Origin of the sequence: Nitrincola schmidtii, assembly GCF_008973715.1 — a bacterium.
GTDB classification, from domain to species: domain Bacteria; phylum Pseudomonadota; class Gammaproteobacteria; order Pseudomonadales; family Balneatricaceae; genus Nitrincola; species Nitrincola schmidtii.
In genome coordinates, this window is the sequence record NZ_WBOL01000001.1 from 57,672 (window position 1) to 288,357 (window position 230,686).

The 230,686-nt window shown below is 44.8% G+C and carries 217 protein-coding genes, 12 tRNA genes and 1 pseudogene (2 of these 230 only partly in view); 92 read left to right on the forward strand and 138 right to left on the reverse strand.

The window, feature by feature from the left end; translation table 11 throughout:
* On the reverse strand, positions 1-346 hold the 5' end (the start) of the coding sequence (locus F7R24_RS00225; protein WP_151669236.1) for a transglutaminase-like cysteine peptidase. The gene continues 359 nt to the left of window position 1, outside the view; 346 of the gene's 705 nt are visible here — the first part of the coding sequence; it begins with the start codon at positions 344-346; the stop codon falls past the left edge of the window.
* A gap of 222 nt (positions 347-568) precedes the next feature.
* On the opposite strand from F7R24_RS00225, the gene F7R24_RS00230 reads away from it, so the two are divergent.
* On the forward strand, positions 569-853 hold the full coding sequence (locus F7R24_RS00230; protein ID WP_151669507.1) for an ArsR/SmtB family transcription factor: 285 nt from the start codon (positions 569-571) through the stop codon (positions 851-853).
* A gap of 68 nt (positions 854-921) precedes the next feature.
* Here the strand turns inward: F7R24_RS00230 and F7R24_RS00235 are convergent, their stop codons facing one another.
* Positions 922-3,660, reverse strand: coding sequence for a bifunctional acetate--CoA ligase family protein/GNAT family N-acetyltransferase (locus tag F7R24_RS00235; RefSeq protein WP_151669237.1), 2,739 nt, complete (start codon positions 3,658-3,660; stop codon positions 922-924).
* A gap of 196 nt (positions 3,661-3,856) precedes the next feature.
* Here F7R24_RS00235 and F7R24_RS00240 point away from each other — a divergent pair, with 196 nt between their 5' ends.
* Positions 3,857-5,599 carry a PHA/PHB synthase family protein gene (locus F7R24_RS00240; RefSeq protein WP_240775917.1) on the forward strand — a complete coding sequence of 581 codons (1,743 nt, stop codon included), beginning with the start codon at positions 3,857-3,859 and terminating at the stop codon, positions 5,597-5,599.
* A gap of 141 nt (positions 5,600-5,740) precedes the next feature.
* The gene (locus tag F7R24_RS00245; RefSeq protein WP_151669238.1) at positions 5,741-5,935 is read left to right on the forward strand and encodes a PA3496 family putative envelope integrity protein; all 195 of its coding nucleotides are present in this window, start codon (positions 5,741-5,743) and stop codon (positions 5,933-5,935) included.
* Positions 5,936-5,993: 58 nt separating this feature from the next.
* Here F7R24_RS00245 and F7R24_RS00250 read toward each other — a convergent pair whose 3' ends face one another.
* The 3 genes from F7R24_RS00250 to ectA all read right to left on the reverse strand — a co-directional run bounded on the left by F7R24_RS00250 (position 5,994) and on the right by ectA (position 9,371).
* Positions 5,994-7,421: an aspartate kinase gene (locus tag F7R24_RS00250; protein ID WP_151669239.1), complete on the reverse strand. Its 1,428-nt coding sequence runs from the start codon at positions 7,419-7,421 to the stop codon at positions 5,994-5,996.
* Between the two features lie 78 nt (positions 7,422-7,499).
* Positions 7,500-8,774, reverse strand: a complete 1,275-nt coding sequence (gene ectB / locus F7R24_RS00255) for a diaminobutyrate--2-oxoglutarate transaminase (RefSeq protein WP_151669240.1) — start codon at positions 8,772-8,774, stop codon at positions 7,500-7,502.
* 51 nt (positions 8,775-8,825) lie between these two features.
* Entirely contained in the window at positions 8,826-9,371 is a 546-nt protein-coding gene (gene ectA / locus F7R24_RS00260; RefSeq protein ID WP_240775918.1) for a diaminobutyrate acetyltransferase, read from the reverse strand.
* Between the two features lie 270 nt (positions 9,372-9,641).
* Here ectA and F7R24_RS00265 point away from each other — a divergent pair, with 270 nt between their 5' ends.
* Positions 9,642-10,115 (forward strand): MarR family winged helix-turn-helix transcriptional regulator, encoded by a 474-nt coding sequence (locus tag F7R24_RS00265; RefSeq protein WP_151669241.1) that lies wholly within the window; start codon positions 9,642-9,644, stop codon positions 10,113-10,115.
* A 90-nt stretch (positions 10,116-10,205) separates the two neighbouring features.
* The gene (gene hisC / locus F7R24_RS00270) at positions 10,206-11,249 is read left to right on the forward strand and encodes a histidinol-phosphate transaminase (RefSeq protein ID WP_151669242.1); all 1,044 of its coding nucleotides are present in this window, start codon (positions 10,206-10,208) and stop codon (positions 11,247-11,249) included.
* Between the two features lie 101 nt (positions 11,250-11,350).
* Here the strand turns inward: hisC and F7R24_RS00275 are convergent, their stop codons facing one another.
* The 5 genes from F7R24_RS00275 to F7R24_RS00295 form a co-directional block, all read right to left on the reverse strand.
* The gene (locus tag F7R24_RS00275) at positions 11,351-12,250 is read right to left on the reverse strand and encodes a GGDEF domain-containing protein (protein WP_151669243.1); all 900 of its coding nucleotides are present in this window, start codon (positions 12,248-12,250) and stop codon (positions 11,351-11,353) included.
* A 41-nt stretch (positions 12,251-12,291) separates the two neighbouring features.
* Positions 12,292-12,591: a c-type cytochrome gene (locus F7R24_RS00280; RefSeq protein WP_151669244.1), complete on the reverse strand. Its 300-nt coding sequence runs from the start codon at positions 12,589-12,591 to the stop codon at positions 12,292-12,294.
* Positions 12,592-12,803: 212 nt separating this feature from the next.
* The gene (htpG, locus tag F7R24_RS00285; protein WP_151669245.1) at positions 12,804-14,723 is read right to left on the reverse strand and encodes a molecular chaperone HtpG; all 1,920 of its coding nucleotides are present in this window, start codon (positions 14,721-14,723) and stop codon (positions 12,804-12,806) included.
* Between the two features lie 93 nt (positions 14,724-14,816).
* On the reverse strand, positions 14,817-15,569 hold the full coding sequence (locus F7R24_RS00290; protein WP_151669246.1) for a DUF599 domain-containing protein: 753 nt from the start codon (positions 15,567-15,569) through the stop codon (positions 14,817-14,819).
* Between the two features lie 57 nt (positions 15,570-15,626).
* Complete coding sequence (locus tag F7R24_RS00295) at positions 15,627-17,102, reverse strand: protein adenylyltransferase SelO (protein ID WP_151669247.1); 1,476 nt, start codon at positions 17,100-17,102, stop codon at positions 15,627-15,629.
* A gap of 136 nt (positions 17,103-17,238) precedes the next feature.
* On the opposite strand from F7R24_RS00295, the gene F7R24_RS00300 reads away from it, so the two are divergent.
* Positions 17,239-17,565 carry a DUF3301 domain-containing protein gene (locus F7R24_RS00300; protein ID WP_151669248.1) on the forward strand — a complete coding sequence of 109 codons (327 nt, stop codon included), beginning with the start codon at positions 17,239-17,241 and terminating at the stop codon, positions 17,563-17,565.
* Between the two features lie 42 nt (positions 17,566-17,607).
* On the opposite strand, the gene sucD is transcribed toward F7R24_RS00300, so the two are convergent.
* The 9 genes from sucD to sdhC form a co-directional block, all read right to left on the reverse strand.
* On the reverse strand, positions 17,608-18,489 hold the full coding sequence (sucD, locus tag F7R24_RS00305) for a succinate--CoA ligase subunit alpha (RefSeq protein ID WP_151669249.1): 882 nt from the start codon (positions 18,487-18,489) through the stop codon (positions 17,608-17,610).
* A gap of 2 nt (positions 18,490-18,491) precedes the next feature.
* Complete coding sequence (gene sucC / locus F7R24_RS00310) at positions 18,492-19,658, reverse strand: ADP-forming succinate--CoA ligase subunit beta (RefSeq protein ID WP_151669250.1); 1,167 nt, start codon at positions 19,656-19,658, stop codon at positions 18,492-18,494.
* A 128-nt stretch (positions 19,659-19,786) separates the two neighbouring features.
* Positions 19,787-21,223: a dihydrolipoyl dehydrogenase gene (gene lpdA / locus F7R24_RS00315; protein WP_151669251.1), complete on the reverse strand. Its 1,437-nt coding sequence runs from the start codon at positions 21,221-21,223 to the stop codon at positions 19,787-19,789.
* A gap of 56 nt (positions 21,224-21,279) precedes the next feature.
* Entirely contained in the window at positions 21,280-22,494 is a 1,215-nt protein-coding gene (odhB, locus tag F7R24_RS00320; RefSeq protein WP_151669252.1) for a 2-oxoglutarate dehydrogenase complex dihydrolipoyllysine-residue succinyltransferase, read from the reverse strand.
* 47 nt (positions 22,495-22,541) lie between these two features.
* Positions 22,542-25,373 (reverse strand): 2-oxoglutarate dehydrogenase E1 component, encoded by a 2,832-nt coding sequence (locus F7R24_RS00325; RefSeq protein ID WP_151669253.1) that lies wholly within the window; start codon positions 25,371-25,373, stop codon positions 22,542-22,544.
* Positions 25,374-25,688: 315 nt separating this feature from the next.
* Positions 25,689-26,393 (reverse strand): succinate dehydrogenase iron-sulfur subunit, encoded by a 705-nt coding sequence (locus F7R24_RS00330; protein ID WP_151669254.1) that lies wholly within the window; start codon positions 26,391-26,393, stop codon positions 25,689-25,691.
* A gap of 12 nt (positions 26,394-26,405) precedes the next feature.
* Positions 26,406-28,178, reverse strand: a complete 1,773-nt coding sequence (gene sdhA, locus F7R24_RS00335; RefSeq protein ID WP_151669255.1) for a succinate dehydrogenase flavoprotein subunit — start codon at positions 28,176-28,178, stop codon at positions 26,406-26,408.
* Positions 28,179-28,181: 3 nt separating this feature from the next.
* Positions 28,182-28,529 carry a succinate dehydrogenase, hydrophobic membrane anchor protein gene (gene sdhD / locus F7R24_RS00340; RefSeq protein WP_151669256.1) on the reverse strand — a complete coding sequence of 116 codons (348 nt, stop codon included), beginning with the start codon at positions 28,527-28,529 and terminating at the stop codon, positions 28,182-28,184.
* Positions 28,523-28,900, reverse strand: coding sequence for a succinate dehydrogenase, cytochrome b556 subunit (gene sdhC / locus F7R24_RS00345; RefSeq protein ID WP_151669257.1), 378 nt, complete (start codon positions 28,898-28,900; stop codon positions 28,523-28,525). Before sdhC ends, sdhD begins: the two co-directional genes overlap by 7 nt.
* 433 nt (positions 28,901-29,333) lie before the next feature.
* Between sdhC and gltA the strand changes: the two genes are divergently transcribed.
* Positions 29,334-30,608 carry a citrate synthase gene (gene gltA, locus F7R24_RS00350; RefSeq protein ID WP_151669258.1) on the forward strand — a complete coding sequence of 425 codons (1,275 nt, stop codon included), beginning with the start codon at positions 29,334-29,336 and terminating at the stop codon, positions 30,606-30,608.
* Between the two features lie 74 nt (positions 30,609-30,682).
* Here the strand turns inward: gltA and rlmKL are convergent, their stop codons facing one another.
* Positions 30,683-32,839: a bifunctional 23S rRNA (guanine(2069)-N(7))-methyltransferase RlmK/23S rRNA (guanine(2445)-N(2))-methyltransferase RlmL gene (gene rlmKL / locus F7R24_RS00355; protein ID WP_151669259.1), complete on the reverse strand. Its 2,157-nt coding sequence runs from the start codon at positions 32,837-32,839 to the stop codon at positions 30,683-30,685.
* 306 nt (positions 32,840-33,145) lie between these two features.
* Between rlmKL and rmf the strand changes: the two genes are divergently transcribed.
* Positions 33,146-33,352, forward strand: coding sequence for a ribosome modulation factor (gene rmf, locus F7R24_RS00360; RefSeq protein ID WP_151669260.1), 207 nt, complete (start codon positions 33,146-33,148; stop codon positions 33,350-33,352).
* Positions 33,353-33,492: 140 nt separating this feature from the next.
* Here the strand turns inward: rmf and F7R24_RS00365 are convergent, their stop codons facing one another.
* From F7R24_RS00365 to F7R24_RS00375, 3 genes are all read right to left on the reverse strand, one after another.
* A complete protein-coding gene (locus F7R24_RS00365) occupies positions 33,493-34,521 on the reverse strand; it encodes a quinone-dependent dihydroorotate dehydrogenase (protein WP_151669261.1) in 1,029 nt (342 codons plus the stop codon).
* Positions 34,522-34,589: 68 nt separating this feature from the next.
* Positions 34,590-34,811, reverse strand: coding sequence for a DUF2835 family protein (locus F7R24_RS00370; RefSeq protein ID WP_151669262.1), 222 nt, complete (start codon positions 34,809-34,811; stop codon positions 34,590-34,592).
* 50 nt (positions 34,812-34,861) lie between these two features.
* Positions 34,862-39,694: an NAD-glutamate dehydrogenase gene (locus F7R24_RS00375; RefSeq protein ID WP_151669263.1), complete on the reverse strand. Its 4,833-nt coding sequence runs from the start codon at positions 39,692-39,694 to the stop codon at positions 34,862-34,864.
* 108 nt (positions 39,695-39,802) lie between these two features.
* Between F7R24_RS00375 and F7R24_RS00380 the strand changes: the two genes are divergently transcribed.
* A complete protein-coding gene (locus F7R24_RS00380; RefSeq protein ID WP_151669264.1) occupies positions 39,803-41,206 on the forward strand; it encodes a BatD family protein in 1,404 nt (467 codons plus the stop codon).
* Positions 41,207-41,208: 2 nt separating this feature from the next.
* Here the strand turns inward: F7R24_RS00380 and F7R24_RS00385 are convergent, their stop codons facing one another.
* Positions 41,209-42,075: a TIGR01777 family oxidoreductase gene (locus tag F7R24_RS00385; protein ID WP_151669265.1), complete on the reverse strand. Its 867-nt coding sequence runs from the start codon at positions 42,073-42,075 to the stop codon at positions 41,209-41,211.
* A gap of 114 nt (positions 42,076-42,189) precedes the next feature.
* Here F7R24_RS00385 and F7R24_RS00390 point away from each other — a divergent pair, with 114 nt between their 5' ends.
* On the forward strand, positions 42,190-43,329 hold the full coding sequence (locus F7R24_RS00390) for a sensor domain-containing diguanylate cyclase (protein WP_151669266.1): 1,140 nt from the start codon (positions 42,190-42,192) through the stop codon (positions 43,327-43,329).
* Here F7R24_RS00390 and F7R24_RS00395 read toward each other — a convergent pair.
* The 13 genes from F7R24_RS00395 to F7R24_RS00455 all read right to left on the reverse strand — a co-directional run bounded on the left by F7R24_RS00395 (position 43,316) and on the right by F7R24_RS00455 (position 51,445).
* Positions 43,316-43,867 (reverse strand): hemerythrin domain-containing protein, encoded by a 552-nt coding sequence (locus F7R24_RS00395; RefSeq protein WP_151669267.1) that lies wholly within the window; start codon positions 43,865-43,867, stop codon positions 43,316-43,318. The two genes, F7R24_RS00390 and F7R24_RS00395, sit on opposite strands and share 14 nt — an antisense overlap.
* A 111-nt stretch (positions 43,868-43,978) precedes the next feature.
* A complete protein-coding gene (locus tag F7R24_RS00400; protein ID WP_151669268.1) occupies positions 43,979-44,365 on the reverse strand; it encodes a hypothetical protein in 387 nt (128 codons plus the stop codon).
* Positions 44,366-44,471: 106 nt separating this feature from the next.
* A complete protein-coding gene (gene pepN / locus F7R24_RS00405; protein ID WP_151669269.1) occupies positions 44,472-47,093 on the reverse strand; it encodes an aminopeptidase N in 2,622 nt (873 codons plus the stop codon).
* 23 nt (positions 47,094-47,116) lie between these two features.
* Positions 47,117-47,383 carry a YeaC family protein gene (locus F7R24_RS00410; RefSeq protein WP_151669270.1) on the reverse strand — a complete coding sequence of 89 codons (267 nt, stop codon included), beginning with the start codon at positions 47,381-47,383 and terminating at the stop codon, positions 47,117-47,119.
* 59 nt (positions 47,384-47,442) lie between these two features.
* The gene (locus F7R24_RS00415) at positions 47,443-48,066 is read right to left on the reverse strand and encodes a rhomboid family intramembrane serine protease (RefSeq protein ID WP_151669271.1); all 624 of its coding nucleotides are present in this window, start codon (positions 48,064-48,066) and stop codon (positions 47,443-47,445) included.
* Between the two features lie 12 nt (positions 48,067-48,078).
* Positions 48,079-49,062 (reverse strand): metallophosphoesterase, encoded by a 984-nt coding sequence (locus F7R24_RS00420; protein ID WP_151669272.1) that lies wholly within the window; start codon positions 49,060-49,062, stop codon positions 48,079-48,081.
* A gap of 29 nt (positions 49,063-49,091) precedes the next feature.
* Positions 49,092-49,970: an NAD(+) kinase gene (locus F7R24_RS00425; protein WP_151669273.1), complete on the reverse strand. Its 879-nt coding sequence runs from the start codon at positions 49,968-49,970 to the stop codon at positions 49,092-49,094.
* 33 nt (positions 49,971-50,003) lie between these two features.
* On the reverse strand, positions 50,004-50,954 hold the full coding sequence (locus tag F7R24_RS00430; RefSeq protein ID WP_151669274.1) for a 1-aminocyclopropane-1-carboxylate deaminase/D-cysteine desulfhydrase: 951 nt from the start codon (positions 50,952-50,954) through the stop codon (positions 50,004-50,006).
* A 39-nt stretch (positions 50,955-50,993) separates the two neighbouring features.
* Positions 50,994-51,070: transfer RNA gene (locus F7R24_RS00435), tRNA-Asp, on the reverse strand.
* A gap of 17 nt (positions 51,071-51,087) precedes the next feature.
* Positions 51,088-51,163 (reverse strand) — tRNA-Val (locus F7R24_RS00440).
* Between the two features lie 20 nt (positions 51,164-51,183).
* Positions 51,184-51,260 (reverse strand) — tRNA-Asp (locus F7R24_RS00445).
* A gap of 4 nt (positions 51,261-51,264) precedes the next feature.
* Positions 51,265-51,340, reverse strand: a tRNA-Val gene (locus F7R24_RS00450).
* Positions 51,341-51,368: 28 nt separating this feature from the next.
* Positions 51,369-51,445 (reverse strand) — tRNA-Asp (locus F7R24_RS00455).
* Between the two features lie 581 nt (positions 51,446-52,026).
* Here F7R24_RS00455 and syd point away from each other — a divergent pair.
* Both syd and F7R24_RS00465 read left to right on the forward strand, forming a co-directional pair.
* Positions 52,027-52,593, forward strand: coding sequence for a SecY-interacting protein (gene syd / locus F7R24_RS00460; RefSeq protein WP_151669275.1), 567 nt, complete (start codon positions 52,027-52,029; stop codon positions 52,591-52,593).
* An 11-nt stretch (positions 52,594-52,604) separates the two neighbouring features.
* Positions 52,605-53,183 (forward strand): YajG family lipoprotein, encoded by a 579-nt coding sequence (locus F7R24_RS00465; protein ID WP_151669276.1) that lies wholly within the window; start codon positions 52,605-52,607, stop codon positions 53,181-53,183.
* A gap of 26 nt (positions 53,184-53,209) precedes the next feature.
* Here the strand turns inward: F7R24_RS00465 and msrB are convergent, their stop codons facing one another.
* Positions 53,210-53,617 carry a peptide-methionine (R)-S-oxide reductase MsrB gene (gene msrB, locus F7R24_RS00470; RefSeq protein WP_151669277.1) on the reverse strand — a complete coding sequence of 136 codons (408 nt, stop codon included), beginning with the start codon at positions 53,615-53,617 and terminating at the stop codon, positions 53,210-53,212.
* A gap of 149 nt (positions 53,618-53,766) precedes the next feature.
* Between msrB and F7R24_RS00475 the strand changes: the two genes are divergently transcribed.
* The 3 genes from F7R24_RS00475 to htpX all read left to right on the forward strand — a co-directional run bounded on the left by F7R24_RS00475 (position 53,767) and on the right by htpX (position 56,623).
* Positions 53,767-54,981, forward strand: coding sequence for a pyridoxal phosphate-dependent aminotransferase (locus tag F7R24_RS00475; protein ID WP_151669278.1), 1,215 nt, complete (start codon positions 53,767-53,769; stop codon positions 54,979-54,981).
* Positions 54,982-55,161: 180 nt separating this feature from the next.
* Positions 55,162-55,530, forward strand: a complete 369-nt coding sequence (locus F7R24_RS00480; protein ID WP_151669279.1) for a hypothetical protein — start codon at positions 55,162-55,164, stop codon at positions 55,528-55,530.
* Positions 55,531-55,738: 208 nt separating this feature from the next.
* Positions 55,739-56,623, forward strand: coding sequence for a protease HtpX (gene htpX, locus F7R24_RS00485; protein ID WP_151669280.1), 885 nt, complete (start codon positions 55,739-55,741; stop codon positions 56,621-56,623).
* Between the two features lie 56 nt (positions 56,624-56,679).
* On the opposite strand, the gene F7R24_RS00490 is transcribed toward htpX, so the two are convergent.
* Positions 56,680-57,504, reverse strand: coding sequence for an ATP-grasp domain-containing protein (locus F7R24_RS00490; protein ID WP_151669281.1), 825 nt, complete (start codon positions 57,502-57,504; stop codon positions 56,680-56,682).
* Positions 57,505-57,705: 201 nt separating this feature from the next.
* Between F7R24_RS00490 and F7R24_RS00495 the strand changes: the two genes are divergently transcribed.
* Positions 57,706-59,958 carry an arginine/lysine/ornithine decarboxylase gene (locus F7R24_RS00495; RefSeq protein WP_151669282.1) on the forward strand — a complete coding sequence of 751 codons (2,253 nt, stop codon included), beginning with the start codon at positions 57,706-57,708 and terminating at the stop codon, positions 59,956-59,958.
* A 367-nt stretch (positions 59,959-60,325) separates the two neighbouring features.
* Here the strand turns inward: F7R24_RS00495 and F7R24_RS00500 are convergent, their stop codons facing one another.
* Positions 60,326-61,462 carry a DUF5610 domain-containing protein gene (locus F7R24_RS00500; RefSeq protein WP_151669283.1) on the reverse strand — a complete coding sequence of 379 codons (1,137 nt, stop codon included), beginning with the start codon at positions 61,460-61,462 and terminating at the stop codon, positions 60,326-60,328.
* 66 nt (positions 61,463-61,528) lie between these two features.
* A complete protein-coding gene (locus F7R24_RS00505; RefSeq protein WP_151669284.1) occupies positions 61,529-62,092 on the reverse strand; it encodes a DUF1285 domain-containing protein in 564 nt (187 codons plus the stop codon).
* Positions 62,093-62,185: 93 nt separating this feature from the next.
* Between F7R24_RS00505 and F7R24_RS14960 the strand changes: the two genes are divergently transcribed.
* Positions 62,186-62,425 carry a hypothetical protein gene (locus tag F7R24_RS14960; protein ID WP_420812966.1) on the forward strand — a complete coding sequence of 80 codons (240 nt, stop codon included), beginning with the start codon at positions 62,186-62,188 and terminating at the stop codon, positions 62,423-62,425.
* A gap of 90 nt (positions 62,426-62,515) precedes the next feature.
* Complete coding sequence (locus F7R24_RS00510) at positions 62,516-63,142, forward strand: hypothetical protein (RefSeq protein WP_420812967.1); 627 nt, start codon at positions 62,516-62,518, stop codon at positions 63,140-63,142.
* Here the strand turns inward: F7R24_RS00510 and F7R24_RS00515 are convergent.
* Positions 63,114-63,848 carry a retropepsin-like aspartic protease family protein gene (locus F7R24_RS00515; protein WP_151669285.1) on the reverse strand — a complete coding sequence of 245 codons (735 nt, stop codon included), beginning with the start codon at positions 63,846-63,848 and terminating at the stop codon, positions 63,114-63,116. The two genes, F7R24_RS00510 and F7R24_RS00515, sit on opposite strands and share 29 nt — an antisense overlap.
* Positions 63,849-63,913: 65 nt before the next feature.
* Positions 63,914-64,531, reverse strand: coding sequence for a LysE family translocator (locus tag F7R24_RS00520; RefSeq protein WP_151669286.1), 618 nt, complete (start codon positions 64,529-64,531; stop codon positions 63,914-63,916).
* A gap of 162 nt (positions 64,532-64,693) precedes the next feature.
* Between F7R24_RS00520 and F7R24_RS00525 the strand changes: the two genes are divergently transcribed.
* Entirely contained in the window at positions 64,694-66,115 is a 1,422-nt protein-coding gene (locus tag F7R24_RS00525; RefSeq protein WP_151669287.1) for an aminotransferase-like domain-containing protein, read from the forward strand.
* A gap of 106 nt (positions 66,116-66,221) precedes the next feature.
* Positions 66,222-67,361 (forward strand): lipid A deacylase LpxR family protein, encoded by a 1,140-nt coding sequence (locus tag F7R24_RS00530; protein WP_240775922.1) that lies wholly within the window; start codon positions 66,222-66,224, stop codon positions 67,359-67,361.
* A 37-nt stretch (positions 67,362-67,398) separates the two neighbouring features.
* Here the strand turns inward: F7R24_RS00530 and F7R24_RS00535 are convergent, their stop codons facing one another.
* Genes F7R24_RS00535 through F7R24_RS00565 form a run of 7 tightly spaced genes read right to left on the reverse strand, consistent with a single transcriptional unit; the run spans position 67,399 to position 72,763 of the window.
* Positions 67,399-67,773: a translation initiation factor Sui1 gene (locus tag F7R24_RS00535; protein ID WP_151669288.1), complete on the reverse strand. Its 375-nt coding sequence runs from the start codon at positions 67,771-67,773 to the stop codon at positions 67,399-67,401.
* Positions 67,774-67,808: 35 nt separating this feature from the next.
* Positions 67,809-69,140 carry a deoxyguanosinetriphosphate triphosphohydrolase gene (locus F7R24_RS00540; protein ID WP_151669511.1) on the reverse strand — a complete coding sequence of 444 codons (1,332 nt, stop codon included), beginning with the start codon at positions 69,138-69,140 and terminating at the stop codon, positions 67,809-67,811.
* A 24-nt stretch (positions 69,141-69,164) separates the two neighbouring features.
* Positions 69,165-69,518, reverse strand: a complete 354-nt coding sequence (locus F7R24_RS00545; RefSeq protein WP_151669289.1) for a HopJ type III effector protein — start codon at positions 69,516-69,518, stop codon at positions 69,165-69,167.
* Between the two features lie 9 nt (positions 69,519-69,527).
* Positions 69,528-70,049, reverse strand: a complete 522-nt coding sequence (locus F7R24_RS00550) for a retropepsin-like aspartic protease family protein (RefSeq protein ID WP_151669290.1) — start codon at positions 70,047-70,049, stop codon at positions 69,528-69,530.
* A gap of 43 nt (positions 70,050-70,092) precedes the next feature.
* The gene (locus tag F7R24_RS00555; protein ID WP_151669291.1) at positions 70,093-71,499 is read right to left on the reverse strand and encodes a cryptochrome/photolyase family protein; all 1,407 of its coding nucleotides are present in this window, start codon (positions 71,497-71,499) and stop codon (positions 70,093-70,095) included.
* Positions 71,500-71,507: 8 nt separating this feature from the next.
* Positions 71,508-72,161, reverse strand: a complete 654-nt coding sequence (locus tag F7R24_RS00560; RefSeq protein ID WP_151669292.1) for a ChrR family anti-sigma-E factor — start codon at positions 72,159-72,161, stop codon at positions 71,508-71,510.
* Positions 72,158-72,763, reverse strand: a complete 606-nt coding sequence (locus F7R24_RS00565; protein ID WP_151669293.1) for a sigma-70 family RNA polymerase sigma factor — start codon at positions 72,761-72,763, stop codon at positions 72,158-72,160. The genes F7R24_RS00560 and F7R24_RS00565 overlap by 4 nt, the downstream gene beginning before the upstream one ends.
* Before the next feature lie 159 nt (positions 72,764-72,922).
* Here F7R24_RS00565 and F7R24_RS00570 point away from each other — a divergent pair, with 159 nt between their 5' ends.
* Genes F7R24_RS00570 through F7R24_RS00590 form a run of 5 tightly spaced genes read left to right on the forward strand, consistent with a single transcriptional unit; the run spans position 72,923 to position 78,182 of the window.
* Positions 72,923-74,275, forward strand: coding sequence for an NAD(P)/FAD-dependent oxidoreductase (locus F7R24_RS00570; protein WP_240775924.1), 1,353 nt, complete (start codon positions 72,923-72,925; stop codon positions 74,273-74,275).
* Positions 74,272-75,063: a DUF1365 domain-containing protein gene (locus F7R24_RS00575; RefSeq protein ID WP_151669295.1), complete on the forward strand. Its 792-nt coding sequence runs from the start codon at positions 74,272-74,274 to the stop codon at positions 75,061-75,063. Before F7R24_RS00570 ends, F7R24_RS00575 begins: the two co-directional genes overlap by 4 nt.
* Positions 75,060-76,301 (forward strand): SAM-dependent methyltransferase, encoded by a 1,242-nt coding sequence (locus tag F7R24_RS00580; protein ID WP_151669296.1) that lies wholly within the window; start codon positions 75,060-75,062, stop codon positions 76,299-76,301. Before F7R24_RS00575 ends, F7R24_RS00580 begins: the two co-directional genes overlap by 4 nt.
* A complete protein-coding gene (locus F7R24_RS00585; protein WP_151669297.1) occupies positions 76,298-77,656 on the forward strand; it encodes an MFS transporter in 1,359 nt (452 codons plus the stop codon). Before F7R24_RS00580 ends, F7R24_RS00585 begins: the two co-directional genes overlap by 4 nt.
* Positions 77,657-77,660: 4 nt before the next feature.
* Positions 77,661-78,182, forward strand: a complete 522-nt coding sequence (locus tag F7R24_RS00590; protein ID WP_240775925.1) for a DUF3833 domain-containing protein — start codon at positions 77,661-77,663, stop codon at positions 78,180-78,182.
* Positions 78,183-78,188: 6 nt separating this feature from the next.
* On the opposite strand, the gene F7R24_RS00595 is transcribed toward F7R24_RS00590, so the two are convergent.
* From F7R24_RS00595 to F7R24_RS00610, 4 genes are all read right to left on the reverse strand, one after another.
* The gene (locus tag F7R24_RS00595; protein WP_151669299.1) at positions 78,189-78,626 is read right to left on the reverse strand and encodes a nuclear transport factor 2 family protein; all 438 of its coding nucleotides are present in this window, start codon (positions 78,624-78,626) and stop codon (positions 78,189-78,191) included.
* A 20-nt stretch (positions 78,627-78,646) separates the two neighbouring features.
* Positions 78,647-79,417, reverse strand: coding sequence for an SDR family NAD(P)-dependent oxidoreductase (locus tag F7R24_RS00600; RefSeq protein WP_151669300.1), 771 nt, complete (start codon positions 79,415-79,417; stop codon positions 78,647-78,649).
* A 6-nt stretch (positions 79,418-79,423) separates the two neighbouring features.
* Positions 79,424-80,152: a DUF6134 family protein gene (locus tag F7R24_RS00605; RefSeq protein WP_151669301.1), complete on the reverse strand. Its 729-nt coding sequence runs from the start codon at positions 80,150-80,152 to the stop codon at positions 79,424-79,426.
* Between the two features lie 87 nt (positions 80,153-80,239).
* A complete protein-coding gene (locus F7R24_RS00610) occupies positions 80,240-81,919 on the reverse strand; it encodes a methyl-accepting chemotaxis protein (RefSeq protein ID WP_151669302.1) in 1,680 nt (559 codons plus the stop codon).
* Positions 81,920-82,028: 109 nt separating this feature from the next.
* Here F7R24_RS00610 and F7R24_RS00615 point away from each other — a divergent pair, with 109 nt between their 5' ends.
* A complete protein-coding gene (locus tag F7R24_RS00615) occupies positions 82,029-82,607 on the forward strand; it encodes a peptidylprolyl isomerase (RefSeq protein WP_151669303.1) in 579 nt (192 codons plus the stop codon).
* Positions 82,608-82,628: 21 nt separating this feature from the next.
* Here F7R24_RS00615 and F7R24_RS00620 read toward each other — a convergent pair whose 3' ends face one another.
* The 11 genes from F7R24_RS00620 to glpD form a co-directional block, all read right to left on the reverse strand.
* On the reverse strand, positions 82,629-83,090 hold the full coding sequence (locus F7R24_RS00620) for a YiiD C-terminal domain-containing protein (RefSeq protein ID WP_151669304.1): 462 nt from the start codon (positions 83,088-83,090) through the stop codon (positions 82,629-82,631).
* The gene (locus tag F7R24_RS00625) at positions 83,087-83,647 is read right to left on the reverse strand and encodes a nitroreductase family protein (RefSeq protein WP_151669305.1); all 561 of its coding nucleotides are present in this window, start codon (positions 83,645-83,647) and stop codon (positions 83,087-83,089) included. Before F7R24_RS00625 ends, F7R24_RS00620 begins: the two co-directional genes overlap by 4 nt.
* 14 nt (positions 83,648-83,661) lie before the next feature.
* A complete protein-coding gene (queF, locus tag F7R24_RS00630; protein WP_151669306.1) occupies positions 83,662-84,486 on the reverse strand; it encodes an NADPH-dependent 7-cyano-7-deazaguanine reductase QueF in 825 nt (274 codons plus the stop codon).
* Positions 84,486-85,259 (reverse strand): ABC transporter permease, encoded by a 774-nt coding sequence (locus F7R24_RS00635; protein WP_151669307.1) that lies wholly within the window; start codon positions 85,257-85,259, stop codon positions 84,486-84,488. The genes queF and F7R24_RS00635 overlap by 1 nt, the downstream gene beginning before the upstream one ends.
* Positions 85,256-86,191, reverse strand: coding sequence for an ABC transporter ATP-binding protein (locus tag F7R24_RS00640; protein WP_151669308.1), 936 nt, complete (start codon positions 86,189-86,191; stop codon positions 85,256-85,258). The genes F7R24_RS00635 and F7R24_RS00640 overlap by 4 nt, the downstream gene beginning before the upstream one ends.
* 144 nt (positions 86,192-86,335) lie before the next feature.
* Positions 86,336-87,316 carry an SO_0444 family Cu/Zn efflux transporter gene (locus tag F7R24_RS00645; protein ID WP_151669309.1) on the reverse strand — a complete coding sequence of 327 codons (981 nt, stop codon included), beginning with the start codon at positions 87,314-87,316 and terminating at the stop codon, positions 86,336-86,338.
* An 85-nt stretch (positions 87,317-87,401) separates the two neighbouring features.
* Positions 87,402-87,477 (reverse strand) — tRNA-Glu (locus F7R24_RS00650).
* Positions 87,478-87,499: 22 nt separating this feature from the next.
* A tRNA-Gly gene (locus tag F7R24_RS00655) sits at positions 87,500-87,575 on the reverse strand.
* A gap of 127 nt (positions 87,576-87,702) precedes the next feature.
* Positions 87,703-89,151, reverse strand: coding sequence for a pyruvate kinase (pyk, locus tag F7R24_RS00660; RefSeq protein ID WP_151669310.1), 1,449 nt, complete (start codon positions 89,149-89,151; stop codon positions 87,703-87,705).
* Positions 89,152-89,215: 64 nt separating this feature from the next.
* Positions 89,216-90,223, reverse strand: a complete 1,008-nt coding sequence (gene gap / locus F7R24_RS00665) for a type I glyceraldehyde-3-phosphate dehydrogenase (RefSeq protein ID WP_151669311.1) — start codon at positions 90,221-90,223, stop codon at positions 89,216-89,218.
* 89 nt (positions 90,224-90,312) lie between these two features.
* A complete protein-coding gene (gene glpD / locus F7R24_RS00670) occupies positions 90,313-91,848 on the reverse strand; it encodes a glycerol-3-phosphate dehydrogenase (protein WP_151669312.1) in 1,536 nt (511 codons plus the stop codon).
* A 97-nt stretch (positions 91,849-91,945) separates the two neighbouring features.
* Between glpD and glpK the strand changes: the two genes are divergently transcribed.
* Positions 91,946-93,430, forward strand: coding sequence for a glycerol kinase GlpK (glpK, locus tag F7R24_RS00675; RefSeq protein ID WP_151669313.1), 1,485 nt, complete (start codon positions 91,946-91,948; stop codon positions 93,428-93,430).
* A 2-nt stretch (positions 93,431-93,432) separates the two neighbouring features.
* Here glpK and F7R24_RS00680 read toward each other — a convergent pair.
* The 3 genes from F7R24_RS00680 to F7R24_RS00690 all read right to left on the reverse strand — a co-directional run bounded on the left by F7R24_RS00680 (position 93,433) and on the right by F7R24_RS00690 (position 93,746).
* Positions 93,433-93,508 (reverse strand) — tRNA-Gly (locus tag F7R24_RS00680).
* A gap of 34 nt (positions 93,509-93,542) precedes the next feature.
* A tRNA-Glu gene (locus tag F7R24_RS00685) sits at positions 93,543-93,618 on the reverse strand.
* Positions 93,619-93,670: 52 nt separating this feature from the next.
* Positions 93,671-93,746: transfer RNA gene (locus tag F7R24_RS00690), tRNA-Glu, on the reverse strand.
* Between the two features lie 228 nt (positions 93,747-93,974).
* Here F7R24_RS00690 and F7R24_RS00695 point away from each other — a divergent pair.
* Positions 93,975-94,691 carry a hypothetical protein gene (locus F7R24_RS00695; protein ID WP_151669314.1) on the forward strand — a complete coding sequence of 239 codons (717 nt, stop codon included), beginning with the start codon at positions 93,975-93,977 and terminating at the stop codon, positions 94,689-94,691.
* On the opposite strand, the gene F7R24_RS00700 is transcribed toward F7R24_RS00695, so the two are convergent.
* Positions 94,672-95,526, reverse strand: coding sequence for a pirin family protein (locus F7R24_RS00700; protein WP_151669315.1), 855 nt, complete (start codon positions 95,524-95,526; stop codon positions 94,672-94,674). The two genes, F7R24_RS00695 and F7R24_RS00700, sit on opposite strands and share 20 nt — an antisense overlap.
* Before the next feature lie 16 nt (positions 95,527-95,542).
* Positions 95,543-96,142, reverse strand: coding sequence for an FMN-dependent NADH-azoreductase (locus tag F7R24_RS00705; RefSeq protein WP_151669316.1), 600 nt, complete (start codon positions 96,140-96,142; stop codon positions 95,543-95,545).
* A gap of 109 nt (positions 96,143-96,251) precedes the next feature.
* Between F7R24_RS00705 and F7R24_RS00710 the strand changes: the two genes are divergently transcribed.
* Together F7R24_RS00710 and F7R24_RS00715 are read left to right on the forward strand one after the other, a co-directional pair.
* A complete protein-coding gene (locus tag F7R24_RS00710) occupies positions 96,252-97,136 on the forward strand; it encodes a LysR family transcriptional regulator (protein WP_151669317.1) in 885 nt (294 codons plus the stop codon).
* Positions 97,137-97,193: 57 nt separating this feature from the next.
* Complete coding sequence (locus F7R24_RS00715; protein WP_151669318.1) at positions 97,194-97,742, forward strand: glutathione peroxidase; 549 nt, start codon at positions 97,194-97,196, stop codon at positions 97,740-97,742.
* 58 nt (positions 97,743-97,800) lie between these two features.
* Here the strand turns inward: F7R24_RS00715 and F7R24_RS00720 are convergent, their stop codons facing one another.
* The gene (locus tag F7R24_RS00720; RefSeq protein ID WP_151669319.1) at positions 97,801-98,115 is read right to left on the reverse strand and encodes an HPF/RaiA family ribosome-associated protein; all 315 of its coding nucleotides are present in this window, start codon (positions 98,113-98,115) and stop codon (positions 97,801-97,803) included.
* 200 nt (positions 98,116-98,315) lie between these two features.
* Between F7R24_RS00720 and F7R24_RS00725 the strand changes: the two genes are divergently transcribed.
* From F7R24_RS00725 to F7R24_RS00735, 3 genes are read left to right on the forward strand one after another with little or no spacing between them, the layout of a single operon-like run.
* Positions 98,316-99,053, forward strand: a complete 738-nt coding sequence (locus F7R24_RS00725) for an ATP-dependent zinc protease family protein (protein ID WP_206057443.1) — start codon at positions 98,316-98,318, stop codon at positions 99,051-99,053.
* 44 nt (positions 99,054-99,097) lie between these two features.
* Positions 99,098-100,609: an inactive transglutaminase family protein gene (locus tag F7R24_RS00730; protein WP_151669321.1), complete on the forward strand. Its 1,512-nt coding sequence runs from the start codon at positions 99,098-99,100 to the stop codon at positions 100,607-100,609.
* Positions 100,609-101,562, forward strand: coding sequence for an alpha-L-glutamate ligase-like protein (locus F7R24_RS00735; protein WP_151669322.1), 954 nt, complete (start codon positions 100,609-100,611; stop codon positions 101,560-101,562). The genes F7R24_RS00730 and F7R24_RS00735 overlap by 1 nt, the downstream gene beginning before the upstream one ends.
* On the opposite strand, the gene F7R24_RS00740 is transcribed toward F7R24_RS00735, so the two are convergent.
* From F7R24_RS00740 to F7R24_RS00810, 15 genes are all read right to left on the reverse strand, one after another.
* Positions 101,559-102,011, reverse strand: coding sequence for an ATP-dependent zinc protease family protein (locus tag F7R24_RS00740; protein WP_151669323.1), 453 nt, complete (start codon positions 102,009-102,011; stop codon positions 101,559-101,561). The two genes, F7R24_RS00735 and F7R24_RS00740, sit on opposite strands and share 4 nt — an antisense overlap.
* A 65-nt stretch (positions 102,012-102,076) precedes the next feature.
* The gene (gene cheD / locus F7R24_RS00745; RefSeq protein ID WP_151669324.1) at positions 102,077-102,679 is read right to left on the reverse strand and encodes a chemoreceptor glutamine deamidase CheD; all 603 of its coding nucleotides are present in this window, start codon (positions 102,677-102,679) and stop codon (positions 102,077-102,079) included.
* Positions 102,680-102,700: 21 nt separating this feature from the next.
* The gene (locus F7R24_RS00750) at positions 102,701-104,419 is read right to left on the reverse strand and encodes a SpoIIE family protein phosphatase (RefSeq protein WP_151669325.1); all 1,719 of its coding nucleotides are present in this window, start codon (positions 104,417-104,419) and stop codon (positions 102,701-102,703) included.
* A complete protein-coding gene (locus F7R24_RS00755) occupies positions 104,416-104,700 on the reverse strand; it encodes an STAS domain-containing protein (RefSeq protein ID WP_151669326.1) in 285 nt (94 codons plus the stop codon). The genes F7R24_RS00750 and F7R24_RS00755 overlap by 4 nt, the downstream gene beginning before the upstream one ends.
* Positions 104,701-104,711: 11 nt before the next feature.
* Positions 104,712-105,869, reverse strand: coding sequence for a methyl-accepting chemotaxis protein (locus tag F7R24_RS14610; protein ID WP_168926743.1), 1,158 nt, complete (start codon positions 105,867-105,869; stop codon positions 104,712-104,714).
* A 10-nt stretch (positions 105,870-105,879) separates the two neighbouring features.
* A complete protein-coding gene (locus F7R24_RS00765; protein ID WP_151669327.1) occupies positions 105,880-106,938 on the reverse strand; it encodes a protein-glutamate methylesterase/protein-glutamine glutaminase in 1,059 nt (352 codons plus the stop codon).
* Positions 106,939-106,943: 5 nt separating this feature from the next.
* Positions 106,944-107,552 (reverse strand): chemoreceptor glutamine deamidase CheD, encoded by a 609-nt coding sequence (gene cheD / locus F7R24_RS00770; protein ID WP_151669328.1) that lies wholly within the window; start codon positions 107,550-107,552, stop codon positions 106,944-106,946.
* Positions 107,549-108,394, reverse strand: coding sequence for a CheR family methyltransferase (locus tag F7R24_RS00775; RefSeq protein ID WP_151669329.1), 846 nt, complete (start codon positions 108,392-108,394; stop codon positions 107,549-107,551). Before F7R24_RS00775 ends, cheD (F7R24_RS00770) begins: the two co-directional genes overlap by 4 nt.
* Positions 108,395-110,578, reverse strand: coding sequence for a methyl-accepting chemotaxis protein (locus F7R24_RS14860; RefSeq protein WP_151669330.1), 2,184 nt, complete (start codon positions 110,576-110,578; stop codon positions 108,395-108,397).
* 28 nt (positions 110,579-110,606) lie between these two features.
* On the reverse strand, positions 110,607-113,027 hold the full coding sequence (locus F7R24_RS14865) for a methyl-accepting chemotaxis protein (protein WP_276613227.1): 2,421 nt from the start codon (positions 113,025-113,027) through the stop codon (positions 110,607-110,609).
* 19 nt (positions 113,028-113,046) lie between these two features.
* The gene (locus F7R24_RS00790; RefSeq protein ID WP_151669331.1) at positions 113,047-113,544 is read right to left on the reverse strand and encodes a chemotaxis protein CheW; all 498 of its coding nucleotides are present in this window, start codon (positions 113,542-113,544) and stop codon (positions 113,047-113,049) included.
* A gap of 21 nt (positions 113,545-113,565) precedes the next feature.
* The gene (locus F7R24_RS00795) at positions 113,566-115,728 is read right to left on the reverse strand and encodes a chemotaxis protein CheW (protein WP_151669332.1); all 2,163 of its coding nucleotides are present in this window, start codon (positions 115,726-115,728) and stop codon (positions 113,566-113,568) included.
* A 22-nt stretch (positions 115,729-115,750) separates the two neighbouring features.
* Positions 115,751-116,116 (reverse strand): response regulator, encoded by a 366-nt coding sequence (locus F7R24_RS00800; RefSeq protein ID WP_151669333.1) that lies wholly within the window; start codon positions 116,114-116,116, stop codon positions 115,751-115,753.
* Positions 116,117-116,231: 115 nt separating this feature from the next.
* On the reverse strand, positions 116,232-116,729 hold the full coding sequence (locus tag F7R24_RS00805; protein WP_151669334.1) for an FKBP-type peptidyl-prolyl cis-trans isomerase: 498 nt from the start codon (positions 116,727-116,729) through the stop codon (positions 116,232-116,234).
* A 24-nt stretch (positions 116,730-116,753) separates the two neighbouring features.
* Positions 116,754-117,710: a GGDEF domain-containing protein gene (locus F7R24_RS00810; protein WP_151669335.1), complete on the reverse strand. Its 957-nt coding sequence runs from the start codon at positions 117,708-117,710 to the stop codon at positions 116,754-116,756.
* A 192-nt stretch (positions 117,711-117,902) separates the two neighbouring features.
* Here F7R24_RS00810 and F7R24_RS00815 point away from each other — a divergent pair, with 192 nt between their 5' ends.
* From F7R24_RS00815 to F7R24_RS00840, 6 genes are all read left to right on the forward strand, one after another.
* Positions 117,903-118,391 carry a 3'-5' exonuclease gene (locus tag F7R24_RS00815; RefSeq protein ID WP_151669336.1) on the forward strand — a complete coding sequence of 163 codons (489 nt, stop codon included), beginning with the start codon at positions 117,903-117,905 and terminating at the stop codon, positions 118,389-118,391.
* A 183-nt stretch (positions 118,392-118,574) separates the two neighbouring features.
* Positions 118,575-120,356, forward strand: a complete 1,782-nt coding sequence (locus tag F7R24_RS00820) for a DEAD/DEAH box helicase (protein WP_151669337.1) — start codon at positions 118,575-118,577, stop codon at positions 120,354-120,356.
* 111 nt (positions 120,357-120,467) lie between these two features.
* Positions 120,468-121,403, forward strand: a complete 936-nt coding sequence (locus tag F7R24_RS00825; protein ID WP_151669338.1) for a M23 family metallopeptidase — start codon at positions 120,468-120,470, stop codon at positions 121,401-121,403.
* Positions 121,352-121,837: a bactofilin family protein gene (locus tag F7R24_RS00830; RefSeq protein WP_151669339.1), complete on the forward strand. Its 486-nt coding sequence runs from the start codon at positions 121,352-121,354 to the stop codon at positions 121,835-121,837. The genes F7R24_RS00825 and F7R24_RS00830 overlap by 52 nt, the downstream gene beginning before the upstream one ends.
* Positions 121,838-121,839: 2 nt before the next feature.
* Positions 121,840-122,628, forward strand: coding sequence for a class II glutamine amidotransferase (locus F7R24_RS00835; protein ID WP_151669340.1), 789 nt, complete (start codon positions 121,840-121,842; stop codon positions 122,626-122,628).
* A gap of 33 nt (positions 122,629-122,661) precedes the next feature.
* Positions 122,662-124,326, forward strand: a complete 1,665-nt coding sequence (locus tag F7R24_RS00840; RefSeq protein WP_151669341.1) for an AMP-binding protein — start codon at positions 122,662-122,664, stop codon at positions 124,324-124,326.
* Positions 124,327-124,360: 34 nt separating this feature from the next.
* Here the strand turns inward: F7R24_RS00840 and ppnN are convergent, their stop codons facing one another.
* On the reverse strand, positions 124,361-125,737 hold the full coding sequence (gene ppnN, locus F7R24_RS00845) for a nucleotide 5'-monophosphate nucleosidase PpnN (RefSeq protein ID WP_151669342.1): 1,377 nt from the start codon (positions 125,735-125,737) through the stop codon (positions 124,361-124,363).
* Positions 125,738-125,902: 165 nt separating this feature from the next.
* Between ppnN and F7R24_RS00850 the strand changes: the two genes are divergently transcribed.
* Positions 125,903-127,138: a TraB/GumN family protein gene (locus F7R24_RS00850; RefSeq protein ID WP_151669343.1), complete on the forward strand. Its 1,236-nt coding sequence runs from the start codon at positions 125,903-125,905 to the stop codon at positions 127,136-127,138.
* A 15-nt stretch (positions 127,139-127,153) separates the two neighbouring features.
* Here the strand turns inward: F7R24_RS00850 and moaA are convergent, their stop codons facing one another.
* The 9 genes from moaA to F7R24_RS00895 all read right to left on the reverse strand — a co-directional run bounded on the left by moaA (position 127,154) and on the right by F7R24_RS00895 (position 134,268).
* Positions 127,154-128,161, reverse strand: a complete 1,008-nt coding sequence (gene moaA / locus F7R24_RS00855; protein WP_151669344.1) for a GTP 3',8-cyclase MoaA — start codon at positions 128,159-128,161, stop codon at positions 127,154-127,156.
* Positions 128,154-128,618, reverse strand: coding sequence for a molybdopterin synthase catalytic subunit MoaE (moaE, locus tag F7R24_RS00860; protein ID WP_151669345.1), 465 nt, complete (start codon positions 128,616-128,618; stop codon positions 128,154-128,156). The genes moaA and moaE overlap by 8 nt, the downstream gene beginning before the upstream one ends.
* A 3-nt stretch (positions 128,619-128,621) precedes the next feature.
* Complete coding sequence (gene moaC / locus F7R24_RS00865) at positions 128,622-129,449, reverse strand: cyclic pyranopterin monophosphate synthase MoaC (protein WP_151669346.1); 828 nt, start codon at positions 129,447-129,449, stop codon at positions 128,622-128,624.
* A 56-nt stretch (positions 129,450-129,505) separates the two neighbouring features.
* A complete protein-coding gene (gene moeA / locus F7R24_RS00870) occupies positions 129,506-130,807 on the reverse strand; it encodes a molybdopterin molybdotransferase MoeA (protein ID WP_151669347.1) in 1,302 nt (433 codons plus the stop codon).
* Positions 130,804-131,343, reverse strand: coding sequence for a molybdopterin-guanine dinucleotide biosynthesis protein MobB (gene mobB / locus F7R24_RS00875; RefSeq protein WP_151669348.1), 540 nt, complete (start codon positions 131,341-131,343; stop codon positions 130,804-130,806). Before mobB ends, moeA begins: the two co-directional genes overlap by 4 nt.
* A 91-nt stretch (positions 131,344-131,434) precedes the next feature.
* Positions 131,435-132,007: a molybdenum cofactor guanylyltransferase MobA gene (gene mobA / locus F7R24_RS00880; protein WP_151669349.1), complete on the reverse strand. Its 573-nt coding sequence runs from the start codon at positions 132,005-132,007 to the stop codon at positions 131,435-131,437.
* Positions 132,008-132,023: 16 nt separating this feature from the next.
* Positions 132,024-132,668, reverse strand: a complete 645-nt coding sequence (locus tag F7R24_RS00885) for an ABC transporter ATP-binding protein (protein WP_151669350.1) — start codon at positions 132,666-132,668, stop codon at positions 132,024-132,026.
* Entirely contained in the window at positions 132,665-133,372 is a 708-nt protein-coding gene (locus F7R24_RS00890; RefSeq protein ID WP_151669351.1) for an ABC transporter permease, read from the reverse strand. Before F7R24_RS00890 ends, F7R24_RS00885 begins: the two co-directional genes overlap by 4 nt.
* 89 nt (positions 133,373-133,461) lie before the next feature.
* Positions 133,462-134,268, reverse strand: coding sequence for an ABC transporter substrate-binding protein (locus F7R24_RS00895; RefSeq protein ID WP_206057445.1), 807 nt, complete (start codon positions 134,266-134,268; stop codon positions 133,462-133,464).
* 250 nt (positions 134,269-134,518) lie between these two features.
* Between F7R24_RS00895 and F7R24_RS00900 the strand changes: the two genes are divergently transcribed.
* Together F7R24_RS00900 and F7R24_RS00905 are read left to right on the forward strand one after the other, a co-directional pair.
* The gene (locus F7R24_RS00900; protein ID WP_151669352.1) at positions 134,519-135,901 is read left to right on the forward strand and encodes a sigma-54-dependent transcriptional regulator; all 1,383 of its coding nucleotides are present in this window, start codon (positions 134,519-134,521) and stop codon (positions 135,899-135,901) included.
* 1 nt (position 135,902) lies between these two features.
* Positions 135,903-137,987, forward strand: coding sequence for an ATP-binding protein (locus F7R24_RS00905; protein ID WP_151669353.1), 2,085 nt, complete (start codon positions 135,903-135,905; stop codon positions 137,985-137,987).
* On the opposite strand, the gene F7R24_RS00910 is transcribed toward F7R24_RS00905, so the two are convergent.
* From F7R24_RS00910 to F7R24_RS00960, 11 genes are all read right to left on the reverse strand, one after another.
* Positions 137,984-139,174: a molybdopterin molybdotransferase MoeA gene (locus F7R24_RS00910; protein ID WP_151669354.1), complete on the reverse strand. Its 1,191-nt coding sequence runs from the start codon at positions 139,172-139,174 to the stop codon at positions 137,984-137,986. The genes F7R24_RS00905 and F7R24_RS00910 overlap by 4 nt on opposite strands.
* Positions 139,175-139,183: 9 nt before the next feature.
* Positions 139,184-139,702 carry a molybdenum cofactor biosynthesis protein B gene (gene moaB / locus F7R24_RS00915; RefSeq protein ID WP_151669355.1) on the reverse strand — a complete coding sequence of 173 codons (519 nt, stop codon included), beginning with the start codon at positions 139,700-139,702 and terminating at the stop codon, positions 139,184-139,186.
* Positions 139,702-140,019: a DUF1244 domain-containing protein gene (locus F7R24_RS00920; RefSeq protein WP_151669356.1), complete on the reverse strand. Its 318-nt coding sequence runs from the start codon at positions 140,017-140,019 to the stop codon at positions 139,702-139,704. The genes moaB and F7R24_RS00920 overlap by 1 nt, the downstream gene beginning before the upstream one ends.
* Before the next feature lie 181 nt (positions 140,020-140,200).
* Complete coding sequence (locus tag F7R24_RS00925) at positions 140,201-141,190, reverse strand: formate dehydrogenase subunit gamma (protein WP_240775928.1); 990 nt, start codon at positions 141,188-141,190, stop codon at positions 140,201-140,203.
* Positions 141,191-141,192: 2 nt separating this feature from the next.
* Positions 141,193-141,837 (reverse strand): formate dehydrogenase FDH3 subunit beta, encoded by a 645-nt coding sequence (gene fdh3B / locus F7R24_RS00930; protein ID WP_151669357.1) that lies wholly within the window; start codon positions 141,835-141,837, stop codon positions 141,193-141,195.
* Between the two features lie 60 nt (positions 141,838-141,897).
* Positions 141,898-144,759, reverse strand: coding sequence for a formate dehydrogenase subunit alpha (locus F7R24_RS00935; RefSeq protein ID WP_151669358.1), 2,862 nt, complete (start codon positions 144,757-144,759; stop codon positions 141,898-141,900).
* Between the two features lie 39 nt (positions 144,760-144,798).
* On the reverse strand, positions 144,799-145,008 hold the full coding sequence (locus F7R24_RS00940; RefSeq protein ID WP_151669359.1) for a hypothetical protein: 210 nt from the start codon (positions 145,006-145,008) through the stop codon (positions 144,799-144,801).
* 11 nt (positions 145,009-145,019) lie between these two features.
* The gene (locus tag F7R24_RS00945; RefSeq protein ID WP_151669360.1) at positions 145,020-145,652 is read right to left on the reverse strand and encodes a TorD/DmsD family molecular chaperone; all 633 of its coding nucleotides are present in this window, start codon (positions 145,650-145,652) and stop codon (positions 145,020-145,022) included.
* 9 nt (positions 145,653-145,661) lie between these two features.
* Positions 145,662-147,425: a 4Fe-4S dicluster domain-containing protein gene (locus tag F7R24_RS00950; protein WP_151669361.1), complete on the reverse strand. Its 1,764-nt coding sequence runs from the start codon at positions 147,423-147,425 to the stop codon at positions 145,662-145,664.
* A gap of 228 nt (positions 147,426-147,653) precedes the next feature.
* Complete coding sequence (locus F7R24_RS00955; protein ID WP_168926744.1) at positions 147,654-148,295, reverse strand: DUF3306 domain-containing protein; 642 nt, start codon at positions 148,293-148,295, stop codon at positions 147,654-147,656.
* Between the two features lies 1 nt (position 148,296).
* The gene (locus F7R24_RS00960) at positions 148,297-148,749 is read right to left on the reverse strand and encodes a DUF3305 domain-containing protein (protein WP_168926745.1); all 453 of its coding nucleotides are present in this window, start codon (positions 148,747-148,749) and stop codon (positions 148,297-148,299) included.
* Between the two features lie 316 nt (positions 148,750-149,065).
* Here F7R24_RS00960 and fdhD point away from each other — a divergent pair, with 316 nt between their 5' ends.
* From fdhD to F7R24_RS00975, 3 genes are all read left to right on the forward strand, one after another.
* Positions 149,066-149,932: a formate dehydrogenase accessory sulfurtransferase FdhD gene (gene fdhD, locus F7R24_RS00965; RefSeq protein ID WP_151669364.1), complete on the forward strand. Its 867-nt coding sequence runs from the start codon at positions 149,066-149,068 to the stop codon at positions 149,930-149,932.
* Positions 149,925-150,833 carry a helix-turn-helix transcriptional regulator gene (locus F7R24_RS00970; protein WP_168926746.1) on the forward strand — a complete coding sequence of 303 codons (909 nt, stop codon included), beginning with the start codon at positions 149,925-149,927 and terminating at the stop codon, positions 150,831-150,833. Before fdhD ends, F7R24_RS00970 begins: the two co-directional genes overlap by 8 nt.
* A 165-nt stretch (positions 150,834-150,998) precedes the next feature.
* Positions 150,999-151,304: a hypothetical protein gene (locus F7R24_RS00975; protein WP_151669365.1), complete on the forward strand. Its 306-nt coding sequence runs from the start codon at positions 150,999-151,001 to the stop codon at positions 151,302-151,304.
* A gap of 81 nt (positions 151,305-151,385) precedes the next feature.
* Here the strand turns inward: F7R24_RS00975 and F7R24_RS00980 are convergent, their stop codons facing one another.
* Together F7R24_RS00980 and pdxB are read right to left on the reverse strand one after the other, a co-directional pair.
* A complete protein-coding gene (locus F7R24_RS00980) occupies positions 151,386-152,117 on the reverse strand; it encodes a flagellar brake protein (protein WP_151669366.1) in 732 nt (243 codons plus the stop codon).
* Between the two features lie 9 nt (positions 152,118-152,126).
* Positions 152,127-153,272, reverse strand: a complete 1,146-nt coding sequence (pdxB, locus tag F7R24_RS00985) for a 4-phosphoerythronate dehydrogenase PdxB (protein WP_151669367.1) — start codon at positions 153,270-153,272, stop codon at positions 152,127-152,129.
* Positions 153,273-153,384: 112 nt separating this feature from the next.
* Between pdxB and F7R24_RS00990 the strand changes: the two genes are divergently transcribed.
* The 8 genes from F7R24_RS00990 (at position 153,385) to F7R24_RS01025 (ending at position 157,737) form a co-directional block, all read left to right on the forward strand.
* A complete protein-coding gene (locus F7R24_RS00990) occupies positions 153,385-153,630 on the forward strand; it encodes a hypothetical protein (protein ID WP_151669368.1) in 246 nt (81 codons plus the stop codon).
* Complete coding sequence (gene trpB, locus F7R24_RS00995; RefSeq protein WP_151669369.1) at positions 153,623-154,825, forward strand: tryptophan synthase subunit beta; 1,203 nt, start codon at positions 153,623-153,625, stop codon at positions 154,823-154,825. Before F7R24_RS00990 ends, trpB begins: the two co-directional genes overlap by 8 nt.
* An 84-nt stretch (positions 154,826-154,909) precedes the next feature.
* Positions 154,910-155,416 carry a hypothetical protein gene (locus tag F7R24_RS01000; protein ID WP_151669370.1) on the forward strand — a complete coding sequence of 169 codons (507 nt, stop codon included), beginning with the start codon at positions 154,910-154,912 and terminating at the stop codon, positions 155,414-155,416.
* A 159-nt stretch (positions 155,417-155,575) separates the two neighbouring features.
* A complete protein-coding gene (locus tag F7R24_RS01005; RefSeq protein WP_151669371.1) occupies positions 155,576-155,881 on the forward strand; it encodes an ElaB/YgaM/YqjD family protein in 306 nt (101 codons plus the stop codon).
* Complete coding sequence (locus F7R24_RS01010) at positions 155,878-156,261, forward strand: phage holin family protein (protein WP_151669372.1); 384 nt, start codon at positions 155,878-155,880, stop codon at positions 156,259-156,261. Before F7R24_RS01005 ends, F7R24_RS01010 begins: the two co-directional genes overlap by 4 nt.
* Positions 156,258-156,476, forward strand: a complete 219-nt coding sequence (locus F7R24_RS01015) for a hypothetical protein (RefSeq protein WP_151669373.1) — start codon at positions 156,258-156,260, stop codon at positions 156,474-156,476. The genes F7R24_RS01010 and F7R24_RS01015 overlap by 4 nt, the downstream gene beginning before the upstream one ends.
* Before the next feature lie 189 nt (positions 156,477-156,665).
* Positions 156,666-157,256, forward strand: a complete 591-nt coding sequence (locus F7R24_RS01020) for an SCO family protein (protein ID WP_151669374.1) — start codon at positions 156,666-156,668, stop codon at positions 157,254-157,256.
* A gap of 31 nt (positions 157,257-157,287) precedes the next feature.
* Positions 157,288-157,737 (forward strand): copper chaperone PCu(A)C, encoded by a 450-nt coding sequence (locus tag F7R24_RS01025; RefSeq protein WP_151669375.1) that lies wholly within the window; start codon positions 157,288-157,290, stop codon positions 157,735-157,737.
* 84 nt (positions 157,738-157,821) lie between these two features.
* Here the strand turns inward: F7R24_RS01025 and F7R24_RS01030 are convergent, their stop codons facing one another.
* Together F7R24_RS01030 and F7R24_RS01035 are read right to left on the reverse strand one after the other, a co-directional pair.
* Entirely contained in the window at positions 157,822-158,361 is a 540-nt protein-coding gene (locus F7R24_RS01030) for an elongation factor P hydroxylase (protein ID WP_151669376.1), read from the reverse strand.
* Entirely contained in the window at positions 158,361-159,116 is a 756-nt protein-coding gene (locus F7R24_RS01035; RefSeq protein ID WP_151669377.1) for a hypothetical protein, read from the reverse strand. The genes F7R24_RS01030 and F7R24_RS01035 overlap by 1 nt, the downstream gene beginning before the upstream one ends.
* Before the next feature lie 141 nt (positions 159,117-159,257).
* On the opposite strand from F7R24_RS01035, the gene F7R24_RS01040 reads away from it, so the two are divergent.
* The 4 genes from F7R24_RS01040 to F7R24_RS01055 are packed head-to-tail and all read left to right on the forward strand — an operon-like array spanning position 159,258 to position 162,764.
* The gene (locus tag F7R24_RS01040; protein WP_151669378.1) at positions 159,258-159,599 is read left to right on the forward strand and encodes a c-type cytochrome; all 342 of its coding nucleotides are present in this window, start codon (positions 159,258-159,260) and stop codon (positions 159,597-159,599) included.
* Positions 159,600-159,610: 11 nt separating this feature from the next.
* Positions 159,611-160,927: an NAD(P)/FAD-dependent oxidoreductase gene (locus F7R24_RS01045; protein ID WP_151669379.1), complete on the forward strand. Its 1,317-nt coding sequence runs from the start codon at positions 159,611-159,613 to the stop codon at positions 160,925-160,927.
* A gap of 3 nt (positions 160,928-160,930) precedes the next feature.
* Positions 160,931-161,980 carry a YeeE/YedE family protein gene (locus tag F7R24_RS01050; protein ID WP_151669380.1) on the forward strand — a complete coding sequence of 350 codons (1,050 nt, stop codon included), beginning with the start codon at positions 160,931-160,933 and terminating at the stop codon, positions 161,978-161,980.
* A 28-nt stretch (positions 161,981-162,008) separates the two neighbouring features.
* On the forward strand, positions 162,009-162,764 hold the full coding sequence (locus F7R24_RS01055) for a thiosulfate oxidation carrier protein SoxY (RefSeq protein ID WP_151669381.1): 756 nt from the start codon (positions 162,009-162,011) through the stop codon (positions 162,762-162,764).
* 35 nt (positions 162,765-162,799) lie between these two features.
* On the opposite strand, the gene F7R24_RS01060 is transcribed toward F7R24_RS01055, so the two are convergent.
* On the reverse strand, positions 162,800-164,140 hold the full coding sequence (locus F7R24_RS01060) for a sigma-54 interaction domain-containing protein (protein WP_151669382.1): 1,341 nt from the start codon (positions 164,138-164,140) through the stop codon (positions 162,800-162,802).
* 186 nt (positions 164,141-164,326) lie between these two features.
* On the opposite strand from F7R24_RS01060, the gene F7R24_RS01065 reads away from it, so the two are divergent.
* The 3 genes from F7R24_RS01065 (at position 164,327) to F7R24_RS01075 (ending at position 165,837) form a co-directional block, all read left to right on the forward strand.
* Positions 164,327-164,545, forward strand: a complete 219-nt coding sequence (locus F7R24_RS01065) for a CsbD family protein (RefSeq protein WP_240775929.1) — start codon at positions 164,327-164,329, stop codon at positions 164,543-164,545.
* Between the two features lie 38 nt (positions 164,546-164,583).
* Positions 164,584-165,417, forward strand: coding sequence for a BON domain-containing protein (locus F7R24_RS01070; protein WP_151669383.1), 834 nt, complete (start codon positions 164,584-164,586; stop codon positions 165,415-165,417).
* A gap of 105 nt (positions 165,418-165,522) precedes the next feature.
* Positions 165,523-165,837, forward strand: coding sequence for a BON domain-containing protein (locus F7R24_RS01075; RefSeq protein ID WP_151669384.1), 315 nt, complete (start codon positions 165,523-165,525; stop codon positions 165,835-165,837).
* 110 nt (positions 165,838-165,947) lie between these two features.
* Here the strand turns inward: F7R24_RS01075 and F7R24_RS14940 are convergent, their stop codons facing one another.
* On the reverse strand, positions 165,948-166,106 hold the full coding sequence (locus tag F7R24_RS14940) for a DUF3309 family protein (protein ID WP_151669385.1): 159 nt from the start codon (positions 166,104-166,106) through the stop codon (positions 165,948-165,950).
* A 250-nt stretch (positions 166,107-166,356) separates the two neighbouring features.
* Here F7R24_RS14940 and F7R24_RS01085 point away from each other — a divergent pair, with 250 nt between their 5' ends.
* Positions 166,357-167,643: a Crp/Fnr family transcriptional regulator gene (locus F7R24_RS01085; RefSeq protein ID WP_151669386.1), complete on the forward strand. Its 1,287-nt coding sequence runs from the start codon at positions 166,357-166,359 to the stop codon at positions 167,641-167,643.
* Positions 167,644-167,650: 7 nt separating this feature from the next.
* Positions 167,651-170,197: a chemotaxis protein CheB gene (locus tag F7R24_RS01090; protein ID WP_151669387.1), complete on the forward strand. Its 2,547-nt coding sequence runs from the start codon at positions 167,651-167,653 to the stop codon at positions 170,195-170,197.
* Between the two features lie 156 nt (positions 170,198-170,353).
* Here F7R24_RS01090 and F7R24_RS01095 read toward each other — a convergent pair whose 3' ends face one another.
* Positions 170,354-171,040, reverse strand: coding sequence for an MBG domain-containing protein (locus F7R24_RS01095; RefSeq protein WP_151669388.1), 687 nt, complete (start codon positions 171,038-171,040; stop codon positions 170,354-170,356).
* A 35-nt stretch (positions 171,041-171,075) separates the two neighbouring features.
* Between F7R24_RS01095 and F7R24_RS01100 the strand changes: the two are divergent.
* The 9 genes and pseudogenes from F7R24_RS01100 to F7R24_RS01140 form a co-directional block, all read left to right on the forward strand.
* A pseudogene (locus tag F7R24_RS01100) lies at positions 171,076-171,363 on the forward strand (diguanylate cyclase domain-containing protein); the annotation flags it as partial.
* 254 nt (positions 171,364-171,617) lie between these two features.
* The gene (locus tag F7R24_RS01105; RefSeq protein WP_151669390.1) at positions 171,618-173,213 is read left to right on the forward strand and encodes a cytochrome ubiquinol oxidase subunit I; all 1,596 of its coding nucleotides are present in this window, start codon (positions 171,618-171,620) and stop codon (positions 173,211-173,213) included.
* Between the two features lie 22 nt (positions 173,214-173,235).
* Complete coding sequence (cydB, locus tag F7R24_RS01110) at positions 173,236-174,378, forward strand: cytochrome d ubiquinol oxidase subunit II (protein ID WP_338087076.1); 1,143 nt, start codon at positions 173,236-173,238, stop codon at positions 174,376-174,378.
* A gap of 11 nt (positions 174,379-174,389) precedes the next feature.
* Complete coding sequence (gene cydX, locus F7R24_RS01115; protein WP_036521337.1) at positions 174,390-174,491, forward strand: cytochrome bd-I oxidase subunit CydX; 102 nt, start codon at positions 174,390-174,392, stop codon at positions 174,489-174,491.
* Positions 174,492-174,697: 206 nt separating this feature from the next.
* Positions 174,698-174,901, forward strand: coding sequence for a YgaP family membrane protein (locus tag F7R24_RS01120; protein ID WP_151669391.1), 204 nt, complete (start codon positions 174,698-174,700; stop codon positions 174,899-174,901).
* A gap of 129 nt (positions 174,902-175,030) precedes the next feature.
* The gene (locus F7R24_RS01125; protein ID WP_151669392.1) at positions 175,031-175,879 is read left to right on the forward strand and encodes a flagellar motor protein MotA; all 849 of its coding nucleotides are present in this window, start codon (positions 175,031-175,033) and stop codon (positions 175,877-175,879) included.
* A complete protein-coding gene (locus tag F7R24_RS01130) occupies positions 175,879-176,988 on the forward strand; it encodes a peptidoglycan -binding protein (RefSeq protein WP_151669393.1) in 1,110 nt (369 codons plus the stop codon). The genes F7R24_RS01125 and F7R24_RS01130 overlap by 1 nt, the downstream gene beginning before the upstream one ends.
* A gap of 163 nt (positions 176,989-177,151) precedes the next feature.
* Positions 177,152-178,396 (forward strand): NAD(P)/FAD-dependent oxidoreductase, encoded by a 1,245-nt coding sequence (locus F7R24_RS01135; RefSeq protein WP_151669394.1) that lies wholly within the window; start codon positions 177,152-177,154, stop codon positions 178,394-178,396.
* A 93-nt stretch (positions 178,397-178,489) separates the two neighbouring features.
* Positions 178,490-179,203 carry a YebC/PmpR family DNA-binding transcriptional regulator gene (locus F7R24_RS01140; RefSeq protein ID WP_151669395.1) on the forward strand — a complete coding sequence of 238 codons (714 nt, stop codon included), beginning with the start codon at positions 178,490-178,492 and terminating at the stop codon, positions 179,201-179,203.
* A gap of 18 nt (positions 179,204-179,221) precedes the next feature.
* Here the strand turns inward: F7R24_RS01140 and ttcA are convergent, their stop codons facing one another.
* The 5 genes from ttcA to amt all read right to left on the reverse strand — a co-directional run bounded on the left by ttcA (position 179,222) and on the right by amt (position 185,582).
* A complete protein-coding gene (ttcA, locus tag F7R24_RS01145) occupies positions 179,222-180,133 on the reverse strand; it encodes a tRNA 2-thiocytidine(32) synthetase TtcA (RefSeq protein WP_151669396.1) in 912 nt (303 codons plus the stop codon).
* A 79-nt stretch (positions 180,134-180,212) separates the two neighbouring features.
* A complete protein-coding gene (locus tag F7R24_RS01150; RefSeq protein WP_151669397.1) occupies positions 180,213-181,004 on the reverse strand; it encodes a hypothetical protein in 792 nt (263 codons plus the stop codon).
* A 26-nt stretch (positions 181,005-181,030) separates the two neighbouring features.
* Entirely contained in the window at positions 181,031-181,447 is a 417-nt protein-coding gene (locus F7R24_RS01155; RefSeq protein ID WP_151669398.1) for a YqaA family protein, read from the reverse strand.
* The gene (gene recQ / locus F7R24_RS01160) at positions 181,447-183,327 is read right to left on the reverse strand and encodes a DNA helicase RecQ (RefSeq protein ID WP_151669399.1); all 1,881 of its coding nucleotides are present in this window, start codon (positions 183,325-183,327) and stop codon (positions 181,447-181,449) included. Before recQ ends, F7R24_RS01155 begins: the two co-directional genes overlap by 1 nt.
* Positions 183,328-183,386: 59 nt before the next feature.
* On the reverse strand, positions 183,387-185,582 hold the full coding sequence (amt, locus tag F7R24_RS01165) for an ammonium transporter (protein ID WP_168926747.1): 2,196 nt from the start codon (positions 185,580-185,582) through the stop codon (positions 183,387-183,389).
* 43 nt (positions 185,583-185,625) lie between these two features.
* Between amt and F7R24_RS01170 the strand changes: the two genes are divergently transcribed.
* On the forward strand, positions 185,626-186,144 hold the full coding sequence (locus F7R24_RS01170) for a GNAT family N-acetyltransferase (RefSeq protein ID WP_151669401.1): 519 nt from the start codon (positions 185,626-185,628) through the stop codon (positions 186,142-186,144).
* A gap of 126 nt (positions 186,145-186,270) precedes the next feature.
* Positions 186,271-188,100: a bifunctional diguanylate cyclase/phosphodiesterase gene (locus F7R24_RS01175; RefSeq protein ID WP_168926748.1), complete on the forward strand. Its 1,830-nt coding sequence runs from the start codon at positions 186,271-186,273 to the stop codon at positions 188,098-188,100.
* 43 nt (positions 188,101-188,143) lie between these two features.
* On the opposite strand, the gene F7R24_RS01180 is transcribed toward F7R24_RS01175, so the two are convergent.
* On the reverse strand, positions 188,144-188,782 hold the full coding sequence (locus F7R24_RS01180) for an alternative oxidase (protein ID WP_240775931.1): 639 nt from the start codon (positions 188,780-188,782) through the stop codon (positions 188,144-188,146).
* 243 nt (positions 188,783-189,025) lie between these two features.
* Here F7R24_RS01180 and F7R24_RS01185 point away from each other — a divergent pair, with 243 nt between their 5' ends.
* From F7R24_RS01185 to F7R24_RS01205, 5 genes are all read left to right on the forward strand, one after another.
* The gene (locus F7R24_RS01185) at positions 189,026-189,349 is read left to right on the forward strand and encodes a putative quinol monooxygenase (RefSeq protein WP_151669403.1); all 324 of its coding nucleotides are present in this window, start codon (positions 189,026-189,028) and stop codon (positions 189,347-189,349) included.
* Positions 189,350-189,354: 5 nt separating this feature from the next.
* Entirely contained in the window at positions 189,355-190,062 is a 708-nt protein-coding gene (locus tag F7R24_RS01190; protein ID WP_151669404.1) for a class I SAM-dependent methyltransferase, read from the forward strand.
* Between the two features lie 20 nt (positions 190,063-190,082).
* The gene (locus F7R24_RS01195; RefSeq protein ID WP_151669405.1) at positions 190,083-190,823 is read left to right on the forward strand and encodes an outer membrane protein; all 741 of its coding nucleotides are present in this window, start codon (positions 190,083-190,085) and stop codon (positions 190,821-190,823) included.
* 95 nt (positions 190,824-190,918) lie between these two features.
* Positions 190,919-191,971 (forward strand): linear amide C-N hydrolase, encoded by a 1,053-nt coding sequence (locus F7R24_RS01200; RefSeq protein ID WP_151669406.1) that lies wholly within the window; start codon positions 190,919-190,921, stop codon positions 191,969-191,971.
* Positions 191,972-192,037: 66 nt separating this feature from the next.
* Positions 192,038-192,619, forward strand: coding sequence for a YecA/YgfB family protein (locus F7R24_RS01205; protein ID WP_151669407.1), 582 nt, complete (start codon positions 192,038-192,040; stop codon positions 192,617-192,619).
* Between the two features lie 71 nt (positions 192,620-192,690).
* Here F7R24_RS01205 and F7R24_RS01210 read toward each other — a convergent pair whose 3' ends face one another.
* Both F7R24_RS01210 and F7R24_RS01215 read right to left on the reverse strand, forming a co-directional pair.
* Complete coding sequence (locus tag F7R24_RS01210) at positions 192,691-193,161, reverse strand: outer membrane lipoprotein (RefSeq protein WP_338087077.1); 471 nt, start codon at positions 193,159-193,161, stop codon at positions 192,691-192,693.
* Between the two features lie 95 nt (positions 193,162-193,256).
* Complete coding sequence (locus tag F7R24_RS01215; protein WP_240775932.1) at positions 193,257-195,068, reverse strand: ABC transporter ATP-binding protein; 1,812 nt, start codon at positions 195,066-195,068, stop codon at positions 193,257-193,259.
* A 114-nt stretch (positions 195,069-195,182) separates the two neighbouring features.
* Between F7R24_RS01215 and aroA the strand changes: the two genes are divergently transcribed.
* A complete protein-coding gene (aroA, locus tag F7R24_RS01220; protein ID WP_151669521.1) occupies positions 195,183-196,466 on the forward strand; it encodes a 3-phosphoshikimate 1-carboxyvinyltransferase in 1,284 nt (427 codons plus the stop codon).
* A 47-nt stretch (positions 196,467-196,513) separates the two neighbouring features.
* Here aroA and F7R24_RS01225 read toward each other — a convergent pair whose 3' ends face one another.
* The 3 genes from F7R24_RS01225 to F7R24_RS01235 form a co-directional block, all read right to left on the reverse strand.
* Positions 196,514-196,822, reverse strand: a complete 309-nt coding sequence (locus F7R24_RS01225; protein WP_151669408.1) for a BolA family protein — start codon at positions 196,820-196,822, stop codon at positions 196,514-196,516.
* Complete coding sequence (locus F7R24_RS01230) at positions 196,819-198,144, reverse strand: DUF3422 family protein (protein WP_240775933.1); 1,326 nt, start codon at positions 198,142-198,144, stop codon at positions 196,819-196,821. The genes F7R24_RS01225 and F7R24_RS01230 overlap by 4 nt, the downstream gene beginning before the upstream one ends.
* An 82-nt stretch (positions 198,145-198,226) precedes the next feature.
* Positions 198,227-198,784 (reverse strand): hypothetical protein, encoded by a 558-nt coding sequence (locus F7R24_RS01235; protein WP_206057446.1) that lies wholly within the window; start codon positions 198,782-198,784, stop codon positions 198,227-198,229.
* A gap of 117 nt (positions 198,785-198,901) precedes the next feature.
* On the opposite strand from F7R24_RS01235, the gene F7R24_RS01240 reads away from it, so the two are divergent.
* Positions 198,902-199,540 carry a hypothetical protein gene (locus tag F7R24_RS01240; protein WP_151669409.1) on the forward strand — a complete coding sequence of 213 codons (639 nt, stop codon included), beginning with the start codon at positions 198,902-198,904 and terminating at the stop codon, positions 199,538-199,540.
* A 205-nt stretch (positions 199,541-199,745) separates the two neighbouring features.
* Positions 199,746-202,340 carry an HD domain-containing phosphohydrolase gene (locus F7R24_RS01245; protein WP_168926749.1) on the forward strand — a complete coding sequence of 865 codons (2,595 nt, stop codon included), beginning with the start codon at positions 199,746-199,748 and terminating at the stop codon, positions 202,338-202,340.
* A gap of 10 nt (positions 202,341-202,350) precedes the next feature.
* Here F7R24_RS01245 and F7R24_RS01250 read toward each other — a convergent pair whose 3' ends face one another.
* The 4 genes from F7R24_RS01250 to ycaO all read right to left on the reverse strand — a co-directional run bounded on the left by F7R24_RS01250 (position 202,351) and on the right by ycaO (position 209,642).
* Positions 202,351-205,782: an SbcC/MukB-like Walker B domain-containing protein gene (locus tag F7R24_RS01250; protein WP_151669411.1), complete on the reverse strand. Its 3,432-nt coding sequence runs from the start codon at positions 205,780-205,782 to the stop codon at positions 202,351-202,353.
* A complete protein-coding gene (locus F7R24_RS01255; protein ID WP_151669412.1) occupies positions 205,769-206,398 on the reverse strand; it encodes a DUF4194 domain-containing protein in 630 nt (209 codons plus the stop codon). The genes F7R24_RS01250 and F7R24_RS01255 overlap by 14 nt, the downstream gene beginning before the upstream one ends.
* Entirely contained in the window at positions 206,392-207,792 is a 1,401-nt protein-coding gene (locus F7R24_RS01260; RefSeq protein WP_151669413.1) for a Wadjet anti-phage system protein JetA family protein, read from the reverse strand. The genes F7R24_RS01255 and F7R24_RS01260 overlap by 7 nt, the downstream gene beginning before the upstream one ends.
* 125 nt (positions 207,793-207,917) lie before the next feature.
* A complete protein-coding gene (ycaO, locus tag F7R24_RS01265) occupies positions 207,918-209,642 on the reverse strand; it encodes a 30S ribosomal protein S12 methylthiotransferase accessory factor YcaO (protein ID WP_151669414.1) in 1,725 nt (574 codons plus the stop codon).
* Positions 209,643-209,826: 184 nt separating this feature from the next.
* Here ycaO and F7R24_RS01270 point away from each other — a divergent pair.
* The 3 genes from F7R24_RS01270 to F7R24_RS01280 all read left to right on the forward strand — a co-directional run bounded on the left by F7R24_RS01270 (position 209,827) and on the right by F7R24_RS01280 (position 210,915).
* Positions 209,827-209,902, forward strand: a tRNA-Asn gene (locus F7R24_RS01270).
* Positions 209,903-209,915: 13 nt separating this feature from the next.
* Positions 209,916-209,992, forward strand: a tRNA-Pro gene (locus tag F7R24_RS01275).
* A gap of 512 nt (positions 209,993-210,504) precedes the next feature.
* On the forward strand, positions 210,505-210,915 hold the full coding sequence (locus F7R24_RS01280; protein WP_151669415.1) for a BLUF domain-containing protein: 411 nt from the start codon (positions 210,505-210,507) through the stop codon (positions 210,913-210,915).
* A 25-nt stretch (positions 210,916-210,940) separates the two neighbouring features.
* Here the strand turns inward: F7R24_RS01280 and F7R24_RS01285 are convergent, their stop codons facing one another.
* From F7R24_RS01285 to F7R24_RS14965, 3 genes are all read right to left on the reverse strand, one after another.
* The gene (locus F7R24_RS01285) at positions 210,941-211,444 is read right to left on the reverse strand and encodes a cytochrome b (protein WP_151669416.1); all 504 of its coding nucleotides are present in this window, start codon (positions 211,442-211,444) and stop codon (positions 210,941-210,943) included.
* Positions 211,445-211,512: 68 nt separating this feature from the next.
* Entirely contained in the window at positions 211,513-211,968 is a 456-nt protein-coding gene (locus F7R24_RS01290) for a DUF411 domain-containing protein (RefSeq protein WP_206057447.1), read from the reverse strand.
* A 31-nt stretch (positions 211,969-211,999) separates the two neighbouring features.
* Positions 212,000-212,227, reverse strand: coding sequence for a hypothetical protein (locus F7R24_RS14965; protein ID WP_420812970.1), 228 nt, complete (start codon positions 212,225-212,227; stop codon positions 212,000-212,002).
* A gap of 205 nt (positions 212,228-212,432) precedes the next feature.
* Here F7R24_RS14965 and F7R24_RS01300 point away from each other — a divergent pair, with 205 nt between their 5' ends.
* Both F7R24_RS01300 and F7R24_RS01305 read left to right on the forward strand, forming a co-directional pair.
* Positions 212,433-213,854 (forward strand): ethylbenzene dehydrogenase-related protein, encoded by a 1,422-nt coding sequence (locus F7R24_RS01300; protein ID WP_168926750.1) that lies wholly within the window; start codon positions 212,433-212,435, stop codon positions 213,852-213,854.
* 1 nt (position 213,855) lies between these two features.
* Positions 213,856-214,401, forward strand: a complete 546-nt coding sequence (locus F7R24_RS01305) for a DUF2231 domain-containing protein (protein WP_151669420.1) — start codon at positions 213,856-213,858, stop codon at positions 214,399-214,401.
* A gap of 123 nt (positions 214,402-214,524) precedes the next feature.
* On the opposite strand, the gene F7R24_RS14870 is transcribed toward F7R24_RS01305, so the two are convergent.
* From F7R24_RS14870 to F7R24_RS01325, 4 genes are all read right to left on the reverse strand, one after another.
* Positions 214,525-216,759, reverse strand: a complete 2,235-nt coding sequence (locus F7R24_RS14870) for a methyl-accepting chemotaxis protein (protein WP_151669421.1) — start codon at positions 216,757-216,759, stop codon at positions 214,525-214,527.
* A gap of 17 nt (positions 216,760-216,776) precedes the next feature.
* Positions 216,777-219,356: a methyl-accepting chemotaxis protein gene (locus F7R24_RS14875; RefSeq protein WP_151669422.1), complete on the reverse strand. Its 2,580-nt coding sequence runs from the start codon at positions 219,354-219,356 to the stop codon at positions 216,777-216,779.
* Between the two features lie 147 nt (positions 219,357-219,503).
* Positions 219,504-219,995 (reverse strand): chemotaxis protein CheW, encoded by a 492-nt coding sequence (locus tag F7R24_RS01320; protein ID WP_151669423.1) that lies wholly within the window; start codon positions 219,993-219,995, stop codon positions 219,504-219,506.
* A gap of 9 nt (positions 219,996-220,004) precedes the next feature.
* Positions 220,005-221,804: a chemotaxis protein CheA gene (locus F7R24_RS01325; RefSeq protein ID WP_151669424.1), complete on the reverse strand. Its 1,800-nt coding sequence runs from the start codon at positions 221,802-221,804 to the stop codon at positions 220,005-220,007.
* Between the two features lie 471 nt (positions 221,805-222,275).
* On the opposite strand from F7R24_RS01325, the gene F7R24_RS01330 reads away from it, so the two are divergent.
* From F7R24_RS01330 to gloA, 4 genes are all read left to right on the forward strand, one after another.
* Positions 222,276-224,855 (forward strand): bifunctional diguanylate cyclase/phosphodiesterase, encoded by a 2,580-nt coding sequence (locus F7R24_RS01330; RefSeq protein WP_151669425.1) that lies wholly within the window; start codon positions 222,276-222,278, stop codon positions 224,853-224,855.
* A 42-nt stretch (positions 224,856-224,897) separates the two neighbouring features.
* Positions 224,898-225,824, forward strand: coding sequence for a glutaminase (locus tag F7R24_RS01335; RefSeq protein ID WP_151669426.1), 927 nt, complete (start codon positions 224,898-224,900; stop codon positions 225,822-225,824).
* Positions 225,825-225,945: 121 nt separating this feature from the next.
* Complete coding sequence (locus F7R24_RS01340) at positions 225,946-226,632, forward strand: P-loop NTPase family protein (protein ID WP_151669427.1); 687 nt, start codon at positions 225,946-225,948, stop codon at positions 226,630-226,632.
* 24 nt (positions 226,633-226,656) lie between these two features.
* A complete protein-coding gene (gene gloA / locus F7R24_RS01345; protein WP_151669428.1) occupies positions 226,657-227,214 on the forward strand; it encodes a lactoylglutathione lyase in 558 nt (185 codons plus the stop codon).
* A gap of 46 nt (positions 227,215-227,260) precedes the next feature.
* Here gloA and rlmE read toward each other — a convergent pair whose 3' ends face one another.
* On the reverse strand, positions 227,261-227,884 hold the full coding sequence (rlmE, locus tag F7R24_RS01350; protein WP_151669429.1) for a 23S rRNA (uridine(2552)-2'-O)-methyltransferase RlmE: 624 nt from the start codon (positions 227,882-227,884) through the stop codon (positions 227,261-227,263).
* 307 nt (positions 227,885-228,191) lie between these two features.
* On the opposite strand from rlmE, the gene F7R24_RS01355 reads away from it, so the two are divergent.
* Positions 228,192-229,811 carry an NAD(P)/FAD-dependent oxidoreductase gene (locus F7R24_RS01355; protein ID WP_151669430.1) on the forward strand — a complete coding sequence of 540 codons (1,620 nt, stop codon included), beginning with the start codon at positions 228,192-228,194 and terminating at the stop codon, positions 229,809-229,811.
* Between the two features lie 9 nt (positions 229,812-229,820).
* Positions 229,821-230,543: a TrmH family RNA methyltransferase gene (locus F7R24_RS01360; protein ID WP_151669431.1), complete on the forward strand. Its 723-nt coding sequence runs from the start codon at positions 229,821-229,823 to the stop codon at positions 230,541-230,543.
* A gap of 1 nt (position 230,544) precedes the next feature.
* Here F7R24_RS01360 and F7R24_RS01365 read toward each other — a convergent pair whose 3' ends face one another.
* Positions 230,545-230,686 carry the final stretch of a PaaI family thioesterase gene (locus tag F7R24_RS01365; protein WP_240775934.1) on the reverse strand. 293 nt of this gene lie beyond the right edge of the window, so only the last 142 of its 435 coding nucleotides appear in the window; its start codon lies beyond the right edge, outside the window; its stop codon occupies positions 230,545-230,547.

A 230,686-nucleotide genomic window follows, 5' to 3' on the forward strand; every position in this document is an offset into this window, starting at 1 on the left:
AATCGCCTAAACCATGCCCCAGTGTTTCTAGGGGGGATGCCCAATAGTCTTCAATACCATAGAGTCGCTGATCTGTTCGATAACGAACGTGTTGATGAACGAATTGATTGACGATGTCGAGTTTTTGTCTTTCTGTGGACGCTTGAGACGCCTGTCTGATCATCGACTCCCAGTTGCGCGCTACTTGACCTCGATTAGCACCAAAACGACTTTCTATTTGACGATGAAAATGATCGAATTGAATGCTGGCCCGACTGTGCAATCCATGACTCAACAGTACGCCTGCTATCACGATCAGAAACAGCAATAAGTGTATGAGTCGCGGCTGAAGCAGTCGCTTTAGCATAAACAATGTCCATGTGTACGAAAAAGAAATTGATAAGCTCGCGCAAATCGGAATATGCTGATTTCAGATCAGTATAATACAAAGTTTTATATTCAGACCAAGTTTATATAAAATAGATCAGTAAGCACAAAAAAAAATATTATTAGGGTGAATCAATTGAATGCTGCTACGAGTTCTGAAATAAACCAGGAGCCTTCGTTTCCTGCAGAAGGACTTGAATTAATGAAGGCCAATGCTGCTCAAGCAGCGCAACTGATGAAAGCACTTGGCAATGATAGCCGCCTGCTGATTCTGTGCTATTTGGGTAATCGTGAACTGTCCGTATCCCAGCTGAACAGCTTTTTGGATTTGAGCCAGTCGGCGTTATCACAGCACTTGGCCTTGCTTCGTCGTGATGGATTAGTTAAAACACGTCGTGAATCACAAACCATCTATTACTCTTTAGAGGGTGATAAGGCTAAGCGCCTGATTGGCACACTTCACGATATCTTCTGTCCTACGCTTTAGTCAGGGCCGATTGCTTAAACGATGGGGCCATCTGCGGCCCCTTTCGCTTTGCAACTTATGATGGTTTATCAGTGCTGTAATCTGAGCATCTGCCAGTCTTCAGTTGGCTCATGAAGCATCAGCTTCATTTCGATCACTTCTTCTTCACTGTTAAAGCTATTTCTAAAGCCAAGTTTTCTAGCCAATCCCTGCATGCCTTTATTTGACGGTAGCGTTGAACCCATAATCATCAAGGTACCTCGAGCACGACAGTACTGAATGATTTTCTCCATTAGAATCATCCCTAAACCTTCGCCCTGCATATCATCGCGTATCACGACGGAGAACTCCGCACGAATATTATCTGCATCGGTGACCGCTCTAACGACACCCAGAGTCTCAACTCCTGAGCCATCAAGTTTTGGCGCTGATACGATCAACGCCATCTCGCGGTCGTAATCGATCTGTGTCCAATTAGCCAGCTCTTGATGTGTGGGCACTCCACGACTGTAAAAATAACGCAGTCGGATAGACTCAGGTGACAGTTGATTCCAAAATTCTAAATGCGCGGGTTCATCCTCTCCCCTAATGGCTCTAAGCGTTGCAGCTCGACCGGAACGCCTGAGGGTAATTTGTTCGGTAAGATGTTCGGGATAGGGCGAAACGGATAGCTCTGCAGGCTCTGCTAGGGAGACGCATACATCGACCGCCAACAAACCGCGTTTATTGAGTAACAGGGGATTGATTTCCAACGCTTTCAACTGTTTTAACTCAACGGCCATTTGACCCAGTTTTATCAGCAGATCGCAGAGGTTATCTAAATCACGCTCTGGCCACTCAGAGTTTTCAGAAATGATCTGATATACCCTAGATTGGCGGATCAGTTGGTGAGCCAACGCAGAATTTATCGGGGTTAGCATTAAGGCTCGATCTGCCATGGTATCGGCGGTATAGCCTCCAATACCGAAAATCACCAACGGACCAAATACTGGATCACGGGTAATACCTAAATTGATCTGCAGCGATTGGAAACCGCGCTTCATTTGCTGTATAGCAAAACCAAACTGTTGCTCTGGCGGATAACGCTCGCTAATACGATAGGCTAGCTTAGTTGTCGCATGCCGGACTTCTTGCATCGAATAAAGATCCAACGCAAGATCTCGCCAGCGATTGCGACTGCTATCACGCTCGTAACAGAAGGGATAAGCATTGTCTTGATGCAAAGCGCGCACCGCCACGGAGCCACCGAGTTGACTGGCAATATCGACCACACCATCAATGTCATTGGCATAATGCGTATTAGAGGTGGGTATCTCGTAAAGGTCTAACAAATCACAGGCTTCTGTGTGCGTTAGAAAGTCACGCCCTTCTGCCCAAACACTGTCAATTAAATCCAGTGCTTTTTTGCGATTTGGCTGGTTATCAATACGATAAGGCGCCGGTGTTTGACGCATCACCTTTTGGTTACGGTGGTATTCCACCATGAACATAAAGGCATCAATCGCTTCTTCTGGATTAAGGAAGGTGATAACCCCTGCGTTGTTACACCGATTACGAGCGCCGATGGCAGATTCGCGTCCCATCCAACAGGTCAGCACATTTCGGGGAGTTTTCTTGGCAATTTTAACGACCGCATCAGCGGTTTCAATACTGGGTGCCATACGTGTAGGTGCATGGATAGAAAGTACAGAGTCTACGTTAGGATCTTTCAGCAGGCGTTCGATAACGGATGCATAACGATCTGGCGTTGCATCAGCGTTTAGATCGACTGGATTTCTGCCATTCCAATGAGCCGGTAAAATGTCGGCTAAGTCTTTAACGGTTTCTTCTGTAAGTTCTGCTAGCTGTCCTTGACGGGCACGCAAGCGATCGTAGGCTAAGGCATTTGGACCCATACCGTTACACACGATAGCGATACGCTCTCCACGCATAGGCTTCATGCGTGTCAGTGTCTCTAGGGCGTTAAACAGCATGTCAGACGTATCTACTCGAACAACACCGGCTCTTTTTAAGGCGGCATCATAGACATGGTCTTGATCCGCAATACCCTCGCAGACCTCTTCTTGCATTCGTCCATCAGGAATAATGCCCGATTTTAACACCAGCACTAGCTTGTTGCGTGACGCAGCACGTAAGGCAGAAATAAAGTTTCGTGAGGGCCCTATCACTCGATCCATTTGCAATAGGATGGCGTGTGTTGTTGGTTCCCCTGCGAGGAAATCAATAATTGAGGGCAGATCGACATCGACGCCGTCGCCCAGGGTTAAGAAGTGCGAAAAGCCGATTTCTTGACCATTGGCCCAGTCGATCATGGCGGTACCGATAAGACCCGACTGACCTACGTAGGCAACGCGACCCTTGCGAATGTTTACATGCGAGAAACTGGCATTCATATTAGAGCCGGGGATCAACATGCCCATACAGTCAGGACCTAAAATACGAATACCATAGGAACGCGCGGCTTCACGAATTTCATCCTTGATACTGCCTTGTCCGGTAATACTTTCTAGGGTTAACCCCCCCGTCAGGATCATCGCCGCACGAACCATGTTGGCTCCGAGCTTGCGAACCAAGTCAGCGACAGTATCGGGTGGTGTACAGATAATGGCCAAATCAGGCATCTCTGGTAGAGCACCTATATTTTTGTAACATGTCACACCATTGACCTGTTTATAGCCCTCTTTGTTGACGGCAAACAGAGGGCCTTTAAAACCGCTGTCGAGTAAATTTCGCAACACAATTCCGCCCATGCTGTCTTCTCGCTCGGAGGCGCCAAAGACTGCAATTGAACGTGGACGAAAGAAGCGCTTTAGGTATTTAGTCGACATGTGATTTCCTTCCCTTTTTGAGGGTTGAGCCTTAAGGTTTTACCTTCAGACTTAAGTTTAATACATTCTATCCATTTCGCAGGTGCAGCAAAAGCAATTTCGATGCTTACATAAGTATATTTACTTATAGACTGGTGCATCTGGGCAGCCTTTGACTACACTGTATATAAGCTAATAACGTTTTTTGGGAGTCATCATGACAGGTATTCAAGGCGCTACCATGCCAGAGATCAAAACAACGCTAGATCGTTTGATTCATGCGATGGAAGGTCGTTTCACAAAAGGGATGTCACCCGCATCTTTATTACTTGCTTATATGGATTGGTTGATCCACATGGGTCACTCGCCAGGCAAGATTGCCGAAATGATGGAAAATATGATGCGTAAGCATTCCGCTTTCTTGTTGTGGGCATCCCGTGCACCCTTCGACCCAGATATCAAGCCCTATATTAAACCGCTGGCGGATGACCGTCGCTTTAAAGATCCCGCTTGGTCGAAGTTTCCTTACAATGTCATTTCGCAACATTTTATGCTGCATGAGCAATGGTGGCATTACGCGACCACCAATATACCGGGTGTCGCCAAGCATCATGAAAGTATGGTTCATTTTTCTGCTCGCCAGTGGCTGGATATGATGTCACCGACCAACTTTGCCTTGACCAATCCAGTTGTCGCGCAAAAAACCTTGTCTTCAGGGGGAATGAACTTGATGCAGGGTATGCAAAAGCTGGTTGAGGACATTCAACACAGTCTACTACAGCAGCCTGATGAAGAGTCCGATCTAAAAGTGGGACGCGATTTAGCTGCCACACCTGGCAAGGTCGTTTATCGAAACCGATTGATTGAACTGATTCAGTACAGCCCCACCACAGAGAAAGTAAACGCCGAACCTGTCTTGATCGTCCCTGCGTGGATAATGAAATATTATATTTTAGATTTATCACCGCATAATTCGATGGTGAAGTATTTAGTGGATCAAGGTTTTACCGTATTTATGATCTCTTGGCACAACCCAACCGTCGAAGATCGCGATCTTTCCATGAAGGATTACACTCAAAAAGGTGTCATGGCGGCGCTTGACGCGATCAGTCACATCATTCCAGATCAAAAAATTCATGCGGCGGGTTATTGCTTGGGTGGCACACTGTTATCGATTGCTGCTGCTGCTATGGCACGTGATGAAGATGATCGACTCAAATCCGTGTCACTGTTTACCGCGCAAACTGACTTTACTGAAGCCGGTGAACTGATGCTGTTTATCGATGAAAGCCAGCTGAGCTACATGGAAGATATCATGTGGGAAAAAGGCTATCTCGATACCAAGCAGATGTCGGGGGCCTTTATGCTTCTTCGCTCCTACGATCTACTCTGGTCGCGAATGGTCAACGAATATCTACTGGGCGACAAACCATCCACCAATGATTTAATGGCCTGGAACGCTGATGCCACACGGATGCCTTATCGCATGCATTCTCAGTACTTAAGGCTCTTATTTTTGAATAATGATTTGGCGAGTGGACGTTATATCGTTAATGACAGACCTATATCGTTGCGTGATATTCGAGTCCCCGTCTTTGCGGTGGCCACGGTCACAGATCACGTTGCGCCTTGGCGGTCTGTTTACAAGATTAATGACATCTTCAATACCGAAGTTACCTTTGTGTTAACCAGTGGCGGACATAATGCCGGGATCGTCAGTGAACCGGGTCACCCAAGGCGTCATTTCCAAATTGGCTTGCAACATGCCGAGGATAAACATATCCCAGCCGATCAATGGCTGCAGCAGCATGAGAAGCATGTGGGGTCTTGGTGGGAACCTTGGGCCGGTTGGTTAGAATCTAAGTCTTCGGGACATGTGCTACCACCGAGCATGGGTAATCCAGAGAAAGACTTATATCCTTTGTGCGACGCTCCTGGCAATTACGTAATGGAAAAATAGAAAATTATAGAAAAATCATTCACAGTTAATAGTTTTTTTTAATTTTGATAAGCGCGAATTCAACACTATATTCGCGCTTATGGAGATACCGGTTTTCGGGCGCTCTGGAAAATGTATTAACTTTGTAGTGAGAGTATGCAGATGGGCACAAAAGTACGTGTCGATCAGGTCTCTGTCGATGAGATAGATGACTGGAGCGAACAATTTTCTGAAGAAGAAGAGATCGGTCGTAGCCGTCTCAAATACAATGGCAAACGTCGTCGTCAAATCGAAGATTTGATGGAAGAACGTCGCCTTTTGAAACAGATCAGCGACGTATTTGACGAACACGCTTAAGATGAAATTTTAGCCGTTGTTGCATTTCGCTCACGGAGATAACTCCGCGAGCGAAAATTTATGCGGCGCAGATCACATCGCCATGTTCTTCCCTTTCTATTAAGGCGTGATGCAACGCTTTGACCGCACTTTCATAGTCTTCATCGTTCACCACACATTGCATTTCAACCTGTCGCATCGATTGGTGCAGCGCCTGGATGCTTATTTTTGCATCGGCTAAGGCGGACACGGTTTTAGCCAAAATACCCGATACTTTCAAATCTGAGCCAATGGCTGAAACAATCGCTACTTTCTGTAGATTAACTTCTGCACCACTATACGCCTCTCGAATAAGACGCATGGCACGGTTAACCATTTTGCGAGATCCAGCAACGTAGTAAGTAATGCTGTTGGCATCTGAGTCACGATTGACGATATACAACTTCAATTGATGAAGTAATCGAGCCAACTCAATATCGTAATTGCTATCACCGAGCATATCTTGGTCAAAAATCTCGATGGCAAAGACATTGCGTCGACCGGCAATGATTTCGACACAGGGTTCAGCACTTCGGTAGTCGGTGCTGATCACCGTACCAGAGTGGTAGGGTTCGAAAGCATTTTTAATTCGCAGTTGTATTTCTTGCTGTCGCAAACCCTTGGCAGCTTTAGGGTGGATGGCTTCCATCCCTAAGTTGGATAACTGATCTGCTACGTCATAATTGGTCCGACCGATGGTCACAATTTTATCTAGACCCACCACAGCAGGATCTGCACTGCTTAAGTGATATTCTTTATGAATGATCGCTTCATGAGCATTGGTAATGGTGGCAATCTTACTAAAGGTCATTTCACTGTAGCCACGATCAAAGGTTCGCATCACCCCTTCACTGCAATGCGCGTACCCTGTCGCAATGGGTAACTCGCGAGTGAGATCTATGTCTTCAAAATGGGTTTTGATCATGTCATCAAAACTCAGAGGATGCTCTTGATGCCAACCTGAAAGATCCACAAACCGTGCATTGACACCGGCATTGTTCAGCGCCAGCACAGAGTTAAAAGCACTGTGCGTTTCACCCAAGGATGCCAACATTTCGCGCACTCTAAGCAGGTGATCTTCTAACTGGAAATGTCCTACTGAACAGAGCTTTTGCAGATTTTCCATGCAGTTTTCGGCGCCTTTAATGCGCTCTAGAATAAACTGATCAGCTTTATGACGATCTTCACCGGTAAAGAGTTCTGCATTTTTGCTAAGCATCTCTTTGCGAACCTGCTCTAGGTTTTCCTTCCAGGCCAGTTCATTCTCTGCTTCGGCGAATCGAGCATAAACGCCCGGCTCGCCAGTCTTTTTATGTTCGAGTAACAGATTAGTGATACCGCCATAAGCCGATACCACAAAGATTCTGTTATACAGGGCTGCGCCCTGACGGTTACCGATTAAAATGGTATCCATCAGTTCGCTGAAACGGCTCATTGATGTGCCGCCTATTTTTTCAACAGTATGCATAGTAATTCCTTTCCCAGACAGGTGTCGGGTTAGTTTACCTCGCTAAATTTGGTGCTAGTGACGTCAGAAAATAAGTGTTTAAGAGGCTTTACGCTCGCCTTCTGATAAGGCTTCTGAGAAAGCTTCATCCAACACACTCAGACCAAATTCGATCTGTTTATCGCTGATGATGAGCGGTACCAGGCATTTCACGACCTGACCATGAGCACCACTGGTTTCGATGATTAAACCTTTCTCAAACGCGATACTGGTGACACGATCAGCGAGTTCGCCGTTAGGGCATTCTATGCCGCTCATCAAACCACGACCTTTTAAGATCATGCTGTTTTTACCATGCTTATTGATCAAGGTGGTTAGACCCGCACGTAATTTTTCAGCTTTGCGGCGCACTTCTGCGGCAAAGGTGTCATCTTTCCAGAAGGTTTTGAAAGCCGCTGTCGCCGTTACGAAAGCATGATTATTTCCACGGAAAGTACCGTTATGCTCACCTGGTGACCACTGATCTAACTCTTCACGGAAGATCGTCAGTGCGAAAGGCAAACCGTAACCACTAATCGATTTTGACAAGGTGACAATATCAGGTTTGATGCCTGCTTTTTCAAAGCTGAAGAAATGACCTGAACGACCACAGCCTGATTGGATATCATCCACAATCAGTAGCATTTCATGCTTGCGGCAGACTTTTTCCAGGTTACGCAGCCATTCAAATGAAGCCGCATTCAAGCCACCCTCACCCTGAATGGTTTCGACAATGACAGCAGCAGGATGATCCACACCACTGCTCGGGTCCGACAGAACCTTATCAAGGTATTCGGTGGTATCCACACCTTCACCCATATAGCCATCAAATGGCATGCGTGTGACGTCAGCTAGACTGGCACCCATACCGCCACGGTGATGTTCATTACCGGTACACGCAAGCGCACCACCGGATACACCATGAAAACCATTGGTAAAAGACACGATTTCACTACGGCCCGTCACTTTACGAGCTAATTTCAGTGCCGCTTCAACGGCATTGGTACCAGTAGGCCCAGTAAACTGAACACGGAATTTACCCATGCCGCGTGGCTTTAGAATAATTTCATGGAAAGCATCTAAAAAGTCTCGTTTAGCCGCACTAAACATATCCAGACCGTGGGTGATGCCATCAGACAATACATAATCTACGAGTGCTTGCTGAAGAACGGGATGGTTGTGACCATAATTCAAGGTTCCAGCACCGGCTAGGAAATCAACATATTCCTTGCCATCCTCGGTAAACAAGGATGCACCTTTGGCTTTTTTGAACACGACAGGGAATGAACGTGAATAAGTACGTACATCAGATTCAACCTGTTCAAAAATATTCATTGTAACTCCTACTATTATTAAATTCTGTATGAAAAAGGTAAGGATGAGGGATCAGGATTTACTCAACGGATCCTTCAAGGGACCACCACGCCATAGCATTTCATCATCATGCTGGTCAGCGAAGTGGGCTTTGCGACTAAACAACACTGTCTTCTCTATGGGTGCATTCAACTGCTGATATGCACGGCTAAACAATGCCTCAGATGCAGTATTGCCGGGTGTAATCGTCGTTTCGATATAGTGAATCGACTTCTCGCTACGACAGCGTTCAATTAACGCCATCAGCATACGCAACGCTAAACCTTGACCACGACAGCTGGCATCGACGGCCACCTGCCACACAAACAAGGTGTTAGGGCGTGATGGCGGTATATAGCCAGAGATAAACCCAACCAGCTTATCATCACCATTGGTCGCCGCTATCGAGGTATCAGCGAAATGGGTGCATTGAAGCAGATTGCAGTAAGTCGAGTTAGTGTCCAGCGGTGGACAGCGGTCTACCAGTTCATTTAGAGGCTGACCATCCGTTGAAACGGGTTTGCGGAAAGTCGTCACTGACATTTCTGCTATCGCTTTACTCGTTGTATGACTATTCATTGCTTCCTTAATATTTTGTAATACTATGCAATTATTATAAACACACTGACAATTACTTTGCAAACCTATGTATAAAATCTACTACTTTTGTCTATTAATGGCTTTAATCGACTAATTTATGGCTTTTTTGCATAAAATATACGAATAGTATATCGTATTGCATTACAAAGTAATTAAAAGGAGGTAACGCTTATCTATTTGCATTACCACTATGAAAAGCCTCAAAATAGCGACTTATACCACTGCAATGCTAAAGAACTGGAAACACTTATGCAGAAAAGTCAGGATGTGCTGGTGTTGTTGCGACAGATTATTCGCGCAACCGAATTGCACGATAAACAACTGAGTCGCGTAACTGGGTTGACCATGCCGCAGTTAATGTCCATGCAAGTACTCCATATGCAAGGCCCTATGACCGTCGGCGCACTGGCTAATCAGATGAACCTGACCCAAGCAACGGTGACCAGTATTCTTGATAGACTGGAGAAGAAACAGCTAACCACTCGCGTGAGAAGCCAAGAAGACAAACGTAAAGTACTGGTCTACCCGACTGGAGAAGGCTTGGCCCTATTAAAGTCGGCCCCTGCCACCCTTCAAGATCGTTTAATCAATGCCTTTGAAGAGATGCAAGAATGGGAACAGTCGATGATTGTCGCTTCGTTAGAGCGCATCTCTTCCCTGTTAGGCGCCGATTCGATTGACGCAGCCCCAATGCTTGATGTTGGTCCACTCGATCGCTCATAACGTAATGTAAAAGGGTTAAGTGGTATCTGTTATATTAGATCTGCTAAAATCTCGCATCTTTTACATTACTTTGTCAGGACATATCGACTCATGAGCAAATTCTGGAGCCCTGCTATACGCTCCCTGGTGCCTTATACACCCGGTGAACAACCCAAGGTGCTCAATCTGATTAAGCTGAACACCAACGAGAACCCCTACCCGCCCTCACCTAGCGTGGTTAAAGCCATACATGACTTCTCTATGGATCGTTTGCGTCTTTATCCAGATCCAGAAGCAAGCAAGCTTAAAACTGCTTTAGCGGATTATCATAACCTTGATGCTAATCAGGTATTTTTGGGCAATGGTTCTGACGAAGTTCTTGCGTTAGCGTTTATGGCATTTTTTCGTCATGACGCTCCATTGTTGATGCCAGAAACTACCTATAGTTTTTATGAAGTGTATTGCGACCTATTGAATATCAATGCAGTACGCATCCCCCTGAATGCCAATTATGAAATCAATTTGGATGATTATGCTCAGAAGAATGGCGGTATTATTTTCGCCAATCCTAACGCACCCACAGGTATCGCATTACCACTGAGCCGTATCGAGAAGTTGCTGAAAGATAATCCTGATACTGTCGTACTTGTTGATGAGGCTTATGTCGATTTTGGTGGCGAAAGTGCTATTTCATTGATCGATAGCTACCCTAACCTACTTGTTTCACACACCTTCTCTAAATCACGATCATTAGCTGGCATGAGAATTGGTGCTGCCTTTGGACATTCAGATCTGATCAATGGCCTTGAACGCGTTAAGAATAGCTTCAACTCTTACCCGTTAGATATGCTGGCTATTGAAGCCGCTACTGCATCCGTGTCAGATGATGCCTACTTTGAAGAAACCTGTCAGCGCATCATTGAAACACGTGAGAAAACCACAGAAGCTTTACTTGCTAAAGGCTTTAGAGTATTGCCATCCTGCGCCAACTTCATTTTCGTTTCTCATCCAGAGAGGGATGCTAAAGAGCTGATGCAGGCGTTACGTAACGAGAATATTTTGGTAAGGCATTTCACTAAACCCAGCATTAATCAATTTCTGCGCATTACCATAGGGACAGATGCAGAAATGGAAGAACTGATTGCTAAGTTGTGATGTGTTGGAACGTATTACAGAGTTGAAGAGTTAATAAATTATCGCCCGCATTGGCGGGCGATTTATGTAGAAGCCGGACTTATCTTTAAAAGTGCTTAACTTCAGAAAGATTCACCTTCAACACGATCACCACCACTTTGGCGAGCAACCGCAAGGTTTTCCTGAATACGTCTGAGCATGTCTTCAGCAGTATCTTCAAGACCCGCCAACGTCGCAACACCCACACTGACGGTACAATGGATATTGCCAGAAGCGTAAGGCAACTCTAGGCTGTTAGCTAAACGCCGTACACGCTCACCCGCCAGTAAAGCCTGTTCATGATTCGTCTCTGGTAGCACCAAAATTAACTGATCATCACTGAATCTTGCTAAAAAGTCAGCGGTACGTTTCATACGGTGCAACTCAGTTACCATATGTCTTAATAATTGATCACCGCCATCCCAGCTATGTTGGTCATTGATGCCACTAAAGTCATCTATATCAACGATCAAAGCGCTGCATACACCATCATAACGCTGAGCTTGAGCCAGATTCTGTTCCAATAGCGGCATTAACGCACGTCGGTTATAGGCACCGGTTAATGGATCACGTTGAGCCTGACTGGTGATGCGACGCTCTAGTTTTTTACGATCGTTAATATTACGCAAGGACCAGATTAGCTGCTCTGACTCGGTGACAATCATTCGACTGTGGAACCAGATTACCTCTTTTAAACCCATCGCTTTTAAAGCATGTTGATGATCTGGTCGAAAAACCAATTCATTCTTTACTACCTGCCCGTGTTGACGAGCCGTTTCGATATAACCACGAATGAGGGTTAAATAGTCTGCAGGAAAGATATCCTCTAAGGGCTTACCTATTAACTCATTGACGATTAACCAATCTTCATCGCCAGGACTGACGCGAGTGACTATTTCCTCTTCTACCACGAGCACCAGATCAGAACTCAGGGACAAGAGTGCATCAAAGGAATCTTTCAGCGTCATCTGTTGATCAGACATGCCTGTATCTCCTTGGGCAGGTTCTGTTAAAAAGCTTAAAGCTATTTCAGACGACTTATCATCACTTCAACAGCGGCTCGAAGTTGATCATCTGTGCAATTAAAACAGGTTCCTTTAGGTGGCATGGCACCTTTACCGCTGATAACCGTTTGTGTCATAGCATCTACGCCAGTGGCAATACGTGGAGCCCAGTTGTCAGCATCATCCATTTTAGGTGCACCAGCCAAGCCAGCATCATGACAAGCCTGACAGTGTCTATCCACAATTGCTTCAATTTCAGCATGGGCAACACCACTACCTAACAGTAAGCCAAGTACAACAGGGGCGATGATTTTTTTCATAAGAATATCCTGACAAGTTAAAATGACTTTAACTCAAGGATAAACCAGAGTGGCGAACAAATCGAGTGCGATTTAAAACTGCAGACAGGATTAACGTGGCTAGGCAGCCAAGGATGATAAATAGCAGACTTTTAACTGGAATAAAAAAGGCAGCGTCAATCGAGAAGCGAAACACTTCTCGGTTGACACTGCCGTGATTTAAGCCTTATTGATTAAGCGCTGAGCTCTAATAAAAGCTTATTCAAACGAGTGGTGTAGGCTGCAGGATCTTCTAACTGACCCCCTGCTGCAAGATCCGCTTGATCCAATAGAATCATTGCCAGATCTGCAAAACGAGCTTCATCCGCTTCTTGATCTAACTTAACAATCAATGGATGCTCTGGATTGACTTCAAAGATCGGTTTAGTGTCAGGGACTTTCTGACCAGCCGCTTCCATGATCTTACGCATCTGCATACCCATGTCGTAATCGTTCAGCACCAAACAGGCAGGTGAATCTGTTAGACGATGAGTGACGCGAACATCAGAAACACGCTGCTCTAGCACTGGCTTCAAACGCTCTAGCAGACTTTCCAGTTGCTTAGCGGTTTCTTCCTGCTGTTTCTTCTCTTCTTCTGACTCGACTTCACCTAGATTCAGCTCACCTTTGGTGACATCTTGGAAAGACTTGCCTTCGAAGTCGAATAGCTGGCTCATCATCCAATCGTCAATACGATCGGTTAACAACAACACTTCGATGCCTTTTTTGCGGAAGATCTCTAAGTGAGGACTGCTCTTAGCGGTATTGTAGTTATCCGCTACCACGTAATAGATTTTTTCTTGTCCCTCTTTCATGCGAGACACATAATCTTCTAGGCTAACAGATTGCTCAGTATTACCCGTGTGGGTTGAGGCAAAGCGCAACAGCTTGAGGATTTTTTCTTTATTGGCGTAGTCTTCAGCAGGACCTTCTTTGAGTACCTGACCAAATTCTTTCCAAAAAGCCGCATACTTTTCAGTATCCTTCGCCAACTTGGACAGCATATCTAACACGCGCTTGCTTAATGCACTGCGAAGTTTGTCAACGTTAGGATCTTTTTGCAGAATTTCACGCGACACGTTAAGTGACAAGTTATTGCTATCCACCACACCTTTGATAAAGCGCAGGTATAGCGGCAGGAACTGATCTGCTTGATCCATGATGAAAACACGCTGAACATAAAGTTTCAGTCCACGCGGTGCTTCACGGTTCCACATATCATATGGCGCGTGTTCAGGCACATAGAGTAAGCTGGTGTATTCTAACGTACCTTCCACCTTGTTGTGCGACCAGGTCATCGGGTCGCTGTAGTCGTGAGAGATATGCTTATAGAACTCTTTGTATTCCTCGTCTTTCACATCACCTTTGCTGCGTGTCCACAACGCGGTGGCACTGTTTACAGACTCAAACTCGGGCGCTTGCTTAACGTCCTTGGTTTCTTCTTCATCATCTGCAGAAGGCATCGCTTCTTTTTCCATCATCACAGGGAATGCGATATGGTCAGAATACTTACGAACGAGACTACGTAAACGCCAGCTATCGGCGAACTCTTCTTCACCGTCTTTCAGGTGCAACACAATACGCGTACCACGACCCGCTTTTTCAGTTGAGGCAATCGTGAATTCACCTTCACCACGGGATGACCAGTGAACCGCATCGGTAATCGCTGCGCCCGCACGGCGAGTAAACACATCCACTTGATCAGCGACAATGAAGGCAGAGTAGAAACCGACACCAAACTGTCCGATCAACTGACTGTCTTTGCTTTTATCACCGGTTAGATTATTCAGGAAGCTGGCCGTACCGGATTTAGCAATCGTACCCAGATGATCAATCACTTCTTCACGGCTCATGCCGATACCGTTATCTTCGATGCTAACGGTTTTCGCTTCTTTATCGAAGCTGATACGAATCTTTAGGTCAGAGTCACCTTCGTAGAGGTCACTCTTTTCCAGCGCTTCAAAACGTAACTTTTCTGCTGCATCGGAGGCGTTGGAGATTAGCTCACGCAGAAAAATTTCTTTATTAGAATAGAGCGAATGCACCATTAAGTGCAGGAGTTGCTTGACCTCTGTCTGAAAGCCAAGGGTTTCTTTCTGGGTTTCTGTACTCATTTTTGTCTCAGACTCCTGTTTGATGGACGATCATCAAGGCGATGAATGCCTTTGCACTGGGTCTGATATAGGGGCAGTTTTCAAAGTTTCAAGTCAACGCGTGCCATTATCTACTTTAGATATGACAGGACGATTGAGTTCTGAGCTCATCATCAGGGTTTTTAAGGTCGAGGATTTAAATTCGCGTCGATACAACACATAAACAATCACCGCACTGAGAAACATGAACATCCAGGGATTAATTGTCCAACTCAAGACAGCAATACTGAAATAGTAAGTGCGCAACCCTATGTTAAAGCTGTTCGCAGCCATGGAAGCCATTTTCGCCGCACGCGCTGCGTGTGCTTCTAACTCCTTCGCACTTAAATCCTCTTCCGGCATGGGTGCACCACCAATCATCACCGAGGCAAAACCATACTGACGCAGACTCCAGGTAAACTTAAAGAAGGCATACACAAACAACAGCAACATCACTAACAGTTTTAACTCCCACTCTTGCCGTGTTGCTTGCATCGCAAATGGAAGATCTTTAATTAGGTTGATGACCTGATCGGTCGAACTCATGACGGTCAAAATACCCGCCATCACCAGTATCGTCGTACTGGCAAAAAAGGAGACACTTCTTTCCAAATTAGAGATAACGGTGGTATCCGCAATACGGTTATCTCGAGCCAACATCCGTCGCATCCATTCGGTACGATAGATGTGCAATACACTGGCTAAGCAAGGCGTGGTGTAACTTTTAACGCGAGCGTAAAACATATAGCCATTAAAACAGACCAAAAACCAAACTAAGGCCAGTAAGTTTAACCAGTTATGCTCCAAAAATGACTGCAGCTCAAGCATGTGAAGGCTCCAATAGATCTAGCTGTTTAGTCTAAAGTATAACCTTAGATAACTCCACTAAGATGAACAGGTTAGACAGATGGCTTTAGCCCAATCGGGGGGTGCTTCTTGATAACGCTGCAAGTGTGGATGCGCTTCAGTAGGATGGCGCAATACAGGTAGCAGTTGATTGACGAGACGGTAATCTCCTTGGGTTGCCTCGCGTATCGCTTCTTCTGCCATATAATTTCGCAAAAGATAGCGAGGATTAACAGATCTAAGCTGTTGCTGGCGAATCGGTTCACTGGCCATTTCCAATGCAATTCGTTGCTGATAGGTTTTCAACCAAGCATCCCAGTGCTGCTCTGAACTCTGAGTAAATTCTGTAAGATTTTCAATGCTTAGCTGTTCTGTAGACAGATCTGCAATCGCACTAAAAAATCGAGTGATATCGGTACGGTTTTGCTTAAACAGATTCCACAGCTTTTCTATTAATGCTGCATCATCGGGATGAGTAGTCAGCAATCCCAAGCGTGCTTTTCGACGCTGAAGCAACTGTACTTCAAATTGATTCATAAAGGTTTCCAGTTCTGCTTCTAACGCTTCACGCTCTACTAAGGGCAGTAAAGCTTGCGCCAAACAGGCAAGATTCCAATGTACGATGGCCGGTTGACGGAAAAAGGCATAACGTCCCGCATCATCATTTTTATTGGCAATATGATCGGGCTCGTATGCATCTAAAAAGGTGAAGGGTCCATAGTCAAAGGTTTCACCCAGTATCGACATATTGTCTGTATTTAATACGCCATGCACAAAGCCGTAGGCCTGCCAATAGGCGACCAATGACGCTGTTTTGGCCTGAATCATTTGATAGAAGGCTAAATAGGGATTGTCTGCCTGTAAGGCTTCGGGATAAAAGCGCTGTATAGCGTAATCAGCCAACTGCTTTAACTCATCATGGCGCTTGGTATAGTAAAGCCATTCAAAATGCCCAAAGCGAATATGACACTGGGTGACACGCAGCAACATTGCACAGGGTTCCATGCCTAAACGCGATGTGTATTCTTCACTACCAATTAAGCATAGGGCTTCAGTGGTGGGAATACCTAAACCCACCATGGCCTCGCTGACTAAATATTCACGAATACTGGACCTTAACACCGCTTTACCATCACCAAAACGAGAAAAAGCAGTTTGCCCTGCCCCTTTTAAGTGAAGATCCCAACGCTCTCCGCGCTGATTAATCACCTCAGCTAGCAACTGTCCCCGCCCATCTCCTAGGTCAGGATTATAATGACCAAATTGATGTCCTGTGTATTTCATTGCCAGGGGTGAAGAACCAGGCAAAGGCTGTAAGCCAGCAAAATAGTTAACCAACTGATCGGGGTTGCACTGACACGGATCTAAATCTAGATGGCGGGCAACACGGGGGTTAAAACTGATCAAATGGGCATTTTTGAGGGGTTTAGGTGAGGTTCGTTGAAACCAATGTTCAGGCAAACGCGCATAGCTATTATCAACATTAAGCTTGTCCAATGTGCGCAGCATTTGCATTCCCGTCTCCGTTTTTTAAATCTTAGTCATTCGTTGATTTATACCTTACTATTTTTGTCAGGTATTGTCATCCCATAGGTGTTAATGCCTGCTTGGTGATATGATCTGTGTATTGTTAGCACCCAGGAGCAAGTTGATGTGGTTTGATTTAAAGGCGGTTATTTGGATCTGTGTCATTGCTAGCCTAGCATTGCTCTGGTGGCAAAACTTGAAGATGCGTGAAATCGCTCTGGTGGCCGTCAAACGTTATTGCGATCGAGAAGGATTACAGCTGCTTGATCAAAGCGTGGCCTTAAAAAAGATCAATTTTAAGCGTGATCAACACTCAGGAAGCGTGGTGTTGCGAAGAAATTATAAATTCGAATTTACCAGTACAGGCGATGAACGTTACAGCGGAATGGTTGAGATGCATGGACAGCGGTTAGCGGGGATTACTACAGAGCCTTATCGCATACCCGAATAAAATCGCCCGCAAAAGCGGGCGATTTTCAGGATTAAGCAATGATTACTTCATTGCCCAGCCAGTGATTTCTGACAGTGCTTTGCCGATATCAGCCAGTGAACGTACAGTTTTAACGCCAGCATCTTCCAGTGCAGCAAACTTCTCATCAGCAGTACCTTTACCGCCAGAGATGATCGCGCCCGCATGACCCATACGCTTACCCGCAGGAGCAGTAACACCCGCAATGTAAGATACGACAGGCTTAGTGACGTGATCTTTGATGTAAGCCGCTGCTTCTTCTTCAGCAGAACCACCGATCTCACCGATCATAACGATCGCTTCAGTCTGTGGATCGTTCTGGAACAATTCCAGAATATCGATGAAGTTAGAACCAGGGATTGGGTCACCACCGATACCGACACAGGTAGACTGACCGAAGCCAGCATCAGTCGTTTGCTTAACCGCTTCATAGGTCAGGGTACCTGAACGTGAAACGATACCGACTTTACCGGGTAAATGGATGTGACCTGGCATGATACCGATCTTACATTCACCTGGGGTGATCACACCTGGGCAGTTTGGACCGATCAAACGAACACCTAGCTCGTCGCACTTCACTTTGCATTCCAACATGTCTAGTGTTGGGATACCTTCAGTGATACAAACGATCAGCTTGATACCGCCGTTAGCCGCTTCAAGGATAGAATCCTTACAGAAAGCAGCAGGTACGTAGATAACAGATGCGTGTGCGCCTGTCGCTTCTACCGCTTCAGCAACCGTATTGAATACAGGTAGACCTAGGTGCTCAGTACCACCTTTGCCTGGCGTAACACCGCCAACCATTTTGGTACCGTAAGCAATCGCCTGCTCTGAGTGGAAAGTACCTTGACCGCCAGTGAAACCCTGACAGATGACTTTAGTGTCTTTATTAATCAGAACGGACATGATTATTTACCCTCCGCGGCTTTCACAACCTGCTGTGCAGCGTCAGTTAAGCTGGTCGCCGCAATGATATCTAGACCGGATTCAGCTAGACGCTGAGCGCCCAGTTCGGCGTTGTTACCTTCCAAACGAACAACAACAGGAACGTTTACACCGACTTCTTTAACCGCACCGATAATACCATCAGCAATGAGGTCGCAACGTACGATACCACCGAAGATGTTAACCAGAACTGCGCTAACAGTGCTGTCAGATAGGATGATTTTGAACGCTTCAGTTACACGTTCTTTCGTTGCACCACCGCCAACATCTAGGAAGTTAGCAGGTTGTCCACCGTGTAGTTTAACGATGTCCATAGTACCCATTGCTAGGCCTGCACCGTTAACCATGCAACCGATGTTACCTTCAAGCGCTACGTAGTTCAGTTCCCACTGAGCTGCATGAGCTTCACGCTCATCGTCTTGTGAAGGATCGTGCATTGCTTGAATGTCTTTGTGACGGTAAACAGCGTTGCTGTCGATCACGATTTTCGCGTCTAGGCAGTGCAGGTTACCCGCATCAGTGATCACCAATGGGTTGATTTCTAACAAAGCCAGATCTTTTTCTTCAAACATTTTCGCCAAACCTAGGAAGATATTGACGAACTGCTTGATCTGATCACCTTGAAGACCCAATTTGAATGCCAACTCGCGACCCTGGTAAGGTTGAGCGCCAGTTAACGGATCGATGGTTGCTTTCAGGATTTTTTCAGGTGTTTCGTGAGCAACTTTTTCGATTTCCACGCCGCCTTCAGTTGAAGCCATGAAAACGATACGACGTGTAGAACGGTCTACGACTGCACCTAGGTAAAGCTCGTTCGCGATGTCTGTGCAGGTTTCAACCAAAATTTTAGTCACTGGCTGACCGCTAGCATCCGTTTGATAGGTGACTAAACGCTGACCTAACCATTTTTCAGCAAAGGCTTTAGCTTCAGCAGGAGAGTCTACCAGCTTAACGCCGCCAGCCTTACCACGTCCACCAGCGTGAACCTGGGCTTTTACAACCCATTTGTCACCGCCAATTTTCTCAGCTGCTGCTGCAGCTTCATCAGGAGTATCTACCGCAATGCCTTTAGAGACTGGCAGACCATATTGGGCAAACAGTTGTTTACCTTGGTATTCATGAAGGTTCATGTTCTGATCCGTTGAGTTATCGATTAAACATGTACAGCACAGGGCTGTTAACCGCTGACTGCACCTTGTGTGAACCGCAAACACAGTGGTTAAGCTTTTGGCTTACCACTGTGTTGCAATCCTTCAGGTTAGCGTTTTTTACGGTTGGCAACATGGATAGCGTGATTATCCACAGCCAGTGCGGCCTCATGTACCGCTTCACTCACTGTTGGGTGAGCAAATACTGTCATCTGCAAATCTTCTGCAGTTGCACAGAATTCCATCGCAATCACTGCTTGAGCGATCAATTCAGAGGCAATACCACCAACGATATGCACACCTAGAATACGATCGGTTTTTTCATCAGCGATCATCTTGACGAAGCCTTCAGTGGCATTCGCTGCCATTGCACGACCAGAAGCCGCGAATGGGAACTTACCCACTTTGATAGCAACGCCTTCGTTTTTCAGTTCTTGCTCGGTTTTACCTACCCAGGCTAATTCAGGGAAGGTGTAGATGATATTCGGTACACAGTCATAGTTAAGCTGAGCTTTATGACCGGCAATGATATCAACTACCATGATGCCTTCTTCTGATGCTTTGTGCGCCAGCATAGGACCACGAACAATATCACCGATAGCATAGACACCAGGTGCGTTAGTGCGGCACTGCTCATCTACAAAGATGAAACCACGCTCATCCAGCTTAACGCCGGTGTCGTCAGCCACTAGACCTTGAGTCAGAGGACGACGACCCACCGCAACGATGAGTTTGTCGACTACCAACTCTTGATCGCCGTTAGCATCGGTATATTTAACGGTCACTTCTTTGCCTTTGATCTCAGTACCCGTGCAACGAGCACCCAGTTTGATATCCAAGCCTTGCTTAGTCATCAACTTGTAAGCTTCTTTTGCGACGTCTTGATCGGTTAACGCTAGGAAAGAATCCATCGCTTCTAACACGGTCACTTCGGATCCGCAACGCGCCCAGATAGAGCCCATTTCCAAACCGATAACACCCGCACCGATGATACCTAAGCGCGCTGGCACTTCATCGATATCCAAAGCACCGGCGTTATCAAGGATCAAACCTTCGGTTAACGGCGCTGGTGGAATTTCCACAGGCACAGAACCGGAAGCCAGAATCACGTTTTCAGCAGCATGAAGGCTAACAGAACCATCAGCAGCGGTGACTTCGACTTGCTTGTTAGCTAACAGCTTGCCCTTGCCTTGAAGCAGAGTGACACCATTTGCTTTGAACAAACCTGCAATACCACCCGTTAAGTTTTTAACGATCTGGTTTTTGCGCGCAACCATCTGCTTAGTATCCATGCGAACATTTTCAGCAACGATACCTTGAGCAGCAAAACCGTGTTGGGCTTCATGCAGTTTGTGGGTGGTTTCCAGTAGTGCTTTAGAGGGAATACAACCCACGTTTAAGCAAGTACCACCGAGAACGGGAGCATTTTTATCATCTACCCACTTCTCAACACAGGCTGTTTTTAAACCTAGCTGGGCTGCACGAATTGCCGCGACATATCCACCAGGGCCAGAGCCAATTACAATTACATCAAACTTGTCAGACATTCATCTATCCTGTTTTAAGAATAAGTTTCTATCTCTACTTACCTGTTAAGCCGTGCTTAGACATCCAGTATGAGACGCGCAGGATCTTCTAGAAGATCTTTGATAGTCACGAGGAATTGTACCGCTTCCTTACCATCAATCATACGATGGTCGTATGACAGAGCCAGATACATCATCGGCAGAATAACGACTTGACCTTTAACCGCCATTGGACGCTCTTGGATTTTGTGCATTCCCAAGATCGCTGTTTGTGGTGGATTCAGGATAGGCGTAGACATCAAGGAACCAAATACACCACCGTTAGTGATAGTGAATGTACCGCCTTGCATATCTTCCATACCTAGCTTGCCATCACGGCCACGCTTGCCAAAGTCAGCAATCGTTGCTTCAACATCAGCCAAGCTCATGCTGTCAGTGTCGCGAAGAACAGGAACCATCAAACCACGCTCAGTAGAAACAGCAACACCGATATCTTGGTAGGCATGGTAAACCATATCATTACCGTCGATAGACGCATTGACTGCTGGGAAGCGCTTCAGTGCTTCTGTCGCTGCTTTTACGAAGAAAGACATAAAGCCTAGACGAGTGCCGTTATGAGTCTTCTCGAAAAGATCTTTATATTGACTACGCAGATCCATCACGGGCTTCATGTTAACTTCGTTGTAAGTCGTTAACATCGCAGCGTTTTGCTGAGCTTCAACCAAACGTTTCGCAATGGTTGCACGTAGACGTGTCATTGGAACACGCTTCTCTACACGCTCACCCGCTGGAACGTTGATAGCTACTGATGGTGCAGCAGCAGCTGGTTTAGCGGCAGCAGCTGCTGCAGGAGCTGATCCACGGTTGTTCAGGTAGTTCTGAACGTCTTCTTTAGTGATGCCACCGTTTTTACCGGTGCCTTTGATTTGCGATGCATCTAAATTGTTTTCATCAATCAGCTTGCGTGCAGCAGGACCAATTTTTTCCGCATCGGTATCACCGGTATCCGCAACTGCTGAAGAAGCAGAGGCTGCAGGAGCGGCACTAGCCGCTGCACCTGCTTCAAAAATCGCCAAAATTTCTTCGCTGAGAACGGTATCGCCCTCTCCCTTTAGGATTTCTTTAATCACACCATCAGCTGGAGCGACGACTTCAAGAACAACTTTATCTGTTTCGATATCTACAATCAGCTCGTCAGTTACACAGGCTTCACCTGGCTTTTTATGCCAAGTTGCGACCGTACCATCGGCGACCGATTCAGGGAACGTAGGTGCTTTAATTTCGATACTCATGTTCTTTCCTTTATGTATGCTGCTCTGTGGTTCATTCGAACGCGTTATTAACCGTTTATCGCTTCATTAACCAGCTTTTCTTGCTGCTCAACGTGTACAGAAATGTAACCTACTGCAGGCGCTGCTGCGTGAGGACGTCCGACACCTTCGAGGAAAAGTTTCGGATTGTGTTTCTGTAACACATGGCGCATGTGATGCTGGCTGCAATACCAAGCGCCTTGATTCATTGGCTCTTCCTGACACCACACTACGGATTCAAGATTAGTGTAGTCCGCAATCACTTCACCAAGGATCGCTTCTGGGAAGGGATACAATTGCTCTATACGAACAATCGCAACATCATCTTTTTCCAGTTCAGCGCGACGATTGTATAGGTCGTAGTAAACTTTACCGCTACACATCACCAATCGTTTCACTTTCTTAGGATCCAGCTTATCCACTTCAGGGATAACTGGCTGGAAAGTACCATTCGCTAAATCTTCCAGTGAACACACTGCTTGCTTATGACGAAGTAAAGACTTAGGCGTCATCACTACCAGAGGCTTACGCAGTGGGCGTGTTACCTGGCGACGCAACAGATGGTAAATCTGTGATGGCGTAGTCGGTACAGCAACCTGAATGTTGTGCTCTGCACATAACTGCAAGAAACGCTCTAGGCGAGCAGATGAGTGTTCTGGACCTTGACCTTCAAAACCGTGTGGAAGCAGCATCGTTAAGCCACATAGACGGCCCCACTTATGCTCACCACTGGTGATGAACTGATCGATGACAACCTGTGCACCGTTAGCGAAATCACCAAACTGTGCTTCCCAGATTACCATGCTGTTTGGCATCGTAGTCGCATAACCGTATTCGAAGGCTAATACCGCTTCTTCTGAGAGGAAGGAGTCAAAGATGTCGAATTTAGGTTGGTTTTCATCAAGATGCTGCAGTGGTACATAGGTACTGGCATCTTTCTGATTATGCACAACGGCATGACGGTGAGAGAAGGTACCACGACCTACGTCCTGACCCGTTAGACGAACCTGATGGCCTTCAGCCAATAAGGTTGCATAAGCCAAGGTTTCCGCAAAGCCCCAGTTGATTTCCATCGCTCCGGCAGCCATGCGTACGCGATCATCATAGATCTTTTGTACTTGACGCTGTATCGGGAAGCTTTCTGGGAAGCGGCACATCTTCTGCCCTAACTCTTGAAGCAACTTGATATCAACGGTTGTATCCGCTTCGAAAGTCCACTGATGACCTAGGTAAGGTCTCCAGTCAACGAACATTTCTGAATTAGGTTCCATCACTAGAGACTTGGCAACATGCTCACCATTCTCCAATGCTTTACGATACTCTTGCTCCATCTCTTTGCTTTGTTCAGCAGTAATCACTGCCTCATCTACTAAACGCTGAGAGTAGAGTTCACGAGTCGTTTTTTGAACCTTAATTTGGCTATACATCAGTGGCTGAGTGCCTGATGGCTCATCAGCTTCGTTGTGTCCACGACGACGATAGCAAACTAAATCGATGACCACATCTTTGTTGAATTCGTTGCGGTAATCTAAGGCCAATTGAGTCACGAAACGCACGGCTTCAGGATCATCACCATTAACATGGAAGATAGGTGCCTGTACCATTTTAGCGACATCAGTACAGTACTCAGATGAGCGTGAATCTTCTTTCTTAGACGTGGTAAAGCCCACTTGGTTGTTGATAACGATATGGATCGTACCACCAGTCTTGTAGGCGCGTGTCTGTGACATCTGGAAGGTTTCCATCACAACGCCCTGACCTGCAAACGCAGCATCACCGTGGATAGAAACAGGAATAACCGTATTACCCACTGCATCGTCGCGACGATCTTGACGCGCACGAACCGACCCTTCAACCACAGGAGATACAATCTCTAAGTGAGAGGGGTTGAACGCCATCGCCAAGTGAACTTCGCCACCAGGGGTCATGATGTTTGAAGAGAAACCTTGGTGGTATTTAACGTCACCGGAAGTTTCTAGCGTTTTCTTACCTTCAAACTCACCAAATAGATCGGATGGGTTTTTACCAAAGATGTTAACCAGGACGTTCAAACGACCACGGTGTGCCATACCGATTACAATTTCATTGGCACCGTCTTTACCCGCGCGCTGAATCAGTTCATCTAAACAAGGAATCAAAGACTCACCGCCCTCAACACCAAAACGTTTTGCACCGGCATAGCGAGAGCCGAGATATTTCTCTAGGCCTTCTGCAGCGGTTAAACGCTCAAGGATATGAATACGGGTATCTGCATCCAGAACAGGATCGCAACGCACAGGCTCCATGCGTGATTGAATCCAACGTTTTTCTTGAGTATCTACAATATGCATATACTCTGCACCCACTGATGAGCAGTAGGTTTTTTTCAGATCTTCAACGATGGATTTCAGTGGCGCTTCTTCTGTTCCGAAGAACAATGAGCCGAGCTGGAAAGTAGTATCGTAATCAGCTTCAGAAAGCTCATGGAAGCGTAAGTCAAGATCGGGAACAGGTGGACGCTGCAATAAATTCAGCGGATCGATTTTAGCTACCTGATGTCCACGTACGCGGAAAGCGTTGATCATACGTAACACGCGGACTTGTTTCTTCTCATGCTCAGAGCTAACGCTAGCTACCGCACCATTACCTGCTTTACGTTGGGTTTTAGCCAACAACTGGAAATGATCACGAATAGGGGTATGCGGTATATCTTGAGTGAGGTTATCACCTGTCTTTGGCAGACGATCAAATTCTTCTCGCCACTCCTGAGGAACGGCATTGGGGTCAAAGAGGTAGGCTTCGTATAGTTGTTCTACATATGAAAGATTACCACCGTATAGGTGAGCGTTCTTCCACATCAGCTCCATCATGCTGTCTTGCATTATTATTTCACCCTGAGTCTGAGGTAAGCTGTCCGGCAAGGCTGCACCACTCCTCGCCACACATGGCGGCTTCCTCTTAGCTGATTACCGTTTTTTGATGCCCAGTCATTAAGCTGAAGGCATTCGTATTATTTTACGACTTTTCTCGACTGCTTAACACCGTTCATCTGAATTGAATTCTACAGAAAATAGTTCCGCTGGGTAACATAGACCTTATGGGAAGATTTGCTTGTTTTAAGTAACAATATCGCATAAGGATATAACGCAAATAAAAAAGGCGCCGATCTGGCGCCTTTTTTTAGCAAGCAATTAAGATTAGGTAGCACGCTGCAATAGCATGTTACGAATTTTACCAATTGCTTTGGTTGGGTTCAGACCCTTGGGACAAACGCTGACACAGTTCATGATGCCATGGCAACGGAATACGCTGAACGGATCATCCAACTCTGACAAACGTTGATCACGAGCCGTATCACGCGTATCAGCCAAGAAACGGTACGCCTGTAGCAAGCCAGATGGACCGATAAACTTGTCTGGGTTCCACCAGAAAGATGGACACGCTGTTGAACAGCATGCACACAGGATGCACTCGTAAAGACCATCTAACTCAGCACGATCTTCAGGCGTTTGTAGACGCTCGATTGCAGGCGGTGGCGTATCGTTGATCAAGAAAGGTTTAACTTTCTCATATTGTCTGTAGAACTGACTCATATCAACAACGAGATCTCGAATCACAGGCAGACCCGGCAGTGGACGAAGAACAAGTTTGTCCTTCACAACTACCTGAGACAATGCAGTGATACAAGCCAAGCCATTTTTACCATTCATGTTCATACCGTCTGAACCGCAAACACCTTCACGGCATGAGCGACGGAATGTCATGGATGTATCTTTTTCTTTCAGTAACTGGAGCAAGTCCAGCACCATGATGTCTTTACCGCCAGGAATCTCTATGTGGATATCCTGCATGTAAGGCGCATCATCGGTTTCAGGGTTGTATCTATATACACTTACCAGCATATCATCAGCCTCTTAGTAAGTTCTGATCTTGGGCGGGAAAGCGTCCATGGTTTTGGGCGCAAAATTCACCGCACGCTTACCTATACGCTTGTTGTCTGGGTAATAGATCGAATGGCATAGCCAATTTTCGTCATCACGCTCAGTGAAGTCGTTACGCGCATGCGCACCGCGAGACTCTTTACGCTCGACAGCAGCGACAGCAGTCGCTTCAGCAACTTCTAACAAGTTTTCAAGCTCCAGCGCTTCAATACGAGACGTATTGAAAGACTGGCTCTTATCTTCAAGATGCAGATTTTCAACTTTCTTACGAATTTCTCCGAGTAACTGCAACCCTTTATCCATTGCTGCACCGTCACGGAATACACCGAAGTAAAGCTGCATAGTACTTTGCAGTTCTTTACGAACATCAGCGATCTTTTCACCGCCCGTGCTATTATTCAGACGGTTCAAGCGAACCATTGCTGCCTGAATATCAGCTTCGGTTGCATCTTTAACTTCGTAACCTTCGCGCATCTGCTCTTCGATCTGCATACCTGCAGCGCGACCAAATACAACCAAGTCAAGCAAGGAGTTACCACCCAAACGGTTTGCACCGTGAACAGATACGCATGCCACTTCACCGCATGCAAACAAACCGTTCACAATATGGTCTTTGCCATCTGCATCTGGATTGATCACTTGGCCACCGATGTTGGTCGGCAAACCACCCATCATGTAGTGACAGGTTGGAACCACAGGAATAGGCTCTTTAACGGGATCCACGGCTGCGAACGTTTTCGACAACTCACAGATGCCGGGGAGACGCGAATGCAGAACTTCTTCACCTAGGTGATCAAGTTTTAACAATACGTGATCACCGTCTGGGCCACAGCCACGGCCTTCTAGAATCTCAAGGATCATAGAACGTGCCACAACGTCACGACCTGCTAAATCTTTAGCATTCGGTGCGTAACGCTCCATGAAGCGCTCACCGTCTTTATTGATCAGGTAACCACCTTCACCACGGCAACCTTCAGTAACCAGTGTACCCGCACCTGCGATACCGGTTGGGTGGAACTGCCACATCTCCATATCTTGAGCGGCGTAACCTGCACGCAATGCCATACCCATACCGTCGCCAGTATTGATTAACGCATTTGTCGTAGAGGCATAGATACGACCTGCACCACCGGTAGCAAGTACCGTTGCTTTCGCTTTGATGTAGACGGTTTCGCCTGTTTCAATGCAGATAGCGATACAACCTACCACGGCATTGTCAGCGTTTTTGACTAAGTCAACAGCGTACCATTCATTAAGAAAGGTTGTACCCGCTTTCATATTAGCCTGGTACAGAGTGTGCAACAAAGCATGTCCTGTACGGTCAGCTGCAGCGCAAGTACGAGCTGCCTGAGTTGGGTTATCTGGGCCTTTAGACTGACCACCGAATGGACGCTGATAAATACGACCGATTTCAGTACGAGAGAAAGGTAGACCCATGTGGTCAAGCTCGAAAACAGCTTGTGGACCTACAGAACACATGTATTCGATAGCGTCTTGGTCACCGATATAGTCGGAACCCTTAACGGTATCGTACATGTGCCAACGCCAATCATCATTAGGATCTGCACTTGCAATAGCACAGGTGATACCACCTTGCGCAGAAACAGTGTGTGAACGGGTTGGAAACACCTTAGTAACACAGGCAGTGTTTAAGCCAGACTGTGCTAACTGTAGCGAGGCACGCATGCCTGCACCACCACCACCAACAACGATGGCATCAAAGGTTAATGTACGCAGCTTTGTCATCTTTTATACACCCCATAGAATCTGAATGCCCCACACGACGTAAATAAACGCCAGTAGACCACATACGGATTGAAATGCGAAACGGATGCTAGTCTTTTTGATGTAGTCAGTTGATACCGACCAAAGACCTATCCAAGCATGTGCTACCATTGACAAAATCGCCAACAGGGTGAAGATGCGCATCGCTGTGTTCTGAAACAGAGAAGACCAAGAGGCATAGCTCAGATCAGAACTGAACAGCAAATAGCCAATCATGAAAATAGTGTAAGCCATCAGTACAGCAGCAGTTACCCGCTGCATCATCCAGTCATATAGACCACTGCGGCCAAAACTCGTAATACTTGTTACCATATCCATACTCCTGCCAAAAGGACAAGAACACCACCTGCAACCAAGGTTACTTTGGCAGCCAACGTACCTGATTCCAGCTCTTCACAGTAACCGAAGTCCATAATCAGATGTTTGACGCCCGCAACTAGGTGATACAGCAGTGCTGATACAAATCCCCATGCGATGAGTTTAGCCAGGAAGCTATCCCGGAGAAGATCAGCCGCGGCATTAAAGCCTGACTGAGATTCCAGTGACAATCCCAATAAGTACATCGCAAAGATGGCACCAAAAAACAGTGCTACACCCGTTACACGATGTAGTATTGAGGTGACCGCCGGAAGTGGCAGTTTAATGGTTTGTATATCTAGGTTTACAGGTCGTTTTTTGTTCACGGCTCTAGTTCACACTTTTGTAGTCCCTTTGCAGGACGGGTTGCTGGAAGTGCTTAGAAGCAGTAGTTCGTTTGCCGAACCGGCATTGCACATTTGTGCCATTGCACAACTGTACAATGTCAACTCAGGGCTCGAAGTATAGTCAGTTACGACATTGAATACAACGCGACTTGACCCCTGTACAACAATGGTCTAACACGCTTAAACACTGAGAAAAATTTCAGCATTACCTGATAAGTTGACTAGGCTATTTAAGATCACTCTGTTATCTTATTTGACGACATGTTGCATTGCGGTATTCGTCTTTAGGTTGAATTGACAAACCATCGTCAACCTCTATAGTTGACGGGTTCTCATTCAGGTAGTACCTGACAATGTAATCAAATGACCAAGATAAGTCATTGTAATTATAACCGAATGATAGGAGCCACCTATGGCTGACAAGAAAGCACGTTTGACGGTCGACGGCATGGATGAAGTGATTGAACTGCCCGTTTACTCCGGCACAGAAGGTCCAGATGTTATTGATGTCCGTCCGCTGACTGGAAAAGGTCTTTTTACCTATGACCCAGGCTTTGTTTCTACAGCGGCATGCGAATCACAAATCACCTACATTGATGGTGATAAGGGGATTCTGCTACACCGTGGATACCCGATTGATCAGCTCGCTGAGAAGTCGGATTACCTCGAAGTCTGCTATTTGCTGCTGAACGGCGAACTTCCTGACGCCGAGCAAAAGAAAAAGTTCGTAAGCACCATCAGTAATCACACGATGGTTCATGAACAATTGATCTCTTTCTACAAAGGCTTCCGTCGTGACGCACATCCTATGGCGATCATGTGTGGTGTTGTGGGTGCGCTATCTGCCTTCTATCACGATTCGTTAGATATCAATAACGCTAACCACCGTGAAGTGTGCGCCTATCGATTGATTGCCAAAATGCCAACGTTTGCTGCGATGTGCTACAAGTACTCTATCGGTCAACCGTTCATGTTTCCTCGCAATGACAAAGGCTATGCTGAAAACTTCTTGCGCATGATGTTCTCTACACCCTGCTCTGAATATGAAGTTAGCCCAGTACTGGTTCGCGCCATGGATCGCATCTTCACGCTTCACGCCGATCATGAACAGAATGCGTCTACCTCCACTGTTCGTTTAGCTGGTTCTTCTGGTGCAAACCCATTTGCCTGTATCGCTGCGGGTATTGCAGCACTCTGGGGACCTGCTCACGGCGGTGCTAACGAAGCCGTACTGACCATGCTTGAAGAGATCGGTGATGAAGCCAATATCCCTGAGTTTATCAAGCGCGCGAAAGATCCTGATGATCCATTCCGCTTAATGGGCTTCGGTCACCGTGTGTATCGCAACTTCGATCCACGCTCACGTGTGATGAAGAAAACCTGTGATGAAGTGTTGGCTGAACTTAACATCAATGATCCTTTATTGAAGATCGCCACTCGCTTGGAAGAAATAGCTCTGGAAGACCCATACTTTGTAGAGCGTAAACTCTATCCAAACGTGGACTTCTACTCAGGTATCATTTTGAAAGCGATGGGCATACCCACCAGCATGTTCACCGTGATCTTTGCCATGTCGCGTACTATCGGCTGGATTTCTCATTGGAACGAGTTCCATTCAAGTCCAAACCGTATCGGTCGTCCGCGCCAGCTTTATACCGGTGCGAAAAAGCGCGATTATCCGGGTTAATAGATCCACTTGCCTTCATTGTGTGTAGAAACGCCCGCTTATTGCGGGCGTTTTTTTGTCATCTAATACGTTGTTTAACAGTGTTTTATTTCAAAACAGCAATGAATTTTGCTGTTTCGCTTAAAGTCTGGATCTAAGGTGTGCGGTGTTATGTCGTTAATCTTGTAACGAGACAAGGCATCATAATCCAACTTAAAGCGACGATAGTTATTCGAGAAGATCAGCACCCCTTGCGGACGCAATAAGCGCATCGCATCTTCCACTAAGGCGACATGATCACGTTGAACATCCAGTACGCCTTCCATTCTTTTTGAGTTAGAAAAGGTCGGTGGGTCCATAAAAATTACATCGTAAGCGGGTTGTTTTTGACGCTTAAGCCATTTAAAGCAATCCTCACGAATCAATTGATGCTTCGACATATCCTGCTGGTTCAATTGAAGATTTTGTCTTGCCCAATCCAAATAGGTTGCAGACATATCGACACTGGTGGTTGATTTAGCCCCTCCAACAGCAGCATGAACCGTTGCTGTAGCGGTATAACAGAAAAGATTAAGCACATCCTTCCCGGCTGATAGCGTTTGTAACTGACGCCTAACCGGCCGGTGATCTAAGAATAACCCCGTGTCCAAATAGTCATGCAGATTGACTCGCAACAAACAACCATGTTCTTTGACAACAAAAAAATGGCCTGTATCGTTATGACGTTGATATTGATCGCTACCCTGCTGGCGTTTACGCTGCTTAAGGATCACTTGATCGGGATGCTTCTCTAGCACTACCGCTGTCGCAGTGACCGCCTCAGACAGGCGATTAAAAGCCTTTACCGGATCTATACTGCTCGGTGCCTGATACTCTTGAATCAACACTTGGTCACCATAGATATCAACGGCAACCGAATATTCGGGCATATCTGCGTCATAAAGACGGTAACACTCTATCGACTCTTGCTTAACCCAGCGGCGCAGATTCTTCAGATTTTTTTGCAGCCTATTGGCAAACATTTGTGCCGTTTCGTTTAAGGTAAGGGTGCCGCCCTGCTCTTTCTGTTCAGCTTGTTCTGCAAAAATATCAAATAGGAATACACGACTCTCTAACGCACCATTGAATAGTTGATAATCCTTATGAGGCTTGAGGCCCATAACACGGCTTAAAGAGGTATCAGAGGTCAACACCGCAGCATTCCAGCCATAAAATTGGCGGCGCATCAATTGACCCAATTGTTTGTAGAGAAACATAAGCGGGCCTGTTTCGCCAAGTCGTTCACCATAGGGAGGATTGGTAACCAACAACCCTTTATCCACGCCTTCTGGGCGCGTAACGTCAGTTATTTCTTTAACGTCCAGATGAATCCATTGGTCTAATTTTGCGCGACGAACATTGTCTTTAGCGGCAGCAATGACACGCGCATCCTGATCAGAACCGATCAATGTTAGTGTCTGATTTTCACGTCCTGTAGCTTGTCGCCCATGCGCTTCTGTCAGTAATTGCTGCCATAGTTCACGATCGAAGTCTGGCCAACGCATAAATCCAAATGTTTGCCGATACAATCCAGGGGCGATATCTAAACTCATCAACGCCGCTTCAGTTAATAAGGTAGCAGAACCACACATCGGATCGACGAGACAGCTAACCTCTTGCTTACCCCAACCAGCGCGCAGTAACACCGCAGCTGCCAGGTTTTCTTTCATTGGCGCTTCACCAGTTTTGCCTCGATAACCACGTCGATGCAAACTATCACCCGATAAATCTAAAGAGACAGCCACTTTACCTCGCGCCAAATGAACGTTGATGCGCAACTCAGGTTGCTGTTTATCGATTTCGGGACGCTGCCCTGTGGCTGCTCTTATTTGGTCAACAATAGCGTCTTTTACTTTTAGCGCTCCAAAATGGGTGTTGCGTATCTCTTCTGTTTGACCATTAAAGTCAACACTCATCGTGCCAGATGGTCGTAAATGAGCCAACCAATCGATTGACTGTACTACATCATAAAGAGAGTCTGCAGTGGTCACAGGAGCCTCAGTCAGTCGCAGCAAGACTCGACTGCCGAGACGTGACCAAAGACACATTCGATAACCTAACGCCTTATCGCCTTGGCAACTGACACCTGCCACCGTCATACGCACAGCCTGCCCTTGCAACTCGTTCAACTCGTCCGCAAGAAGTTGCTCCATACCTTTCGGACAGGTCACAAAATAGTGATAGATTTCCGCGCCCTGAGTTTCTGGTGTCATGATTACCTCGTCCGATGTCTTTGGGATGAAAAATTTTCAAGTTCAATAGCACTATTGATCTTTTGTTGTAAACGCATGATTAACTTCACGATTGTGCAGTTGCGCTATGAGTCACTCTATGAACGTTGTATTACATTATAGTTAATATCAATAGCCAACGCCGCTTATTTCCTATACTAATAAGGTGTGTGTTAGTTGCCTATTAACCACACGCGAAAGGTACCAAATCTATTGGTGAACCCTTGCCAAATTGCAATGTCATATTGTTTGGTACCGCGATGACAATTAGAAATTGAGAGGCGCATTATGAGAAAACAGAAACGAGACCGCAGTTCTACTCTGCATAACCGTGGATTTGTTGCAGGCCTTAATGGTCGTTCAAAAGAGGAATGCCCCGTACAAACATCTGAACTTCGATCGCACTGGATGAACGGTTGGCGAGAGGGTCGCGAAGCACACTGGAGCGGTATGTCCGGCGTTTCTGCTATCCAAATTAACCCCACTTTAGCATGATTTCTGATAAACGATTTCTTTCACTATTCGATTCAAAAACGAGTTTAGGAAGCTTAGTTTAGATTGTTGAGGTTGCGACAGCATTTTCATGACAAAATCATTGAGCAAATGTGTCGCAACCTTGAATCGAAGATCCGATTTTACTTCTTCAGCAACTGCTCTAACGCCTTAACGGACTCATGTACTAATGTGGGACCACGATAAATTAAGCCAGAATAAATCTGCACTAAACTCGCGCCCGCTTCGATCTTTTCTGCTGCGTCAAATGGCTCAGTAATGCCACCGACACCAATAATTGGCAATGCCCCTTTCAAATGACGATTCAACGATACAATCGCCGCTGTAGAGCGGTTGCGCACAGGTGCACCACTCAAACCACCAGACTCTTGGGCTAAGGGCGAATCCTCTACACCCTCACGACTCAAGGTTGTGTTGGTAGCAATAACAGCATCCATTTCATAACTTTTGAGTGCATTAGCCACTAGCTCAAACTCTTCTTCTTCCATGTCTGGAGCTATTTTTAACGCAATAGGTACATATTTCAGGTGCAGCTTGGATAATCTGGCTTGCTCATTTTTTAACGCATCTAACAGACCGTTTAATGAATCACCAAATTGAAGACTGCGTAATCCAGGCGTGTTAGGTGATGAAATGTTAACGGTCACGTAACTGGCGCGATCATAGACTTTACGCAAACAATAGAGGTAATCATCATTGGCCTGCTTGTTTGGTGTATCTTTATTCTTGCCAATATTGATGCCCAAAATGCCGTTGTAACGAACTTTCTCAAGATTTTTGAGTAACTGATCGACACCGTCATTGTTAAAACCCATGCGATTAATTATCGCAGTATGATCTGCCAAACGAAAAATTCGAGGACGCGGATTACCCGGTTGAGGTTTCGGCGTTACCGTACCTACTTCAATAAATCCAAAGCCCATCGCTGCCAAACCATCGACGGCAGTACCGTTTTTGTCTAAACCAGCAGCGAGACCTACAGGGTTGGGAAAGCGCAAGCCCATCACTTCTACCGGAAGGCTTCTTGTACGCGCGCCTGCTAAGTGCTGCAAGCCTAGCTCAGACAGCAGATTCATACTGGACAACGAAAGGTTATGTGCAGTTTCTGCATCGAGTCTAAACATCAATGAACGAGCGACATTATATAGCATAGCAATCTCAAAGCGGATTTTTGAAAACGGCGTCTATTATACCCTTTTGCACAGCACAAATGACAGCATCAACTCAATCTGTCTATTTGCAATAGACGTCCTTGATCATCAAAGTAGACAGTAAAGCTACCTTTTAAGCCTGAAAGAGACACATATTGGCGCATTACAGAAGCAGGAAGACGGACCATACGTCCGTCTCTTGCACGTGCTGATATGTGAACAGCACGTCCTTGGTAGTATTTCATGTATTCTTCCCGGCTAATTGCCAGGTCGAGGATGACATATCTCATCAGCTAACTGCCAGAACAAAAGACTGGCAGTTAGCTGGATGCGAAACTACTCAGCCTGCGGTGTGAATACAGGTTCGAGCGAGATCATACAACTCTCTGACGGCCACTGTATACATTGCATAGTCTTGAGTTTTAGCGGATTTAAGATCATCAAGCACTTTATCCCAACGCTCAAGTAAAGGTTGATTCAACGCGACCCACTGCTCCAGTAGTGACGTAGCATCGGATTTATCAGCTTGTCCCAATTTTAATACTGAAGCCATGAGAGCTCGTTGATGCCAATCTAAATCGTCACGGAAGGCATCACGCGCTAATGCTTGCCAGTAGTTCTCTACCGTTAGATCATTGAGCTGATTGGCAAACCAATGCAACTCTAGCCGCTCACCTAAGCCAAAGAAAGCGAGTGCGGCACGCTGCATATCCACTTTTTCTTCACGTGCAACCTCAATGACAGCTAAGGCAGAGAAAAGAATATTGGAACCAGCAACCACTTTCGCCAGATCTGCAGGAACACCAGCATCGGTATAGCGTTGATAAGCAGTTTCCCATTGCGACTTAGGCTCGCCACAGAGTAACTCGCCTAAATTCTCAGCAACCTGCTGCAATGGCTTAGCAAAGACGCTGATTTCTTGTTCACATTCCACCCCACCACGACGATTACGCAAGAACCAGCGTGTTGCGTGGCGAACAAGGTATTGTAGACGTTCCATCATTTCTAATTGAATGGATGCATCTACTTGATAATCGAGTAACTCAATTTCTTTCCATAACTCTCTAATGCGGAAGGTATCACGAACCAATACATAAGCACGCGTTAAGGTTTCGATGTTACTACCTGTAGAGACGGTCAGGCGATCCGCAAAGTTGATACCCATCAAGTTAACGATTTCGTTGGCAACTTGAGTCGATACAATTTCACGAACGAGGCGATGTCCTTTCAGTTCCTCACCGAACTTTTCGCGCATCTGTTTAGGAAAGGCAGTGACCAGTTCTTGCGCAACATAAGGATCGCTGGGTAACTCAGTATCTAACAAACGCTCTTTTAGATCTGCTTTACTATAAGAAACCAGCACGGATAGCTCTGGACGACTAAGTCCTTTTCCTGCCAACCGCTGCTCTTCAATAAACTCGTCTGAAGGAATGTACTCCAGCTTACGATTCAGCTTGCCTTGTGCTTCTAGCTTGCTGATAAAGCGTTGATATTCAGAGATAGAAACTAACGAACGACGTTCAGCCAAGGTCAGTGCCTGAACCTGACGATAGTTGTTTTTCAATACCAGCGAAGAGACTTCGTCAGTCATTTCAACCAGCAACTTATTTCTCTGCTTGAGGGTCATATCCCCTGCTGCAACTAAACCATTCAGTAGTATCTTGATGTTAACCTCATGGTCAGAGCAGTCGACACCACCGGCATTATCAATAAAGTCGGTATTCAGACGACCGCCATTACGAGCGTACTCCATACGACCCATTTGCGTCATACCGAGGTTACCACCCTCGCCAATCACTCGGCACTGAAGGTCACAGCCGTTGACACGTAAACCATCGTTTGCCTTGTCACCGACATCTGCATGGCTTTCATGACTGGCTTTGATGTAGGTACCGATACCACCGTTCCACAATAGATCAAACTGCGATTTCAATATCGCAGAGATAAGATCTGTCGGTGTCATCTGAGCATTGCTGACACCTAACATTTTTTTCATTTCAGGCGTTAATTTAATCGACTTAGCTGAACGCTCAAATAAACCACCACCTTTAGAAATTAAGGATGCGTCGTAATCATTCCAGCCGGAACGTGGTAGTTTGAATAAGCGATCACGTTCAGCAAAGCTTGCTGCGGGATCTGGATCTGGATCGATAAAAATATGCAGATGGTTAAACGCTGCAATCAGTTTAATCTGATTCGACAACAACATACCGTTACCAAACACGTCACCTGACATATCGCCGATACCCACCACGGTAAAGGGTTCTGTGCGGGTGTTATGGCCCAGTTCACGGAAATGACGTTCGACCGAGACCCATGCGCCTTTGGCGGTAATCCCCATTTTCTTGTGGTCATACCCTTGGCTTCCACCCGAAGCAAAGGCATCACCTAACCAGAAATTGTATTCTGCCGCGATACCGTTCGCGATATCAGAGAAGGTTGCTGTTCCTTTGTCGGCAGCAACAACCAGATAGGTATCATCCTCATCGTGACGAACGACTCTTTGCGGAGGAGCCACATCGCCTTCGACAAGATTATCGGTGATATCTAAAAGCGCACTGATAAACATTTTGTAGCAGTTTATGCCCTCTTCCAACCACTCGTCACGGGTCATGCCAGAATGCAGTTTCTTAGCAACAAAGCCACCTTTCGCACCAACGGGAACGATCACGGCGTTCTTTACCTGCTGCGCTTTTACCAAGCCCAACACTTCTGTTCTGAAGTCTTCGTTACGATCTGACCAACGCAAACCACCACGGGCCACTTTACCACCACGAAGATGGACACCTTCAACACGAGGCGAGAACACAAATATCTCAAACATCGGTCTAGGCTGAGGAATATCTGGAATATTGGCCGGTGACAATTTGAATGAGATGTAAGACTTATGCTTACCCTCTTTGAGTTGGAAGAAATTGGTTCTCAAGGTCGCTTTAATCAAGATCAGATATTCACGAATCACCTGATCTTCGTTTAAGCTGGCGACACTCTCAAGAGCTTCTTGAATGCGTTGTTCAATCGCGTCCTCGATTTTTGCATCGGCTTTATCTGGGTCAAAGCGAGCATTAAAGAGATTGACTAACTCTCTTGAGATGCCAACATGATTGTTCATCGCAGCGATAACCGCTTCGGTACTGATCGGGAAACGTATCTGCTTCATGTAAGCAGCATAGGCGCGAAGCACCTTAACTTGTCGCCATCCCAGACCTGCACCTAATACCAGCTTGTTAAAGTCATCACTGGTACAGTTGCCACGCCAAATATTTAAGAAGGCATCTTCAAAGGTTTCTTGAAGCGCTTCTATTGAAGCATGCTGCTGGCCGCTGTAACGTAGGTTGAAGTCGTGAATCCAGATGGTTTTCTCATCTGTTTTGATTTCGTATGGATGTTCATCCATGACGCGCAAACCGAGGTTTTCCAATATCGGAAGCACATCTGACAAGGGTAGCGAGTTACCATAGTGGAAGAGTTTAAAGTTTAATTCATCGTCTTCACGATCTAATGCACGGTAAAAACTTAATGCGATGGGATTATCTTCACTCATGCTTCGCATGTGCTGGATATCAATAACCGCCGTTCGTGTAGAAAAGTGGGCACGATAACTGGCCGGAAAACCGCCATTAAAATGATTAAAACTATGTATTCCCTTCTCTTCACCTAGAGAATCAGTCAGCGCTGCAAACAGGTCTTCATCCCAACTACGAGCCGCTTCACGGATTTGATGCTCAATATCTGCGACGTCGAATTGCTCTATCACTGCTTGCTCATCATCTGCATTACGCAGGTTAAATTGCGTACGTGCCAAAATAGATTCTGAGAAATAGGTGGTAAATTCAGCTAGCTCACATTTTAGTGAGCGCTTTAAAATATTTTCAGCACGTAGACGGAACTCAGTACTATAAATCTCACGTGGTACATAAACTAATGCAGAGAAGTAATGACCTTGTTGATCACGACGAACAAACACACGAATTTGACGACGCTCACGAATTTCTAGAATGCCCATAGCCATTGACGTAAGTTCGTCAGCCTGCATCTGGAACAGCTCATCTCTTGGAAAGGTGTCCAGAATTTGAAGCAACTGCTTCCAATCATGACCATGCTCTACAAAACCTGCATTGGCCAACACGGTATTAATCTTGTTTCTGATAACCGGAATACTGCGGGGTGAATGCATGTAGACTGAGGAGGTGTATAGACCTAAAAATCTAACTTCACCGATTAGATTGCCTTTCTCATCAAAACGTTTGAAGCCGATATAATCTGGGTATGCTGGACGGTGCACACGCGACTTAGCCGCCGCTTTTGAAAAGCTGATCAGATCTGGAAGCAGTGTATGCTGATCTGCATTGAGGTTGTCCGCATCGAGGAATTTTTCTCGGCACTCTTTATTACAGTCCCTTAATAAGCCGAGGCCAGATCCATCAACCGTTTCTAAGGATTGCTGTTTGCCTGATTTTTTCAGATCAAACATTTCGTAGCCAAGAAAGGTAAAGTTACCTTGCATCCACTCCAGAAACGCAGTCGCTTCTGCGAGGTCTTTTTTCTCTAGGGTCGAACCCACTTTTTTAAGATGCGCTAACTGCTCGGAGACAGCATCGAGCATGGGCTTAAAGTCTTCAACAGAGGCACGCACTTCATCAAGAACAGCCAAAAGCTCAGTTCGTATCTGTTCTAGTTTTGCAGCATCGGTATGACGATCAACTTCTATCGCTACAACTGATTCAGATTGTCCCTGAGCCTTGTTAAATCCTGTTAGTGCGCCTTTGGCATCACGTTGTGCATTCAGAACAACATTATTAATGGCATGTATAGATAAGTCTTGACGATTTAACTCCATACGTAAGGAGTCGATAATAAAGGGGCGATCAGTAGAGACAACGGCGATGACGGTATGGGTTGATTGCCACCCATGTCTCTCATAGTCAGGATTGAAAACCTTAATCCGGGGCACATCACTGGGGGCTTCTTGAATAAACTCCCACATATCTAAGGTAGCACCTAGCAAGTCATCCTGACGCCATTTTTGTAGATCCATCTCTGGAGTATTTCGATAATAACTTTCAACAAACTGATTCAAAAGCTCTGCTTTACTGTCTGCCAAGCGCTTACGAATATCAGCTTTTAGACGTTCCAGTAGCGTTTCCTTTGATTCCGCAACGTTAAGGGGCATATCTTTCTCTCTTTTTTTAGTTTTTGCTATGGGTATACACAATGGATCATTGCGCATTGAATAGCCTTTCCTGATAATGAGTTAAAACTAACTACTACTTAAGACTATATGATCAGGTCCGTTACGCAAGGTATATCGATTGCTTTTGTACTTTTTTTTTACTGTGCAACCCTCAGTGCAGAGGTTCGAGTTAACCAGCCAATTCAATTAGTGGTCGAAACGGATAGAAATCAGTTATATCAATATTCTCAATTGATAGTGACTTTACATATATTTCATGAGGAACCTTTACCGGAAACTGTCGATATTATTCCTCCACAATTAGAGGAAGGGCGTGTTCGTACGTTGGGTTTACCTTACACGCGCATGGAAGCAGGCCCTAGCGATTACGATTTTCACACGACACAAAGCTATGCACTCTTCCCTGATCAAGTGGGTGAGCTTGTCAGCACGGGTCCTAGCATCAGGTTTCCATCAACCTTTAATAACGGATCACAAGTCTTAACCGCAGATATCCCAGCCGTGAATGTGATCGCGAAACCCGATGGTTTTGAATCCTTGATAAGTGAAAACCTCATTTTGAGTGATACCACTCATCAGTTAAGTAATGCCGAATTAGGCTTTATTCGACGTGTTTCTGTGACGGCAGTCGGCACCCTGCCTCATCAATTACCCGATAGAATACTCGACCCCCTAGATCGACAAGATTACCGTTTAATCGAGCGCTTCATTGATGAGTTTCACTCGCGCCAAGGTGTCACCAGTCTTTTGCAAGAGCTGTGGCATGTTACCCCCACTGCCAGTGCTTCTTCTTCTCAACCCGTCAGTTCCGTCATCTGGTGGGATACCGAAACGCAAACGTTAAGGCAGTCTCATACACCACCCCCCACTTTGGGAACAGCCGAACTATTAGAGGAAGTTATCGCAACTCAAGCAGCTCCGACAGCCACAGAGACTCCTACAAACGTTCAAACAGTCAATCTATCGACCACACAACAAAGCACACCTTTTTGGCTGCAAGTCGCGATAGGCTTCACTCTATTAACCGTCGTATCGCTAGCAATATTAGCTGGATTTAAGTTTCAATTGGGAAGAAATACTAGCAATAAGAGAGCAAACGCTTCTTTAAAAAACGGGCTAAAGCAATCAGCTAAAACTAATGATCCTAAGGGAACAGCGGCAAAACCTAGCTCAAGGCAAGCGGAAAAAATAACGGATACTCACTCACTGAAAGCCAATGCCGAACTTCATGCCTTTCAAGGATTAATGTCAGCTTGCCAACAAAATGCTTGTCATCAAGCTAGAACAGCCATTGTTTTATGGGCTGCTTGTTTTTGGCCAGAAAAACGTATTACCCATACGGAATCCATTTATCAAGCTAATGTAAGTCAAACGTTAAATTACCTACTGTTAGATCTAGAGCATCATATCAAGCAGTCTCAAGAATCTGCTTGGCGCGGTGATCTCTTGCTAGAGGCTGTCAAAACCTTGCGCCGACGCAGATTCAAATAGGTTCAGACCAGATTTTTGAGTGCTGACTCCAATCTTGGGTAATTGAAAGAAAAACCTGATTTTGTTAGTGCAACCGGTTTAACGCACTGCCCTTCAAGCAATAACTCGCTAGCTTCACCAAGCATTAACTTCATTGTGAATGCTGGAACTCTGAAGAAAGCAGGTCGATGCAATGCTTTACCTAAGGTTTTAGAAAACACTTCGTTGGTGACTGGCTCTGGAGCAGTCAGATTAAAGGGTCCGGATAATTCCGGGCGATCAAGTAACCAACCAATGGCCGCCACTTCATCATCGATATGAATCCATGACATCCATTGTTTACCGGAAGCAATAGGTCCACCCAGCCCAAATCTAAAGGGCGGTAACATTTTCTTTAATGCCCCTTCTTTAGCACCTAACACCACGCCGGTTCGAATTAAACACACTCTAACACCCAAGGCTTCTGCTTTAAGGGCTTCTGCTTCCCAGTCCGCACAGAGTTGATGGGTAAAACCTTTGATAGGAGTGGAATTTTCATCTAGCTCACCTGAGGCTTGACTACCGTAATAGCCAATGGCAGAACCACTGATCAGGGTTTTAGGTTGTTGCTGCTGTTTTGCCATCCATTCCACTAGGCTTTTGGTGGTTTGAATACGGCTATCTCTAAGCAGCTGCTTTCGCTCGGGCGACCAGCGCTTATCAACGATACCAGCACCGGCAAGGTTGATGACGGCATCAATCGGTTCTTTAATATCGTCGAGTTGCTTTACCCAATTCGTTTTTGATGAAGATTGACGTGACCAAATGACGACTTGATCACCCCTTGATGTTAAGGTTTTTTCCAGTGCTTGACCGATAAAACCACTCCCTCCGGAGATCAAGATACGCATTTAATTTTCTCCTACATTTTTTTATATATAAATTAGTACGTATTTGCTAAATTACCAGATTGCAAATTGCATCAATATGTTACGACTTTTCTGAACTGATCAGGTATCAAGTCCATGCAGGCAGACAAATCCATTACAGATGAGAACAAAGAGCTAAGGCAACGCGTTAATATTTTGCATCATAAGGCAGAGCGCAACGAGCAACTGTTGAAAGCTTTTTTTGCTGCTGAGCTGGAGCTCCTCTCTTGTGTCACGCTAGCTGAGTTACTTGATTACCTTCTCAATCATTTCAAAGAAAAATTTTCACTCTGCAGCATTACATTAATGCTGCTTGATCCAGAGGATGCTGTGCAAGAATTACTGGATGGCTCTGATCGCTTCAATCATTTTGAAGGGCTCAACCTTATACCTAATCCACAAACCCTGCACACGCTCTTCCCAGAGGTTCAGCCCTACTGCGGTGAAGCTGACAACATCATTCGCGATAACTGTTTTCCTACTACTAACGCTACTATTCATGTGTCTGTTCAGTCATGCGCCCTCCTGCCGTTGGTTAGAGAAAACTGCTTAATTGGCGCGCTTTGCCTCGGCAGCTCTGACCCTCAGCGCTATAACCACCTGCTACGTTTCGATTATGTTTCACATCTAGCCTCTGTCGTTGCCGTTTGTATTGAAAACGCTATCAGCCGCGAAACTTTGCAAAGACTCAGTAGTATGGACTCTTTGACAAGAGCGTTAAATCGAAGAGCTTTCAGTCAACAATTACTTAGAGAAATTAAGCGCTGCAGCCGAACAGGTGAACCTATGGCGTGCATATTATTGGATATTGATCATTTCAAACCGGTCAATGATACCCATGGGCATCTCAGCGGCGATAAAATACTGCGCGATATGGCGCAAGTGCTGAAAGACAATCTTCGCGATACAGACAGTATTGCTCGATATGGCGGTGAAGAATTTGCTATTCTTCTACCAGGCTGCGCTGAAGCTGAAGCAATTCAGGTAACAGAAAATCTTCGAATAGCGATCTGTAATACTGCCTTTACGGGGCATTTAGGTGAGCCCATTTCGATTACTGCATCGCTAGGTATTACAATCTGTGAACAGGGTCATACAACGACTCTGGAAGTCACCAAACTCTCTGAGAGCCTGATCCAAACTGCTGACCAAGCTCTCTATGTAGGTAAACGAAATGGTCGCAATCAAGTGCGATTTCAATCGTTAGATACAAACCTCCCCGCTACACCGCGCTAACTTCTTGAATCATTGCCTTATAAATTTCTCGGTAGTTTTCACCCTGCTTCTCTCCGAATAACGGATCTTCGTGCTGAGGCAAATTCTTTTCCAGAACTATCCAGTCATCTGCAGTGGAGATTGCATTGATCTTAGGAAAAATGGCTTGTTCTTCAAAATTGATATGTGCCCGTTCACGCTGTACAAAGTTTTCAAGACGCTGAATAAATTCAGCCATAGGAATGACCGCATCATGCATCACTGCATCGACGGTTTCCGTCACTTCACGTGAAAGTTGCTTCAAATCGACATGCTGTGCTTCACAGGCTTTTAGATCTTTATCTAGATTAGTATCACGCAATTCGAAGTAGTGATACATATGGTCTTCGCGGGGATGATGGCTTTGGTCGGCATAATTACCGATATATTCAACCAACTCAGAGAGAAGCTGGAAGTTAGGTGAATCACCTTCTTTAAGCTTCTGGATTTTCATCTCCAGCACTTCTAAAAGTCGACTCAGATTGATGTGATCTTGATGCAATTGCTCTAATATAGTCATCTCACTGTCTCCTGAAAGGTCATGAGTTTCACTATATACCGCAGTTGCAACAAATGCAGTTGATCAATATCAATTAAATCGACATTGATCCACTGCAATTAGTCATAAATCTTAACGAAATAGCTCGTCATCAAATGGATCAAGTGGATTTTCTAGCAGGCTATCTTCACGAAAATAAAGAACACGACCTTCTAATTTCAAACCCTTAGAGCTGAACCAACGTTCATTTTCTTCCAAAGACTCCTCTGCACGACTAACGGAATACCATGCACGAATAATTCGGTAGAAATAATGTGCAAAAAGTGCAGCCGAAGCACCCAAGAAGAAGTCAGAACCCATCGCAAAGAGAATGATGATCAAAGCAACAATCCAAACGCGACTGCGCTTTGCTTCTTTCACCGCTTCTTTAGCGACGCTGAGCTGTTCTTGGCACTTAAGTGCACGACGAAAATTTTGCTGTAAGTCAAACTTTTGGTCGGTCGGTAGAAATTTTTGCATTCTCTTTTCCTGACTGTTTTATTTTATAAATTTTGAATAGAGTATATCCGAGGCTGTGCTAGGGATCGAGCCTGATCCCTACAACCTTTGACTAAAGACACTACTTTTACAAACTTTTACTCACCACTTCATACACATCACCAGAAAGCTTCCCAGAGTCCATAATGCGCTGCAGTTGGGCTTGCATCATCGCCTGACGATTGGGAGTATAGCGCTTCCATCGTGTTAAGGGCGTCAAGAGTCTCGCTGCGATTTGCGGATTCTGAGCATCCAGTTTGAGTATATGATCTGCAAGGAAACGATAACCGCTTCCATCCTCAGCATGGAAGTTTACGGCGTTTTGATTACAAAACGCACCAATCACTGAGCGTATTTTGTTTGGGTTACGTGGATCATAAACCGGATGATCGAGTAGCTGCATAACACGCATCAAAGCACCCGGCTTTGGATCGGTGGCTTGCACCATCAACCACTGATTCATGACCAAGGATTCATGCTGCCACTGCGTTAAGAAACTATCAAGAGCCGTATGAGCTGAATCATTGAATTCGGAATGAGCCAGATTTACCAATGCAGCGAACTGATCAGTCATATTGTCCGCTGTCTCAAATTGCTGTTCTGCTAAGGCTAAGTGCGCTGGATTATCAACGGCCATTAAATAGCCTAAGCAGAGATTTCGCAGACTTCTTCTTGCCATCTCTTTAGGTTCTGCTGAGTAGGCAACATCAGTATCATGCTGCTGGTAAAGCTCCAGCCAAAGATTTGCTAGCTTAGACGCAAGTTCACGCTTAATAAATTGACGAACTTGATGAATGGCAATCGGGTCGATTTGCTCTGCCAGTTCACTGATGTAAGCTTCACTGGGTAACGTCATCAATAACGCCGCCATGGCGGGATCTTGAGGCGCTTCTTTGATTAACAATCTCCAAGTTGCCAGAAAGTGTTCAGGCAAGGCTAAGTCTTTTTGCTGCTGATAATCATCTATCAATTGATTGATCAGACGAAGCGCTAACTGTTGACCTGCATCCCAGCGATTAAATCCATCTTCGTCATGACTTAACAGAAAGGCTAACTGCTCATCAGTATATGGATAGCTAAGCTTCACCGGTGCGGAAAAATTGCGAAGTAATGATGGCAAAGGTTGTTCATCAATCTTTTCAAAAATGAAGGTCTGCTCTGCATCTGTTAATTCAAGCAACATAGAAGTTCCTCCTTCAGCTAACACAAAGGAAGTACCATCTGCGCGCAATAGACCAACACTTATCGGCATGTGGAAAGGTTGTTTTTGCTTGGATTCAGGCGTTGCAGGGCAGCTTTGCTTAACTGTTAATTCATAACGCTGTGCTGCTGCATCATAGCGATCCGTCACTGTTAATCTTGGTGTACCTGCTTGGCTATACCAGCGCTTGAACTGTGTTAGATCACGCCCTGATACGTCAGCCATGGCTTGGACGAAATCATCGGTCGTTACCGCCTGACCATCATGTCGTTCAAAATAGAGATCTGAGCCCTTACGGAAGGTTTCAGGCCCCAACAAGGTATGCAGCATTCTGACAACGGCGGCACCCTTCTCATAAACCGTTAAGGTGTAGAAATTAGAAATTTCAATAAAGGAGGCAGGTCTGACGGGATGCGCCATGGGACCCGCATCTTCAGCAAATTGAGCCGTGCGTAAAATACCCACTTCATCGACACGCTGAACCACTGCTGAGTGCATATCTGCCGAGAAACATTGATCACGAAAAACGGTAAACCCCTCTTTCAAGCTCAACTGGAACCAATCACGACAGGTCACCCGATTTCCCGACCAATTATGGAAATACTCGTGTGCAACAACGGATTCGACTCGTTGAAAGCCCATATCTGTGGTCGTTCTTGGATGGGCTAAGACACAAGAGGTATTGAAAATATTTAAGCCTTTATTTTCCATCGCACCCATATTGAAAAAATCGACCGCAACGATCATGTAAATATCAAGATCATACTCACGACCATAGACCTGCTCATCCCAACGCATCGAGTTTTTAAGCGCTGTCATCGCATGATCTAGCTTTTCCAAATCTTTAGATTCAGCGAAGATCTGCAAGGTCACTTTACGCCCTGACTGAGTGGTAAAGTGATCCTCCAGACAGGCTAAATCACCTGCGACTAAGGCAAACAGGTAAGCAGGTTTAAGGAAAGGATCTTGCCATTTAACCCAATGACGACCATCATCTAGCACCCCCTTTTCAACGGGGTTACCATTACTGAGTAAAATCGGATATGCCTTTTGGTCTGCCACCAAGGTGGTCGTGAATGTGGCCATGACATCAGGACGATCGGGATAAAAAGTGATTCGCCGGAAGCCTTCCGCCTCACATTGAGTGCAATACATTCCATCAGAGAGGTATAGACCTTCAAGCGCCGTATTCTCTTTAGGATTAATCTCCGTTTCTATTTCAAGTTCGAATGCATCAGGTAAATCGCTAATCAATAAGGATTCTGTTTCTCGATGATAAGCAGATGATTCTAGCGGTTGACCATTGAGCTTGATCGAACGTAGCTGAAGGCTTTCATGCCCATGCAACTCCAACTCTGTCGACACCACTGCATCTGGATTTCGCTTAACACGCAATGTACTGAAAACGTGCGTTTGCGTTTCTTCTAACTCAAATTTGAGATCGATGGTCTCGATTAAGTAGCTAGGTGGCGCATAATCTTTAAGATAGATGACAGGTTTAGCAGACATGAGCTGGCATTCCTTTAATGATCTTACGAATTTAGAATTTTGATTACGTCTGGCTTTAAAGGATCAGAGCCATGTTGTTTTCCATCAGGGCGCGTTCTGTCAATAAAACCAACGCGCTCTTGTTCAGGAATATTGCGCTTATGCTCATAGGCGATAATGGCTCTAAGACTTTGCTCTCGCTGCTCGGGTGTCAGTTTGATGCCATTTGGCCACTTACCCAGTTCTACTGAACGTTTCATCGACTCATAAACATCCACCGTCATGGAATCGATCATTTCATCAAATGTCATTGCACTTTCTCCACAGAATCTTTTTTTGGTCCGAAGAATCTTTTTTGGCGTCACCGATCTTATGAACTGACGCGACGACTGAATAACTTAACCGGTAAAACAAATAGTAAACCGACCAGCAGCCCAACTAAGTGTGCGGTGTTCGCTACCGCCCCCATGCCTACCCATTGCAAAATACCTAAATAGCCTAGCACTAACCATACGAGCATAAAGCCCATTAGGCCTTGTGGTAAGCCAAATCGAGGACGATAGCCTTGTTTATCCCACAACCAACTGTAGCCTAATACGGCATACACAACACCAGACATACCACCAAACATAGGCCCGCTAACTAAAAACTGTGCCAAATTTGACAAAATAGCTGCCGACAAAAACAAGCACAACATAACCCAGCGACCATGCAATTGCTCAATACGACTACCAACCACCCAAATCCACAACAAGTTAAATACCAAGTGGAGTTCACTAAAGTGCATAAAAGCTGGCGTTACCAGTCGCCACCACTGCCCTGTCGACAACATGGCTGAAAAGGTGTGATGAAAAATCTGCTGACCTCGAATCGAAAAATCAGTAAAGGTTAGCAAGCGCATCAACTCACGATTCTCTCCGAACCCCATCGCAAAAGAGATAATTGCACTGATCAGGATAAGCGAGAGTGTTAAAGCACTTTTTTGCCAAGGCATTACAAGATTCTCTTATTCATCAATTGCAACTTCTCTAGCCACATCAACCCACACAAACTTATCCTTCTGGATACGCGTTTCGCCATCCATTCGGTAGGCGACTAACTTACCAAACTTCACAGCACTGTAATCCAAACAGGCAATATTAGGCGCTAAAGGCTCTGGCTCTCCTTGACACCAATAATGACCTATAAACAATGGTTTATTATCATCTCTGTAACAGATTAACTCACTTCTTTGTTCTCGTGTCAGCGGTAGCTTAGCCATATGCGCTGGCAATGGATCGGGTTGAAAAACCACATCATTAAGATAATAGGGATCACGTAACCAGAATTTAGTTCGAAAAAAACTACGCTCAAAACCATCTTTACTGATCATAATCTCTTTATTAGGCAGCTCTAGATGCGTTCCACGGAGCAGAATGTCCATGATGTCATGTTCTTGAGAATCACCCACTGCAGAACGAAACAGAAAACCACGGCGCATGCGATTGCCATCATTCATGGCAATAAAGCGATCAATTAACTCCTGATGCCAGCAGGCATGCACGATACGGAAGTAATCGAAGTCGAGGAATACTGGCATCTCTTCAAACCAGTTTAAGAAATCTCGCTGATCATCAGGATGATTAGCTAACTGTTCTAGGGTCGCCTCAAGAATACGATAGTTACGAGGGGTATGCTTACGCAGATAAGGCTGAGCAAAACCACTAGGCGCAGGTGTGGTGTAGCAGATGTAATTATATTCATGATTTCCCATGACAATTTGGGCATGACCTGCCTCTACCATATCCCGAACAAGGTGCAAGGCTTCACGAATATGAGGGCCTCTATCAATAATGTCGCCGACGAATATCGCTTGGCGTGTCGGATGTTGGTACACGCCTTGACGCTGAACATAGCCCAACCTGTTTAACAGGATACGTAGGCTTATCGCACAACCATGTACGTCGCCTATGATGTCGAAACCTGAAAATTTACTGTCCTTCACAGACATCTCCTAAAACACTGACGTGAATATGAATCTCAACCTGGCTTAGAGCTCCAGCCAAGTTTTTCACGACAGGTTTGATAAAAATTGTAATCACTAGGATGCAATAACTTGAGTTTATGAGATTTTTTGCGAATGGAGATAATATCGCCAGGCATTAAGCTAAAATCAGACTGACCATCACATGAGATGGTTGGATAGGTACTATTTTCTTCACTGATCACCAATTTTAATTCACTGTTACCACTCACCACTATTGGACGACTAGACAAGGTGTGGGGAAACATGGGCACTAGCACTAAGGCATCCAGTTTAGGGTGCATAATGGGCCCTCCCGCAGATAACGCATAAGCGGTAGAACCCGTCGGTGTAGCAACAATCAAACCATCTGAGCGCTGGGTATAGACAAACTGTCCTTCGATATATAACTCGAATTGGATCATACGAGTGGCTTTACCTGGATGAAGTACACAGTCATTTAAAGCGACCAACTCACCCACGGTTTCACCTTTACGCCGAATAGAAACATCTAACAAAAAGCGCGTATCGACACTGTATGCACCATCAAGCACTTCAGCGACACGCGTTTCTATCTCTTGAGGGGAAATATCGGTTAAGAAGCCAAGGTTGCCTCGATTCACCCCTAATACGGGTATATTACTTCGCGCTAGGGATCTAGCCGCACCCAGAAGACTTCCATCACCACCGACCACGATGGCAAGATCACAAATTTCACCCATCATTTTTTGTTTACAGGTTTGACGACCGTGACCAGGCATAACTTCCGCAATTTTTTCGTCCAGTATCACATTAAGGCCGCGCTCATCTAAAAAGCGTATCAACTGTTTTAGAGTGTCGATGACTGCTTTACTACCGAGTCGCCCAATCAAACCTATGTTACGAAAATTATCCATCCTTACTCTCACTCTGCATGCATGTCTAAATTATTATATAGGTAGTGGTCCAATATACGCCGCTGATCTTTGTTGAAGTTGCTGCTGACAGCCTCTTATCCCTTGAAGCCCTCCCGTATGCAATAGCGCCACTTTCGATCCGGCTGGAAAGTGGCCTTGTTGCAGCAACCGACTTAATCGATGGTAAACACGTAAGGTGTAAACTGGATCAAGATCAATACCATAGCATGTTGATAAGCGTTGCCATAGTGCCGCCATCATCGGAGTGACTCGCGCATAAGGTAATTCGCCATCAAACACTGTAAAACCTTCTTTCAATTCAATCTGATCCGTTCGATCAGCATGGTTCGCCTGCCAATGCTGATGCAACATCTGAGTCGCTTCCAGGGCTGAGATTTTTAATGCGGGGACCACGATGACCTGCGTTTGCAGGGGCCTGTTAGCAATTAAGCCCGCTACTGTCGCCCCCGTTCCTAAGGCACAACCTAGATAATCAGGTAAAGGCTGATCTTTCGAAAGATGCTTCCATATTTCCCCACATGCATTGACTGCCTCAGAACTACTTCCGCCTTCAGGGATAATCTGAACATCGCCAAAGCGCTGGCGTAGGTGATCTAAATAATCCACTCGATAGCGTTGAGCATACTCAGCACGTGATACGAAATGTAACTGCATTCCCCAGTTTTTCATATCCTGCAATGTGGGATTTAAGCTTTTAGGCTGTTCACCGCGAATAATGGCCATCGTCGATAAGCCATGAAGAAAGCCTGCATAAGCGAGCGCATGAAGGTGATTGGAGAAGGCACCACCAAAACTAAGTAGTGGTTGATTTGGATGCTTTTTGGCACGTTCGAGTGCAGGCTGGAGTTTAAACCATTTATTGCCACTGATATGGGGATGGGTTTGATCAAGGCGAATGATATACAGTTCAACACCGAAGGTTTGCCAGAGTGGCAAATTAAGCTTTTCGATGGGAACAATCATAAGGAAATGTATAAGGCTGGTAAAAATGCCTTAGAAAAATGGCGGAATGGACGGGACTCGAACCCGCGACCCCCTGCGTGACAGGCAGGTATTCTAACCAACTGAACTACCACTCCGTACTGGTATAACGCTATGGTGGGCGAAGAGGGGTTCGAACCCCCGACCCCCTGCTTGTAAGGCAGGTGCTCTCCCAACTGAGCTATTCGCCCATAACGTAAATCTGCAAAAATGGCGGAATGGACGGGACTCGAACCCGCGACCCCCTGCGTGACAGGCAGGTATTCTAACCAACTGAACTACCACTCCGTTTTGGTGGGCGAAGAGGGGTTCGAACCCCCGACCCCCTGCTTGTAAGGCAGGTGCTCTCCCAACTGAGCTATTCGCCCAAAACGTTGTCGCTGCTATGATTGTAAGTGGCGGAACGGACGGGACTCGAACCCGCGACCCCCTGCGTGACAGGCAGGTATTCTAACCAACTGAACTACCGCTCCACAAACAATCACTGCTTTTGCAGTCGTTTCGTTTTGCAAAATTGCATCCCGTAACGAGGTGCGAATTCTAATGAATTTCTGGTCGTTGTCAAACCCTTCCGGCAAATTATTTTAGAATTTTTTATTTTTGTTTGTTTTTTGATCTATTTAGCGATGGTGGTGTCGTTGATGTATTAATTGTCATGCGACACGCTTTTCGTCGTCCTTGACCGCTCGCTGACGACATCCATGTCGTCAGACGGTCTCATGACAACTAACACACCAACTCATATGAATTCATCACGTAATTCTTTTCAATTAGCAATCAAGCAAAAAAACTGTTTATCGTGATGGGATTAAATGATGAGATTTTCAGCATGATAAGTAACGATCGATTTGCTTAAAAATCTATCAGCCAATAGAGTACGTCAAAGAGATCGATGAGGTGGTCACTGTCTGACCCTCAGCGCCATGGATGGCGCTGTGGAGCCATCAGGGATGATTTACGGCCTGTCAGGAACGGCGAGTCAGACAGTGATTACCTCATTGATCGACAGAGTTAGCAACGTAATCGTTAACAACCCCTGTAAAAGAGTTTAGCAATGAGCAAAGAGCCATCTGAAGTCCAATTAGCAATTAAGCAATTTATGCAAAAAGTGACAAACATGTGTGAGACACAAGGCTGGCCGCAGCTTCCTTATGACAAGGAGTGGCCGAGTCAATGTTGGCAGAATGAGGCAGATGAAGGGGTACTGACTTTGTGGAAACCGGTGCTTCAGACCGAATCGATCAATATGTTTGAGCGCCTAAGTCAGGCTTTAGAAACAGAGATACACCCTGATATCGCCGATTTTTACAGCGTCTATTGGTCAGATCCCCTCCCCGCTAAAGCACCTCAAGGAGAACTTTCTTTACTGCAAGTATGGAACCCTGAGGATATCGAACGTCTAAGAGCTAACCTGATTGGGCATGCACTGGAAAAGAAACGACGTAAATTACCCTTAACACTCTTCTTTGCAGTCACCTTGCCGGATGGTAATCTTATTATCAGCTTAGATAATGCAGATGGCAGCATTTGGCTTGAATCACCGGGTAAGCCGCCTCATCAGCGCTTAGCTAACTCGTTGGCAGAATTTATTCATCAATTAGAACCTATTCCTTTCGAATAAGAGGTGTCACTGTGCGTATCATTGGATTGATCACTTTAGCAATATCCCTGAGTCTTATTGTTGGCTGCTCGGGACCGCTACCACAACGTATCAACCTAGCACCTGAAGTTGTCTCAGCTCCTCGTCTACCGCAATCCATGCCTGTCAGAGTTGATGTCAACTACCCTAGCCTACAACTTAAAATTGGCACCGTTGCTGATCGCTTAGGAAATGAAGTACCTGTCTGGGTTACCGATAATATTCGTAATGAAATTCAACGGGCAGCCACGCAAACTTTAACCCGAATGGGCGTGGCGACCAGTTCTAATGCGAGCGCGCAACTCACCATCAGTATTGATCATTTAAGCTACAACCTTCGCAGTGATGGCATACGTCGGGAACTAGTCGGAGATATGCGGATTAGTATGCAGGTCGTTGATGGGAATCGTCGCTATCAAGGAAAGTTTGAGTCCAATAGACGAGAAGAAATTGTCAGAACGCCTAGCGAAGCTAAGTCCCATGAGTTTATCAACTTACTTGCTAGCGAGGCCTTATTTCAAGCATTCAACGATCCTGAATTTACACGTTTCTTGATCGCAGGTGCTCGCTAGCATTGTTTTGCTTTTAAATGGTAACGCTAGGCTTTGTTAAAACTGAGCGCCACTGAGTTGATGCAATAACGTAACCCAGTGGGCTCAGGACCATCATCAAAAACATGACCTAAATGCGCTTCGCAGCCCGAGCAAGTCACTTCTGTTCTCAGCATTCCATGTGAACGGTCATCATGGGTATGTATTGCACCCGCTTTTGCCATTTGCCAAAAGCTTGGCCAGCCACATCCTGCATCAAATTTATGCTCAGAACTGAACAGCAATTGATCACAACAGACACAATGATAGTGCCCAGGTTCGTTAAACTTATCATACTCACCAGTAAAAGGACGTTCCGTACCTTTTTGTCTGCAAACGTAATATTGATCCGGCGTTAAGGTTTCTTGCCATTGCGCATCCGTTTTTGTGTTCTTAGAAGCCGTTTTATCCACCATCACACCTACTCCAGAAAATATCTTTGAGAAACCACGTTAGAACATTGAATTTAGTCGGCTAGCGCGTATCATAAGCGCCTTCGGGCCTGCCGTCCGGCCCTCCTAGTTCATACGTCACAGCGCCTCGGATGGAGCGCAGGATTATTATCATGCCCGTTATTCGTAAATCTAACAAACTAATCAACGTCTGCTACGACATTCGTGGCCCAGTTATGCAAGAAGCTAAACGACTGGAAGACGAAGGCCATAGAATTCTTAAGCTGAATATCGGCAACCCCGCGCCTTGGGGCTTTAATGCTCCGGAAGAGATAGTGCAGGATGTAATCCACAATTTACCTGAGTCCCAAGGCTATTGTGATTCTAAGGGTGTGTTCTCTGCTCGCAAAGCAGTGATGCACGAGTGCCAACGCAAATCGATCAAGCATGTCACGCTAGAAGATATCTACATTGGCAACGGTGTATCTGAGCTAATCGTCATGGCGATGCAAGGCCTGCTGAATGACAATGATGAGATGCTGATTCCATCACCTGATTATCCATTATGGACAGCGGCTGTTAGCTTATCCGGTGGCACACCGGTGCATTACCATTGTGATGAAAGTAACGAATGGTATCCAGATATCGACGATATCCGCAGCAAGATTACAGAACACACGCGAGGCATTGTTGTTATCAACCCCAACAATCCAACCGGCGCGCTATATCCAGAGTCTTTATTGCTACAAATCCTAGAACTAGCGCGTGAACACAGTTTAATCGTGTTTGCTGATGAAATTTACGACAAAATTTTATTTAACGGTGCTGAACACACCTCTTTAGCTTCGCTAGCAGATGATGTGCTTTGTTTAACCTTCAACGGCTTATCTAAAACCTATCGAGCTGCAGGTTTTCGTTCAGGCTGGATGATTATTAGCGGCCCTAAGCATCGTGCCAGAGATTACATTGAAGGCTTAGACATGTTGGCCAGCATGCGACTCTGCGCTAATGTTCCAGCGCAGTATGCTATCCAAACTGCACTAGGAGGCTATCAAAGCATCAATGAATTGATCGTGCCTGGTGGACGCTTGCATGAGCAAATGGAATTAGCGCACCGTATGTTGAATGAAATACCTGGCGTCTCTTGCGTCAAACCTAAAGGTGCACTCTATCTGTTTCCTAAACTGGACCCTGCAGTCTATCCTATTCAAAACGACGAGAAATTTGCGCTCGATCTATTGCAACAACAAAAAGTTCTTGTTGTCCAAGGAACCGGGTTTAATTTAGACGATTCTCAACACTTTAGATTGGTATTTTTACCGACCGTCGATCTACTGAGCGAAGCTATCGAGAGAATTGCGACCTTTTTAAAAACTTATGAACAGTAATTCATTTGTCGATAAGTCGGTCTATACTCAATGTGATAGAACTGATTAGCGCAATGATTCCAGCTGCTTAACTCAATCGTTAGAGTGAGCAGTTGGCAACTGGTTTTTTAGTTATGTAATTCAGATAAGCAGTTCAAATTTTCCGCAAACTAGCCGTTGATATTAGGAAAGACAGCCAAAATGTTTATTAAAATCAAAAAGAACAGTGGTATTTCCATGCAGCATAACGGTGTCGATAAACGACACATTGTGCCGGTCACCTCAAACTTTTTACTCAACCTAAATTTGGTTGCAGAGGCTTCTTTTTATACGCTAAAAGAAACCAAAATCCGTTATGACCTAGAGCAGCATGCTATTGAATTACCCATGCATACTGCGGTAATTCATTTACACATGAATTACATCTATGCACTCTCTCATGATGCAAAGAGCAAAAATCACAATCAGGTCGCGGAGCGCCAGTATTACAAGCTATTTTTCCGACCTGAGAATTTAGAGCCATACCTGGAGTTGCGTGCTGCTATTGAAACGCAAGTTGCTAATTTGTAATCGTCATAGCGATAAAGCTAACGATTAACCTAGATTAAAGGCATCAAAGATAGAAGCCCCTAAAACAAGGCTTCTATCTTTGATGCCTTTGTTTTACATATCCCCTTATATTGACTATCAAGACTAGTGATTGGTTGAAACTTTCCTATAATGCCCCCATCTAAATCACAGAATTTTTTAACTTGAAAACCCATGGAACCCAACCACTATGAGAATACTACTCTTTCTTGCAACCAACTTAGCCGTGCTGCTTGTCGCAAGCATCACGCTAAACCTTTTGGGTGTAGAACATTACCTAGAAGGTAGTGGGCTGAACCTCACGTCTTTATTGATTTTCTGTGCTGTATTTGGCTTTGCAGGGTCATTTATCTCTCTGTTTTTGTCAAAATTCATGGCTAAGAAAGCCACAAAAACTGAAATCATTACTCAACCTCGTAATGAAGATGAGCGCTGGTTATTGGAAACTGTTGCTGAGCTATCTCAAAAAGCTGGCATTAAAATGCCCGAGGTGGGAATTTTTCCTGCTCAACAATCCAATGCCTTTGCAACTGGCTGGAATAAAAATGATGCGCTCGTAGCCGTCAGTACCGGTCTATTGCAGCGTTTTCGTCGTGAAGAAGTTCGTGCGGTCATGGCACATGAAATTGGTCACGTCGCTAATGGTGATATGGTGACTCTGGCCTTGATCCAAGGCGTCGTGAATACCTTCGTCATGTTCTTCGCACGCATTGCCGCCCATATCGTCAACAACTTTGTCAATCGCGGACAAGGTGGTGAACGCGGTATCGGCTACTTTATTACGGTTATCGTGTTCGATATCATTTTCGGGATTTTGGCATCAGTGATTGTTGCGTGGTTCTCGCGTAAGCGTGAATTCAGAGCAGATGAAGCGGGTGCATCTCTTGCGAGTCCTGCAGCGATGATCAGTGCTTTACAAAGACTCAAAGCTGAACAAGGCATTCCTGATCAAATGCCAGATCAGATGATGGCATTTGGGATTAACAGTCACTTGAAAGATGGCTTTATGAAGTTACTTTCGACTCACCCTCCGCTGGATGATCGCATCGCTGTGCTGATGCAGCGTGGAAGATAAAAACAACGAAGGGCGCACTCAGCGCCCTTCTTTTTAGATTACTCTTTACGCCGAGATTATACCGCAATCGGTAAAGGTGGTTCGGGCCTATCAGGATCGATAGGATCGTCGTCCTTCTCTGCTTGGCTTTGTAAATACTCTAATATCGCATCTGCCACACGCGCATGCAGATCTGGCAAGCCAGTATTGCCAAACAAACGGTTAAACTCCAATAGATAGGGGTGATCACCCACCATGGCTATATCAAACCCCGCATGATCTAGATCGAGTTTTTCTGCTAACTCTAGCGCCAGCGAAACCGCAGCAGGATGTAATGGGCTGACATCAACCTGTCCACCTCTGGAGACATTATTGTGAAAACCATCCTGTCCTTGCAGTCGCCAATACCCTGCCACTAATTTTTTTCCAACCAGAACAATACGCATATCACGATCGATTGGCAGATACTCTTGCACATAAAGCACATCGGTTTTAGCCAGGTACGCATTCCAGTCAGCTTTATTTTCGATCAGGAACACCCCTTCTCCCATACTGCTTTTTGGAATTTTAGCAACAAAAGGCAAATCCATTTTATCCCATAACATTTCTGCTCTGGAGGGTGTATTGGGTTCTATCTCTGTCCAAGGCGTATTTAGAGGAACAAGCATCTTGAATGCACGAGTCATTTCAATCTTATTATGTCCCAACAAATAAGAGGCATGGCTTGGAAAAATCTTCTTTTTAAGCCCGAAAACAATGGCGTTTACCTGCCAATACTCAGGAAACAGCACCCAGTCCGCCGTCAGAATTTCTTCTTTTTGACGAAACATATGCTCAGGTTTAAAAACAGTCACGTCAGGAAGACGTAGGGTTCGGAACGCATCAAAGGATACGAGTTTCATTTAGGATGATTCGAAAGTTGAATTAAGGCGAATTTTAATCTGAGATTTGTATAGAGTCGATCATTTTTTACACTGGATAGCTGCGTCTCTATTACATACAATAGGCACCGCAGGAACCAGCCGGCCAAGCGCCTCCCGCAATAGTATTGTCATATGAATAAGTGACAATCTTCACTCACTTTGAACCACAGGCTGCCATTCATGAAGTTTCGTTTTCCCGTCATCATCATCGATGAAGATTTCCGTTCAGAAAATATATCTGGGTCAGGTATTCGCGACCTTGCTCAAGCGATCAGTAACGAAGGCATGGAGGTCGTTGGCTTTACCAGCTATGGCGATTTAACCTCCTTTGCACAGCAGGCAAGTCGCGCCTCCTGCTTTATTTTATCGATTGATGATGAGGATTTTGCCGACGCGGGTGAAGATCCATCACGCTGTGCCTTGAACGCTGTGCGTGATTTTATTATCGAAGTACGTAAGCGTAACGCCGATATACCGGTGTTCTTGTATGGTGAAACGCGTACTTCAAGGCATATTCCAAACGATATCCTGCGAGAACTTCATGGCTTCATTCATATGTTTGAAGATACCCCAGAGTTTGTTGCTCGCCACATTATTCGTGAAGCACGAAAATATCTTGAAAACTTAGCGCCACCTTTTTTCCAAGCGTTGATGGAATATGCCAGTGACAGCTCTTACTCTTGGCACTGCCCTGGGCACTCGGGAGGCGTTGCTTTCCTAAAAAGCCCTGTTGGACAGATGTTTCACCAGTTCTTTGGAGAGAATTTATTAAGAGCCGATGTTTGTAATGCGGTTGAAGAGTTAGGCCAACTGCTTGACCATACCGGCCCTGTGTCTGCCAGTGAGTCCAATGCGGCACGTATTTTTAATGCCGACCATCTATTTTTTGTTACCAATGGTACTTCTACCTCTAATAAGGTCGTGTGGCACTCTACCGTGGCGCCAGGTGATATCGTGGTTGTGGATCGTAACTGTCACAAATCGATTCTTCATTCGATCATTATGACGGGCGCTATTCCGGTATTTTTGATGCCAACCCGAAACCACTACGGCATCATTGGTCCTATTCCTAAGTCCGAATTTGATCCTGAAACGATTCAGCGCAAAATTGAACAAAATCCATTTGCGCGTGAAGCGCTGAACAAAAAACCACGCATTCTGACTATCACGCAAAGTACCTATGATGGTGTGCTTTACAACGTCGAAACCATCAAATCGATGCTCGGTGACACCATCGATACGCTGCATTTCGATGAAGCTTGGTTACCTCACGCCTCTTTCCATGAGTTTTACAAAGACATGCATGCGATCGGCAGTGATCGCCCACGTTCAGAAAATGCGCTGGTATTTGCCACTCAATCAACGCACAAACTCTTGGCTGGCTTATCTCAAGCGTCTCAAATTCTGGTTCAGGATGCCTCTTCACGTAAGCTGGATACGCATCGTTTTAATGAATCTTATTTGATGCACTCATCTACCAGCCCTCAATACGCCATTATCGCATCCTGTGATGTTGCGGCTGCCATGATGGAGCCACCGGGTGGCCACTCATTGGTTGAAGAATCTATTCTAGAAGCTTTAGATTTCCGTCGCGCAATGCGCAAGGTGGATGAAGAGTTTGGCAGTGATTGGTGGTTTAAAGTCTGGGGCCCTGATTATTTGGCTGACGAAGGTATCGGTGATCGCGATGATTGGGTCATCCATGCCGGTGACACCTGGCATGGTTTTGGTGAAATAGAATCAGGCTTTAACATGCTAGACCCGATCAAAGCCACCATCATCACACCGGGACTTAATCTTGCGGGTGAGTTTGACGAACAGGGTATTCCGGCTGCTATTGTCAGTCGCTACTTAGCCGAGCACGGTATTATCATTGAGAAAACTGGCCTTTATTCCTTCTTTATCATGTTTACCATCGGCATCACTAAAGGCCGTTGGAACTCTATGGTCACGGAATTACAGCAGTTTAAAGATGACTATGACCGCAATCGCCCGTTATGGCGCGTCATGCCAGAGTTTGCTAAAAAATTCCCTGCGTATGAGCGTATCGGCCTGCGTGATCTGTGTAACCAAATTCACTCGGTATACAAAGAGTATGATGTCGCACGCATCACCACTGAAATGTATCTGTCTGAAATCGAACCTGCGATGACGCCTGCGGATGCATGGGCACGCATGGCACATCGTGATGTTGAGCGCGTATCGATTGATGAGCTAGAAGGTCGTGTGACCGCGATGCTGGTAACGCCTTATCCTCCGGGTATTCCATTGCTGGTGCCAGGCGAGCGCTTTAACCGCACTATTGTTCGTTACTTGCAGTTTGCGCGTGATTTTAATGCGTTATTCCCAGGTTTTGAGACGGATGTTCATGGATTGGTGCGTGAAAAGACGCCACATGGGGATGCTTATTTTATTGATGTGGTGAAGGGGTAATTCGTTTGGTGTGCGAGCAGGTAGCACTGCTTTGAGACACGCTTTTCGTCATCCATGACCGCTCCCTGTCGCCATCCATGGCGACAGACGGTCTCAAATCAGCACTACCTGCTCTCCCTTGGAGATCGGTGGTTGTCATTCAATAAAATTAACAGCAAATACTGATAGAAACCCATACACACTCCAATCCCTACAAGGATGATTGAAGTGCTTTTAAATCCCCACTGAACTATGGATGGGATGATGGGTTGGGGATTGCATGACCCTCTGCGCCATGGATGGCGCAGTGGAGCCATCAGGGATAATTTCACGGCGTGTCATGCAATTCCAAACTCAGCATACCAAACCACGCCGTCACAGCAGATTTTCAGACCTTATCAGACTTCGGATCAACTGCATTCAACAATTGACCAAGATTATCTTGGTAGCGACCCTGTTGTTCCGCATCGGCCAGTTTGAAGCGAGTGTCTTGTTCAACCAGAGACTGCATCAACGATTTACCGAAGCCCATCTGGTCTTGAACAAACTCAAGCATGCGGTTGTTAAACTGATCACGCAACTCTTGGACTAACTGACCTAAGCGACGACCCGGACGTTGGTCTTCTGTTTGATCGGTGAGTTTTTCAGTTTGTTGATACTGGCTGGCCATACTACGAACTTCAGTACGGGTTAAAGTCAGATCAAAGGCACTGAGTTGTGAACCATCAAGAGATAACTGTCCGGCTTGTTCAAAGGCACGCTGTACATCACCATTAAAAAACTCATCGGACAACTGACTCACATCCCTAATGAGATTTTGAATCGCATCAATTTCATCCGCATTCAGGTTGCCTTCAACACTGAATGAAAAACCGGAACTTTGCGTACGACTCATATCGAACACTGCTGCAGAGTTACCTTTGCCATCTGCGGCAACACTCATTCCTGCTTGAAAACTTTCACTCCGATCAAATCGAATTTTGACCTGATCACCTTCTTTGGTGGTGACATTCAGCTCAAAACTATCCGCACGCTCGAAACGCTGTGCTACGGACATAGAAACCAAATCAGACGCCATACGCTGGTCGGGTGATAAAGCACGAAGCTTATCAAAGGTTAATTCTTCAGTTTTCGCAACGTCTTCTGCAATTTTGCCATTCAGTACCCCCAAACCATTGAGGATCTCTTTGGCCTCTTTAAAACCTTTTTCAACACCCTTCATCGCTCGGTCATAAAGCTTTTGGATATTTTCTTCCGACTCTCCACGGGCACGAGCCATTTCCATGCCTTGTGCAACAAAACCACTGATACGATCCGCAACTTTTTCGGGCGTAAACTGATTGGCATCAAGTTTTTTCATGCCCTCTAGATTCATGCCTGGAATTTGCTGGGCAAGGGTTTGAAGAATTTTGGTTTGCAGTTGATTGAGCTGAGGGCCTGAGTCATTTCGAGATGATGAGACTGAAGGTTGCTTAGCATCATTAGTTCGAACAAACGATGGTTGAAGTGAGTTGATAGTGCTCATAGTACTGCCCTCATATTATCTGTATCCGTTATCGGCCAAGAGCATCAAAACTTGAGATGATCTTACTTACTCCACCCCTAAACTAAACGCTTCACCTTGACTATAAATTACCCAGGCTTGACCTTCGGATGTAGCCATCGGTTCTGCCCATTCAGCCAACTGATAAAAGACCGATCGTTGAATGCGGCCTTCCATTCCCTGTCTAATCATTAAATAGGGTGATGGCTCGCCCGTGTTAGCATCTGTCACCACTCTGATTGGATGCTTTGGCCCTGCATCAACCACTTCTCCAGTTGCCGTTTTGAAGCGCAATATCGCGGGTGTCTGGTCTAATCGTTCTACAGCAATCACTTGAAAAGGAACATCATCGACTTGAATGCCGACCTTCTCCACTGGCGTTTTCAAAAAATACAGATCGCCCTCTTTCCACAAAATGCGGGAAAACATTTTAACCATGGCGGGCCGCTTGATTTCACCTCCTTGATAAAACCATCGACCGTCTTGAGCGATACGCATATCTATATCACCACAAAAATCCGGGTTCCATTTCTCTAGCGGAGGCAAAGGTAAATCTGTGTTGATTTGCTTAAACAAAGATTCTGGTGATGAAACTGTCTCATTTTGACTCATAAAAATTTCAATTCAAAAGTAGGTTTATTGAATGGGTTTCATTGTTAAACTAATTGCGACTGAATATTAATCTATCACGACACTGAGTAAGCTATGAATCGCAATCTTTCGGACACATTAAACGATCCTCAACAGGGAGTTTATTTCATTGGCACTACGCCACCACGCGCCGGTACCGATGATGAAAAAATGGCCGAGATCGCGGAAAAGCTGTTAGGTCGTCTCAGTAGCATCGAATATGACGGTGTTGTCGTTTACGACATTCAAGATGAAAGCAGTCGCATCGATCAACCTCGCCCTTTTCCCTTTATGGAAACCCGTGATCCACGATAATATTCTTACCTGTTATCACGACTGTCTGGTCGTGACACCATTACTTATAAAAGTGTAGCACAGCGAGATCGCAGTAGCTTTGAGGCTTGGTTGCAAGAAACCCATCAAAAATTCAGTCAACAGCATCTTGTCTTAGTAGGTGCTCCATCTTCTGAAGGCCAAGTTCATCTAAACCTTAACGAAGCTTACGATGCCTTTCGAGACAGTGGATTACCCTTTACCTTAGGAGGCGTCACAATCGCTGAACGTCATGCAGCTAAAGGAAATGAACATTTACGCTTGATACAAAAGGCTGAACAAGGTTGCTCTTTCTTTATCTCTCAAGCGGTGTATAACCCACAAGCAACCATCGACTTACTGACTGGCTATGCTCGTGAATGCCGTTTACGCGGCGAAACCCCTAAGCGCATTATTTTAACTTTTACGCCCTGTGGTAGTGAAAAAACACTGGAGTTCATGCATTGGTTGGGGATTTCTGTACCTGCAGCGACACGTTGGCGTATTTTGGACGCAGAGTCACCTTTATCTGAATCTATTCGCATTTGCCACAATAGCTTAGAACAGATTTTGGAAGCTTGCCTGCCGCTCGGTTTGCCTTTGGGACTAAATATTGAAAGCTTAACCAATCGTAAAGAGGAGATAGATGCGTCTATCTCACTTTTCAGACTACTCAAAGCGACGCTTGAACTTAATCTTGCTGAGCGAGCAATCGCATAGCCTCTTCAATTTCGGCTCGGGTCGCTTGTAAATTAGCCAAGCGACTGGGGTCCCAAACCACTTGCTCATTATCAAAATCTATCCGGTATTCTATCTGGCGCAGAAAATCCATGCCCAGTAAGCCATCATGTGGTGCACTGCCTTGAAAGTCGATAATACCCGCTCTCGGAGTACTTAACTGGTAGGGTCCTATTTCAATTCTATCGAATCTAGCTGAGTAGGTTTGAATAATATCGCCACTAGCAACTTGAGCAAAACCGGCTGGACGTGCATCAACACGCAACCTTTCTAGGGGTTGTCGATGAAGAACCGTAGCGGTTGCGCCAGTATCCAAAACTAAGTTCAACTGAGCACTCCTACCCCCTAGCATCACTCGAACAGGCACTAGGACACTATTTCCGCGAATACTCACCGATGTTGTAAGGGTTGCGATTGCTTGATCGACTTCTCTTAACTGTTGCTGCAACTGCTGTTGATTCATCCTCTCTAAACGCTGTAGCTCCATCTCTGCTTGCTGCTCTGGAGTCATACGAGTAGCACGCACTTCTATCTGCTCACGATATTGCTGAGGTACTTTAGTAATATGATCAACAAAGACACGACGACCCTGATCATCTATATAATGAAGGATTTGAGCCTGACTAACGCTACAAGTTAGCAATAGCGCTAGTATCAAACCTGTGTAGGTTAGCTGACGTCCAATCACAGCGACCTCGAGAAAAGTTTAAACTCTCTTTATATCGCAAACTGGACATCAGTACCACAAACTTACTAGATCAAAATCATCACAACACAAGATGCCGTTAAGCCACCCATGACTCGATTAAAGTATGACCAATGGATTGGCGTTTTGAGTATTCGACCTAGCAAAACACCGAAACTTGCCCAGAGTGCAATCGATGGCAAGTTCACAATCGCCATCGCGACAATCACCAATACCACTGACACTAAAAATGCATCTCCACTGAGGGTAAACGAGGCCAGTGCTGAGATAGCCATCATCCAAGCCTTTGGGTTAACAAACTGAAATGCTGCAGCCTGAAAAAACGTTAAGGGCTTGCTTTGTCCTTCTTTATTTAACTTAGGCGCAGGTGAATGATAGATCTTCCATGCCAACCAAATTAGGTAGGTACTTCCGACCACCTTTAGTACGACCATCATCACCGGCCAAGTCTCGAACAAAATACCTAATCCTAGTGCAACGGCCGACATTAACACCATCACACCAAAGGTAATACCTAACATATGTGGAATACTGCGACGAAATCCAAAGTTAGCTCCGGAAGCAGTTAACATCACATTGTTTGGACCTGGAGTGATAGACATGCTGAATGAAAACACCAATACCGGCAGCATTAGACTGATAAATTCTAGATTTGAGATGGTCATAAATCACTCCTCCCTGATAAATTGTATCAATACAATTATCAATTAAACGGTTCAAAACTTAACTCTTGTTAAGTACAATTAAAGATATATATACGACCAATACAGTTCAATTAATTAATTGTGACCCAAACAATCTAGCAATTCAGTGATGGAGATACTCGTTTGCGAATTCAAGAGAAAGCTCGTGCTCGTTGCCAATGGCTACCCATCTTAGATAAAACTCAAGACACTCTGTATCTTGCTTTAGCTGATCAGTTAGCAGCGGATATTGCTTGTGGCACGTTGAAACCCGGTGATCCATTACCACCTCAACGCCTATTGGCTGATGCCTTAGGGGTTACGCTGGGTACTATTTCTCGTGCCTATCGGGAAGCAGAAAGACGAGGCTTGACCGAAGCAAGAGTCGGGAGCGGGACGCGTATTCGAGGAATTCAATCTGACGAACCGAAATTCCATCATCTTTCAAAAGCTGATGCTGACAGTATTGATTTGTCCCTAAGCATTCCGATTCCCAATGCCGTTCGGAGCGAACAACTGGCGATTAGTCTACAAAACCTAGCCAATAATCCAGTCGCATTGCGACAAGTGCTAGCTTACCAACCAGAGCAAGGTAATCTTCAGCAACGTGAAATACTTGCTAAATGGCTAACACAACATGAACTTACTGTTTCAGCAGATGAGTTAATTCTGACTGAAGGTGGACAGCATGCCGACTTTTTAGCCATGCAAGCCTTGATTCGCCCAGGAGAAGCGGTTGCGTCAGCAGCACTTACCTATCCTGGCATGATCGCGGTTGCGCGCCAGCTAGGTTTAAAGCACTTACCGATTCCGACCGATGAACAAGGCATCATGCCTGATGCGCTTGAGCGATTATGCCAGCAACAAAAAATACGTTTACTCTATGTCATGCCTGAATATAACAATCCTACCGGCGAACAGATGAGCGAATCTAGACGCTTGGCATTGATCGAGATTGCCAGGCGTTATGATCTATTGATTTTAGAAGATGCGGTTCAATACGTGTTACCCGAAGAAAGAGGCACACCTTTTTATCAACTGGCACCAGAACGTTCTTTATATATCTTCAGCGTATCAAAAATTATTGAGGGCGGTATTCGCTTTGGAGCCTTACGTGCACCCACTAATTTGATGCCACGCCTGTCTGCTTCCTTGCGAGCACAGTGTTGGTCCGTGCCCGGAATTGTCGGTGCATTGGTATGTCAGTGGTTAGAATCAGGCAATGTTGATGCCTTAATAGATTGGCAATGGCAAGAGGTCAAACAGCGACAAGTTTTACTACAGCAATACCTAAGCGAGTATCAGCCTATTGCTCACCCTTACGGTTTTCATGCTTGGCTTAACCTACCTGAACCTTGGCGCGCTGTTGACTTTGTAAACGAAGCGGCGCGTTTAGGTATTACCTTGATCGCTTCTGATCCTTTTTGTGTAGGATCTTATCCAGCCCCCCAAGCAGTCAGAATTTGTGTGACGCCACCAGCCGATATCATCATCTTAAAGAAGGGATTACAGATACTTAAAGACTTACTCTTAGAGGGGCCTTCACATACGGCACCACTGATATAGTATCGACAATATTATAGTATCGACAAAAGTCTCTATCTGTAGCTAAGGATGATCACTTTGCGTACAATACTAACGTCTGCAACATCATTTCCTAGGTATTTTTATCATGTTTTCTCGTCGCTTCGCTTCCAGTGCTAGCGTTACTCTTTTGTGTGCGTTTTTTAGCCTAAATATATTGGCCGAGGAGGGTTTTTCTGTTGAAAATCTATCCGAACCATCTTCGGAAATGGTCGTCGAGGAAGTTTTTTATAGTGATGATGTCGCTATAAGCGCTGTGCGTGAACGCTGGATGCTTAACTTATTTTTTGAAAATGATCTTTTCAGCCGTACAGATCAACAATATACAAACGGAGTTAGAATGTCTTGGGTTTCGCCAGATATTGATAGTTTTGTCGATGACGAAAGCCTACCACTATGGATGCGAAATGCTAACCGCTTTTTAAGCCCGCTGGATCCCGTTTCTTATGATCATGATGGCGAGGTCAGCCGTCGTATGATTTTCTCTTTGGGTCAGAAAATGTTTACTCCGGACGACCGAGAGAGAACAACTATTGACCCTAATGATCGCCCTTACGCAGGCTGGTTATACTTAGGTATGGGTTATCACACTCGTTCACTTGATCGTTTGAACTCATTTGAAGTTAATGTGGGTATTGTTGGTCCTGCTGCCTTAGCTAAAGAAGCTCAGGATTTTGTTCATGATATACGCGATATTGAACGTTTTAATGGTTGGGATAATCAACTCGGTAATGAGCTAGGTCTACAGTTTGTTTATGAACATAAAAACCGCATCTTTCGACACACAATCATCCCTGGTTGGCAGCAAGATTTTATTGTCCATGGCGGCGGTAGCCTTGGTAATGTCGCCACCCACTTAAATACCGGTGGCCAATATCGACTAGGTCATAATTTACCCGGAGATTTCGGTACGTCAGCATTACGACCTGGTGGTGATAATAGTGTACCAATGCCAGTCAATGGTAATGGCTCAAACCCCTTTGGCTTCCACGGTTTTGTATCCATAGATGGACGCTTGGCGTTGCATGATATTTTCTTAGATGGCAACACTTTCCGAGACAGTCATTCGGTAGAGAAGCGTCATCTTACCGGTGATCTATCGCTTGGGTTTGCCACACATTTTGACCGCTGGAAAATATCCTATGCAAATATATGGCGCAGCAAGCAATTTCGTGGACAAAAGGGTACGCATAGCTACGGATCACTCGGCGTATCTTACTCTCTATAGATTTTTTGACTAAACTTTTGCTTTAACAACCTTACCGTTAACCTCCTGTCATTTTGACCTTAAAGCCCTCTGCTTCCAGTAGGGCTTTAATCACATCTCGCTGATCACCCTGAATCTCGATAACACCGTCCTTTAACGAGCCGCCAGTTCCACAGCGTTGCTTTAGTTTCTTGGTTAGGGTTTTTAGCTCTTGTTCTGGCAAAGGCACTCCTGAAATAGTGATCACACCCTTGCCTTTTCGACCCGCCACTTCGCGACGGATCTTTACCACACCATCTAAATTCGCCAGTCGCTGTTGTTCTGCAATATCATCACAACGACAGGCATCAATCGATTCACCACACCCCGGACAAAGCTTTCCTTTTTCAGTGGAGTAAACCAAACCGCTCAGTTGATCTTTTAAAGACGCCATTCTCTTCTCACTTAAACTCTCTCTTAAACTCTCGCTTAACTAGGCAGGTGCTGCCCTATTCCACCACCTATTTGCCGGGCAAGATAAGTGGCGTAGGTATCGGTCATGCCGCCAATAAAGTCCACAGCACGCATGTAGCTATCATACAGAGGCCATTCCGCTGGTGGGGCATGAATACCTAGAAGGGTCATGATCTTTTCAGTTCGATAGCCTAGGTCTTCACCTTTCTTCTGATGGGATTCATACACCGCATCACAAAAGGCGTCTAGCAATACACCTAGGGTTGTGTAGGCACCGACTTCAAGCTCTGCTTTTCTGTTGTTGGGAAACACGCGTTCACGGGCGATACGCTTTGCCGTTTTCAACCCTTCAGCCACCATTGGATCACCATCGCTGAGTAGTTCGCCTTGGTAGCTGCCATCCATAATCGCATCGTAGTGTTTGCCGTAGGTTTGCACCGCGGAATTCACCATATTTTCCATTGCCTTGCCTCGCAACGCAGAAATTTTGCGGCGCGCAGACGCTTGAGAGTTGAAAATAGCGTCATCAAAACTCAGATCGCCACACAACTGCAATAAAATCGGCTTCACCTCATCAAAAGTAAGAATATGCAATTCAATGGCATCTTCAAGATCCAAAATGGCATAACAAATATCATCTGCTGCTTCCATGAGCCAAGTTAATGGATGACGAGACCAAAAATGATCACCAAGTGAGATTAAACCTAACTCTTCTCCCAGCAGATCAAGTATCTCTATTTCACTTTGAAAGACACTAAATTTACCCTTACGACCACTACGGTCAACTGTCCAAGGGTATTTCAGCAAGGTTCCCAGCGTTGGATAGGTTAAGCGCAGACCACCGTCAAACAGATTATTTTCGATACGGGTGACGACCCTAAAGCCTTGAGCATTACCCTCAAAGGTTTGTAAGTCTTGCAGCTCTAAAGGGGCCAAATCACGAAAACGCTGATCCTCAGCATGACGTCGAAACCAATCTCGCATGGCATATTCGCCGGCATGTCCGAAGGGTGGATTACCAATATCGTGAGCTAAACAGGCTGATTGAACAATCGTACCCAGATCGTGGGGTGTTACCCACTCAGGCAATTGATCAGCGATTAACTCACCGACACGGATACCCAAACTTCTACCAAGGCTACCTACCTCTATCGAGTGGGTCAGACGTGTATGAATATGGTCATTGAGTGCTAAGGGATGAACCTGTGTTTTACGACCTAAGCGACGAAAAGCACTGGAGAACACGATACGATCATTATCCTTATGAAAGTGGCTGCGCCCTATTTCTTTAGGAGTTAAGGATTCATGACCATAACGCTTCGTTGTTAATAAACGCGACCATTGCATCGATGTTTGCACGATAATGTGATCCTATTTAGCTTGTAAGGCATCTTCAGCAAAACTGACACCTTGCCAACCGCTGCGCATAAAGTTGCGAATATTTTGATGGTCTGTCGCATCTGGGTGTTTCAATACATCTTCACTATAAAAAGCTCCAAATGCATGCAAGGTCGCACTTTCGGACAGCTGGTGTCGTTTAGCAAAAGCAAAAATTTTACAAGAGCCAAGGTTGGTTCCCGCTTCATTACTGATTTCACCATTGGTAAAGGCGACGGGTGTAAAGACATAATGCTGATCGATACAGGCAATCACATCTGTAAATTCGACAGGCCCTTGATTCAATTGTTCGATCAGTTCGGAGGGGGTTAAGATGTGTTGTGACATTAGGTTTCCTTAAGGAATTCTGAGTGTGAGAATGCCATCACGCTGAGTCATTTCCAGGTTTTTCATAAAACTCATGCCTAGCAGGACGATATCACTTGGCATATGAGGATTGATGTGTGCCTGCACTTGCTGCATTTGGATATTACCTAACTGGACACTTTGCAACTCGGTTTGATAAACCTCAACCACACCACTGGCGGTTGTGACTCGATTAGCACGACCCGCAACAAGGCCCGCTTGATTGGCAATACGTTCCGGAACGCTAATGGTAGTCGCTCCCGTATCCAGCAAAAAAATCACATCATGCCCATTGATTTGACCCGGTGCAATATAGTGACCACTGCGGTTTCGATGAAGAATGACTTCAGCGGGACCATCATGCTGAACATACTGCAACAGATGACGATTAGGATTATCACGACGGTCTAAGAAGCCACCAAAATAAACGGCCAAAGCACCTAGCAACAGCAACCAAAAGCTGACTTGAAAAAGTTTGGCGGTAAAGCGCCTTGTTTGATCAGGATCTCGCATAGGCTAACTAAAGGTCTCAGAGCAATGTAATCCCTGAGTATACCTATCCATGCTGTTGATAGTCATCTAAAGCGGCTTTTCTGGCAGCTTTATAGTCAATAATCGGAGCTGGTCTGCCGTACTCTTGGCCAGCACCGGGTAAATGGCGTTTTTTAGCGGGTACTGCAGCTAACTCTGGTAGCCAAGTGGCTATAAATACAGCGTCAGGATCGAATTTTTCGCTTTGCAGTTGAGGATTAAAAATTCTGAAATATGGAGCAGCGTCAGCACCCACAGAAGCAGCCCACTGCCAGCCTCCCATATTGGATGCAAAGTCACCATCAATTAAATGACGCATAAAGAAAGCAGCGCCTAGACGCCAATCAACACCCAATAATTTTGTTAAAAATGATGCTACGACCATTCTTAATCGATTATGCATCCAGCCGGTATTCAATAATTGCTTCATGGCGGCATCCACAATGGGAAAACCGGTTTCGCCACGACACCAGGCATCAAAACCTTCAGAGTTATTTCGCCAAGTGATACGATTTTCGACCTCGGGTCTGAAAGGCTCTAGACGAGACATATTAGGCCAGGCAACCAGAAGGTGACGATAAAACTCACGCCAGATAATTTCATTTAACCAAGTGCTTGCTAACCAGTCTTCTTGGTGATGTGTTGACAGCTTTAATGCCTGCAAGCATTGCAAGGGAGATAAAGCACCTATGGCTAGGTAAGGAGAAATTTTAGACGTACCTAAAATGGCAGGAAAGTCTCTTTGCTGTTTATAACTTGACTCTTTTTCTTCAACAAATTCGATTAAACGCTGATGAACACTATCCTCACCTACTGGCCATAGGCTTGAATCTAACTTAATGGACGATTCTGAAATATCTGACCAACCTAAATCGGAAGGAAGCTCATCGGATTGAAGAGCAGCCGGTTGCACGGCTGGCAACCCTAAGGGTTCTGGCAGTTGATTTAAGTAAACCTGACGCCAAGCACGACTGAAAGGAGTAAAAACTTTAAACATCCCCCCTTGACCCGTTATTACCTGTCCTGGCGCAATGATCAATTCACCGTGATAACCAAAACAATGTATACCCTGTGATTCTAGCGTTTGACAGACGTGTCTATCACGATGTCGTTCATTCAGAGGGTATTCATAGTTAAAGTGTAGTTCAGTGGCGTTAACTTCAGTCGCTAGTCGTATAATTGCATCAGGTAACTCAGCAAAAGTATCCGTCATCAACACCCTGAAACCCACCTTAAGTGTATTCAACTGAGCAATAATCGTGACTAAATGATCACGCCACAACGACCAGCGAATCGGTGCATCATCATGATCTTTCCACTGAAGTGGACAGAGGGTGACAAATGCAGTGACGCCCTGCTGGGCGTCACTGGCATTAAAAAGTGCAGGATTGTCTAAAACACGAAGATCGTTACGCAGCCAAACCAGTTTCATTTAGGTGATCACATACCGATAAAAGGTTGTACTAGACGTCCCATGAAACCTGTGAACTTCAATGGAGAATCCGTAGCAATTAAACAAATGCAATCCTGATCGGTATCAACAATAGGCTGATGATGAATTTCGCCATCAAGATCAGCAACATCACCTGCACTAAAACGACCAACTTCATCAGTATAAGAGCCACGTAAAATAAGCGTTAGCTCATTTCCACTGTGCGTATGATGCGGAACAGACACACCCGGTGCTATTTTTAACAACCGCGTGGTACCCTTCGAACCTAAATTCAAATCAATATGATGGACGCCATAACCCAGACGTTTCCATGGCAGATCGTCTAAAGAGCCTTTGATATAGTGATGTAAAGGTGCAGGTACGTCTTTAGGCAGAATAGCAGGTTGAACTAAAGAGGAAACCTCGGTGGCCATATCGTCATCAAGACGGGACAATAGTTCATTAAGTGCATTGCTAGACATGGCTTTGGGTTCTATTCTGTCCAATAATGCTCCGCCTAACGCTTCAGCTTGCTTTACTCGGTGACTGCATTCAGGGCACCAATGCAAATGACAAGCAACTAGCAGCGCCATACCCGCAGGGAGGGTGCCAGCCGCATATGCCATCAGCGTGGCATCATCAAAATGGTGACGGATATTCATTCTTCTTCCCCCCAGTGCGCCTTAAGTTTACTAAAGGCTAAACGCAGTCTTGATTTAACACTCCCTAACGGGATACCTAATTGTTCGGCTATCTCAGAATGAGACTTACCTTCGTAGTATGAAAGATGAAGCACTTGAGCTTGGCTTTCAGGCAAAGTTGATATCGCTATTTGCATTCTTTCTTCTAAAATTGAATGTTCAGCCATATCACGCTGGTCAGGATCCGGTTCTTCTTCAGGCAACTCGTATTCGACCGCTTTTTCTCTACGTAAACGATCGATACATTGGTTTCTCGCTAAGGTAAAAATCCAAGTGCTGGCACTGGCTTTTGCTGAATTGAACAGGTGGGATTTACGCCACACTGATAACATCGCTTCTTGGGTGACTTCTTCAGCGGTTGCCAGTGGCATACCAAGTCTCATGATGTATGATTTAACCCGAGGTGCAAAGTATTCGAATATAGCGGCAAACTCGGATTTATCTCGTGTTTCGGCCAGAGAAGATAGCCGCGCAGACCAAGAGTCACGCTGCTGTTTTTTCTTCTCCTCCGCGATCTGAATGACTGCGTTCACGTCGCCTCCTGTGGGCTTATCTTCCTGCATTCTTGACTCCTACGTTGTCATGAAAAGACCGGATCACAGATCATTGATCACTTTTTTGTGTGTATATTTAAACACGGATGATCTACAAGCTTATACTCAATCGTAACTAAAAAATATAACCTAGATCCGGCATGAGGCCAGAATATGAAAGTGAAAGTGATGAGACCATTAAAAATTGCAGTCATAGGTTCAGGGATTTCTGGCCTTTCAAGCGCATGGTTACTTAATCAACACCACAACGTAACGCTTTTCGAGAAAGATGATCGCCCAGGCGGACACTCCAACACCGTGGTCGTCAATAAAAACGGTCAAGATATCGATGTTGATACCGGTTTTATTGTCTTTAACCCTGTGAATTACCCCAACTTGGTCAAATTCTTCGATGCACTAGAGGTTGAAAGCCGCTCCACTGAAATGTCTTTCGCGGTGAGTATGGATAATGGAAAGCTTGAATATAGCGGTACGGACCTAAACGGCCTGTTTGCTCAGCGCACTAATATCGTCAAACCTAACTTCTGGCGACTGATTCGTGACTTACTGCATTTTTACCGTCACTCTGATCGGTTTGCTACTGATCCAGCTTTTCAGCAACTCTCACTTGGCGACCTGTTAGTGCAACAAGGTTATAGCAAAGCGTTTATCAATCAGCACTTAATACCCATGGGTGCGGCTATCTGGTCGACTCCTGCTGACAAAATGTTGGAATATCCTGCGCAAACCTTTTTACGCTTTTGCCAAAATCATGGACTGGTTCAACTAACGGATAGACCCGAATGGCGCACGGTAGTCGGCGGCAGCCACCATTACGTGAACAAAGTATTGAACTCGTTAAAAAACCCTATCCGTCTTAATAGTCATATTCATAGAATTCATCGCCATCAGGGACAAGTTATTTTGGAAGATTTGCATGGAAAGCGTGAAACTTTCGATCATGTTGTTTTAGCTTGCCATGCTGATCAATCTTTAGATATGTTAGCTGCTCCCACTCACGATGAGCTAACACTGTTGAAGCATTTCCCTTATCAGCGTAATCGAGCCATTTTGCACAGTGACGAGAGTCTGATGCCCAAACGACGTAAAGCCTGGGCAAGCTGGAACTACTTGGCTAACTCTGAAGCAGGTAAAACAGATGATATCAGTGTGACTTACTGGATGAACCGCCTACAGCATATTCCTGAGTCAGCGCCACTGTTTGTCACGCTCAACCCCATGCAAGAACCTGCTGAAGGCACCATTCATCGCAGCTTCTTGTATGATCACCCTGCATTTAACCTAGATTCTATCGAGTCACAAAAACGCTTATGGGATCTTCAAGGCGTTCAAAACACTTGGTTTGCTGGAGCTTGGTTTGGCTATGGCTTCCATGAAGATGGTATTCAATCAGGTTTAGCGGTCGCCGAAGCGCTTGGTGGGGTTCAACGACCTTGGCACTTGGATAATCCAAACAGTCGTATCCATGTGCATAGCAAACCACGCCCAGTCGCACGTGAATGTCGGGAGGCGGTTGCATGAGTGCTGGCTTAAGCTCAGCCATTTACCGAGGTGAAGTGATTCATCATCGTTTTCGCCCTGTAAAGCATCGTTTTACTTACAAGGTAAGCTCATGGTTAATTGACCTAGATGAACTTGATCAACTAAACCAATTACCCGGTTTCTCAGTGGATAAGTTTAATCTATTTTCGTTTTACCATCGGGATCATGGTGATGGTTCAGATACACCACTACGTATTCAGATCCAAAACGTATTGAAAGATCACAACATCGATACGGGCAATGGAGCGATTCGTCTTCTCTGCTACCCAAGGGTAGTAGGGTATGTCTTTAATCCGTTGAGTGTATTTTACTGCCACGACGAGTCCGGTGATGTAAAGGCAATACTCTACGAAGTGTCTAATACCTTTAAACAAAGACGCAGCTACCTTATTCCTGTTGAACCATCTTCTTCCATCATTCGTCAGCAAGCGAGTAAAGATTTTTATGTTTCTCCCTTTATGCCGATGGAAACAGATTACCAATTTCAAATGCTGCCGCCTGCAGAAAAGGTTGCCGTTCGTATTCGACAAACCGATAGCGAAGGTGCCTTATTTGATGCCAGCTTTACTGGCGAACGTATTGCTATAGAAAAAAAATCAGTTATTACAACCTATTTCCGTCATCCTTTGATGACCTTAAAAGTGATGGGTGGTATCCACTGGGAAGCGCTCAATCTATGGCGAAAAGGCATGAAACTTCAGCCTCGCCCTGATCATCCCAGCTACCGGGTATCGCTTGTTCATCCACAAGGAGTCAGCCTGTCATGAAGCCTTCACATTATCAGACCTTAAGTACCAGCGAATTACTAGCAGATCATAGCTGGTTCAACCGCCGCCTTTTCAGTGCAGTTCTTAAAAGACTACCCGAACTTGAATACGGTACGCTGGATTTAGAGTTACCTAACGGCCAGCAAATTCAATTTGGTAAAGCTCGTGAAGGTGAACCCAGAGCAGAAATTCGCCTAAACTCCTTTCGCCCACTAAAGCGCTTACTAACCGGTGGACAGTTGGGCATGGCAGAAAGCTACATGGCAGGTGAATGGGATAGTCCCGATCTCGTTTCGTTAGTCTGTTGGGCACTGGGCAACGAACAACGCATGCCCGATCTTAGCGATGGTAAACTGTGGCTTCGAACACTGAATCGTATCCTGCATTGGCGTCGTGCCAATACCAAACGCGGAAGTCGTCGCAATATCGCCTACCACTATGATCTAGGTAACGATTTTTATCAGTTATGGCTAGATCCGAGCATGACTTATTCTTCAGCATTATTTACCACGCCGGAATTGAGCTTAAATGAAGCTCAAGAAGAAAAGTATCGTCGTATTGCGACCTTGCTGGATCTGAAACCCGGTCAAACCGTGCTTGAAGTCGGTTGTGGCTGGGGTGGCTTTGCGGAGCTAGCCGCGAAAGAGTTTGGTGTTAAGGTTGAAGGCATCACGCTTTCGCGTGAGCAACTAATTTTTGCACAAGAGCGGATTAAAAAAGCAGGGCTAGACTCTTTATGTCGCTTTAGTTTAACGGATTACCGAGATGTAATTGGTACTTACGATCATATCGTGTCGATTGAAATGTTTGAAGCGGTCGGAGAAGAGAACTGGTCTACCTACTTCCAGACACTCAAAAAACGACTCAAGCCAGGTGGTCGTGCTGTACTGCAGGTCATTAGTATTGATGATAACCGTTTTGATAGCTACCGTAAGAACCCAGACTTTATTCAACGTTATATTTTTCCGGGTGGCATGTTGCCTAGCCCAGAGCGCTTACAACACTCGTTAGAACAGCAAGGATTGCAGCTTGAACAAAGTCAGTTCTTTGGTCTGGACTATGCGCAAACCCTTGCCATTTGGCGTCACCAGTTTATTGAGCAGTGGCCGCGTATTCAAACACAAGGGTTTGACGAGCGTTTCCGTCGTATGTGGCTTTATTACTTAGCTTATTGTGAAGGCGGTTTTCGGTATAAAGCCATCGATGTTGGATTTTACCAGCTTACTCACAGCGAATGAGTACACTCTCACGCCAACAACTCTGGAACTACGCACTGCCAGCATTACCTCTGGCAGTGCCTACCGTTGCAGTTTATATCTTACTACCGACTTACTACGTAGAAGAAATAGGCTTATCACTATTCTTAACCGGTTTAGTGTTAATGTTGGCTCGGTTAACCGATGTTGTTACCGATCCTTTGATCGGTCGCTGGCTTGATTATGCCTCTCCAAAGCAATTTAAGTGGACACTGGCATTAGGTGGATTGCTTTGCATTCCTGCACTGATGTTACTCATAGATCCACTGGAAGCAGCCCCTGCGATTTCGTTGATGATGGGTGCGCTGTTACTGTATTTAGGTTGGACGCTCGTTCAAGTTCCCTACATTACCTGGCTTAGCCATTTAAGTTCAAATAGCTACCAACGCTCTAGAGCTGTTTCCTTAAGAGAAGGGTTAACCCTGATTGGGTTGCTTATCTCTGCCAGCATCCCATTATTACTGCTACTTGGATGGTCTACACGACAAATGCTCTGGAGCATGGCGATCTTTACCATCGCATTCGGTGCCTTAGCTATCTATCGTCTTTTAATGAAAGTCCCCGCCCCTGTCAGTCGTGCGGGGCTTGAATTGGGACATTGGCGAGAGGTTCTAAATAACACACCGGCCATGCGCTTAGTCTCTGCTTGGTTTATCAATGGGGTCGCGAATGGTATTCCTGCGGTACTCTTTCCTCTATATATCACCTCGGTGCTGGGGCTTGAGGCTGCCCAACGCCCTATCTTTATCTTGATCTACTTTGTTGCAGCCTGCTGTGCTTTGCCGCTGTGGCTAAAGTTAAGTCAAACCTACGAGAAGATTCTGTTGTGGCAAATCGCCATGAGCATCGCACTCATCGCTTTTATTCCTGCCGCTTGGCTGGGTCCTGGTGATGCTTATTTATTTGGCATCATCTGTATTATCACCGGCGCGGCATTGGGTGCCGATCTAGCCTTGCCCCATGCTATTCAAGCCGAAGTGACCGATTGGGATCGCTTTCGCTATCGCCGTCGGCAAACCAGTTTATTGTTTGCGCTTTGGAATGCAGCCACTAAATTAGCCCTTGCCTTTGCTGCCTTAATTGCCTTAGGGCTTCTTGAACTCTCTGGCTTCAACACAGAAATGATCGCACCTGTACTTGCCTTAGGTATGATCTACGCACTACTACCCGGCGTACTTAAAGCCATTGCCGTTGCTCTTTTATGGAAATTTCCTTTGAGCAACCTTCACCATCAAGCGATCATTCGACGTCTTGATCAACGCGAAAAACGGAGACCCTTGGATGAAACGTCTACTGCTGCTGTGCATGATCATCCTTTTGATTCTCACCGGGTGTAGCCATATGAAAATTGATGAATTCGATAACCGCGAACCCAACTTAGTGCTTGAGGAATATTTTTCTGGCCGAGTTTATGCCTGGGGTATTTTTGAAGACCGATTCGGTAACTTACGTCGTGAGTTTTTAGTAGAAATTGATGCCTTTATGGATGGCGAAACCTTGGTATTAGATGAGTACTTTTTATACTCAGATGGCGAAGAGGATCGTCGTATATGGCGAATTAATTCGCTCGGCGATGGTCGCTACGAAGGACGCGCTGATGATATTGTGGGAACCGCTGAAGGGCAAGTCCGTGGCAATGCCTTAAGTTGGCGTTACCGAATGGATCTAAAAGTTGGTGACGGTTCGTGGCGAGTTGCTTTTGATGATTGGATGTATCTACAACCGGGTGGTGTGTTAATGAACAGAGCTAGCGTTCGTAAATGGGGAGTAGAATTAGGTCAAGTAACCTTATCCTTTATGCGTGCTGATCAACTAAATGAACCACCTTTTAGTTTAATTCCCTCCACTGAAGGCAATGATTAGATAACACTATTTAGCTGACATGCGCTTACGTATTTGACGGAGCAACAGCCCTAACAATGGTAAGCGCATGTAAATAGGTGCACTGTCCCAATAATCAATATGCTCTATTACCCTTCCCTGAGTTAAATCCATCGAAATTCTTGAAGCTCCATCCACCGATAGCAGCCCAATCACCGGTAACGTGGCATTAAACTGCCAGCGCAACCAAGCATGATCATCAAACACATTTTGTTCATAGACGTTAAAAGCAGGTCCATCGGTATGTTCAAACATCTCAGACAAGATCTGCTTCATCTTGTTAAAATCTCTAACGTCGTTGAATGGGTCTTTAAAATGAATATCGTCACTAACGATGGCTTTGAATTGATCTAGCGTTTCGGGTGTTAAGTTAGAAAATAGATCGCAATAACGGTGACATAACTCTACTGCAGCTTGAGGTGACATGTTCCATCCTTAAAATCCGTTTAGGATTTTGTAATCAGTTGCTTAGTGAGCTTAAAGTACACGGAATAAGGTAATCGCTTTAGCAACTTCAGCAAGATAACAAACCGAGTAGGAAAGGCAATTTCAAATTGTTTCTTTTCTAGCCCAGAAATGATTCTGGCGGCTGCCGGTTCTGGATCAATCAGAAAGGGCATTTCAAAGGTATTTTTATCGGTCAATGGTGTTCGCACAAAACCCGGATTAATCAGTGAAAGATCCACCCCTTTTAATTTAAGTTCTGGATAAAGTGCTTCTGAGGCATTAATCAATGCTGCTTTACTGGCTCCATAGGCTGCTGCGGTCGGTAAACCTTGATAACCGGCAACGGAAGCAACCACACCTATATGACCTTGACCTCGCTGACAAAATGCTGGGATCACACTGGCAAGACAGTTAACCACACCATGAAAGTTTACCTTCATTAAGCGTTCAAAGATGGCGGGATCAAAGTTATCTAGACTAATCGGCTGATGATCACCTGCATTCAGTAACACCAAATCAGGTAAGCCGTATGTTTCTACTAAACTTTCCCAAGCAGCTTTAACAGAATCCAAGTCAGTAACATCACAGGGTAGCGGATGAATAGATCCTGAAATATTTCCGGCGCCAACCTCATCACAGGCTTGCTGCAACTTACCCGCATTACGACCGCTGATCACGACATCAACACCCGATTTAGCTAGCTGTCTAGCCACTTCCAAGCCAATACCGCTTCCACCGCCAGTGATCCATACGGTCTGCCATGATGACATGATTGGTTAACCCCCAATGGTAAGATTGATAAGACGAATGCGGGAATCGTCACGAGCACTAAATTCCATACCTAACCAACGACCATTCTCATCATACCAAGTTTGTGTGTCTTCTAACTCGCCACCCAAACGATATAAACGAACCGCCACCTCTTCACCTCCAGCCGGCGCTTTCGTATCGCCTAAAAACTCAACGGATAAACGACTCGATTCACCTGTCAGTGTATTTAGCACAGCTTCTTGCGACAAAATAGCGATGTTCCAGTGATTGGTTGTGATTAAATCATTCGGCAACCAACGTGTTTCATCTCCTTCAACAAGACGCAGCTGATCGCCCTCTAGAAAAGCACTTAAGCGAGTTAAATCTCCGTCATCGTTAACCTGAACTTCTAATTGTTGTAACACACCATCTTTCCACCACTCAATCGCTTGATAGTTGTAACGATAATTAAATACGGCCAACACGCGAATATGAAGATCCATCTCAACATCCACTCGCAACATGCCTTGTTCTTCGCTAAATTCAAGACGATGAGAACCTATAGAACGCCCGCTTCGATAAACATCAAACTCTACTTTTTGACCATAAAGTGCAAAAACTTGCTCGGGTGTGGTAATACGAGGAGCGGTTGACGCCGACACAGCGGCCCATACTGGAATAGTTATCAATAACCATAGCACAGCAATGATGACAAAACGGAAACTGGTCTGTCGGTAGAAAACTGCTTGATTCATAAAAAACCCTCTGTGTAGAAAACCTAAAAGCTTTTTACGTACAGAGGGCTTGTTTGGATTTTGATGATTGCGTTATCGCGCTGTTCGTTAAATTCTAAATCGTGCGACCAGCGTATTGAGTCGCTGTTGCAATACTGTGATACGATCAGACGTATCTGCAAGTTCATCGGTATTACGCTTACCATGCTCTGCAGTATCAGCAATTTTTTGGATGCTTTGACTCACTTCATTCGCTACTGCGGTTTGCTCCTCAGCAGCACTGGCAATTTGCGTGTTCATTTCAGTAATCGTCCCCACAGAATAGGCTATCGTATTCAGCGAGTCATTTGCCTGAGCTGCCAGATTAACCGTTTCACTGGTAGTTTCTCTGCTTCGCTTCATTACCGAAACGGCATCTCGCGTACCTTCTTGCAGTGCGTTAATTATTTGCTGAATTTCTTCAGTGCTTTGCTGAGTTCGATTAGCCAAGGTACGTACTTCATCCGCGACCACCGCAAAACCTCGCCCATGCTCCCCTGCGCGCGCTGCTTCAATAGCCGCATTTAATGCCAACAGATTGGTTTGATCGGCAATGTTATTAATTACACTAATCACACTGCCAATCGCTTCAGCATTATTACCCAGAAGTTCTATGACATCAGCAGCACGGTTAACGTCAGTGGCAAGACGATTAATCGCTTGAATGGTTTGACCCACAACTTGCTGACCTGCTCTCGCTTCTTTATCCGCTTCCAGTGCTGCAGAAGCCGCTTTTGAAGCACTGCCAGCAACTTCTTCCACCGCTGCAGACATTTCATGAATAGCAGCCGCAACTTGAGTTGTTTCGGATTGTTGTAAAGATGAATCTTCATGGCTGCGACTGACAACCACTTTCATCACCTCAGTTGACTCGCTCAAGCTTTCAATTGATGCTTTGACTTCTTTAACCAGCTGGTGAATTTTGTCAGTAAAGACGTTGAATTCTTGGGCAACTTGTCCAATCTCATCATCACTAATCACTTCTAAGCGCTTGGTCAGATCACCTTCACCTTCAGCAATATCTTTTAAGGCTTTAGAGGTTTGTTCCGCTGGTCTCACGATGCGTTGCCCAATAATTAATACAGCAATGCAGGCTAACGCCAAAATAAGTAAAGCACTTAAGGAAATACGTATTAACGTCTGACTAACCTGAGCATCAAGAATCGCTTGCTGAGCGGCAACGGCTGCATCTACATCATCGATATAAAAGCCAGTTCCAACGATCCACTGGTTACCCAACATGGCCTCTGCGTAACTGAGCTTAGGCGTTAATCCGTTTCGAGTAGGTTCGTCCCAAATATAGCCAACATACCCTCCCCCTTTTAACCCTTCTTGGATTAAATCACGCACCAACCTGACCCCTTCAGGATCAGCTAAATCGTATAAATTACGACCTTCAAGTTGTGGGGACATACCATGAATCAAGGTGTTACCAGATTGATCGAACGCAAACATATAACCATCAGGTCCAAAACGCATACTGCGCAATACCGCTCGGGCAGAATCTAATTGTTGAGCACTGGGGTTAGCTGATGACAGATAAGGTTTGACTGCCGTCATGGCAATTTCTACGTGATGGAGCAAGGCTTCGCGCTTACTGTCCATCAAGGAATCTCGAACCCGTTCAATCTCTTCAGCACCCGATTGTCGCATCTGATGATTCACCAGTAACAACAAGCCAATTGAAATAATTAACACAGGTACAAGCGACATGAGCAAGAGCTTTGACTTCAACTTCATGGATTTCATTAATAGATTTCCGGTTTTAAAGGTTGTTGAATTACTGGATCTATAACGCTACCTCACAGTAAGATGACGCTTTAGAAACAATTAGTTTGGTTTATACAGGAAATCCATTATGAAATTAAGTTTTTTGGGCATTATACTTTTGTTCTTTGTAGGGTCATTTCAGCTTCATGCAGCCGATGAACCGGTTCAAGTTCGATTTATTACCAATCAGGGTGATATTGAACTGACGCTTGATCCCGTTAATGCTCCGATCACAGTAGCCAATTTTCTAAACTATGTTGATCAAGGCTTTTATGATGGCTTAATTTTTCATCGTGTTATTCCGAACTTTATGATTCAGGCAGGTGGCTTTGACGTGAATTTACAACGTAAAGAAACTGCAGCCCCAATTGCTAATGAATCAACCAATGGACTCAGCAACACCCGTGGTACTATTGCGATGGCAAGGACCAATGATCCAGATAGTGCAACGTCACAGTTTTTTATTAATGTGGCCAATAACGGTAATTTAGATGGGCATCCGTTACGCCCAGGATATGCCGTATTTGGTCAAGTCAGTGCAGGACATGATGTGGTGTTTGCCATTTCCAGAATGCAAACGCGTTCACGTGGTGGACATCAAAATGTACCAACCACACCGGTGATTATTGAGCGCGCTGAGCGGGTTCAGCAGGTTGTTGAAGAGTAATCACGGAGAAGTGCCGAGCACTCATTGTAGATTAGCGGTTTTCAGACGTGCTAAATAGCTACCTTGTAAAATGAGTGCCGGTTGATCTTTTTCAGTAATAACAACCTCCAACAGCATACGTGCACGACCCTTCTGCTTTAGTTGCAGTTGAAATTCCTGACACATCTCATCAGAAGGCAATTGAACCCTTGCGGTAAAGTCTTGTGTGACTGGACGAAGGTATTTCGCCTGACTCTCAACCACCATTGCTTCGCAATCAAGACCAAGCGCTTGAGTGTACCGTGTAATTAAACTCCAACCTGCAAGTGTTGCAAGTGCAGTGGTGGCGCCAGCGAATCCAGTTCCTTTGTCATTTTTGTTGGGATCTAAAGGCGCAGATAACGATAAGACACCTTCAGAATATTCACAGTGGGTGATACCCATGGCTTGAGTCATCGGTATCATTTCGTTTAACCAAGTTAAAAATGGATCCTTTTGACTCATGACTTACCCCACAACTGCACAAACTCGCCCACTGCAGGACAGGGTACAATCTTATGTTTACGCGCTTTGCCAAGGTAAATAAAGCCAACTATCTGTTCATTCGCTTCAAGACCTAGACGCTGGTTTACCCAACCATTAAAAGCCATTTTCCCACTACGCCATATCGCATCTACACCCTGAGCAAATGCCGCTAATACCAAGCCATGAGCCGCACAGCCTGCCGACAATTGCTGTTCAATTTCAGGCACTTTGGGATGAGGTTGCAAGGTTGCAATCACCACGACGATGGTGGGTGCTCGCAATGGGGCATTTTGTAATTTTTCCAGCTCAGCTTCTGTAAGCGGATCACCTGATTGTTGAGCCGCTTCAACAAACACCTGACCTAATTTTTGACGCCCCTCACCTTCAATTTGTAAGAAACGATAAGGACGCATACCGCCGTGGTCTGGCGCTCTTAAGGCGGCACGATACATTATATCCAATTGATCTGCTGTCGGAGCGGGAAGATCCAATACAGGGGATGAAACTCGGTTTAACAACAGATCAATGCTATTCATAAGGTAGTCCTGGTTTATTGTCGAGACAAACGTGGATTGGTGGGTTCCGATGCAATGCTTGAGCGATAAGGATTAATATCTAATCCTCCACGACGAAGATAGCGCGCATAGACAGTCAGTTTTTGCGGTTTACAACGCTGCCAGATATCCATAAAAATATTTTCAACACACTGCTCGTGAAAGTCACCCTTCTCTCGATAGGAAATCAGGTATGCCAAGAGTCCGGTATGGTCTATTGCAGGCCCTTTGTAGCGTATCTGAATACTCGCCCAATCTGGCTGACCAGTCACTGGACAATTGGATTTGAGTAAATGACTGACGAGTGATTCTTCTACAACACGATGAGAAATCACTAAACACTCAGGTGCTGGCGTGTAATGCATTACCGTCAGTGGTAAATCGTCGATACACTCACCTTGCAAACGTTCAATCGGTGAAGTTTCATTGACTTTGTATAACTTGACCTGTACCTGAGCGCCAGCAGCCTGACTGAGATCTTGCTGCATCTTTGCTAGCACTTCTTTTTCTGAGGCGAACTGGGTCAGGTTGAATGAATTCAGATACAGCTTGAAAGACTTAGATTCGATGATATGGCTAGAGTTTGACGGTATACGAAACTCACCAATTCTAACCAACGGTTTACCTTCTGGGTTTAACCAGGAAATTTCGTAAGCATTCCACAGATCAACACCTTTAAATGGCAGAGAATCTCGTTGAATCCCTCTTTCCTGCCAATTCAAATGACGGTCTATGGGATAGAGCAATGACGGATCATATTGATTGATGTAAGTCGTTTCATGACCCAATGGTGAGCTGTTTACTACGTCCTCTTCTCGCATTAACTACGAATCCCCTTACCAGTATTGAGTAGGTGCATTGCATAGCTACCTAGCACCACGATAAACATAATAATCATAGCAAATGCAAAGCCAATATTGATATCGCTAACGCCCAGAATACCGTACCTGAAACTGTTCACCATATATAAAATAGGATTGAGTTGAGAGACCCCCTGCCAGAAAGCAGGCAACAATGAAATTGAGTAAAAAACTCCGCCTAAGTAGGTTAAAGGCGTCAGCACAAAGGTCGGAATAATGGCAATATCATCAAAGCTATTGGCATACACCGCGTTGATGAAGCCACCTAACGAGAACACAATGGCAGTCAGTATGACGGTACTCAGTGTTATCCAGATATGACTGATATGTAGATTGGTAAAGAATAAAGACAAGGCAGTCACGATGATACCCACCCCTAAACCTCTGGCAGCACCACCGGTGACATAGCCCGCTAAAATAACCCAGTTAGGAACGGGTGCCACCAACAGCTCTTCTATATTTCGTTGAAATTTGGTGCCAAAAAAAGATGAAACCACATTGCCATAGGAGTTGGTGATCACCGACATCATGATCAAACCCGGCGCAATGTACTGCATATAATCAAAGCCACCCATTTCACCGATTCGAGAACCAATCAGGTTACCGAAGATAATAAAATAGAGTGTCATGGTGATAGCTGGCGGTAACAGGGTTTGTACCCAAATACGGGTAAAACGGCGAATTTCTTTGACGACTATGGTCCAAAACGCGGTAAAGATTAAACGAGGGCTCATGCTGCACCCTCCTTATCTAACGAATTTTCTACCAAAGAAACAAATAACTCTTCGAGACGATTGGACTTATTTCGCATACTCAAAACATGGATACCCTGTTCGGTTAAGCCACTAAACACTTGATTAAGGCCTTTTTGTTTATCCACATCGACTTCTAACGTATGGGCATCAGTCAAACGCAGTGAGTAGCCTGGCAGTTCAGGAAGCTCTGTCACATCTTCAGCTAAATCAAAAATAAAGGTCTCGATATTCAAACGTTGCAATAGAGACTTCATATTGGTGTTTTCGACGATATGTCCTTTATCAATAATGGCAATATTACGACATAAGGATTCAGCTTCTTCAAGATAGTGGGTGGTTAATATGATCGTAGTTCCTTGAGCATTAATTTCACGCAGAAACTGCCACATGGAGCGTCTTAACTCGATATCAACCCCTGCTGTAGGCTCGTCTAAGATCAATAAACGTGGTTCATGTACCAACGCTCTGGCAATCATTAAGCGGCGTTTCATACCACCCGAAAGCTGTCGTGCTGCGACGTTACGTTTTTCCCATAGCCCCAATTTTTTCAGGTAAGTTTCAGATCGCTCTAGCGCTTGTTTACGACCAATACCATAGTAGCCAGCTTGAGTAACCACGATGTCTTGAACTTTCTCAAAGGCATTGAAATTGAACTCTTGTGGGACGACACCGAGCTGCATTTTAGCCAAGGCTTTTTCGGTATCAAGATCATAGCCAAACACTTTAACCTCGCCTGAGGATTTATTGACTAGGGAGGAAACGATGCCCAGCGTGGTTGATTTTCCAGCCCCGTTAGGCCCTAACAGGGCAAAAAAATCACCTTCTTGAACATCAAGAGAAATACCTTTGAGGGCTTCAAAACCATTCTTATAGGTTTTACGCAAGCCTTCAATTTTTAAAGCGGGAGTCATAATGTATCCTTGAATGGAACAATAGCTACTAGAGACAATAGCCTTTATATGAGGTGAAGATTAGAGAAATTCAACCCTGACCGCTCAGAAGCTAAAGAAACGTTTCCGAAGTGGTTTAACCGCCATGAGTGTAAAGATAAGTAATTATAACACTTCTACCCAGACAGGCATGAGTTCTTGAATACGACTGGCCTGAATAACTGGATCTATTGCCATGATCTGCATAAACACATTTAACAATATGCCCAAGCTGACAGTAACAAAAACAATACTGACTAAGTAGGTGAACAATGCTCGATTTCCTAGCTCTCGACGATAGACAGCTAAGGTGGCCACACTGGTCACAGGTCCAGCCAGCATAAATACCAATGCCATACCAGGAGACACGCCACTCAGTAATAAACCAGCGGCAATCGGTGTAGCCGCAGCAGCACAAATGTATAAAGGTATGCCAATTAATGCCATAACGATCAACGGCAGTATACCGTCAGATAGACTTGCGAGTACTTCGGGTGTCACCCAAGTAATGAGAATACCGGCAAGCAGAAACCCAACAAACATCCACTTGCTCATATCATCCAATAAATCACTGAAAGCATACTTCAAACCTGCTTTAACTTTCAGCTGAATTTCTTGAGTTTCTTGTTGAGTTGTTTTTTTAGAAGAACAACCTCCCCCGCAGCAACTTGATGAGCTTTTGGGTATCTCGGTAACGACCGAGACTTCCTTATCAGTAGCAGACACAGCCAGACCCGTCACGATAGCTGTTGATATAGCACCGACCACCCGAGCAAGCGCCATAAACGGACCCATTAGCACACTGGTCACTAAAATAGAGTCAACGCCTACACTCGGTGTCGATATCAGAAAACTGGTAGTAGGACCTTTACCGGCCCCAGCTCGATGCAGCGCTAACGCAGTCGGAATGGCGCCACAAGAACACATCGGTAAAGGTACGCCAATGATCGCGGCTCGGGAGATACTGGCGAAACTATGACCGCCTAACCAACGCTGTAGTAATGCTTCTGGTAGAAAGGCTTTGATAAGGCCAGCCACCACTAAACCGAACAACAACCAAGGGGCAGCACTAAGGGCGACGCTTAAAATGGACGCGAACCAAGCCATAAAAAACACCAGAAGAATTAAGTGTCTAAGATTTTATATCTAAAGATTAAGGCTGAATGAAGAAAGATACAAGAGAGATGAAAAATGGCGTCCCATAGGGGGTTCGAACCCCTGTTACCGCCGTGAAAGGGCGGTGTCCTAGGCCACTAGACGAATGGGACACATCATAAATCACTTAACACGTGGAGCGGGAAACGAGACTCGAACTCGCGACCCCGACCTTGGCAAGGTCGTGCTCTACCAACTGAGCTATTCCCGCGTCGTGTTTAAGTGGTGCGTATTGTACGGATTTGAATTTATCCGTCAACACTTTATGAACATAAATCTCAAAAAAAGCAGCCTTCCTTGGCTGTGAATTCATCAACAGGGGTGACTCTTCCTTCTATTTATTGAATAACATCGCCGACACGCACAATTTTCATGGTATTCGTACCACCTTGCGCATTGACATAGTCGCCTTTTGTAATAATGACCACATCCCCTTCTTGAACCACTCCACGCTTGACCAGTTCGGAAACAGCATTGTAGTTAATTTGATCAAGTGGCATATTCGTCGAATCAAATGGAACCGTTTTTACACCACGGTAAAGTGCAACTTTTCGCTGCGTTTTAGGGTTTTTTGAGTAGGCATAAATGGGCAAACCTGAACGGATGCGAGACATCAATAAAGGGGTTGCACCACTTTCTGTCATCGCAATAATTGCCTTCACACCATTAAGATGATTTGCTGTATACATCGCCGCTAAGGCTATCGACTCGTCGATCTTATGAAAGACTTCGTTCATTCTATGCTTTGACACTTGTGAATGACGGTTTTTCTCAGCACCAACAATGACACGCACCATGGCCTGAATGGTTTCAACAGGATAACTACCTGCCGCAGTTTCAGCAGAAAGCATCACCGCATCGGTTCCGTCTAGTACTGCGTTAGCAACATCGAACACTTCTGCTCGTGTTGGCATCGGCTGGGTAATCATGGTCTCCATCATTTGTGTTGCGGTAATGACGGTTTTATTCAAAGAACGGGCACGTTCAATGATGAGCTTTTGAATACCGATCAGTTCAGCATCACCAATCTCAACACCTAGATCGCCCCGAGCGACCATGACACCATCGGATGCCTCGATAATTTCGTCAATATTCTCAACACAACTGACCGTTTCAGCTCTTTCAATTTTTGCTATCAGTCCTGCGTTACCGCCTGCTTGTTGAAATAATAGACGCGCTTCACGAATATCGTCGCCATTTCTAGGAAATGACACTGCCAAATAATCTACGTCGATCATCGCAGCAGTAACAATATCGGCACGATCTTTATCCGTCAGAGCCCCTGCTGATAATCCACCACCCAAGCGGTTGATGCCTTTATTATTAGAAAGTGGGCCGCCAACTATCACTTCGCAGTCTAAACGTGAACCAACGATCTTGATGACTTTAAGCTGGACTCGACCATCATCCAACAGCAGAAGATCATTCGGCTGACAGTCCTGAGCTAGATTTTCGTAGTCAATACCGACCGCATGCTGGGTACCAGCGTTTTTATCCAAACTTGCATCAAGCGCAAATGCATCACCCACATTAAGGTATATCTTTGACTCAACAAAGCGCGCTACGCGTATCTTCGGACCTTGAAGATCCCCCAAGATGGCAACAAAACGACCCAATTGTGCAGCCGCTTCTCTCACCAATGTTGCGCGGCGCTGATGATCTTCTGCACTGCCATGCGAGAAGTTCAGTCGCACAACATTGGCACCCGCTTGGATAAGCTGTGAAATTTTCTCAAGTGAATCTGTCGATGGACCCAGTGTTGCGACTATTTTCGTTCTGCGTTGCATTTAATAGAACCTACTTCATGATTAGATGAGAACACGAATGTCATCAATCTGGTAAAAAACTTAGTTATGACTGATTGATCACCGATGCTAAACGCAACATGTTACAGGTGTAACCATATTCATTATCGTACCATGAGACAATTTTGACGAAGTGCTCATCCAATGCGATACCAGCCCCCGCATCAAAAATAGAGGCCAAGTTACAGCCACGAAAATCGGTGGCAACCACTTTTTCGTCGGTGTAACCCAACACACCAGCCATTTCACCTGACTCTGAAGCGGCTTTCATCGCATTGCAAATTTCTTCATATTGAGCAGGCTTTTCCAACTCTACCGTTAGATCTACAACCGATACGTTTGACGTAGGCACTCTAAACGCCATACCGGTCAATTTGCCATTCAACTCAGGTAAAACCTTACCTACCGCCTTTGCAGCACCCGTCGATGAAGGAATGATATTTTCTAAAATACCTCGCCCACCGCGCCAGTCTTTAGTGGAAGGACCATCAACCGTTTTTTGGGTAGCCGTTGCTGCATGAATTGTGGACATTAATCCACGCTTAATACCCCAGTTATCCTGAAGCACCTTAGCAATAGGTGCCAAACAGTTCGTTGTGCAAGAAGCTCCGGATACAATCGCTTGACCGGCGTAATTCTGGTGATTAACGCCATACACAAACATCGGGGTTGAATCCTTAGAAGGAGCCGACATGACGACTTTTTTAGCACCTGCATTAATATGTTTCTGACAGTCCTCTTCAGTTAAAAACAGGCCCGTGCATTCCAAAACCACATCAACATCTACGTCACCCCAAGCGAGGTTTGCTGGATCACGCTCTGCAGTGAGTCTGACTAAATGACCTGAAACATTTAATAGCCCATCAGTAAAGGTTATTTCTTTATCTAATCGTCCGTGCACAGAATCAAGCTTTAACATATAGGCTAAATAATCTGGATCTAGCAGGTCATTGACTGCGACTACCTGAAACTGATCACTAAACTCTTTTTCGATAGCTCTGAACACCATACGTCCAATTCGACCAAACCCATTAATGCCCACTCTGATTGTCATAACTTGCCCTTTTTTGTAATTTTTATCGCCGAATAAAGTTATATTAATACTAATCAATAGTTTATATTATTGCACTCTTATCCTGATGTTCATCTTTTTAACTGACTCTGTAGATAGTGTGCTAAGTTTTGTTTTTCATCATGACTTAACAACAGACCCAGTTTAGTTCGGCGCCAAATCAAATCATCTAACTCAACGACCCACTCATGCTTGATCAAATAATCCACTTCAATTTGATACAACTCAGAACCAAAATGCTGTCCCAAATCCGTCATTGATTGAGTCCCCGCTAAAAAATTCTTTACCCTAGTTCCGTAGGATCGGACGTAACGTGTAAGTAAAGAAGACGGAAGCCAAGGAAATTCTAATGCAAGTGATGAAAACAACTCCTGTGGATCGATAAAATCAGCACCGGGAAGCTTGGCTGTTTGAGTCCAAGCGTCCCCTGAACCGGGGAAATACTCGCACATAGCGTTGGTAGCGGCTTCTGCTAATTTACGATAAGTGGTCAATTTACCACCAAATACGGAAAGTAAAGGTGCTTGACCAGCGACAGAATCTATCTCAAAACTGTAGTCTCTTGATGCTTTTTTTGCATCTGCGACTTCATCATCCATCAATGGACGTACACCAGAAAAAGTCCAGACAACATCATCAACGGTAATCTGTTTTTTGAAGTGTGCATTCACGACGGAAATTAAATATTCAACTTCCTCCGCCGAGATTTTTGCATCTCGCGGATTACCGGCATACTCAACGTCAGTAGTTCCGATTAATGAAAATTGTTGCTCATAGGGTATAACGAAAACAATACGCTCATCTTCGTTTTGAAGAATAAACGCCTCCTCTCCCATACACATTCTAGGAACAACAATATGACTCCCCTTAACTAAACGAATCTCTTTAGGCGCTTTAATGGAAAAAGCGTCATCGAATAAACGACTTGCCCAAGGTCCTGCGGCATTCACCAGCCCTTTTGCTTTAACGCATCGAGTTTCACCTGTGATCACATCAGTTAAGGTTATCGACCAGAGTCCGTCGATGCGCTGCGCCTTCGTGACTTGTGTTCGGGTTAATATCTTGGCGCCATGCTCTTGTGCAGCGAGGGCACACAAGACAACTAAGCGGGCATCATCAACCCAAACATCGGAGTAGATAAAGCCTTTTCTGATTTCACTTTTTAACGGTGAATTCTGATCAAACTCTACCCCCCGAGAGGGACGCAACGTTTCTCTTTTCGCAAGGTTATCATAGAGAAATAATCCGATACGTATCATCCAAGCAGGTCTTAGATGAGGACGATGAGGTAAAATAAAACGTAACGGCCACATAATGTGAGGTGCATTAGTTAGCAGTATTTCACGTTCTGCCAAGGCTTTTTTGACCAACCCGAACTGGTAATGCTCTAGATAACGAAGACCACCATGAATCAGCTTACTGCTATTCGATGACGTAGCCCCTCCAAGGTCTTCCATTTCACAAAGAGCAACCGTTAATCCACGCCCTGCAGCATCCATTGCAATACCCGTACCATTGACTCCACCACCGATCACTAACAGATCATAAATTTGTTGCAATTCATCTTGGCGATGCCCATTGGCGATGTCATTATCTGAGCAGTTCATCCGATTACAGCCTTAGAAAATAAAACAATAAAGAACTATATATAACATTAAAGAACATAAATGAAAAAATAACAATGACCAAGGGCAGGATTACGGAATGTCTAAGTACTTACTCGCTATTGACCAAGGTACCACGAGCTCGCGCGCTATCCTCTTCTCAAAGAATGGAAAAATAATAGGTACCTGCCAAGAGGAGTTCCCTCAATATTTCCCCAAGGATGGCTGGGTGGAACACAACCCTGACGATATCTGGAAAAGCGTTATCAACACATATAAAGATGTTTTAGCGTTGGTAGATGCAAGCTGTGACGATATTATTGCGTGTGGCATTACCAATCAGCGTGAAACCACCTTAGTTTGGGATAAAAACACCGGCGAACCACTTTATCCAGCAATTGTCTGGCAAGACAGAAGAACCGCTCAATACTGTAGCTCACTTGTCTCTGATGGTCTTCAAGAAACGATTAGTAGTAAAACAGGTCTTCTCATTGATCCTTATTTTTCTGGCACCAAACTAAAATGGATACTTGATGAAGTTCCAAAAGCCAGAGAAAAAGCCGAAGCTGGGGAGTTACTCTTTGGCACTATTGATACCTTTCTTATATGGCGCTTAACCCAAGGCAAAGCTCACGTTACTGATGCCACCAACGCTTCAAGAACACTGTTATTTAATATTCACACTCAACAATGGGACACTGACTTACTTGAGCTGTTCGATATTCCCCCTAACATGTTACCCGAAGTTAAAGACTCTTCTGACGATTTTGGCTACATAGATAGCTCAATACTGGGTGGTGAAATACCTATATACGGTGTAGCAGGTGATCAACAGGCCGCTTTATTCGGCCAAGCCTGTTTTGAGATAGGCATGGCAAAAAGCACGTATGGGACAGGGTGCTTCCTGATGCTCAATACTGGCTCAACTCCGCTAAAGTCTGAACACAGATTACTAACGACCGTGGCTTATCGTCTGAAAGGAAAACCAACCTATGCACTGGAAGGAAGTATTTTTATTGCCGGAGCCGCTATTCAATGGCTTCGTGATGGACTACAACTGATTCAATCTGCGGGTGATACTCAGTCTTTGGCAGAACAAACTCCAATCGATCACGGAGTTTACCTGGTTCCGGCATTCACCGGACTGGGAGCTCCCTATTGGGACCCTAATGCGCGAGGTGCTATTTTTGGCTTAACTCGAGACACAGGTATAAAAGAAATTGTGACTGCCGGCCTACAATCCGTTTGCTATCAAACTAAAGATTTACAGAAAGCCATGGAAAGTGACGGCATTCGCCCCACGCGCTTAAGAGTTGATGGTGGCATGACTGAAAATAGCTGGGTCATGCAACATTTAGCCGATATTCTGGGGGCTGATGTTGATCGACCAGAGATTATCGAAACAACGGCATTAGGTGTGGCGTATTTAGCAGGTCTTAAAGCCGGTGTATTTACATCATTGGATGAGCTTTCCAATCAGTGGAAGCTAGAACGACGGTTCAGACCTAAGATAAGTAAAGAGCATAGAGACAGGCTTTACTTAGGATGGACTAAGGCGATAGATAAAGTAAGAAAAATTGACTGATCTGGAGCGGGAAACGAGACTCGAACTCGCGACCCCGACCTTGGCAAGGTCGTGCTCTACCAACTGAGCTATTCCCGCTTAAAAACTTACTAGATTGAAATCTAGAATTGAATGGCGTCCCATAGGGGGTTCGAACCCCTGTTACCGCCGTGAAAGGGCGGTGTCCTAGGCCACTAGACGAATGGGACGTTGTATTCAGTACTCTTTTATTAAAGGGGTATTAAACACCTTAGAAAAGAGTGGCGTCCCATAGGGGGTTCGAACCCCTGTTACCGCCGTGAAAGGGCGGTGTCCTAGGCCACTAGACGAATGGGACGCAATTTACACACTTTCGTGCTACTTACAGAGGGCCATGCTCTGGAAGAGGCGCAAATAATACGTAGTGAGGCTATTAAGGTCAACACCTAAGTCTAAAAAAATTCACTCTGCACTGAAATTTGTTCGCTCAACCCAGAGCTTTCGCGTTATTCGTGCTAGATGAACAGGTCTGAGTTACTATAATCTATAGAAGAGACAATACTTTACTAAATATCTGTGAGCAATTATGAGCCCCACTGAAACCGCCGCGGTTATTCTGACAGGTGTCTTCATCATGGCAATGGTCGCCATTGCTGTGCAGACAGCAGAAAATCAACGTCGTGAGCGGCAATTACAACTACTCGCTATTCGAAATCAAATACGTGGCACAGAACATTTATTAGATAGCTTGCCCTTAGAATTTCAAACTCAAACTCTGCGCTCATTGATGATCCAAACCCTTCGCAGATTATGGTTGAACGCAGCAAAACTCGATAGAAGCATCAATACACAAGAACACTTCCAAAAACTTGAAGACAGAGAAAAAGACTCTTTTACCCCGCCTGCTTTTCCTGGAAACCAACTAACCTTGTTCCAAGATCGTAACACTGCGCAGCGAAACCGCTCACTGGTAAGAGAAACTGCTCAATTTATTATCGAATTAAAACAGAAAAATTTGATCGGAGCTGACTCAGCTCAACAACAGTTGGTTCATTTGAAATATGCTTACCAACGCTGCAACTGTGATCTAGTGTTACTGGAAGCACAAAGCATGCTGGCTGATCGAGGGGCGCATGTAGCTATTCATCGGTTTAGAACTGCCGTGATGCAACTGAGAAGAATCAACTACAATCATCAACTTGAGCCTCAAATACTTCAGCTTCAACTGCTTATTCAACAGTTAGAAGCTGAAGATACCACGAAGCAAGATCAGGTGACAGAAGCTAAGCTCTCACCTCTGTGAGCACTCCCTGACGATAATCAGATAGCGCTTGCTCTATCTCTTCTGCGGTATTCATGACAAAAGGTCCATACTGAACAACAGGTTCATTTAATGGCTTCGCCGCAATCAATAGTATTCTGGCCGATTGATTGTCGGTCTTCAAAATAAGGTTATCGCCTTCTGATAGCTCCACTGCAGATTCAGTTGGAATAGCATCATCTTGCATCTTGGCTTGACCTTCGAATAGATAAACAAAACCCTGCAACTCTCTCGACAACGGTATCTCTACTGACGAGTTAGGCTCCAATAAAATATCAATAAATACTGGTTCAGTGACAATACCTTGAACCGGCCCTTGATATTCTTGTCCGTCACGAACAATACGGCCTGCAACAAGTCGCATTTTTACTGAAGGCTCATCGATCTCGACAACCTCCTCTGGTTCAATATTTTGGTAGGCTGCTGGTTTCATCTTATCTGCCGCCGGTAAGTTCACCCAGAGCTGGAATCCACGCATCAGCCCCGACTCTTGTTGCGGGCGCTCTTCATGTATTACTCCCCTACCCGCAGTCATCCACTGCACTCCACCACTGCTTAACAACCCTTCATTACCCATGTGATCACGGTGCAGCATTTTTCCATTCAGCATATAGGTCACCGTTTCAAAACCACGGTGCGGGTGTGGCGGAAATCCAGCTATGTAATCATCCGGATTATCGGATGAGAACATGTCCAGCATTAAAAAAGGATCAATGCGGAGGTTTTGCCTATGACCTAGGCTGCGCTTTAGTTTGACGCCCGCACCGTCCTGACTATCTATCGCAGGAATGACCCGCTTTATTCCTCGGTTAATCATGGCAAACCTCCCGTTATTAGTTAAAGCTTAGCGCATTTATGGCTGACTGAGCTGCTTGAATAGATTGCTCAGCATCACCCATATTCAAACCTTCCGCTAGAATCACCTCTACATTGTTAAGACCAACAAAACCAAGAATCAACTTTAACCAAGGTACTTGATAGTCCAAACCCGCTTCATGATACTGACCACCTCGTGTCGCTAAAATATAAACCGGCTTATTGTCCAACAATCCTTCTGGACCATTTTCCGTATATCTAAAAGTCACACCATTGCGAGCAATCTGATCAAACCATGCTTTAAGTTGACTGGGTACGGCAAAGTTATACATGGGTGCCGCAATCACGATAGCATCCGCGCGTTGAACTTCGCCGATTAAAGTATCGGACAAAGCGGCAATTTCTTGTTGATCTGGCGAACGCTCTGCAGCCTCGGTTGACAGCGCTGATATTGCGTTAAGATCAAAGTGTGCGATTGGCTGATCCACTAAATCACGAACAACCACCTGTGCATCTGCATGACTTGCTGTCCAGCGCTGAATAAAATGATCTGCTAATTTTGATGATTGACCGCCATCACCAAATACACTGCTTTTTACAAAAAGTAACTGACTCATCACGTGTCTCCTGTTTGTTTTATCAATGAACACAGTATGCAATTTGATTAATCGATAATACACAGCAATAATTAGCTAAATTTGATCGAATATTTAGATAGGTTGAATCATGAATGTATCCTTAGAACAGTGGTTAACCTTTATTGCCGTGGTGGATTCAGACGGGTTCGCTCAAGCTGCTGAGCAACTGAAAAAAAGCCAATCATCGGTTAGCTATGCTATTAACCGCTTAGAAGAGCAGCTGGGCCTCAAAGTATTCCAAATCGAGGGTAGACGAGCCCGACTGACCGAAGCAGGCGAAGGGTTATTGAGACATGCACGTCAATTAACCGAACATGCTAGAAAAATAGAAATGCTTGCCGATCATTTCGCACAAGGCTGGGAAGCGGAAATCCGCTTAGCGATTGATAGCGTTTTTCCGGAAGAGTTAACGCTTCATGTACTTAACCAATTTGCATTAGAACAACCCAACACACGCATCCTGTTATCCGAAACAGTGCTTAGCGGCACAGATGAAGCGCTTCTGAGACGGGAAGCTGATCTAGTGATTGGCGGTCGCGTTCCACCGGGTTTCATAGGCAATGCTCTTTTGAATATTGAGTTTATTGCCGTAGCGCATCCAGACCATCCTCTTCATCATCTAAACGTACCCTTAACACTTGAACACCTGAGATCACATCGTCAACTGGTCGTAAAAGACTCTGGCTCTCGACGCATAGATGCAGGCTGGCTAGGAGCTGATCAACGCTGGACGTTTAGTAATGCGTCTACCTCTATTCAAAGTGCCTGTATGGGGCTAGGCTATGCTTGGTATCCAAAAATAAAAATATTGAAACACTTAAACAATAATGTATTGAAACCCTTACCATTAGAAACCGGAGCAAGTCGTTTTGCACAACTCTATCTGGTAGTAAGTGAAGGTGATTTTGCAGGCCCTGGGACTAAACGCTTAGCAGAACTGATCCGACAACAGGTAAATTCATGTTATGGATAGCATCCACTTTACTCAGTACTACGTACATGAATAGTAGATATCTTTGGGAGAAGATCCATGCGAAAAATAATAGGAATCTTTACGATGCTCGGTTTTCTTTTTAGCAGCTCATCACACGCAGAAGCCAACCTCGACGAGTTACTTAATCACGAATTAAGACGCTTGCACGCGAATGAAACGGTCAATTTGCGAAGTCACTTTGAGGGTAAACCCCTGCTTTTTGTAAATACCGCGAGTCACTGCGGTTTTACTGGCCAATTCGAAGGACTAGAGGCCTTGCACCAACGATATAAAGACCAAGGTTTAATGGTGGCTGGCTTCCCATCCAATAGCTTTCGTCAAGAGGCCAGCGATGAAGAGGAAACCGCTCGTGTATGCTTTTTCAACTTTGGCGTGACCTTTGATATGTTTTCACCGATGGATGTTAGAGGTGATAGTGCTCATCCCATTTTCGCAGAATTAGCTAGACAAACCCGTGCGCCCAAATGGAATTTTTACAAGTATTTAATCGATCGCGAAGGGAATGTTGTAGAGGTTTTTCCCAGTACCACTCGGCCAGATTCAGCTCAGGTTAGACGAGCCATAGAGCGGCTTTTGGAAGGATAATGCTGGTATATTTAAAACGAACGGCTTAAAGCTTAAGCCGTTCATGAATAAGCGATAATTAACGTTTATTCAAACGACCAAGCATGCTCTCAAGCAAGCTCTTCATTTTATCGCAAGCACCGTTAAGCGCTTTATCTGTGCTGTCAGCATGGTGAGTCACGGCTTGAGGCTGTAAACCAGCCAATCGCACCTCTAACACACAACGTTTGTCGTGATCACCTGGCTTATGTGCGTTTTCATCGTGCAAATGCACTTCAACACGAGTAACTTTATCACTGAAACGGTCTAACGCTTTCTCTACTACGGACTCAACATGAGCAGTTAACTTGCTATCGTTTTCAATACTGCTATCAGTATTTACCTGAATAATCATTAAATTCTCCATCCAAAACAGGGCATGTTGGCGTCGATGCTAGTAGCAATCGAGTAAACCAACACACTGATTTTAACCTTTAAGTAAGTTAGTCGCTACAAACACAGCAAAACTCTAGGGAATCATTTTTATATTCCGTCAAAATCGCGTAATATTCGCACCGGACAAACAGACTATGTCCATAGCTAATGGAGAGTTTCATGTTGAAATGGTCAACACCACTTTTTGCGTTAACGTTAATCGTCATTACCGGATGTGCACCCAATCATCGCTTCATCGAAGAGGGTGTAATCGAATCCATTGATCTCCATCTAGCGGGCCAAGAAACTCAACTGAATCAACTTTCTGAAGGACAGCATCTATTGCTTGAGCAACTCTCTGTTTCTCAAGAAACAGTGATCAGTCGCTTACAGCAAACCATTGCCGAACAAGTTCAGCCACCGGTTTGCCCGCCTGAACCCGTTCTGGTCTGCCCTCCCGTAAACGTTAGCAGTTCTATGGTCCTAGGTGGATTAGAGATGCAAGTGGTTGGAGAGTTGGAAAAGGTTCACCTTTCACCCCTCGACATAGTCTTCAACGCACGCGTGGATACGGGAGCAACAACTTCTTCGCTTGATGCAAGAAACATTCAACGTTTTGAACGTGATGGCAGACGCTGGGTTCGTTTTGATACCGCACATCCTGAAACAGGGGAAGATCTCACGTTTGAAAGACCCGTTGTTCGCCGTGTGCGTGTAAGCCAAGCGATCAGTGATGATTTTGAGCGTCGCCCAGTAGTTGAGCTGCACTTTACGATGGGAAGCATTAGTCATACAGCCGAATTTACACTCAGTGATCGTAGCCATCTTGAGTTTCCCGTATTGATTGGACGAAATATTTTACGCGATCAAATGCTTGTTGATGTTAGTAAACAATATATTGCCCCCATTGAATTTTAAGTCGACAACATAAGATTCTGTGCTGAGCAAGAGGATATCGCTCAATGGTTTCTCGAGTCCCTTTTTACACCACGATCGCCATTTTAATTTTGCTAGGCATTAGCCTAGCCGTTACGCGTCATATACAGCTAGGTATACCCTTTTGGCCAGGTGAGCAAAAACAAGCTTGGCTTATCGAGGCTCGCGTTGATTTTGTTAGTTCAAATCAGCCTGTTTTGGCTAGTTTAAATCTTCCACAAAACCCTCCTGGATTTACACTCATCAATGAGCTTGCTGCATCACCAGGCTATGGTTTTGCGATTATTGAGAACGATGGGCATCGACGTGGCGAGTGGTCAAAAAACCTCGCTAATGGTCAACAAACCCTATATTACAAAGTTCAGCTAATTCCCGACACTGAACGCTCTATTCTGACAGATAACGAAAGACCTATAGCGAGAACAGTGCTATGGAGTGAATCAGAATCGATAGCGGCGATGGATATCTTGAGGCAAGCAGAGAGTAAAGCTAGCTCTCCTGAAAGCTTAACACGTGAGCTTCTCCGCTTATTGCGTAACCCTGAACCAGGTCAAAATACAGCGCTTCTGCTCACCAACCACTCAGTTTCATCTGCCTTAGATAAGTTACTCAATCAATCAGGCGTCCCTACTCGTGTTTCCGTGGGGTTGTATCTGGAAGATGCCAGACGTCGCCAAGGACTCACACCAATGATTGAAGTGTTTACCAATGATCGCTGGATCGTATTCGATCCGCAAACCGGTCATCAAGGGTTACCTGATAATCTATTGTTATGGCAGCGTGGCGGCGACTCTCTGTTAGATGTCGTGGGCGGTCAAAACTCTCGTGTTAGCTTTTCGATGATTGAGCAAACGCTACCCTCGATAGAACTTGCTCAGTCACAGTTTGCGGGTCAAGGCTTATCTTGGTTAGGCGTACATACCTTACCTATTGAAGAACAGAGCATGTTCAAGCTTCTGTTCCTGTTGCCCTTAGGGGCGATGGTGGTTGTTTTTATGCGAATTATTATAGGCTTGAAGACGTCAGGAACCTTCATGCCAATTTTGATCGCACTTGCTTTCCTACAGACCTCGTTAGGACTAGGGTTAATCAGTTTTATCAGTATCGTCGCCATGGGACTGGTGATTCGAACCTGGCTATCGCGACTCAACCTACTGTTAGTATCGAGAATTGCCACACTGGTCGTGCTTGTTGTCTTCTTAGTTTCACTGCTTAGCTTAGTCGGTTATCAACTGGGCTTCAGTACTGGCATGACAATCACCTTCTTCCCGATGATTATCATCGCGTGGACAATCGAACGCATGTCAATTCTTTGGGAAGAAGAGGGACCCAAACAAGTCTTTGTTCAAGGCGGTGGCAGTCTTTTAGTGGCTGTACTGGCTTATCTGGTGATGCAACTTCCTGTACTTGGGCACTTAACCTTTAACTTCCCAGAGCTTAACTTCGTTATTTTAGCCCTAATAATGTTGATGGGTCAGTATACAGGTTACAAACTTTCTGAATTGCGTCGTTTCCGAGCCATGCTGGAGCAAAAATAATGCGCTGGGCCAGTCCTTTTAAGTTACACGAAGCGGGCATTCTAGGAATGAACTGCCGCAATGTTGACTTTATCGGGCGCTATAACCTGCGCCGCTTCTATCCTTTGGTTGATGATAAGTTAAAAACCAAACTACTGGCTGAAGAATACGGCGTTGCTACACCCGCATTGATCTCTGTCGTTCGCACTCAGCATGAAATCAGCCACGTTGAAGAGCGCTTAATGCAGTTAGAAAAGTTTGCCATGAAGCCATCTCGTGGTTCAGGTGGCAAAGGTATTCTTGTGATAACGGGGCGTCGAGATGAGTTTTTTGTTAAATCTTCTGGCGTTGAAATGAGCCTTGAAGATATCAAGCGCCATCTAACCAATACACTCGCAGGCCTATACTCCCTTCGCGGTAATCCAGACGTTGCGATTATCGAAGACCTGATAGAATTTGATGATACCTTCGAAGGTTACTCTTATGAGGGCGTTCCTGATATTCGGATCATTGTGTTCCGTGGCTATCCAGTCATGGCGATGTTGCGCCTAGCGACACATAAATCCGATGGCAAAGCCAATCTTCATCAAGGGGCCGTGGGTGTCGGGTTGGATATTGCCACCGGTCGTAGTCTAAAAGCAGTGCAATTTGCGATACCTATCGAACAACACCCAGATACTGGCAAACGCTTAATTGATATGCATATTCCCGACTGGAAAGAGATGCTGCTGTTAGCCTCACGTTGCTATGAAATGAGCAATCTTGGCTACATAGGGACTGATATTGTACTCGACAAATCAAGAGGCGCGCAGTTATTAGAGTTGAATGCACGCCCAGGATTATCTATCCAAGTGGCCAATGGTCGCGGTTTGCTTCCACGACTTCGACATATTGAAAAAATTCGCAAGCCTCATCGAACCGCTGAAGCGAGAGTGGCTTATGCGATGGAAACCTTTTCTGCGGATGGACTTTAAAGCGTTTTTTTACCTTGTCGGTAAGAAACCGATGGATTAACTACAAATCGTCCGTTCATTGCCTCGCGTCCAAGCAGCATTCTAAACAGCATCGTGTCCCTATTCGTTAAAGACATACTGATTGGAAAGCATTGATCGCCAATAACCAAATCGGTGGTAATAAAATAGCGTTCTGTGGAGTGTCCACCCGAATCCGTAACCTGCCGTACGTCTGAAACGGGAGCTTCACACCAAATCACCTGCTCATCATCACGCTGACGTGGATGTATACCGAAACGCACCCAGAGTTTTGTATCTTTATAAAACTCTTCGACAGAAAAGGCATGTAATGCAGAACTTCTGGCACCGGTATCTACTTTACATTTGAGGGCACTAATTCCCAACGCAGGCAATGCCACCCATTCACGCCAACCTAACTCTAGTAACGGCTGATTTTGCTTAGTGTTCATTCTTTTTTAATTTCCTTTGGTCATCTCGCCATTATTTACGTAGTTAGAGACTAACCATCCACTGGTTAGAATAGATCCACTTCTCCAGAGATAGGTTGAGTATCAATTGCATGGAGGTATGCTTTTTCACGATCGATGATGGTGTTGTTATGCAATAAGTGTATCTTTTTTAACATCACTTTACCTGTTTTTGGAAAAAAACAAACTTTACGTGGATAGATATCCAACACGTCCTGACTCACCACAGGTATGGACTCTTTTTTTAGATGATCAAAAACAAAACTCACATTACGCTGCCCTACATTCATAAAGGTCATATTCTTAAGAACCTGACCTCCTCCAAACACTTTAGCTTCAAGTCGATTACGAATGGCACCCATTTTCAGCAGTTGGTTTATCAGCAGCTCCATGGCATACAAGCCATAGCGACCAGAAGCGGCGATCACGCTATTTTCTTCCTGACTGGAATCATGTGGCAACATAAAATGATTCAAGCCACCGATGCCCGAATAACGATCACGCAGACACACTGACACACAAGAACCAAGTACAGTAACAATCATAGTGTCATCCTGAGTCGCATAGTATTCACCCGGTAGTACTTTGATCGCCTGAACATTAAAACGACGATCATAATAACTACTGGTTGCTAAATGTGGGTCAAACATAATGCATCCTTGTTTCTGTATTTATCTAAGCGTGACACTGACATGTGTCCCTTTTTCTTTAATAGAAATATCAGTTGCTAACTGTTTAACCAGCGTTAAGCCCCTACCAAACTCATTTTCTAAACTAGGATTGTCGAGATTAGCCGACTCTAGTAAATAGCCATCACCGCTGTCTTTAACTTCTATCAGTAAACAGGGACCTTGCTCATCCTCAAACCATTTAATCAACAACGTTAAATGGTCCTCTTGAGACAATTCAGCAAGGCGACTGTCGCGCTCTTGATAATAAATCAGAAACCCTTCTGCACCCGTTTTTAAGATAGAGGTTAGTTTTAATAATCCATGATCCACGGCATTATTCACCAGTTCACTAATGATGGTAAAAACTCGCTGGCAAAAGGAGTGATGAAAACCCATACCCATCAGAAATTGATTACATTGCGAAGGCAACTCTTGTTTTGCTATTTGTTTTCCTACCAGTTCTAAAGACCAGGTAAAAGGCGCGATTTCGGTCAAACTATGCGCCACAGGCTTGGCTAAATAAAGCTGCTGCTGAGCAGCCACAGCTTGCTGAATCGAGAACTGATACAAAGATAGGTCATCATCAAACTTGTAATGTCCGGTATGTTCTATTAACGCCTGTAATACATGATCTAAACTGTTTTTATGTCGTTGACGCAGTACTAGCATCAAGCGACTCATACCAAAAGCATGACCCAATGCATCTCGCTGCTCTAACACGGCATCACTAAAACTCACGAGCTTTGCATTAACGGGTAAGGTAATCGTTTCCGCACGTGATTCAAACACTTCAGGATCTAAAATCCCAAGTGCCATGTATTGCGATATAAATTGATGAGTGATTTGGTGATGTTCATCAAATAAACACAAGGGAGGCATACCGCCATTCCATACCCTAAGCATATGATGGTTCAAATCTACCTCAACCATAGACGCAGCCACGAAACGATCAAAAGGCAGTTGTTCAGATAATGAAGTGTTAATTTCTCGTATGATCGACTCTAAACGATGACCTTTTTCAACCATCGCCTTAAAGATAGATACAATCGGCATCAAGGTCACGGTTGCTGATAAACCATGTCCGGTGGCATCGGCGTGAAGTATAAAAATACTTCCAGAGGGCGCATAACGCGCCACAATGATGTCACCGCTAAAGTCATCTGTGGGTTGTAGAAAAAATTCGAATCCGTTAACTGTTGAGGTTTGTTGACTTAGCAAATGGTTATTCATTATGTGCGAAACCATTTGCTTTTCTAAATCGGCTTTTGTAATGAGTTCCGTTAACTTCTGGTTTTGTTCAGCTATGATGCTAGACATCCGAACATGGTAAATTAACGAATAGACTTTTAGATTGAGCAGCAAGGCGTTAATAGGTTTTAGTATAAAATCGTCAACTCCTTGATCCATACAGGCTTGAAGTATATTTGGACTCTCACTACTTCCCATGACAATAACGGGAATATCTTTTTGTTTTATTTTCTCTGGAAGATTTTTAATCAGATCAAGTCCTTTACGCTCACCTAAATCATAGTCTACCAGTGCTATATCAATATGCTCAGAGGCCAGAACAATCATGGCTTCGTCATAATTTAACGAAGTGATGACACGAAATCGCTGCTGGACCAAGTGACTTTTATACATACGATTGAGTGATTGATCATCTTCAACCACTAAAATCGTAATGTCACCCTGCGTAGAGTCTGAATCATACTGCTTCATCGAATCTCAACAATTTTACCCATGTTGGCGACTTCTAATATGTCATAGGGAGTTCCTGATGCGTTGACAACCACCACTTTTTTGTTGGCCTCAGAGCACTTCTTTTGCAGCATAACCAACATACCCAAGGCAGAACTATCTAAATACTCAACTTGCGAGAAGTCAGCGATGATCTCTTGATGTGCTGTTTGTTTTAATGCATTTGCCGTGTGCTCATAAAAAATCTTGTGATAACTGAAGTCAAAACGCTCCGGTAACTTAATTCTAAAACCATCTTCCATCGCACTTTCTCCTAGAACAGATCTATATCGCCGCTGCTCATTGAGCTTGCAGAGACGGGATTGGTTTTTCGTGATTGACGCACTTCGCGAAATGCTTGCAAACTGGAACGCAGTGCATCTTCGTCAATATTATCTTGGTCACTCTTTAATACATCCGCTAAGAGTAAAAGCTGTTTTTGCTCATCAATCGTGTGCTGTACTGTTTGGCTACTCATATCTTGAAATTGCATAGCACGCATAGCATCAAATAGAGCTTCCATTAGCCGTTGAGAAATAACTTCCATCCCTTGTGTGATTTGCTGATCTTGCTGCGATTTATTCATGAGCTGTTCGATAGCCCCTTGAACTTCTTTTTTTGCTTCTAAAATAAAGGTCATATCTTGAGAAGCGATTCGACTGACATCATCAACCAATGTGGTGATTTGATGGTGCATACTGGTCAGATTATCTTGTATGGTTTTACTAAAGCTAGCTGATCGATTAGATAAGGCTCGTACTTCATCAGCAACGACAGAAAAACCACGTCCACTATCACCTGCACGGGCAGCTTCAATCGCCGCGTTAAGGGCTAGCAAGTTGGTCTGCTTGGCGATATTGTCTATATCGTCCAGTGTTTTCATCAAAGATGGCATTTGATCAGATAGCTGAGAAACGCGTTCTAGCATACTCATGGAGTCAGCACTCATACGCACTGTCGTTTCAACAAAGTGATTCATGGTATGAAGGGTACTGTTAGCAAAACCATCCAAACGTTCATTATGGTCAGACAAGGTTGAATTCGTTGTATGAGATGCACCATAAAGTAATAAGGCAACATCGGCTTGCTGTCTCTCGATTTGTTCTTTCAACGTACTAAAAGAATGGGAAAGCGTGTTCATGGCATCGTTTTGCATGTTATGCAATGCATCCATGTCATGGACCGTTTCAGATACCACTTCTTCAATGGAAATACCTATCTCCTGAAGGTCATCTATAATCGCTTTAGCCTTATCATCCGACTGAGTTGTTTTGATAACGTCTTTGGCCGCCAATTGATTTTTGGCATTTTGTGAATCAACAAAAACAATCAGCAAAGCGACTAACACACCAAGAACAGGGAAAACCCAATGTGCCAAGGCTGCTCCAATCAACAAAGCAGCAGACCACAAAATAATACTTCTTACATTCATTTCATAATCCTTATACACGATTAACGCGCTGTCCAACTTTATCAAGTACTCGACTGGGTAATTCATCTAAAGGCAATACTTCGTCGACAACACCAAGGGCTATCGCCTCCTTTGGCATACCAAACACAATACAACTCTCTTCGTCTTGAGCAAAAGTGATGGCACCTGATTCTTTCATCGCCTTCATTCCCAAAGCACCATCTTTTCCCATGCCCGTTAGAATGACCCCAATCGCATTACCACCGGCAACTTTAGCCGCAGATAAAAACAGCACATCCACGGATGGACGATGGCGATTCACAGGTTCACCCTCATGCAACAGGGTCATGTAATTGGCACCACTTCTGACTATCTCTAGATGTGCATTACCAGGTGCTATATAAACATGACCTGGTAATACACGCTTATTATGCTGCGCTTCTTGCACATTTAACGTACACAGTTTGTCCAATCGCTCTGCAAAAGTTCGGGTAAAGTTTTCTGGCATGTGCTGAGTGATCATAATCGCAGGCATATCCGCTGGCAGTGGTTCTAAAAAGCGACGTATGGCTTCTGTCCCCCCTGTTGACGCTCCAACAAAAATCACTTTTTCCGTTGATGAATAGCCTTTGCTTAACAGCTGACGTTTTGGATGATTATCATTGAAAACGCGACTTCTGACTTTTGCTTTGGCACAGACACGAATTTTTTCAGCAATCAAATCAGAGTAACGTTTCAGACCTGCAGCGATATCAACTTTAGGTTTTGCAATGTAATCAACCGCACCAAGCTCTAAGGCTTTTAAGGTCACATTTGAACCTTGATCCGTCAATGAGGATACCATCAATACTGGCATAGGCCTCAGACGCATGAGGCGCTCCAGAAACTCAAGGCCATCCATTCTGGGCATCTCTACATCTAACGTCAGTACATCAGGGTTATGCAACTTGATCAGTTCACGTGCAACGATAGGATCAGGAGCACTAGCCACCACGGTTAAATCGACATGGCTATTAATAATCTCTGTCAGAAGGTGGCGAATTAATGCAGAGTCATCAATCACTAATACTTTAACTTTCGGAGTCGACATGGCTACTAGATCTCCATCTCTTGTGAAAAACTCATTTCAGATAAACGCTGATAGTAATCAGCTTCTCGATCTAGCAATGTTGTGTTATTCAATTTTTTAAGCTTTTTAACCAGCACACGCCCAGAACGGGGGAAGAAATAAACTTTTCTTGGATAAATATCCATCAAGTCTTTGGATAATATAGGAATACCCTGTTGCTGAAGGTATTGTTCTACAAAGCGACTATTATAAGCTCCCATTTGATGACCAAGGGGTGACTTGAGAGAGTTACACGCACCAAAAATTTTTGCTTGAAGCCGCTCTAATCGCGCTCCACTTTTAATCAATTGAGATATCAGTGTTGCCATAGCCTGTTGTCCATACCGAAAGGCTATGGCGTCCCACTCGCGATCTGCTTTAGGTTCTGGAAGCATGAAGTGACATAATCCACCAATACCTGCATGCTGATCCCTAACGCAGGCACAAACACTACTGCCTAGCACGCTGACCAAAATCATATCTCTACCCGTCACGTAATAACTACCAGGCATGACTTTAACTGCATCCTGCTCGAAATAGGGATCAAAATAAATTTCTGGTAAATTCTCAGGAGCAGTAAAGGCGGCCGCCGTCATTTGTGGACTCCTTGTTTAAGCAATCCGCTAACGGGCTTAAAGATGGTTTGCCCTTGTGATTTAAATAAATCAGCAGCATGTTGAAAACTTTCAGAGTGGCCTGCGTAAAGTAAACCCCGATCACGCAGTAAGGGATGAAAGCGCGATAAAATCTTGTACTGTGTGGGTTTGTCGAAATAGATCATGACATTTCGACAAAATACAGCATCTAACTGTCCTTTAATTGGCCATGGATCCGCTAACAGATTGAAGGGTTTAAATTGAATTAATGCCTGCACTTCTGGACGAATTCTAACGCTACCCTGCCTTTTTCCTTTGCCTTTAAAAAAGAAATGTCGCATACGTTCATCCGATAACTTTTCAACACGCTCTGAACCATAAACACCCGCTTTTGCCTGAGTTAGCACGTTGGTATCAACATCAGTCGCTAATATGGTCACTGGAGGCGTCCAAGTGCCAAAGGTTTCGATAGCGGTCATCGCTATCGAATAGGCCTCTTCACCAGTAGAGCAGGCGCTCGACCAAATTCTAAAGGTCTGCTTCGAACTGCTAACCTGCTTCAGCATATGTGTCGCTAGATGATCAAAGTGATGAGACTCTCGGAAAAAAGCGGTTAGGTTAGTCGTTAGGGCATTAATAAAATCTTGTATCTCATGATCATTCACCAGCAGAAAATCAAGGTACTCAGAAAACTGTTTTAACTGAAGTACCCTAAGTCGTCGTGCAATTCTGCTATAGACTAGATCGCGCTTTTTTTCTGAGAGAGAAATACCTACCCTGTCACGTATCAGCGACCGGATACGTTCAAAATCAACTTGGGTAAATACAAATTCTCTCTCCACTCAATACACTTCCCAGCTGTTCATCGTGTTGGGTGCAGGCAGTCTACCTTGCGTTAATTTAGAGGAATCCAACTTGAATATTGCAACGGCACTTGATAATGCAGCGGCTTGCTCTTCTAGAGATTCAGCTGCTGCTGCAGCTTCTTCAACCAAGGCTGCGTTTTGCTGTGTGACATCATCCATTTGAACAACCGCCTGATTGATCTGTTCAATCCCTTGGCTTTGCTCTTCAGAAGCGGCTGAAATTTCACCCATCAAGTCAGTTACCTGTTTAACGGATTGAAGTATTAACTCCATAGATTGACCCGCTTCTTTAACAAGACCGCTACCTTGATCGACAATATCACTGTCTTCTTTGATTAGCGCTTGAATCTCTTTTGCTGCTGCCGCGGATCGTTGTGCTAACGTTCGCACCTCTCCCGCTACCACAGCAAAACCGCGACCCTGTTCTCCCGCACGAGCCGCCTCAACAGCCGCATTTAATGCAAGAATATTGGTCTGGAAAGCGATGCCATCAATGACACTGATAATGTTGATAATTTTTTGAGAACTATTGGTCAGCTCATGCATGGTATTAACGGCTTCTTGTACCTTCAAACCACCCGCTTCAGCAAACTCATTGGCTTTGGCAGCTAGCAAGTTGGCTTGTCGAGCATTGTCTGCATTTTGACGAACGGTACTGGTTAGCTCTTCCATACTAGAGGCGGTTTCTTCCAAGCTTGACGCCTGCTCCTCTGTTCGTTGTGATAAATCAGTATTCCCTGCAGAGATCTCAGTCGCTGCCGTATTGACATTTTCAACAGCTGTTTGGATACGCTGAATCACTTCAGAAAGCTGATCGGTTGTTTGGTTGGCAGCACTGGCCAAAACTCCTAAATCACCCGAATATTGCCCCTTCACTTGTTCAGTCAGATCCCCTTTTGCAAGACTCTGCATCACATGACGTATCTCAGCAAAAGCTGTTTCAAGAGCTTCTACAGTTTGATTAATCATCAGCTTAAGTGTCTGCATATCACCAGAGGCTTCCGCATTAATGCGATGAGTAAACTCTCCCTGGGATACAAATGTCATGACTTCAAGAATATCAGTGACACTGCCTTTGAGTTTTTGCATACCACGAGAAGCGTCTTCAAGCATACGTCGATATTCACCACGGACTTGATTAGCATTGATGCTAACACCAAACTCGCCTTGGCGTATTGCCTGCATGACTTTTGATAGTTCAGCCATGGTCACACCAATAGACTCGGCACTTTGGTTAACGCCTGTCTTCAACTGATCTAAATCACCCTTGTAGTCGCCTTGAATTCGAGCGCCAAAGTCACCAGCAGCAAGCGCTGCGATGGTTATATTTGCTTCATCAAGTGCATGCTTTTGAGCATCTAACAACGCATTAAATGCAGTAATAACCTGCCCTATCTCATCATGCTTTTGATAATCAATTTGCGTGCTAAAATCACCGGTATCTCGCACACGCTCAACCGATTTAACCATGGTGGTTAAGGGTTGTGTGATACTTCTAGTGATCAGAAATCCGAGCAATCCAGCGATAAAAACACCAAAAGCCATTGCAACCAAACTAATTCGCTCTAACCAAATAGCTTGATCAATATTTAATGCCACTTCTTGATTAGTTGAATTGACGTTGAGTTGAACGACTTGATTTAGTGCACCCAGAGCGGCCTCTTGATACACAAGGGTATCGCCCATCGTTGCTTGAGAGATGCGTTGTTGAAGACGGTCTATATCGTCTAAATTATTACTTAACAGACGCGCATCTAACTCCTCATGCAAAGCCATGATACTGTTGTTTGCAGCTAACCAATCAGGCAGAGTTTGTTGAAAGATATCCCAAGCTTGCTGCTCTTGCTGAGATTTTGGCAGTTGGTCATAACGTTCAACGAGGGCACGGTATGTTTGTCGTCCTTGTTGAATGGCTTGGTATTGATGTTGACGAGCAGTTAGGTCTGCCGAAGTATCCATCAAGGTTCTAAACCCCATCACCACTTCATTCAAGGCAATCTGCATCTCCAATACAATTTGGACAGCAGGAAGACGTCGCTCACCAAACTCCCTGAGTGTATTTTCGCTACGTTCTGCTCCCCAATAGCCGAGACCGCCTAATAGCAGAGCAATGAGTGCAACGCTTGCGAACCCAGCAGAAATTTTTGCCTTAATCGTCATACATCAATCCCTGTTCTCAATAAATTAATTAAAACTCTTCCCACTCATCTTCACTTGGTTTTGACGCTGGCGGATTCAATCGCGTTGGTTTTTTTACGGCTGCAGCAGGGTGCGTTTTTGGTTTTCTAGGAGCCGGTTGACTCACTCGAGGCTTAGCAACCATTTTAGGTGCTCGCTGTTGAGCTATCGATTGCTGATCCAGCTTGAATACTGATACAGAGGCAGATAAAGACGCTGCTTGCTCTTCCAGCGATTCAGCCGCAGCAGCCGCTTCTTCAACCAATGCCGCGTTTTGCTGAGTGACATCGTCCATCTGAGTAACCGCTTGGTTGACCTGCTCAATACCTTGGCTTTGTTCTTCCGATGCAGCGGATATCTCGCCCATCAAGTCAGTAACACGTTTAACCGATGTCACGATCTCTTCAATGGTTTTCCCTGTTTCAGTAACTAGTTCACTACCTTCATGAACGATTTCAACGGAGTTATTAATTAACTCTTTAATTTCTTTAGCAGCAGCTGCTGAGCGTTGAGCCAATGAACGAACTTCACCTGCGACTACCGCGAAGCCTCGGCCTTGTTCGCCAGCACGAGCTGCTTCAACTGCTGCATTAAGTGCAAGAATATTGGTTTGGAAAGCAATACCATCGATCAACGTGATGATGTCAGCAATTTTGTTTGAACTTTCACTGATCGCATCCATGGTTTTCACCACACGACGAGCTTTTTCACCGCCGGATTCGGCAACCTGAGCAGCACTTTGCACCAATTGGTTAGCTTGTTTAGCGTTATCTGCGTTTTGACGAACAGTTGAGGTCAACTCTTCTAAACTAGAGGCGGTCTCTTCAAGGCTAGATGCCTGTTCTTCGGTGCGTTGAGACAGGTCGGTGTTACCTGCCGCGATTTCTTGAGCGGCGGTATTAATGGCCTCGACCGAAGTTTGAATTTCACCCACTAACGATTTCAATTGATCGACCGTTGCATTGGTACTCGATTGCAAGGCACCAAAGGCACCGTGATAGTCACCGGTTACTTGTTCAGTCAATTCGCCACGTGACAGATGATTCATGACTCGAATTACTTCTTTCAAACCAGTATCCGTAACCGACATCAACTGGTTAACACCATCACCCAGACGCTTAAAGAAACCTTGCAAGTCCTGTGTTTCTACACGCGCAGTGAAATCACCTTGCACCGCTTTTTCAACCAACTCAGTAACGTTAAGTTCTACCGCAACTTCTTGGGTACGATCTTTCCACTCAACTACCGAGCCTAAACGTTCATTTTGATCATTAACAATAGGGTTAGCTACGAGATCAAAAATACGTCCACCGATTTTAACGGTTGCTTCATGTTTTCCTTGAAGCGCTGTCAACACCTGACGCTGGTGTGCTGGGTTTTTATGAAATAAATCTATGCTGTTTCCGAGAAGGTTTTCAGGATCAAAGCGGGGAAGATCTTTACGTATATCATTCGCAGCAGTTCGGAACATATCATGAACTGAGGGATTCAGATAAATAATATCGAAGTTTGCGTCGGCGACCATCACATTTGCTGAAACACTGTCTAAAGCGTTCTTAATACGAAGGTTAATATTCGCCACTCGACGTGTTTCAGTGATATCAGTTTTAAGTTTACGTTGAGTATCCGCTAAAGATTTAAGTGCTAAACCTACTTCGTCTTTACGATTTTCTTGAATTTCTTGATCAAGATTACCCGCACCCAAAGCCATAAAGTGTTGCACTAAGGCACGTAACGGGTAAACCATGCTGATAAACAACATTAAAGCGATGGCCAGAACGACAAGTATTGAGATAGCAACTAAAACATAGGTACGCTGCAACTCAGTTGCTGCAGTCTCTACAGCATCATTAGCATCAGCAGCCGCACGGGTTGTATTTTGGGTGACTAGAGCATTAAACGCTGCTCCCATGGAATTTGATATCGGAACCATTCGATTAACAGTACGCTGATACTCTGCCATCAAACGCTCATACTGGAAGGAATCATTGGTCTGCAAAAGTCTCGCAATTAGAGCATCAAGCTCCACATAGACTTCTCTCCAAGCATTGTATTCTTTTGCCAGATCATTATAGATTTCTTGACCACGCTGCGTTACCCGAGGTATGCCAGCCAGTATTTGCCAATTGGTATCAATAACATTCCATGAAGCTTGACGCTCGGTTACTATTCGCTGCAAACCTTCTTTGCGCATGGCGTCATTTTGCAGCATGACATCGAGTGTTTGTGCACGAATCACCATACGCTCGGTATTCAGTGATGTAATAGAGACAAGCGACGGCACTCTGTTATCACGCATCAATTTGGCGTAATCTGACCATCCCGTAAAACCCTGATGAGCCTCGTAACTTGCAAAAAGTAACGCAGCCAGCATCACCACAGTCATGATGCCAATTTTGAGGCTGGTTGTTATGTTATTAAACCATTTCATAATGTCACTCCACCTAACTTCAAAGGGCTGTGTCGCTCAATTTATCAATAAGACCCATTTCTTGACTGGTCATCAACTTTTCGATATCCACAACAATGGCCATGCGATCTCCAACACTCGCCAAGCCAATTAAGTATTGCGTATCAAAGGTTGAGCCAAAATCAGGAGCAGGTCGAATCTCTTCAGGATTCAGTCCGATGACATCGGAAACTGAATCCACGACCATGCCGACAATACGTTGTCCTAAATTCAAAATAATCATGACAGTGAACTGATCGTATGTGGCGTTTCCTAAGTGAAACTTAAGCCGCATATCAACCACCGGAACGATGACACCACGCATATTAATGACACCTTTAATATAGTCTGGTGTATTCGCAATGCGTGTGACTGCATCATAACCACGTATTTCCTGAACCTTCAAAATATCGATGGCATACTCTTCTTCGCCTAAAGTGAAGGTAAGATACTCTTGTACTACATTCTGGTTTGCTTGATCTTCCGTCGCATCGATCATTTCGCTACCTCAATCAATTCTTTAGGCTGACACATGCGAAATACTCATACGTGCCAGTTTGTCTATATCCAGTATCAACGCCACACGACCATCACCCATAATAGTAGCACCAGAAATACCCTCAACTTTGCGGTAGTGGGTTTCTAAACTTTTAATAACAACCTGCTGTTGTGCAATCAACTCATCAACAAACAACGCTACTTTGCCACTATTTGATTCAACCACCACTAAAATCCCTTTTTCAGGATCTGTTACCTCAGGTTCTAAATTAAGGATCTGATATAAAGCGATCAACGGTAGGTATTCACCTCGTATTTGAACCACTCGACCTTTACCAGAAACCGTTTTAAGTTGATCGTGAACAGGCTGAAGTGATTCTAAAATTCTTGTCAGAGGCATAATGAAAATTTCATTACCCACTCTAAGGGTCATACCATCAAGGATTGCCAGTGTTAATGGCAACCTCAGGCCAATCGTAGTGCCCTCTCCAGAGATAGATTCTATCTCTACTTGCCCTTTCATCTCTGCAATGTTTCGTTGAACAACATCCATACCGACACCACGACCGGAAACATCGGTCACTTGCTTAGCGGTCGAAAAACCAGGTGCGAAAATCAGTTGCCACACCTCTTTATCAGTAGGGTTATCGGATAAAGGAATATTTTTTTCACGTGCTTTTTCTAATAGTTTCTCTCTGTTCAGTCCGGCACCATCATCAGTAATCTGCACTAAAATACTGCCGCCTTGATGACTGGCACTGAGGGTAATTGTACCTTCTTCAGGTTTTCCTGCTGCAGTTCGTACTTCCGGCGTCTCAATACCATGATCGATACTGTTGCGTAATAGATGGGTCAGAGGGTCTGCTAATTTTTCAATTAACCCTTTATCCAGTTCAGTTTCTTCACCGACTAGCTTTAGGCGAACTTTTTTATTCATTTTTTGAGTCAAGTCTCTGACTACTCGAGGGAAACGACCAAAGACAAAGTTGATCGGCAACATGCGTATTGACATGACTGCTTCTTGAAGATCTCTGGAGTTACGCTCTAGATTGACTAACCCTTCATGTATAGCTTCGAACTCAACAGGATCAAGATGTGAAGCCGATTGAGCCAACATAGATCTTGTAATAACGAGTTCACCCACTAAGTTAATCAATTGATCAACTTTTTCTACGCCCACTCGAATTGAGCTTTCAGCCGGTGCTTTTGCACTTTCTTGCTTAGAGCTTACCTTAGGTGATTTAGCAACTTGTTCTACAGGGGCATTCTGTGGAGCTGAAGTATTAAGTGCTGCTGGCAGTTCATGCTCGTCTACAAAGAAACCAAAACCCTGTTGTTGCTCTCGCTCTGCTTGTTGTTGCGCTGGTAGTTCAGATTCATCAATAAAAAAGCCAAACCCATTATCTGCTTCAATCTGAGCTTTTTCTTGTGCTGCTGGTAAGGTTGATTCATCAACAAAAAAGCCAAAGCCATCATCCTCTTCTTCAGAGTCACTCGGGTTTTCTGTTTCTGCTAAGTTGATGGTTAACTCTTTATCACTACAGATGTACTCAAAAATATCTCGGATAGGCGCATCGGTATTCGGCCCCTTCAACTGCCAGGACATGCAACTTCCTGGCTTTTGGCTAAGCAATGTTAACTGCCCCAATGCAGACAAGTCGGCCGTTAACGCTTCAAGAGAAGCACTACCTGCAAATAGGTCCGTTAGGGGATTAAGTTCGATAAGCCATGCAGAAGCATCATTAGGAATAATAGCCAATGTATTTGGCTCATCGGCTAAGGCTTTGGAAGGTAAATCAGGATCGGCCAACTTCAATAGGCGTGAACGCATTGCTTCGGTGGTAGTATCATCGACACTAGCACCACCTTGGTGAGCCTCAAGCATCTCATTTAGAAGATCACAGCACTCCAAAAATGCTGAGATCATCTCATCGGTAGGATCTAAAATTTGCTTTCGCAACTTATCAAGCAACGTTTCCAGAGCATGAGTTAACTCAGCGATATCACTAAAACCAAAAGTTCCACTGCCACCCTTGATCGAATGCGCTGCTCTAAATATAGCGTTCAAGTCTTCAAGGCTTGCGTCTTCAACATCAAGAGCTAAGAGTAACTGCTCCATATTCCCAAGATGTTCATGGGCTTCATCAATAAATACTTGATGGAACTGGCTCAGATCTATGCTCATGTCAACATTTCCTGTGACTTAATCAACCAATAACTTTACGAACAACCTCGATCAGTTTTTGTGGATCAAAGGGTTTAACCAACCATCCAGTAGCACCAGCGGCTTTGCCCTGTGCTTTCATACTGTCACCGGCTTCTGTTGTTAATACCAGTATAGGTACAGATCGGTATGCTGGCAGTGCACGAAGACTTTTTATTAGCGTTAAGCCATCCATATTAGGCATATTCTGGTCTGTCAAAATTAAATCAAACCGCCCAGCCTGAGCTTTGTCTAAACCCTGCTTGCCATCGACCGCCTCGGTGATATCGTAACCCGCACCCTTGAGTGTAAAACTCACCATCTGTCGAATCGACGCTGAATCATCAACTGTTAGTATAGACTTTCCCATGAAACGCTCCTGCGCCTTACAAGTTAAACTTACTATAAACTATAAATCACTATAAATTAAGGCTAATTTTTAATGTTTTAATACTAGTTAAGGATAATACCTAAACAATTAGGTATCAATGATGATGCCCACCAGGGCCATGTGCGTGACCATGAGCTATCTCTTCCGCTTCAGCTTCGCGTATCTCAGAAACCATGACATCATAGGTCAGAGTTTGTCCTGCTAAAGGATGGTTCATATCTACCTGAACCATAAAACGACCTGGCTTAACCACAGTCACATGACGAGCACCTTGATCTGTTTCCACCAACGCAATCATTCCCGCTTTCCACTCACGAACACCTTTTGGCAAGCCTTGCAAATGTTTAACAGGCACTTTCATCTGCATGGACTCTTGTCGCTCGCCATAAGCATCTTTAGGTGCCAAGGTCACTTCGAACGTATTACCAGGCTCTTTACCTAACATCGCTTCTTCCAAGCCGGGTATCATGTTGCCATGACCATGAAGATAGACTACTGGATCAGCACCCACATTGGTCTCTAGCACATCACCCTGATCATTCTTTAAGGTATAAAAAAAACTAACAACACAATCATCTTGTATTTGGCTCATCGTAAATACGTTCCTTAATAAATGTCAAAAAAGCTCAACTTCTTGATTTAACTTAGCTCGCGCTGGTTCAATCAAACCTGCTTGTATCAGCTCTTCATAAAAACACACTCTATTTTTTCCATTCTGTTTGGCAAAATAAAGCGCTTTATCTGCTTTATCCAGAACAGCATGCACCACATCTGCACTTCCTACTTTTACAGCTCCAAAGCTAATAGTCACCTGGCCAACCTGTGGAAAGTTAAACTGTTCAACCTTTGAACGAAAACGCTCAAAAGCAGTTTTAGCCCCCTGCATATCTAAATTTTCAGTGACAACGACAAACTCCTCACCCCCGAAACGAAATAGCAGATCACTTTCTCGGAAGGAATCACGCATAATTTGTGACATGAGTAACAACACCTCGTCACCATAAATATGACCAAGCGTATCGTTAATTTTTTTAAAATTATCGATGTCGATCAATCCCAACCAATAACTCGAATCACAATCAGGATGACTCCTTCTATCCTCTTCTTGATTTTGATAAGTTGTACTCAACGAAGAAGACATACCAATTACACGCTGTATGCTCTCATCAAACGTTTTACGATTTAGCAAACCCGTCAACTGATCACGCTGTGCATCTTCTATGAGATGACAGAAATTGCGATAGATTTCTAGTAATCCCTGAATAAGCTTGATGTCATTACTAGCACCTTGGCGTCGAGATTCCATGATTAAGCAGACACTCAATAATTGAAAATCAAGGACTGGAAAAGCTGATATGCTATTCCCATTTGCCAAACGTGAGTGATAAGGCGCATTTAATCTTCTCGTCATCCTAAGTACACTTTGCAACTCAGGCTGGTCCTTCTTAGTTTTTAAACTTTCGTGAGATCCATCGTGACCATAACGCATGGTATACTTTACATCCCCACTTTCATCATACTTGATCATGGTGACTTGCTCTGGACGAAAAAGCTCGTGAACCGTTTTTAGCAAGCTGAACTCTAATAACTCAAGATCACGGATCGAAGTTAAGGTAGCTAAGCGATCAAGCAGATGCGGTGTAGAAGACAAAGAGAACTTCCTTTTGGAGTAAAGTCATTTAACTGTAATCGTGATATAGTTTCATTCTATCTTTAGACTATGACTCATACAATTTAAAACGTGGTTACAGGTTCAAATATCTGCATGCTCATTATTGACATCGAAGCTTCCGGCTTAGATCCGGATCACTCTTACCCCATTGAAATTGGAATTTACAATACAGTAAAACCTGAAACTTCGATTAGCTTTCTAATAAAGCCTCATGAACACTGGGACTACTGGGATGAATGTGCTGAGGAAATTCATGGCATTACTCATGCAGAACTACAGGATTATGGTATCGCTCCCGAGATCGCATGCAATCGACTTAATCACTATGTCTGCAAGATGTCACCCGAAAAACCTTATGTCATTTCCGATGCACCTGACTTTGATTTTATGTGGTTAAAATGCTTATTTTTGAGCACCGACATTCGCATGCAATTCAAAGTTACTGGCATCGATTCAATACTTGAACCGACTCGTCAAGCTAATCTATTTGCAGAATTAGAAAGGCAAGAAATGCCTCATCGAGCCCTAGCCGATGCACGCATCATTGGCGAAATACTGCGAGGATATATTCCTTTACAGTAGCCAAGCCTGGCAAACTTTACCGCTCAAACCCTAAGCATTACTAGACAAAGGGATTACAAGTGTGTAGTATTTGCACTTCTTGTTGAGGCATTGCTGCGTAATAATGTGTGCGGCCCGCCTCTTTGCTAATCTGAGCGGCTCGTTTCACAAACACCCTCTCTTCTATCAGGTAAAAATCACAGCATGTCAAACATCGACACACTCCCCACCAACTTTGGTGACTTGGGTCTATCTGCACCTATTCTTGAAGCGTTAAACGACGTTGGTTATGAAACGCCATCGCCAATTCAAGCAGGAACCATTCCAGCGCTATTACAAGGCAAAGATCTTTTAGGTCAAGCTCAAACTGGTACAGGTAAAACTGCAGCCTTTGCACTGCCCTTACTTCAGCGCTTAGACCCATCAAAAACACACCCACAATTATTAATTCTTGCCCCTACACGTGAGCTTGCTTTGCAGGTTGCTACAGCCTGTGAGAAGTACTCTAAGCACTTAAGTGGCATTCGTACTCTGTCTATCTATGGTGGGCAAGGATACGATGAGCAATTGCGCGGTCTTCGCCGTGGTGCTCACGTAGTTATAGGCACACCTGGTCGCGTTATGGATCATATCCGTCGCGGCACCTTAGCGCTTGATCAACTTCAAACACTGGTTCTTGACGAAGCTGATGAAATGCTACGTATGGGCTTTATTGATGATGTTGAGTGGATTCTAGAACACACACCAGCACAACGTCAGATTGCACTTTTCTCTGCAACCATGCCACCGGCCATTCGTAGAATTGCAGATAACTACCTGTCTGATCCAACCATTGTTAAGATCACCAGTAAAACAGCAACCGCTAGCACGATCCGTCAACGCGTGTGGACGGTTCGCGGCATGACTAAAACCATGGCACTGACACGTTTACTAGAATTACGCGAACATGAAGGCGTACTGGTATTCGTGCGTACCAAGAATGCTACTGAAGAAGTAGCTGAACAATTAACCAGAGCTGGCTTCCCTGCTGCTGCCTTGCACGGTGATATTGCTCAAAATCAACGTGAAAAAATCGTTGAGAAACTGAAAAGCGGCGAGTTAGATCTTGTTGTGGCTACTGATGTTGTTGCCCGCGGTTTAGACGTTGAGCGTATCACTCACGTGGTGAACTACGATATTCCATACGATGCTGAATCCTACATTCACCGTATCGGCCGAACCGGTCGTGCTGGAAGAAGTGGCGATGCAATTCTATTTGTTGCTCCGCGCGAACAACGCTTACTGCAACAGATCGAGCGTACCACTCGCTCACCTATTGAAACGTTAGAATTGCCAACAGCTAAAGAGATCAATGCTCTTCGCGTGACTCGTTTGCAAGTCGAGCTAGAAGCAGCAGCTAAAGATATTGATCTTTACTTACCGCTTATCAAACAGTTTACGGAAGGCAGTGATTTAACTGCTGAGCAGATCGCTGCTGCAACCTTGAAACTGATGTACAAAAAGACCGCGCTGTTTATGGATGAGCGCGAGCCTTCTGCAGCACCCGCGCGTGAAAAGCGTAGCCGCAGCGAAAGCACTGATCGCGGAGATCGTAAGCCAGCAGCCCGTCGTGGTCGTGGCAATGATGCCGTTAGTGAAGGAATGCAGCGTTACTGGTTAGGCGTGGGTTATCAGCACGGTGTTAAGCCAGGCAACATTGTTGGCGCCATCGCGAATGAAGCCGGTGTAGAAAGCCAGTATATCGGTCGAATCGATATTAGTGAAAACTTCAGCACTGTGGATCTGCCAGATAGTATTCCTGCACCCATGATTCAGATTCTGAAGCGTGCTCGCATTTGTGGTCAGCCACTGAATATTCGTCCTTGGTCTGACGATCTTCCTTCCGATCGAGATGGACGCACGGCTAAACCAAAACGTAAGCCTTCTTCTGCGCCACGTCGAAGCAATGCTTCAAATTCAAATGCGAATTCACGTCAGCGTGCATAACAGCCTCTGATACTCACGAGGCAATGTGGTGATTAAATATACCCATTGCCTCGACACCTGCCTGTGTCTGGCGTTATATTACAGCCACCCTACAGACCGGATCATTACGTTTTGCGCCAGAAAATAATTATTACATTGACAACCGTTCGGGGATCTCGTCAATATACGCTCAATCAAGTTGCAGGCTATCTAGTCGCACTTTTCTTAGTGTTATCCGCTTTAAGCTTTTTTATCTCCAATCTTCTTTTAGTCAAAACTCACGACAATCTGTTAGGCCTTGAGCAAGAAAAAGAACTGCTAGAAGAACAATTCACAGAAGCCTTAGGCACACAGCAACTCTATCTTGAAAACCTTGCAGAGCTCGGTACACGCTACTCAGAGGTGTTTTATGAACGTAGCCAGCTTGAAGAGCAAAAAATTCGGATTGATGCCGATCTTAGTGAAATCGAATCGTTTCTGGGCGTGTTAAGCGATATTTCTACCGAAGCACCTCCAATTGATCGAACAGCCTTACTCAAAGCAGCCACTGTTCAGCGTCTTTTTTTATTGCACAGTGTTCCAAACGGTCTTCCCATCAAAGGCTCTCGCATAGGCTCTGGCTTTGGCACTCGTGTAAATCCCGTTACCGGTAGACGCGCCCCTCATAATGGTCTAGATTTTCCTGCACCTAGAGGTACACCTGTGTATGCGACTGCGGATGGTATTGTTGAAAGAGCAGGCTTTGATCAAGGCTCAGGATTTGGCAACCTAATCATTCTTCAGCATAACTTTGGTTTTAAAACCTACTTTGCTCATTTGCAAAAGATTGAAGTCAAAGCATCACAGTATGTACATAAGGGCCAATTGATCGGCTATAGTGGTAATACAGGACGCTCCTCTGGTCCACACTTACATTATGAAGTTCGACATCTTTACACCCCGTTAGATCCAAAACCTTTTGTTGACTGGGGACTCAGTAACTTTGAAACATTATTTTCTAGCATAGAGGATGTACCGTGGGAATCCTTAACCGCAATGTACCCCCTAAACCAGGGCGGGCCACAGTAAGCATTATTGCCAAAGGCAATAGCTTATCAGGCGAGATTAAAATCAACGGCAAAACTCATGTAGATGGCTCTATTCATGGGCACATTCTGGCCGAGGAAGACATTTCCATCGGCAGATACGGTCTTTTGAAAGGACGTATTAGGGGCAAACGAATTTTTGTAAGTGGCTCACTGGAAGGCGAAGTTATCTGTGACCATCTGTTCATCGAGCCCGGTGGCCAGGTTCATGCTCAAGTTTGCTGTGGCGATATGAAGATAGATCAAGGCGGTGTGTTTGTAGGTGAGCGCACCTTACCTGAACCTATGCAGGGTATTAATACACTTGAACTGTCCGAACAACGCTCTGAACACATGATAGAACATCCGGAAAATCCAGATCAAGGTGATGTCTTCTCTTCTTTACCTGAACGAATTACATTGAGTGGGAAGTCTTAACTATGTGTGAACTCTTAGGGATGAGTGCCAATGTACCAACCGATATATGCTTTAGCTTCACAGGATTGATGCAACGTGGCGGTGGTACAGGACCTCATCGGGATGGCTGGGGAATCGCTTTTTATGAAGGCAAAGGGTTACGTATTTTCCATGATCCCTCACCCAGTGTTGAATCACGCATCGCTAAATTGATTGCTGAATACCCCATTAAAAGCTGCACGGTGATTAGCCATATTCGCCAAGCCAATGTAGGCAAGGTTTGTTTGGAAAACACCCACCCTTTTGATCGAGAGCTTTGGGGTAAAAAATGGTGCTACGCCCATAATGGTCAACTGGATCCGCAGATCTTTAACTGGCCCTTAGAACATTACTTTCCGGTTGGCACGACTGATAGCGAATATGCGTTTTGCTGGCTTTTAGATCAAATCCGTAGCCATTTTCCGACACCTCCATCCGATTACCATTTGCTAACACACTTCATCCACCAATGCTGTGAAAAACTGCGTACGCTAGGGGTTTTTAACCTATTACTCAGTGAATCCACCCATCTGTTTACCTATTGCACCACAAAGCTCTGTTGGATTACCCGACAATCACCCTTTGGTGAAGCCAGACTCAGTGATTGCGATATGACAGTGGATTTTGAGGCGGTAACCACTCCCGATGACGTGGTTACCGTTATCGCAACCGATCCGTTAACCAACAACGAAACCTGGTCAAAACTACAAACAGGTGAAATGGTTGTATTTGTTGAAGGTAAAGTGACACAAAGATTGCATAGTTCTCCTTGACGTACGACAATAGTTGTAGAGCACGGAGGTAAAATGACAATAAAATACCATCCTCTACAGGCGGAAACTGGATGCCTGAATGACCTATTCGAGACTGTTTTTAAGCAGTTTGGTGACACTATCGCCTTTTCACAAAATGGCGGCAGCATTACCTATGCTGAACTCAATCAGAAAAGCAAAAAGATGGCCGGATGGTTTCAGCATAAAAGCGGCCTAAAGCCCGGTGATCGTGTTGCTCTTCAACTACCTAATCTAATGCAATCACCTTTATTTATGATTGCCATTTTGCGTGCCGGGTTGGTTTTAGTGAACGTCAACCCATCCTTTACGCCCACTGAACTGAATTTCTTATTAAAAGACAGTGGCGCTAAAGCACTGATTACCTTCGCTCCATTAGCTCGCAAAGCTTCGTTAGCCATGAAGGATACCGAGATAGAGACAGTCATTTTGACAGAGTTGGGTGATCTTCATGCCAAAATTAAAGGCAGTTTAATCAATCAGTATATACGTCATATTTCAATGCCTTTCTCCAAAGAGGCGATACCAAATGCATACTGGCTGAGAGATTTATTAACTGATAAACACACCCCCAAATGGCAGCCTTTATCCCAATCACCACATGATCTTGCATTGCTTCAGTATACTGGCGGCACAACGGGAACTCCGAAAGGTGCAATGCTGTCGCACTATAACTTAATGGCGAACTTTTCCCAGTTAAAACAACTATTAGACATCTATACCGAAACTGGTCAAGAAAGGTTATATCAACCCTTACCGCTTTATCATATCTATGCGTTTATGCTAACGCTTTCACTCTTTTCACAGGGTGCACACACTCGGCTCATCACAGATCCAAGAGATCCAAGCGCCTTAGTCAAAAACTTTAAGGTATTTAAACCCACGGTTTGTGCCGGTATCGATCCACTATTTCACTCGTTACTCAAACAGAAAACCTTTCATCGATTACCTTTTCATTCACTCAAATTAACCATCTCTGGTGGTATGGCGTTATCTACTCCCCTTGCGAAAGAATGGCAGAAAATAACAAGCTGCCCGATCACTGAAGGCTATGGATTAACTGAGTGCTCTCCAGTGGTCAGTGTCAACCGACCGGATAATATCCAACTGGGTACAGCGGGAGAACTTCTCAACATGACGCGAATTAGAATTATTGATGATGAAGGTCAAGCCTTACCGGAAGGTGAAATTGGTGAAATACAAGTGCTCGGTCCGCAGGTGATGATGGGGTATTGGAACCAACCAGACGAAACTCGACGAGTCATTAACGAAGAAGGTTGGTTAAGCACGGGGGACATAGGGCTTATTTCTGCGGATGGAAAATTAAAAATACTGGATCGAAAAAAAGAACTCATCTGTGTATCAGGCTTTAAGATTTTTCCCAGCGAAATAGAACGACTGGTATGCAGCATTCCAGGTGTTGAAGATTGTGCAGCTGTTGGCATTCCTGACCCATTGACAGGAGAGCGAATTAAACTCTTCGTTGTTACCCGCTCTACTTCGGTAACACCGGAAATAGTACGCAATTACTGTAAAGAACGTTTAACTGGATATAAAGTCCCCAACTGTATTGAGTTTTGTAGCGCACTCCCTAGAAGCCCTGTGGGCAAAGTACAACGAGGGAAACTCAAAGATTTAGCACTGCGCCTAAGCCAAGGAACTCAGAGGCACAGCACGTAATCGATTTATTTAAAAACCTTCACCACAGAATAAATTATTTTCGGTGCGCTAACTTGAAGCAAGGTACATATTCTTCATGGTTAATCTTCATCCGGCGCTGATCAACGAAACCATCCAGTAATTCAGATAATGCATCGATCACCTCAATATCTCCGGTCAGTTCGAATGGGCCAAACTCTTCAATCGCACGAATCCCAGATTCCTTAACATTGCCTGCAACGATCCCTGACAGCGCACAACGTAATTGCGCAGCTAATTCGTGATCGGGTTGTTGGCGAGATAAGTTTAATGCAGCCATCTTTTCATGCGTTGGCTCAAAAGGTTTTTGCAAGGCTAAAGGAATAGTTAAATCCCAGTTAAAGTGAAACGACTCACCCGTTTTTTTGCGATACGCGGTTACTTGATCTAAGCGTTCTTTCATGCGCTGAGAAACATCATGGGCATCACCGGTAATAATCTCGTAAAAACTGCGCGCGCGCTCACCTAACGTTGCCGCTATAAAGCGATCCATTGTCTCAAAATATGCATGGCTTTCCTCTGGCCCGGTGAAAATCAATGGGAAAGGATTCTCTTTATTTTCTTCCTGCAACAAAATACCTAGGATATAGAGAATCTCTTCGGCGGTTCCAGCACCACCCGGGAAGACGATAATACCATGGCCAACGCGGACAAAAGCCTCTAAGCGCTTTTCGATATCCGGCATGATTAAGAGTTCATTAACAATCGGGTTAGGTGATTCAGCCGCTATAATGCCTGGCTCGGTGATGCCTAAGTAACGACCATTTTCAACACGCTGTTTTGAATGCGCTATGGTTGCTCCTTTCATCGGTCCCTTCATCGCACCGGGTCCACATCCTGTGCAAATATTCAGCTTACGCAAACCTAACTCATAGCCTACTTTCTTAGTGTATTCGTATTCGACGCGATTAATCGAATGACCACCCCAACACACCACCATGTCTGGTTTAACATGCGGACGCATAGCTCCAGCGTGACGCAGTATGTGAAAAACCAGATTGGTAATATGCTGAGACTCATGCATACCATCGCAGCAAGTATCTAACTCATCTTTAACATAGAGAAGATCGCGTAGTACTGAGAACAGATGCTCGCGAATACCGTGTATCATCTCACCGTCGACAAATGCAGTTGCCGGCGCATTAATTAAATCCAGCTGCACATCGCGAAACTTATGACTGATCTGCACATCAAATCGACGGAAGTGATGCATGACCTCTCGCGTGCTGTCCATTTCACTGCCTGTATTCAATACCGCCAACGCACATTGACGAAATAAACTGTGCAAACCACTGTTGCTTCGATCTTGCAAACGAGCCACCTCATGTGGCGAAAGGGTGTCAAGATTGCCTGTGGGGGTCACACTGGCATTAATAAAATGTTCCGTAATCACGTAAAAACTCCTTAGGCGTGTACACGTTGATACGCTTAGTTTACTACGAATTTGTGACAAATCCGTGTTTTACTCTTAAGCGATTAAAATCTCGACTAAAGATGCACTTCTTCTCTGTGAAGGGTAAAATCAGCGATCTTTTGCACGAACACAGATATGGACTTTATGACCAGTACAGACATCAGTTCAGAATTGAACTCTGAAAATAGAGGCGGCCCACGTGAAGAGCTGCATAAATACGATACTCATTACACGTTACTGGGTACGGCGCATGTTTCGAAAGCCAGTGCTGATGAAGTCCGAGCGCTTATTCGTTCAGGTGAATTTGATGCTGTGGCAATAGAATTATGTCCTAATCGTTTGCGCAGCATGCAAGACCCAGATGCGTTGGCACGCATGGATCTATTCCAAGTGATTCGTGAAGGTAAAGCTGGCATGGTTGCCGCCAGCCTTGCATTAGGCGCCTTTCAACAGCGGGTTGCAGAAGAAAGTGGTATCGCACCCGGTGCGGAAATGAAAGCTGCGATTGAAGAAGCGGAAGCACTGAAGCTGCCGGTGATGGTCATTGATCGAGACATTGGCATTACGTTGAAACGTGTCTATCGTAGTGTCCCTTGGTGGCAACGGATGAACTTGATCAGTGGTTTAATGGCTAGTTTGGTTTCTAAAGAGAAAGTCAGTGCTGAAGAAATCGAAAAACTGAAACAAGGCGATGTGCTTGAATCAACCTTTACCGAATTTGCAGAAGAGTCAGAGCACTTATACCAAGCCCTGATCGCAGAGCGTGATCACTATATGGCGTTACGCTTAGCACAAGAGAATGGCGATAGTCGCTATAAACGAGTGTTAGTCGTTATTGGTGCCGGACATCTGAAAGGAATGGCTGACAACCTCCGTGGACACCTTCCGGAAGACCCGCAAGAGCAGCTATCGCTATTAGAACAAACACCGAAAGGCAGCCGTTGGCCTAAGCTGATTCCTTGGGTCATTATGCTACTGGTTTTAACCGGTTTTGCGATAGGTTTTAGCCGTAACAGCGACTTAGGCTGGCAACTCGTCATGGAGTGGGTGTTAATTAATGGAACTCTCGCTGCACTGGGAACCATCATCGCCACCGCACACCCGCTGACCATTATTGGAACTTTTTTTGCGGCACCTTTTACCTCACTCAATCCAACAATTGGAGCAGGCATGGTAGCCGCTGCAATCGAAATTGCCATGCGTAAACCGACGGTCGGAGATTTTTCACATCTTCGTCACGATGTCACCGAAATGCGCGGCTGGTGGCGAAACCGGGTATCGCGTACTTTACTGGTGTTTATGCTGGCAACCTTTGGCTCAGCTGCAGGCACTTATTTGGGTGGCTTTAGGATATTTGGTCAGCTCGCAGGCAGCGGCTAATACTGAACAGGCAAACTATCCTCCCGTCATATTCATAAAGCGAACAATTTGCACATCGCCATCAGTGGTAAAGTGATGGCGTTCAGGTTTTAGGTCCATGGCTTCAATAATCGCCTGACGTAGAGGCTCGTTATCCGTTGGATTAGCTCTTAGAATTGGACGCAGATCAATTGAATGCTCATTTCCTAAACAGAGTAATAAGCGACCCTCTGCTGTCACTCTGACGCGATTACAATCACCACAGAAATTATGACTGTGCGGTGAAATGAAGCCGATTCTGCTAGGACTATCTTGCATGGCATAATAGCGAGAAGGTCCTCCTGTTTGCTGTTTAATCGCAGTCAGTGAATAGCGCTGTTCAATGACGTCTTTGACCTCATCACTGGAACAAAACGTTTCTTCTCGACCATGATCTGACACTTCGCCCAAGGGCATCTCTTCAATAAAACTAATATCAATACCACGCTGACGAACAAACTCGATCAACTCAAGAATTTCGTCATCGTTACGGCCACGCATAATGACAGTATTGAGTTTAATTCTCTGAAAACCTGCTTGCTGAGCGGCATCGATGCCATCAATAACCTTGCGTAGTTCACCATTACGTGTGATACGCTTAAATTTCTCCGCATCCAGTGAATCTAAACTAATGTTTAAACGATGCATACCTGAGTCTTTCAGTGATTTGGCAAAACGTGGCAACTGACTACCATTGGTAGTCATAGTGAAGTCTTTCAAGCCGAGCGTGCCAATGTAGTCCACCAACTGCATGACATCACGTCTAACCAGTGGCTCACCACCGGTTAAACGTACCTTCTCAACGCCTAAATCCACAAAAACAGAAGCGACACGACCTATCTCTTCAAGAGTGAGAACTTGATCACGTGGAAGAAACGTCATTTTTTCGGTCATGCAGTAGACACAACGAAAATCGCATCGATCCGTAACCGACAATCGAACATATTTTACGCGCCGACCAAAACGGTCAACTAAACCTTCGGTATGCTGAATAGTTTTAGTCATCTGTTACCTCCCAACGCTTAACTGCTTGCGTATCAGAAGTCCTTGAGCTGACCCAATAATCACCAGTACGGGTGTGCTCTTTTTTCCAAAACGGCGCTTGTGTTTTTAAATAATCCATAATGAAATTACAGGCATCAAATGCTGCCTGTCGATGAGCAGAAGCTACAGCAACAAGAACAATAGGATCACCTGGCTCCAAGCGACCCACACGATGAACAATGGTGCCCCCTAATAAGGGCCAGCGATCAGCAGCTTGGTGTGCTATCTGATGTAATTGTTGTTCAGTCATACCTGGATAATGCTCTAGGGTTAACGCAACAACATCAGGCTTCTCATTAAAATCGCGAACTAAACCTACAAATGTAGCAACTGCACCTATATCCGTTCGGCTGGCGGTCATTCGATCCACTTCGGCTCCAGAGTTAAAGGCTTCGTGTTGCACTCGAACATCAAACACGCATCAACCTCCCGTTACCGGTGGGAAAAATGCGACTTCATCACCTGCAGATATAACTGCTTGCTTGTCAGCCATTTTATGGTTAACGGCGACCATCAATCCTGAACGGTCTAGAATTGACGCAAGCTCGGCTTGATGTTGGCGCAGCCATTGCGATAAGCCATCGATAGTCAAGGGATAGCCTTCAGACTCTAGATCATTCAGGCTGACGGCAATCTCATCCTGCTTAAGTTGCTCACGTAACTCAGCAAAAAAGCGTACCTGAAGCGTGCGCGTGGCTAGATGACTGGTTTCTTTAACCGATGTTCCAGCAGTATGGATTGAGCCAGCTTCTGACGGTTGTTCAGATCGATCATCCCCATAACGCCAATCACCTGATTTTCCACCCCGTTTTTCCAATACACGGATATCTCCGATTAACATGGTCTTATCCACAGCTTTACACATGTCATAAAGCGTGAGGGCTGCGACAGAAGCGGCAGTTAAGGCTTCCATTTCAACGCCAGTTTGACCTGCCAACTTGCAGGTCGCTGCGATGCGAATGCCTGGCAAACTCGCATCAGGTTCAAATTCAACCGATACCTTAGATAACATCAAAGGGTGACATAACGGAATCAGATCTGGCGTTCGCTTAGCCGCTTGAATACCCGCTATTCTCGCCGTTGCTAATACGTCCCCTTTGGTATGACCACCCGCCAAGATCATCTCTAGTGTTTCTGCTTTCATTGTCACACTGGCACTGGCTATTGCGGTCCTCGATGTAATCGCTTTGGCAGAAACATCTACCATGTGCGCCTGACCTTTATGATCGATGTGGGTAAACTGTGACATAGTGTTTAGTTCTCTTTATACCTATGTAAGTCAAAACTTCTTTTCGTTATGAGTATTTAAACCAAGGGATAACCGGGCAGCCATCTACTAAACGGATAAATTTTTACTAATTCTCCCGCCTCAATATGGTCCCTCGTTTCTTCTATACGTATCAGGCAGTTGGCTTCATGCATTGAGGTTAAAATACCAGAACCTTGAGGACCCGTTGTTCTCACTTCAACTTCACCTTTTTCATTGATGGTATATATGCCTCGATGAAAGTCACTTCTACCGATTCGACTTTTCATCGATTCTGTAGCCTTACTGGTCCAAGTTAAACCGACCCACTCTGTTTCTCCTTGAAGCCTACGAATCAAAGGCTGGATCAAAATGCAGAAAGTGACCAATACTGCGACTGGATTGCCAGGAAGGCCTGCAAAAAGACAGGTTTCACCTTGGTTATTAACGCCTAAATCACCAAAAGCTATCGGCCTACCTGGACGAATCGCCAGTTGCCAAAAATTGGTATTCCCAAGTTTATTTAACGCTTGTTTTACAAAGTCAGCTTCACCGACTGAAACGCCACCACTGGTCAGAACCAATCGGTGATGTAACGCAGCGTCTCGTAGGGAAGCCTCTATCGCTGCTTGGTTATCGGGTAAAATACCTAAATCTGATACCTCGCATTCCAAACCTCTTAGCATAGCAATCAGTGTGAAACGATTGGTGTCATAGATACCATCATCGCCGCGCAACTCGCCGGGTGCACAGACTTCATCACCGGTAGAAAAAACAGCCACTTTCAGCGTTTGATAAACATTAACTTCAGCAAATCCAAGTGAAGCAATCATACCAATCTCGACAGATCCTAAGCGCTGTCCTCGATTTAAGACCAAAGAACCCTGCTCTATGTCTTCACCTGCTTGACGAACATTACTTCCTATACGAATAGACTGTGCATGCTCAACCGTTAGGAGGCTACCACTTACCTCACACATTTCTTTCATGATGACGGTATCAGCACCCTCTGGCATGGGGGCTCCAGTGGTGATCTGAACTGCGTCTTGTAAACTAATAGCGTTTGAGAAACGCTTACCGGCAAAACTTTGCCCAACAATGGTCCAAGTATTCTGAGATAACAGCGACTCACCTTTGATGGCAAAACCATCCATTGCAGCATTTCTATGAGGTGGTACATTAAACGGAGCATGAATATCTTCAGATAATACTCGACCCATGAGTTTTGCGAGTGGCTGTAGCTCGGTCGCTTGATCTCCCAACCCCATAGACAAAATAAGACGAGCGCCTTCGTCCAGCTTTAAGTGACGATTTCCACTAGACGTAACAAAATCAAAACAGGATACTTCGGCATTATTCATCCTTGGCTCCCCTTTACTTGGCAAAACTGACAAACGAAAGTTTCTACAGCATGGATATCATTGATATCTAACACTGGAATATGAATATTTTTGGGAAGCACTTCGGGTGAATCTGTAGCTATCGCTACGATAGATTGATCTTCTGCATAACGAAGAGACTTGCCTAAATTAGGTCGAAACAATTCGATTTTCGGGAAGGATTCGGCCTTAAAGCCTTCCACTAACACCAAATCTAATTGAGTGGTATCTAAGTGTTTCAACAGCTCATTTAATTTGGGTATCTCTGAGCGAGGCGATTCTGTCATCAGTGCCCAGCGTTTTGCGGAGGCAATCAACATTTGCGAAGCGCCAGCATGACGCAGTTCATAGCTATCTTTACCGGGAGTATCAACGTCAAAATCGTGATGTGCATGCTTAATGCAGCCAACGCGAATACCCCGCTTAGTTAAGCGAGGCAAAAGCTGTTTTAACAAGGTCGTTTTACCTGTACCACTCCAGGCAGCAAACCCAAGAATGGGCAATTTAGTCGTGTTCATTCTGGCCAGTTTTCCTATTATTACCCTTGAAGAAGCAAAAGCTGTTCCGGATATGAATGAAAAAGACTAACGAATAACAGAAAAAAATCAGCTACTTTATGATGTTTATCTGATCAAGCGTATTAAAATTATGCAAACTTTGTGGTTCAAAACTCACTTCGTCCATTCCCACACTGGCATACCAACGATCCGGCTTTCGCTCTCCAGCTTCAATCGATTGAAGGAGATGTGGCAATAACTGTTTTTCTATCATTACAACCATGGGTTGTAGTCTGTTACCATCATTAGCCACGATCACTGGTTTTTTAAAACGCTTGTATTGCTCCGAAAAGGCTTTGACCAATTCTGGACTAATGAAGGGTCCGTCACAAGGTACAAAAACGACTAGATCATACTGCGCCTCTTTCAGGCCTGTCGCGATCCCTACCAAAGGTCCTTGAAAACCCTCTAGAAAATCTGCAAAAACGGGCACTCCGAGTGCTTCGTAATCCGGCTGATTACGGTTAGCAATGATAATCACTTCATCTGCTTGGGGGGTTAATCTTTCTAGAATGTGCTGAATCATCGGTTTACCCTCATATTCAACCCAGCCTTTATCCTGCCCTCCCATGCGACGACCTTGGCCGCCCGCTAAAATAACCACCGTGACACCTTGCTTTGACATCAATACCACCTTCAGCTTAGTCAATAGATTCTGTTCGTAGACGACCTTCTTGCATCCACCAAGTTTGATCACAAATATCCGTAAGTTCACCTTTTTGATGTGTCGTCAATAAAATAGCCGCACCTGCATCACGAAGATTTCTGACCAACTCTACACACTTTTGCACTCCTTTTTCATCCAAACTGGCCGTTGGCTCATCCAGCAGCCAAAAGCTTGGTTTACATAACCAGGCTCTTGCCATGGCCAGCGCCTGACGCTCTCCACCTGATAAAGTTCGAGCCGCTTGCTCTGCCTGTTTAGCCAATCCAGACCAATGTAATGCCTCTTCCAGTTGATGCTGCTTTTCTTTCGAAGAACCTTGGCGAGACGCTAAAGCTAGGGCTAAATTACTGCGCACACTGCGATCAAACATATAGGGTTGTTGATGCAGGTAGCACACTTTACCACCCAGCATGACAGGTTGTTTATTAATAAGTACGTTACCTTTATCAGCCTTTTGCAAACCGGCCAATACCTTAAGGAGAGTTGTCTTTCCACTGCCATTCTCACCACGCAGATGGATAGTATCGCCTGACTTAAGCACAAGGTTTTCAATGTGCCAAAGCAGATGATGACCAAAATGTTTTTCCAACTGTTCAGCTACCAACACGTCAGTCGTCATTGAGTAGCTCCTTGAACACTACGGCCACGTGTCACGCCAACCAGCAGATTCAACACTAAGGCCAACACCAACAGCACGATGCCCAAGGCGATCCCTTGTACATATTCACCTTTCGTGGTTTCCAAGGCGATCGACGTGGTGATGGTACGGGTGTAGCCTGCAATATTTCCACCCACCATCATGGCACAACCCACTTCGGCAATCACACGCCCGAAGGCAGTCACCAATGCAGCTAAAACGGCAAAACGTACTTCTAACGTAATTAACCAGAGAGTTTTGAATCTAGAACAACCCAAGGATCGAGCTGTTTCCCAAGCATGGCGCGAAACACCTTGATAGGCCATGTGCAGCATAGCAACCAACAGTGGAAAACAGATTAACACCTGACCAATAATCATGGCGGGCTGGGTAAAGAGTAAACGCAAGTCTCCAAATGGACCACTACGTGACAAGAGTAGAACAAGAATAAGCCCAATCACGACTGTCGGTATCGCCAGTAATGTGTTGTTCAGTGTCACGATAAACCAATGTCCTGGAAAGCGCCAAAAACTGAGAATAAACCCAAGTGCTGCAGCCAAAGGAAAGGCGATCAATAGAGCGCTCAATGATACTTTAAACGAGACAAAAATGATTTCCCAGAGCTTTGGATCACCAGAGATTAGCAGAAGCAAAGCTTCCACTGTTGAAGACGTAATACTATCCATACGGAAACATGAACTCGATTAGACAAAAAACCCCAGTAGTATGACACTAGACTGGGGGAAGTACTGTTTAACAAATCAAACAGTAATAATCAATCTTCAGCCGAAGCGAAGAATAACTGCTCACCTTCAACTTGAAAACTATCAATCAAATCTTGACCTTCAGCTGATACCAACCAATTAGCAAAAGCTTTCGCTTGATCATATAGTGTATGAGGATGACGCTCTGGATTCACTAAGATGACTTGATAAGGGTTAAAGAGTTGCTCATCACCTTCAAACACAAGGACTGAGTCCAAGCGATTTTTCATGGCTAACCAAGTACCACGATCTGTTAGTGTGTAACCTTCCATCTCGTCAGCCAAGGAAAGAACTCGACCCATACCTTGACCTACACTTCGATACCCTTCGAAAGGAAGATTTTTGTCCGCCATCTCCCATAACTCTAGTTCTTTCATATGTGTGCCCGACTCATCGCCACGCGAAACAAATATTGATCCAGAATCAGCAATTTGTGAAAACGCATCAATGATATTCTCGGCAGTTTTTAATGAAGCGGGATCACTATCAGGCCCCACTATGACGAAGTCGTTATACATTAACGCTTTTGGCATAATTCCATGGCCAGCCTCAACAAATGCAGCTTCAGCTTCAGGAGCATGAGTCATGACCAGGTCCACATCACCATCCTGACCAAGACGAAGAGCTGCCCCCGTACCAACAGAGATCACCTGAACTTCCACACCCGTCTTTTCTTTATAGACAGGCAACAAGTAATCAAGTAATCCAGAATTATACGTACTAGTGGTAGTCGCTAAACGCAGCATTTCGTCTGCTTGGACGAAAGAAACCATCATAAAGAAGGCAGCAAAAAGAGCGAGCTTTACTTTTTTGAACATAGGTAATTCCCAAGAGTTGTCGTTATGTTTGTGAAACTCATAACAACAAAAGCAATTGGGGTGCCAGCTTTTAGCAGGCTTTTGTCTAAATGCTGATGATAGCTAGAAAGTTCTTCTGTATTTTGCATCATAATGAGACATTACAGCCTAGGTTATCTCTGCTAAAATGGGACAAAATTACACAGCTAGAATTTATGTAGGGACATAAAATCCCATGCTATAAAAATAAACCTGACAATTTGGATCTCTAATGCTCAGCACCGATACAGACCTCTGTCGTTCCGCATCCGTTTTAGTGGTTGATGATGAATCAGGTATGCGCAGTTTTCTGCAAAAGGCCTTAGAAAAACACTTCGGATTGGTAGAAGTTGCTGGCAGCATTGAAGTGGCTGAAGAGTTACGCAAGCGTTGTCATTTTGATTTACTCATTGTGGATGTCAAACTTCCCGATCGTTCTGGTATCGATTGGCATGAAGCATTAGATGATCCCAATCGCCATTGCGACATTATTTTCATGACGGCTTATGCAGAATTGGATACCGCTATACAAGCTCTCAGAGCAGGAGCTGCGGACTTTATCCTTAAGCCTTTTCGTCTAGAACAGATGATGAATGCGGTTAAACGTGTACTACAAAGACGCTTACTGGCACGAGAAAATTTTCTACTACGTCGAGAGGTCACTCGCTATATCGCAGCTGATAACCCGATGCTGGGAGAAAGCTCTGTCATTAAACGCCTTGAGGCCGTTATCCAACGGGTTGCCCCCACTCCATCTCCTGTGTTGATAGAAGGCGAATCAGGCACGGGAAAAGAACTGGTAGCCCGATCACTGCATCAGCAATCAGGTCGCGATGGCGCCTTTGTCGCGATCAACTGTGGCGCTATTGCACCCGACTTGATTGAAGCCGAGCTTTTTGGTCACACCAAAGGTGCGTTTACCGGTGCTGATCGTGCCAGAGAGGGTTTATTCACTTATGCATCTGGCGGCACACTGTTTTTAGATGAAATCGGTGAACTTCCATTATCAATGCAAGCCAAGCTGCTTCGTGCACTAGAGCAAAAAAGTATTCGTCCTGTCGGTAGTGAGCGTGAAATCCCAACCAATGTCCGTATCTTGGCAGCAACCAATCGCACCCTGAGCGAGGAAGTTCAAAAACAACAGTTTAGGGAAGATCTTTATTTTCGTTTAAACGTATTGACCTTAACATTGCCGCCTCTCAGAGAGCGCAGCGAAGATATTCCCCTATTAGCACACTTTTTCTCTCGTCGATTATCGGAAGACCTAGGCTTACCCGCCGTTCCTTTTAGCCACGAAGACCTTCGTGCCATGCAATCACACCTTTGGCCTGGAAACATCCGTGAACTGAAGAACTTTATTGAACGATGCATCTTATTAGGACATCTTCCGTTAACCGAACTAACCCCAACACAAAGCACGGATCTTAGCGGTGGAGGCTACCCCAGCTGCTGGCCACTCGAAGAGGTTGAAAAGCGCCATATTCTTCGCGTATTAAGTGCCTGTGATCTAAATAAGTCAGCGGCTGCTCGACAGCTAGGCATTGCTCGGAAAACGCTTGATCGCAAACTCAGTGGTTGGCAAGAAGCCGAGGATTCTTTAACAGGGACACCCTAACATGAGCATTCCCTGGCGTTACTCCGTTCGTGGCAAGCTGCTCACCCTAATTTTACTGCCGATATTACTCACGTTTGCTGCCCTAATTGGCTTAACCGCATATTGGACAACCACTTATTCAGATCGCCAACTGTACATGAAAGTAGCATCTGATCTTGCGGTTGCTCGTAGCACACTACAACTCATGCAAGATCGTCAACTAGAGCGATTAGAGCAACTTAGTCAAACCCTTAGTATTCACCCTTACCTGATAGAGGGTAGTCTTCAAGACCTGCAACCACTGATCGATGACATCATAGAAAGACAGGGATTAGATTTTTTATACCTGATTCCTATTGAACAGCTGATAGCGGAGCAGTCACTAAGGCCAAGCATTAAAAATCGGATAGATGAATTACTTAATGGAGAAAGTATAAACGGCCTATCTGTTATTGATCAGGCTGAATTAGAGACTATTGATCCGGCATTAAACCAACGTGTTTTAGTCAATGTGTTGGACACTCCCAGAGCCATATCCTCGGACAAATCACTCGAAACCCGCGGCATGTTTGTCCGTACCTTGCACCCTATTCACAACCATACAGGTGAATTACTCTACGTCCTAGATGGAGGTTTGTTGCTCAATCATAACCTGGAGTTTGTTGATCGAATTCGTGATCTTGTATACGGCCAAGATGCATTACCCGAAAAAGGTATAGGAACGGTTACCCTATTTTTGGATGATGTACGCATCACCACAAACGTCCCTGCTGAACATTTAGAACAACCCTCGCGTGACTTTGTCAGAGCCATAGGAACCCGAATCTCTGCAGAAGTACACGAACAAGTACTGGTTCATGAGCGCATCTGGATTGATCGTGCATTTGTGGTTAATGATTGGTTTATCAGCGCTTATGAACCTATTTACAGTTTAAACGATCAACTCATCGGCGTGCTTTATGCCGGTTTCTCCGAAAGTCCTTTTATCAGCATGTATCGTCGTAACTTGGGTGAACTCGGTATTACCCTTGGTTTGATCATGCTAATTTCTGGCTATTTTGTATGGCGCAGTGCTTATCGTTTGCTTAGTCCGATCAAACGAATACATCGCTCAGTGATGGCTGTCAGAAAAGGTGATGCCGATACTAGAATTGGTCAGTTAAAAGCAGAGAACGAATTTGCCGACTTGGCACAACAATTTGACTCTATGCTCGATGAGCTTGCGGCAAGGCAAGAAGTCATCCAACAAGCCGCTGAAAAACTCGAACAAAAAGTCGAGTTACGCACCCACAGTCTAAAACGAAAAACACTCGAACTGGAAAAACACATTGAATTGCTCAATGCCACACGCGCCGAGCTTTTTACTAAAGAGAAATTAGCAGTTTTAGGTGAGCTAACGGCAGGTATTGCTCATGAAATCAACAACCCTGCTGCCGTTATCCTAGGTCATATCGATCTAATACAATCGGAGTTGGGCGAAAACTCAGTGGTGCAAGATGAAATCGATACTGTCATCGAGCAGGTCTATCGTATTCGAGCCATCATTAACAACTTGCTGCAGTACAGCCGTCCAGGGCAAGTCATCGATCAAATGCAACCCTTGGATATCAATACCGTGGTACAAGACACTGTCTCATTAGTTCGTTATGCTTTGGACAAAAAAGGGATCTCTGTAGAGAGAGATTTTGGTGACTTACCCTCTGCTGAAGGGAATCGGCAACAAGTACAACAAGTGTTGGTGAACCTAATGCTAAATGCGGCAAATGCCATGCCCACACAAGGACGTATTTGGCTAACCACACGACCCTGGCAAACCGACGATGGTGAGCTGGGTGTACAAATTCAAGTTCGTGATGAAGGTGTCGGCATGAGCGAAGAGGTTCGCCAACGTATCTTTGAACCTTTTTATACCACTCGCGAAAATGGCAACGGCTTAGGCTTATCTATCAGTCGATCCTTAGCAAAGCGCTACGGTGGCGATATTAAAGTCGAATCGACTTTAGGCAAGGGCAGTCAATTTACCATCTATTTGCGCCATAAAGCACGCCTTAACCAAGAAGATGAAGAAACCATGCGTCAGTTACTTTCGGGTCTTGGCGTTGCTTAATAAAACCAAAAATCCAACAAGTCTCCAGCAGATACCTGATGCTGAGGCGGCATAATCGCTAAGGCATTGGCGTGTACGGTTGAGGACAACACTCCTGAGTTCTGATTGGCATAGGCATGCAACTGCCAGGCCTGATCTTGCCATACAGCTTGGACGCGAAGGTATTCTTGGCGGATTTGTGTTTTAGCCGAGAAGTGCACCTTTCCTTGCAATAATGGCTTATCCGATACTTTTTCTCCTGACAATTTAATCAGTAAGGGCTGCACAAATACCTGCGCACCAACAAAGGTAGACACGGGATTACCGGGTAACCCCATAAATAAACACGGCCCAATACGACCGAAGGCTAAAGGCTTACCCGGCTTCATCGCCAAGCGCCATAATGACAACTCACCCAAGGCTTCAACTGCTGGTTTAACATGGTCCTCTTCACCGACGGAGACACCGCCAGTGGAAAGAATCACATCGGCAATGGCAGCCGCTGATCGCATCGCTTCCAAAGTCTTTTCATAGCTATCTGGAACTTGTGAAAAACTGACAACGTCGGCACCCATTTTTTCAAGATAACCTTGAAGCAAAAAACGATTAGAATTATAAATCTGTCCCGCTTTTAAAGCCGTGCCAGGCATGACCAGTTCATCGCCCGTTGACAGCAATGCCACTTTAACGCGCCGAAAGACCGATACCTGAGCCACGCCGACACTCGCCAGCAGTCCTAAGTGGCGATAATCTAAACGAGTACCTTGATGAACAATGGTTTCACCTTGACGAATATCCTGACCCGCCGGTCGAATGTTTTGACCCAAAGTGAGGTTTTCAGGCACCACCACATCGTCAAACGCGGTAAAACTCACCGCTTCTTGCATTACGACTAGATCTGCACCGAGCGGTATTTCGCCACCGGTGAAAATACGTGCGCAAGTACCTAATTTTAGCGGCGAAGCAGGGTGACCGGCGGCAACGCGTTGACTTACGGGTAATGGCGCCAAGCGATCTTGATAGCGCAGCGCATAGCCATCCATTGAACTATTATCCGCCGGAGGGACATTCACCTGCGAAACAACATCTTCAGCTAAGACACGACCGGCACACTGAAGCAAATCTAACACTTCTGTTTGTTGCGCTTCAGGTGTCATCTCCAGCAAGGTGCTTAAAGCTTGCTCAACCGGTATCAAGGTATGATTCATCTCGTAATCCTAGCTATGTAGCTGTTTACCCTGCAATAAAATGCCAACAAAGTTACAAGGACGATGACGGCTATCCAGTTGTTCTTGCAGAATACTTTTCCATGCGGTTTTACAAGCGCCGGTAGAGCCCGGCAAACAAAAGATTGCGGTTCTGTTGGCCAAGCCTGCTAAAGCACGAGACTGAACAGTCGATGAACCTATCTCTTGAAAAGAGACCTGCCTAAAGGTTTCACCAAAGCCTTCGATTTCGGTATCAAATAAAGGACGCAGTGCTTCGGGAGTTGAATCACGACCTGAAAAGCCTGTGCCACCGGTGGTCAAAATCACCTGCACGCTGGGATCGGCAATCCATTGACTGACGACTGCACGCATTTTGTAAACATCATCGGGAATAATATCGCGGGCAATCAGTTGATGACCTGATGCTTCTAAAAGTTGCACCAAGGTATCACCCGAGCGATCTTCGGCAAGTGTTCGAGTATCTGACAAGGTTAATACAGCAATGTTTAATGATACGGCGTCAGACATTAGGCTTTCCCTTTTTTTGCTTCTTCTCGCGCTGCAAACGCGGCTAGCTGTTCTGGGGTGGCTGGTTGTTGATACAAGTCTTTCCACTGATCATATGGCATACCGTAAACCTGTTCACGAGCATCATCATAACTCAGTGTCTCGCCCTGCTCTTCTGCAGCAGTCATTAACCACTTTGCCAAACAATTTCGACAAAAATCGGCCAAGATCATGAGATCTATGTTTTGCACATCTTTGTGTTGATCCAGATGCTGGAGTAAACGACGGAAAGCGGCTGCTTCAATGTCGGTCTGTGTCTGTGCATCAAATTGTTTCATCAGTGGAGCTCCTGATTGAAAGAGTGGGTTATTTTTACTGGGATTATATCGCTAAAAGAATAAGAAAACAGAACCCAACCTTGTATTTAAGGCCTTGCTGTACAAAAAGAAACAGCCATGTCGGGTGAGGAACATGGCTGCTAGAGTATATAGAGTACTTACGCAAAATCTGTGGTGCAGATCAGCTCTTAGTTTTATTTTTTACCGCGTCATACCAAAGATCATGGTGCTGTTTCGCCCAGGATTCATCAACATAACCGGTTTTCATCCCTTCAAATGCGCCTTCAGTTCCAAGCGTACCAATATAGATATGCCCGAAAGCAGCCGCCATCAGTAGCAGAGAAGAGCCGGCATGAATAATCAAGAACAATTGCATGGTTTCACGAGTTTGTCCGAAGTTTGGAAAATCAAGCACTAAACCTGAAATCACAACGGTTAAACCGACAAACACAATCATCCAAAACCACACTTTTTCACCACCGTTCAGGTATCCAGCAGATGGATGCCCCTTACCCACTAGCCCACCGCCTTTCAGGAACCACTTCAGATCGACCATATTGAAAAAGTTATGCTTTAACCATTTGATAATCATGGCTAAGACACCTAAACCAAATAAGGGACCTAGGTAGTTATGGATATTCTTTGCGGCGGTCATCCAAGCCGCCCAGACACTGGTCGGAAGAATCGGCATCAAGAACCATTTAGCATAAAGAATAGACAAGCCGGTAATCGCTAAAATGATAAACAAGCTAGCGACAAACCAATGAATGGTTCTATCCCAGCGTGACCATCGCTCTACTTTTCTGCCGGTACGAGGATGCTCAAGCTTTACTTTGCCAACCAATAGGTAGAACAACGTAATCGCCAGCAAGCTTCCTCCCAGTGCTATCGCACCACCAGGTGAAATCCATTGATTTCGGATCTCACGCCAGCGTTCACCTTCCACCATGATTAGGGTATCTGCACCCGGGCTATTGGACTGAGTTCGTCCACTAACACCTTGCATGGCATCTTCCCAAAAGCTAGGTTGAGTACCTGGCATGGATTGAAAGGCTTCTCGACGTGCATCGGCACCCTGCTGCGCTAACACTGTTGCGGGCAGTGCCATCAGCACCACCAGCAACAGAATCAGCCAGGCTTTTATGTCACGCACTGACTGGTATCTTGCCATGGTTATACACTCTGTGTTGCATCATAGGCTAAATCTGCTGCGTTCTTGGCCAACTGCTCTGATTCAGCAGCTTCATGCTCGACTGAACTCCAAGCACTATTACGATGGCCACGATACACAACACGCTCACGGAAGATATCCGCTACTTCTGCTGCATCACCGGCTAACAGAGCTTTGGTTGAACACATTTCTGCACACAAAGGTAATTTACCTTCACGCAGACGGTTCGCACCATACTTCTGCTCTTCTAGAACCGGATCTTCCTCAGGACCACCGGCACAGAAGGTACATTTATCCATCTTGCCACGAGCACCAAAAGCGCCTTGTTTCGGGAACTGAGGTGCACCAAATGGGCAGGCGTACAGGCAGTAACCGCAACCGATACAGGCATCCTTATTGTGAAGAATCAATCCATCTTCAGTTGGGTAGAAGCAATCTGTTGGGCAAACTGCCATACAGGGTGCATCCGAGCAATGCATACAAGCAACCGAGATAGAGACTTCTTTACCGATTTCACCATCATCAAGTGTCACCACGCGACGACGTTGAATACCCCATTCGGTTTCATTAGCATTTTTACATGCCGTAACACAGCCGTTACATTCGATGCAGCGCTCTGAGTCACATAAAAATTTCATACGAGCCATGGATTTTCTCCTCATGGACACTGACCTCCCGGTCAGTGTCCCGCATTAAGTTCTATGGGTTCAGGCCGCTTTCTCGATACGGCAAACTGTACACTTGGTTTCCTGCATGATGGTAACTGGATCGTAACCATAGGTTGTGACCGTATTCACCGACTCACCCAGTACATAAGGATCACTGCCTTCTGGATAACGACTACGCAAGTCTTCACCCTGGAACTCACCACCGAAGTGGAAAGGCATAAAGGCAACATCACGATCCACACGATTAGTGACCAGTGCTTTGACGCGAACACGTCCACCTTCAGGTCCATAAACCCAAACATCATCACCATCGGCAATACGTAGCGTGTTGGCATTAAATGGATTCATCTCGACAAACATGTCTTGCTGAAGTTCAGCCAACCAAGGGTTAGAACGAGTTTCATCACCACCGCCTTCATACTCTACCAAGCGACCCGAAGTCAGAATGATCGGGAATTCAGCAGAGGTGTCTCTATCCTGTATGGACTTATACAGCGTTGGCATACGGTAAAGAGATTCGAAGTCATCCCATGTTGGATATTTTGCCACTAGGTCACGACGTGTGGTGTACAGCGGCTCACGATGCTTAGGTATCGCATCAGGGAAAGTCCAGACGATGGTTCGAGCCTTACCGTTACCAAAAGGCGCACAACCATGTTTGATGGCAACACGTTGGATACCACCCGAAAGGTCAGTTTTCCAATCTTTACCATCCGCCGCTGCTTTTTCAGCATCGGTGAGATCATCCCACCAACCCAGCTGCTTCAGCATATTGGCGGTAAACTCTGGGTGACCATCACCGATTTCGTTACCTACCGGAGCTGAACCTTCAGCAAGTAAGGTTTCACCATTACGCTCAACACCAAAGTTTGCACGGAAGCCTAAACCACCATCTTTAACTGGCAAGCTGGTGTCATACAGGACATGTGTACCTGGATGACGCATCTCTGCTGTTCCCCAGCACGGCCAAGGCAATCCATAGAACTCTCCATGAGCATCGGTTCCCACACCGCGCAAACTGGTGAAGTCGAAGGCGTGCCAGTTTTCTTGATGGTATTTCAGACGCTCAGGGCTTTGTCCGGTGTAACCGATGGTCCACATACCACGGTTGTATTCACGAACAATATCTTCAATTAAGGGTTCATCACCATTCACTTGAATATTCTTGAACACCTCGTCTGCAATACCGACCTTTTTCGCCAGCAAGTACATGATTTCGTGGTCAGGTTTCGACTCGAAATGCGGCTCGATAACCTTACTACGCCATTGAATTGAACGGTTAGATGCGGTGACTGAACCATAGGTCTCAAACTGAGTACAGGCAGGTAACAGATAAACGCCATCGGTACGATCGTTCATCACAGCTGCGACGGTTGGATAAGGATCAACAATGACCATCATATCCAGTTTTTTCATCGCTTCGCGCATTTCAGGTCCACGCGTTTGCGAGTTGACGGCGTGGCCCCAATAGAACATGGCACGAATATTATCGTTCTGCGCCATCTTCTCTTTATCTTCAAGCACACCGTCTATCCAGCGAGAAACGGTGATACCGTTGGTGTGCATGGGTTTGCCGCCACGGTACTCGGTTTGATCGTAACGATTCACAATCCAATCGTAATCGACCCCCCAAACACCAGCCCAGTGACGCCAAGAACCTTCAGCCAAGCCGTAGTAGCCAGGTAAAGAATCTGACAATACGCCAAAGTCAGTCGCACCTTGAACGTTATCATGACCACGGAAGATGTTAGCACCACCCCCTGACTTACCGATGTTTCCGAGTGCAAGCTCTAGGATACAGTAGGCACGGGTGTTGTTGTTACCGGTGGTATGCTGCGTTCCACCCATACACCATACGATACATCCAGGACGATTATCTGATAGCAGTTTCGCTGTATCGTACATGGTTTTTTCATCAACGCCGGTGATATCTTCAACCACCGATGGCGGGAACTGCTTCACCTCTTCACGAATTTCGTCCATACCGTAAACACGCTGAGCCAGATACTGTCTATCTTCCCAACCGTTTTCAAAGATATGCCACAACAGACCCCAAATATACGCCACATCGGACCCTGGACGAATGCGAACATACTGCGTCGCATGCGCAGCGGTGCGGGTGTAACGAGGATCCGCTACTACGATTCTGCAATTATTGCGCTCTTTGGCAATCATGACGTGCTGCATCGAAACGGGGTGCGCTTCAGCTGCGTTCGAGCCGATAAACAACATGGATTTCGAGTTTTGCATGTCGTTGTAGCTGTTGGTCATCGCACCATAACCCCAGGTGTTAGCGACCCCAGCAACGGTGGTTGAGTGACAGATACGTGCCTGATGCTCAACGTTGTTGGTTCCCCAAAGTGAAACCATCTTACGGAACAGATAAGCCTGCTCGTTATTGAATTTTGCGGAACCTAACCAGAACACAGAATCAGGACCGGATTCAGCACGAATCTGTTCGATTTTGTCCCCCACTTCACTAATCGCTTGTTCCCAACTTAATCGTTTCCATTGGCCGTTTTCCAGCTTCATAGGATACTTTAAGCGGCGGGTGCTGTGTCCGTGGTAACGTAAAGCTGCACCCTTAGCACAATGAGCGCCACGGTTGATTGGGTTATCAAATGCTGCTTCTTGGTATGTCCAAACACCGTTTTGAACATGAGCATAGACACCGCACCCTACTGAACAGTGGGTACAAATAGTCCGCTTCACCTCAACCGGTGCTGATGACTTAGGCGTGGCGGCTTCAACGGGACGAACCATGCCTTTTCCTAGCAATCCAGAAGCGGCGATGCCTCCTGCTGCTAGCGTTGTACCTTTTAGAAAGCCTCGACGCGAGACGCCTAATCGGTTTTGAGTGGTTTCCAGTGATGAGTCACTGATTTTTTTGTTCAGACGCATCGTTATCTCCTCAAATCTCAGAGTATTTGACAGTCCGCATCAGCGACAACTGGCGTAATAAGAACGGATATGATCCGTTTCGTGGTAACCTTGTTCAGGCTTCTCTTGCTCAACCGTTAGCGCAGGCGTATCTGCAACTGCAGTTCCAGCCGAAGCGGCAAGACCCACTGCGGATACGGCAGCGACGCCACGTAGAAATTGTCTACGTGAAGAACTGACCTGCTCTTCATTTTCTTTTGTAGTAGTCATCATTGCTCTCCTCACCCTCTCAAGTGCACGCTTTGGACAGAGTCCAATCGTTTTTGTAAGTACAGACTTTCAATATGTAAAAAGGCTTCACCTAGCATTCCAACAGCGCTGTAAAAAACAGCACTCGGCGCTTGGGTCATGTCAGCGAATAGCTGTTTAGCCCACGGATCAATATGACGCTGATAAAACACCGCTTGGCGTTCACGACTCGCGCCTTGCTGAATAAGTTGACTCATCACTTCGAGTTGTAAAGCGATGTGATCTTCAGGTTCTTTAACCTCATCTTTTCTGGAAAAACCTAACAACTCAAGATCACTTCGAAGTTCAATCAATGGAGCCTCCATCAGTGAACCGGTTAAGTACCAAGATGCAAAAGGAGTCAACTCGCCTTGGGTAATTCCGATAAAAAGTGTGCAGTATTCATCTTCTAGCTGATCAGTGTTGGCTCTTTCGGCAGCAAGGCGCAAAAACTCCCAAGCCTTGGTCATGGAGTTAGACGCAGTCGGGTCTACTTCCATCTGAGACAAAAAACCTAACAATTCTGTTGATGGATGACTTCGACATAATGAAGCCAGTAACGCATAAATATCTGCTCTTAAAGCATCTTCATCAGTCATTGGCGCTGTCTGTATTAAGCTATTCATCATGATTCCTTAAAGACGCAACTGAGCCGTAGGATCGGCTGCCAATTCGCGATAGCTGTCTTTCACTCTGCAGTCATCACACATTTTTAGACGTTTAGCAGCCTCGCCCTGATAGTAAGGATGTGCCTCTAATTTCTTAGAAATCTTTTCAATGGTGCTTTGCGTGGCAAAAGCTTTACCACAACTGATGCAGTGGAATGGTTCTTCTTGCTTCATTACCCGTGGTTCAGAGCGCATCCCAGCAGCGGGAGCAAAGCGCGCTTCCAAGGTAATGGCATTTTCTGGACAGCTATGTTCACACAAACCACACTGCACACAATCGGCTTCAGTGAAGGCTAAAACGGGCGCATCTTCACTGGCACTGCGAAGTGCTTGTGTCGGACAAATCGAGACACAACTCATGCACAAGGTACAATCTTGAGCATTGACCAGCACCTGACCATAGGGACTGCCACTTGGGAGGCTAATGGGCTCATCAGAGCTATCTCCCTGTTCATACAGCAGATCAAGTGCTTCATTTAGGGTTTTACGTTTTCCTTTGTAGGTAAAAGCAGGACCTGTCGGCAAGCCAAACCAATCTTTTAAGGAATCATCTAACGCTGCTAAATTCGACTGTAACTGTCCGGCCTCAACCAGACTGATCCGTGACGCAGGATGCCCCAGTGACTCTAGAAGCTTGCCCGTAACCGATACCTCTTTTTTTAACAACGCTTGCAGGGTTGGCGGTGTCTGATCATCTAGTAAAAGGGCAACATAACTGGTTCCGTGAACGAGTAACGAAACCCAAATCTCTACTCCTAAGGCACCCACTTCCTCCAGAGAAATCGGCAGGATATGTCTGGGTAGGCTTTCAAGATCAAATTCAGAATGTTCAGCATGCAGTAAAATGGCAGGATGCTCACCACCAAATTGCTGATAACTGTCTAAGCACAAACGCAACAAATCCAACCAACGCTGTGGACCGGGAGCCATAAAGGTCAAGGCACCCGTTGGACAGGCGGTAGTACAACTACCTGCACCGTGACACAAATTCACATTGACCAAAATTTGAGGATCATGTGATAGCGTTTTGTTGTCCGTTGTTAGGGCATCGGCAGGACAAACATCCAGACAGCGCGTACAGCCAATATTGCCACGGTCTGCATGTGCACAAATATCATGATTGACTTGAACATAGGCAGGTTTCTCAAACTCACCGACCATCCCGCTCAGTTGCTCTAGTGCATCAACCAAACGATCGCTGGCAAGACTGATGCCTTGCTCAGTCGACTCATCTGCAAGTTGACCAACATGAAAATAGCCTGGCGGTGATAACTCTGCTGCGATGACCGGTTCTGGATTAAGATCCAAAACCAGATCAAAGTGATCTTGTCCTGCACTGACTTCAGCAGGATTAATCAGATCACCATTAGGTGCCGTCAGGCGTAACTCGAAAGCACCTAACCACCCTGATAAAGAAGCAAACGGCAGATAAATCGGCGTTAGGTTTGCAGCCGCTTGCATCGCCTTTTCAAGATGCTCATCGTCTTGAGAAAATACATTCCCCATGGCAATCAGTGTGATACTGGTCACGCCTTGAATTTGATCGGCCACCAAGCGGATCAAATCTTCAGGCCCTAAGATCACTAGATGACCACGGCTTTGATAACTGATCACGCCATCTTGCATCGCCATCAGTGGTGGCATTGCATTCAGTGCTTGCTGACGAGCACGCGCGTTGGTTTCCGGAGATGCTGTAAAAGCTCTGTTTACTATTAGACTATTGGGTTTCATTGACTCTCTCTCAGCTCACTTGAGTAGAAAACCTATCTAGAAAATCTATCTAGAAAATCTGTCTGGACATTCTATCTAGCAATTCAATCTAACAAGTGGTCGAGCTTATTTAGTTATTGTTTAAAAAGTTTGCAATATGAACGCCAACTTTTTCAGACCTAAAAAGGAAAATTGATACCAAATAAACCAAGCTTATAGATACCAACCATCAAGATAGGGACATTTTGTCTAGACTGATTCATTTTTACCGATCTGATCTGGCTCATCGACCTTAGTAGAACCCACTAAATTTTCTTTCGATTTCAATGTATCAGCCGACTCGGCAGATTGTTCAGGTATCGATACATCATTGGAGGCATCGGTTTTTAATAAAGCGTCCCTCGCTTGTTGCATCGCTTCGTCCATCTGCTGCTGAGCCCAACCTCTCACTTTTTCGCCTACTTCTTGCACCAGTTTTTTTGGCTGAGAATAATCCAATGCGTAATCATCCAGTGGATCTCTAACATTAAATTCAGGTTGGTGAAAAAACTTGCGCAGCGCTTGTCGGCGCAGTTCGGCAGAAACACCACTCGACCAGAACATCGACATATCACTTTTAGCATTGATGGTACTTAAATCGGGCATATCCGCATCCGTCAGAACAGGCACTTCTTCTAGGGGTTCTGGCTCATTTTCAGATACCCTTTCTAATGAAGCATCGGGCACGTCATCTTTAAGCTGATCGTCTTCCTTAAGGTCAGCCTTCTGAAGAGACTCCTCCTCAGTAACCTCAACGGCTAATTGCGTTGCTGAACTCTCTTCTGACGGCTCCAACTGATCTGGCGTTGTGCGCTTCAAGCGAGACCATCGACCTAAAAAACCTTCTGTCACCTCAGACCTCCTTTTGCTTGGATTGCGTCCGAAGACGACGTTTACCTGCTCTTGGGTCTTCAACCTCACCATGATGAGACATAAACTGTTCTAACCACACACGCACCGCTGCTGGCATGGGAATACTGAGCACGGGTTGTCCGGCATCCATATAATCTGCTGCAACATCTTGCGCGACGGTTAATTTTCGCGGAACTCGCTGTTCAGCAGTAATATCCTCGCAAACCACAAATAACCGAGGGGATTCAGAACTGAGGTTAAACCGATACGCCATACGTTCATCACGATGAAGCATTAACCAAAGTGCAACGGCGTCCTCTCGAGAAGACTGCTGAGCAATTTCAGCCACTTCCCAATTAATAGAAGGCCAGCCACGCGACAAGGTTTCATGCTTATCTAAACTAACCCACAAAGACCAAGCATCCAACGCGGGTCCGTTTTCTTGCTGAGTCATTGGCATCTCCTGCTGTTTTATTTACTAGTGATTTCAATTCAGTTTAGACGCTATGCAAAGAACGCGCCGCTCCACGTAAACCTTTATATCCCTGATTAGTTCAGCAGGATTGGAAAATAAGCCTAGATTAAACGCGTCAATTTAAGCCAATCGAAAGACCACCTGGGACAAAATGTCCCAATGAAAAAAAGGGATAGCGATTCAAAGCCTTGATCGATAGACTCTTTCGGTTCTCTTCAGATTGGTACAGATGTTGCTGTTTTATTAGCAGTGTACTTTCAATAGGTGCTCATTAAATGACGATTAAGGATAGACCATGTCACGCCATCCACATCTTATTTTGACGCAAGCAAGAGCTCCTCTGACTCGTGCCACTCAAGTGATGACCGAACAAGGAGAATGGCGAGAGCAATTACTGGCTTGTGAACGACCCTTAACCATTTATTTGAATAAGCGCGAAATTGTGACCTTAATGACCCTAGGAGAAGATCCTGAATCGCTGGTTCTAGGCTATCTTCGAAACCAAGGTCTGATAGAACAACTGAATGATTTACTCGCCATACAGGTGGATTGGGAAGTTGAAGCCGCTGCTGTGATCACTACTCATACCCCTGATGACCTTGAAGAAACCTTATCAAAAAGAACCGTCACCACCGGTTGTGGACAAGGGACCGTGTTCGGTAACCAAATGGAGCGGTTGAAAAACTTAGCGCTAAACCCCTGGCCAATAAAACAATCACAGATCTATGCACTGCTAGAAGCATTGAATCAACACAATGAAACCTATCGCAATGCTGGTGCTGTTCATGGCTGTGCTATCTGCACGGCAGAGGGCCACGTGTTAAGCTTTTGCGAGGATATTGGTCGACATAATGCCGTTGATACCCTGGCAGGCAGACTCTGGTTAGAGGGTATCTCCAGTCAAGATAAAATTTTTTACACCACCGGTCGTCTCACCTCAGAGATGGTCATCAAAGCCGCACAGATGGGCATTAGTGTTCTTTTATCTCGCTCTGGTGCAACCGAAATGGGTCTCAGTATTGCAGAATCTTTGGGAATGCTAATGCTGGCAAGAGCCAAAGGACGTCACTTTTTAGTCTTTAGCGGTCAAACCCGTCTAACACTCGATGCACGTCCCCCGGTCATGCCAAAATCCGTAAAACGGAGGGATTCGGATGAGTGAACTTAATCCTTATATGACGGTAAAAGAGGCCGCAATTTACCTTCATTTAAATGAAAAGAAAGTCTATCAATTGGCCAGTGACGGTCATCTTCCAGCCACTAAGGTCACTGGCAAATGGCTGTTTCCTCGTAAGCTGATTGATCGCTGGTTATTAGAATCTAGCCACCACGGTGTGCTGAGTGATCGTCTACTGTTATCCGGTAGTGATGATCCACTGCTAAAAGCCGGATTACTTAGAATCATGCAACAGCAACAATATCAGGCACTTTACAGCTATATGCCTACTGGAACCCAAGCGGGATTAACCCTACTGGCACAAGGGTTAGTGGATTGCTGCGCGGTTCATTGGGGACGAGCTGATGAAAGCCAACTGCGACACCCTGCCCTGTTAAGGCAATATGCAGGCTCTCGGCATTGGGTGCTGGTACATCTGTTTAAGCGCCAGCAGGGTTTAATGATGCGTCCAGATGACTCACATACCTTACTGAGTGATGCACCAGAGATGCTGCAAAAGCGCTGGGTGATTCGTCAAGAAGGAGCAGGCTCTCAACGCTTTCTGAAGGACTGGCTTCTACAACAGCAATTGTCTTTCGAAAAGATCAAAGCCAGTTATCGGGCGTTGACAGAATCAGAAGCAGCCTCCGCAATTGTACAAAATATTGCGGATATAGGCCCGGGCACCGAATCCGCCGCATCAGAATATGGGCTGACCTTTGTGCCTGTGTATCAAGAAGCCTTTGAACTTGCCCTTCCCAGACCTGTATTTTTTCGCTCGCTACTTCAGCATCTTTTTGAATGGCTGCAAGGCCCTGAAGGGCAAGCGACCGCCAATCAACTCAAAGGATATGATTTAAGCCAGTGCGGAAAATTAGTTTGGAATGGCGAGACGAAAGAAAGCTAAGTATATGTTTTTAAAAGTATAAAAATAGTTTGATTTTTTATTGTGCAGCGCACAAAAAACACTTGACATACTCTCCGAGATCTATATACTTTGGGTTATTGTGCAGTGCAACAAAACGACATGAAGCCCTGCATTGATAACTTAAAAATCTTAGGAGAGACACCCATGACTAGCAATGTTGATTTCCAGAAGCCTGTTGAAGCTGTTAAAAGCCTAATCGCTCTTCAAACTGAAACACTAACTAAAACTGTTGAACTTCAGAAGAAGTCTGGCGAAGAGTTAGTTGCTTTCTTCAAAGCTGAAGCTGAAAAAGCTAAAAACTTGAAAACTCCAGAAGAAGTAATCAAGTTCAACACTGAAGCTAACACTTCTTTGTTCAATATGCTTAAAGCACAAGGTGAAGCTTTCACCGCACTTGCTACTGAAGCAAGCAAGACTGTAATGTCTGAAATGCAAAGCTTCGGCAAGTAATTGCTGACTATTCTAAAAACACCCCGCTGGTCGGGGTGTTTTTTTGTCTACTCTAGCGCATTCTAATCTAAAAAGCTTTTTCTACGAAAAGCGCTCCATCTCAAGCAACTCTCCTGCCTCATAAAGCCACTGTTGATAGATAAACCCCGATAAAATTAGTCGCGTGTCATCTTCTATACCGTCAAATGCCACACCATGCCGGAAAACTCCAATGGCTTGGCTTTCAGTTTGCATGACACTTCGTACCTCTGCATTCACTAAAATGACATGGTCAATACCCGATACAGAAACCCGCGCGGTCACAAAAATAGTTTCACCCATGGCTGCTAAGGCGACGGGCGCCTCGATCGACGCACCCTGTAAGCTCATATCAACGCACAAGGCTTTAACCGGTTGATGCATATCCTTCTCACCGCGATCAACCAATATAGGTAAATGCATAGGAACACGGGTGTGCTGCCTAAAGGCTTGAATATCCAGTTGCTGCGGATAAGACAATACCCAGAAAGGAAAAGGTTCACTATAGGACTTTAACAAACGTGATGTAAAGCTGACTAATCGGTTACCTATTAAGAGCTTGACGGCTATGACAGCTCCTTCAGTAAAAAGCGATTTACGTGTCTTAGGCGCGCTAACCATCACCGCCGTTTGTTCGTGAACACCAATTAAACGAACAGAATAACGCCCTTTCGGGATGCGAGTCTCAATGCGAACAGGATCACCGGACCTCGGCCTTAACTCTGCAAGAGAAAGCTTTGGCTTTTGATTCGCGATAACGTCATTGGTCAAGGATTGATTAGGTTTGAGCTGCATGGCGATTGATTATGTCTCCGACACCGAAAATCCCAGTGCTTTGAAATGAGCCAACTGATGATCTGAGAGGTTTAGTTTCAGCGCGCTAAACTCACGTCGCACCGGATAAGTCTTACGCAATAGATCGAACAGACGTCTCTGCTCAACAGTGTCGCTAACCAATGTTGCTCTGAAGGCACGATCATCGTGATAAGGATCGTACAACAGTTTAACCGGCGGCAACAAGGACGCTGTTTCGGATAGTGTCATTGACGTTACTTCCGCTTTAGGTAGCAAGTCTTCAAACCTTAACAAAGGTGATCTATCAGTAAACGCACAATAGGCTTGATACAGCATCCAAGTACCCCGAATTTTTCCCTCTAATGAATAGCCCGCAATATGGGGTGTGGCGATACGAACATGACTAGCCAGTTGCCGGTTTACTTCGGGCTCTTTCTCCCAAACATCCAGTACTAAGGTAACGTCTGGACGATCTTCAGTAAAACTTAACAAGGCTTCATTATCAATCACCGGACCTCGACCTGCATTGATCAAGATAGCATTAGGCTTTAAAAAAGGTAGATTGTTAGCATTCAGTAGATGATGAGTCGGGTGTAGGTGCTGATGTGTCAACGGTGTATGCAAAGTAACAATATCTGCCTGATTAAGCAGATGAGTTAAACTCATAAATTGATCGCTTATAGTTGGATCTTGATCAACACGCGGTGGATCGCATAAAAGCGTTTTAACGCCCAACGCCTGTAATCTAGCCGCTAAACGAGAACCGACATTACCCACACCGACAATACCGACTGTTTTATCAAAAATGGAAAATGACTGTTCGTCAGCAAGGTGAAGCAACACACTCAACACATATTCAGTGACCGCGTCAGCATTGCATCCGGGTGCACTGGCGAACTGAATACCCAAATCTGCCAGCGCTGTTTCATCGACATGATCGGTGCCAATGGTTGCTGTCCCGACAAACTTGACCTGACTGCCTTGAAGTAAATCTCGGTTCACCTGTGTCACCGATCTAACTAACAACACATCCGCATCTACTAACTGATCGGCACTCATCGACCTTCCAGGTAGGCGATAAATTTGCCCTAATTGGCCAAATAATGGGTCCAGCGCCGGAATATTTTCATCTGCAACAATCTTGATAGCGCTCAATGGACCTCCAATGCTTTACAATAACCCTAAATTCAGGCTCAATTTTGCGCCATTATAAAACGTCCCCACGTCAGGGTCATTTTCCTTACTTATTTATTTCAGAAGAAAACCTGTGGTATTACGCTGGCAAAAACAAGCTGACTATTTTACTGTCAGCGTTTATCAAGATCTGGTCGGTGACTGGATTCTGACACAAAGTTGGGGCAATAGCCTTAATGATCATAGTGAGTTCAGTCATACGGTACTGTCCTCAAGTACTGAAGCAGAAAAATATGTGACCAAACTGCGCTTAAGCTTACTCAAAAGTGGCTTTCAAGAACGTAGTGGTAACTGCACCTTACGGAGAATGTATGAGTAACTTTCAATACGCTGAAATGCCTAACGCCCAAGGTTATTTCGGAGAATATGGCGGTCAAATTATTCCACCTGAACTGCAACAGGTGATGAACGACATCGACAAAGCATACGAAGAAATTCGCAAAACAGAAGAGTTTCAAAACGAACTGAAAACGCTGTTTGCTGATTACATCGGTCGTCCTAGTCCCATTTTTCATGCCCGCCGTTTAAGCGATAAATTAGGTGGAGCGCAAATCTATCTAAAGCGTGAAGATCTTAATCATACTGGCGCTCACAAAATCAACCACTGTTTAGGTGAAGCATTACTGGCGAAGTACATGGGTAAAACCAAAGTGATCGCCGAAACCGGAGCCGGTCAACATGGCGTCGCCTTAGCAACTGCCTGTGCCCTTGTCGGCATTCCTTGCGAAATTCACATGGGTCAGGTGGATATTGAAAAAGAACACCCGAACGTCGTCAAAATGAAGATCTTAGGCTGCGACTTGATTCCGGTAACACGCGGAACCGCTACGTTAAAAGACGCAGTCGACAGTGCTTTTGAAGAATACCTTAAAGACCCGCAAAATTTTATCTATGCCATAGGCTCTGTGGTCGGCCCTCACCCTTTCCCCAAAATGGTTCGTGATTTTCAATCGATTATTGGAATGGAAGCGCGTGAGCAGTTCCTCAGCCGTCATGGGAAACTGCCCGACTACCTAACGGCCTGTGTCGGTGGCGGTTGTAATGCTATCGGCCTGTTTACCGCCTTTTTAAATGACGAAAATGTCAAGATGGTTGGCGTGGAACCCGCTGGAAAAGGGCTTGATACCGACCAACATTCCGCCACCTTGACACTTGGAAAGCCCGGACAGATTCATGGCATGAAGTGTTATGTTTTGGAAAACGAAGATGGTGAACCCATGGCAGTTCATTCCATTGCATCAGGTCTAGACTATCCAGGTGTAGGACCACAGCACTCCTATTTGAAAGATCTTGGGCGTGTTCAATACGAAAGCGCAACCGATCAAGAGTGCTTAGATGCGTTTATCACCCTATCTCGCGTCGAAGGAGTTATTCCAGCATTGGAAAGTTCGCACGCTGTTGCTTGGGCCATTAGAACAGCACCCACCTTGAACCCTGACCAGACGATTCTTGTCAATATTTCTGGAAGAGGTGATAAGGATGCTGACTATGTTGCAAATCTCTTAGGATTGTAACCTCTTAGCAATACCTCTCCTCAGTGCGGTGCGACACAGGGTCGCATCGCCTATTTAAATAGGTAACAGTAAACTGGCCTCGCTATGACAGATGAACAGGTGCCAACACAAAATAACACGCGTAAACCTAACGTGAACAAACCGTGGTTGTTAATTGGGCTAACCGCGCTAGGCTTAATCGCATTACTGTTAGGAAGAGACGTGCTTGAAGAGATGCAACAGGCAGACAGTATCAGGATTCCCCCTCTACCCTGTGATCTGCATACCGGCGCTTGCATCGCTTCACGAGGCAATCAACAACTCCAATTACGCATCACGCCGGGGCCATTAGAGTCATTAAAACCGCTGGATGTGGAAGTTCGTCTACAACATTTAGATGCACGCCAAGTGATGCTCGATCTTCAGGGTCTCGACATGTATATGGGACTTAACCAAATACATTTAACCCAAGATGAAACGCGACCTGATATTTGGCGTGGAACAACAGAGCTTGCTGTCTGCACAACAGGTGAAATGACTTGGCAAGCCAGTGTCTATGTTGATACTCCCGAACACTTGTATTCAACCGCGTTTAATTTTGATGCACGTTAACACGGCGACTCTGCACGAATTTATTGCGCTACATTAAATTGTTGCTCAGTATTAAAAGCGCCTCGCAAAAATCATTTCGTAACGTACTCTAGCGTACAGAAAGTCCAAACACTTTTTGTCACACTGCAGGTATCAACGATTTATTACCGAGGTACCATCATGAAATCTAAAAACGTCACATCTCCATTATCTGCCGAATTCGAAAATATTTTTCAGGACGTTGAATCCCTGCTTAAAGAAGCAGACAGTCTGGGTGGAAAAGAATTCAAAGATGTTAAAGAAAAGTTAATGGCACGACTCACCTCTGCTAAAGAAGAAATAAGCCAAAAAAGTGAAGACTTTACCGATAAAGTGCACGAAACGAGTACTGACATCTCAGAAAAAATCAGTGATGAGCCTTGGAAGGCTATTGGTACAGCAGCGCTTGCGGGCTTGTTGATCGGCTACCTATTTGCACGCAGATGAATGCCGATCAATCCAAAAACAACACAGGGTCAACGGTTAGCGCACTCCTTGCACAGGGATCGCTTTACACTCAGCTGGCATGGGTTGAATTTACCATCGAAAAACATCGGCTAATGCACATGCTGATATTATTGATGGTGGGTGCTTCCTTGCTCACCAGCCTGATAGTTTCATTAACGGTCTTGGTGATAATGACCAGTTGGTTTACACACTATCGAATGCCGGTACTGGTCTTGATAGGTGTTTTCTACAGTGTCAGCTTTATCAGTCTTTTATTAGGGTTTAACGCCTTATCTCGAAAAGCTACCCAAGCATTTTCTGATACACGCGAAGAACTGGCAGAAGACCTGGATCTGATTCGTAGAAGGTTTGATCAATGACAGCACCCTCGAATTTGGACGAGCAACGCCGTGAACTGCGGCAAAAAATGCAACACCAACGAGTAGAGTTGAAAAGTATATTCAACCTCACGCCACCTAGCGATGGCGACGCCTTTCCTCGCAGCATGACCTTGCGATTGCTCACAGGTCAATCAACATGGCTGGTGATCATTTTAATGAAACTCCTTCCCTTACTGTTAAAGCTTCGCAAGTAAGAAGACCGAAGAACATTTCCACCTCTTTCCAACTGAACCTTTTCTCCAAGACGACTCTCTATAAACGTGCGACACTATGCCGCATCGTCATCCGACAATGTCGAGAGTAGACTTCATCACACTAACACCTGAGCAACTCGCTAAACGACCCTAGCGATCTGTTTAGGTTAATTAAAAAAAGGTTATTGAATGAAAGCGATACGTTATCTGATAGGTCTAAGTTTTGTGCTGGTCATTGCTGTATTAATCTATATTCAACAGCAACCTAAACCCGCGGAACAGCGCATATTAGGTGGCAGCATTGGTGGAGATTTTACGCTAATGTCGATGGATGGCCCCGTTTCCTTATCAGACTTTCATGGGCAACCGGTTGTGTTGTACATCGGCTATACCTACTGCCCAGATATTTGCCCCATGGCATTAGCCGTGCTGGGTCAAGCGATACGCAATCTTCCTGAAGAAAAAAGCGAGCAAATTCAAGGACTGTTTGTCAGTGTTGACCCCGAACGAGATACCCTAGAACACCTAGCCAGCTACTCTGCGTTCTTTTCTCCACAAATCATTGGTTTAACCGGTGATAGAGCAGACATTGATAAAGTGGTACAGCAATACGGTGCTTTTTATCGTCGCGTCGAAATGCGTGATTCGGCAATGGAGTATGCTATAGATCACTCATCACGCCTCTACTTGATTGATCGAGAAGGAAACCTTGCCGCCATGGTTTCGCACAGCACGTCACCCGATCAACTGATGAACCATCTAAAAGAATTGTTAAATTAACACTGTAGATCTCAATCAAGGAGTCACTCAGATGCGTAAACTTTTACTTGCCAGCTCCCTCGTGTTTTCATCTTTAGCCTTTGCGAATGATGCTATCACTATTGAAGAACCTTTTGCTCGTGCAGTACCTCCAGGTCAACCCAATAGCGCAGCCTTTATGAGTTTGCACAATTCTAGTGACGCTGATGTTCGCATAATTTCAGCAACGTCTAACGTATCTAACGTCACCGAACTACATACCCATACCGATGTTGATGGGGTCATGCAGATGCGTCAAATTGATGCCATCGACATTCCAGCGGGAGGCACCACTGAACTAAAACCCGGTGGTCTTCACGTGATGCTGATTGGATTGAATCAAAACCTAGCTGAAGGTGATAGTGTTGAGGTGACCCTGAACTTTGAAGATGGCACAGAGCGTCTACTAGAGGTTCCTGTAAAACACGTGATGCCAATGATGAATCATCAACACAAGCATTAATCGTTACACAATACTTTTTTAATTGACAGCCACGAAGATCAACATCGACGTGGCTGTTTTATTACCGCAATGCTTTTGACCGATCTAAATACTTTCTCTATTAAAACGACTGAAATCCAGCTGATGCGGTGTTTGATAAAAATCGCATAAGGCTGCACGTAACCGAGCAGTTCGTGTTGGTAACCCTTGTTCAATATAGCGACCCACTTGCTGATGAACAGCACGCTTAAAAGCGGTGTTATCGGTTGGCTCTCCATTCAAGTTATCGCTGCTCACGCGAAATCTAAAACCTGCCGCATCAGCTAACATCCATTCAGTGGCTTGTGGCTTCACTTCAACACGCTCAAATTCAGCTTGTTCCATAGCAGTTCGTCCATCGGGTCTATACCAATAGCCAAAGTCCTCCAATAAACGACGCTCCGCACCCGCTATCAACCAATGGGAAATTTCATGCAGTGCACTGCTGTAAAAGCCATGGGCAAAGAAAATCGCATGATATAGACGTTGTTGATCGGACGGTAAATAGATGGGCTCGTCATCACCTTTCACTAGGCGAGTATTAAATTCTTCAAAAAAACATTGATCAAACAATGCGATCAGATCTTCATAACGGTGTTGCTGCATCAGTTTAGCACCTGCCAGGCATCTTCATTTAACCACCAACTTCTACCCGTACGGCGATCAATTCTAACAGCGACATAGCCTTTTCTATCCTGATCTGCCCTTTGTACTTGAACTTCATAGCTGGAGGCTTGCAAGTTTTCGTTATCTCTTAATCGGGTCCAGTCATTATTATTTGCCAACCAGGTTTCTCCGGTTTGGGCATGATAACGAATTAAGATCCAACCACGCTGTGTATAGGCAGTGGCCATTCTAAATGGCCCTGTTGCTTCACCTACTTGCGGCGACTGCATGCTCATCGCAGACAATAACTGCGCCACTGCTTGATCTATGTCTTGAACCACCTGCTCTAAAGAGCTATTGGCTAAATCTTCTTCAAAACCAGCCACCGTTGGCTGACTAGAAGAACCGAGCGAGCCACCTTGCAGCGCTTGCAACTGAGTTGCATTCATTTGCCCCTGCTCTAAAACTTGCTGTGACAAAGAACGTATTTGAATTACCTGCTCTTGCACCAGCGTAAGACGACCATTTAACTGATCTAATTGCGCTTGCAAGCTATTCGACATATCCCCTTGTGTGACTTGAAATGGCTGAATGGGCTCATCTCCCAACTGAGCGGCAATCTCGGCACGCCCTTCACTGCTGTGCGGGTCATCATTCACTCGCTCTGCACCATTGCCACTAGGCTGTACATTTGCGTCATTGCATCCTGCCAAAAACAGCAGAGCTAAGAGCAATACTGAACCGTTTTTAAACATCCTAGACCCCTTAAATAATTGAAAAAACATAACGCATATAACCAAAAAGAACTAAAAATTAATATTTTATTCTTTTAAACTCATTTTAAAAAATGATACCTTGCTCACACTTGAACAATCCACTAGATGGCTGGAAGCATAATGATTCGCAGTATATTACCTCACAAACACACTCTACATAAGTTGTTGCTGGTGACCTTTTTTGCTGGCGCAACGTCTTTTGTTCACGCAGAAGAGATCTCTTCAGCTCAAGTGAAGCTGATTGCTGGAACCTGTGCCAACTGTCATGGAACCGATGGAAAGCTTGCAGGTGCCATTCCTGCCATTGCAGGTCGTCCTAGCACCGTTTTAGAGGCTCAGCTACTTGCCTACAAGCAAGGTTTGCAACCCAACACAACGGTGATGGATCGTATCGCTAAAGGTTTTAGCGATGCGGAACTTTCAGCATTAGCTGATTATTTTGCAAACATAAATAAAGACTAAGGAAGCCTGTGATGAGCGATCAAAAGAACCTATTTTCATCTTCACGCCGCCAGCTTTTGAAAGGTCTTGGACTTGTGTCTATCTTTCCAGCCATCTCGGCTTGCGCTGCAACGGGTACGTCTAAGGCTTCTGCCGGTCGTGTCGTTGTCATCGGTGGTGGTTTTGGTGGAGCAACCGCAGCTAAATACATCAAGCGCGGCAATCCGGCCATTGACGTCACGCTAGTAGAACCCAATAAAACCTTTTACACCTGCCCATTTTCAAACCTAGTGTTAGCAGGCGAGCGCCAGCTTGATTCTATCGGTCATAACTACGATGAACTGCAACAAGTGTATGGTGTGAAGGTCGTACATGCTTTGGCACAAGACATCGACCCTGTTGCCAAGCGAGTCAGCTTATCAGATGGTCAATCACTGCAGTATGACAAGCTATTGCTATCCCCTGGCATAGATATGCGCTGGAATGCTATTGAGGGCTACGACGAAGCCGCTGCTGAATTGGCTCCACATGCGTGGAAAGCGGGTCCGCAAACCTTAATACTAAGACAGCAACTGGAAGCGATGGAGGATGGTGATACTTTCATCATGTCCGTACCCGGAAACCCTTTCCGTTGCCCACCAGGGCCATACGAGCGTGCCAGTTTGGTGGCTCATTATCTAAAGCAGCATAAACCACGCTCGAAAATACTTATCCTGGATGGTAAAGATAACTTTTCTAAACAGGGTTTATTTACCGCTGGCTGGCAAGCTCACTATGGCGATATGATCGAATGGGTCAGCTTATCTAATGACGGTCGAGTCGTTCGCGTTGATGCCGCTAACAAAGAGGTAGAAACAGAATTCGGTACTCGCCACAAGGCGGCTGCTTTGAATATCATTCCACCGCAAAAAGCAGGATTTATCGCTGATCGCGCAGGTGTCACCGATCAATCAGGTTGGGTTCCGGTTAATCCTGTGACGTTTGAATCGACTCAAGTTAAAGACATTTATGTTGTGGGTGATGCAACCGTAGCAGCACCTATGCCAAAATCTGGTTTTGCTGCCAATGCACAGGGTAAAGTGGCAGCCAGTGCCATTGTCGCTGCGTTTGCAGGTATTACACCGCTAGACCCCGTTTGGGCTAATACGTGTTACAGCCTAATTAACCCAGACTATGGTATCTCTGTGGCTGACGTCTATCGTGTTCAGGATAGTCAGATAATTGCGGTTGAAGGTGCAGGTGGATTAAGTGCCGCCGATGCTAGCGACAATATACGGCGTTCAGAAGCCGCCTATGCCGTTGGTTGGTATAATGCCATTTCTCAAGACACTTGGGGTACAAAACTATAAGCCATGATCGAATTTTTTGATGATCATTTACAAGCGGTACTCTGGGCAGGTTTTGCCTTAGGTATCGCTTATGGTGCAGCGGCTCAATGGAGCCGCTTTTGTCTATACAGAGGGTTGGTAAATCATTGGCAGAAAGGTGATAGCGTTAAGCTTCATGCCTTTATGCTGGCAATGGCTATTGCCTTATTAACCAGCCAAGCCCTACAAGCCTTTTCAGGCATAGATCTCACCAATACACACTACCATCAGCGATCCCCTTCGTGGCCGCTGTTAATCGGTGGCGGCGTTCTATTTGGCTATGGCATGCATTTAGCCAATGCTTGTGGAGCCCGCTCTTTGGTATTACTAGGCAGTGGCAATTTACGCTCCTTGATGGTGCTACTGGTACTCGGCATATCTGCCTACATCACCATGAGCGGCTTACTTGCGCAGTTTCGTCTCGATCTTGAGACAATGACGCAAAGTCGTTTACCCGTGACCTCGATCGATGGTCTGTTAGCGATGACCGGTTTATCTCCTGTCAGCGCTAAAATCCTTACCTTAATCATTTTTGCCGGAGCACTGCTATTCACTGCACTAAAAAGTGCAGGACTACGTAATGCTTTTACAGATTTAATTGCGAGTGTTGTTATCGGCATCTTAGTAGCGACAGGATGGTGGATTACTGGCGTTTTGGGTGCTGATGATTTTGATCCAGTTCGGTTGGCATCGCTGACGTTTGTTGCCCCGATTGGCGAAACACTGCAGTTCACCATGTTATCCAGTGGCATGACGTTAAGTTTTGCCGTGGTTGTGGTGCTCGGCGTTATCTTGGGCAGCTTTATTCGTGCCATCCTCAGTGGAGAGTTTTCATGGCAAAGCTATGATTCACCTAAGCAGATGCAACGAAGTATTATTGGTGCTGTCCTAATGGGTGTGGGTGGTGTTCTGTCCCTAGGCTGTACCCTTGGACAAGGCATTAGCGGTTTTTCAACACTGGCCATCAGCAGCTTGGCTGCGTTACTTGGAATTTTGATCGGTGCTCGTTTTGCGCTCTGGGTCGATAGTCATTAATCGATCTTAATTAAAGAGGTTTTAACCTATGCGTTTGGTTGTTTTGTACACATTTCTGTTAAGTCTTTTAGTGATGCCATTGCAAGTTTTTGCAGATTGGCAACGTTTTGCTGCACTCAAGGAAAAAATCCAAGACATGACGCCGATTGAATCAGGTCTTGAGTTAACCCTTCCTTTGGTGGCTGATGATGGCAGTGCCGTGCCTCTAAAAGTCACCTTTAAAGGCTCCTTAGCGGAAGATGAACACATCACACGCTTGTGGATACTGGCTGACAGAAACCCAAACCCTGATGTCATTGATTTTGAAATCAGTGAGCATATACCACGTATTGAGCTATCAACGCGTATTCGCTTAGGCGAAAGCCAAACGGTTTATGCATTGGCACAAAGTAACCAAGGCAATCTGTGGTTAGCACAACAGGAAGTGAGAGTGACTGTCAGTGGCTGCTTGATGTCGGGTGATGATACAACCGCAGAAACGGTTATGTCACAACCGCGCGTAGCACTGCCGCGTAATCCTGTCGCAGGCGAAGCAGCCGAGTTACGCACCATGATTAATCATCCAATGGAAACGGGTTTTCGCGAGGATGAGCAAGGCAACCTGATTGCACAACAACTGGTTGAATCATTACAAGTCACCCGTGCTGACCAACCAGTGATCACCGCCAACTTCCATACCGGTACATCAGCCAACCCATTTGTTGCGTTTTTTCTCGACCAGTTCGATGAACTTACGTTCTCCTGGACAGATCAACAAGGTCAACAACTTTCAGAACAACGCTAGTCCCGTGTAAGTCTGATATAAAACCCGAGATACCGTTACTTCAACTTGCTTAACTTTCTATATAGCGTTCGTTCACTGACACCCAATCGCTCCGCTAGGGAGCGATTGTCACCCTTAAACTTTGCTGAAATTCTTAGTAGGTAATAGCGCTCTAATTGATCCAACGGAATAACGTCATCAAGCGAAATACCCCCCGAAGGAATATTCGACTGTTCCTGATTATCCTGTTGGCACTCATAAGGTAAATGCTGCACTCCAATTCGATGGTCATCCGCCAACAACATCCCTCGCTCTAGAATATTTCTCAGCTCACGGATATTTCCTGGAAAAGCATACTGACGTAAGACCTTTAAGGCCGCATCCGTAACACTATAACCCTCAGCACCCGGAATTCTAGCCAGAAGAGAATTGATCAAAAGCTCAAGATCTTCAGCACGCTCAGCTAAGGATGGCAAGATCACTGGAAAAGCCGAGATACGATAAAATAAGTCCTGGCGAAAACGACCTTCATCCACCATTTGTTTAAGATTTCGGTGCGTAGCACAAACCAATCGAAAATCCGCGTGCTGCGGCTCAATACCACCTACCGTTCGATAAGTTCCTGTTTCTATCAATCGCAACAGCTTTACTTGTTGTGGAAGGGGTATCTCACCTATTTCATCCAGAAATAGAGTCCCTCCTCGCGCCGCTTCAATTAACCCTTTTTTGCGACCCACTGCGCCTGTAAAAGCACCCCTTTCATGACCAAATAACTCACTTTCAAAAAGAGACTCTGTTAAACCGGAGCACTCAACCGTGACAAATGGCCCTCGTGCCCGCGAACTAGCATCATGAACGGCTCTGGCAGCTAATTCTTTACCGCTACCGGACTCTCCTAGCAGTAGCACAGTGATATCCGATGGAGCTGCTCGACGAAGCATCTCAAGCATTCTTGAGAAGGCTTGAGAGCGCCCCACCATACCATCACCGTCACCGGGTCTGGCACGTGCTTCTTTGACCAGATGCATGATTTCAAGATAGCCGATCATCTCACCCTGAGCGTTTCGTACCGGATTCATCTCGACATCAACATGCTCTTCCCCATTAGGCGTGTTATGCAAATGAAGCACACGCTGTCTTTGACCGCTTTCCTGACAGCGTTTCAGTGGGCAAGACTCCCCAGCTTGATCACAAGGGACATTATAACCGTGAGAGACATCGAAGCAGGGTCGCCCTAACACCGCCTCCCCTTCGCCATAAATTGAACGGTAAGCTTGATTGCAGGCTAAAATTTCGTAATTCAAAGAGATAATCGTGGCGGGTTCTTTAATCACATCCAGCAATGCCGCAAGCTCAGGCAACGAAGCCTGAGTTTTAGAAATTTGAATTTCCGTCATAACAACCTGCCATTCATGTCATATTTATTGTTCGATTATTCAAGATTTATGTCAATTTGTCACGGATCTCTTTTTAACTGAGTGTGCCAACACACCGACCTTAGCCCTACTCGTCGATATGCTGATATCACTGACAGAGCCTACAACTGACAGTCCGTCAGGAAGGTATCGACAGAAGAGGTCACTATGAATAAGACAGATTCAACAATGAATGCACTATCCGCCAAATGGAAACAGCATATGGGCGCAGCCAAAGTGTCATGGGGAAAGCTCACGGATGACCAACTTCTAGAAACGGAAGGGCATCACCAAAAACTGGTTGGGCTTGTCGAAGAGCAGTACAACATCACAAAAGAAGAAGCCGATAAGCAAGTTAAAGAATTTACTGAAAAGCACTTTAAGTAAATCAATATCACAATAATTTTCGAATGACAGAGAGCCTTATGAAAAAAGTTCTTCATAAACTATTACTCGCATCAAGTATTTCGCTTGTGTTGGCAGTGACAGGTGCATCAGCAATGGAAAAAACAGTTTCGAATGAAATCAACAATGCACGCCAAGAATCGCAGATAGAAACTTCGTATGCATTAAGTCCTTATCTTCGTCAACATCAAATCGCGATAGCTGTCTTTGATGGAACAGCGACCCTATCGGGATTGGTGGATGAAGAGATTTACAAAGAGTTAGCCGAACAGATCGCGCTGGGTGTACCCGGGATCGAATCAGTAAAGAATGAGATTACCATTCAACCTGATTATGAACCTATTACTAGGACTGAAGGTGAAAGGAGCTTTGGAGATCTAGTCGATGACGTGTCTATCACGGCAGCAGTTAAATCAAAATTGATGTGGAGTGCTTTTTCCGATGGCATTGATACTGAAGTATCAACTAGCCTAGCTATCGTCACCTTAGCGGGAACGGCAGAAAGTGATGAAAAGAAAGCCTTAGCTGAAATGTTGGCGATGAATACGCGCGGTGTAAAAGCAGTTGATAACCAATTAGTTATCGACACAGAAAAAAAATCAGCACCTGAAAGCACAGGTGAATCTAATGGCGCGAGTCAAAACATCTCTGATACATGGATCACGACTAAGGTGAAATCCACTTTTCTGATGTCTAACAATATTCACAGCCGAGATATTTCCGTTACCACAGAAAAAGGTATTGTTACTTTAACTGGTGAAACACACAGCGGTATCGAACATGCGCTTGCCGTTGAGCTGGCTCAAAACATTAAAGGTGTTAAAAGCGTTCATGCAAAAGCACTTACATTCTAAATGTACGCTAACGCACAGACCTTTTAGACAAGCTTCGTTATGGTAAAAAATGGTTTACTGAATTAAACCTCAGTTTAATCACCCCTAATACTGGAAGTCATTAAAATGAAAAACTTAAGTAAGTATGCATTAGCGATTTTTTTCGCTTTATCAATGATAACAATGGTAGGGTGCGCTGCGCCTGATAAGCAGCAAACAGTGGGTGCGTATATTGATGACTCAACGATTACTACGCGTGTAAAAGCGGCAATATTTGACGACCAAGGTCTCAGATTTAGCGAAATTAACGTTGAAACCTTCGATGGTGTTGTTCAATTGAGTGGTTTTGTGAGTACACAAGTTGAAATTAACAGAGCAGTTCAAATGACTCGAACTATTCAAGGTGTCAAATCAGTCAAAAATGATATGCAACTGAAATAGACAATAAATTTTAAAAACGATTTTTTTAAGGTACGCCGTTATTTGCGTACCTTATTTTTTGAGCTACTTAGCAACAATCCTGAACTCAAATTATATATGAAATATTAACCCTATAGTTTACCTATTAAAATCAATATTAATACAATCATAATCAATAACCCAAGACCACTACTGGCGCCATAACCCCATCGCCGGCTGTGTGGCCAGGCAGGGATGACACCCACTAACATTAATATTAAAACGATGAGAATAATAGTTCCTAAAGGCATAAAGTTACTCCAAACAGAAAGGTGATAATCGATAAAGTCGCGTTTACATGTTTAGCTTTCTAGCATGTCACATAGACTTTTAGACCGTCTGTTTGCCAACCAACAGAGAACTCTATTATTGCTGCCATACAGTTATCTCACCGTTTATAGGCTATACTGGAGCAAGAAAATGCTAATTACTCTTGTACCATCTCCCCTTCTCCCCTTCTCCCCTTCTCCCTTCTCCCCATAAAAATTAAGGTACATATTGATGGCCAACGTAAACACTATGAATGATCCTAAGAAAAACCGAATTTTGGCCGGATTGCAGGATAGTGACTACCAGCGCATCATAGGTGACTTAGAATGGGTTCCACTTTCAATGGATCAGGTGATCTGTGAACCTGGGGAAGCGCCTGACTATATTTACTTTCCCATCACTGGAATCATTTCTAGAGTTTTTACCACTCAAAATGGATCATCAACTGAATTGGCGATGACTGGAAATGATGGATTCATAGGGATAGCTTTACTACTAGGAGGTGGACAGTCACCATACAAAGCTGTTGTTCAAAGCAAAGGTGGAGCCTATCGACTGCGTGCAGAAACATTTATGTGGGAATTGGAACAAAGTGAAAGTTTGTTGTTTCTCTGCATGGCATACGTTCAAGCATTAATGACCCAGATAGCCCAGAGTGTCGTGTGTAACCGCCACCACAAAGCAGATCAACAGATTTGTCGTTGGTTATTACTCACGTTGGATCTTTTGGGTGGTGATCAAATTGACATGACTCAAGAACAAATCGCAAGCATGCTTGGAGTGCGTCGAGAATGTGTCACTGGTGCAGCAGGCAAACTTCAAGAAGCGGGCCTTATTCAGTATAGTCGAGGACACATTATCGTCCTCGACAGGCCTGGCATAGAAAAATTGGTCTGTGAATGTTATGGAATTGTTAAATCTGAATATAATCGACTTTTCAGTTTGACAAAGACTCCACGCATCAAAAACCATGCTCGTTTTAATCCAGACACCTTACGTACACGAGCAGAACAGCGTTTGAAAGACACACAACCCGCGATACCTCATGCTGAATGGGACAATTCGCGTATGATTCACGAACTCCAAGTTCATCAAATTGAACTGGAAATGAATAATGAAGAATTGAAACGTGCCTATGATGAAACAGATGCTCTGCGGGCACATTATCTAGATGTATATGACTTTGCACCTATCCCATACATTACGTTTGACTCTCTAGGTTCAATTCTAGAGATGAATTTGGCAGCTTCGATAATATTAGGCGTCAAACGATCTCATATGGATCGCAAACAATTTAGTACGCTTCTAACCGATATATCAGTGCCGATTTTCAAGCTTTTTCTCGAAGAAACACTCAGCGGAATGATGAGCAATTGTGAAATAAGTCTCAAATCAACCAATCTACATCCACAGACCTCATTTAAGTTGGAAGGAGTTCCAGACGAACTGGGAAAAGAATGCCGCGTGATTATGCTCTCCAGCCAAATCAACGCAGCAAAAACTTCACTTATGGTTTAATACATCAATGATTAAGACAGTGTACAACCACGATAAATTTCCTGTAGTCGGCATTGGTGCTTCAGCTGGTGGGCTCGAGGCTTTAGAATTGTTTCTAAGTGGCGTAACACCAGACAGTGGAATGGCCTATGTCATTGTGCAACATCTCGATCCAACGCATAAAGGAATGATGCCTGAACTGCTGCAACGGGCGACCTCATTACCTGTCATACAGGCAAAAAACCAGTGCAAAGTACAACAAAATCATGTTTATGTTTTACCTCCGAACCATAATATCGCTATTCAGGATAGCATTCTCACTCTTAGTAAACCCTTAGCACCACGTGGGCAGCGCCTACCGATTGATTTCTTCCTAAACTCACTGGCACTTGACCAACGACAACTGGCTGTTGCCGTGATTTTATCGGGTATGGGTTCTGACGGCGCAAAAGGCCTGATAAACATTAAAGAAAATGCAGGGCTGGTATTAGCTCAAGACCCCAAAACTGCAGCCTTTAATTCAATGCCGCAAAGCGCGATCGACACGGGCCTAGTGGATATCATCGCACCAGCAGCACAATTATCAACACGAATCATCGCAGGCTTACGAGAAGGCTTAGTGATAAACAAAGATTCTCATCAGACAGAGCTTGTTAAAAGTGGATTAGCGAATGTTTTAACCTTGATGCAGGCTCATAACGGTCAAGACTTTTCACTCTATAAAAAAAGTACGCTCTATCGTCGGATCGAACGACGCATGGGTATTCACCAACTTGGACATCTTGCTGAGTATGTCGACCTACTTAAAGAAAATGCTCAGGAACTAGACTTATTGTTCAAAGAGTTTTTGATCGGCGTCACTAGCTTTTTTCGCGATCCTATTGCATGGGATAACTTGCGTGATACTGCCTTTCCTACCCTATTTCGTCGTCATTCCTCTGGTCACGCATTACGTGCTTGGGTTCCTGCCTGCTCGACCGGGGAGGAAGCTTACTCACTGGCGATTATCTTTAAAGAGGCATTGGAAATTCACCAACCCAAAGGTCGCTTTTCATTACATATTTTTGCGACAGATTTAGCTCAAGACGCTATTGATCGTGCTCGAACAGGCCTGTACAACAAAGACATTGAAGAGAAGGTCTCAGCGGATAGATTATTACGCTATTTCTCGCCCACTGATGCCGGTGGCTATCAAATAGCAAAAGAAGTCCGTGAGATGGTGATCTTTGCACCACAAAACATGGCACAAGATCCCCCATTTACCAAATTGGATCTGTTATTGTGTCGTAATGTACTTATCTACTTTGGACCTGAACTACAAAAAAAACTGTTAGCGCTATTTCATTACACCTTAATACCGGGAGGTATTTTATTTTTAGGTAACTCCGAGACTATTGGCGCAACAACACATTTATTTGAGGCACTTGATTCAAAGTCTCGAATTTATCGTCGCATAGAAAGCCCACCGCAGGCGCTTTCGGTTGATTTTCCAACTCACTATAGACGAGTGACGAACGACGACGCAGTTTCGCTGGCACCGCCAGCTAAAAATTTACAATCACTGGCTGATCAATTTTTGCTTCGAGAGTTCGCTCCCGCAGCAGTGCTTGTCAATACCAGTGGTGACATCATCTATATCTGTGGACGAACAGGTCGCTACCTAGAACCTGCCGCTGGAAAAGCTAATTGGAATGTTTACGCAATGGCACGAGATGGTCTTCGCCATGCATTGTCGATTGCTCTACAGCAAGTTGTGCGTGATAAAGGACGTATTGAATGCAATGATATCTCCGTTGTTGTTGAGGGTAAAACTCATCAGTTAGACCTAACTCTGCAATACATTAAAGATCCAGAGCCCTTGCATGGGACTGTGATGATTGTATTTACCGAGCGTCGAATCAAGCAAATTGTCAAACGTCCAAATAAGCAACATCCTCAAACGCCAACCGAAAGTCAGCTGGAAAAAGCATTACAACAAGCTGAAGATGAAGTTCGCTACTTACGTGAGCAAATGCAAACATCAGGTGAGGAACTCAAATCAACGAATGAAGAACTTCAATCAACCAATGAAGAGCTTCAATCAACTAATGAAGAGCTGACTACCTCTAAAGAAGAGATGCAATCACTGAATGAAGAGCTACAAACCGTTAATGTTGAATTGCAATCCAGAGTCGATGATTTATCTCGCGTCAGCGATGATATGCAAAATTTGCTTAACAGTACCGAAGTAGCGACGATTTTTCTAGATGATCATTTGCATATCAGGCGATTTACCAAACAAGCAGCCACGATCATAAAACTGATTTCAGCAGATATTGGACGTCCGTTATCTGATTTAGCCTGCGATCTAGACTATCCAGATTTAGCCAAAGATGCTCAAGAAGTATTGAATACATTGATCTTTTCAGAAAAACAAGTCACGGCACAAAACGAGCGCTGGTTTACGGTTCGTATTATGCCCTACCGCACTATGCAAAATCGAATAAATGGTGTTGTGATCACCTTTATAGATATTAGTATTGCTAAAAAACTGGAAGCAAAATTACGCGCAATGGTTGTAGAAGATAAACGTTAAACATTTAATGGATCATTAAACGGCTAAAATAATTTTTTAGTCTAATCTCATTGTATTAACTCGTAAAAACGCTTTTTAGTTCTTAAAAACATAAATCACTAAGGGTTTTCTTTTAATTTCGATCTTGCTTAGGTAAGTATATCGGAGCTTTGTAGATCACTTGATTCGTTTTTTTTTTAACGCATCGATAGGTTCAATTTTAAACTGCGCCAAAGGAATTAACTCTAAATTAACAACCTCATTAAGAACTGTTAACTCGTTTTTGTCAGTGTATCCTTCCAGATTATTCTCTACTATCGGATCATTATTTTGATTAATAACGCTAGGAATCAAAATGATTGGAAGTTCTAGATCGACTTCAATTATCGGAGTAACTGGTACTACAGGTTCGACTGGGTCAACCGGATCAACTGGATCAACTGGATCAACTGGGTCTACAGGATCGGTTCCACTTATCAGTAAAGTGCCTGTTATATAACTAATATCGTAATTGTTCGGATCAAACGTACCAGGAACTGCATCACTCGGTACAATGGCGTATGGATTACCCTCGACAGGAGCTTCCGCTTCTGTACCGGAACTTGTCAACGTCACACTACTTATGGTTTCACCATCGACTAACCCGACAGAAGTGAAAGCAGATGTGCCTAGATCTAAAGTTTCACCGAACACCTTATCGGCATCGTTAGCGGTAATAGTCAGTGGGGCTGGTGTTATATCTGCTCGTGTAGTGTAAACGCCTACTGCCGCTCCTAAAGGAGCAAAAAGTTCATAAGTATCGTTGAAAAAGCTGCTTTCATAGGTAATGAGTTTATCAACACCAACATTCTTTGTATCAAACAATGCATTAGTGACAGCTCCCAAATGAACATGATACTGTCGCTCGCATCGGTGGCGACGAATTTGTCATTATTTTGGAGTGCTTAGACCGTTCTGAAGCAACTGCAATAGAACTTGCCCATAAAATGGCTGAGAAACTCAAACAGGTCATTGCACTGAGCTTTGATCCAGAGGACACAGAATTACGCTGTACCGCGTGTATTGGTATCCGTCTATTTGGACCTTCGACAGAAGTTCATGATCTTCTTAAACAGGCCGATCAAGCACTGTATCAAGCAAAACGGACGGGACACAATCAGACGAGTTTTTTTCATCAAGCTAAATAATAGCCTCATCGCACAGCACAACCCACCCATCAAAACCGCCTTAAATGTCATATATGTCATACTTAAATACCATTTATATGACATAATTATGAACTAAACCCCAATTAAATTCCGGTTATTATCAAAAAATCATGACCTAAATGTCATGTATTTCATAAACTAATAAGCTAATAACTAAAATTAATAAATTTGGCATGAAACCTGCCTAGACCCCAGTGACCTATTTTAACCTTTGCAGTATCAGAGGAATTTATATGATTACTGAAGCGGTCGTAGACTTATCGCGTCTACAATTCGCCATGACAGCGATGTACCACTTTCTGTTTGTCCCTCTCACCATCGGCTTGGCTTTCATGTTAGCTATCATGGAATCCGTCTATGTGATGACAGGAAAACAGATCTATAAGGACATGACAAAATTCTGGGGTAAACTCTTCGGAATTAACTTTGCACTCGGTGTCACCACCGGTCTTACCATGGAGTTCCAGTTCGGAACCAACTGGTCTTACTACTCCCACTACGTTGGCGATGTGTTCGGCGCACCACTTGCCATTGAAGGCTTGATGGCGTTCTTTTTAGAATCCACTTTTGTCGGTTTATTCTTCTTTGGCTGGGACCGCTTAAGCAAAGTGAAGCACTTAATGGTCACTTGGCTGGTAGCCATAGGTTCCAACTTCTCTGCGCTATGGATTTTGGTTGCTAACGGTTGGATGCAACATCCTGTGGGGGCTGAGTTTAACTATGAAACCATGCGAATGGAGATGACCAGCTTCGTCGACTTGGTCATGAATCCAGTTGCGCAGGTTAAATTCGTTCATACCGTCTCTGCTGGTTACGTCACCGCTGCGGTATTTGTTTTAGCAGTAAGTTCCTATTACCTGCTAAAAGGTCGCGATATTGCCTTTGCTAAGCGTTCATTTGCTATTGCCTCTGCATTCGGTTTAGCCGCCAGCTTGTCCGTTATCCTGCTAGGTGACGAGTCAGGTTATGAACTTGGCGATGTTCAGAAAACCAAACTCGCAGCCATTGAAGCAGAGTGGGAAACGCATCCTGCACCGGCAGCCTTTACTCTATTTGGCATTCCCAATAGCGAAGAGATGCGCACTGACTACGCCATCAGAATACCTTATGCCTTAGGCCTGATTGCAACTCGCTCTACAACCGAAGAAGTTCGCGGAATTAAAGATTTGATTGCAGACCATGAGATCCGTATTCGTAATGGTATGGATGCTTATGCGCTACTTAAGAAAATGAGATCTGGAGAAGCCACTGACGAAGAACGTACTGCTTTTGAAGAGAAAAAAGCAGACTTAGGTTACGGTTTACTTCTGCAACGCTATACCGCTGATATCGTTGATGCCACTGAAGAACAAATTCACATGGCAGCCCAAGACACCATTCCAGCAGTAGGCCCTCTATTTTGGGCTTTCCGTATCATGGTTGCGGCTGGCTTCTGGATGCTTCTCTTGTTCGCACTCAGCTTCTACTTCACCGCCAAACGTACTGCTTGGAAAAAGCCTTGGTTGCTCAAAGCCGCCTTGTTTACGCTTCCTGTCCCTTGGATAGCGTCTGAAGCAGGTTGGTTTGTTGCAGAGTTTGGTCGTCAGCCTTGGGCAGTCGGTGAAATTTTACCGACCTTCAATGCAGTATCCGTACTCACAGCTAATGAGATCTTATTAAGCCTGTCACTCTTTATCGTCTTCTACACGATTTTGATCATTATCGAAGTCTTCCTAATGCAGCACTTCATCCGCAAAGGCCCAAGTAGCTTGCACACAGGTCGTTATCATTTTGAACAAGATGATGATCAACACGACCCAGCGCTTTCACCACAAACGGTAAAAGCATGAGTCAGGCTAAGGAGTATTTGAAATGATCTTTGATTATGAAGTGTTAAAACTGATCTGGTGGGTTTTGATCGGTGTTCTACTCATTGGCTTTGCTGTGACTGACGGCTTCGATATGGGTGGTTTAGCCATCCTACCATTAGTTGCTAAAACCGATGATGAAAGACGCGTAGTCATCAACACTATGGCACCACACTGGGATGGTAACCAAGTGTGGTTTATCACAGCCGGTGGCGCTTTATTTGCAGCTTGGCCGCTCGTTTATGCTGCGGCCTTCTCCGGCTTGTACTGGGCAATGCTTCTGGTACTTTTTGCCATGTTTTTACGCCCTGTTGGATTTGACTATCGTTCAAAAATGCAGGATCAACGCTGGCGTGATGCGTGGGACTGGGCTCTGGTTGTCGGTGGCGCTGTACCTGCATTGGTATTTGGGGTCGCTTTTGGAAACCTGTTACAAGGCGTTCCTTTCCAGTATGACGAGCTGATTCGCCCATCCTATGATGGCAGCTTCTTTGCGCTACTAAACCCCTACGCTCTTTTATGCGGTGTCGTGAGCCTATCCATGCTGTGCCTGCATGGCGCAACTTGGATACAAATGAGAACGCATGAAGCAGTCGAAGCACGCTCACGCTTCTATGCTCGTATTTTTGCACTGGTCTGCTTTGTCAGCTTCGCCTTAGCAGGATTATGGCTAGCAATGGGTATAGAGGGTTACGCGATTATCTCTATGCCAGCCACGGATGCTGCATCCAATCCTATGTTGAAAGAGGTCGTCAGAGCCGAAGGGGCTTGGTTAAGCAATTACGTAGAGTACCCCTTAACAGTGATTGCACCAGCACTTGGATTTTTGGGGCTAATCGGCGCCTACCTGTTTGCCAGTAGCAATAAAGCAGCACTTGCATTCCTGTTCAGCGGATTGGGCGTCACCGGCATTATTCTGACAGCAGGCGTTTCGATGTTCCCATTTGTTATGCCATCAAGCTTAGTTCCGAATCACAGCTTAACCTTATGGGATGCTGCTTCAAGTGCCAATACGCTAATGGTAATGACCTGGGCAGCTGCAATCTTTGTTCCGATTATCTTGGGCTACACCTTTTGGTGCTACCGCGCCCTATGGAGCAAGATCGGTGTCAGCTTCATTAAAGAAAACAACCATTCACTCTATTGAGGTGCAAGACAATGTGGTATTTCGCATGGATTCTAGGCGTATTGCTCGCCTGCGCTTTTGGCATCATCAACGTGATGTGGCTAGAAGCAGAAGAAGAGTTTGATCAGGAGTAATGCTCTCTCCCTCCAAAGGCACCTTCGGGTGCCTTTTTTCTATCTACACAATCATATTGAAACATGACCTGACATGGATTCTAGAAAAGTGAGATACAAAAACTAGCAGTGGACAAAACATTAGCAGTGGACAAAACATTAGCACTCACTTATATTAAAACCATCGAATTTAAACTTGTTTTGACAACCCTATACTGGAGAAAAATATGTCCTTAGATCGCATGGTTTTTGCGTTTGCTGGTACGTTTATCCTGATCAGCCTTGTTCTAGCTCATTTCGTTAGCCCAATGTGGCTGTGGTTCACCGCTTTTGTTGGCGCGAATATGCTACAAACAGCGTTTACCGGTTTTTGTCCGCTGGTCATTATATTAAAAAAACTAGGTGTAAAACCGGGTCAAGCCTTTAATTAATCAGTATTTTCAGGGTTGTTTTGTCATCAAGACACTTCAACCCGTTTTTTTTGCCTATACCCTTTACACCTGCTTCCGACTGATAGATGATCAGTATCACTGATTTAAACTCATAAGCGGGTGGTAAACATGAGTAATCCCAAGCACACTTTGTTCTGGATGACACTGTTCCTGGGTATAGTCATCGCTATCTGTGTTCTGATCTATGTTCCTTTACAAACCGCCTTTATGGCTAACTGGGTGTTTAATGCACTCATATTTTGTGTACTGTTAATCGGCATTTTCATTACCTATCGACAAGTCTTCATGCTTTTTCCAGAGATTCGCTGGGTAGCGCAATTTAGAACAGGTCGTATGGGGTTATCTGTCACTCAAGAACCCCGTTTATTAAAACCACTGGCTCGACAGCTAGGTGAAGACTATAAACGTGACAAGTTCTCACTCTCTGCACTGTCATTACGAACCGTACTGGATGGCATTCGTACACGAATGGATGAGCAACGTGAAATTACACGTTATTTCATCAGCTTATTGATTTTTTTAGGACTGCTAGGCACCTTTTGGGGTCTGCTGGGTACTATCAACGCGGTTGGACAAGTCATCATCAACTTGGATATGCAGCAAAGTAACTTTGCTGATGTCTTTAGCAGTCTTCAATCAGGCTTATTAACGCCACTTGAAGGCATGGGTACCGCATTTAGCTCCTCTTTATTAGGTTTAGGCGGATCACTTCTACTGGGTTTCTTAGATATTCAAGCAGGACATGCGCAAAATCGTTTTTATGATGGTCTGGAAGAATGGTTAACCGGCGTGACTCACTTGGTTGAGAAAGCACATCAAGAAGGAAAAGCGCCACCGGTGCTCACAGACGATTGGGATTATGAGTTTTCTGGCATAGACACACTTCGTGAACTGGAAAGACTTCGGGAAGAAAATGCCGAACTCGCGGCAAAGTTGGCTGAACAGGATAAACGCTGATGCTGGGTTCAGGTCGTCGTCAACGTAGCCAAATTAACGCTTGGCCGGGGTATGTCGATGCATTGTCAGCATTATTAATGCTGGTCATTTTTATGCTGATGATTTACATGGTCAGCCAACTCTACTTATCACAAACACTCTCTGATCGGGATACAGAGCTGGCAAATTTGAATAGCCGCTTGAATGAAATATCCCGTTTATTGATGCTGGAAGAACTTCGCAGTGAACAATTATCCAGCGAGCTAACCAGCTTGAGATCCGCCTATGAACAAAGCCTTTCCCGCGAAGAAGCGATGCAACAGGCGTTAGACAGCTTACTGGGAGAGCTTTCAGAATCTGAAGAAACCCAGCAATTAATCAGCACCCGTGCGGCTGACTTAGAAAGCCAAATTGAACAAGAGCGTCGCGCTTTTGCACAACTGCAAACCCTTTCCGCCGATCAAGAAAGTGCGCTGCGTGAAGAACAAGAACTCACCGCATCACAACAAGACTTTATTCTACAACTGACACAACGCATTGATGCCCTTCAGGAACAACTGCGTCAAATCAGTGCAGCACTGCAACTTCAAGAGACCCTTGTTGCCGAGCGTGATGTAGAAATTGCAGGTTTGGGACAACGCCTTAACGTATTACTGGCGGAAAGAGTGAATGAACTGGAACGCTATCAGTCTGAATTCTTCCGTCGTTTACGAGGATTATTAGAAGACAACGAAAATATTCGCGTCGTCGGTGACCGATTCCTTCTACCGTCTGAACTGTTCTTTGCTTCCGGATCCGCTGAAGTAGGTGCAGAGGGTCGTGCAGAACTCAGCAAACTGGCTAGTTTGCTTCTAGAAATAGCGTCTACTATTCCCGACGACATTGATTGGGTACTGCAAATAGAAGGTCACACCGATAGAGTCCCCATCAATACAGCGGCCTTCCCATCTAACTGGGAGTTATCGACAGCACGTGCTGTCTCTGTTGTTCGTTATCTGGCCTCGCAAGGCGTACCTGAAAGACACTTGGCTGCCGCAGGTTTTGGCGAGTTTTCTCCGGTTGATTCCGGCAATACACCCGACGCACTCCAACGAAATCGACGTATAGAGATCAAGCTAACCAATAGATAGATTAGTTATTTTAACTACATATTTATTTTTGAATGGGTATTTCATCTGGTATTTTTTAATTATTAGATTAATTTCGTTTTAATTAACCACCTATACAGTGAAATATAAATCTTCTGCTAGAATGCTATGAATATAAGATTTTTAGTCCTAGCAGGAGATCAGAATGTCGCGGGAAACCATTGTACTTGGAGCGGGTATTGTTGGCGTCAGCGTTGCTTGGCATCTATTAAAAAGAGGCCGTAAAGTACGCTTGATCGATCGCCGCGCACCCGGTTTAGAAACGTCGTATGGCAATGCAGGCATCATTCAACGTGAAGCCGTAGAACCCTATGCTTTTCCGCATGATCTAAAAACCTTGCTTCGTGTGATCCCTAACAACAGCATCGATATTCGTTACCGTCCTATGGGCATGGTATCTGCTGCTAGCCCGTTGTTAAGTTACTACGTCAACTCGTTCCCAGGTCGCTATAAAAAAATCGTCCCTGCCTATGCATCGATCATCTCCTTATCCACTCAAGAACATGAGCCGATGATTGCCGCATCCGGTGCTGAAGCCTTAATTCAAAAGAAAGGCTGGCTTGAACTTTACAGAACAGAGTCAGAACTGGCTGAACGCTGGGAAAAAGCATTAGAAAACAAACGATTGTACGGTGTCGAATCGCGTCTATTGAATCGTCAGCAACTTGATGAAGTACAGCCGGGATTATCCAGTGACATTTGTGGTGCCGTTCACTGGCTGAATTCATGGACAGTAGAATCACCCGGAGATCTGGTGCAATCCTACGCCAAAGCGTTTGAACAAGCTGGCGGGGAGTTCATTGAAGCGGAACTACAAGGCTTAGTTCAGCAAGGTGAAGGCTGGAGAGTTAAAACTTCTAAAGGCGATCATGATGCCGCAGAGGTCGTCGTCGCCTTAGGTCCATGGTCGCAACAAATGCTAGCGCCGTTAAACTACAACTTCCCCTTATTTGTGAAGCGTGGCTATCACATGCACTACGCGCAACCGAATGTTAAAGCGCGCTTAAATTACTGGCTGATGGATGCTGAAAAAGGCTACCTGCTGGAGCCCATGAAAAACGGCATACGTTTAACCACAGGTGCCGAACTGGCTGATCTAAACGCACCACCGTCTTATGGTCAACTCGAAAAAGCCGAGAAACAAGGCCGCAAACTCTTCCCATTTGGTGAGCGTGTCGAAGCAGAACCTTGGAAAGGTGCTCGCCCCTGTTTACCAGATATGAAACCCGTGATTGGCCCAGCACCGAAGCATAAAGGGCTTTGGTTTGCCTTTGGTCACGGTCATCAGGGATTTACGCTGGGTCCAGCAACGGGTCGCTTGTTAGGCGAGATGATGGATGGCGAAACCACAGCCATCGACATGAAGCCTTTCCGCGCAGAGCGTTTCTGATTCACGGATAAAAAATTCAATAGCCCAATTTTGCGTTTTTGCGTAAAATTGGGCTAATTTTTTAATCCTAAGCCACAATACAGGACTCTCCCGATGGGTCGCGCCTACCAAAACCGTAAAGAATCCATGGCCAAAACGGCCGATCAAAAAACCAAAATCTACAGCAAATATGCACGTGAAATCTATGTTTGTGCTAAGTCTGGTGGAACCGATCCCTCCGGCAACCTAACCCTACGCGGGTTAATGGACCGTGCCAAAAAAGATCAGGTACCTGCTCACGTTATCGACAAAGCACTGGATAAAGCTAAAGGCAGTGGCGGTGAAGACTTCTCGGTTGCACGTTACGAAGGTTTTGGACCCGGTAACTGCATGGTGATTGTGGAATGCTTAACCGACAACCCTAACCGCACCTTTGGTGATGTGCGTCACTGCTTCACCAAAACCAAATGCAAAATTGGTACGCAAGGCAGTGTGAGTCACATGTTTGATCACTGTGCGATTCTGGCCTTTAAAGGTGGTGATGAAGAAGCAGTACTTGAAGCACTGATGGAAGCCGGTGTTGATGTCACTGATATCGAGAGTGAAGATGGCATGATCACTGTCTTCGCCCCTCACACAGAATACTCGAATGCTAAACAAGCCTTGGCGGCTGCCTTCGGTGAAATTGACTATGAAGCCGATGCGATTCAGTTCCTGGCACAAACCACGACTGAAATCAGTGAAGAAGACCTGCCGATGTTTGAGCGCTTCATCGATCTATTAAACGATTTAGACGACGTGCAGAATATTTATCATAACGTCGCTTAACTCGTCAGATATCCTGTCTTATACAGACAGGATATCAATCCGCTCCATTATCTGCACAGCAGGCTTCTGCTGGCTTTGTGGCTCTTCATCCCAATCATCTGGCACGATACCGTGTGCATGACCTAGCTGTAAGTTTTTGAAATCGAAGAGTTCGGCATCGGCTAGATGTGACGGCACCACGTGACAGAGTGAACGAAACATTGTTTCGATGCGACCAGGATGGGTTTTATCCCAGCTTTGCAGCATCTCTTTAATGACTTGGCGTTGTAGGTTTTCTTGCGAACCACATAAATTACACGGAATAATTGGGAAACCACGTAGCTCTGCATATTCAGCAATGTCTTTTTCGCGGGCGTAAGCCAGTGGGCGAATCACCATATTCTTGCCATCATCCGAGACTAGCTTGGGTGGCATTGATTTGAGCTTGCCGCCATAGAACATATTCAGGAAGAAGGTTTCCAGAATATCATCGCGATGATGACCTAATGCAATTTTATTCGCACCGATTTGCTCAGCAAAACCATAGAGAGTTCCACGACGCAATCGAGAACAGAGTGCGCAGGTGGTTTTCCCTTCAGGAACGACCGCCTTAACCACTGAATAAGTATCACGCTCGACAATATGGAAAGGCACACCCAGTTCTGATAAGTAAGCGGGTAATACATGTTCGGGAAAGCCGGGTTGCTTCTGATCCAGATTCACCGCCACCAATTCAAAATTAATAGGGGCGCTCTTCTGAAGATTCATCAAGATATCCAACATCACAAATGAATCTTTACCGCCTGAAAGACACACCATCACCTTGTCACCTTCTTCAATCATGTTGAAGGTTTCAATGGCCTGCCCCATCTCGCGTCTAAGGCGCTTTTGCAGTTTGTTTTGGCGTAATTTGAGTTTACGTGCGGCTTCAGTATCGGTGTTGCTGGTCATGAGTGTTCCGAAAAATCTTGATTCATCTTGGTCGCAGATTATACAGATCCGTAATACAGATCACAGCAACTAGATCAACTCAATTACCTGCCGACAGCCAATTAATCTCTATCGCCGTCGCCGGTCCTATCACTGCATGGTCTAAACTGGGTGGCAGCAATAACCAACCGGGTGACACCTGAAGGCGACCGCTCATGATCTCTGCGCGGGTTTGAGGATACAGCGGAAACTGAGTAGGATCGGCATAACCATCTGGCCAAATAGGCTCCAGAGTGTCCATATCATATTTATCCGTTGCACCCAGTGTATGGAGTAGTTCGTGAGCGGCTACTAGATTATTGCGACCTGCATGCTCCCCTCCTGCATAACCATTCACTAAACCTATCAGTCCTTTTTGTAACCCTAAGGAATGCTGCATTGGACCGGGATTATCGGGTGCATAAAAACGAATAAAGATACGAATGGCTCTGGGTTCGCGCGGGGTATCATCATATTTCCATACCCAATATCGCATTTTTAGCGCCCAGATAACGGCATCAACGATACTGGGCTCCAGTGGGATATCGGGAGGAATTGCATTAATCTGCGCGGCAAGTTGAATTTGAATCGGTCGTTCAAGACCTAACCGATAACGGGCTGCCTCGCGATCAAAAAAGCGCTCCATATCGTCAAAATGAGCATCGGATAATTGGTCTATCCAGGTTTGCGTGGCGATTTCACCGTCAGCATTAATCGGATACATCCAAGCCGTAACCGGTGTTTGCCAGTTCTCTTCACGTGTTTGTGAAAACCAGACATTCAGTAACAACATCACCACTGCCAACGTCAGCAGTAAAGTACGTAAAAGACTGAATATCTCTCGTCGTGTCACCGAATATCCTCGTTAGGATGAACCGATTACAAAAACAAACCCGCCACTACAAGATAACGCAATAATTTACCTAAGGCGATGGTCATCACACTTAAACTGAAACGCACTCCTAGCCATCCAGCAACAAAACAGAGAGGATCTCCAATAATCGGTAACCACGCCATAATCAACGCCAAAGGGCCGTAACGTTCGATCAGTCGTTGGGCGCGTTGATGCTGCGGTTTTTCCAATGTTTTCAGTGGGAATTTGACTCTGAGCAGTGATCCCATGCCAAAGGTCACCAAACTACCCAGTACATTACCTGCGGTTGCACTTAACACCAGTGACATCAGCGAATATTCACCTTGATGCACCATCCAAGCTAACAGCGCTTCGGAGCCACCGGGTAACAAGGTCGCCGAGATAAAAGCGCTAATGAAAAGTGCGGTTAATCCAACCTCCATTAAACTGGACTCACCCACTGACCGGGTGCAGTTTGATGCTCTTCAATCACATCCAAAAAAGCATCGCCATAGAGGTCAAATTTGCGCTCACCTACGCCACTTAAACTGCGCATTTGCTGTTCTGTTTGTGGACGATAAATCACCATTTCCATTAACGTGGCATCATGGAAAATAATATAAGGGGGTACATCTTGCTCTTGAGCTAGACGCTTACGAAGTGCACGAAGGTCTTCCCACAAACGCTCTTCTGCTGGATCAAGACGACGCATCGCCGGATTGGTTCGATCACGACGTCCTGCGGATCGGAAATCGGTTTTACCCTTGCCAGAAGGTACTCGTGGGTCTTTACGTAATTGAATGGTTTCATCACCCCGTAATAAAGCACGACAGGTATCATTCAGTAACAACACACCATGACCATCAGCATCGACACGTAAATAGCCCCTTGCCACCAATTGACGAAACACAGAACGCCATTGATTTTTATCCAACTCTTTACCAATACCGAAGGTACTGAGTTTTTGATGCTGATTTTGCAACACCTTGTCGGTTTGTTGCCCCAACAAAATATCGACCACATGATTGACACCAAAACGCTGACCACTGCGATATACAGCAGATAAGGCTTTTCGGGCCGCTTCCGTACCATCCCACACAGGGACAGGCTCTAGACAGGTATCACAATTACCACAAGGGGGGTGTTCAGGTTCGCCAAAGTAACTGAGTAGCACTTGACGGCGACAACTGGTGATTTCACATAGACCCAGCATCGCCTCTAACTTTTGTCGTTCAACCTGTTTATAGCGATCTTCCGCTTGCGAACTTTCAAGCATCTGTCGTAAAAACAACACATCCTGTAAACCGTAGACCATCCACGCATCAGCAGGTAGACCATCACGCCCTGCTCTTCCCGTTTCTTGGTAATAGGCTTCGATGGAGCGCGGAAGATCCAAATGGGCAACAAAACGAACATTGGGCTTATCAATACCCATCCCAAAGGCGATGGTTGCCACCATAATGATCGGATCTTCGGTCAGAAAACGATGTTGATGATGCTGACGTAATTCGGCGGAGAGTCCTGCGTGATAAGGCAAGGCATTAAAGCCTTTGTCGCACAGGTAGGCAGCCGTTTCTTCCACCCGCTTTCGCGATAAACAGTAAACAACCCCGACATCTTGTTCATGCTCAGTACGAATAAAGCGCAACAACTGCTCGCGTGCTTTTTCTTTTTGCCCAATACGATAACGAATATTGGGTCGATCAAAACCTTGCACAAAACGCTTGGCATCGGTCAGTGCTAAACGATGAACAATTTCATCTCGCGTGCGCGCATCCGCTGTCGCCGTTAAGGCGACCCGAGGCACGCCTGGAAAAAGAGTGGCCAACTGATCCAACTGCATATATTCGGGACGGAAATCATGCCCCCACTGCGAAACACAATGCGCTTCATCAATGGCAAATAAAGCAATTTCTGTTCGTTGCAGCAGATTCAAGGTGCGAGGCTGCAATAACCGCTCCGGAGCCACGTAAAGCAGATCCAACTGTCCGGTCAGCAACAGGTGTTCAGTTTCCTGAAGTTGCTCGAACGGAATGGACGAATTAAGGCAACCAGCATTAATACCTAGCTGAGAAAGAGCACTGACCTGATCTTGCATCAAGGCAATCAACGGCGACACCACAATACCGGTACCGCTTCGCACCAAGGAAGGCAATTGATAGCATAAGGACTTGCCACCGCCTGTCGGCATCACCACCAAGGCATCTTGTCCGGACAATAAGGTACCTACAACCTCTTCTTGAGGCTGTCTAAACTGACTGAACCCAAAGACTTCGGCTAGGGATTGGCGAGCAGAGTGGAGTAACGCGGTCGTGTCTATCATGGGCCGACATTATCCGCGAAGCCTGCTAGCTTGTCATCTGCGAAAACTTAATCTTAACCTTAGGTTACCAGCCTTGCGTTGACCTGATAACGATTAACATCCTGATTTAATTGACTAGAAAGTGCTTTAAGCTGCTGACTCAGTTGATGAATCGCATTCAAGTCATTTTCATTATCTGCTACCAGCTGATCCATCACAACGGTACCCTGCTCTACTTGTTCTACCACATGAAACTGGCTATTCGCTAAACCGGCCATGTTTTGACTTAAATGGTAGATTTCATCTACTGCTGTGTTGATCTGTTCAAACGCATCGCGACTTTGATCGACAACCTTCACACTTTCATCAGCTAGTTCTGCACTTTGATCAGCCACTTCAGTGGCTTTATCCACTTTTGATTGCAATTGACCGATATTCTCGTGAATTTTTGATGCCTCATTTTGCGTAATCACAGACAAGTTACGGACTTCATCAGCGACCACCGCAAACCCTCGACCAGCATCACCCGCTCTGGCTGCTTCGATGGCAGCGTTCAAGGCTAACAAATTGGTTTTCTCTGAGACTGATTCAATCGTTTGCAGAATACGATTGATATCTTGCGTATCCCTTGCAACGTCGGTGATTTTCTCACGCATATCATTAACCAAAGACGCAAACTGCTTGATCTGATCGCTGGTTCGCGATGACGAAGACAAAGCACCTGATGCCGTGCTCGATGCGGTTTGGGCATACTGCTCAGAATCTTTGACTTGCTGACTGAATAGTTTGACCGCATCGACTAGCGAATGAATAGAACTGGATAACTGATGGTTTTGATCACGATATTGAGTTGAGGTATTGGTCAATCGCTGCCCCAATTGATCCATTAAATCTGAGAAATCACTCAAGGAGTGAGCGTTATTTTGCAACTGCCCTATCGCCTTTTCATAGTCAGACATAAATTGATTAAACGCTTCTGCCAAGGGAGCGAATTCTGACCCTACTTCAACCGGTGCTCTTAAGGTCAAATCCCCAGTTTGGATAATTTGATGCATGACACGCTGCATATCCTGAACGGATGAACTGGCTCCATGCTCAGAGACATTCAAACCGGCAATTTCATCTTCTAAAGGCACGCGAAGCTTATCTATCCACTTTAATCCACCAAAGAGGATTAAGCCCATGGCAAAGCCCCACACAAACACGCTAAAGACACCAATCAGCTGCACCCAAAACTGCTGCCAAACACTTCCTGCAGCCAATTCACCTACAGCGAAAAAAGGGAGAACCAAGGTACCGAAAGCACCCGCGACACCATGAGCTGAAATCACGTTGACGGGGTCATCAACTTTAAACTTATACAGCAATATGTATTCAGCCACATAGACCACAATACCAGCGATGGCACCAATCATCACCGCACCTAGCGTCGAGACCACATGGGCACTGGCCGTAATGGCCACCAAGCCACCAATAACACCGTTAAGTAACTTTTCCACACTGACCAAACGCTGATCATGAAACATCATCGACGCTAGGAAACACGCAGCACCACCTGCTGCTGCCGCTAACAGTGTATTGGCAACAATACCGGGAACGGTGGAATCGGCTGCAAAGGTACTACCACCATTAAAGCCAAACCAGCCAAACCACAGAATCAATACACCGATGACCGCTAAGACTAAATTATGAGCAGGAATAGCGTTCACCTTGCCATCTTTACCAAAACGCATCCAACGCGGACCCACCACAATTGCACCAGCAAGACCCACCCATGCGCCTAAAGAGTGCACGACCGTTGACCCAGCAAAATCCATAAAGCCCATTTGCGCTAACCAACCCTCTTCGTTCCAGATCCAATGGCCTGAGACGGGATAGACAAAAGCAACTACCATCACCGAAATAAGCACATAAGACATAAAGCGCATTCGCTCTGCTACGGCACCAGAGACAATCGTCGCAGCAGTACCCGCAAAAACTGCTTGAAAAACAAAGTAGGTATAGACACTGGGATCGCCACTGTCGTCCAGAATCTTAGGAATCCCTATCCAACCCGATATAGAGTCACCAAACATAAAGGTGTAACCCAACAACCAAAAGACTAAAATCGCTGCAATAAAATCGGTAATATTCTTAATCGCCACATTGATGGTATTTTTCGCTTGCGTCAGCCCTGACTCTAATGCGGTAAAGCCTGCCTGCATAAACATGACCATCGCAGACGCAATGATGATCCAAATCAGGTCAAATTGGTGTTGAGTTACAAATTCAGTCATCGGCATATCCTCTGGAAAACTACCAGAGCTTGGAGCAATTAACATGCCACAGCACAGCAACAGACAACTAATAGACTGTCGATTCGAAGATCACGGCGATAGCGTGTTAGAAATTTTTAATGATGCCATTCTGAACACCACCGCTTTGTATGAATACGATCCTCGTGATCATGCCACTATTGAGCGTTGGTTCAGTGATAAACAGCAACATAACTTTCCCATACTAGGGGTATTAAATGAAAAAAATAGGCTCATGGGATTTGCCAGTTATGGACGTTTTCGGCCCTATCCTGCTTTTAACACAACCGTTGAACACTCGATCTATATTCATCAAGACTTTCGAGGTCTAGGTTTAGGTAGACTTCTGCTTTCTGCCCTTATGGAGCGTGCTGTAGAACAAGGCTACCATTCTATGATCGGTGCTATTGATGCCGAAAACACTCCCAGTATCCGACTTCACCAGCAATTAGGATTCCAACCAACTGGGCTTTTACCAGAAGTTGGTTTTAAATTTGAGCGATGGTTAACCTTAGTGCTGTATCAAACAATTCTTAGCAACTAAATTTGTTACAGGGTTTTATTGACCTGTATCTAAAAAAAGGCGCGTAAGCAAAGCAATAACGCAGCTAAAAATGATAAACTCGTTTTCATTATTTGGCCGTACAGACATATCCATCCTATGACCTCAATGTCTACATCCTTTTCACGATTGATAATCTTAGTTGTTCTAATAGGACTGTCGACACTCGGAATTTTTTACTACCAATTTCATTCATCTGTCACTAGCTATGAAGACAAGGTCTATGAACAAGTCAGTCAACGCTCTCATGCCTTAGCCATCAAGCAGCGCGAGATTGTACGTGCCAAGATGTATGAATTGGATCGTGTTTTGCTTACTCTGCGAGATGCCGTTAAGAATGAGCAGTTTAATCAACAGCAGCTCGAAGAGTTAATGTCGTTACAAAAAAGCTATAACCAAGAAATAGCAGACTTCCTACTATTAGACTCACAGGGCATGATGACCGCTTGGACACGTGCTGAACCCATGCCTATTGTGAAAGATAGAGATTACTTTCAATGGCAGCTAAATCAACCCGAAGACCAAGTTTTTCTTTCGAGCATTCAAGTGGCTCGAGTTGAAGAACCCTTCACCTTCTTTGCCATGAGCCGCAAAATCACCAATGATCAAGGAGATTTTATAGGAGTTATCGTCGCCACCGTCGACATCTTCAAATTCTCATCAACCCTTGATGATCAACTCTTTGATGGTCGTTTAACGCATGTGCTGGTCAACGATGAATCGAAAATCATTTTTCGACTTCCCTTTGCCGCAGATTTTATCAACCAGCCCCTAGCATCACTGGATAAGTATGGGAATAACATACCCGACCAAGATAGTTATATCGTCTTATCGCCTTTTGACTCAATAAACCGCTTAGTGACCTTCCAGCGCGTGCCCAATTGGCCTTTAATCGTTTATATCGGTGAAAACCTCAGCTATGCTGATCAACTGATTACCGAATTTACCACCAAAGAACAAAAGCGTTGGGGGGCGCTCGCAGTTTTCATAGTACTTTTGGGCGTTATTATTATCGCCCTGCTTAAACGTCGCTATGACAATGCCCTACAAATTCTACAACAACGAAAAGAACTGGATGACTACCATCATCGCAATCGTGCGATATTAGAAGCGATGCCTGATCTCGTCTTCACCTTGGATAAATCAGGCATCATCTTGGACTATCAATCGAGTAGCGACGAACTTCTGTTCATGTCACCTGATCAATTTATCGGACGCTCTTTCATCGATGTCATGCCGCAAACAGTAGCCGAAAATGGCTATTTCCTTCTCAATCAAGTCATCAAGACTGGAAAATTGCAACTCTATGAGTATCCATTAACGATTAAAGACCAAGATCTTTACTTTGAATTGCGCATGTCCAAAATCGATGACGACAACATTTTAGCGATGGCGAGAGATATCACCGCACGTAAACAGGCCGAAAAGCAGCTAACCTGGCAAGCCACCCACGATGCGCTAACTCGGCTGCCGAATCGAGTATTGTTTTACGACCGTTTAAGCCAAGCCGTGACAAAATCGCTTCGACAGCCTTCCCCTTTTGCCCTTCTTTACTTAGACATTAACGGCTTTAAACCGGTTAATGACACCCTGGGTCATAGCATTGGGGATCAACTTTTAATTGAGTTTTCTCAGAGACTTCAACAACATTTAAGAGCTTCCGACACGTTTGCCCGCCTAGCCGGTGATGAATTTGCCATCATCCTGTTTGACTGTCTTTCTGAAGCCAAGGCACAAGAACTTGTTGACAAGTTACATGATCTCATTGAAAAACCTTTCATGATTAATACCCATGAGATTTTGATATCTGCCAGTATTGGCTTAATTTGGACAAATCGATGGGAAGGTAGTGTCGATGCGCTTGTGAATAGCGCAGATCAGGCTATGTATCGAGAAAAGCATTTTCAGAAACAAGAAAAACAAGACACAGCGAGATAAGCAGAGCAAAGATAACGTTCAATGCCCAGCTTATCTGTCTTGATCACATTAACTGATCAGCAAAACTATGATTAGTATCTCGATGCTCTGCTTCATCGGCACGAACGGCCATCACAACCTCACGTAAACGTGCATCCTGAGATAACTTCCAGTAATCGATAGCTATTTTTGGTGCTGGGATATTCTCATAAAGACCGCTATCAATACCTTCAAGATACTCGGTGTAACTATAAACAGCTTCTTCCTCTAGATAACCAACGATTCGATGCGCTGTTTTGCTCGAACATAAATACAACAGAAAAAACAGGTTATAAAAGAACCCCTGAGCAAGAACAATCAGGAAACGCTCAAATCGATTCGGTTGTGCTACCTCGATAAAGGTCATGAGGTGCATGCGCTCATTTTCCGCTTCCTCCAACAAGGTCCGAATCCAACCATCGTCATCTTTAATGCGTCTTAACGCGTGCAGATGTTGTATGGTGCCCCCTACCATGCCAGGTACGGCGGCAACAGTCTCTAGCACAACGGCTCGATGACCATACCGCCCCTTAAAGAATAGATCAGCGAATATGCGCATAAATTTTACAAACCGATAAGCAACCCAATCAGAAAATGACTTCGGCGTGTAGTGGGTTTGTTTCACTTCGGGTTGAAGTGTTTTGGCAACATTTAAGTCCATCATGACACTCCTCTTGGATATAAAACCGGTTTAAGAAGTTAACCATCTCCTTTAGCAAACACTGGATAATCTTCTAACCATAAGATATTTATAGTTAGTTATCGTTATTAGACTTAAGTTCAATTTAATCATTCAACTGATAGCTTCTCCGTCAGAGTGATACAGATGAACACAGTAAGATGAAAAATTTAATGTCGTCACTGAAGCTGTTAGACTCATTAAATAGCTATCTAACAAGGAAAATTCATGTCATCCAAAGTCTATTGCACGGCCCAGTTTCTTCCTAAAGAAGGTAAAGAAACTGAACTTTTTCGGGTGCTACAGTCCCTAGAACCCAACACATTGCGAGAAGATGGCTGTATTCAATACATCGTCACCAAACAGATACAAAGCCCATTCGCGGAAGGCAAAAGCTTCCCCATCGTGTTTCATGAAATCTGGAAAGATATGGCAAGTTTTGAAGAGCACTGCCAGCGTGATGAAATCAGCAACTTTTTTGAGTCCTACTGTTTAGCTGAAGACGGACTGGCAGCAGATTGGAATGTGTGTGTTTATTCGGATGAGGGTTAATAGCCATGCCATCACTCAAATCCACCCAAGCCTACTTGGAGCGCCATCATGGTGGCGATGGTAAGCTGGCGGCTCAGCGCACACTAGAAAGCCATCAACGTAATCATGATGAGGTGTTTCAGGCGTTTTGGAACCAGCATGTTGTGTTATCGAATGATGCTGAGTGTCATATCGTTGATCTCGGTTGTGGTCCTGGGCTCTTTTTACAGGATCTCCACCAACGTTACCCGCAGGCTACCTTAACAGGAGTCGAGTGTGCGCCCTACATGTTGGATCAAGTACCTGATCTGCCAGAGGCTATCAATATTCAAGTGGCCGATTTAAATCTAGATCTGCCTGATCTTTTTCCAACCAATAGCATCGATATTGCCGTGGCGAATCGACTGGTTCATGAACTGCATCAACCTGTGAGCTTATTTCGTAACCTGCAGCATTGGTTAAAACCTGGCGGTGTGTTTGTGTTAGTGTTAGTGGATATGGTGCGCCAACCACTGAAAAGCTACGTATCACATGAACTTAAAGGAACGAATCTAAACGATCCTCAATTAACTGATAAAACGTTAGAAGATTTATTCATACATTTTTTAGAACACAACCGCTATCATGTAGATGATTTAGTTGATTTATTAACTCTTTGTGAGTTTAAAATTTTGGCTGTTGAGCCAATTCGAAGTGGTCGCGCTGTGCAAATTGCCGTCCAAAAAAGCGAATAAACTATTTAAAAGGATTTCTCATGTCCAAATCTTTCGTTTATGCCTTAATAGCAGGCTGTTTGATCGTTTCAGTTTCTTCAGCTCAAGCTGCTGAAGAATGGACTTCTCGTGTGGCGTTGTATGGTTGGGCAACTCACTTAGATGCCAAGGTTTCTCATCCTCTTCTTCCCACCGTCAGTGTGGATAAAAGCTTCAGTGACATTTTAAAAACCATCGATTTTGCCGCTATGGGTATGATGGAAACTCGCAAAGGTGACTTTGGTCTGATTCTGGATGGTATGTATGTTCAGATGAAGGACGGAGCATCCGCAACACAGGGACCACAAACCGTTGATGCCAACTTAACAATGGATTTAACAACCCTGATGCTCGCTGGACAATACCGCATCTCTCAAACACCCACTAGCTATGCTGATCTAATGCTTGGGGTGCGAGGTTGGTCTGTCAAAACAGATATCACCATTGAACCTTTCAATCTCCAAGACAAACGATCAAAGCAATGGGCCGATCTGATGGTCGGTGCCAAAGGGATATATGATCTGAACCAAGAGTGGTTTGCATCTTGGTCAGCAATGGTGGGAGGCTTTGATATTTCATCTAACTGGGTAAATGATCTTCACCTAGGTGTGGGTTATCGCATTAGTGAAAACTCTGCCGTGCAATTAGGTTACCGCTATTTAGATGTTGACTATAGTCAGGGGAATTTCGATATCGATACCAAACTGGGTGGTTTAATACTGGGAATCGATTACCGTTTCTAAAAGAATAGGCGATTCATTTGGTTATTTTTGCTGTTTACTTAACCATTGCATCCGTTCCTTAATTAAAAATAATTTCAATTTTGTCAGAGGTATTTATGAAAAAAATCTCTACCGCCCTTCTTTCCGGCGTATTTGCCGCGTCTGTTGTTTTAGCGAGTCAAACGCATGCGTGTACACGCATGGTTTATCACGGTCCCGATGATATGGTCATTACCGGTCGAAGTATGGATTTTTCCTTAGATATCCCAGCTAATATCTGGGCTTTTCCCCAAGGTATGCAGCGCGAAGGTATGGTCGGTGCTAATTCGGTTGAGTGGACGTCGAAATATGGCAGCGTGATTACCAGCTCATGGGATATCGCCACGACGGATGGTATGAATGAAAAAGGCTTAGTCGCCAATTTATTGTGGCTGGTGGAGTCAGAATATCCAGCCTTTGAAAAAGATGGAGACCGTCCAGGCATTGCGGTGTCTTTATGGGCTCAGTTCGCCTTGGATAATTTTGCCACCGTTGAGGAGGCGGTCAATTTCTTTAAGGACGAACCTTTTGCCGTAGTATCTGACTACATACCTGGCACTAATAAGTTTACCACTGTGCATCTGTCTATGTCGGACAGCTCCGGTGACAGCGCCATCCTGGAATACATTGAAGGAAAGTTAGTGATTCACCATAACCGTGACTATCAGGTGATGACTAATGACCCACCGTTTGAGCAACAGTTAGCCATTAAAGGTTATTGGGAAGGCATTCCCGGTACGATTTTCTTACCGGGCAGTAATCGCGCTCAAGACCGTTTTGTCAGAGCGTCGTATTATATTGATCGTATTCCACAAACCAGTGACCCTCGTATTGCTGCTGCCAGTGTGATGAGTATCGTACGCAATGTCTCTGTACCTTATGGAATTTCTGCTGAAGACCAACCTCACCTATCCAATACACGCTGGCGTGTTGTTTCTGATCAGAAAAATCGTATTTATTACTACGAAAATGTTCTTACACCCAATGCCATCTGGGTTGATTTTAACAACATTAATTTTAGTGAAGGGGCAAGCGTTAAGAAATTGGCGTTAGCGGAAGAACAGATCTATGCAGGTGAGGCGAGCCAATACTTTGTTGAATCTGAACCTTTCCAATTTATGGGCCTGTAAAAACGTATCAGCGGATCTGCAATACAGGTTACAATAGCGCGACATGACAAAAATAGGACGATCTCAATGACTGCCACAGGTTTGATTACAGAAGCTGAACTCGATCAGCTAGAAGCTTTTCTATTTTCATCAGCGGTTTCGGAGGATTCTTTAGATCTGATTGGAACACATGGATTGTTATGCGCGCTAAATATCAGTCCAACGAAAGTGCCTGAACAAGAATGGCTGGATCTGTTATTTGACTCAGAGCCTAAGTGGGAATCAGCAGAGCAAAAGGAACTGATCATCGGTCTATTGCGCAAACTGCACTTTACCATTGGTCAAGATCTGTACAATGATCAGGAAACCCTACTTCCTTGTGAATTGACGCTGGATACTGACGAAGATGAAGACGAAGATGAACCAGAACTGACGATCTGGGCACAGTCCTTTATGGAAGGTGTATTTATGCGTGAGGAAGACTGGTTTGGTAATGATGAAGAGACTGTGGCAGGTCTTCTATTACCGATCATGGTAGCTTCTGAACTTTTTGATGATCCTGAGATTCTTGAAATTAGACAGGACAGAGCACTAAGTGAAGAAATGGCAGAGCAGATTCCAGAGCTATTGGTGGATCTATATCTGTATTACCACGCACCAGATAAATAATTGATTTGAGATCTTACAATAGAAACGCCCGCTATGCGGGCGTTTCTATTTGATCAGTGAAAACTTATGGGTTAGTAGGTTACACGCATGGTGCTACCTTGACCTAACACACGTACGCGATCACCTGGGCTGAATATTTGGTTAGGATCAACCTCTTGCACTACGGAAACGAGTGAACCGTTGTCCAAGCGAACAGTGACTTCAACGCCTTGACGACGACTGGTCATCTCTTCAACACGTTGACCACCGACACCACCGGCAACCGCACCAATAACGGTAGCAATTTGACGACCACTGCCACCACCAACTTGGTTACCTGCGATACCACCAATAATGGCACCAGCACCGGCTCCAACAACGCCATCTGTACGACCTTCAATCACGATGGGTACGACAGACTCTACACGACCCATTTGTACCGTCTGAGCCTGACGAGCTTCACCACGGCTGTAGCTGGTTCCAGTCAGCGTCGACTGAGCACAGCCGGTTAGTACCGCACCACTGAGCAGAAGAGTCAATGCAACTGCGGTTTTCTTCATCATACGTTTTCTCCTAGCATTAAAAGCAACTATACATTCTATTATAGACCATTATACCGACCTGAAACTTAACCGAATCTTAGCAACCGATCATTTTTTCAAACATGTTGTGGATCACCATAGAGTTTATGATAAAGCCCCTTCTCTTCTATCAACTTATCATGGCTACCCTGCTCTGCAATTTGTCCATCTTCAAATACATAGACCTTATCCGCTTGCTTCACCGCGCTTAAACGGTGCGCAACAATCAAGGTGGTACGATTTTTTAAGAACTCATGCATCGCCTGATGCAAGCGCGTTTCTGTCGTTGTATCCAGTGCTGAGGTGGCTTCATCCAAAATAACGATGGCCGGATCACTTAACACCATTCTAGCAATAGCAAGCCGTTGTCGTTGCCCGCCTGATAAACGAACACCTTGACGTCCAACCAATGTATCCAGTTGATTAGACAACTCATCACGAACGAAGTCATCTAACTGCGCGACTTTTAGCGCATCCCAGCACTGCTCGTCTGTGTAGGACTGCCCCATTAGTAAATTATCACGGACGGTACCGTTAAACAGTGCCGGCTGCTGAAGCACTGTTGCTACTTTCTCTCTGACGCGGGCAAAACCTATCTCTTTAACAGAGATACCATTAAAACGCACATCACCTTCTTCAGCTGGATATAAACCCAAAATCACTTGAATCAAGGTGGATTTGCCACCGCCACTGGCACCCACTAGGGCCACTTTTTCGCCCGCGTTAATATGTAATGAAATACCTCGAAGCACTTCCTGCCCTTCACTGTAACTAAAATGAATATTTTCAACGACAACATCCACACCGGCATGTTGTGCAAAAGGATCTTTTAAGGCGGGATAATGTGGTTCTTCTTTCAAGGCAATCAGGTTATTAACTCGCGCCAATGCTGCCTTGGCACCAAACCAAGCATATTGAATCCCTAAAATCTCTTGTACTGGCCCCATCATAAACCAAAGGTAGCCAAATACTGCCATCATTTGCCCCACACTTAAGTCTGAAAACAGCACCATCATCATGGCGACAGATCGGAATAGATCAAATCCTATGAGAAACACCAAAAAGCTAAAGCGATTGGCCGCATCGGATTGCCATTCAAAACGACTGGAGTGATCTCTTACATCTCGCGCACTGTCGACTAAACGCATTAGATAATGGCGTTCACGGTTACTGGCACGAATCTGTTGAATGGCATCAAGCGTTTCGGTTAAGGCACCTTGAAACACCTCATAAGAAAGGTTTTCTTGCTTTTTAAGGTCTTTAACCCGCGTACCTATCACCATCGTTAACCAGATGACAAAAGGATTCAGAAACAGAATAAAGAGAGCCAACTGCCAGTGCATCAACAGCAGAATGATGGCCGTACCAATGATGGATAACACAGCCACTAACAGGCGACTGATGGAACTACCGACAAACCGATCAACGGTATCCAGGTCTGTGACAAAATGTGATGCCACTCGTCCGCTGCCAATGGTTTCATATTCGGCCATTGATATTCTCTGCAAGTGCGATAACAGAGAGGAACGTATTTTGAAAATCAGATCTTTAGAGATAATAGTAAATTGACGTGCCTGCCAAACGTTCAAAATAATTGCAATTACACGTAACACAACGGTTAAGGCAAACACAGAAAAAATATACAAGGCGGGCCCATGCCAAGATGCAGGAAACAGCTGATTAACAGCCGCCACAATTGCGCCCGGCTGATCAAGCAGCACTTCATCGACAAGTAAAGGCATTAACAACGGAACAGGTACCGAGGCAATCGCCGCTAATAACGCCACAACATTAGCGATGATCAGTTCACGACGATGCTTTAACGCAACACGCCATATCGAGTGCCATGTAAACTGCTGCGGCCCATCGCGCTGGGGTTCAATCGACAAAACACGCTCCTTGATCCCAATCTAAGCGGTTCAAATCCTCGCTCCTTGGGGTAAATAATGATAGTTTATGCGCTTCCAATTTTTCATTCCAACGAGAAGAAACAGATCATCACCATGGACAGTTTGACACTCAATCCACTTTGCCATGCAAAAGGCGAAGTACAGCTTCCAGGCTCTAAAAGCCTTTCGAACCGTTTATTGTTGCTTGCAGCACTGGCGGAGGGTGAAACACGCATCACCAACCTACTCGACAGTGATGATGTCAAACATATGCTGAACGCGCTACAGAAGCTTGGCGTTCAGTATCAACTCTCTGATGACCGAAAGAGCTGCACTGTGCAAGGTACGGGCAAACCCTTTCAGGCAGATCAACCTTTAGAACTGTTTCTCGGCAATGCTGGAACTGCCATGCGCCCCTTGTGTGCAGCGCTTTGCTTGGGTCAAGGTGAATTTACCTTAACCGGAGAACCGCGCATGTCAGAGCGCCCTATTCGTGACTTGGTAGACGCTTTGCTTCCTCTAGGTGCTCAGGTGACCTACTTAAAAGAAGAGGGCTATCCACCACTCACACTTCACGCGAAAGGCCTAAGTGGAGGAACCGTTAGTATTCGCGGTAATATCTCCAGTCAGTTTTTAACCGCATTACTGATGGCAGCACCACTCGCCAAAGATGATTTAGTCATACAAGTTGAAGGTGAACTCGTTTCTAAACCTTATATTGATATCACTCTACACAGTATGGAATTGTTCGGCGTCAAAGTCGAGAATGAGAATTATACGCGTTTTGTTATTAAAGGAAACCAATGTTATCGCTCTCCAGGTGAAGTGATGGTTGAGGGAGACGCCTCTTCTGCGTCTTACTTCTTGGCCGCTGCAGCGATTGCAGGTGGAACCGTTCGTGTCTATGGTGTGGGGTCAGACAGTGTGCAAGGCGACAAAGCCTTTGCAGAAGTGTTAGGTAAAATGGGTGCCAACGTGACCTATGGACCGACGTGGATCGAAGTGACGCGTGGAGATGAGCTAAAGGGTGTCGATTTAGACCTAAACGCGATTCCTGATGCCGCCATGACGATTGCTACCACCGCCCTGTTTGCCAAAGGGCCAACAGCCATTCGTAATGTGTATAACTGGCGAGTTAAAGAAACTGATCGGTTAAGTGCAATGGCAACTGAATTGCGTAAAGTCGGTGCCGAAGTGATCGAAGGTGAAGACTTTATCGAAATCACTCCGCCTACTGAACTCATAGCGGCGAGTATCGATACCTATGATGATCATCGCATGGCGATGTGTTTTTCCTTAGCTGCCTTTGGCAACGCACCCATCACGATTAATGATCCGGGGTGTACTCGTAAGACCTTTCCGGAATATTTTGATCTGTTTGGAAAGATTACCCAGTAACTGGATTAGGAATTCGCCCACATCTGGGCGAATTAAACATCGGTTGACTACTTCCCACCACCTTTACAGTTAGGTGAAGCAGGAACCAAACCTTGTAAGGACTGCCATTCGTCTGGCGTATAGAGATGCAGCGCCAGCGCATGAATGGGATTTTGCATCAACTCTGCGACTAAGCCATACACTTTTTGATGACGACGAACCTTGGGCATAGCGTCAAAATCTGAACTAACCAAGGCTAGCTTGAAGTGGCTTTCCGTAGCGGGTCCTGAGTGCATGTGACTTTCATTTTCAAGGGCAAACACGTCAACATTCACCCCTTCACGGACTAAAGATTCTAATTTTTCAGCAACGTTCATGATAGGTTCTGCTTCTTTTCTGCTAATTTCATAAAATGATGGTGTATACGTCTGACACTAAACCACACTAAAAACACCACCAGCGGAATCATTGCACCCGTCACAATGGATTTATCGAAAGGCACACCGAAGTTGTAAACGGCATCGATCAAATATTTGAGTAATCCAACCAAGTAATAACTGATTGCAACCACTGATAAGCCTTCCACGGTATGCTGCATCATTAATTGAACTTGAGAACGCTTATCCATTGAGGTTAACAAGGTTTGATTTTGATGCTGAATGGATAGCTCTACACGTGTACGCATCATATCAGATGCGCGGTCAACACGGCGCGAAATATCTTCTAATCGATAGGCAACCGATTCACAGGTCTTAACCGCTGGTGTTAGTCGGCGCGTCATGAATTCACGGATGGTTAAATGCCCTGATACTTCATCTTCCCGTAGTTCTTCTAATCGTGTTAACACTAGCTGATGATACGCACGAGTTGCAGAGAATCGGAAAGTGGATTTGGCTCTAAAGGCTTCAATACGAGCAGCCATATCGGTCAACTCTGCCAGTATCGCTCGCTCATCAACATGATTGTGATCGGCCAAGTCCTGTGTAATCCGAGCCAGTTGTTGATCCATCTCAGTTAGATCTGGGGTAATTTCTCGTGCTAAGCTAACGGAAAGTAACGACATCAGACGATAAGTTTCGATTTCCAGTAATCGCTGTGTTAACCGACCTAACTGACTATTCGACATACGATGATTCAGTACCAAAAAACGCCCAAAACCATCGCTATGCATTCTGAAAGTACCCCATACGCGAGCACTCCCATTATGAGGGCAACTCCCCACCAAACGCATTCCCTCAAATGCGGGACGAATCAATTGAATATCCGTTTCTAAACCTTTTTCTGATGATTCTAACTGCAAATGGAAAGCGGCAACCACCTGTCCTTTTAACCCTGCTAACCAACCTTCGGGTAAAGGACTGATGCCCGTCGTTACAAAAGGGATTTCTCCATCATCTACGGGTGCTAAATTAATAAAGGTATAGGAAGCAAACTCCATGTGCTGTTCGCGGCGAATTCGGAAGTGACCAAAATCTTTCTCATAACAGCGAACTTCTTTATCGGGTTGAGGTAAACCCATTAATTGATGCAATTCACATAGATGGTCAAACTGTTCTTGGCTTTGCTCTGGCGTCGTCAGTAATGCTAGATGTGTAATTCGTGCTGGACAGGGAATAACCTGAAATGGACGCGAGTGTAACTCATCATACAATGCAGATCGTAATGGATGCTGCTCCATCGGAAAGGCGGTGTCCATCATCGGGAAAGTCTCTTAGATAAAAGTCTTTTAAATAGAAAAGTCTTTTGGTTTTATGTATTCACATTATATCGTTATACGAATTCTATCTAAATACATATCCTATGTTAAACATAACCCCTGCAGTCCCAAAAGGTATCATTTCCAGATTGACACGATGATGCTCAACACCAAAAGCAGGTAAAATGGCAGGTGCTACACCAAAACGGTTAAAGGGAATCTTGTCTCGATATTCACCCCGATAACCGTGTAACAGTCCAGCAGTCAATTTGGCATAGGCCCGAGTGGTTTCATTTTCAAAATAGTTGTAACGACCACCAGCATATAGATAGGTGCTTTGCTGATTAAACGAGTTTTTAAACGTTGCTCCGCCAACTAGCCAGCGAATTTCGTCCCGCCAATCACTTCCCGCTGGTCGTTGAATATTGATGTTATCTTTTTCTGCGAAGGTCCATTCAAGATTAATTAAACGCTGCTTTTCATGATGATCTGGGTCATTACTATAATGAGTTGTAAACAATGATGTTTGCAACAATAGCTCTCCACCCTGTTGAAAGAGGGGCTGAGTATCGGCATGAGAAGTGATCGACAAGCCTGTTGCCAAAACTCCTAAGGCAGTTAAGGCTGTAATACGTTTAATCATGGTGCTCTCCTTATGAACATTCGACACTAGTATACCCTGCAAGGCCAAAATTGGACAAAAAGGGATGGCTAGAGTTTCATCCTGCTCATTTTGAAAACTTTAGGTTACAATCTATGGATGAATATTGCGGTGTATCCTTGCCTAGAGTCAAAAGAAGACTGGCTGATTTTTTTCAGACGGGAGCATCCCTATTGCCTGATAGATACACCATCGACCCTAGTCGACTTTCAAAGTACGTTTTTACAATTAACCTGCTTTAAGCCTAATGAAGAAGACGCTGCTCGCTACACCTTGGGCTCTCGATCGAGCTTGGAACCTGCTTGGCAATTGATAAAAGGATGCGGTTGGAGTTTACGGTCTGTGATAGAGGGTCTGGAGAGCCTCAACTTCAATACCAATGTGCGTGATAACTCAGCCTTCAAAATTCCCAGTGAGCTCAGCGTTCGTAAGAGTTTCGCAAAGGAGCCTCGACTTTGTCGCTTTATCAAACCCACTGTTTCGAAAACCCTTAGTGCGGAGCAACTGGCACAGTATCTTTACGCTGAGCAGTATGACCAACTTGAGATGCTGTCAAAATCCTTCACTCCAAGCCTTCACAGCATGATTCTTTCGTTGAGCACAGAACCACTCAAGTGGCAAGTTACTGAAGAAAATTCCTATTTAATAGCTATATTTAACTCTCAAGCTGTCTGTCAATTGCGGCTGAAAGCTACTCCTGCTAAACGTCACCTTTTGTCTGATAAAATACCCTTTTGAAAATAATGGTTTCTTAACAAAAACATCTATACTCTGATAAGAAATAAATGAATAAAATTAACTCTGCAGAATCAAACAAAATGACTCTGCCCCGAGGCCAAACCTAATGCATTACGGCTTTAATTGTGCAGATAGACGTAAGAGAACCTCTCTACTAAGCAGACTTTTTTTACTTCTGTGCCTAGTGTTTTCTGCTTGTGTTAGTTTGCCTGTTTTTGCAGCAAGTGAAACCGTTAAAATCGGTGTATTAAGTCTTCGTGGTCATCAAATGGCGGAACTGTCATGGGAAGGCATGGTTAATCACCTAAATCGCTCTTTACCTGATTACGAGTTTATCTTGGTTCCGCTAGCCTTCGATGAGATTAACTTAGCAACCCGACAGCGCAGCGTTGACTTTATTATTGCCAACTCATCGATCTTTATCACGCTGGAATCTCGTTACAACGCCAGTGCCATCGCTACACTCTACACCCGAACCGCTTCAGGTACTCCGGTTAACAGTTTTGGTGGTGTGATCATTTCACGAGTCGATAATCAGTCTGTGACGTTAATCAATGACCTGAAAGGCAAACGTATTGCCGCTGTCGATGAAACGTCATTTGGCGGTTGGCAAACAGGTTTAAGAGAAATCCTTAATCAAGGAATTACACCGTCTCAGTTTAGATCCCTAACCTTTATGGGCACACACGACGCTGTCGTCGAAGCAGTGATCGCACAAGAAGCGGATGCGGGCTTTGTCAGAACGGGCACGCTTGAAAAAATGGCCGGTGAAGGAAAACTGCAATTAAGCGATATTTATGTCATTGCAGAAAGGCATTTAAGCTATTTCCCTTACAGAGTGAGTACTCGACTCTACCCCGAATGGCCGCTAGCCAAACTTGCTCATGTATCTGAAGATTTAGCGTTAGAGGTTGCTTTGGCTTTATTTACCATGCCTGAAGCAAACATGCTGTATCACTCACCTTATGGCGCAGGCTGGGGATTACCACAAAATTATCAGCCCATACATGGACTTTTACGCGAACTAAAACTTGAGCCTTATGATGATGTAGCCCATCAACCCTTCCCTGAAGCACTGAAAGCCTACTGGCATTATCTGTTAATTACCTTGTTATCCTTCATTACCGGTATGATGTTTATTGCCTACGTGATACGAATTAATCGTCGACTTCATCATCATCAACAGAAACTCAGTCATTTAAATACCGAACTTGAGGATCGTGTTAGTAAACGTACGTTACAAATTGAATCCTTACTCGAACACGAGCAATACCTTAGAGGGATTGTGCAAACCGTAGCGGATGTTAACCAAATCATTATCACCTCAACGCATCGAATGGAGATGTTAAAGTCTGCCTGTGACCGGCTGGTGTCTCATCCTGAGTATCGTTTCGCATGGGTTGCTAGCCTTCGTCATACCGAACAAGGTGACTATATTGAGCGCTTAGTCAGCTCTTATGGCTCTACAGAGCAGTTGATAGCCTTAACGCAATCACCCGAGATGCTGGCTAAAATTCACCAAGCCATTTTACAGAACCAATTAATACAGATCTCTTCAAACGAACTGTCAGATGAGCGGATTGCTCCACTGGGTTTAAGTGCTGCCGCGTTTTTACCACTGCGTTCAGATGCCTTTTCTCAACCTATCGGCATGCTCTGTGTCTATACCCATCGTAAAGAGGGCTTTGAACAAGACGAAATCAGCATGTTAGACCAACTGGCAGGCGATCTTGGTTTTGCCATGCATGCATTTATCCGTCGTGAAGAAAGTGAACAATCAGAAGCCTCTCGTATCAGTAATTATGAAGAAACCATCCAAGCGATGGTCGATATGATTGAGAAACGTGATACTTATACCGCGGGCCACACTCGTCGTGTCGCTAAATACTCTGAGCTGATTGCCCGTAAAATGCAGCTTCCTGAGAATAAAATTCAGTGCTTAGTGAAAGCATCAACACTTCATGATATCGGCAAAATCATTATTCCTGATGCAGTGTTGTTAAAGCCCGGTCAACTGACACCCTTGGAGTATGAACTGATCAAACAGCACGTGGTAGTGGGTTATGAAACGCTGTCTGGTATAAAAATGTACCAAGATCTGGCTGAATTAATGCGACATCATCATGAGCGTTTAGATGGCAGCGGTTATCCTCAGGGACTAAAAGATGGTGATATTCCGTTATTATCTAGAATCATGGCAGTTGCTGATTCCTTTGATGCCATGACGTCTAACAGAATTTACAAACCCAGAAAAACCATTGAAGAAGCTATGAAAGAGTTACAAGCACTTGCTGGAAAGCATTATGATGTCGCTGTCGTTGCTGCTGCCGTCGATGTTTTGGCTAATGAAGACCTAAGTGATGTATCCAAGGAGGAACAACTCCCCGCTTCGGACCTAGAGAAACAACGTTTCGCTTACTTTTTCAATGACCAGTTAACAGGCTTACATAACGCCGAGTATCTTCACTTTATGCTACAACGGGGATTGCATGTGCACTTTCACTCGTTGCAGATGCTGCTGTTGAAAAACTTTGCTGAATACAACAGCAAGTATGGCTGGCATGCCGGCAATCAACTGTTGAAAGACTTCGCAGATTGGTTAGAAGTGAAGTGTCCAGGCGCTATGCTGTTCCGAGTGATGGGGGATGATTTTGTCATCATCAATCCACCAGATGGTTGGTTAAACGATTTTGATCTTGTCTCTAGCTCACCGCTGACAGGAACTCAAGTGGAAGCCAATATTCAACATTTCAACTGTGATGATGCAGGGCTATCCGCCCTGCAAGCTTATTTAAAATAAAGCCGATGTATCAACTCAACGCTTCCATTTCATCCTCATCAGCGGTATCCATATCGATCATTTTATAAGGGTGATCAGATGCTAATAGTTCCTTACCCTTCTCGGTTGGGAACTCAACATCAATATCCACCACACGTCCATCACGACAGACGTTGATGATGGTATCCATACACGAACTTAGCAAAGAGTATTTTTCATCCGGTGCCGCAATAATGGTTTGCAAACCTAAGTCGGTCATAAAACCAAGAGAGGTCACCGTGTTCTCTGAGTCCAGTTTGTTAAAGGCTTCATCGAATACCGACAAACTGAAACCACCCACAGGCTTACCATCACTGCCCTCTTTCAAGCGATAGGTCGCCCCCAACGCCGCTGCCATGGCAACATAGAAAGGCACTTGGTGCTCACCACCTGAACCGGTCTTGATACGCTGAGTCAGTGTGGTTTTGCGATTACCCTGTAGATCTTTCACCACCAACTCAAAGTTGTAGAAGTTACGGTAATCCTGAAGCAGTGTACTTTCACCTTCGTTCTTCAACACTTCATGAATCTTAGCCAAGGCATCACGGTGCCCTGAATCTTGCTCATGATTGATATCAAACAGTGAACCCACGTTTGCCTGATCCATGCGGGTGTATGCTTCTACCAGTTCCAGAATATCTTTCAATTCAGGGTTAGGCATCATCTCGAAGCTATACATCTCTTTGTGGAACGGACGATTTTTCAAGTGACTGTTAAGCTCACGGATCAACTCTTTAATCTTATCGATCTGATCGTTCAAGTGCGCCACGAAGTCAGAGCGGAACGCGGTTTCCGCTTCTAGGCGAGCACGTTCAGCCTTCTTGGTGTAAAGCGCAAGTTCAGATTCTTGCAGGGCCGTGACGGTTTCATTGACATACTTTTCTAAATCTTCATGGGTCGAGTCAGCACTGATATTGTCTAAACCACCGTGCGTCATGCCACCGCCATGATAGCGTGCTTTATATTGTGCTACGGCGTCACGAACACCGTTTTTCTTCTTCTCGTGTAACTGCAATTCGCTTTGTGCTTTTTTGGCGGCTTCAAAAATGACACGCTCCAGTTCGCCACCACAGCTCTCATCCAGATAATCACGCTTTTCTTGAGCAGATTGAGCATCGAAATTCGGATTTTCTTCACAGCGACTTCGCGATTGAGCATGTTCCGATAACTCTCTTTCCAACAATTCAAGTGAAGAGTGGTCTTTAATCATGCCGGTACGTACTTTCTGCAGCTTGTCCATTAAGGACTTTTGACGCGCTTCGGTATTCTTTTGTTGTTCAGCCAATTCTGCAATTCGATTTTGAATGCCGGAGTCATCATGGTTACGCAGGTCAACAATCGCTTGATGATAGCCTTCAATTTCACTGTTCAACTGATCGCGCTGGTTAGCTAAATCAAACACACGCTCGTTGACTTGTAACAAGCCTGAACCCAGTTGAATAAGCGCATCACGCAGTTTTTCCAGAGTTTCATGCTGTTTACCCAAGGTGGCAAATTCAGCAATCATCTCATCTACTTGTTTGCCTTGCAGTGCTAACTGATCACCTCGACGACGAATCCCCATAATGGCGCTGAGTTCGTTGATTGCGGTGGTCGAACCTTCAGACTGCAGCATGCAGTCATAAGTTAAGGCACGTTCATGGCGTAACAGATCGTTTTCCGTTTCTACCGCCATGACACCACCCAGGGCACGGTTCATGTACGCACGGGCATGCTCGTTGTCGGTTTCAACAAACTCAACCAAGGTGCCACGCTTCGAGCGGTTCAGCCACTCATCGGTCTTAGTGGTGTTGATAATACGACAGCCTTTAAGGTGACGACCTTTGCGGCGGTAAAGTGTAATGGCTTCTTTAACACGATCAGGTGAAACCACTAAGGCTTCACGACGAGCACCTAAAAAGGACTCTATGGCGATACGCCATTTATCTTCGGTGATGTCCACTAGCTCACAAATGGGCGTGGACTCTATACCATACTCTTTGAGCAAACCGATCAATTCACGCGTGGCGTGACGCACGGGGGCACGTCCCTGCTGCAACTGTTCGACGGCACTTTTTTGATTTTGAATCTGGGTGCGAATGTCATTAATGCGAATAACTGACTCTTCGTAACGACGGGCTATCGCTTTACGAACGGGATCAACCATCTCACGAAGTTTAGTCAGGGTGTTATCTACCTCTACAGGTGATTCCGGCCACATGCCACTTAGGGTGTTTTCACCGGTTCGCCATAATTGCACCGACTGCTGCACCACAGGACGGAAGTTTTCGGGTAACAACTCCAGTTGCTCTGAAAAACCGACCGTGGTGCGCATCAGGTTATAGACCTGCTGAATCTTTTCACGCACCACCGATACTTCGTGCTGGCGAGCAGAAATTCGAGATTCGAGTGCATTCACCTTGTGAGCTGAATCGGTATTATTTAACTCAGCACGCGCGTTGGCTAGATCTTGCAGGGTGTTATTCAGCGCTTCACTGTTTGCTTCTAGGTCTGCTTGAAGTGTTGCTTCCTGATCGGTGTAACTTTCTAATCGTTCAGCAGCTTCCTCTTTTTTCAGGTCAGCATGTTCAAAACGACTTTCGTGAACCACCCACTCATATTCAACCGAGTTTTTCACATTTCGAGCAATACCCTGACAAAGCTCCTGAACCTTCTCCAATTCTGCAATGCGATTGGCAACTTCTTGAGTTTTCTGCTCCATCGCTCGATACTCATCCAGCGATTTACGAAAGGCACCGACGTGGACAATGTTTTCGTCCAATACGAATTCACGAATAAAGCGCGTTGGACTGTCGATAGGGACGAACTTCAGCGCGTTTTTGAAGTTTTTAACGAACTTTTCATCATCATTCGGCATTTGTGCATCATGACTCAGATGCGTGACCATTTCTTTCACGAAACGGCTCGCGCGTTTCTCCAACACCATCTCTGGACACTGTTTAAGCAAGCTTTCACGCACTTCTGGCCAGGGTTTTGGCAAACGCCCACCACCCTGTTTGATGGAGAAATCATCAAGCGTGACAGAAAAGTCCGGCAAGATAAAACGACCGAGAATGTCCTCATCGGCACTGGCAGTCGAGGCACTGATCGCAATGCCGACACAACTTTCTTTGGCGGTTTCGGTATCAAAGAAACTCAAAGCCATATAGGTTAATGAGTCTTCACGAGCGTTCACTTTTTTGCCTAAGTCATCCAAGAAACCTAAACAGTAGGTACGCAATGAACGTTCAGACTTTTCACCCGCAGAGGCGTTAAAGCTAAGATTGCGCTTATGCCCTCCCATCAATACAGTTTGTATCGCGTCCAACAGTGATGATTTACCGGAGCCGTTTGGACCAACAATAGCAACGTTCCCCTTGATAGGAATCTCTATCGCACCCAATACATACCAGTTAACAAGGACAATACGGTTAAGCTGTTTCATCGGTATTCTCCTGTTCGGTCACATCGTCACCAGAATCAATATCGCACAGAGCTTCTAGCTGACCGATGTAGTCTTCAACCACCACCTGACGTATGACAGGGCTTATCTTTAATGGAATATTCTTGGGATCAGTTTCATCTGCTTTGCCACGCTCGACTAAACCATGACGGGTAAACAGTGACAAAATCTCTTTTAAGCGGGTTTCGTTAGGGATTTCTTTTCCGGTCAGGTTTTCATAAAGACGTAACAAACTATCGGTAGTGATGTAAGCCTTACCATCTTGGATCTCGAAGTTTTCTAGAGTTTGCTCATAAAGCTGACGTAAGCATAACAGCAGCAACGACTCATCCAAGCGTAACTTAAGCACGCGCTCATCACCCTGCGGAACCACGCCAATGTAGGCTTCATCCGGTTGATATATTAATGTCCAACCGATGGCTTCAAACAGGTTACGAAAGTAATCCACATGCGCAGAGATCAAAAAATAACTATCGCGATGCACAGGGCGATCAGCGTATAAAAATTGACTGACTAACAATAAGTTGGCTGCACGGGTAAAGTCTTCGGCCTCATATTTTTCGGCACGGGATAAGGCTTTTTGCAGATCTCCTAGCATGATGTATTCCTGTGAATTTCAAAACCACGACACTCCACCACATCATCGACACAAATATAGGTGTCATCAAATTCGATGCGATACTGACTGGCCACTTGCTTAGCTTTTTTGCCTAAGGATTGTAAGTGGCGGATGTAACTAAAACAGATGTAATCTTCCACTGATTCAATGGTGAACTCAGTAGCTTTAAGCGTTTGTCGATCACCAAAATGACGCGCAAGATAGGCTTCAATGCGATCAATTTTGACTTCGCGACGCTCTTTGTACTCTTTAAATAAACGACGTAATTCCAATACTTTGGGGTCAATTTCGATACGTGTAATCACTCGCGGTTTTGCTTCGACACGCTTACGCATCGGAGAACGAATACTGACCGGTGAAATAAACGCCACTTCATCCAGCGTTTTGGGCAATGGAATCCGAGTGCCTTTTTTCTGACCTAATTCGGCAATTAAACGTGATAAGCGTGCAGCCATACCTGGCGTAGTTTTATCCATGTAACGCACAGTATCCGCAACACGTTTTTCCAATTGGTAGCGAAAATCATCAATCGCAGCTAAGCGTTGATCAACCGATTCAAAGATACGAATAATTCGATTGATATGCTGATGAACCATGGCTTCAGCGCTGTCATAATCCAATTCATACTGTAATTGATAATGGTGGCTTAACTGTTCAATGCGCAACAAATCAAACTGCAAATCACGCAACATAGCGATAATTTGGCGACGATAGCGGAAAGGGTTGTTTCGTGTTTTGAGGGTTTTATAGTCAGAAACCAGAATTTGTTCTACGAAACGATCAAAAAAGCCACGAACAATTTCTTGTGGATTCTTGCTTTCAGATAGGGAGATTTTCATCTCACGCAATCCAAGCAGCATATCGGTCAAGTGAGCACTGAACTCAGCCGCCGTTTGAGCTGCCTCAGACAGCGTAATACCTCGACCCACTGGATCATTCACTGCCGCTTCTAACGAACTCAGGACGTTAAGTACCGCACCACCGTAGCTACGTTTTTCTAGGCGGGCAATCGAGACAAGTGCACGCAGCATATAGCTAACCGATGGGGTCAGTAACACATACTGGCGATAGATACGCTGTTCTTCTTCTAACCAGCCACACTCAACCAAGCGGCGATAAATACGATTGGTGTAATCGGCACTGGAGCGAGGCGGCTCAGCATCATCATCCCCTTCCGCTTCCCAACGACGCACACCGATACGCACCACAGCATTCTCTATGGTTGAGCGTACCAAGTCTCTGGGAATAAAAGGATCGATAAGATCTTCATCAAAAAAAAGATCTGCCAATTCCAGCAAAACCACCTGATAGATTTGGCGGTTTTGACCTGATAAGGGAAGAAAGATTGTATCCGGTAATTTATTGAAGAGCATGCAGATCCCTGATTTACGGTGCAGACAACCCAAACGCAGATTCTAGCGGAAATTTAACTGGGTTCATAACCTTTCATGGCAGAACCCTAAGATCCGTCAATTAAATGTTAAGCCTGCTTAGCTTGTTACAGTTTTGCCTGTTGTAGCTTTGAGTAGGTATCTAGCATTTTATGATGTGTAACAAAGCCTTTAAGGGATTCATCATGGGTACCAAAGTCATCAAACAGGCCTTCCCCTTTCAAGAAACCAGAGACCATTCTGATCATATCAGCGCCATAAATACGCTCTAAGACCGGTAAAAAGTCTTTTAGATCGCGCGACTCGTCCAATTCGATGGATAACAACTGATGTAAGCAACGATAGGTTTTATGCGCTTTAGGCGGCACTTGGGCAAATTCAAGCACCCATTCGCACAACTCTCGGCCCAGTGGAAGATCACCAGAGGCTAGCGCTAGGCGCATTTTCAGTTCACCCATTCTTAACCAAGACCAGACGGTTCCAGCATCGGGAGCCACTCCAATCAAATCTGCGACCAAATGCGTTTCTTCAAAATGTGCATCTTCTAGCGCATCTAACAGGTCAGCACACCCCTCTTGATCCAAATCACTTAACGCCAACAAGGCAGGACGCAACGCCATCGCTGCACTGTTATTTCGCCAAATGAGCTTATCGACTGGATAAACCTCTGACATACCTGGAACAATAATACGACAGGTATAGATTCCCATGTGCTCATAGTCCGCTATGTAGATATCCATATCGACGCGATGAATTTTAAAGCACAACTCTTCAAATTCAGCTTGGGTGTCGCCTTCGATATTCCATGGTGTATAAGGGTAATCGGTGGTGGCCGAGAACATATCCCAAGCCACCAACCCACTAGAGTCAATGAAATGAGTTAATAGATTTTCCGGATCAGCGGCGGCCTCGATGTCCAGTGTTGGAATCGGGAAATTCTTTAAATCATCCAGTTCGCGACCCTGTAACATCTGCGTGACGGCACGCTCAAGTGCCATGGCAAACTTAGGATGGGAACCGAAAGATGCGTAACAACCACCGTCATCCGGATTAATAAGGTTGACATTGACCAAGGGGAACTTCCCACCCAACGACGCATCACGCACTTCAATGGTATAGCCTTTATTTCTGAGTGCTCGGATAGACGCTTTAACTCTTGGGTGCTTAGCAATTTCAGATTCAGGAATCAATGGCAAGCTAATACCTGATGAGATAATGGTATTTTTAATGTGACGTTCAAAAATTTCAGATAACGCCTGAACCCTGGCTTCCCAAATCGTATTACCCGCAGCCATGCCATTACAGTCATACAGATTGCCAATGATATTGACGGGAAACCAGACAGTTTCACGCGTGCGTTGCATCACAAAGGGCAAGGCACAGATGCCTCGTGATGCATTGCTGGAGTTAATATCTATAAGCGCTTCTGGGTGTATCTCGTTGTTTAGGTCGTAGTGATTTCGTGTTGCTTCATCCAGTAAACCATCTGGCCATTCAGAGGATTTCACGGTAAACCATCGTTCTTGCGGGTAATGCACAAACTCAGACTTAGCAACCGCCGATCCCCAAAAGTAATCAGCAAAGAAATAGTTGGTACTTAAACGTTCGACCATTTCTCCCAACGCACTGACTAAAGCAGCCTCTCTGGTCGCGCCTTTACCACTGGTGTAAAAAAGCGGGCAATGACGATCATGAATATGCACAGACCAGACATGCGGAACAGGGTTTAACCATCGTGTTTCTTCCACTTCTAACCCAAACGCCAACAATGCAGCACTTAGGCGTTCAATGGACTCCTCAAGCGGCGCATCTTTTCCCAAAATCTGCGTCATTCATTATCTCCCAACTGCAAACCTGGCTGTATATAACATCAATAAAGTCACTACAGCTTCATCTTATTGATTGATCAAAGATTATACTTCAGACAACCAAAACAAAAAAATTTATATTTTTTTCAACAACAGTGTTGACGACCCCCGCCAAGATCATTAATATACGCGGCCTGAGTTGAGCGATTCCCTGATAGCTCAGTTGGTAGAGCAGTAGACTGTTAATCTATTGGTCGCTGGTTCGAGTCCAGCTCGGGGAGCCAAAACTTAGAAAGTCGGAGTGTAGCGCAGTTTGGTAGCGCATCTGGTTTGGGACCAGAGGGTCGGGGGTTCGAATCCCTCCACTCCGACCACTATCCTTTCTTAGCAGTTCGCAAGCATTTTCACATCCCGTGTAATACACAGCCTCAAAGCTTATTTATTTTTACGACTTCTCATTAAACTTCACCTATGGTGGGGCACAATTAGGGGCATTTCGTCACATATGCCTATCCCCCTATCCAGTACCCCCAAGCCGATTAAGTGCCCAGCTATGCGCGAGATGGATTGCATCTCACGGCTATCACTTACGACATACAACTACGAAGCGCAGAACCTCGCGACAAAACATACCGCTTAACGATTGGTCAGTTGCTAACTTCCTGAAAGGGTCATCCAGAACTTGAAATTCAGATAAATAAAGTCTTAACTTTAGCAAGGTGATGAGGGCAAGCAGAAAGTTAAAAACAGGTATGCCCAACAACATATTACCTTAGCGCTAATAGAAATATTGGCATAAGGTATGGATCTGAAGAATGACCACCTCAATAGGCATCATCGAAACTAACGTAATCAATCATGTAATTGTATTAATGAGAACTTAAATATGTACCTAATTAAGCTGATTTATGCAAGTCGATGTAAAAACAATCTTAACGATAAAGTTATTGATGATATTTTAGCATCAGCTTCACGATATAACTCGGCAAAGGGTATTTCGGGTATGCTTTGCTATGACACCAATTTCTTTTTGCAATGCCTAGAAGGGTCTCGTAGGACGGTAAACGAGCTTTACTCTCGCATACTGCATGATCCCCGTCATGAGTCGCCGGTCATTTTACAGTATGAAGTAATCTCGGTTAGAGATTTCTCTGAATGGGAGATGGCATACGTAGAACTGACCGAAGATAACAAAGAAAAACTATATAAATTTGGTCTAACGGATGTTTTTGATCCTTATTCGTTAAGCGGAGATTCTGCCAACCAATTACTCATTTCTCTTAAACATGATTTGTAAAATGGCGTGGAATGGTATTTTTCACTTAATCGCCGGATGTTGTCATGCGTTTCATAATCGGACTTTTCAAAACTATATGATGAAAAGGAACCGCCAGAATATGCATCGCTATTAATGCTAACAGAACGACCTTGAGAATATTGTGAGCTTGGGCCGCCAAGACCACATCACCAAACCAAGCCGCTAGGCCCGAAAGTGACATTAGAATCAGCACAACATAGAAGGCCACATGCACAATACGGCTGATCACTTTAAAAATGGCATGATCGTTTTCAGGTGACGCTGGTACTCCATAACGAACTCGTAACACCAATCTCCAGACCATAAAGATAAGAATTAGACTTCCACCGACAACATGAAGCAAGATTAATGGATGAAATGCAAAGTCTTCACCAGAGCGAATGGTATCCCAAGCACTGGCAATGGTATTTTTAAACAGGTATTGACTCCCGATCAAAATTACCACAATCCAGTGAAGGATAATTTGCACTTTTAAGTATCCTTGAGGGATGGTCTTCACATTCGACATAAACACACCAGCATTATAAATAATTAAAATAAATGAATCAGTTAATAATATTTAAATATTATTAACACTTAAGGATAGCTTGCCCAAATTCGTGTTTTATCGCTACCTTTTTCAAAAGTGAGAACATCAAAAGAGTCAACTCGGCCAGTTTCCATACCAGGCGAACCATGAGGCATCCCAGGAACTGTTAAACCGGTTACATCGGGTTTTAGATTCAATAACTTTTGTATGTCTGAAGCAGGTACATGGCCTTCAATTACGTAACCATCAATGACAGCGGTATGGCAGGAAGCAAGAATAGCTGGGATACCTAATTCAATTTTTTTAGTGTGTAACTGTGCTAAATTTGTTGACTCAACTTTAAAACCCGCCGCTTCAATATGATCAATCCAATCATTGCAACAACCACAGGTCTCTGTCTTGTATACTTTCATAACATTTGGGTCTGACAAACTATATTGGCTAAATATAATCACTGCTGTGACTATCAACAGCATAGAACCTGATAACAGAAATTTTTTCATGCTAGTCGACCTTTTACTCATGGTTGCTTCGTTAACAATGCTTAGTCTGAACTAGACTCCGAAAATTATCATTACTGACAAAATCTTCAATCAGACTTCTTGCAACTTCTGATGGTTTTAACCCTTCAGAAGCACATATTTTCTCAAACGTGTTTTTAACAGATGGTTCAATTAAAAAAGTTAATCGTGCGCTTTTGACTTCCATATAGCTCCAAACCTGAACAAAGACAGAATTAATTAATTCACCCTTAATTACCATCAAATATTACTGTAAATTGTCTGACATACAGATGACCTGAAGATTACATTTTTGTCATTTCGTCTTCACTACACTTCATAATTCACCTTCTATTTGCGCCACACATGTCACCGTGATTGAAATATAGCCAATAAGAGTCTATACATAGAGGGGTCGATACAATCAGTTTTGTATGGCTGTCCTTAAAACTTACAAGGAAATAATAATGATAAAAAAACGCCATGTAGGTGTGATCGCACCTGCATTATTTTTTATAGGACTTGCTGCACTTTGGGTCAGTAACGGTAAGGGAGTTATCAAAAATGATCCAGAAAACCACATTGCTATTCCCTCAGAACTGTTAATGCCCCTTCAAGTTCGTGCAAGCTATAACCATGAACGAATCTTTTTTCAATATCGTTGGCCAGCCGAACAACCTTCCTATTTGCATGATGTGTTCAAGTTTGAAGGTGGAAGCTGGAAACGTTATGGAGATGCAGTACCCGGTTCTGAACCTCATGGACTTCATGAAGATCGAGTTGCCATGATGATCGATGATGGAAGCATTCCTGATTTTGCCCGTTACGGTGGATACATTACGATTGGCACAGGATTGGCTGAAATGAGTGATGAGGCATCCAGTGATGAGGTTAAAAATCATCCCTACCTTGGCCAACAACGAGGACAAGACGGCGTTACAAAATATCTTCCCCAAACACGCAATTCTCCTGAATGGGCAGATACAGCAGATGCAGATCGCATCAAGCAACTCCGTGCTGCAGGTTACTTTTTAGATCTGTGGCATTGGCGCTCAGCCCGAGGCAATCCTCTGAATATTTCAGATGATCAACTTGTACATGATGTACGTGATGGCGATTCAGGGCGCAGTGCCTGGTTTACCAATTGGGATGCTGAAAACAACCAACCCCTTGTTATGTTCAATCCCGATGTTGCTGGTCATGCCGCGTTGAACTGGGACGTTATTCAATCAGGGCAACTGGATCCAAACTCTATCTATTACTTACATGAAAGCACCATGCAGCCTTTTGATCCTGATCATGAATGGCAAGAGGGTGATGTGCTTCCTCGCAGAGCACTGAGAACACCAGAAGGATCACGTAGCGACATTGCTGCCAATGCCTACTGGGCAGATGGCTACTGGAACGTATCACTTTCCCGAATGATGGATACCCAGGCACCTCTTGATGACAAAATTTTCGTTGATGGTGGTAAGTATTCAATTGCCTTCTCCGTTCACAAAGATGCAACCGGGGGACGCTGGCACTATATTTCTATGCCAATCTCTCTCGGATTAGGTCGTGATGCGAAGCTTTCTGCTTACAAAGAAACAGGCGAAGATCCACTATGGCTGCAGGATTGGCATGACGTAACGCTGTTTTATCCGGGTCAAGTGACATGGTCTCATCTGACGAGTAAAGCTCATGCAGGTAACGATGATATCGCTAAAAAAGTTCCTGCGATGGCATTTCATAATGAGGAGCAACTGGCTATTTATGGTGTAGAAAGTGAATTTAGGAAACCAATTCAACAGCAGTGGTATTTAACATTGTTCTCTGGATTGTTTTTATTCGCAGCCATTGGCCTGTTTTTATATCGCGGTGTTACACCTACGAAAGGAGTGAACTAAGATGACTGCTTATCATCATATCATGGCGCACTTTCCTATTGCCTTGCTTCTAATTTCAACACTATTCATGTTGTTAAGAATCATCAGTAACCATTCAACCCTTGTATCCCTTGAAAAGTCGGTTCCTGGTTTATTAGTTTTTGGGTTATTGGGCAGCATTGCCGCTTTTATAACCGGTATGATTTTGTGGCCTTTAGAGGCTTCTTTATCATCGCCTATGGCTAAAAATAAAATATTATTTTCGGCGTGGGCTATGATGGCATGGTTAAGCGTAGCAGTTGTTCGGATTCGCGCAGGGAGCGACTTATGGCAGAGTCAGCTGAAATGGCCTGTGATGTTATTAGCGATCATTGCTGCAGGGTTACTGAGCGTATCAGGGGCACTGGGTGGATACCTAATGGGGTCACCCTCTGATTTCTCTACACTGTTAAACCTTCTGGGTTGGAATGTTTATCAAACCTTTTACTCAGCAACTTGGGCAATCATCTTTGCAACGCTCGTTGGAATTATACTTATCGTGACGGGAATCGTTCGAAAAGAGCAATAACTGAGGGCGTCAAACTTGAGGGTCATCTCTATCTGGAACCCCTTTCGGATAGAGATGACTTCTTTAAAGATTAAACTAAATCGATACTTCGTCCGATTTCACAAAGATCATCGATAATTCCTATTAATATTCGTGCTCATTATGAGAAGCACTCGGTAAAGCTGGAACCCCTGTATTCGTTGATGATGAATGAGAACTCACCCTGTTATCATAGCCAAGGTGCCTAAAATTATTAGCCGATTTTAACCTAAATATTGAAACGGCTTGCGACAGATTACCTGCCTGCTCTTCCAATGACTCTGCCGCAGCCGCTGCTTCCTCTACCAAGGCTGCATTCTGCTGAGTGACATCGTCCATTTGGGTGATGGCTTGATTGACTTGCTCTATTCCTTGGCTTTGCTCGTCTGAAGCGGCAGATATCTCGCCCATCAAGTCCGTAACATGCTTAACTGAATTCAAAATCTCCCTCATTGAGTCTCCAGCTTCGCTCACCAATTTACTACCTTGTTCAACAATGGCACCTTCCTGTTTTATGAGGACTTGTATCTCTTTGGCTGCAGCTGCTGATCGTTGTGCTAACGTCCTGACTTCTCCAGCGACCACCGCAAATCCTCTTCCTTGCTCTCCAGCTCTTGCTGCTTCAACAGCCGCATTCAAGGCTAAAATATTCGTTTGGAAAGCAATGCCATCAATCACGCTGATAATATTGGTGATCTTTTCAGAGCTTTTAGTCAACTCAAGCATTGAACTGACTGCTTCTTGGACTTTGCTTCCCCCTGCTTCGGCAACATTATTGGCTTGAACCGCTAAATGGTTAGCTTGACGGGCATTTTCAGCATTTTGGCGAACGGTGCTGGTGAGCTCTTCCATACTAGAAGCCGTTTCTTCAAGGCTGGATGCCTGCTCTTCGGTACGCTGCGAAAGATCTGTATTACCGGCAGAAATCTCTGTGGCTGCGGTATTTACGTTTTCTACTGCTGTATTAATCCGTTCTATCACATCTGAAAGTTGCTCTGTTGTGCGGTTAGCTGCAGCCGCTAAAACACCCAAATCACCCGGATAATTGCCTTTAACCTGTTCCGTTAAATCGCTTTCTGACAAGGCTTTCATAACATGAAGGATTTCACCAAAAGCGGTTTCTAACGCCTTCAATGTTTCGTTAATCATATTTTTTAAGAGCAGCATCTCACCGGTTGCTTCAGCTACAACACGATTAGAGAAGTTCCCCTTGGAGACATGCAACATCACATCAATGATTCCCGCCACACTGCCGTTAAGCTGCTGCATACCCATTGATGCATTTTTTAACATCCGTTGGTACTCACCCTTAACCTGACCTTGATTGATGGTGATACTAAATTCACACTCTTTGATGGCTTGCATGACTTTGGATAACTCACCCATCGTCTGACCTATCGACTCTGCACTCTGATTAATCCCTGCTTTCAGCAGTTGTAGATCACCTTTATAGTCGCCTTCAACACGAGAACCAAAATCACCATCGGCTAATGCTTTAACGGTTCTATTCGCTTCATCAAGTGCATTTTTCTGAGACTCAAGCAATGCGTTAAACGATTGAATAACTTGCCCTATCTCGTCTTTCTTTAGATAGTTAATGCGAATACTAAAATCACCTGTATTGGCAACGTTTTCGACAGACTGAACCAATACAGACAAAGGCCTGGTGATCCCACGTGTAATTAAAATACCTAGTGCAGCAGCCAATACCACGCCAATAAACATCGCAACTAAACTGACCACCTCTAATAAAACAGCATCTCCAATACTCTCCTCCACCTGCTGATTAGTGGCGTTAACATTAAGCGCAACTAATTCATCCAGTGCATTAAGCACAGCTTCTTGATAGCGACGCGTCTCCCCCATGGTTGCATCTGAAATACGCCTATGTAGGTCGGTCAAATACGCATTTGGGTTTTCACGCAGACGACTATCAAGCTCTTCATGTATTGCGGAAATCCTATTATTAGCTTCTACCCAAGCTGGAATTGTCTCTTTAAATACATTCCATGCTTGTTGCTCAGCAGGAGACTTGGGAAGTAATTCAAACTGTTCAGCAATGCTGCGATAGGTTTGCCGACTAGTTTGAATTAACTCATATTGTTCTTGCCGGGCAGATAAGTCTGCAACGGGATCCAATAACGTTCGATAGGCTCGAACGAGCTGATTCAGCGCAATTTGGATGTCGTAAACGCTTTGCACGGCAGGTAGACGTTGCTCACCAAAGTCACGGATAGTATTTTCGCTTTTTACGGCTCCAAAATACCCTAATCCTCCTAGAAAAAGAGCGATGATAGCGACGGCAGCAAAGCCAGCTGATATTTTTGCTTTTATGGTCATTTAATTACCTATGATGATTAGAATTCTTCCCACTCGTCTTCACTCGGTTTAGATCCTGGTGAATTTAGTCGAGATATTTTACGACTTGTGGGATGAGATGTTGGTGTTTTGGGAGCAGGATGACTCACCCTAGGTTGAGCAACCATTTTAGGTGCACGCTGTTGCACTAATGATTGCTGATCCAGCTTAAACACGGAAACGGAAGCAGACAGCGAGGCTGCTTGCTCTTCCAGTGATTCAGCGGCAGCTGCTGCTTCTTCAACCAATGCAGCGTTCTGCTGAGTCACATCATCCATCTGAGTAACCGCTTGGTTGACTTGTTCAATACCCTGACTTTGTTCTTCAGATGCAGCGGATATCTCACCCATTAAGTCAGTAACACGTTTTATAGAGTTCACAATACTCAGAATCGTGTCACCCGTTTCCTCTACCAAACGATTACCTTCTGCAACGATTGAAGTCGATTGATGAATAAGATCTTTAATCTCTTTAGCTGCTGCAGCCGAACGTTGGGCTAATGTTCTGACCTCACCCGCAACGACAGCAAACCCTCGACCTTGCTCCCCTGCACGAGCTGCCTCAACAGCTGCATTAAGTGCCAATATATTGGTTTGAAATGCAATGCCGTCAATTAAGGATGTAATATCTGAAATACGTTTAGAACTGTTTGCGATATCGGCCATGGTTTGAATGGTTTGCTGTGCTTTTAATCCTCCGCCTTCTGCCATTTGACTGGTACTGAGTGCTAATTGATTCGCTTGACGCGCATTATCTGCATTTTGTCGAACTGTTGACGTTAACTCTTCTAGGCTTGATGCGGTTTCTTCAAGACTAGATGCCTGCTCCTCAGTTCGCTGTGACAGATCGGTATTGCCCGCAGCTATTTCCTGTGCTGCAGTGTTGATTGCTTCCACAGAGGTTTTGATCTCTGAGATAAGTGAGTGTAGATCACCTACGGTGGTGTTGATCGCTTCTCTAAGAATTCCAAGCTGGCCTGGATAAGATCGTGTGATGGATTGAGTCAGGTCCCCTTTAGACTGCGCGACGACAACACGCATAATGTCTTCCATTGCACTGGCAAGTGATTGTATCGACATATTGATATTGTCTTTCATCAACAACATCTCACCACGGGCATCCACGTCAACACGGTGACTAAAATCACCTTCCGCCATTTTCTGCATAACTAAATTAATGGCAGAAACAACACGATCGATGCTAACTAGAGCAGACTCTACTAGATTGCGGAAATTTTCAGGCACACGTTCATCCATGCGTATATCAAACTGCCCTTCATTTAAAGAGCGCATCACCTTCCCTAACTCGTCCATCATAAACGATACACTAATAGCACTGGCATTGACGCCCTCACTCAGTGTTTTTAAATCACCTTGGTATTCACCCTGCATACGCTGACTAAAATCTGCCGCTGCGATAGCCGCAACTGTTGTGTTAGCTTCCTTCAATGCACTATCCGTTTGTTTGAATAGGGTATTGAGCGCACGTGAGACATCATCAATTTCATCACGTTTATGATCAGGTAACGAAACATTAAATTGTGCTTTTTCAGACACTTCCGTGACGCGTTGCACAATAGACTTCAATGGCTGAGAAACACCTTTACGTACGATAAATTGCATAACAAAGATGACCGCACCCAATACAACGATAGCCAGAATCACCCAGAAAATAATTGCACTGGTAGCCGACTTAACAGAGGCTTGTCCCATATCAGCGAGGTAATCTGAAACCGTGTTTTCAAGGTCTCGAAGTGCATCAATGCGCTGTGTAGTCAATGAAAACCATTCAGTTGAGGTAACTGTCATCTGTTGATTAGCACCGTACCGCTCTTGAGCATGATTACGCATCTCTTGCACACGGTTGAACAGGTTAGAACCTTGGATCTGATTTAATTGATCACGAATTTCAGCCGGAACAATGCGTTGAAACTCTTTAATTTTACTATTTTGCTCTGCACCTAGTTCAATAAAGCGCGTAAAGCCAGCAACACTAAACCGACCTGATGCAAACCCAAGATTTCCCGTTGCACGTTCAAGACCTGCGGCTTCTTTTACTTCTGCGATTAAATGCAGTGCTCTTGAAACCGTTACAATGTCCTCTACTCGAATAGTGCCATCAAGGTATGAAATACCATGACCAATCGTACTGGTGTAGTAACCAAGCATGGAAGGAGGTTCGATTGTCAGGTTGGTCACCTGACCTCGAATAGCACCTAATTGTTGCAGTTGAGTAGAAAGTTGCTGTAGTTGAGTGACTTGATGTTCAGGAAGATTACTGAGATTGACCTGGTTAAGTGCACCCTGATAGACGTCTATCACTCTATCACTGTCGATTCGTTGCTGATCTAATGCCTGCCTGTTACCACCCCGAGAACCTATATATCCAGCACTTAAGCCACGCTCTTTTTGTAACTCATGAGCAACAGCCGATACGCTTTCACCCAATATAAGGGTCTGCTGCATCGACAACATGGATGATCGAGTATTGTTAGCATTGAAGACTTGCGCAGCTATACCTAGAGCAATGAGCAGTACCAGCAATCCGAAGGACAGGTTAAGTTTTTTAGTTATATTCATCTTTATTGCCTTAATAACTCACAGCTATTTTGTTTAAAACATATTTGATCATTTACAAAGTAAAGCACACTTGTCAAAAAATGGATCTGTCAGATTGAGAAAAATTAATTTCCAACACGACTGAATCTAAGCTTTATTTCATCTCACTCAACTTACTATTATTTGGTCTATCAGCCCCATTTCTTGACTGGTCATCAATTTTTCAATATCGACAACAATGGCCATGCGCTCCCCAACACTCGCCAAACCAATCAGGTATTGAGTATCAAACGTCGAACCAAAATCAGGAGCAGGTCTTATTTCTTCTGGATTCAGGGCGATAACATCAGAAACTGAGTCGACAACCATACCCACAATACGCTGACCCAAATTTAAAATAATCATCACCGTAAATTGATCATAGGTTGCATTACCCAGATGAAATTTAAGTCGCATATCGACTACCGGTACAATGACACCGCGCATGTTAATCACGCCCTTAATGTAATCCGGCGTATTAGCTATTTTTGTAACAGCATCGTAACCTCGAATCTCCTGAACTTTTAAGATATCTATGGCATATTCTTCTGAGCCAAGTGTAAACGTTAAAAACTCTTCTGTTTCTGTTTGCTTTGTCGTACTTTCTTCTACTCTTGTCATACCCCTACCTCAGCCAGTTCTTTCTGAAGATGCAACTTGGCTATTCATTTTAGCCAGTTTGTCTATATCCAGTATCAATGCCACACGACCATCACCCATAATGGTAGCGCCAGAAATACCCTCCACTTTGCGATAGTGGGTTTCTAAACTTTTGATCACTACCTGTTGCTGTGCAATGAGTTCATCTACAAACAACGCCACCTTTCCACTGCTAGATTCAACTACCACTAAAATACCCTTCTCAGGATCAATCACCTCTGGTTCTAAATTCAGAATTTGATACAACGCAATTAAAGGCAGATACTCACCACGAATCTGCACCACTCGGCCTTGACCAGAAACTGTTTTGAGTTGATCGTGAGTAGGTTGAAGCGATTCTAAAATGCGAGTCAATGGCATGATAAAGATCTCACTACCAACTCTGAGCGTCATGCCATCAAGTATTGCCAGTGTCAGTGGTAGCCTTAACCCTATAGTTGTTCCCTGACCTGCAACTGATTCGATCTCTACTTGCCCTTTCATTTCGGCAATGTTTTTCTGAACAACATCCATTCCCACGCCCCGACCAGATACATCCGTCACTTGCTGTGCAGTTGAAAATCCTGCCGCAAATATCAGCTGCCATACCTCTTTATCAGAAGGGTTGTCTGACAATGGAATGTTTTTCTCACGCGCTTTTGCTAGAAGTTTTTCTCGGTTGAGTCCAGCACCATCATCAATGATCTGAACCAAAATGCTACCACCCTGATGGCTAGCACTCATCGTTATCGTACCCTCTTCTGCTTTCCCTGCAGCTGATCGAACCTCTGGAGTTTCGATGCCATGATCAATACTGTTGCGTAAAAGATGCGTAAGTGGGTCTGAAAGCTTTTCAATCAGTCCTTTATCAAGCTCAGTCTCTTCACCGACTAACTTGAGGCGCACTTTTTTGTTCATTTTCTGTGTCAGATCTCGAACTAGGCGAGGAAAACGACCGAATACAAAATTGATCGGCAACATCCGGATCGACATTACAGACTCTTGAAGATCGCGAGAATTTCGCTCTAAATTTACTAAGCCTTCATGAATTGCTTCAAACTGAACAGGATCAAGGTGAGAAGCAGATTGGGCTAACATCGATCGAGTGATGACCAGTTCACCCACCAGATTGATCAGCTGATCAACTTTTTCAACACCAACACGAATGGAACTTTCAGCAGGCGCTTTAGCATTCTCTTGCTTCGTGCTTGACTTGACTGTGTTAGTTTTCTGCGCTGGAAGTTCTGACTCGTCTACGAAAAACCCAAAACCATCAGCTTCTTCCTTTATAGATTTTTCTTGCGCAGCAGGAAGAGTCTTCTCATCAACAAAAAAGCCAAAACCTTCGTTCTCTTCAGAAGATTCTATTGATGATATAAAGGCGCTTTCATCAGAAGTGGCATCAGAATCAGCTAATTCTAATAGGCGTAGACGCATTGTTTGAATTGAAGATTCATCAACCTCGTTTCCACTTTGATGAGCTTGAAGCATGTCATTAAGAAGATCGCAACACTCCAGAAATGCAGAAACCATTTGCTCTGTAGGATCTAGAATTTGTTTTCTTAACTTATCAAGAAGCGTTTCCAGAGCATGGGTTAACTCAGCGATATCACTAAAACCAAACGTACCACTTCCTCCTTTTATAGAGTGTGCAGCCCTAAAAATAGCGTTTAGCTCTTCAAGATTTGCATTCTTGATATCTAATGCAAGGAGAAGTTGCTCCATGTTACCGAGGTGCTCGTGGGCTTCATCAATGAAGACCTTATGGAATTGATTCAGGTCGATAGTCATTAACAGCCCCAGGGATGGAAATTCTGCACCTTTCAATGTAAATCAGACCATTTGTCGAATTGAACCAGAATCAACAACGGTTAGTGTAGATTTACTCATTTATAGTCATCTATAGTTTGAAACTAGACCACATCAATAACTGTATCTTAAGTAAGGCTTATCGTGTTGAAGTAATACACAAAAAATGGTTTTATTTTAGAATTTTTTCGAATAAGCTTATTCACATATTAAACATTAAAAAAGCTGATGCAACTGGATAAAACCATGCGGATACGCGTCATATAGGATTATGTAATTCGAGCATGTTTACATAACGATGTTGGCGCGAACACATTCTTAACTGACCTGAAGTCTAGGTCACATTTCTATGCACACAGATTTGATAGAGTTCCGTTTAAAATTAGCCTAAGATTAATCAACTAACTGGCTAAATTTATTTTTGGCGTCAATACACGTCATTTTGGAACCTTAATGATCGATAAAAGCGCCTGTAAGTCACATCTGTTTACTGGAATGCTTGTATTCTTGATTTCGCTTCTGTTCGGAAGCTATATCGCTTGGCAAATTCATGAGCACCACAAAAAGTCTGAAATGAGTGCCATAGAAGCGTTGTTAACAAGACATGGTATCCAGATAGAGCAACAAATACTCCAAGGTATGGCGGTAAATGAACTACTTGGTGTATTGATACGTTCTGATATAAGTCAGTTAGATAATTTTGAGACCATTGCAGAAAACCTACTGAGGATATCACCTAGCCTTTCTCACTTCAGTTTAGCCCCTAATGGTTTAATTGAAAGAGTTTTTCCTTTAACAGGGAATGAAGCAACCATAGGGTTTAACTTCCTTCAAGATCCAGAGCAAGGCCCAGATGCACTTAGAGCTAAAGAATTAAATCAACAATATATCAGCGGCCCTTTAAATCTAGTCCAGGGCGGCCAAGCCTACATACTCAGATACCCTATTTTTTTACATAATAAAATCAACACTGAACCAGATGGTTTTTGGGGCTACAGCAGTATCATTATAAAATTAGACACACTGATTGAGGTCTCTGGTTTTGATCTACTTGCTCAAGAAGGCATCAATTTTCATTTTTACCATCAGGCACCTGAAGCAAAGCCAAAACTGATATTTGCATCTCAAGGAGATCTTTTAAACGAGGTTGTCAAACATGATTTGCAATTGCCTAATGGCGAATGGTATCTCGTTGCATCTCCTGAAAATAGTTGGGTATCCAAAGGACATATCGTAATTGAATCCATTCCTATCTTAATTGTATCTGTTTTACTGGGCTTGTTTGCCATCCAACTACAACGTATTAAAGCCATGAACAATGGGCTTGAGAGAGCTGTAATTGATAGGACAAGAGAGTTACAGGTTGCGGCCATTGCTTTTCAATCTCAGAACGGCATCTTAGTGACTGACAAATACTATCGAATTATTAAAGTCAATCGGGCCTTCGAAAACATCACTGGATATAATGAAGCTGAAGTCATTGGTAAGAACCCTTCTATTCTTAACTCAGGTCGGCATGACAACGCTTTTTATAAAAAAATGTACACTGAATTACGAGACAAGGGCTATTGGCAAGGAGAAATATGGAATCGTCGCAAATCGGAAGAAATATACCCCGAACATCTCACCATTACAGCCATTAGAGATCAGGACGATCTGATAACGCACTTCGTTGCCAGTCTAGTCGATTTAACTGAATTAAAAGCTACTCAAGAAAAAGTCCACCAGCTCAAATACTTTGATTCACTGACCAATCTACCTAATCGCAATCAACTTAAAGAGATTCTGATCGAGGTCGTCAATGATAGCTATACAGATAGTGACCAAATCTGTGGTTTTATTTTGTTTCTGGATCTTGATCACTTCAAGCAACTCAATGATGCGCTTGGTCAAGCTACCGGAGACCAACTTCTTCTTCAACTTTCACAACGATTGAATGATTTCTTGCCATCAGTGGCGACACTGGCAAGACTTGGTAGTGATGAGTTTGTTATTTTAATACAGTTAACTGATAGTCATGAAAAACAAGCAGCTTCAGCGGCTGAAGAAATGTCAGAATCAATCATTCTCCAAGTGACTGAGCCTTTTATACTTGCCAATCAATCACATCGTATCACTGCATCTATTGGAGTCACCCTAATTAGATCTCAAAGTGATCCTGATGAAGTGTTAAAAGAATCTGAATTGGCAATGTTCCAAGCAAAATCGAAGGGTAGAAACTGCATTTACTTTTATGAACAAAGTATGCAGTCAAAGGCTATTCAACGATTAGAACTAAAGACGGAAATGTATGAAGCCATTCAGAATCAATCATTTGAACTTTACTACCAACCGCAGTTTGATGGCGCCTTTCAAATAAAAGGAGTAGAAGCGCTTATTCGCTGGCCACATCCAGCTAAAGGTATGATACCGCCAAATGAATTTATACCACTTGCTGAAGAGACAGATTTGATTTTGAAAATCGGCAAATGGGTGTTAGATACATCGTTTAGCCAATCAGTAAAATGGTCTGAAAACCCTCGCACGCAAGACGTTACTATATCTGTCAATGTCAGTGCGAAGCAATTTGCGCAGCCTGATTTTGTGAAGCTTGTTGAAGAAACCCTTCACTCAACGGGGGCAAATCCAAATAAAATACAGCTTGAATTGACTGAAAGTATGTTAGTCAATGATACGCAAGATATCATCGACAAGATGATTCAACTAAAACGACTTGGTCTTTTAATATCACTAGATGACTTTGGTACGGGTTACTCTTCACTCAGTTATTTACAAAAACTCCCAATAGACCAACTTAAAGTCGATCAAGCATTTGTATGGGATATAAATCCGCATGACCCACAACGATCATTAGCATCAACCATTGTTGCTATGGGTCTCAGTTTGGACTTAGAGGTTATCGCTGAAGGTATAGAAACAGCCGAGCAACTAGAATTCTTAAAAGGAATAGGTTGCGAGCTTTTCCAAGGATACTTGCTAGGTAAACCGATGAGTATTCAGGATATTGAAAACCTAGTCTTAACATCTATTTAAACGCCATTATAGATCAATAAATTGATTGATGGATAAGCACAGATGCAAACCTTTCTAAACGATCTAGTTAATTCACTTGCAAACGAGCAGCATCGCGGTAAGGTTGCTGATTATATTCCACAATTAGCGCATGTTAATCCCAATCGATTCGGAATTGCTGTTTGCACACCGTCGGGCGAAACCTTTACAGCAGGTGACGCCAACACGCTCTTTTCCATTCAAAGTATCTCTAAGGTGTTTACCTTAACGCTGGCACTTGGAAAGATCGGTGATGGCCTTTGGCAGCATGTGGGTCGAGAACCCTCCGGCAACCCTTTCAATTCTATTGTGCAGCTTGAACATGAGATGGGAAAACCTCGTAATCCATTTATCAATGCCGGTGCGATAGCGGTGGTAGATGCGATTATGATGGGTCATGAACCAAAGGAATGCCTCGGTGAGATTCTTAGTTTTGTGCGCTACCTTGCGAAAGACGAGAGCATCTGTTTTGACCATTTGGTTGCCGCATCTGAAATGCAACATCGTGATCGTAACGCATCGCTAGCTCACTTCATGAAATCGTTTGGACGATTAAGACACGACGTCGATAAAGTCTTAGGTACCTATTTTCACCAATGCTCTATTGCGATGAACTGCGTTCAACTCGCACAATCGGGATTATTTTTAGCCTCTGACGGTATCGATAAAACGACCGGACATAGAATTGTATCTGCCCAACGCGCCCGACGCATTAATTCGTTAATGATGATGTGTGGCCATTATGATGGCTCTGGAGAATTTGCCTTTAGGGTAGGTTTACCAGGAAAAAGTGGCGTGGGTGGCGGTATTCTTGCCATAGCACCCGGTAAGGCATCGATTGCCGTATGGTCGCCAGGTCTAGATCAACAAGGCAATAGCCATCTTGGCACACTTGCACTTGAACGTTTGGCACAGCATACGGGCTGGTCTGTATTTGGACAGAGACTTTGATTTCATAACCTTAGTGTCATCAACCTCATTTATCGTTACTATAAGGTCAAAAAATTATACAACTGACTTAATAACCCAACACAGCCCCGTGTTAACACTGATCAAATATATGGAGCGTAAAATGAAATACATACACTTAGTAGGCGGTGAAAAAGGCGGGGTGGGTAAATCCGTTATGTCACGACTGCTAGCACAATACTGTTTGGACAATCATCAGCCTTTTATTGCACTGGATGCTGACCAGTCTCATGCAACCTTGAGCCGTTCTTATGGTGATTTTGCTCGAAACTTAAACCTAGAGCAGTTTGAAAGTGCTGATCAAATCATTGAAGTCGCTGTTGAAGAAGCGGTAAACGTCGTGATCGATCTACCCGCACAGAGTGAGCGCTTGCTGGATCGCTGGATCGATGAAAACGGCGTGCTTGATCTGTGTGAAGAACTTAGCTTGAAATTTATTGTCTGGTATGTGGTTGATGACGGTCCTGATTCTGCCGACCTATTAATGAAGTTTTTAACCCGTTATGGCTCACAAGTGACCTGTATAGCGGTGAAAAACTTTGGTCGTGGTAGTGATTTTGGTCGAGTTGATAAGTTGCTAGCCGATTACTCGGATGTCAACATCATGGAACTACCCAGCCTTCATTCTGCAACCATGCGTAAAATTGATAATGCAGGGTTAAGCTTTTGGGCAGCTGCAAACAATAAAGAGATCGATGGTCATTTAGGCATCATGGAACGTCAGCGCGTTCGTGTGTGGCAGAAAAAAGTATTCTCACAGATAAGCGATCGATTAAGTTATACAGAGTAAAACAGTTCAACAACAGGAGCGGTCATGAGTCGTCATTTTGAGCAAGCGAAGGGTTTATGTGAATCTAGAGATAGCGCAACGGAAGGGTTTGTTTTTAACCAAACCATGCTGCGGATTAAAGATCCCGCTCGATCACTTGATTTCTATACTCGCGTCATGGGCATGACACTGGTGCGTAAACTAGACTTTCCGGAGATGCAGTTTAGCCTGTATTTCTTAGCTGCCGTTGATTCTGATCAGCTGGAATCTTGGTCTAAAGACTTGAAAGCACGCACTATTGAAACCTTTAGCCGCCCTGCTCTTCTTGAGCTGACGCATAACTGGAGTACAGAATCTGATCCTGAGCAGCAGTATCACAATGGCAACCAAGATCCTCGTGGTTTTGGCCACATAGGCTTTGCAGTTCCTGATTTAGCCGCTGCCTGCGATCGTTTTGATGCCTTAGAAGTTCCTTTCGTAAAGCGTCCCAACGATGGCAAAATGAGAGATATCGCGTTTATCCAAGATCCTGACGGCTACTGGATCGAAATTTTCCAAGGGTCATTAGTACCCGACGCGTTAGCGGCTCATATCTCGGGCTAGTAGAGCTATTTTCCAAGCTCATTATCATGATGAGCTTGGATTAACCCTAGTTGGCGATAAACTCCTTACCTACCACAAACACTTCACGCGAGCGTGGACGTGACGCATCGGGTTTACGAATCACCACCTGTTTGAAGTGCTGTTTAACCGTTTTGATAAACTCGTCAGACCCTTCTCCCTGAAAGACTTTAGCCACAAAGCTGCCTTTCGGCTTTAATACTTGTGTCGCCATATCCAAGGCTAATTCAACCAGATACATCGATGCGGCTTGATCCGCCGTCGACACACCACTGATATTCGGTGCCATGTCAGAAATCACTACATCAATGGGTTGACCATCAATCACTTCCATAATGGCTTCAAAGACGCTGTCTTCGGTAAAATCACCCTGAATAAAGGTTACACCGGCCATGCTATCCATCGGCAAGATATCAGATGCAATCACTTGGCCTTTATCACCCACCAGTTTAGTGGCAACCTGCGACCAACCACCTGGTGCCGCACCCAAGTCGAGCACACACATACCCGAACGAATGAGTTTATCTTTCTCATTAATCCCCAGTAGCTTGTAACTGGCACGTGAGCGATAACCATCCAACTGCGCCTGTTTTACATAGGGGTCATTAACATGCTCATCCATCCAACGATTACTGCTTTTCGTACGTGCCATGACTCTCTTCATTCCAACCGCTTAAAAGAGTAATTGTACGTGCAAGCCCATATTTATCCAATGGCACTCAACTCAAGGAGAGAGCGGTATCTTTTTTTGGATTGGCTAGGCAGAGCGATATCTCATTTTAATGACTCGCTGTCGTCGTCCTGACGCGCTCGACTGCCGCCATCCTTGGCGGCAGACGGTCATTAAAATTAGATACCGCTCCTCCACTACTCTTCCCACACCATTTCATCCAGACTGACATTAATTCTTCTCGAAGGTATAATCGCTCATTACTACCGCATTTACCTTCGGAACATTCATGATTCGTATCACTCAGTTGTCGTTGCCACTTGATCACCCTGAAACAGCATTACGCAAAGCACTATTGGAACGTTTATCACTAAAAGATCATCAACTGATTGATTTCACTGTTTTCAAGCGCAGCTACGATGCACGCAAAAAGAACACGGAGATCACTTATGTATACATCATTCATCTGACTACCACCGATGATGAAGCGGTTTTAGCGCGCTATAAGGATGATGCGAATGTGATGCCGGCGCCGGATACTCGTTATTATCCGGTCGCGAGCGCGCCTGAACGCTTGAATGAGCGTCCTATTATTGTCGGTTTTGGTCCTTGTGGTTTATTTGCGGCGCTGATTTTAGCGCAGATGGGTTTTAAGCCGATTGTATTAGAACGTGGGCGTAACGTTCGTCAGCGTACACAGGATACTTGGGCACTGTGGCGTAAACATATTCTGTCGCCAGAGTCGAATGTGCAATATGGTGAAGGGGGTGCGGGGCTGTTTTCCGATGGCAAACTTTGGAGTCAGGTGAAAGATCCTAAATTTTATGGCCGTAAAGTCATGGAAGAGTTTGTGAAAGCGGGTGCGCCGGACAATATTCTGTATGTTAGTAAGCCTCATATTGGTACGTTTCGCTTGACTACCGTGGTCGCGAATATGCGTGAGGAGATTATAAAACTGGGTGGTGAGATCCGCTTTGAATCTAAAGTCACTGAACTGCTGCTCGACAAAGAGGAGGTTCAGGGAGTTCAGCTTGAAGATGGGACTCAGCTACATAGTCGCCATGTCGTTCTGGCCTTGGGTCATAGTGCGCGTGATACGTTTAGAATGCTGCATCGTCAAGGGGTGTTTGTAGAAGCCAAGCCGTTTGCTATTGGCTTTCGGATCGAACATCCTCAAACCATGATTAATCAATCACGCCTTGGCAAATATGCAGGACACGAAGCGCTGGGTTCAGCCGATTATAAGCTAGTCTATCATGCCAGCAATGGACGTGCCGTTTATAGCTTCTGCATGTGCCCTGGAGGACAGGTAGTTGCAGCGACTTCAGAAGAGGGTCGTGTTGTGACCAACGGCATGAGTCAGTATTCGCGTAAAGAGCGCAATGCCAATGCCGGTATTGTGGTGGGCATTAATCCTGAACAGGATTTTCCGGGTGGTCCTTTAGCAGGTATTGAGTTACAAGAGAAGCTTGAGGCGTTAGCTTATGAACTCGGTGGTCGCAACTATAACGCGCCCGCTCAGCTGGTTGGCGATTTTATTAAAAACCAACCGTCGACCGAACTTGGCGAGGTACTCCCCTCTTATCAACCCGGCATCAAGCTAGGTAATTTGTCCGATGCCTTACCTGATTATGTGATTGACGCGATCAGAGAAGCACTGCCTGCGTTTGGCAAGCAGATTCGTGGATTTGATCGTGATGATGCCCTTCTCACGGGTATTGAATCACGGACCTCGTCGCCTGTGCGTGTGACTCGTCATGCTCAAACACTGCAAAGTCTGAATATTAAAGGGCTTTATCCAGCAGGTGAAGGTGCTGGATATGCTGGTGGCATTCTGTCTGCGGGTATTGATGGTATTAAAGTTGCTGAAGCATTGGCTTTAGATATGCTTGCCAATACTGCAGGATAGGATGACACCATGAAACTAGAGTTAGTCAAAAAACTTCAACAAAAGAAGTATCGTCAAGAGCTTGGCTTTTGCTTGGTTGAAGGGGAACACCTGATTCTAGAATTACAAAAGGCCTCACAAATTAACGCTGCATTGCAAGACGCTGTAATATATACCACCGAACGTTATGTCGATTGGCAAACACCTTTCAAAACAGAGCGTGTTACTGATAAACAGATGGCCCAACTCTCTGATACCAAAACACCTCAGGGTATTCTGGCCAGAGTGCCGCTGTCTGCTTGGGGAAACAACGCTCAAGGCGAAGAATTAGCTATCTATCTGCATGAAGTTCAAGATCCGGGCAACTTGGGGACCATTTTACGAACACTTGGCTGGTTTGGTGGTTTTCGATGTTTGCTAAGCCCAGGCAGTGTCGACCCGTTCAACCCCAAAGTGATCCGCGCCAGTATGGGTGCAATCTTCCACGTCCCCATGGAGTTAGACGTTACACTCGAAGCACTAGCGAGTCGATTTAACTCCATTGGATGTTTAGACTTACAGGGTCACAGCATCACGGATCCATCTTTTAAAAAAGTAGATTGCTACCTGTTCGGTAATGAGGCGAGAGGCGTACCTCGAACAGCTCTAGAGAAACTAAACGCTCAGGCATTTACCATTCAAGGTAACGGACAGATCGAATCATTAAATCTAGCGATGGCAGTCAACATCTGTGTTTACGAGCGACAGCGTTGATTTACTGAACCGGAATAGAATAGGTTGCCACAACATGAGCAACCGGTTCAGATTGCCCTTCAGAAAACACACTGACTTCCCCGATGACTAATCGCTTACCTAGCTTTAATAGGGATGCTTTAGCAATAAGATCCTTGTTTGCT

Coding starts and splice junctions, on each gene's coding strand:
- F7R24_RS00720 (WP_151669319.1), bottom strand. CDS start 98,115: ATGATTATTCAGGTAAATACTGATAGCAGTATTGAAAACGATAGCAAG.
- F7R24_RS01185 (WP_151669403.1), top strand. CDS start 189,026: ATGTCATCCAAAGTCTATTGCACGGCCCAGTTTCTTCCTAAAGAAGGT.
- F7R24_RS00375 (WP_151669263.1), bottom strand. CDS start 39,694: ATGCCCCTTAACGTTGCGGAATCAAAGGAAACGCTACTGGAACGTCTA.
- rlmKL (WP_151669259.1), bottom strand. CDS start 32,839: ATGACACCAGAAACTCAGGGCGCGGAAATCTATCACTATTTTGTGACC.
- F7R24_RS01190 (WP_151669404.1), top strand. CDS start 189,355: ATGCCATCACTCAAATCCACCCAAGCCTACTTGGAGCGCCATCATGGT.
- F7R24_RS01045 (WP_151669379.1), top strand. CDS start 159,611: ATGAGCGATCAAAAGAACCTATTTTCATCTTCACGCCGCCAGCTTTTG.
- ectB (WP_151669240.1), bottom strand. CDS start 8,774: ATGAATATTTTTGAACAGGTTGAATCTGATGTACGTACTTATTCACGT.
- ectA (WP_240775918.1), bottom strand. CDS start 9,371: ATGAATAGTCATACAACGAGTAAAGCGATAGCAGAAATGTCAGTGACG.
- F7R24_RS00520 (WP_151669286.1), bottom strand. CDS start 64,531: ATGACCATCTCAAATCTAGAATTTATCAGTCTAATGCTGCCGGTATTG.
- F7R24_RS01125 (WP_151669392.1), top strand. CDS start 175,031: ATGAGTAATCCCAAGCACACTTTGTTCTGGATGACACTGTTCCTGGGT.
- F7R24_RS00565 (WP_151669293.1), bottom strand. CDS start 72,763: ATGCAGGAAGATAAGCCCACAGGAGGCGACGTGAACGCAGTCATTCAG.
- htpG (WP_151669245.1), bottom strand. CDS start 14,723: ATGAGTACAGAAACCCAGAAAGAAACCCTTGGCTTTCAGACAGAGGTC.
- F7R24_RS01105 (WP_151669390.1), top strand. CDS start 171,618: ATGATTACTGAAGCGGTCGTAGACTTATCGCGTCTACAATTCGCCATG.
- cheD (WP_151669328.1), bottom strand. CDS start 107,552: ATGACGGCGGCCGCCTTTACTGCTCCTGAGAATTTACCAGAAATTTAT.
- F7R24_RS14610 (WP_168926743.1), bottom strand. CDS start 105,869: ATGAATGTAAGAAGTATTATTTTGTGGTCTGCTGCTTTGTTGATTGGA.
- hisC (WP_151669242.1), top strand. CDS start 10,206: ATGAGCAAATTCTGGAGCCCTGCTATACGCTCCCTGGTGCCTTATACA.
- F7R24_RS00395 (WP_151669267.1), bottom strand. CDS start 43,867: ATGACTATATTAGAGCAATTGCATCAAGATCACATCAATCTGAGTCGA.
- recQ (WP_151669399.1), bottom strand. CDS start 183,327: ATGATAGACACGACCGCGTTACTCCACTCTGCTCGCCAATCCCTAGCC.
- F7R24_RS01290 (WP_206057447.1), bottom strand. CDS start 211,968: ATGAAAAAATTTCTGTTATCAGGTTCTATGCTGTTGATAGTCACAGCA.
- F7R24_RS01155 (WP_151669398.1), bottom strand. CDS start 181,447: ATGGAGGTTGGATTAACCGCACTTTTCATTAGCGCTTTTATCTCGGCG.
- fdhD (WP_151669364.1), top strand. CDS start 149,066: ATGTCACGCCATCCACATCTTATTTTGACGCAAGCAAGAGCTCCTCTG.
- F7R24_RS00495 (WP_151669282.1), top strand. CDS start 57,706: ATGAAGTTTCGTTTTCCCGTCATCATCATCGATGAAGATTTCCGTTCA.
- pyk (WP_151669310.1), bottom strand. CDS start 89,151: ATGCAACGCAGAACGAAAATAGTCGCAACACTGGGTCCATCGACAGAT.
- F7R24_RS00530 (WP_240775922.1), top strand. CDS start 66,222: ATGTTTTCTCGTCGCTTCGCTTCCAGTGCTAGCGTTACTCTTTTGTGT.
- moaC (WP_151669346.1), bottom strand. CDS start 129,449: ATGTCACAGTTTACCCACATCGATCATAAAGGTCAGGCGCACATGGTA.
- trpB (WP_151669369.1), top strand. CDS start 153,623: ATGAGTAACTTTCAATACGCTGAAATGCCTAACGCCCAAGGTTATTTC.
- F7R24_RS00295 (WP_151669247.1), bottom strand. CDS start 17,102: ATGCAAATGCTGCGCACATTGGACAAGCTTAATGTTGATAATAGCTAT.
- F7R24_RS00715 (WP_151669318.1), top strand. CDS start 97,194: ATGCGAAAAATAATAGGAATCTTTACGATGCTCGGTTTTCTTTTTAGC.
- F7R24_RS01285 (WP_151669416.1), bottom strand. CDS start 211,444: ATGTCGAATGTGAAGACCATCCCTCAAGGATACTTAAAAGTGCAAATT.
- F7R24_RS00820 (WP_151669337.1), top strand. CDS start 118,575: ATGTCAAACATCGACACACTCCCCACCAACTTTGGTGACTTGGGTCTA.
- F7R24_RS01175 (WP_168926748.1), top strand. CDS start 186,271: ATGTCTACATCCTTTTCACGATTGATAATCTTAGTTGTTCTAATAGGA.
- gloA (WP_151669428.1), top strand. CDS start 226,657: ATGAGTCGTCATTTTGAGCAAGCGAAGGGTTTATGTGAATCTAGAGAT.
- F7R24_RS00555 (WP_151669291.1), bottom strand. CDS start 71,499: ATGAAACTGGTTTGGCTGCGTAACGATCTTCGTGTTTTAGACAATCCT.
- F7R24_RS01255 (WP_151669412.1), bottom strand. CDS start 206,398: ATGCTAGGAGATCTGCAAAAAGCCTTATCCCGTGCCGAAAAATATGAG.
- odhB (WP_151669252.1), bottom strand. CDS start 22,494: ATGAGTATCGAAATTAAAGCACCTACGTTCCCTGAATCGGTCGCCGAT.
- F7R24_RS01030 (WP_151669376.1), bottom strand. CDS start 158,361: ATGCAGCAACACCGTTATGAAGATCTGATCGCATTGTTTGATCAATGT.
- moaB (WP_151669355.1), bottom strand. CDS start 139,702: ATGTCTGACGCCGTATCATTAAACATTGCTGTATTAACCTTGTCAGAT.
- F7R24_RS01360 (WP_151669431.1), top strand. CDS start 229,821: ATGAAACTAGAGTTAGTCAAAAAACTTCAACAAAAGAAGTATCGTCAA.
- F7R24_RS00480 (WP_151669279.1), top strand. CDS start 55,162: ATGTTTATTAAAATCAAAAAGAACAGTGGTATTTCCATGCAGCATAAC.
- F7R24_RS01330 (WP_151669425.1), top strand. CDS start 222,276: ATGATCGATAAAAGCGCCTGTAAGTCACATCTGTTTACTGGAATGCTT.
- F7R24_RS00605 (WP_151669301.1), bottom strand. CDS start 80,152: ATGAATCAAGCAGTTTTCTACCGACAGACCAGTTTCCGTTTTGTCATC.
- F7R24_RS00585 (WP_151669297.1), top strand. CDS start 76,298: ATGAGTACACTCTCACGCCAACAACTCTGGAACTACGCACTGCCAGCA.
- F7R24_RS00540 (WP_151669511.1), bottom strand. CDS start 69,140: ATGCAATGGTCGCGTTTATTAACAACGAAGCGTTATGGTCATGAATCC.
- F7R24_RS00325 (WP_151669253.1), bottom strand. CDS start 25,373: ATGCAAGACAGCATGATGGAGCTGATGTGGAAGAACGCTCACCTATAC.
- F7R24_RS00765 (WP_151669327.1), bottom strand. CDS start 106,938: ATGTCGACTCCGAAAGTTAAAGTATTAGTGATTGATGACTCTGCATTA.
- gltA (WP_151669258.1), top strand. CDS start 29,334: ATGGCTGACAAGAAAGCACGTTTGACGGTCGACGGCATGGATGAAGTG.
- F7R24_RS01240 (WP_151669409.1), top strand. CDS start 198,902: ATGAATATTGCGGTGTATCCTTGCCTAGAGTCAAAAGAAGACTGGCTG.
- F7R24_RS01025 (WP_151669375.1), top strand. CDS start 157,288: ATGCGTAAACTTTTACTTGCCAGCTCCCTCGTGTTTTCATCTTTAGCC.
- F7R24_RS01090 (WP_151669387.1), top strand. CDS start 167,651: ATGATTAAGACAGTGTACAACCACGATAAATTTCCTGTAGTCGGCATT.
- F7R24_RS00550 (WP_151669290.1), bottom strand. CDS start 70,049: ATGCGAGATCCTGATCAAACAAGGCGCTTTACCGCCAAACTTTTTCAA.
- F7R24_RS00500 (WP_151669283.1), bottom strand. CDS start 61,462: ATGAGCACTATCAACTCACTTCAACCATCGTTTGTTCGAACTAATGAT.
- F7R24_RS00980 (WP_151669366.1), bottom strand. CDS start 152,117: ATGCAGCTCAAACCTAATCAATCCTTGACCAATGACGTTATCGCGAAT.
- F7R24_RS00240 (WP_240775917.1), top strand. CDS start 3,857: ATGACAGGTATTCAAGGCGCTACCATGCCAGAGATCAAAACAACGCTA.
- F7R24_RS01060 (WP_151669382.1), bottom strand. CDS start 164,140: ATGACGGAAATTCAAATTTCTAAAACTCAGGCTTCGTTGCCTGAGCTT.
- F7R24_RS01170 (WP_151669401.1), top strand. CDS start 185,626: ATGCCACAGCACAGCAACAGACAACTAATAGACTGTCGATTCGAAGAT.
- glpD (WP_151669312.1), bottom strand. CDS start 91,848: ATGAACTGCTCAGATAATGACATCGCCAATGGGCATCGCCAAGATGAA.
- F7R24_RS14865 (WP_276613227.1), bottom strand. CDS start 113,027: ATGAAATGGTTTAATAACATAACAACCAGCCTCAAAATTGGCATCATG.
- ttcA (WP_151669396.1), bottom strand. CDS start 180,133: ATGACCAGCAACACCGATACTGAAGCCGCACGTAAACTCAAATTACGC.
- sdhA (WP_151669255.1), bottom strand. CDS start 28,178: ATGACAAAGCTGCGTACATTAACCTTTGATGCCATCGTTGTTGGTGGT.
- F7R24_RS00330 (WP_151669254.1), bottom strand. CDS start 26,393: ATGCTGGTAAGTGTATATAGATACAACCCTGAAACCGATGATGCGCCT.
- fdh3B (WP_151669357.1), bottom strand. CDS start 141,837: ATGGCTCGTATGAAATTTTTATGTGACTCAGAGCGCTGCATCGAATGT.
- F7R24_RS00420 (WP_151669272.1), bottom strand. CDS start 49,062: ATGTCTGTGAAGGACAGTAAATTTTCAGGTTTCGACATCATAGGCGAC.
- F7R24_RS00415 (WP_151669271.1), bottom strand. CDS start 48,066: ATGCCTTGGCAAAAAAGTGCTTTAACACTCTCGCTTATCCTGATCAGT.
- F7R24_RS00290 (WP_151669246.1), bottom strand. CDS start 15,569: ATGCTTGAGCTGCAGTCATTTTTGGAGCATAACTGGTTAAACTTACTG.
- F7R24_RS00790 (WP_151669331.1), bottom strand. CDS start 113,544: ATGATCGATGCGACGGAAGATCAAGCAAACCAGAATGTAGTACAAGAG.
- F7R24_RS01325 (WP_151669424.1), bottom strand. CDS start 221,804: ATGACTATCGACCTGAATCAATTCCATAAGGTCTTCATTGATGAAGCC.
- F7R24_RS00940 (WP_151669359.1), bottom strand. CDS start 145,008: ATGACTACTACAAAAGAAAATGAAGAGCAGGTCAGTTCTTCACGTAGA.
- F7R24_RS00300 (WP_151669248.1), top strand. CDS start 17,239: ATGTGGTTTGATTTAAAGGCGGTTATTTGGATCTGTGTCATTGCTAGC.
- F7R24_RS14860 (WP_151669330.1), bottom strand. CDS start 110,578: ATGACGATTAAGGCAAAAATTTCTGCTGGGTTCGCAAGCGTTGCACTC.
- sucC (WP_151669250.1), bottom strand. CDS start 19,658: ATGAACCTTCATGAATACCAAGGTAAACAACTGTTTGCCCAATATGGT.
- F7R24_RS00390 (WP_151669266.1), top strand. CDS start 42,190: ATGCAGGCAGACAAATCCATTACAGATGAGAACAAAGAGCTAAGGCAA.
- F7R24_RS01280 (WP_151669415.1), top strand. CDS start 210,505: ATGTACCTAATTAAGCTGATTTATGCAAGTCGATGTAAAAACAATCTT.
- F7R24_RS01340 (WP_151669427.1), top strand. CDS start 225,946: ATGAAATACATACACTTAGTAGGCGGTGAAAAAGGCGGGGTGGGTAAA.
- gap (WP_151669311.1), bottom strand. CDS start 90,223: ATGACAATCAGAGTGGGCATTAATGGGTTTGGTCGAATTGGACGTATG.
- F7R24_RS00890 (WP_151669351.1), bottom strand. CDS start 133,372: ATGGATAGTATTACGTCTTCAACAGTGGAAGCTTTGCTTCTGCTAATC.
- F7R24_RS00910 (WP_151669354.1), bottom strand. CDS start 139,174: ATGAATCATACCTTGATACCGGTTGAGCAAGCTTTAAGCACCTTGCTG.
- rmf (WP_151669260.1), top strand. CDS start 33,146: ATGAGAAAACAGAAACGAGACCGCAGTTCTACTCTGCATAACCGTGGA.
- F7R24_RS00365 (WP_151669261.1), bottom strand. CDS start 34,521: ATGCTATATAATGTCGCTCGTTCATTGATGTTTAGACTCGATGCAGAA.
- F7R24_RS00425 (WP_151669273.1), bottom strand. CDS start 49,970: ATGGATAATTTTCGTAACATAGGTTTGATTGGGCGACTCGGTAGTAAA.
- F7R24_RS01230 (WP_240775933.1), bottom strand. CDS start 198,144: ATGATGGACACCGCCTTTCCGATGGAGCAGCATCCATTACGATCTGCA.
- F7R24_RS00615 (WP_151669303.1), top strand. CDS start 82,029: ATGAAATTAAGTTTTTTGGGCATTATACTTTTGTTCTTTGTAGGGTCA.
- F7R24_RS01000 (WP_151669370.1), top strand. CDS start 154,910: ATGACAGATGAACAGGTGCCAACACAAAATAACACGCGTAAACCTAAC.
- F7R24_RS00730 (WP_151669321.1), top strand. CDS start 99,098: ATGGTTTCTCGAGTCCCTTTTTACACCACGATCGCCATTTTAATTTTG.
- F7R24_RS01065 (WP_240775929.1), top strand. CDS start 164,327: ATGAATAAGACAGATTCAACAATGAATGCACTATCCGCCAAATGGAAA.
- F7R24_RS00280 (WP_151669244.1), bottom strand. CDS start 12,591: ATGAAAAAAATCATCGCCCCTGTTGTACTTGGCTTACTGTTAGGTAGT.
- F7R24_RS00580 (WP_151669296.1), top strand. CDS start 75,060: ATGAAGCCTTCACATTATCAGACCTTAAGTACCAGCGAATTACTAGCA.
- msrB (WP_151669277.1), bottom strand. CDS start 53,617: ATGGTGGATAAAACGGCTTCTAAGAACACAAAAACGGATGCGCAATGG.
- F7R24_RS01035 (WP_151669377.1), bottom strand. CDS start 159,116: ATGTTTAAAAACGGTTCAGTATTGCTCTTAGCTCTGCTGTTTTTGGCA.
- F7R24_RS00945 (WP_151669360.1), bottom strand. CDS start 145,652: ATGAATAGCTTAATACAGACAGCGCCAATGACTGATGAAGATGCTTTA.
- F7R24_RS00620 (WP_151669304.1), bottom strand. CDS start 83,090: ATGAGTCAAAAGGATCCATTTTTAACTTGGTTAAACGAAATGATACCG.
- F7R24_RS01075 (WP_151669384.1), top strand. CDS start 165,523: ATGAAAAACTTAAGTAAGTATGCATTAGCGATTTTTTTCGCTTTATCA.
- cheD (WP_151669324.1), bottom strand. CDS start 102,679: ATGTTTGACCCACATTTAGCAACCAGTAGTTATTATGATCGTCGTTTT.
- F7R24_RS00275 (WP_151669243.1), bottom strand. CDS start 12,250: ATGTCTGATCAACAGATGACGCTGAAAGATTCCTTTGATGCACTCTTG.
- F7R24_RS00370 (WP_151669262.1), bottom strand. CDS start 34,811: ATGAGATATGTCATCCTCGACCTGGCAATTAGCCGGGAAGAATACATG.
- F7R24_RS00610 (WP_151669302.1), bottom strand. CDS start 81,919: ATGAAATCCATGAAGTTGAAGTCAAAGCTCTTGCTCATGTCGCTTGTA.
- mobB (WP_151669348.1), bottom strand. CDS start 131,343: ATGAACACGACTAAATTGCCCATTCTTGGGTTTGCTGCCTGGAGTGGT.
- F7R24_RS00885 (WP_151669350.1), bottom strand. CDS start 132,668: ATGACGACTGACGTGTTGGTAGCTGAACAGTTGGAAAAACATTTTGGT.
- lpdA (WP_151669251.1), bottom strand. CDS start 21,223: ATGTCTGACAAGTTTGATGTAATTGTAATTGGCTCTGGCCCTGGTGGA.
- F7R24_RS00710 (WP_151669317.1), top strand. CDS start 96,252: ATGAATGTATCCTTAGAACAGTGGTTAACCTTTATTGCCGTGGTGGAT.
- F7R24_RS00410 (WP_151669270.1), bottom strand. CDS start 47,383: ATGACATTTGATGAAATGATCGATTCCATGACGGTGGATGTTTATGAG.
- F7R24_RS00475 (WP_151669278.1), top strand. CDS start 53,767: ATGCCCGTTATTCGTAAATCTAACAAACTAATCAACGTCTGCTACGAC.
- F7R24_RS00840 (WP_151669341.1), top strand. CDS start 122,662: ATGACAATAAAATACCATCCTCTACAGGCGGAAACTGGATGCCTGAAT.
- F7R24_RS00755 (WP_151669326.1), bottom strand. CDS start 104,700: ATGGAAGATGGTTTTAGAATTAAGTTACCGGAGCGTTTTGACTTCAGT.
- F7R24_RS00700 (WP_151669315.1), bottom strand. CDS start 95,526: ATGATTAACCGAGGAATAAAGCGGGTCATTCCTGCGATAGATAGTCAG.
- F7R24_RS14870 (WP_151669421.1), bottom strand. CDS start 216,759: ATGACCATAAAAGCAAAAATATCAGCTGGCTTTGCTGCCGTCGCTATC.
- F7R24_RS01305 (WP_151669420.1), top strand. CDS start 213,856: ATGACTGCTTATCATCATATCATGGCGCACTTTCCTATTGCCTTGCTT.
- F7R24_RS00250 (WP_151669239.1), bottom strand. CDS start 7,421: ATGCATACTGTTGAAAAAATAGGCGGCACATCAATGAGCCGTTTCAGC.
- F7R24_RS14940 (WP_151669385.1), bottom strand. CDS start 166,106: ATGCCTTTAGGAACTATTATTCTCATCGTTTTAATATTAATGTTAGTG.
- amt (WP_168926747.1), bottom strand. CDS start 185,582: ATGACTGAATTTGTAACTCAACACCAATTTGACCTGATTTGGATCATC.
- F7R24_RS00645 (WP_151669309.1), bottom strand. CDS start 87,316: ATGGCTTGGTTCGCGTCCATTTTAAGCGTCGCCCTTAGTGCTGCCCCT.
- F7R24_RS00725 (WP_206057443.1), top strand. CDS start 98,316: ATGTTGAAATGGTCAACACCACTTTTTGCGTTAACGTTAATCGTCATT.
- F7R24_RS01300 (WP_168926750.1), top strand. CDS start 212,433: ATGATAAAAAAACGCCATGTAGGTGTGATCGCACCTGCATTATTTTTT.
- moeA (WP_151669347.1), bottom strand. CDS start 130,807: ATGAATAATGCCGAAGTATCCTGTTTTGATTTTGTTACGTCTAGTGGA.
- F7R24_RS00905 (WP_151669353.1), top strand. CDS start 135,903: ATGAGCATTCCCTGGCGTTACTCCGTTCGTGGCAAGCTGCTCACCCTA.
- F7R24_RS00935 (WP_151669358.1), bottom strand. CDS start 144,759: ATGCGTCTGAACAAAAAAATCAGTGACTCATCACTGGAAACCACTCAA.
- F7R24_RS01085 (WP_151669386.1), top strand. CDS start 166,357: ATGGCCAACGTAAACACTATGAATGATCCTAAGAAAAACCGAATTTTG.
- F7R24_RS00600 (WP_151669300.1), bottom strand. CDS start 79,417: ATGTCATCATGGCAGACCGTATGGATCACTGGCGGTGGAAGCGGTATT.
- F7R24_RS01250 (WP_151669411.1), bottom strand. CDS start 205,782: ATGAAACAGCTTAACCGTATTGTCCTTGTTAACTGGTATGTATTGGGT.
- syd (WP_151669275.1), top strand. CDS start 52,027: ATGAGCAAAGAGCCATCTGAAGTCCAATTAGCAATTAAGCAATTTATG.
- F7R24_RS00805 (WP_151669334.1), bottom strand. CDS start 116,729: ATGAGCCAAATACAAGATGATTGTGTTGTTAGTTTTTTTTATACCTTA.
- sdhD (WP_151669256.1), bottom strand. CDS start 28,529: ATGGTAACAAGTATTACGAGTTTTGGCCGCAGTGGTCTATATGACTGG.
- F7R24_RS01120 (WP_151669391.1), top strand. CDS start 174,698: ATGTCCTTAGATCGCATGGTTTTTGCGTTTGCTGGTACGTTTATCCTG.
- F7R24_RS00695 (WP_151669314.1), top strand. CDS start 93,975: ATGAGCCCCACTGAAACCGCCGCGGTTATTCTGACAGGTGTCTTCATC.
- F7R24_RS00560 (WP_151669292.1), bottom strand. CDS start 72,161: ATGAATATCCGTCACCATTTTGATGATGCCACGCTGATGGCATATGCG.
- F7R24_RS00920 (WP_151669356.1), bottom strand. CDS start 140,019: ATGAAACAATTTGATGCACAGACACAGACCGACATTGAAGCAGCCGCT.
- F7R24_RS01070 (WP_151669383.1), top strand. CDS start 164,584: ATGAAAAAAGTTCTTCATAAACTATTACTCGCATCAAGTATTTCGCTT.
- F7R24_RS00235 (WP_151669237.1), bottom strand. CDS start 3,660: ATGTCGACTAAATACCTAAAGCGCTTCTTTCGTCCACGTTCAATTGCA.
- mobA (WP_151669349.1), bottom strand. CDS start 132,007: ATGTCAAAGCAAGGTGTCACGGTGGTTATTTTAGCGGGCGGCCAAGGT.
- F7R24_RS01040 (WP_151669378.1), top strand. CDS start 159,258: ATGATTCGCAGTATATTACCTCACAAACACACTCTACATAAGTTGTTG.
- F7R24_RS01225 (WP_151669408.1), bottom strand. CDS start 196,822: ATGAACGTTGCTGAAAAATTAGAATCTTTAGTCCGTGAAGGGGTGAAT.
- F7R24_RS00400 (WP_151669268.1), bottom strand. CDS start 44,365: ATGCAAAAATTTCTACCGACCGACCAAAAGTTTGACTTACAGCAAAAT.
- F7R24_RS01180 (WP_240775931.1), bottom strand. CDS start 188,782: ATGATGGACTTAAATGTTGCCAAAACACTTCAACCCGAAGTGAAACAA.
- F7R24_RS01335 (WP_151669426.1), top strand. CDS start 224,898: ATGCAAACCTTTCTAAACGATCTAGTTAATTCACTTGCAAACGAGCAG.
- F7R24_RS00230 (WP_151669507.1), top strand. CDS start 569: ATGAAGGCCAATGCTGCTCAAGCAGCGCAACTGATGAAAGCACTTGGC.
- F7R24_RS01015 (WP_151669373.1), top strand. CDS start 156,258: ATGACAGCACCCTCGAATTTGGACGAGCAACGCCGTGAACTGCGGCAA.
- F7R24_RS00380 (WP_151669264.1), top strand. CDS start 39,803: ATGATCAGGTCCGTTACGCAAGGTATATCGATTGCTTTTGTACTTTTT.
- F7R24_RS00245 (WP_151669238.1), top strand. CDS start 5,741: ATGGGCACAAAAGTACGTGTCGATCAGGTCTCTGTCGATGAGATAGAT.
- F7R24_RS01195 (WP_151669405.1), top strand. CDS start 190,083: ATGTCCAAATCTTTCGTTTATGCCTTAATAGCAGGCTGTTTGATCGTT.
- moaA (WP_151669344.1), bottom strand. CDS start 128,161: ATGACTAAAACTATTCAGCATACCGAAGGTTTAGTTGACCGTTTTGGT.
- htpX (WP_151669280.1), top strand. CDS start 55,739: ATGAGAATACTACTCTTTCTTGCAACCAACTTAGCCGTGCTGCTTGTC.
- F7R24_RS01320 (WP_151669423.1), bottom strand. CDS start 219,995: ATGACAAGAGTAGAAGAAAGTACGACAAAGCAAACAGAAACAGAAGAG.
- F7R24_RS00960 (WP_168926745.1), bottom strand. CDS start 148,749: ATGACTCAGCAAGAAAACGGACCCGCGTTGGATGCTTGGTCTTTGTGG.
- F7R24_RS00545 (WP_151669289.1), bottom strand. CDS start 69,518: ATGTCACAACACATCTTAACCCCCTCCGAACTGATCGAACAATTGAAT.
- F7R24_RS01130 (WP_151669393.1), top strand. CDS start 175,879: ATGCTGGGTTCAGGTCGTCGTCAACGTAGCCAAATTAACGCTTGGCCG.
- aroA (WP_151669521.1), top strand. CDS start 195,183: ATGGACAGTTTGACACTCAATCCACTTTGCCATGCAAAAGGCGAAGTA.
- F7R24_RS00575 (WP_151669295.1), top strand. CDS start 74,272: ATGAGTGCTGGCTTAAGCTCAGCCATTTACCGAGGTGAAGTGATTCAT.
- F7R24_RS01210 (WP_338087077.1), bottom strand. CDS start 193,161: ATGATGAAGAAAACCGCAGTTGCATTGACTCTTCTGCTCAGTGGTGCG.
- sucD (WP_151669249.1), bottom strand. CDS start 18,489: ATGTCCGTTCTGATTAATAAAGACACTAAAGTCATCTGTCAGGGTTTC.
- F7R24_RS00800 (WP_151669333.1), bottom strand. CDS start 116,116: ATGGGAAAGTCTATACTAACAGTTGATGATTCAGCGTCGATTCGACAG.
- cydB (WP_338087076.1), top strand. CDS start 173,236: ATGATCTTTGATTATGAAGTGTTAAAACTGATCTGGTGGGTTTTGATC.
- F7R24_RS00795 (WP_151669332.1), bottom strand. CDS start 115,728: ATGAGCATAGATCTGAGCCAGTTCCATCAAGTATTTATTGATGAAGCC.
- F7R24_RS00750 (WP_151669325.1), bottom strand. CDS start 104,419: ATGAAGCAGTATGATTCAGACTCTACGCAGGGTGACATTACGATTTTA.
- F7R24_RS00570 (WP_240775924.1), top strand. CDS start 72,923: ATGAGACCATTAAAAATTGCAGTCATAGGTTCAGGGATTTCTGGCCTT.
- pepN (WP_151669269.1), bottom strand. CDS start 47,093: ATGTCTGCTAAACCTGTCATCTATCTTAAAGATTATGCGCCACCTAGC.
- F7R24_RS00595 (WP_151669299.1), bottom strand. CDS start 78,626: ATGTCACCTCAAGCTGCAGTAGAGTTATGTCACCGTTATTGCGATCTA.
- rlmE (WP_151669429.1), bottom strand. CDS start 227,884: ATGGCACGTACGAAAAGCAGTAATCGTTGGATGGATGAGCATGTTAAT.
- F7R24_RS01355 (WP_151669430.1), top strand. CDS start 228,192: ATGATTCGTATCACTCAGTTGTCGTTGCCACTTGATCACCCTGAAACA.
- F7R24_RS00705 (WP_151669316.1), bottom strand. CDS start 96,142: ATGAGTCAGTTACTTTTTGTAAAAAGCAGTGTATTTGGTGATGGCGGT.
- F7R24_RS00590 (WP_240775925.1), top strand. CDS start 77,661: ATGAAAATTGATGAATTCGATAACCGCGAACCCAACTTAGTGCTTGAG.
- F7R24_RS00490 (WP_151669281.1), bottom strand. CDS start 57,504: ATGAAACTCGTATCCTTTGATGCGTTCCGAACCCTACGTCTTCCTGAC.
- F7R24_RS00950 (WP_151669361.1), bottom strand. CDS start 147,425: ATGAAACCCAATAGTCTAATAGTAAACAGAGCTTTTACAGCATCTCCG.
- cydX (WP_036521337.1), top strand. CDS start 174,390: ATGTGGTATTTCGCATGGATTCTAGGCGTATTGCTCGCCTGCGCTTTT.
- F7R24_RS01140 (WP_151669395.1), top strand. CDS start 178,490: ATGGGTCGCGCCTACCAAAACCGTAAAGAATCCATGGCCAAAACGGCC.
- F7R24_RS01020 (WP_151669374.1), top strand. CDS start 156,666: ATGAAAGCGATACGTTATCTGATAGGTCTAAGTTTTGTGCTGGTCATT.
- F7R24_RS00835 (WP_151669340.1), top strand. CDS start 121,840: ATGTGTGAACTCTTAGGGATGAGTGCCAATGTACCAACCGATATATGC.
- F7R24_RS01055 (WP_151669381.1), top strand. CDS start 162,009: ATGCGTTTGGTTGTTTTGTACACATTTCTGTTAAGTCTTTTAGTGATG.
- F7R24_RS00385 (WP_151669265.1), bottom strand. CDS start 42,075: ATGCGTATCTTGATCTCCGGAGGGAGTGGTTTTATCGGTCAAGCACTG.
- F7R24_RS00735 (WP_151669322.1), top strand. CDS start 100,609: ATGCGCTGGGCCAGTCCTTTTAAGTTACACGAAGCGGGCATTCTAGGA.
- F7R24_RS00265 (WP_151669241.1), top strand. CDS start 9,642: ATGCAGAAAAGTCAGGATGTGCTGGTGTTGTTGCGACAGATTATTCGC.
- F7R24_RS01050 (WP_151669380.1), top strand. CDS start 160,931: ATGATCGAATTTTTTGATGATCATTTACAAGCGGTACTCTGGGCAGGT.
- glpK (WP_151669313.1), top strand. CDS start 91,946: ATGTCTAAGTACTTACTCGCTATTGACCAAGGTACCACGAGCTCGCGC.
- F7R24_RS01235 (WP_206057446.1), bottom strand. CDS start 198,784: ATGATTAAACGTATTACAGCCTTAACTGCCTTAGGAGTTTTGGCAACA.
- F7R24_RS00895 (WP_206057445.1), bottom strand. CDS start 134,268: ATGTTCAAAAAAGTAAAGCTCGCTCTTTTTGCTGCCTTCTTTATGATG.
- F7R24_RS00975 (WP_151669365.1), top strand. CDS start 150,999: ATGACTAGCAATGTTGATTTCCAGAAGCCTGTTGAAGCTGTTAAAAGC.
- F7R24_RS14960 (WP_420812966.1), top strand. CDS start 62,186: ATGAATCGCAATCTTTCGGACACATTAAACGATCCTCAACAGGGAGTT.
- F7R24_RS00925 (WP_240775928.1), bottom strand. CDS start 141,190: ATGGCAAGATACCAGTCAGTGCGTGACATAAAAGCCTGGCTGATTCTG.
- F7R24_RS00505 (WP_151669284.1), bottom strand. CDS start 62,092: ATGAGTCAAAATGAGACAGTTTCATCACCAGAATCTTTGTTTAAGCAA.
- F7R24_RS14965 (WP_420812970.1), bottom strand. CDS start 212,227: ATGGTAATTAAGGGTGAATTAATTAATTCTGTCTTTGTTCAGGTTTGG.
- F7R24_RS00815 (WP_151669336.1), top strand. CDS start 117,903: ATGCTCATTATTGACATCGAAGCTTCCGGCTTAGATCCGGATCACTCT.
- F7R24_RS00970 (WP_168926746.1), top strand. CDS start 149,925: ATGAGTGAACTTAATCCTTATATGACGGTAAAAGAGGCCGCAATTTAC.
- F7R24_RS01005 (WP_151669371.1), top strand. CDS start 155,576: ATGAAATCTAAAAACGTCACATCTCCATTATCTGCCGAATTCGAAAAT.
- F7R24_RS01260 (WP_151669413.1), bottom strand. CDS start 207,792: ATGCTCTTCAATAAATTACCGGATACAATCTTTCTTCCCTTATCAGGT.
- ycaO (WP_151669414.1), bottom strand. CDS start 209,642: ATGACGCAGATTTTGGGAAAAGATGCGCCGCTTGAGGAGTCCATTGAA.
- F7R24_RS00430 (WP_151669274.1), bottom strand. CDS start 50,954: ATGATTGTTCCCATCGAAAAGCTTAATTTGCCACTCTGGCAAACCTTC.
- F7R24_RS01200 (WP_151669406.1), top strand. CDS start 190,919: ATGAAAAAAATCTCTACCGCCCTTCTTTCCGGCGTATTTGCCGCGTCT.
- F7R24_RS00740 (WP_151669323.1), bottom strand. CDS start 102,011: ATGAACACTAAGCAAAATCAGCCGTTACTAGAGTTAGGTTGGCGTGAA.
- F7R24_RS00850 (WP_151669343.1), top strand. CDS start 125,903: ATGACCAGTACAGACATCAGTTCAGAATTGAACTCTGAAAATAGAGGC.
- F7R24_RS00900 (WP_151669352.1), top strand. CDS start 134,519: ATGCTCAGCACCGATACAGACCTCTGTCGTTCCGCATCCGTTTTAGTG.
- F7R24_RS14875 (WP_151669422.1), bottom strand. CDS start 219,356: ATGAATATAACTAAAAAACTTAACCTGTCCTTCGGATTGCTGGTACTG.
- F7R24_RS00640 (WP_151669308.1), bottom strand. CDS start 86,191: ATGACTCCCGCTTTAAAAATTGAAGGCTTGCGTAAAACCTATAAGAAT.
- F7R24_RS00625 (WP_151669305.1), bottom strand. CDS start 83,647: ATGAATAGCATTGATCTGTTGTTAAACCGAGTTTCATCCCCTGTATTG.
- F7R24_RS00535 (WP_151669288.1), bottom strand. CDS start 67,773: ATGGCGTCTTTAAAAGATCAACTGAGCGGTTTGGTTTACTCCACTGAA.
- F7R24_RS01010 (WP_151669372.1), top strand. CDS start 155,878: ATGAATGCCGATCAATCCAAAAACAACACAGGGTCAACGGTTAGCGCA.
- F7R24_RS01135 (WP_151669394.1), top strand. CDS start 177,152: ATGTCGCGGGAAACCATTGTACTTGGAGCGGGTATTGTTGGCGTCAGC.
- F7R24_RS00635 (WP_151669307.1), bottom strand. CDS start 85,259: ATGAGCCCTCGTTTAATCTTTACCGCGTTTTGGACCATAGTCGTCAAA.
- F7R24_RS01205 (WP_151669407.1), top strand. CDS start 192,038: ATGACTGCCACAGGTTTGATTACAGAAGCTGAACTCGATCAGCTAGAA.
- queF (WP_151669306.1), bottom strand. CDS start 84,486: ATGCGAGAAGAGGACGTAGTAAACAGCTCACCATTGGGTCATGAAACG.